Origin of the sequence: Reichenbachiella sp., from assembly GCF_033344935.1 — a bacterium.
In the GTDB taxonomy this organism is placed as follows: domain Bacteria; phylum Bacteroidota; class Bacteroidia; order Cytophagales; family Cyclobacteriaceae; genus Reichenbachiella.
Genome location: NZ_JAWPMM010000001.1, coordinates 2171789 through 2402474, shown reverse-complemented (window position 1 = coordinate 2402474; position 230686 = coordinate 2171789). Strand labels below are relative to the sequence as shown.

Genomic DNA, 230686 nt, shown 5'->3' with positions numbered 1-230686 from the left:
TACTTCCTTTTCTTTTATCATAGACCTCTTTGGTTTCCTCTTTGGGTGTAGCTAGAAATTCAGTGAATTCCTCAATCCAAAAAATGTCTATTTCTCCAAGCGTGGCTTTCGGTCTAAAGCTTTTCAAACGGCTCAGTTCCGAAAAATATCGCTCGATACTTCTCTCTGTCGTTATCTTTTTCGACTTGGCTTTTACTTCATGGAGATACTCACTATACGCATCAACGAGAAGCGTGTTTTTAGTGATTGATAGTTGCTTGAGCCTATCGTTCTTATCTTGCAGATAGGTTTCAACGTAAGTGATCTCGTCAACATTCTTTTCATAGGCTTGCGTGATCAATTTATCAATACGCTGCTTCTTTTTCAGAATAGAAAGATTAGCTTCCTCAAATTGCTCCCTATTCCAAGGTGCTTTTAATCGACCGTTACTGAATTGTTGCGCTATCTGGGTCTTTCTTTCAGAGTGCAATGTGTAGCCGGTCGCCCATCTTTTAGACTTATATCTAATAACAATACGATTGCCTTTAAGCTCGATTTCTGTCTGTTTTTTCGTCCGCTTTCCCATGCCATAAAGATACAAAGTAAAATTATTTTGTCCGAATGATATGTTTGTTATTTTTTGTCCGCGGACAAAATTCGGACAAAAATATGCTGAGAAATTCAATTTTTCGATAGGAAGCGATGGGAATGGATTGGAAACGATAGGAAATAAAAAAGCCCTATTTAAGACAAAATAGGGCTTTTTCCTCATAATTTCAGTATAATTTCCTATCTCAATTCTAAGAGGACTACATTCTCCACATGATGCGTATGCGGAAACATATCTACGGGCTGAATTTTAGTGACTTTATATTGCTCGTCCATCAAGGCAATGTCTCTTGCCTGAGTGGCTGGATTGCAACTCACGTAGACTACTTTCTTGGGAGATAATTTCAAGATCATATTCACTACATTATCGTGCATACCTGCACGGGGCGGATCAGTGATAATCACATCTGGTTGGCCGTGCGTGGCCACGAATTCGTCATTGAGCAAATCTTTCATGTCGCCAGCATAAAAGTCCGTGTTGGTGATACCGTTTACTTCTGCATTAACAAAAGCATCTTGAATAGCCGCTTCCACATATTCTATTCCCACGACCTTCTTAGCTTGTTTCGCACAGTAGTTGGCTATGGTTCCCGTCCCAGTGTAAAGATCGTATACCAGTTCATCTCCTTTCAGGTCTGCAAACTCAAGTGTCTTGTCATAAAGTACTTTGGCTTGAGCAGAATTGGTTTGATAAAATGATTTTGGTCCAATCTTGAATTCGAGATCACCCATTTTCTCTAAGATGTGATCCTTGCCCGCAAAGGTCAGAATCTCCTGATCGTAAATCGTATCGTTCTTCTTCTGATTGATGACATAAAGCAAAGAAGTGATTTCTGGAAAAGTATTCTTGACGTGATTCATCAAGGTATTGATTTTTTCTTCGTCATTTTCAAAGAATTGAATCAACACCATCAACTCCCCTGCATCTGTGTAACGAATCATCAAGATTCGCAGCAATCCTACTTGTTCACGGATGTCAAAGAATGAATAACCATTGGCAATGGCAAAAGAACGAATTTCATTTTTAATAGCATTGGCAGGATCGGCCATCAAATGGCAAGTGTCAATATCCACAATCTTATCAAACAAACGAGGCACATGAAAACCAAGCGCGTTTCTTTCAATCACCTCCTCAGAATCAATTTGCTCTTTGGTTAGCCATTTCTTATTAGAAAAAGTAAACTCTAGCTTATTCCTATATCGATCGGTTTTGGTCGAACCTATGATTGGGGCAGCTTCAGGTAATTCAACTTTACCAATACGTGTGAGGTGATCCATCACCTGTTGCTGTTTAAAGGCCAGCTGAGAATCATAGGCCAGGTTTTGCCATTTGCACCCACCACAAGCACCAAAGTGCTCGCAAATTGGCTCTATTCTAAGGTCTGAATATTGGTGAAATTTCACAGGATACCCTTCTGAGTAGGCTTTCCTTTTTTTGCGAATTTGTACATCTACCACGTCTCCGGGTACCGTACGTTCGATAAAAATCACCTGACCATCCTGACGGGCTAAGCTCTTACCTTCCGCGGCTACTGCTTCTACTGTCAGGTTTTCTATTACTATGTTCTTTTTCTTTCTTGCCATGAGCCGGCAAAATTAGATAATAAGACATTCAAAATTCAAAGTTTCATTGCCAGGGTTCAAGGAATAATTTCAAATTGAACTAATCATCAACTTTAGTACTTATCAAGACAGACCAAGCAATTCTCACCCTATATATTATCTATTTATCGTTCCTGTCATTATCTTGTTCACGCATGAAAAAACTAATACTGGTTTTATTGATCGGCCTTTTGACTCAACTCAAAGCGCTTGCCTTCCATATTGTGGGTGGAGAAATAGAATTGGTGCACATCGATGGCTATCAATATTACCTCAATTTGGTTCAGTATTTCGATAATGCCCAAACGGATAACCCTGGGCCTGACCTTTCTGTACAAGTTTATTTGTTCAGAAACAGTGATCATTCGCTGATCAGAACTGAAATCCTTAACCTAAGCTCAGAACAGGCGGTAAAATATACTAATCCCGAATGTGCCATTGGTTCATTAAAAACCTCTCAGGTTTTTTACACTGCCGAAATCACATTGGAGCCATCCATTTTCAATGAACCTGAAGGCTATTATGCCGTGTGGGAAAGGTGCTGCCGAAATACTTCTATAACGAACATAACCAACCCAGGAGGTCAAGGCATGGCTTATGTTTTAGACTTTCCACCAGTGATTAAAAATGGAGAACAATTCATCAATTCTTCCCCTCAGCTTTTTCCTCCATTAAGTGATTATGCTTGTGTGAATCAAACCTACTATACTGATTTTGCAGGAACCGATGTTGATGGTGATTCAATTGCGTATTCGCTACAACTACCATTCAATAGTAGCTCCCAGGTCGCACTGCCGATTCCTCAACCCAAACCATTTGTAGAATTGATTTATGCCAATGGGTCAAATATTAACAATATCATACCAGGCAACCCTTCACTAGGTATTACTTCAGCGGGTTTTCTTACAGTAAATCCAAGCACAACAGGATTATATGTTTTTTCTGTGCTAGTGGAAGAATACAGAGACCAAGAAAAGATTGGTGAATTGAGACGTGATTTTCAAATGCTGGTAATTGATGGATGCGACCCTCCTACGCCACCGAAAGCAGAAGTACGCCTTCCGGGCGAAACGGAATTTTACAATGAAATTGATATCATTAATTACTCGGCATCGGAGGAAAAATGCTTTGAGTACCTGGTCGTAGATAAAGCTGGCGAAAATGTGACATTAAAAGCGGAAGGCGTAAACTTTGATGCAGATGTATCAGACGTTTTTGAATTCACATCAGGACCAATCAATGATTCAGGAGACACACTCAGAGTAGAAGTTTGTATTTCGGACTGCCCATACATTCAAAACGAGCCTTATATCATTGACCTGATCGCCTCGGACAATGCTTGCCCGCTTCCTCAGCGAGATACAGTCCGAATGACCATCAACGTAGAACCTCCACCTAATACAAAGCCTTATTATTTGAGCCCTGATGCCAATACTATTCAAGTCAGGTCAGAGGCTGAGGGACAAGTAGTTGCGCTAGACGAATTACTAATCGGAATAGATGATGATCCATTCGACTCATTAAGATTCTTCTTTTACGCTGAAGACTACAATCCTACGAATTATGGTATGTCACTAGATACTGTACTTGACACTTATGGTCGAAAAGAGGTTAGATTTAACTGGAATACAGATTGTCAGGCGTTTCCTTTTGGTGGAAAAAACACCTTTGACTTGGGCATTGTGCTCGAAGATTATGACACCTGTGCATTTGACAGTGGAGATACCCTTTTCTACGAGCTAGAGGTAATTCTCCCACCCAATAACGATCCCAAAGTAAGTGGGCCGGCGTCGGATTATTCACGTCAAATCAAAACGAACCTCTTGTTTGATGTTATTGCCTCTGACGAGGACAATGACCCAATCGAAATTACAGGACTTGGCAATCTATTTGATTTCAGTAATGTCGGAATTGATTTTGCAGACGTTCAAGGAAACGGAAATATTGAATCTCCCTTTTCATGGGACCTTTCTTGTGACAATCTTGGGATCAATAAAACCACCAACTACACGCTTTACTTCATTGCCGATGATGATGATTATTGTAACGAAACCAATGCAGATACTCTCGCTGTTCAAGTAGAAGTGGTCGTACCATTGAACACAAAACCCGATTTTCAAATAGAAGAATTCTACTCTTTGAGCGTTAATGAAACGTTTGAACTGGAAGTAGTAGCGACGGATGGAGATAATACAGATCTCCTTACCTTAGATTTACTATCACCTAACGCTGCTCCTGCGTCTCAGGGTTTTTCATTCGAAGGAAATACCGGAGTTGGGGCTGTTTCCTCCATGCTTACCTGGACGCCTGAATGCAGTTTGCTCGGCGAAAATCGAACACCAGAGACGTATCCGATAGATTTTTTAGTCTTCGATGACAATTGCCCCAACACAGAACTAAGGACATTAACCGTGAATTTTCAAATTGAGGAATTAGTGGTCGACTATGATATTTTCACTCCGCCTAATGCATTTTCTCCCAATGGAGACGGTCACAACGACACTTATGCTTTAAGTAATCTGCATGAAGAATTTTACAACCTACCACCGGATAATTGCGATGACCAGTTTCAATCTATTGTTATTTTTGATAGAGCTGGAGGAAAGGTGTTTCAATCGAGTGATAGGGAATTTGTATGGACGGGTGATGGGTTTGATACTGGCACCTATTACTTCCACATAGAATATCTAAATACGGATTACAAAGGAGTCATCACTCTGGTCAGGTAATTAAAACCCCAGTCCCACTCTAAAACCATGTCCATAATTGGTACCGTCTTGTACAGCTCCATAATAATCAAGACGAAGCACTTTGAACAAATGCTCCAATCCCAGACCATATTCTATATAATGACCTGAAGCAGAGGTATGCAAATACTTAGCAGTACCCACTACCTGAGCTTTCGATTTCCGAATAAAAGGCAATTTGTTCAAAATAAAACCATTGAAGTGATGGTCTGCATGAAGGCCAATCCAAGACCCTGAGGTACTGAATTGATAATAATCCAATAGCTGATAATGATCATTGCCAAACTTGGCAAATACAGACTGATTGCCCATATGGTGTTTATAATCAATGAATGTCATCTGGTTGTCATTGAGAAACGTACCGGCCCAGGCCGTGTAATTTCCACTGCCCAACAGCCCATAATTCAACTCTTTAGAGACCCGAATAGCCACCTCGTCAAAATCGACATCCGATCCTAACGCAGCAATACCCTTTCGGTAATACACAAACAAAGTCGGATAAGGACTGTCTAAATTGAATTTTTGATCGGGTCGTGTGATATACTTCTGCCCAAACTTGATATAAAAACTCGTTCCAAAAATGAGTGCGTCTGACGTGCCAAAGGACGTATTTGGTAATTCTGCATTGAGTGGAGCGTTAGGCGCAAAATCTCGATCCTCGTTGTAAAAAAAAGAATAGTCTGCCGAGTTGAATAGTTCGTTTCTTCTCGCATACTCCAGCGTGGCCTTCCATGTAATTCCATTCACAATCTCACTCGAATAGTAAAGTTTTGCAAAAGCTTTTTCATACAGCTTCATATAACTCCTTCTGTTCACCAGCGTCTCGAACGAATTGATCAAGGGTGAAATGGGCTCATCTTCATTGAACTGAGATACAAACTTCCCTCCCTCTAAAAATGCTCTGGTTCTCTTGATTGGATCAAATTGATAAGCAAACTTGCCTTTGTAGTATAACTCCTGGCTGGAAAACCCATACCGTACGGTTGGTGTGATTTGATACTTCCAAATCGCATCTTTTTCTTGGGTATAAATAGTTTTTAAGTTTATGACCGCTCCTTCCACGGTATTGTATTGCAAAAGGTCGTAAATAGGTTGAAACCTATAATACCGCTCCTTAAATGATTGTTGTCTGAAATAGCCACCGATAAATAGATTTTCAATATTGAACTTATTGGCGTATTTATCCACTGAGTCTTTGTAGGGTTTTCTCTGCATCAATACTTGCAAACTGTCTTTCCACAAATAGTCAATTTTCTCAATTTTAGTCAGTGGTATGGGTCTTACTTCTTCCCAGTATTCTTTATCTCTTTTGTTGGCTTCTTTTTCAATTTTTAGCACCTCATTATCAAAATATCCATCTGCAAATAACTTTTGAGCAGTAATTCCTTTTGATTGAGCTAATTTATCGTTGAGTTGAATTTGGTATTCGGAATGTATCCCAACAAAATTTCCATTGCCTCTAAATCCAAGCACGTTGAGATAGTAAGCAAATCGCTGAGATAGCAACATCCAGACACCATCTTGTACAGGCGCATAAACCTGATAAACATTGACTTGATCTATAAACTCAATCTGATGTTCTTTGGTCAACCTCAAATCCACACTATGAATCCTCCACGAGTCTTCCATGATGTAGATAAACCCTTGAAAAGCAGGGTCATTTTTCCTTTTCGGAATGACTTTAATTTTGTTGATCAAATACTCCCCTTCCAAAATCGTTCCTTCCAATTTGTAATCATAGAACATCAAGGCATTATTGGCAATCGGAGAAACAAAACCTCGTTCAGACAATCCAGGAAAATTCAATAAATTATCATAAAATGAAATGAGCATCTGTGATCCTTGATTATAGCTAAAAGCCGAATTGCCCCCACTCATTTTGGAAGAGATCATCACCTCCTTGATTTTGTCTGGTTGAGCTACACTCAACTCAGAAACAGATTCAGACAGATACACAATACCCGTGTCTAGTGGGATATTGACTCCCAGTACTTGATCAGGTTTTTCATCTAAGGTCTGCATGCCTTTGATATATACTTTGCATTTGTAAGCTTGTACTTCTTCCAAATGATATTTTCTTTTGGCAATCGCCTCACGAATAACCTGATAAGCTGGGTCCTCACCTGTTGCGGTCACGACTACTTCCTGAAGCTCTAAAACTTCTGCTTCCAGCACAACATCTAATCGTATGCGTCGATGATCTACCTTCAGCGGAATTTCCTGTTTCTTATAACCTACATATTGATAGGTCAGTACATACTCACCTGGTGCAAGCTCGATACTGTACCTGCCTTCAATGTTAGTTGTAGTTCCTTTTGTAGTGTTTTGAATATATAGGGTGGCATAAGGAAGAGGCTCTCCTTGCTGATCTGTAACCGTACCAAAAAGCTCTGCAGCCATCCCTTGACAGAAGGATCCTATAAATAGTAGACTGACTAGAAATGATTTAATAATTGCGTGCATGAAAAAGCTATCCGATCACGAATTCAAAGCCAAATTAATAAAGAATCCAAAGCTGGAAACTATTTATCTCAAAAACGAGTATTACCTCAAGACTTATTAAATTCGAGCTGAATTAGAATTACCAATGCCCAAAACTCAAACAGTTGTCATTACCGGAGGAACTTCAGGAATAGGCAAAGCCTGTGCAGAACTGTATGCTTCCAAAGGATATAATCTTGTATTAACCGGTCGCAACCAAGAAAAGTTAGACCAAGTCATTGAATCTTTTCAATCTTCAGGTCATCAAGCTTTAGGAATACAGGCTGATGCGGCCAGCGAAGAAGGGGCTAAAGATGTCATAGAGCAAACGATTAAAACCTTTGGCTCATTGGATGTATTGATTTGCAATGCTGGCATCTCTATGAGAGCTATGTTTGAAGACCTGGACCTAAAAGTCTTCCGAGAAGTCATGGATATCAATTTCATGGGAACAGTCAACTACGTGAAGTACGCTTTGCCTCATTTATTGGAATCGAAAGGAACCATTATCGGAATTTCATCTATTAATGGACACCGAGGGACTCCAGCGCGAACAGCCTATTCTTCTTCTAAGTTTGCCATGGAGGGTTTCTTTGAAGCACTAAGAACGGAATTGCTTTATCGCGGTGTTCATGTATTAGTAGCAAGCCCCGGTTATACAGGCACAAATATCCGAAATACTGCCCTTACCGCCGACGGAAAGATACAAGGCGAATCTCCTAAGGATGAAAGTAAAATGATGACTGCAGAAGAAGTAGCCCTGCGTATTTACAAAGGACACCAAAGAAAAACACGCAATTTTATACTTACACCTCTAGGTTGGTGGTTGAATTTTCTCAATCACTTTGTTCCGAGATTGATGGACAAGATTGTATATAATGTGTTGGCCAAAGAACCAGATTCTCCGCTCAAAGATAAGGCTAACTGATACGTTTGATCATCTTTGACCGGATGTAAGCTTCTCTTCCATTCCATTCCACTTTAATCCAAACACCTGCTTCATCCAAAATATTGAGGCGGTGCCCTTTTTTCACCACTTCAATTAGATCGGCTCCCCCAGATGGGCCAGTCATCAGATAGGCATGATCCTCGATGATAATGCCTTTAGGTTCACTCAACTCAAAGTTGGTTAACCAAAAGAAAAGCAAGAGCACCACAACGGCAGAAACAGCGTATGGCGTAGCATTAGAACCTGATTTGAACTTTCTATAAAGGACTATACCTATCAGGAAAAGTGCAACACCAAAGATGAGTAGATTGAATTCTGCATAATATTTATGTACCAACCCCTTGAAAAGCGTGGTATCAGATAAGGCAAAGCCATTAACCTCATGATCAGTGGCTAATTCTTCCATTTTATTCTGTGCCTTCTTATCTGATGTTTGTTGGTAGTATTTATTCAAAAAATACAACGCCTGGTTATAATCTCCCAAACCTTCTTTGATATAAGCCATCTTCATGAGCATCTGTGGTGAAGCCTCGTTACTTCCCTCCAATACCTGCTCATATATTTCGAATGACTCGGTATATTTTTGAAGCTTGAATAGTGAATCAGCTTGGGCTAATAGTCCTTTATCTTCACCTCCAAATGAGGAAAAAGAAGTAGCCATCATACCAATGAAAAGTATTGAAATAAATTTGAAGATATTGTTTTGTTTTTTACTCATCTCGTGCCTACATTTGCAACCGCAAAATAAGGGAAGGCATTAGAAAAATGAAACTTTCCACTGCGAAAAAAGTATGATTCGTTAGCTCAGTTGGTAGAGCAACGCCCTTTTAAGGCGTGGGTCCTGGGTTCGAGCCCCAGACGAATCACTTTCAAATAAAGACCTCGGTAACAGCCGAGTTTTTTATTGCCCATAGTCTAACTCGATTCGTTAGCTCAGCTGGTAGAGCAACGCCCTTTTAAGGCGTGGGTCCTGGGTTCGAGCCCCAGACGAATCACATCAAAGGTCATACGAAAGTATGGCCTTTTTACTTTATAGTCTCTGGGACAGATGCCTGTGTGGAATGAACGATAGCGAGTGACAGATAGCTAAAACGAATCACAATCCCGAAACCCTCCGGATTTTTCATTGCTCGATTCGTTAGTTCAGTTTGTAGATCATACCCTTTTATGTGTAGGTCATGCCGGTTGGCCGATGCCATTCGAGCCCCATGCTCCGCTCGGGACGAATCACATCAAAGGTCATACGAAAGTATGGCCTTTTTACATTATAGAATGGACGAGAAGCCTGTCCCGATCAAGCAACAGCGAGTATCGGGGAGCCCCAGACGAATCACACTAAAACCACGACGAAAGTTGTGGTTTTTTTATGCCTTAAAATCTATTGGTAAGGTTTAGTATTTAAACCTCGGTATACACAGTTCGTCTGGTGTCGAATTGATAGCTCTCCGGATTTCCAAAAAGTAAATTACCGGGTCTCTTGGTATCATCACTAGTAAAAAAGTCAACCAAGGCTGATGAAAGCTCCTCCTTGCTCAATTGCATATCACCATTAATATCCAATTTTTTAAAACAAATATCAATGAACTTGATTTCGACTCGTAACGAAACGAAGAAACACATATACTCTTGCTTAGAAAGAAAGTTATTGTGGTCCTTATCGTAGATGAAAAATATATCTTCTGCCATTTGCTTAGCTACTGCTTCGAATGGCCCATATAATTGATCTACTGCTACCGCTTCGAGATATTTTAGCCAATTGGTCAAGTTGCACCTACTGGGTTCTTGATTAGCTAAAAAATCTGTGAGTTGTTGCCAAAATCCTTGACCTCGTTGTGTTATAAAATCCTCGACTTCCGAAGGAGGCATCAAACACCTGAATATGGCTACATTGTCGCCCAGGTTTTGAAAATCGCTCTGCATAAGCAGTCCATCATGATCAAAATCCAAAATTTTGAAAAGATGAGTAAATTTTTGAGTAAGAGTTGAAGAAAGCATGTAGTAAAGAACGCGAAAAAATGGATCATTTCCTATATCACAATTATTCCCAAGACTCTAATGGATAGACTGATTGATATTGTTTAAATTTCTAAACATCAAATTCACTACAATGAGAAAAATAGCTCTCCTATTTATACTGCCTTTTTTATTGTTTCGCTGTGGCTCTGATGATAACGAAGGCAGTGACACCTTTCCTACCTTTGAAGATGCCATGATTCAAGAAATTTTAGATGCACACAACGAATATCGAAATGATGTGGGAATTGCCAATCTCGTCTGGTCTGAAGAAGTAGCTACTTCCGCTCAAGCTTGGGCAACAGAATTGGCTGCCGATTGCGAATTCAAACATTCTGGCGATGACTTTGGTGAAAATATTTGGGCAGGAACGGAAGGAGCCTTCTCTCCCACAGATGTGGTCACCAGCTGGGGATCAGAAATCGCCGACTACGACTACGAATCCAACACTTGCTCAGCTGACAAAGACTGTGGGCATTATACCCAAATCGTTTGGGAAAACACTACAAAAGTTGGATGTGGAGTGGCCACCTGCGATGGCCGGGATATTTGGGTATGTCAATATGATCCTCCAGGAAATTTTGTTGGCGAGAAACCCTACTAAATCATCCAGAAGGACATGAGGAAAATCAGATTTTCCCAAGACATAGCTCAATATAATAACCGTTTTCGTATGCTAAGTTTGAGTAAATCAAACACTAAGAGCCATGCGTATTTCCAAAATATTAGTTCCCATAGATTTTTCTAGGTGCTCTATCAACGCGCTGAAAATCGCTACTGAAATCGCCACCAAGCAAGGGGCGAAAATTGAGATCGTCAATGCCTTTCATGTACCAGCCTATGCCCCCATGGATGTAATGGCCGTAGATTTGGTCAATCAACCAATGTTCAAGGAAGAAGAACGGAAAGTAAAAGACGAATTCAAATCCTTACCAAGCTTAATCCCACAATTGAAGGACGTAAGTTACTCCACCAAGGTATTTATGGCCCCTGCTGCCGATGCGATCTATCAATGCACCGAACAAGATGATATAGATCTCATTGTGATGGGAACCAAGGGTGAACATGATGTAGTAGAAAACCTATTCGGAAGCATGAGTGCTCAGGTCATCAAATCTGCAGACGTACCAGTATTAGTGGTTCCTGAAAATGTGGAAAGTTTTGACTTGAAACATATCGGCTTTGCCGCGGACCTTCATGAAATTGAAAACATGAATCGCTTGGGCATCTTGTCTCTATTGGCCAAAATGTATGATTCTGAAATCAATATCTTCCACATCTCCGAAGAAAATGATGAAGAATCAATCAGCGAAGCTGCCCGTGAGCGTATGTTTCTAGAAGGTTCCCTTAAGGACATCAAACATACTTTTGCCACTATCTATCATGAAGAACCAATAGAGGGCATCATGGAATTTGCGGAGAGAAAAAAGTTAGACTTGCTCGCTATGTACCCCAGACAACATGGTTTTTGGGATAAATTAGTTCATGGCAGTACCACAAAGAAAGTAGTCATGCAGATCAAAATTCCGCTTTTGACAATTCATGAGTAAAGATTCACCAAACCTATAAGGTTTAATCACTAACCCCATCAGAGTCACCTGAAAGGGACTCTGATGTATATGCACATCCTCAGAGTTCTCTTCGAGTAACTCTGAGGGCTAGAATTGAGATCAGATTGATGCTCTTTTGTACCTTATCGGAACGAAGTCAACAAGAACAGAAAATGTTATTCATCCGCGATTCTGACTCCATATAACAACGACATAATGATCGAGCAGACAATTGCATAAGCCAAAGATCTCTGACTAAAAACCTCATTCAATGTAATTTTATCGCTAAGTAAAAACCCGACAACACCCAATACATAACAAGCAAAAACCCAAATTAAAACGGCTTTAATATATCTTATTATTTCAAATTTCATAGTTCCTACTTACAAATCCAACGCCAACCAATCAAGCGTAGACTGATACATAATATTGTCCTTATCAGATTGAGGTAAATCACTTTCTTCGATAAACCTACCAATCTCTAAATCGCCCAAAGGAAATGGATAATCCGTACCTAAAGTAACTTTCTCAGAGCCAATCATCTCGATGATGTACTTGAGATATGGTAAATCATGAGTGATACAGTCCACCCAGAACTTACCCAAATATTCCCTAGGGTTGATTGGATTGTGGATGGCCACCAAGTCTGGGCGACAATTGAAGCCATGCTCTACCCTACCAATGGTGGCCAGCAAAGACCCACCTGCGTGAGAGAAGTTGAATCTTACTTTTGGATACTTTTCCATTACTCCGCCAAAGATCAGTGAACAAGCTGCTCTAGAAGTCTCTGCCGGCATCCCTACCAGCCAAGGCAGCCAATACTTCGACATATGCTCCCTACCCATCATTTCCCAAGGGTGTATCATCACCGCCAAGTCGAGTTGCTCACAAGCTTCCCAAATGGGATAAAACTCTGGTTCGTTCAAATTCTTATTATTGATATTTGAACCTATCTGTATGCCTGGCATTCCCAGTTCTTTGATTCGATGCAACTCCTTTACCGCATGCGCTGCGGATTGCATGGGCACAGTTCCCAGTCCAATGTAATTCTTAGGATAATCGTTGACCACCTGAGCGATGTGATCATTCAAAAACATCGAAAGCTCCAAACAATCATCTGCCTTCGCCCAGTAGCTAAACATCACTGGTATGGTACAAACTACCTGATAGTTGGTGTTGAATTTTTCGTATTCGTTAATACGCACTTTTGGATCCCAGCAGTTTTCGTTGATTTCGCGAAAGAACTCTCCTCCTTTCATCATATCGGCAAAGTGAGGTCGCTTATGCACCAAATGGATGAAATCTCCATACCCAAACTTCTTTGCAAAGTCGGGTAATTTTTCAGGCAGGATATGCGTGTGCATATCGATTTTAAGGTTCTTGCTCATGGGGTGTTGTTTAATGCTTTTTTGAATCTATCGACTGATTCAATCAATTTCCGAAATTAAGCATTTAGATTTGCCTTTTTGAAATTAGAATAAAAAAATTATGACTGCAGAAATCCACACCTCAAAGGGTGTAATGAAGTTGGAGTTTTTCGAAAATGATGCTCCAAATACAGTGAAGAACTTTACTGACTTAGCTAAAAAAGGTTTTTACGATGGTTTGACTTTCCACAGAGTGATTCCTGACTTTGTGATTCAAGGAGGCTGCCCAGACGGCACAGGCGCTGGTGGCCCAGGGTATCAAATCGACTGTGAATTGGATGGTGACAATCAATTCCACGACCGTGGAGTATTGTCTATGGCTCATGCAGGTAGAAATACCGGCGGATCTCAGTTCTTCATCTGTCACAGCAGAACCAACACTGCACACTTGGACAGAAACCATACTTGCTTTGGCAAAGTGGTAGACGGCTTGGACGTGATCGACGAGATCAATCAAGGAGACAAAATGGAAAAAGTTGTTGTAATCGACTAATCCATTCATCCAACAAGAATTTAAAGCGACTTTAGGGTCGCTTTTTTTATGCCATCATTTTATTAATTTAGAGTAATCATCTAAACTATAAACTATGAGAACCAACATATTATTTGCTGCTATTGTTTTAATGGCTGCTGCCTGTCAACCGACTAAAAAGAAAGAAGAGAGCGTTTCTGTTCCAGAAAAAATCACCGTCCCTACATTAACCAAAGTATGGGAAACAGACAGCACATTACAGACTCCCGAATCCATTATCTATGATGAATCCCGAGGGGTACTTTATGTTTCGAACATCAACGCTGTACCCCCCACCGCAAAAGATAACGATGGATATATCTCAATCATTTCTACAGAGGGCGAGATCATAGAAAGAGAGTGGGTCACAGAAATATCAGCACCTAAAGGCATGGGTATTTTAGACAGCAGTTTGTTCGTGACCAACATTGACGAAATCATAGAGATCGACATTCCAAGCGGTGTCATTATTGCACGATATCCAATCGAAGGTGCTGCTTTTTTGAATGACATCAGTGTTACCAAAGAAGCAGAAATATACATCTCTGACACGGGCACCAATACAATACATGTATTAAATAATGGAGATGTAAGAACATGGCTTAATGATACGACTTTAGTTGGTCCAAATGGCTTACTCCATCAAGGGAGCCACCTCATGGTAGCTTCGTACTTTGGCGATGAATTTTCAAGAATAGACATTAACACTAAAATGACGGAAGTACTCTCTGATTCAATACCGGGCGGCGACGGCATTGTGGCTTTCGGAGAGCATTATTTTGTATCCAACTGGAATGGCGAAGTTCACTTTGTTGATAATTTCGGAAACAGAACTTTGATTCTTGACACAAAAGCAGAAGGTCTAAATGCGGCCGATATCTGCTACTTACCTGAAAAGAATTTGCTACTAGTTCCAACGTTCTTTGGCAATACCGTAGCGGGTTATGAGGTGAAGTAAGTTGGAAGTCCGAAGATGGAAGTCAAAGTCACTTCAGACTTCCATCTTCGGACTTCTATCTTCTTAATAATTCAACTCCCTGCTTTCTACATTTCTGAACATGCCCTCGGTCTTATAGAATTTTCCTCCTTCAACCATTCCCAGGTATTCTGTCTTTTCCTCTCTCCTTTCATAGACATAGTGTGTGCCCAAATAATCCAGAGAATACACATCGAAACCCATAGATATATCCGAATCTCTAACTACTAAGGCATCGAACAGCATACCGGTATGAGTTTCGTAATTGTGATCAAAATAGAAATAAAGTATATGCCCTTTCTCACTTACCGGATCCAAAATATGCTCTGACTCCGTGCCCATCATGGTGTTTCTCATTTTCATCTTTCGCCAGATAAAAAATGGCGAACCCTTGCTGGTAAACAGCTTCCATTTGTACCAATAAGTAATTTCAATATCACCTACTTTAAAAAAAACTTTACGGTAATAGAAGAGATTTAATGAATCTATATAGGCGGCAACTACTCCTAGAAAGAAAAGTACAAAAAATACAATCCCTCCCCACATGAGTCTCTCATCAAGGTCAACCGATTCATAAAGCAGTAGGAATTGTTTCAAAGTGGATCGTTGGTTTTTAATTCCTAACGACCAAATTTTAAAGAAATTGATCGCTAGTTTCAAATATTTAAAATAATAACCAAAAATAGCAAATTTGGCAGGTTCCTCCTTTCAAATCGAGTACCTTCTGGATAATTTTGTACAAGCAAAGAAATTATGGAAGCAGGCGTACACACCACAAAAGAGAAAGCACTCTCTCTAAATCTCAATGAATCCATTTATGGAACATTAGCTGAAATCGGAGCAGGACAAGAAGTAGCTTCTAATTTCTTCAAAGCTGGTGGAGCTTCTGGTACTATTGCAAAGACCATGTCCGCCTACGACATGAAGTTTTCCGATGCTATTTATGGTGCCACTAAGCGCTATGTATGCGAAGAAAAACTCCTGAAAATGCTCGACAAAGAGTATCACTTGCTTTCTAAGCGTTTGAATCATCGAGCTGATGAAACCCGCTTCTTTGCCTTTGCCAATACAGTTGAAACAATCAATTATCAAAAAACCAATCAAGGTCATGGTTGGGTTGGTGTGAGGTTTCAGCTCACTCCTTTTGCTGAACCCAACGACTGTATCATTCATGTGGTATTGAAGGACCCTGACATGCTGTGGCAACAAGAAGTCTTGGGTAAAATTGGTGTCAACCTAATTTATGGTTGCTTCAATCATTTTGCTGACCCTGAAAAGCTAATGACTTCTATCGTTGACAATTTCAGTAAAGACAGGATTGAAATAGATATGTTCAGACTGGAAGGACCAGCCTTTGACGGGATAGACAATCGTTTGATGAGTCTTCAACTCGTTAAGCACAAACTGACCAGAGCAGCCATTTTCAATAGTCATGGAGAAGTAAAACAACCGACTTCCTTCTTGTACAAGAAAAACGTATGTGTGCTGAGAGGAAGGTTTAGACCTGTCACTCATGTGAATGTGGACATGATGCTGGCTGGTGTGCGTCAATTCAAGAAAGAACTGGAAGAAAACAAAGAACAGTTTGATGTCATCGCTGAATTGACATTAAAAGATCTTACACAAGATGGAGAAATTGACGAACAGGACTTCTTGGATCGAGTAGATTTATTGAACTCATTGGGTCAAACCGTTCTTATTTCCAATTATCAGGAACATTATCGTTTGGCAGTCTACCTCAGTAGAATAACTAGAAAAGGCAAGATTGCCTTCATATTAGGCATCAACAATCTGGCTCGACTTTTTGAAGAAGAGTATTACGCAGACTTGCCCGGCGGTATTATGGAAGCATTTGGAAAGTTATTCGCCGCCAATCAGCAGGTATTGGTTTATCCAAGCAAAACGGACCGATCAGATCAATTGCAGACCAGCGATAATTTTCAGCCCTCAGAAAATCTCACTCACCTTTATGAGCACCTAAGAACCAACCATTTCATCCAGGACATTAAGAACGCCAAAGTGGAAAACCTTCACATCATATCGGACAATGTTTTGGAGATGATCAAAAAGGGTACCACTGGATGGGAAGAATATGTTCCTTATAAAGTCGCTCATATGATCAAGGAGAAGAAAATGTTCAAATACTCCGACCAAACTGCCACCGTATAGGTCACCGATCAGCATAATCCGCCTTTGTTAAAAAAAATGTGGGTTATTCCATTTCCTCTTTTATATTCGTGGTTTCATGTAACAGCATAACTATTAGACTGTGGCAATTTTCGCGTATCAACCTGTACGCTGCGACAATCTCACTAAACAACAGAAAATGGCAGGAAGAGGAAATTTTAGCAATCGATTGGGATTCATTTTGGCAGCAGCTGGTTCGGCAGTAGGGCTCGGTAACATCTGGAAATTTCCCTTCGAAGTGGAAGCAGGTGGCGGCGCCGCATTTGTACTCATCTATCTTGTCTTTTGTTTTTTGCTGTGTTTCCCTGTTATGGTTACCGAGATTGCTATTGGTAGAAAAACCAATAAAAATGCTGTAGGAGCATTCAATGCATTAGGGTATAACAAGTGGAACATCATTGGAAAAATGGGTATCCTGGCGGGCATTGTTATTTTGTCTTTCTACAATGTGGTAGCCGGCTGGGCGTTGGGCTATTTCTTTGAAATGGCGCAAGGCAATTTCAATGTTGGGAAAGAATTTGGTTCTTACGTAGCCAATGTGAGTACCACAGGTATTTACGCCGTTATATTCATGGCATTCACTGCTTTTGTAGTATCTAGAGGGGTATCTGCAGGAATCGAAAAAGGAGCCAAAATATTGATGCCTACCTTAATCATTATGATTCTTGGTCTATTGGCTTATTCACTGACACTTCCAAATGCCATGACTGGAGTCAAATATTACTTAGTTCCAGAATTCTCTGAATTGAATCTAAAAACCATTGGTGGGGCTTTGAGACAGTCGTTCTTCTCGCTATCTCTGGGTATGGGTACGATCATTACCTATGGTAGTTATCTATCGAAAAAAGAAAATATTATTAGCTCCACCGTTTCCGTAACTTTCTTTGACGTGGGTATCGCGTTCTTAGCTGGATTGATGTTATTTCCACTAGTGGCTTATAGCACCGGCGGTGATATGTCAAATATTCAAGGGGGCGCAGGATTGATTTTCGCAGCCTTACCTAGCGTCTTTGAATCACTAGGGGCCGGATTAGGTAGTATTCTTGGTGCTTTCTTTTTCTTGCTACTATCATTTGCTGCTTTGACATCAACGGTCTCTCTATTAGAGGTACCGGTCTCTTATGTTGTAGACGAGCATAAAATCAGCAGACCAAAAGCCACCGCTATTATGGCAGCGATTATCTTTATCGCAGGACTGCCTTCTTTAGTAGGTAATGGCTACAGTGAGATGTTCACTTCTTTTGTCACCTATGTAGGTGCGGACGGCCCGGTGGGTTTCATGGACTTTTTAGGTCACCTAGCTGACTGCATGCTATTGTTGGGCGGATTCTTGATTGTGACCTTCGCTGGATATGTGTGGAAGAAAGAAAACCTTAATGAAGAAATAGCCATTGGCTATGAAGGATACGAAAATTCCAGAGTAAAAGTATTTATTGGGTTTGCGGTAAGGTATTTATGTCCAGCACTTCTGGGACTCCTATTCATCATGGTCGTGTTGAGCAATTTCTTTGGAGTAGATATTATCAATTAAGATAATTCATTCACAGCATAAAAAAACTCAAGGCTTACAGAACCTTGAGTTTTTTTATGCCCTTTATTTTCTGTTTCTTATTTCTTAACGAAAGTATCTTCCTCCCCTTCTATAATAATGGAATAATCACCTGGTGCCAAACGTTTCAAGGGTATTTCTTTGGCTTTGCCTTGTAGTATAATATCTCCATCCTTTAGTATTTCATATCTGGCCTCGCGTGAAAAGGTCATTTTATCAATCACCAGCCTTGGAGAGAAAGTAACACCTTCTGGGTAATGATAATGTTCCATTTCTGTGGAATACAAATAACGCCCTTCCGGCAACTCGTATTTTATCCGGTATTTGTTTCCTCCGTCGGTATGTTCGGGAAAGAAAACATATTGAGCACCGGCAAACCTACCTTTGGAACGCATCGTCTTAATTACATCCCAATAGTCCCCTTTTAGTTTTTCAATTTTGTATTTCCCATCTCTTCGATCTCCTTTGGTATACCAATGCATGATCGAGTCATTAAGCACCAGACTATCAAATTTAAAATTACTATGATATAAGATGGCTTCTGGATTCACAATACGGGGCTTGCAGCTATCTCCATGAACCACTTTTACCGAAACAGGTGTATACATATCGACATCTCGAAAAGCCAATCTTACTGCGGTGAGAGATAGGTTAGTTCTTGTCTTTTTTCCATTCACATAAATGGACTGAACACAAAATCGACCTGAATCAGCATTGTATGGGTTTTGAATATACAATCCTTCACCCTTGTAGACGCCTGTCAACAAAAGTTCCTGACCGAAAGAGGTCTGAGCAATTAAGATTATAAGAAAAATTAAATTACGCTTCATTTTTCACTATGGGAATGAGGTAAATTTCGTAATATTTTTACTTCTAACGAAACTCCATCCCAAAATAATACAATTTCTATTCGAAACGTAAAGAAACGATAGGATCTAGTTTAGATGCTTTGTGTGCTGGAAGGTAACCGGATAGTAGACCTACTATCACACCAACTACAAAACCAAAAAGCATCCAGAGCCATGGAACAACAAATGTGTCGGCAAGAAAATGCGAAATAATGTTGCCCACTACAAAACCCATCACAACACCACCAAAGCCTCCAATCTGAGTAATTACAATAGCTTCAATTAAGAACTGCTGGCGGATACGTTTAGGTGTAGCACCCATTGCCTTGCGGACTCCAATCTCTCGAGTCCTTTCTGTAACGGAAACCAGCATGATATTCATTAAGCCAATTGACGCTCCGAGTAAGGTGATAAAACCGATGGTGAATCCTCCAATTTGTAAATAGCCGGTAATTTCCCCTAGCCTTTCTGCTAATGACTTCTTTTCTTGAATGGCAAACGAATCTTCGCTACCGGGTGTATCCCGTCTTATCGCCTTCATGAGGCCTGTAGCCTCTCCCATTAAATGCTCCATTTTTATGGGGTCTTTCACGGACACACCAATACGGTAATTAAGCGTCCTGTTTTTTGCCAATCGTCTAGCAACATTCAAAGGAACAATAACTGCACGATCAGCTCTACCTCCTTCTGAACCTTGCTTCTCTAATACGCCTACTACCTTGAATTTTGCCCCTAAAAAAGATATTGATTTATTAATGGCATTTTCATTTTCTTTAAAAAGGGTAGTCAGTACCTCATGACCTATCAATACCACATTAGAACCGTTCTGATGTTCGAAAGCCGAAATACTTCTTCCTTCGTCCAAATCATAACCTTCCACATATAAGTAGTTAACGTCACCTCCTGTCACAGCAAAATTTGGATTGGTTACTTCAGACCCATACTTGATTTCTGCATTTCTCGTAACTGTAGTATATAAAGCAGTCACCTCTCCTACTTTATAGTTCGACACAAACTGTGAAACTTCATCAAAGGTCAATGCTGGATAGCTTTTTTGAGCTTTGCCAGACTTCTTACCTCTTTCTTCTCTTATGTCCTCAATAACAAATGTATTGGAACCAAGATTGGAGAAACTATCATTGATAGAATTTTGGATACCGTCAATAGCAGTCAGAATTCCGACTAGAGAAGTAATACCAATAGCAATAATGGCTGCAGTAAGAACAGTTCTAAGTTTATTGGCTAAAATAGATTTAACTGCTTCCCGGATGTTTTCGATTAGATTCATAGACAAACGCTTCTGAATTTAGACGTATGTCCAGGCAATTTATTACAACCAGGCAACTATTAATTAAAAGTTCAGTTTAAAAAAACCTAGAGTTTGTAAATTGGCATTCAAATAACATGGATATGCGCAAAGCCTTAGTATTATTCTTTCTGGTTGTTTCATTTGGACTCAAAGGATCACATATCCTCCTTCCTATGGACAATACTCAGGCCAATCACCTAAAAGCTTATGGAATTGCCTACTGGGTACTTCAAAATGAAATTGAAGTAGACTGGTTACTTAATTATAAGGGCGGGGCTTTTATGTTTAAGTATTATCAAAATTTCGAAAACGAGTTGATCATACGAGGTGTGAGCTATTTGGTGATTTCTGATGCACAAGCTAATGGTATTCTGAGTGAGATTGCCAGTCCGTCTTCAAATATGGATGCCATGAAATTAGAGAAGTATCCCAAAATTGCGGTCTACTCCCCAAAAAGTAAACAGCCCTGGGATGATGCAGTAACATTAGTCCTAACCTATGCCGAAATACCATACGATGTAGTTTTTGATGACGAACTCATGTACGACGAACTACCAAAATACGACTGGCTTCATTTGCACCATGAAGACTTCACCGGTCAGTACGGCAGGTTCTACCGTGTTTACCAACACTACCCTTGGTATCAGCAGCAGCAGCGTGAATATGAGGAGTCTGCCAGAAAGCATGGGTTCACCAAAGTGTCTCACTTGAAACTTGGCATCGTGAAGAAAATACAATCCTATGTAGCCAGTGGTGGTTTCCTATTTGCCATGTGCTCTGCTACAGATACTTATGATATCGCCTTATCCGCTGAAGGCGTAGACATTTGTGAGAGTATGTTTGATGGAGACCCGGCAGATCCTCAAGCCCAAAACAAGCTAGACTTTTCTAAAACATTTGCCTTCGAAAATTTCACTCTTGAACGAAACCCATACATATACGAGTTTTCAAATATCGACAACCAGCCTAATCAACGAGGTTTAACCGAGAATAATGATTACTTCTCCCTATTCCAATTTTCGGCCAAGTGGGATCCTATCCCTACTATGCTCACTCAAAATCACGAGCACATCATCAAAGGATTTATGGGGCAGACAACTGCTTTCAAAAAACGACTAGTAAAATCCGATGTGGTTCTACTAGGTGAAACTAAATCTATCGACGAAGCCAAATACATTCATGGAGTCTTCGGCAAAGGCTTTTGGACCTTTTATGGTGGGCATGATCCTGAAGACTATCAGCATCTGGTCAACGAAGAACCAACAGATTTGAATCTTCACCCCAATTCACCAGGTTACAGATTGATACTAAACAACATATTGTTCCCTGCGGCAAAGAAGAAAAAACAAAAGACCTGATCACTGACCTCCGAGCAAATACTTTGTCGTACATTTGAAATTCAAATAACCAAAATCCCCTTAATACCATGGATAATAGAAAATTTTTACCCTTATTAGTTATAGCAGCCTTTGCTCTTTTTATAGTAGTAGGTCTTTCATCTAGTCTTTTTTATAAAATATCACCAGCAGAGCGTGCGGTAGTTTTTTATACGGTAAGCGGAGAATTGGATAAGAACAACGTAATCAGACCCGGATGGCACATGAAAGCACCTTGGAACACCATTTATGTTTATGATGTTTCTGAAAAGAAAGTTGAAGAAAGCATGGATGTGCTTGACAAAAACGGATTATCGATCAGTGTGGATGTGTCGGTGAGATTTACTCCTATGAAGGATAAAATTGGCGAAATCCAAGAGAACTTTAAAAGTGAATACATTAATGTATTAGTGATTCCTGAAGTAAGGTCTTCAGTGAGACAAGTCATGGGTAGATACACAGCAGAAGAAATTTACTCTACTAAAAGATCCGAAGTCGAAGGAGCCATCAAAGACGAAACATCTTCAGTATTGAGTGCTGAAGGAAATAATGTCCTGATGAAAGCGCTATTGATCAGAGCAATCAATCTCCCCGCTCAAATCAAACAGGCCATTGAAAACAAACTGCAGCAGGAGCAAGAAGCTTTAGCCTATCAATTCAGATTGGACAAAGAGAAAAGCGAAGCAGAAAGAAAAAGGATTGCAGCCGAAGGTGAAGCTGTAGCGAACAAAATTATTAACAGTAGTTTAACAAACGAATTACTGAAAATGCGTGGAATTGAGGCTACTATTGAGCTATCAAAGTCGCCAAATTCGAAAGTTGTGGTGATTGGGGGTGGCGACGAAGGCCTTCCTTTGATATTAAACAATAATTAGGCTTTAAAAAAAGCAAGAATTCACTATTTTCGCGTAAAAAAATATTAGTCCTTTCACTTAATTAAAATAAATCAATGGCAGAAGAAACCGCAGAAATAAAAGTAGGAGATAAGAGCATTGAACTTCCATTAATCACGGGCACCGAAAATGAGACCGCCATCAATATTGGCAAACTCAGAGCTGAAAGTGGTTTGATTACCCTTGACCCAGGGTATAAAAACACTGGAGCAACCCAAAGCGCCATAACTTTTTTGGATGGCGAAAAGGGAATTTTGAGGCACCGAGGTTATTCAATAGAAGAGCTTGCAGAAAATTCTACTTTTCTAGAAGTGGCTTATCTATTGATATATGGTGAATTGCCTACTCCAGCTGAATACGAAACATTCACGAAAGATATTACGCATCACACCTTAGTTCATGAGGACTTCAAGAAAATTCTTGACGGTTTCCCTGCAAGTTCCCACCCAATGGGCGTGCTTTCTTCTTTGGTGACTGCTATGACAGCATTCTACCCAGAGAGCTTGGATCCTAACAGATCTAAAGAAGCGGTATACATGAGCATCGTTAGAATTTTGGCTAAGATGCCAACATTCGCCGCTTGGGCTTTCAAAAACCAAATGGGACACCCTGTAGTGTATCCTAAGAACAACTTGGACTACTGCAGCAACTTCCTTCACATGATGTTCAACTTGCCTTCGCAAGACTATGATGTGGATCCAGTGGTATCTGCAGCTCTAAATAAGTTATTGATCCTACATGCAGATCATGAGCAAAACTGCTCTACGTCTACAGTAAGAATCGTAGGGTCTTCTCAGGCTAGTTTGTACGTTTCTTTGTCAGCAGGTATCAACGCACTTTGGGGGCCTTTACATGGTGGAGCTAACCAAGCAGTGATCGAAATGCTAGAAAACATCAAAGCTGACGGTGGAGACACGCAGAAGTGGATGGACAAAGCAAAAGACAAAAACGATCCGTTCAGATTGATGGGCTTTGGACACAGAGTGTACAAAAATTTCGACCCTAGAGCCAAAATCATCAAGAAAGCTGCAGATGATGTATTGGAAAAATTGGGCGTAGTGGATCCTGTGTTGGATATCGCTAAAGGTTTGGAAGAAGTAGCATTGAACGATCCTTACTTCGTAGAAAGAAACCTCTACCCTAACGTAGATTTCTATTCTGGAATTATCTACAGAGCATTAGGAATTCCTACTGAAATGTTTACCGTGATGTTCGCCTTGGGTAGACTACCAGGTTGGATCGCTCAGTGGAAAGAAATGAGAGAAAACAATGAACCGATCGGCAGACCAAGACAAGTATATGTCGGTGAAACTGAAAGGCCATACGTAGATATGAGCAAGAGATAATTAATTTATCTCTTTGTAAAGAAACCCTGTCGAAATCGTTAGGGTTTTTTTTTGTCTGTATTACCTTAGCCACTTCACTAGAAATTCAACACTATGTATAACGTACTTCTTTTTGCACACTCTTGGTTGAGATGGGTAGTTTTAATCCTAGCCTTGATAAACATCTACAAATCCTTTGCAGGCAAGAATGGCAATTTGGTCTATGGCAAATCTGAAAAAGGTCTGGCCGCAGCCTTTGTTGGCACTTTGCACCTGACTTTTGTCTTGGGCTTGATTCTTTATTTTGTTAGCCCATATGCCTATCAGGCATTTGGAGGGTCTGAGTCTGTTATGAAAAATGCGACACTTAGATTTTGGGCTGTAGAACATGCCTTCGTGATGGTGTTGGCTATTGCAGCGGCATCTATTGGGAAAGCCAAAGCTAAAAAAGCAGCCACAGACCCTGAAAAATTCAAAGCACAGTTGATCTTCTTCTCTATCGCATTAGTATTGATGCTCTCAAGGATTCCTTGGGGAGAAGCTGGAAGATTGTTTAGGTTTTAAACACGTCATATCGACGCGCAGCGGAGATATCCCCTTCTATTGGCTGTAAGGCTGGGGACTTCTCCCTTACGGTCGAAGTGACGCCTAATAATAAAATAGCTCAGGGTTTAAACCCTGAGCTATTTTTTTTATAAATCAAACCAAAGGTGAAATCCCAAATTCTGAACACAGGATTTGATACACTTTATTGATCGGCAATCCCATTACATTGTAAAATGAACCTTGGATGGATTGAATCCCTATCATTCCTATCCATTCTTGGATACCATAGCTACCTGCTTTATCAAAAGGCTTATAGTTTTCAATGTAATAGTTTATTTCTTCTGGTGACAACTCCTCAAATTGAACATGAGTCACATCGCTAAAACTCACTTTATGACCCGGACCGGATATACAAACACCCGATATGACTTGATGCGATCCTCCTGACATAGATTCAATCATCTGAAATGCTTCCTGTTCGTCTTTGGGCTTACCCAGAATCTCCCCATTTGAAACCACTACTGTATCAGAAGTAATAATCACTTCATCTTTGAATATGGCACGATAGGCTTTGTTCTTTTTCTCTGCCAAATATTCAGCAGCCGTTTCATTCGAAATGTCGGCTTCTAGCACTTCATCTACATCCAGCACATGAACTTCAAATTTAAATCCGGCATCTTTCATCAATTGCTGACGTCGAGCCGAGTTAGAAGCTACGATCAATTTTTGCATTGTTGTCTTCTGGTTTAATTGATCCAAATAGGTATCCACAAATTACCTTCGGGTAAAAATAAGTTGATTTTTGTGGCAGCGTATAGCCTGAGAAACAGACATCTTTTACTGTCTGCATAGGAATCTCTTGCGTAATAATAGCTGCCTGAACTTTTTCCGAAATCGCTTTTTTGATGCAGGTTGACATGCTGCGCTCAAATCTAATCTTTTTAGAACTTGGCTGCTTTTCCTTTTTGATACCCAAGACTTTCTCCATAATAAAATAATGAAGAATAGTAACATCCAACTGCTTCACCACCTCAGGGATCTCCCACTCTATTTCGTAGTATTTCTCTTGTCGTAAGCGAATTTTATACACCTCTTCACCCATCATCAATCCAAAGGCCCACTTCTTTCCAGAAATCACCTCCGAAACATCTTCCTCATTATCTAAGGATCGAATTAAAAAATACTCAGAGAGTTTTTCCAAAAAACTCTCTGGATCAAATTTTTTAACTTTTCTAATCAATCGATGAGTCGGGAAGATTCGAAGGTCATCTGACTCCATATTAGTCAGATACATGGTATGAAAATTATAGGGCTCATCTCCAGTATGTGACGAGTTATTTTCACGTTGTTCATGCAGGTAAGCCAGCGCCCCTTGGTATCTATGATGCCCATCCGCTAAGACTACTTGCTTGTCTTTCAGCAGTGTAATGATCTCTTGAATGACTTTATAGTCATGTATCACTCCCAATACATCTCTCACACCTTGATAGTCCTCACAATCATACACAGGAGATGAAATCGCATCGTCCATGTATTTTTCAATACTATTGGTGGGATCTGTATATAATCCGTGAGTCGGACTTACATGCAATTGAGTGTGTTCTAGAAGTTTTTTACGATCGTCTACTGAATGAGGCATCGTATCCTCATGTCTCAGTAATACTTTTTCTTCCCAGTCGTACAGCCTGATATTACATATAAACCCCTTACGGCAAAATGATTTATCGTTACCAGGCAATTTAAAGTACTGATAGTATACATATATAGCTGGAGTCTTATCTTGTACGATAACCCCTTTGGATTTCCAGTCTTCAATTCTCCGATCCAACAACTCACCGTCTGGCCCTTCTTGAGGTACAGATATATGAATACTATTGAATTCATTTTGATATAGTTTCTCACGATACTTTTCGGAGACTACATCAAACAAAGGAGAGGTGAGTTCATCAATACGCTCTCCTAATTTTTCATTATAGCGCCAAGCGCGCAATGGTTTTATTTCCGCCATAGAGTTCTATACTATTATTAACGGTAGGTATTTCTAGCCTTCCATTGTTTTGAACTCTTATTGGTACTCTTTACGGTAGGATTTGTTTCAGCCAATGCCATCACTGCCATCACTGCAGCAATTTTCTCTTCTTCTTCATTCTTCCCATCTAAAACGTCGGGTGTAAAATGATTGTCCACAAACTTGGTATCAAAATTACCACTAACGAATGCTTCGTGATTAATGGCATACTTACAAAATGACAAAGTAGTCTCAATTCCATTGATCTGAAATTCATCAATAGCACGAGTCATGCGATCTATGGCTTCCTTCCTGGTGGCTCCTTTTGTAATCAGCTTGCCTATCATTGGGTCATAATGAATAGGAATATCCATCCCTTCTTCATATCCGTCGTCTACACGCACACCAGGTCCTTGCGGTCTTTTGTAGGTAATTAGTTTCCCGATATCTGGAAGAAAGTTGTTCTTAGGATTTTCTGCGTAGACACGAACCTCTAGCGCATGACCATTGATTTTCAGATCATCTTGAGCAAAACTTATCTTCTCGCCTCTAGCTACTTTTATTTGTTCCTTCACCAAATCAATACCAGTAATCTCCTCTGTCACGCAGTGTTCCACTTGCAGCCTGGTATTCATTTCTAGGAAAAAGAAATCATGATTTTCATCCACAATAAACTCCACTGTTCCTGCACCAACATAATTACATGCTCGAGCCACGTTGATAGCAGTTTCTCCTATTGCCTTTCTTTTCTCTTCATTAAAAATAGATGAAGGCGCCTCTTCAATCACTTTTTGATGACGGCGTTGAATACTGCATTCACGTTCAAAAAGGTGAAGAATGTTTCCATGTTCATCTCCTAAAACCTGAACCTCAATATGTCTTGGTGAGCCTATGTATTTCTCGATAAAAACAGACCCATCTCCAAAGGCAGATTTTGCCTCACTTATCGCACGGGTCATCCCCTCTTCCAAACCCTCAGGTTCTTCTACCACTCTCATACCTTTGCCCCCTCCTCCTGCACTGGCTTTGATAAGCACCGGATATCCAATTTCACTGGCCACTTTCTTTGCCAGCTCCAAATCTTCAATAGCCTCATTGATACCAGGAACCATAGGGATATTGTAGGTAGCCACTGCCTGCTTGGCAGCCAACTTATCCCCCATAACCTCCATAGATTCAGCCGAAGGACCTATTAAAATGATGTTGGATTTTTTGAGCTGCCTGGCGAATTCCGCATTCTCAGACAAAAAGCCATAACCTGGATGTACGGCATCTACATTCAAATCTTTACATACTTGAATGATTTTGTCAATTACCAAATAAGACTGTGACGAGGCTGCAGGCCCAATACATACGGCTTCATCAGCAAGTTTTACATGAGGGGCTAATCGGTCAGCTTCGCTAAAAACGGAAACTGTAGCGATACCCATTTCTTTTGCAGAACGAATTACTCTAATGGCAATCTCTCCTCGATTGGCGATTAATATCTTCTTAATATTCTTCATTTGGGGTAAAGTATTGTTCGAATCATCTATCAAATAGCGAATATAGATGAAATATTGGCAAAGAAATTGCTATCGGGAATATCAAATAATATTGCGTAAATGTTAGCAGAAATGTTAACTTTGCACTCGTTTTAAAAACAGCATTGTTGCATTAAATCAAAGCAAATTAATGGATTTATTTGAAAAATTTAATGAGGATAGAGGCCCTCTAGGTCAGCACTCCGACATGGACAACACTAATTTTTATATGTTTCCAAAGTTGGAAGGACCAATCGCTCCTCGTATGCAGTTCAGAGGCAAAGAGGTCTTAACCTGGAGTTTAAACAACTACCTTGGGTTAGGAAATATGCCGGAGGTAAGAGAAGCCGATACTAAAGCCACTGAAGACTGGGGATTAGCTTATCCTATGGGTGCCAGAATGATGACTGGTAATACAAAATATCACGAGCAATTGGAGCAAGAATTAGGTGACTTCGTAATGAAGGAATCTTGCCAGTTGCTTAACTACGGCTACCAAGGTATCATGTCCATCATTGATGCTGTGGTAAACAGAAAAGACGTTGTAGTTTACGATGCTGAGTGTCACGCATCCATCATCGATGGATTGAGACTTCACGTAGGTAAAAGATTTGTATATCTCCATAATGACATGGAGAGCTTAGAAAAGCAACTTGTAAGAGCCGAGAAATTAGCCAAAGAAAACGGCGGCGGTGTATTAGTAATCACCGAAGGTGTTTTTGGTATGTCGGGAAGTATGGGCAACCTGGCTGGTGTAATTGAGCTTAAAAAGAAATTTGAATTCAGACTTCTTGTAGATGACGCACACGGATTTGGTACTATGGGTAAAACTGGTGCCGGAACAGGTGAAGAGCAAGGATGTCAGGATGGAATCGACCTTTACTTCTCTACTTTCGCAAAATCAATGGCCAGTATTGGTGCCTTTGTAGCAGGTGATAAGAATGTAATCGAATTCTTAAAGTATAATGTAAGATCTCAGATTTTCGCAAAGTCTCTTCCAATGCCACTAGTAATCGGTGCATTGAAAAGATTAGAGCTTTTGAAAACGCGTCCTGAGATGAAAGATAAACTTTGGACTATAGTAAATGCCATTCAATCTGGCTTAAGAGAGAAAGGCTTTAACTTAGGCAAAACTCAGTCTCCCGTGACTCCAGTTCTTTTGAATGGTGGATGGAAAGAGGCTGCCAACATGATTACTGATCTTAGAAACAACTATAACATTTTCTGTTCTATGATAGTGTATCCTGTTGTACCTAAGGATGTTATCATGCTCAGAATCATACCAACAGCTGCGCACAGCTTGGACGATGTGAAGGAAACTATTACAGTATTCGAGGCCATCAAAGAAAAGCTAGATGCAGGTGTTTATAGAGATGCAGAAATAACACAATTGGCATAACTTAAAAAATTATTAAAAAACATGGCCTACGCCATTGATTTATGGTTTTTTAGTATAAATTGCCAACTCTTGTTTAATATTCAATAACCTTAAATAGTAAAACAATATGAAAAGATTTAATGAAGTTAGAGACCTTATCGCTTCTTTAGAGGGAGATTTCGAAAAATTCTACGATAAAAAGAATCAAGCTGCTGGTACTAGAGTAAGAAAAGGAATGCAGGAGCTTAAGAATCTTGCTCAAGAAATCAGAATCGAAGTTCAAGACATCAAGAACCAAGGTTAATCCACTGATTAATAAGAAACAAGAAGGGATGATTATATCATCCCTTTTTTTGTGTCCAATATTTTGTACTCTTCGGCAATCTGAGTCCGCAGAGATTCACTTGCCTCAACCAGGGGAAGTCTAAGTTTTCCGTTGCCTATTCCCATTTGTTGCAAAAGTGCTTTTACGCCAGTTGGATTTCCTTCTGAGAATATCAGTCTTAGCATTTCTTCCATATCATTGGCCATTACTTTTGATTTGGAGAAGTCTCCAGCAAGTGCTGCATTGACCAAATCAGAAGTATGTCCTGGCAATGCATTCGCAATTACAGAAATTACTCCTATCCCGCCACATTTAATAAATGGTGTAATGAGATCATCATCACCCGAGGTAAGGATAAAGTCGTCAGGCATTTTACGAGCAATTTCCTCCGCTTGCACAACCGTATCCCCTGACGCTTCTTTGATTCCGATAATATTAGGATGCTGAGATAATGCAATCACGGTTTTAGTCACCATATTAACCGAAGTTCTCTTTGGAACATTATAAAGAATGATTGGTTTTGGTGCTACGTCAGCTATGGCCTCATAGTGCAATTGTAAGCCTCGCTGCGATGGTTTATTATAAAATGGACAGACTACTAAAAAGGCATCCACTTCTATATCAAACTTCTTGAATTTGTCAACCAAAGCCTGCGTATCATTTCCACCCAAACCATATACGATTGGAAGGTTTTTAGTATTTTTTGACTTAACAAACTTCAAAACTTCCAACTTCTCCTTACCAGTCAATGTAGGCGATTCCGCGGTAGTTCCCATGACCACCAGATAGTCAACACCTCCATCGCTTACATGATTAACCAACTTTTCAAGTGCATCATAGTCCACACTCAAATCATCCATAAAAGGCGTCACTAACGCCACTCCTGTCCCTCTAAATTTATCCATTTCTTACATTTGTTAAATAGTGATACACTTGCGTGAGATAAGACGCATATTTATCATCATTGGGGTTAATCATCATTTCAAAATACTGATCCTTGCCTTCTTCATACCTTCCCACCCTACATTTAGCTTTCGAACCAGCCAATATATTTTGTGTGTACTTATTCTGATTCCAATCCAAGCTAACCAAAAAATCAAATGGTTCATTTTTGAATTGGCTTACTGTTTCCTTAGACCAATTACCTTTAGCATTTAAATCCTTCTCATTAAAATAGGCATAACCAGGATCACTCAGTTTGGCTGCTACGGGCACAAATGTCATCGCACTAATTTGTTTTTGATCTGATTCAAATTTCTCAATCAAATCCTTCACTAGTTCTTCTGATCTATTTTCATCCAAACTATACAACAAACCAATCTTTTTAGCTTCCTTATAAGCATCAGACACGCGAATAGCATCATTCTTTTTTAGCGCTAACCCTGTCTTTATCTTTAATAAAATCTTTCTTATCATTTTCTGGATTTCAATTGATCATCTGATCGAAATCAGATTCGGATATGATGTTGATGTTGAGTTTTTCTGCTTTTTCTAGCTTAGCTGGTCCCATTTTATCCCCGGCAACCAAATAATCTAATTTTCCTGAAATCGAGCTCACCACTTTACCCCCATGGTCTTTGATGATGCCTTTGAGCTCATCTCTTCCATATTTTTCAAATACACCTGAAATAACAAATGTCTTTCCGCCAAGCACATCACTACTGGTTTGAAACTGACTTTCGTCAACCTCAAAATTGAGTCCTGCTGCTTTCAATTTTTGAATGAGGGTACGGTTTTCTTCCTTGGCAAAATATTGAATGAGGCTCTCCGCAATACGGTCACCAATTTCGGGTACTGCAATTAGAGATTCAAAATCAGCCGACATCAAAGCATCCATGTTCTTAAAGTGTATGGCTAGCTTCTCAGCCACCGTCTTCCCTACAAAACGAATTCCCATCCCAAACAACACTTGTTCGAATGGTGCTTGTTTGGATGCTTCTATTCCCTTTAAAAGATTTTTCACACTTAAGTCCTGAAATCCTTCAAGATCTATCAAGTCTTCATATTTCAAATCATATAAATCTGAAATATTTTTTAGCAATCCTTTTTCAAACAGCGCTTTAATGGTCTGCTCACCCATAGAATCTATATCCATCGCCTTACGATGAATAAAATGTTCTATTCGTCCTTTAATCTGTGGTGGACATCCTTCTATATTAGGACAATAGTGGTTGGCTTCGCCTTCGTATCTCACTAAAGCTGTATCGCATTCAGGACAATTTTCTATGTACAAAAGCTCCTCAGAGTCACTGGGTCGTTGAGCTAGGTCAACCCCTGTGATTTTCGGAATGATCTCCCCTCCTTTTTCTACGTGCACTTGATCACCAATTCTAACACCCAGTCGCTGGATTTCATTGGCATTGTGTAAGGAAGCTCGTTTAACCGTAGTACCTGCTAAAAGAACAGGCTCTAATTCAGCTACAGGCGTTACTGACCCCGTGCGCCCCACCTGATAAGTCACGCCATTCAATCTTGTAGTAGCGCTTTCCGCTTTGTATTTGTAGGCTATGGCCCATCGAGGATTTTTGGCAGTGAAGCCCAAGTCGTTTTGTTGCTTGAGGCTATTCACTTTAATTACGATGCCATCAGTTTCTACTTGCAACTCATGACGTTTCTCTTCCCAAAGTGCAATATACTCCAACACCTCATCGATGCTCTTACATTTCTTGTAGGTTGGTGATACATTAAATCCCCATTTGGCTAAGGACTCTACCGCGTCAAAATGAGTAGGCACAGCATTTCTATCTGTCATCAGACTATACAGATAACAATCTAATTTCCTGGAAGCAACCACTGAAGAATCCTGCATCTTCAAAGTTCCTGAAGCTGTGTTTCGTGGATTAGCCAAAGGCTCCTCTCCATCAGCTACTTTTTGTTTGTTTAGTTCTTCAAAAACGGAGTTAGGCATGAACACCTCTCCTCTTACCTCAAAGCTTTCTGGTACATCCTGGGCGGCTAAACTCAGCGGAATCGAACGAATGGTTTTGGCATTGGCAGTTACATCATCACCTTTGGTGCCATCTCCCCTAGTTACTGCTCGCGTGAGCTCTCCTTTTTCATAGGTCAGACTCAAAGCCACACCGTCAAATTTCAATTCACAGACATATTCATAGCTTTCACCTTCCAGACCTTTGCTCACCCTTCCGTCAAAATCTTTCAACTCTTCTGGTGAATAGGTGTTGGCCAATGAAAGCATTGGGTATTTGTGTACGACAGTCTCGAAATTTTTGGTAATAGTTCCTCCTACACGCTGAGAAGGAGAATCTGTTTTTTTCAATTCAGGGAAATCTGTCTCTAGCTGAATGAGTCGATTCAATAGCTGATCAAAATCAAAATCAGATATCTCAGAAATACTCTCTTGATAGTATTTCTGATTATGATAATTGATCTGTTCGCTTAAGGATGCTATTTCTTTTTTTGCCTCTTCTGCCGACATGGATTTTCACTATTCTAATACGACAAATCTATAAAGACTTTGGCTTTTCAAATCGTCTTATGTTGAATTATCAACATGGATTTTAAAATATTAACTCAATTGATAATAATTGTTAAACGAGAGATGATTTAGCCTCGATTTTCAAGAAACTGGAGGTAGTCATTTCTAAACTAAAATTCGATCAAGGATCATCCTTTCGAATACCTTATTATGTCTAAATTTGCGACTTCAAAAAAATCAAATCGCTTTGTCGAATATACTAGCAATAACAGGCCGCCCAAACGTAGGAAAATCTACTCTTTTCAACAGACTCGTCGAGAGGAAAAAAGCCATTATGGATAATGAGAGTGGGGTGACACGTGATCGTCATTATGGCTTTGGCCAATGGAATGGCAAGTACTTTACTGTAATTGACACTGGTGGATACGTGACTGGATCGGACGACATATTCGAAGAAGCGATTAGAGATCAGGTAAAACTAGCTTTGGATGAAGCAAGCGTGATCCTATTCATGGTTGATTGCCATGATGGCATGACAGACATGGATAAGGATTTTGCTAACATACTTAGAGAATTAAAAAAGCCTGTTTTCGTGGTGGCTAATAAAGCAGACAATCCAGACTTGACTTTGATGTCCAATGAATTTTATGGACTGGGGTTAGAAAGCGACATTCATGTGATAGCTTCTACTAGTGGCGCAGGTACAGGTGATTTGCTTGACGCTGTAGTTGAACATTTCGAAGATAGTGATATCGAAAACCCTGAAGAAGGTGTGCCAAGAATATCAATACTAGGGAGACCTAATGCTGGAAAATCGTCTTTCCTGAATGCCCTGCTTGGTAAAGACCGGTCTATCGTGACTGACATCGCTGGTACTACCAGAGATGCGATCAATACCAGATATAAGCTTTTTGGCAAAGACTTTATTCTGACCGATACCGCAGGAATCAGAAAGAAAGCCAAGGTCAAAGAGGATATTGAATTTTACTCTGTTTTACGCGCCATTCAGTCCTTACAAGACAGTGATGTTTGTATAGTGATGATAGACGCCGAGCGTGGTTTTGAGGCACAAGACATGAACATCATCACTCTGGCAGACAAGTACAAAAAGGGTATCATGATTATGGTCAATAAGTGGGACCTGATTGAAGATAAAGACAGTAAAACAGCAGATAAATTCAGAAAAGATATTCAAGAGAAGCTGGGCAATCCTCTCTCTTATATTCCGATCATTTTCACTTCTGTCACTGAGAAACAAAGAATCTTCCAAGCCATCGAACTGGCCATCGAAGTAAATACCAATAGAACCAGAAGAATCACCACTTCTGAACTAAACGATGCCATGCTGGCTGAAATCGAGCACTACCCACCGCCAGCGCTCAAAGGCAAGCACATCAAAATCAAATATGTAACGCAATTGCCAACTCGTACGCCTTCGTTTGCATTCTTTTGTAATCTACCACAATACATCAAAGAGCCTTACGAAAGGTTCTTGACGAATAAGTTGCGCTCACATTTTGATTTTAGAGGGGTGCCAATTAAAATCTACTTTAGACAGAAATAAGATTGTCGGAGGCCAAACATCGCAGATTGTTTGAGAACCACCTGCCAGAAAAGGCGGTGGATTATTGTTACTCGCTTTGGAGTGAATTGGGTTTTAATTTCCGAATCACTCGAAAGCGACAATCCAAATACGGCGACTATCGCTACGATCCGGCAACGAGATCACATTCGATTTCTGTCAATCATGACTTGAATCCATATGCATTTTTGGTAACGTACATCCATGAAGTGGCACACCTGTTCACCTTTGAAAAACATCAACGAAGTGTATCACCTCATGGGCAAGAATGGAAATTGCAGTTTAAGAAGCTGATGCTTCCCATGCTGCGGGAAGACATCATCCCCATGGATGTCCTTGGTCCACTCGCCCGACATATGAAAAACCCAAAGGCGACAAGTACTTCTGACAAGGCTTTATTTGTGGCTTTGCGGAATTATGATGAGCATAAATCAGGGCTTTTACTTAAGGAAGTGGAAGCTGGCGCCAAGTTCTTATTCAACAAAAAGGTGTACAGAAAACTAGAAGTCCGTCGCACACGAAGTCTTTGCGAACTCACGAGTAATCAGAAAAAGTATTTGATATCGGAGACGGCACCGGTGCAAGTATTCAAAAACTAATATATCACGCCAAATCGGTGCATCTGAATTATTAAAAATGTAAAATTGATTAGATTAGGTAAATGAAAACTTTTTCTTAGCAATTAATCGATTTAACCTTGGCCAACTCAACAACAAAAAAACATTTCATAGATGGCATCTTGATTGTATTTAGCGTGCTATTTGCTCTCTTTATTAACAAAACTGCCGAAAATTATAAGATCACTCAGGAAAAGGAAATTGCCATTGAAAGCATCCACAAAGAGCTCTATCGGAATTATTGGAATATAAAAAGCTGGAATAAAGATCATCTAGCTGTTATTAATAGACTGGATAGTCTTACTAATGGGTTAAAACCTGAGTTAGAACAAGAGCTAAAACAAGCTGATTTTTTTGATTTAAGCCCTCTATTGGATAAAAGTGGGTTAATCAATTCGATGCTCATCAGTAGTGCATGGGAGACCTCTAAGGAAACAGGTATATTTTCGGAATTTGATTATGAAATCCTTCAATCTATTACAAGAACCTATGATTTTCAGAAAGCACTTACTGATAATACTGTTCCTAAAATAATGGACACTTATTTTAGTAAGGATTCCCACAGAATGGATGAAATTGATTTGACGATAATGGTATTCTATCTACAAATGTCTCAGTTATGTGGCCATGAATTAGTGCTAATTTCTTTATATGAAGAATCAATAAATACGATAAAGGAAAAGACCCACTTAAAGACTAAAGTCTACGTTGATTCTTTGCGACATTATGTAGACAAATAAATCAAGAAGTCCCATTAAGACTACTTTGAAATATTTTATTATCGGAGACGGCGCTGGTTCAGGTTTTTAAGGATAAGGGATAGGTCATTATCTGAAATATGCTTTACCTCTTGGGTGACCAGCAATAGAATCTTTTATTCAAAGTTTTTCTTGCATCATCAATATCAAGTTCTAATTGTGGAACTAGTAAACTAGTAATTAGGATTTCTTCACCACTATTAAATCTGACTATTGAATAATTATATTTATCCCAAGGAAACATCCTAGCCCTTTTTTCGGCAAATGGACCAGATCTAAATTGTGTTAAAGATTCAACTTTATCCAATTCATAAGTAACAACAAGCCCATCTCTTTCGAAAGAAACTTCTCGTTTTAAATCATCATAACCAAAAGAGTCATTTTTATTAGAATAATAATAATTCAAGTGAATGGCAAGATGTGGGATGAAAAACACAAGAAATAAAACTAGGCTTGTATTAAGAAAGAACTCTATATCTGAGTTACCGAATCTATGAACCATGTATGCTAAATAAAGCAAAGACCCCAGTGTATAAATACTCACTGTCCACCCAGCTAAAATTTGATTTCTAGTAGTAATTCCTTTTCTTTTTGACATATAAGAAAAACTAACTACACACCCCACAAAGCGCATACAACACCCTCGCTCCTACGTTCGCATTCCATTCTTTGTCGTCCGTTTGCGGAGCGACTTCATTCAGATCGAAGCCTATGATATCTCTACCCGAAGCTTTCACTTGATGGATCAGATAAACTGCCTCTTCGAAGCTCAAACCTCCCGGAACTGGTGTCCCCGTCCCAGAACATAAAAAAGGCTGTAGCCCGTCGATATCAAAGCTGATATAAACCTTATCAGGTAGCTGCGCTACCATTTCTTTACACAAAGAATGCCAGGTCGTTCCTTCAAACTGCTGCCATTTCAATTCCTGATCAAAATAGACGGCCACTCGCTGATCCGAATTTGCCATTTCCATTTCCTCCTCACAAAAATCACGAATCCCTACCTGCACCAATTTGGAAATATTGGATAACTTCAAAGCATTATACATGATTGACGCATGGGAATGCTCGAATCCCTCATAGGCTTTGCGCAAATCTAGGTGTGCGTCGATCTGTAGAATCCCAAAGTCATCGTACTTATCGTTTAGCGCTTCGAGATAGCCCAAGGGCGTACTATGATCACCTCCCACCAAGCCTACTATTTTACCTTTATTAAGATAGGATAAAGCTTGACTTTTAAGTTTTGTTTTTAATTCACTCGTACCTTGATCTACAGACTCAATGACAGTTGCCATATCCGCATACTCCTCTCCAGCCTCTAAGGCATCAATATATGGTTCTACAAGCGTTCTTAAATTTTGACTCTTGTTTCTTATCGTTTCATCAATTGGCGCCATCCAAATTCCTTGCTTCCATGGCGCTTCCCTTCCTACTACTTCAAGGTCCAATTGGGCAGAAGCATCCAGAATAGCCTGAGGCCCTTCCGCCGTGCCAGCCGAATAAGAAACGGTAGCGTCCCATGGCACAGGCAATAGTATGATTCTTGAATCTTCTTCACCGAAAGGCAATCCAAAGATGGAACCTTTAACACCTACTGCACTGGGATCATAATTAGATAAGCTGGACATAATCAGGTCTGTGCCGGACGAACTGGCTTGTGATATTTCACCAACTCCATATTGTTCTGAGATACCTCAGCCCAAGCACCATCAAACTTCAAATGAACCAATCCTGCCGGAGATACATTACCGATCACAGCTCCACTCACATACTCAGCCAAATAAGTAATGGCAGGATTATGTGCTACGATTACTACTTTATTATTTTTTTCTTCCAGCTCATTAATCACCCGAAGTAAGATGCGTGTAGACGACTCATATAGGTCTTCCAAAAAATCCACATTTACCGGATCATACCCCAGCTGTTCAGCAAGTAGAGCGGTAGTTGTTCGTGTACGAATGGCTGTACTAGATAAGATCAAATCTGGCGTACCCAATAGATCAGCCATGGTTTTGCCCAATTTAGATGCATCTATTTCGCCGTCCGAAGTTAATGGTCTTTCAATATCCTTGATATCGAAATTTGTGGAGTCCGCTTCTGCGTGTCTTACTAGAAAAAGTTCTTTGTTCATGAGATGTAATCCGTATTACAATTGAGCAATTTATTTAGAAATCTAAATTTCGTATTTGCTAAAATCAATTTTTTTTAGTCATCTTTGACGCTTTTAGGAATTAATTTCAAATTCTATGTCGAAGAATCTGGTAATAGTAGAGTCGCCCGCCAAGGCGAAAACGATTGAGGGGTATTTGGGTAAAGACTATAAAGTAGCTTCGAGTTATGGTCATGTCCGGGACCTTCAGAAAGGAAACAATGCTATTGACATAGAAAACGGATTTCAACCTACCTATGAAGTCTCCAAAGACAAAAAGGATGTCATCAGAGACTTAAAAAAATTAGCTAAGGGTGCAGAGACTATCTACCTCGCGAGTGATGATGACCGCGAAGGAGAAGCGATTTCCTGGCACTTACAAGAGGCCTTGAAATTGGATGAATCCAAAACCAAAAGGATTGTATTCCACGAGATCACGAAGAATGCAATCAGCCATGCGATCAACAACCCAAGATCTTTAAATGTAGATTTAGTAAATGCGCAGCAAGCAAGAAGAGTGCTAGACAGATTAGTAGGTTTTGAACTCTCTCCTATTCTTTGGAAAAAAATTAAGACTGGCTTGTCTGCTGGACGTGTGCAATCTGTTGCCGTGCGATTGGTCGTAGATAGAGAAAGAGAAATCTCAGAACACGTACCCGTATCTTCTTTTAAAGTTACCGCTGAGTTTACCCTCGACAAAGGCAAAATATTAAACGCAGAACTTCCTTCAAAATTCAAAACAAAAGAAGAAGCCGAGTCATTTATCAGTGATTGTGTAGGCGCCTCTTACGATATTAAAAACCTGGAGAAAAAGCCTGGAAAAAAATCACCCGCTCCTCCATTTACGACTTCTACCCTGCAACAAGAAGCCAGTAGAAAAATTGGTTTTTCTGTAGCACGTACCATGAGTGTCGCTCAAAAATTGTACGAAGCTGGTAAGATCTCTTATATGAGAACAGATTCATTGAATCTTTCGGACGAAGCGATCAATGGGGCTAAAAATGAAATTGCATCTAGCTATGGTGACAATTTCGTGAAAACAAGAAAATTCAAAACTAAGAATGCTTCTGCTCAAGAAGCTCACGAAGCTATCAGACCTACGAACTTCTCGAACCGATCAGCAGGCAACGACGAAAGCGAGAGAAGACTCTACGATTTGATTTGGAAACGAGCTATTGCTTCTCAAATGGCAGATGCTGAAATAGAGAAAACGGTAGCCACCATTGGTGTTTCGACAAGAGATGAAAATTTAACCGCTTCTGGTGAAGTAGTGAAGTTTGAAGGTTTTCTAAAAGTATATACTGAATCCACAGACGACGAAAACGACGAAGAAGAAAGCAAAGGCATGCTACCTCCATTGGAAATCGGACAGGTACTTGATTTGAGTATAATGAAAGCCCGAGAAGGCTTTACCAGACATGCGGCTAGATATACTGAAGCTAGTTTGGTGAAAAAATTAGAAGAGATGGGCATTGGACGTCCGTCTACTTACGCGCCTACCATCTCTACTATTCAGCGTAGAGAATATGTGGTAAAAGAAGCCAGAGAAGGCCAAGAAAGAAAATATACTGAGATCGTTCTGGAAGATGGCGAAGTAGTCATCAGTGAGAAAACAGAAATCACTGGTGCAGAGAAAAACAAACTCTTCCCTACCAACATTGCAATGATCGTAAATGACTTTCTAGTGGATTACTTCCCCAATGTCATAGACTATTCATTTACGGCCAATGTAGAAAAGGAATTTGATGAAATCGCTCACGGCCAAAAGACCTGGAATGCGATGATCGAATCGTTTTATGATGGATTTCATAAGACGGTTGAAGATACTGAACAGGTGGAACGTTCAGAAATTGGTAAAGTGAGAGAACTTGGTAACGATCCTGAGACTGGAAAACCTATCATCGCCCGAATGGGACGATTCGGCGCTATGGTTCAGATGGGCGAAACCAGTGAAGACGAAGAGGCAGAAAAGCCTAAATACGCAAGTCTTAAGAAAGGCCAGTTTCTGGACAATATCACTTTAGAAGATGCGCTTGAACTTTTCAAATTACCACGAGATGTGGGTGAATTTGAAGGCAAAGTCATAAGCATTGCCATAGGGAGATTTGGACCTTACATCAAGCATGATGATAAATTTGTATCTATTGGAAAGGATGAAGATCCTTTGACTTTAAGTCTGGATCGTGCCATAGAATTGATAAAAGAAAAGCAAAAAGCAGATGCTCCAGTGGCCTTTTACGATGAACTTCCTGTTCAAAAAGGAGTTGGGCGTTTTGGTCCATTTATTAAGTGGAATGGCATGTTCATCAATGTGAACAAGCGATACGATTTTGACAACCTTTCTGAAGCTGATATTGTTGAATTGATAAAGGAAAAAATCCAAAAGGAGATTGACAAAGTCATTCACAACTGGGAGGAAGAAGGCATTGTCGTTGAAAAAGCACGATGGGGACGTTCGGTGATCAAAAAAGGCAGAGTAAAAATAGAACTACCGAAAACAGTAGACGCTGCGGCACTTAGCTTAGATGAAGTGCAAGCGATCATTGAGAAGAATGCTCCTGCTAAAAAGAAAAAAGCACCCGCAAAAAAGAAGACTGCGAAAGCCAAGAAAAAATAGGATTTGCTATACTAGCAAATCCACATCTCTAATTAGTATCCTTCTTCTATCGAAGTTGATTACATTTTTTTCTTTGAGTTGATTCAAAGTGGTGGTTACAGTTTGTCTAGAGGTTCCGGTTAGGTTCGCAATATCTTTATGAGTGAAGTTATTTTGAATCAATGTTTCAAACCCTACTTTCTGACCACTCTCTACAGCCAGCTCTTTCAAAAACTCAACAATTCTGGTTCTTGAATCTTTTGAAGTAATAGATTCAATTCGCTTATCCAGCTTTTCGATCTTTCGTCCCATCAAACTTAGTACTCTCGAAAATAATGACTGATCAGTTTTGGCCGCATCCAACAATTCTCGAACCACTAACACACGAACGGTGGTGTCATTGGACAATACGCGAGCATACTCTTCCCTCTTTTCCTGTTCTACTAGTGCCATTTCACCGAATATGCTTCCTTTACTAAGAATAGATTTCACCACTTCATGACCAGATCCATCTTCCTTTGCCAACTTCACACTTCCCTTTTCAATGAAATATATCAAATCCGAAGGCTCATTGATTTTAAAGATGTAATCATCTTTCTGGTAAATGATTTGGCTTGAGGAAAGTACTTTCTCCCCGTATTCTAGAAGTATGTCTGATCCATTATTCTTCATATCCTTGAGGTGTTATTATTTTGACCAACTAATTACATTAACACCCACCCAAACAATTACCACTACTCCAATACCACTTAGAAATTTCTTTAATTTTCACTTGGCGTTGGGATTATGCACTTCGCATTTATATTTGCCCATATTATTGCGATGACCTATTTATATCTAAAAGCCCTCCACATCATTTTTGTAGTCACCTGGTTTGCCGGGTTGTTCTATATGGTGAGGTTATTTATATACGCTACTGAGGCCTCTCAGAAAGAAGAGCCTGAAAAGTCCATATTACTCAAGCAATTGCTTTTGATGCAAAGCCGGCTTTGGAACATCATAGCCTGGCCATCTGCAATTATTACTTTTGTCGTCGGGACTTGGTTAGCCATAGAAAGTGGGTTTTGGACCATGCCTTGGTTTCATTTAAAAGTCTTATTCGTATTAGGTCTTTTTCTTTACCATTTCATTTGTCAAAAACTATTTAGCCAAATGAAGAGAGGAGTTTACAAATACTCTTCCACTCAACTTCGCATCTGGAATGAGGTGGCCACCTTATTTCTTTTTGCCATAGTATTCATTGTTGTACTCAAAAATACCCTCAGCTGGATTTGGGGGATTATTGGAATTGTCCTTATTGGAATTTTACTGATGCTCGGCATCAAGATTTATAAAAAACTTAGAAATGATTAATAAAATATTACCTGCATCCCTTCTATTTGTAGCAGCCATTCTTACCACCTTCTGTAGTCAACCTTACGGTAAAAACGAATTACCTATCATGGGAAGGAAAAAACTTGTGGAGAAGGAAGTTGACGGAAAGACTGTTATCGACACACTTGATCACATGATTGCAGACTTCGCCTTCTACGATCAGGACAGTACATTAATTACCAATGAAACTTTTAAGAATCAAATTTACGTCTCAGATTTTTTCTTCACCTCGTGCCCTACTATCTGTCCTAAAATGAAAAAGCAGATGTTACGTATCTATGAAAAATTTGAAGAGACTCCTGAAGTTGCCATACTATCTCATACCATAGACCCCACTCACGACAACGTTGCAGTTCTGAATGAGTATGCAGAAGCGCTTGGAGTAAATAGTTCGAAATGGCATTTTGTAACCGGAGATGAAGATACCATCTATCACATCGGAGAAAAGAGCTATATGGTAACTGCCGGTGAAGATGAGCAAGCTCCAGGAGGATACATTCATAGCGGCGCCTTTTTATTGGTGGACGATCAAAGGCGCATCAGAGGTGTCTATGATGGAACCATGGAAGAACAGGTTGATATTCTGCTGTTAGATATGGACCTTCTACTCAATGAGCTAGCCAATAAGAAGAAATGAAATTTGTTGTTTCAGTCTTAGCTCTAATTACATTAATCAACTGCCGACCAGAAGGAAGATATACGGGCAGCGAGGCTATCAAATTTGATCAGTATATGTTTCAAGGAGAACAGTTATACATAGCCCATTGCATCAATTGTCACCAAAAAGATGGCTCTGGGTTAGGTAAACTAATCCCACCGCTTTCCACTGACTTTGTATCCAAACAAAAAGAATTATCCATCTGTGGTATCAAGCATGGTTTGGAGGGTCCAATAACAATCAATGGAATCACTTATCAAGGAGCAATGCCTGGTAATCCAAGATTGACACCTCTTGAAATTGCTGAATTAATGACATATATCAGCAACTCCTGGGGTAATGAATTTGGAATGATAAATACAGGTGAAGTAAGTGAAATACTAAAGAACTGTGCAGATTAACTGTTCTCCAAAAGGTACTTTTCTGCCTCGTCTTTCGAATTAAGCATATCATCTCTCACCTTTTTAATCAGCTTATGTTGCTCGAGTAGGTACTGCATAACTTCTCCATGAGGAGTCCCCTCTTCCACTTGCTCATATTGCCTCATCCATTCCATCATACCTTCATTGGCATCCTTCAGCTTTTTAGATAGGTTTCTCATTTCATTGACCTTAGATGAATAATCAACCAAAGAGTCTAAGGCGAGAGAATCTGCCTTTTGAGAAAGTTCGGCTGACAACGCTCTTAGGTTTCCCATTTTGGGCATTACTTCATCATGCATAAGCATCACTTCTTCAAACAAAGCCTGCTGCTCTTTTTTATCAGTATTGCAGGCAAAGGAAATAGTTGTTATAGTCAGTAGAATCAAAAGGTTTCTTAATTGCAAAATCATGGATGTTCTTAGGTTTTGAAAGCCAATAAAACACAAATGTATCAAATTAGGCTATCATCAAAATGGAAACCTAAAGAAGTATGCAAATTTTGATTCGGTCTAGATAATCGTTAAATTGATTACAAATAAAAATTACTAGCTATGGTTTCTATTCTATTATTTTTCTCAATTGGGATATTGGGTGTTTGTTACTACAGGTACAAAACGATTTTAAAAAAAGAGCATCACAACTAATCAAAGTTCACAAGCTCTTCACCCCCTATTCTCAACCACCTCTATTATTCTGTCAATCTGTTTGATGTGATGATTGTAATGATCTTCTAAAAAAACGATGGTGTGATACAGAGAAAATCGTCCAGCAAATGGATGCCTAAAGATTAATTTCTCTAAGTGCTCTTCCGGAAAGGTTTCAATCAATTCTTTAATAGCCATTCTGTTTTTCGCAAATTGATTCTTCAGCTCATCATAGCCAATTTCTTTAGAAGGTTCTGGAAGTTGTTTCGGCATTCTGAAGCGAATTTGTGAATCAAGCAACAGCTTCAATAACTTTGCCCTCAATTGGGCACCAAACGAAGTTTCTTTCAGCGAGTCTATCCCAAGCATTTTTTTTTGAATGTACCGCAACGTACCAAATTCAGAATTTGACAGGTGTGCCAATACCTGATTGATTGACCACTTGCCATCACCTTGAGGTATGAAAAACAAATGGTCATCCATTTTGTTTAGTCGCACTTCTAATTGCGTTCTTCGAAACTCAAGAGAATCAAAAGCTTCCAATACTTCATTTCTTGCATCCATATTCATTACTTAACTTATACAAAACCAATTGTAACACATGAATATTTAGAATTCACGGAACTGTAATATTTGTATTTTTCAAATACTATGGGCAACTGAGTGCTCCTTATTTCATAAGAAATATTGAATTTTTTATATTTTTTTCATTAATATAGCGGTGAAAATACACTACGATTTGTATTAATATTGTAACGGAAAATTAAAGACCACCACTTTAAATCAGGACATTTTAATACAAGAGCATGCACATTTTAGATATTTTAGCCCTATTCATATGCTTAGCGGGCATCTTTATCTACGTCAATACTTACTATTTGAAACTTCCCTCATCAGTAGGCCTTATGATTTTGGCTTTGGGTCTTTCATTTGCATTATTGATCATCGAGCAGATTATTCCTGAGTTTAAACTAGGAACGGAAAGAATTTTACAAGACTACGACTATCATGAGGTGCTTTATCAGCTTGTGTTGAGCTTTATGCTCTTTGCTGGTGCACTTCAGATCGATTTTAAGAAATTAGCCGAAGAACGTACCCCTGTGCTCATTCTGGCACTTTTAGGAGTTCTTATATCTACATTTATAATAGGAGGCTTTGTTTACTATTTACTGATTTGGATAGGCATACCACTTGACTTCATGTATTGTTTGGTTTTTGGCGCCCTAATATCGCCAACTGATCCAATCGCCGTCACGTCTACCATAAAGAAATATAGCCTATCGAAAAACCTTGAAACCAGAATTGCTGGAGAATCGCTCTTCAATGATGGTATTGCTGTAGTAATTGCCCTTACTCTTTTGGACTTGGCGCACGCAGGTGAAGATCATTTTCTGGGTATTGTAGATATTGTTTGGGTGTTTGGAACAGATATCACTGGAGGAATCGTAATTGGTCTTTTCCTGGGCTATTTAGGCTATCGTCTGCTAAAGTATATCGACAACGACGAGGTGGAAGTTGAAGTTCTTATGACCTTGGCTCTCGTTATGGCTGGAACGCAGCTTGCAGAATTTGCTCATGTATCTGCTAAGCAAGCAGTTGTAGTTATGGGGCTTGTAATTGGCAATGAAGGTAAAAGTGGACATGTAACAAGTGCAGCAGGAGACTATGTCTTTAAATTTTGGCACTTGATTGAAGAAACGCTTAATGCTATGCTATTTGTACTGATAGGACTAGAAATGCTTATTATTCCATGGCGACTCGATTACTTTGCTGCCGGACTATTTGCTTTCAATATTGTACTATTTGCTCGTTACGTAAGTGTGAGCTTGCCAATAGCCGCCATGAGTACCTATCGAAGTTTTGAGAAAAACACGATCCACGTGCTGGCATGGGGTGGATTAAGAGGAGGTATTCCTATTGCTCTTTCCTTATCCCTTCCAGAATTTGAAGGTAAGGAAGTGATTATCACCATGACTTATACTGTAGTAGTCTGCTCTGTACTTTATCAGGGACTAACTATTCCTAAGTTGATGAGAATCACATTCCCAAGAAAATAAAATCATCTAATAGCCATCGTCCAGATCGGGCGATGCGCATGATTCAGTACACTTTTAGAAACATGGCTAGCTAGCAAATGTAATAACCCATGTCTATCATGTGTGCCTATTGCTATCATTCCAGCATCAATTTTCTCTGCATAATCCAAAATTGACTCTGCGAGATCTGATGAATTCATAGCCACGGTTGAACAATTTTTCAAATCATACTCAGAGACAAACATCTTGAGTCTTTTTTGCACCTCTTCTGAGGTAGTCCATTCTGAATTGTACACTTTTAAAATGTGAAGCTTTGCATCATAATACTCTTGTAAATTCTTCAAATGCTTCATGATCTGAGCTTGATCATCCTTTAAATCAGTAGCAAAAACGATATCTTTAACATTCTCAATAGAACATTCATCTTTGATCACTACCACGGGACATGTAGCATATCTCACCGTCTTATCAGCCACAGATCCTACTAAAATCTCTTCTAATCCCGATGCACCATTAGATCCCATGATAATCAAACTAGAATTATGTGACGCAATATTTTGGGCTATCGATGAATAGGGATTTCCAATTTCAATCTTATAACTAATAGTCACGTCACTATTCTTTGGATCATTCACTATTTCCTCTAGTCGTTCTTTTGTCTTGTTGAGCAATAGTTTCACGTACAAGTTATCCATAGGATCATAGTGCGCCTCACCAGATACTTTCATGGTTTCAATATTTGGGTCTTCCACAATATGAAGCAAAAGAATTTCCGAATCAGTATTTAAGGCCACGGAACGTGCTGCGTTATATGCATTCATTGATTCCTTAGAAAAGTCAATTGGAACTAATATTCGTCTCATCTAAATATGTTTTTAAGGTAAAATATTAAAGCTTACAGCTAAATTTAACTAATACGAATCGGAACTTGAATTATTAATCCATAATTCATTTTCGTAAGCAGATCAATCATGATAATATTGCCATGATTAGTTTATAAATAACGATGACTCTATTCAAATCATTAATTTTCTTTGTTGCCCTTCTAACTATAATCTCATGTGATTCATCCACAGAGCAAAAGAAGAAACCTAGCCCAAGAGTAAAAAGCTTGAGTAAAATCACTGAACCCAGAAATGGCATTAGAAAAACCATCGGAGACTCTATCGAATTCAAGATTACTTCTAATAGCAGCAAAATCACGATAGATTCAATACAAATATCAAATAATGGGCAAATTTTGGCTCATGACCAATTGATTTGGAATACAAGTTCAGAGAGCCCAGGCAAAAAAGATTTAACTGTTTCGGTCTTTTTGAACAATGGCACCATTGAAAAGAAAAGACATTCAGTCACACTGCTTTCTGATATCGAACCTACTCGATATACCTACAGAGTAACAAATACTTATCCGCATGATCCTGACGCCTTTACCCAAGGCCTCATCATGAACAATGGCCAACTATTTGAGAGTACAGGAGAAAAGGGGCAATCAACACTACGAAAAGTGGAATTAACATCAGGAAAGGTCCTGCAGTCAGTGGATATAGCCTCACAATACTTTGGTGAAGGAATTGGGCTGGTTGGTGACAAAATCTACATGTTGTCATGGAAAGAACGAACGGGTTTCGTATTTGACAAAAATAGTTTTGAACAGATTAGGCAATTTTCTTACGCTACTGAAGGCTGGGGTATGACAACCAAGGACGACACTCTGATAATGAGTGATGGCACTTACATTATTAGATTTATGGAGCCAGAAACCTTTTCTGAAGTCAAACAGATTAAAGTATATGATCAAAACGGGCCTATTGATTATTTGAATGAATTGGAATATGTGAACGGAGATTTATTTGCCGTGCGATGGCAAACGGAACTTGTATACATTATAGATCCAGATACAGGAAAAGTAAAAGGCATACTCGATCTGGAAGGTATATTTGACTATTCTCTGTATGAAAAAAGAATAGATGTCCTCAACGGAATAGCTTACAATAAAGAAACAGACAAGTATTACATCACAGGTAAGTGGTGGCCTAAATTATTCGAAATTCAGCTCATAGCTGCTAACAATTTATAATATGACTTTAGAAGAAACAACAGCCAAAGTGCAAGACTTGGCTTCAAAAAAAGCAGGAGCTATTGGTTCCAAAATCAAATTTCAATTTGATGAGGGGGTGATTTACTTAGATGATACCGTAGCACCTACCGTAGTCTCAAATGCTGACGATTATGCAGATTGCACAGTCCGTGTGAGCTTGTCCAATTTCAATAAATTGATGTCAGGGGATATGAATGCTATGGGCGCATTTATGATGGGCAAGATCAAAGTTGATGGAGATATGTCCATTGCCATGAAACTGTCCAACTTATTCTAAACCTTGCAATAAACTAATCTAACCTATTAGTTCTTCTCAATAAGGATCATGGCAGCTGTGATCTCTGTGTGTTTACTTTAAATAAAAAAAGCATGAGTATACAAGAACTAGAAGATCTAAAATATCCAATTGGCAAATTTCAATTTCCAGAGTCCTTTTCTCAAACTGAAATTGAGAATGGTATTCACACCATTTGCCACTTTCCGCAAGTACTTCGAGAAACCGTTCAATATCTTAATGACGAACAACTCAACACGCCTTATAGACCAGACGGTTGGACGGTACGTCAGGTGGTTCATCATTTGGCAGATAGTCATATGAATAGCTATATCCGATTCAAATGGACCATCACAGAACAGGAACCGACCATAAAAGCCTATGATGAAAAAGCCTGGGCTGAATTAAGCGACGCTAGATATGATGCCATCGAACCTTCCCTACTTTTATTAACTGCCCTCCATTTAAAATGGACAAACTTACTAAACAATCTATCCAAGGAGGATATGAGTAAAGCTTTCATTCATCCTCAAAATGGCCGTAAGATTCAATTGCATGAAAATATCCTGTTATACGCCTGGCACTGCAATCATCACTTAGCACATATTGCCAATTTATCTGAAAGAATGAATTGGGGTTAAATAGGTACTGTCTGCTATTGTCTTTTTAACTTAATGTTTTCAAATTCTTTTCTTGATTAACTAACATTTGTTAGTTTTGAGAGATGTCTAAAACCAACACAAAAAAGACTAAAAAGCAAATCATCCTGGAAGAATCAGCCACCCTCTTTAGAGAAAAGGGATATTCTGCCACTACGATGCGTGATATTGCTGCCAAAGTAGGTGTAGAAGCTGCCAGTTTGTACAACCACATTAAAGGAAAAGAACAAATCCTTTCAAAAATCTGCTTTTCCTTGGCGGACACCTATACTTCCAAAATGGAAGTCATCTTGAACTCCAAAGATTCTGCCATTGAAAAAATCAAAGAGCTCTTATTGCTTCATGTTGAAATCAATGCCATGAGTTCTCCTCTAGCAAGTGTCATGAATGATGAATGGCGTCATTTGACTGAACCAGAGCGCGGAGAGTTTCTATCTAAAAGGCGAGATTATGAGAATCACTTTCTCGCGATCATTGAAGAAGGCATTTCAGATGGTACGGTAATCGTAAGTGATTCAAAAGTGGCATTATACACCATGTTATCTTCTATTCGTTGGCTCCAGCATTGGTATCACTCTAATAAAGACATGGATGTAGAAGCTGTGAAAGAGACTATCATAGGATTGTTAATGAAAGGAATAGAAAAGAAATGAGCAAGCGAATAACCATAGTAGGCGCAGGATTAGTTGGCTCATTACTAGCCGCACTCTTCGGTAAGCGTGGATACACGGTAGAAGTTTTCGAAAGAAGACCAGACATTCGAAATGCAAACATTTCTGCTGGCAAATCTATTAATATGGCTTGCTCCACACGCGGTTGGAAAGCACTAGATCTCGTCGGTGCTGGCGATAAGGTTCGTGAAGCTGCCATTGCCATGAACGGCCGAATGATGCATGGAATAGATGAATCTCTTACCTTCCAGCCATATGGAAAAGAAGGGGAAGCTATCTATTCTATTTCTAGAGCAGGACTGAATCAAATTCTAATCGATCATGCCGATCAGTATGAAAATGTCAACTTTAACTTCGAGCATAAATGTATTGAAATAGATTTGGATACCCCACTTGCGGCTTTTGAATTGCCGGATGGTAACATTAGCACCAGCGATTCTGACATTATATTTGGAACAGATGGAGCATTTTCTGCAGTACGCTCGGTCATGCAAAAATTGAAACATTTCAATTTTTCTCAAGAGTACATCTCTCATGATTATAAAGAGTTGAGCATCGAGGCAAAAAAAGGCGACTTCCAAATGGACAAACATTCGCTGCACATTTGGCCACGTGGTAGTCACATGCTTATTGCTTTACCTAACCCAGATGGAAGTTTTACCTGTACATTATTTCTACCCTTCGAAGGAGAAAACTCTTTCGAGAAATTAAAAAGTGAAGAAGAAATCAAAGGATTCTTTGAAGACAAGTTTCCCGATGCTTTAAAGCTAATCCCAAATCTCATTGACTTATTTAATGAAAATCCAACTTCACCCTTAGTCATAATCAAATGCTTTCCCTGGACTTACGAGGGTAAAGTAGCGCTCATTGGAGACGCTTCTCATGCCATAGTTCCTTTTTATGGTCAAGGCATGAATGCAGGATTTGAGGATGTATCCATTCTCAATGAAATGATGGATAAGCATGGGGATAATTGGATTGAACTTTTTAAAGAATTTGAGACTTCAAGAAAACCAGACGCAGACGCAATTGCTGATTTAGCGCTTAAGAATTTCATCGAAATGAGAGACTTGGTTGGGCAAGAATGGTTCTTGAAAAGAAAGAAAATAGAAAGAGCGTTGTATGAGGACTTTCCAGAGCAATTTATTCCTCAATATTCCATGGTATCCTTTACCAATACGCCTTACAGCGAAGCTGTGAGGAAAGGAAATCAGCAAGAATTAATTTTAGACGAACTGTCTAATAAAGAAGACATCTTAGAAATCATAGAAAGAGGAGAGTTTAAATCCTTCGTCGAATCAAACAACATCATCCCAAACTAAAATGCACCATTTTTACCCACTTAAAATATCCAAACTCATCAAAGAAACATACGACTGTGTTTCTTTAGAGTTTGAGGTGCCTCCTGCGCACCAGGCCATTTTCAAATACAAGCAAGGCCAACACGTCACACTTAAAAAAATTATTGATGGCGAAGATGTTCGACGCTCCTACTCCATTTGCAGTAGCCCAAAAGAAAATCGCTTGAAAGTGGCCATTAAAAAGGTAGATGGAGGAGCATTTTCTACCTATGCCAACGAAAAGCTACAACCAGGTGAAGAATTAGAAGTCATGCCGCCTTCCGGTAGTTTCAATTCTGAGCTAAACGCCGAACAATCCAAAAACTATGTGGGATTCGCTGGTGGCAGTGGTATTACTCCAATCATTTCCATTCTAAAGTCCGTTATGGACACGGAACCTCATAGTGAGTTCACACTTATCTATGCCAACCGAGGTACAGATACGATTGTGTTTAAAGAGGAAATTGAAGGCTTGAAAAACACTTACATGGAACGATTGAATATCTTCCATGTGTTCAGCGAAGAGCATACCGAATTCCCATTGTTCGAAGGGTTTGTAGACAAAGAAAAAGTAACAGCATTTTCAAAAACCATCATTGATCTAAATTCTACAGATGAGTTTTTCATTTGCGGCCCAGAACCCATGATGTTAGGCATTCAAGAGGCATTATTGGATTTAAATGTCGACAAGTCAAAAGTTCATATCGAACTTTTCACTAGTCCAGTTGGCAAATTAGGAACAGGTACTGGTCAGAAGAAAGAATCATTTGAGAAAGTGAAGTGTAAAATCACCATTCAGATCGATGGTGTAAAAATGGACTTCGATTACAACAGCAACGACTCTATTTTGGACGCTGCCACTAAAAAAGGTGCAGACCTCCCCTATGCTTGCAAAGGTGGTGTCTGCTGTACTTGCAAAGCGAAGTTGATCGAAGGAGAAGTGGATATGGCTGTCAATTACGCCTTGGAGCAAGATGAAATTGACCGAGGGTATGTGCTGAGTTGCCAGGCACACCCAAAAACAGACAAGGTAGTTTTGAGTTTCGACGAAAATTAGACGTTGAATGTCGACTGGATATTGAGTAAATTTATAGAAAGCCCAAAAAGATGAGTACGATAGATTTAGAAAAAGAATTTCAGCGAAAGCTGGACGCAGAAGAGAAAATCGAGCCCAAAGATTGGATGCCCGATGACTATCGCAAAACATTGATCAGACAAATCTCGCAGCACGCCCATTCTGAGATTGTTGGCATGCTACCAGAAGGCAACTGGCTCACGCGTGCCCCTTCTCTTAGAAGAAAAGTAGCTGCCTTGGCGAAAGTTCAAGACGAAGCCGGACATGGATTATACTTATATAGTGCGTGCGAAACGCTCGGTGTAGAAAGAGATGATCTTCTCGATCAATTGCATACTGGCAAGGCCAAGTACTCGTCCATCTTCAACTACCCTACCTTAACTTGGGCGGATATGGGTGCCATAGGTTGGCTCGTGGATGGTGCGGCTATCATGAATCAAGTACCGCTTTGCAGATGTTCCTATGGCCCCTATGCACGTGCGATGGTGAGAGTTTGTAAAGAAGAAAGTTTCCACCAGCGCCAGGGGTATGAAATCATGCTCAGTCTATGCAATGGCACACCCGAACAAAAAGCCATGGCACAGGACGCGCTCAATCGATGGTGGTGGCCGTCAATTATGATGTTTGGGCCCAACGATGCAGACTCACCTCATACGGCGCAGTCCATGAATTGGAAAATCAAGCGTTTTACCAATGACGAGCTAAGACAAAAGTTTATAGACGCCACGGCACCGCAAGCCGATATTTTGGGTATTACCATTCCAGACCCAGATTTGAAATGGAATGAAGCAACAGGCCACTACGACTTTGGACCTATCGACTGGGACGAATTCTGGGCTGTAGTGAAAGGCAACGGCCCTTGTAATAAGGAGCGACTCGCCACCAGAAAGAAGGCCTATGAAGAAGGTGCCTGGGTGAGAGAAGCAGCTTTAGCTTACTCAGAAAAAAGAAAGAAAAAATCAGCAGCATAACCCCAAATTTGATAATCATGAGCAACAAGAATTGGCCCCTTTGGGAAATATTTATAAGAAGTAAATCAGGTATCAACCACAAGCACGTGGGCAGTCTCCATGCTGCTGACGCCGAGATGGCTGTAGAAAATGCCAGAGATGTATACACACGCAGAAGCGAAGGTGTCAGTATTTGGGTCGTTCCTTCTAGTGAGATAACGGCCTCCGATCCAGAAGAAGGTGCGGAATTATTCGAGCCAGCCCAAAGCAAGGTATACCGCCACCCTACTTTCTACAATTTGCCGGAAGAATTGAAAAACATGTAAGCTGATGAAAGATCAAAATACATATGACTACGTTCTCAGGCTTGCAGACAACTGCCTGATTCTGGGACAGCGACTGGCAGAATGGTGTGGACATGGCCCAGTGCTCGAACAAGATATTGCTTTGACTAATATTTCACTCGACTTAATCGGTCAAGCCAGAAACTATTACCAATACGCATCTGAATTGACCGGAGGAGAAAAAAGTGAAGATGACATCGCATTTCTTAGAAATGATAGAGAATATAAAAACCTCCTATTGGTGGAGCAGCCGAATACTGACTTTGCCTATACCATCACTCGACAATACCTATTCGATGTGTTTCATTTCCATTTGTTAAATGAATTGGCTTCCAGCAAAAATGAAAATATTGCGGCCATTGCACAAAAAAGCATCAAGGAGGTCACCTATCACAAAAGATGGAGTGGTCAATGGGTCTTACGATTGGGCGACGGTACGGAAGAAAGTCAAGCGAAAATGCAAACTGCTTTGGATCATTTTTGGTCATATGCCTTCGAAAGCATTACGTCTGATGAATTGGATCAGCAAATTGCAGAATCTGGTATAGGTGCTGATTTAAATAGAATTGCGGATACCGTAAAAAAAGAAATCGAAGCACATTTGCGTGAAGCAACCTTAACTATTCCAGAAAGTTCTTGGAATCAAACCGGAGGAAAAACTGGTATGCACTCAGAGCACTTGGGCTATCTATTAGCAGAAATGCAACACTTACAAAGAGCATACCCTGGCGCTGAATGGTAAATAGCAAAACCATATCACCGGAGCAAGTACTCAACAGTCTTCGCAAAGTCATGGATCCAGAAATCCCTGTGCTCTCTGTGGTAGACATGGGTATCATCAGGCATATTGAAATCGCCGATCACCTAGTGGTCACTATCACTCCTACTTATTCGGGTTGTCCCGCCATGAATACCATTGAATCTGACATTAAAAAATGTCTAATAGACGAAGGGTATGAAAATGTGGAAGTAAAAACCGTACTACAACCCGCTTGGACAACAGACTGGCTAACAGAAAACGGCAGAGCGCAACTCAAAGCTTATGGCATCGCGCCTCCTCAAGGAAGTACTTCCAAAAGGTCATTGTTTCTCGAAGACGAAACCGTGCCTTGTCCACAGTGCGAATCTAAGAACACTGTTTTAGTGAGTGAATTTGGCTCCACGGCCTGCAAGGCTCAATACAAATGCAGGGATTGTCTGGAACCGTTCGATTATTTTAAATGTATTTAAACCCGAAAGCATAAAACAACAATGACCCAAACCTTACAGCACGAAATCCAAGATGGCATTGCCATCATTCGATTCAACAGACCTGATGTATTCAATAGTTTCAATCGTGAAATGGCACTTGGCTTCCAGGAGCTTCTGGATCAGTATGGTCAAAATGATGAGGTAAGAGCTATCTACCTCACAGGCAATGGAAAAGCTTTCTGTGCAGGACAGGATTTGGCTGAGGTGACTGCGTCTGATGCACCTTTTATTGAGAATATTGTTGCCGAGCACTACAATCCCATTGTTCGTCGGATTAGAGAAATTGAAAAGCCTGTGATTTGTGCAGTCAATGGTGTAGCAGCAGGTGCTGGAGCAAATTTGGCTTTGGCATGTGATATTGTAGTGGCAGTTGAAACGGCATCTTTTATCCAAGCCTTTAGTAAAATCGGTTTGATACCTGACAGTGGAGGAACCTTTTTTCTTCCCAAACTGATTGGCTTCCAAAAAGCCAGCGCACTGATGATGATGGGCGATAAAGTCTCAGCTAATGATGCAGAGAAGCTTGGTATGCTTTATAAGGTTTTTAGCGTAGAAACATTCGAGACAGAATCTATGAAGATCGCTCAGACCATAGCCAAAATGCCAACGTTAGGATTGGTTTACACCAAAAAATTACTCAATTCAGGTTTAACCAACAACCTCAATGAGCAATTGGATCAAGAAGAAATTTATCAGTCCAAAGCAGGTAAAACCGAAGATTACAAGGAAGGTGTCCAAGCCTTTTTAGAAAAGCGTAAACCAGAGTTTGTAGGGAAATGAAAGTAATTGGAATTATCGGTGCAGGGTCCATGGGAAGCGGTATAGCGCAAGTAGCAGCTACTGCTGGCCATGAAGTTATTTTGCTGGACAGTAGCAAGCCTATGCTGGACAAGGCCAAGCAAAGCCTCAAAAAAATATTGGATCGACTAGCTGAAAAAGGGAAACTTTCAAAATCTGAGGCCGGAGCCATATTAGATAGGATTCAATTCACAGATCAATTGCAAGAATTCAACTCGTGCGATCTGATCATTGAAGCCATCATTGAAGATTTGAATATTAAAAAGCAAATTTTCAGAGAACTGGAAAGTATTGTTAGCACGAACTGCATCATTGCAACCAATACTTCCTCCCTATCGGTTTCTGCTATTGCTAGCGCCTGCGACATTCCTCAGAGAGTATTGGGAATCCACTTCTTCAATCCGGCACCTTTAATGCCATTAGTAGAGATCATACCTGCTGTTCAAACTGATGACAATGTGCTTAGGGAAGCGAGATCCTCCATTGACAGCTGGGGAAAAATTACAGTCCAAACTAAGGACACACCTGGCTTTATTGTTAATCGAGTAGCTCGTCCATTCTATGGAGAAGCGTTGAGAATACTAGAAGAAGGCATAGCCGATGTGGCAACTATAGACTGGGCCATGACCGAGATCGGTGGGTTTAGAATGGGGCCATTTACCTTAATGGACTTCATAGGCAATGACATCAACTACACCGTTACAGAAACAGTGTTTAAATCCTTCTTTTATGATCCCAGATACAAGCCTGCCTTTACTCAGAAAAGATTAGCGGAAGCTGGTTATCTCGGGCGTAAGTCAGGCAAAGGCTATTACGATTATTCAGAAGGAGCTACGAAACCAGAACCTTACTTTGACAAGACCTTAGGGTTGCAGATTTTCAATAGAATACTAGTAATGCTGATTAATGAAGCCGCCGATGCACTTTTCTGGAACATTGCCAGCAAAGAAGACATCGATTTGGCGATGACCAAAGGGGTGAATTACCCGGCTGGGTTGCTTAGATGGGCAGATGAGTTTGGTATTGACAATTGTGTCAAGCATATGGATCAATTGTATGACGAATATCTTGAAGACAGATATAGATGCAGCCCACTGCTACGTAGAATGGTGAGAGACAAAAAGACTTTTTACTAATGATGACACCCAAAGCCATAGTGGATCAAATGTACGCCCATGACACCTTTAGTCAATGGCTTGGAATTTCTATTGAAAAAATTGAACAAGGATTTGCTCAAATTAGTATGGTGGTCAAAAGTAATATGCTCAATGGATTTGGTATAGCCCATGGTGGCATCACCTATTCCCTAGCGGACAGTGCGTTTGCCTTTGCATCCAACTCACAAGGGCGACATGCGGTATCCATTGAGACTTCGATCTCGCATACCAAGGCAGTAAATGAAGGAGATACTTTGACGGCTGTTGCCAAAGAAGATAATCTGGCGAACCGCTTAGGAAATTATAGCATTACCGTCACCAACCAAGAGAAAGAAGTGGTGGCACTATTTAAAGGAACCGTATTTAGAAAAGACTCGCCATGGAGCGAGAAGTAATATGAAAGAAGCTTATATCATAGATGGAGTAAGAACTCCAATTGGGAAATTTGGCGGGACACTTAGTCCAGTAAGAACAGATGATCTGGCGGCTCATGCCATTCGCGAATTGATGGTCCGAAACTCATCACTAGACCCTGCAGCCATAGACGACTGTATTTTAGGCTGTGCTAACCAGGCAGGTGAAGACAATCGAAATGTAGCCCGCATGGCTGGACTACTAGCAGGTCTTCCCTACTCCGTCCCAGGCGAAACCATCAACAGACTATGTTCGTCCGGGCTATCCTCTATCATTCAAGCTAATCGTGCCATCAAAACTGGAGACGGTGATGTTTTCGTAGCGGGCGGTATAGAGCACATGACTCGCAGTCCATTGGTGATAGCTAAGTCAGCAAAACCTTTTGGTACTGATTCACAAATGTTTGATTCTTCCTTTGGCTGGAGATTTGTCAATCCTAAAATGCATGAGCAATACGGCACGGATGCCATGGGCATGACTGCTGAAAATCTGGTAGACAAGTATGATATCAGCAGAGAAGATCAGGATGCTTTCGCTTTTTGGTCACAGCAGAAAGCAGCAGCAGCTCAAGCCAGCGGAAGGTTGGCTAAGGAAATTGCACCTGTTTCTATTCCTCAAAGAAAGAAAGACCCCATCGTATTTTCAGACGATGAGTTTATTAAAGCAGACACAACGTTAGAAGCTTTGGCAGGATTAAGACCAGCATTCAAAAAGGATGGTTCAGTCACAGCTGGAAACGCTTCAGGGTTGAACGACGGTGCCGCAGCCGTATTGGTGGCTTCAGAAGATGCCATCAAAAACTATAACCTAAAACCAATGGCGAGAATCGTGTCTTCGGCAGTGGTTGGTGTTGAGCCTAGAATAATGGGTATCGGTCCGGTGACTGCTTCATTGAAGGCATTAGAAAAAGCTGGTTTAACCATGGATGACATTGATGTGATCGAATTGAATGAAGCCTTCGCTGCTCAAAGTTTAGCCTGTACCAGAGCCTGGGGACTGGCAGACAACGATCCAAGAGTAAACCCTAATGGTGGTGCCATAGCGATCGGCCATCCACTCGGTATGACCGGCGCTCGAATCGCCTACTCTGCGGCTTTAGAGTTGAATTTGAAAAACAAGAAATACGCGCTCGTAACGATGTGTATTGGTGTAGGACAAGGTTACGCAGCTGTTTTAGAAAGAGTATAAACCATGGCAAAAGCAAACCCAGACGCAACCAAAAACATCAATGCTTACTTAGCTAAAGCGTCAGATGTACAACGACCGATCTTGGAATTGATCAGAAATACGGTCAGTAGTGTAGATGACCGAATTCAAGAAGATTGGAAGTGGAATGCGCCATGTTTTTTCATGAATGGTATGATTTGTTGGTTCGTAGGGTTCAAAAATCACGTGAGTGTGAATTTTCACAAAGGCTCCCTCATGCAAGATACTTTCAAGGCATTTGTAGAAGGAAAAGATGCAGACAAAGGCAACCGCATGATTCATTACAAAACGCTTGATGATGTGAATACAGAAGTGCTTAAAGATTACGTCAAGCAAGCGCTACTCCTCAATGAACAAAACATCAAGGTCGACTATGAAAAAAAGAAAACCTTAGCGACGCCTGACTATTTCTCCGAAGCCCTAGACGAAAACCTAATGGCAAAGGCAGCATTTGAAAACTTTACAGATGCCCAAAGGCGAGATTATATCGAATGGCTAGTTGAGGCGAAACGAGAGGCAACTAGAGACAAAAGAATGGCCCAAGCAATCGAATGGATTGCAGAAGGCAAAGTAAGAAATTGGAAATATATGAATTGTTGAATTAGTCCATAGTCGTTGGTCGATAGTTGACAAACTATCCTGACCAAGGACTATCGACCTTTGACCAGAACGAAGTGATATTTGAATTCAAAGGACTGAAACCCGTGATTGACCCGAGTGCCTATGTGCACCCGCAGGCTACTGTGACTGGTAATGTATTTATCGGCAAGGACGTCTACATAGGTCCATCAGCAGCCATTCGGGGCGACTGGGGGAAGATCGTGATCGAAGATGGTTGTAACGTCCAGGAGAACTGCACCATTCACATGTTTCCAGGTACTACAGTCTATTTGAGAAAAGGAGCGCATATTGGACATGGAGCCATCATACATGGTGCTGAGGTCGGTGAAAATGCTTTGATTGGAATGAATGCCGTATTGATGGACAATGCCGTGATTGGCAAAGAATGCATCATCGGGGCCTTAGCTTTTGTGAAGGGAGAAATGCAGATTCCTGCACGAAGCCTAGTTGCTGGGAATCCTGCCAAAATCATCAAAGAAGTCTCAGATGAGATGATCGCGTGGAAAACAGAAGGCACGAAATTGTATCAAGAGTTGCCAAAAGATTGCAAGGAGGCACTGATTCCATGCGAACCATTGATAGAAGCCGAACCTAATAGACCTGAACAGGTTGTGAATTTTAAAACTTGGAAGAGCACTAAACAAACTTAACCGTCATTGCGAGGCACGAAGCGATCTCATCAATTGAAAAGATTGCTTCACTCCGTTCGCAATGACGTAAATAATAACGAAATGAAAATACCCAAAATACAACATTACACCCAAGGACAATGGATCACCGGAGGCGGCGATGGAGAGGTGCTGCATCATGCCATCACAGGCGAACCGATCTTTACACATTCTGTAGATGGGCTGGATTTTAAAGACATTCTGGAATATGGTCGAAACGTAGGCAACCCTGCTTTACGCAAAATGACCTTTCAGGAAAGAGGATTGATGCTCAAAGCCTTGGCCATGCATCTGCATTCCAAAAAAGAAATGTTTTACGAATTGAGTAAAGCAACAGGTGCGACTCGGGTAGATTCATGGATTGATATCGAGGGAGGCATCGGAAACCTATTCGCTTATGCCAGTTTGAGAAGACAATTCCCCAACGAAGCGCACTACATCGATGGCGATACCGCTCCGCTATCCAAAGGCGGTAGCTTCATCGGCCAGCATATCATGGTACCAAAGGAAGGCGTAGCCGTGCACATCAATGCATTCAATTTTCCAGTTTGGGGAATGTTGGAAAAAGTGGCTGTCAATTGGTTGGCCGGAATGCCTGCGGTAGTCAAACCAGCCCAACAAACGTGCTTTTTAACAGAATTGATGGTCAAAGAAATTATTGATTCTAAGATTCTACCAGATGGTGCCCTTCAATTAATTGCTGGGTCTGGCAAAGGAATTTTAGATCATGTGGGCATGCAGGATGTGGTGACTTTCACGGGATCAGCCAAAACTGGTAGAATGCTCAAACAGCACCCTAACTTAGTGGAACATTCAATTCCTTTCACCATGGAAGCTGATTCGTTGAATTCAAGTGTGTTGGGTGAAGACGCAGTCCCTGGCACAGAAGAGTTTGACTTGTTTATCAAGGAAGTAAGAAAAGAAATCACAGTAAAGTGCGGTCAGAAATGTACGGCGATTAGACGGATCATTGTCCCGGAAAAACTGGTGGAAGACGTACAGATTGCTTTGAGTAAAGCCCTGGCTAAAACGACAATTGGAGATCCCGATGTTGAAGGTGTACGCATGGGAGCCTTAATCAATCAAACACAGGTTGAAATTGTAAAGCAGCAAATCGAACTACTCAAAAAATCTTCTGAAGTCGCTTATAGCAACGACGATTTTGAGGTGCTCGGTGCTGACAAGCAAAAAGGCGCCTTCATCTCTCCTACTTTGTTGATCAACAAAGATCCAATGAATAGTGATGAAGTCCACACAATAGAGGCATTTGGTCCTGTGAGTACGATTCTACCCTACAAAGATTTAGACGAAGCCATCGCCATTTCTAAAAAAGGATTGGGGTCACTTTGCTCTTCTATAGTAACAGCAGATGATAAAATCGCCAAGCAATACGTGCTAGGCGCAGCTTCGCATCACGGTAGAATTCTAGCCTTAAATAAAGATTCAGCTAAGGAAAGTACAGGCCATGGTTCGCCTATGCCCCTGCTAACACACGGCGGTCCCGGACGTGCCGGAGGCGGCGAAGAAATGGGTGGCAAACGAGGTGTCATGCATTATATGCAACGATGCGCCGTACAAGGTCATCCTACAACTGTCACAGAAATCGCGAATGTATATCAATACGGTGGTGCCTACAAAGAAGACGTGGCTCATCCATTCAGCAAGCACTGGGAAGAACTCGAAATCGGCGAAACTTACATCTCAGCAAAAAGAACAGTAACCGAAGGAGACATTGTGAACTTCGCCAATGTGAGCTGGGATCACTTTTATGCACACACCGATGTGACATCGCTGGATGGCACAATTTTCGAACAGCGTGTGGCACATGGCTACTTTATCCTTTCTGCAGCAGCTGGTTTATTTGTTCAAGCCAAGAAGGGTCCTGTATTGTTGAATTATGGATTGGAAGAATGTCGGTTTACCAAACCAGTATATGCAGGTACGACCATTGGTGTTCGTCTAACAGTGAAAGAAAAAATTGACCAAGAAAAGAAAGATGGTATAGCGAAAGGCATTGTAAAGTTTCTGGTGGACGTCTATGACGAAACTGGGGAAACAATTGCTATCGCAACGATTTTAACAATGATTAGAAAATTGGACCAAAAATAAACAACACGTCACTTCGATGCGTCAGCGAGAAGTCCCCTTGGGGCTACATTGCCGACGGGGATATCTCCCGCTGGTCGATATGACGATTAAAGAAACAACATGAACGGAAGCGTAAACATAGAAATCAAAGCAGGTATAGGCACAATCACCTTTTTCCACCCTCAAAGTAACTCCTTACCAGGAGAGATTTTGAATCTTTTAGCTCAAACAATAACTGAAGCCGGGACCAACGAAGCAATCAAAGTCATTGTTCTAAAAAGTGAAGGAGATCGCGCTTTTTGTGCAGGAGCCAGTTTTGATGAACTCATAGCTATCGAAGATTTTGAAACGGGCAAGGAATTCTTTTCTGGCTTTGCCAAAGTGATTAATGCTTCAAGGAAATGTCCTAAACTGATTATCGGTAGAGTTCAGGGTAAAGCAGTCGGTGGCGGTGTAGGATTGGCAAGTGCGGTGGACTACTGCATGGCAACCAAGTTTGCCTCCATCAAACTAAGTGAATTGGCTATAGGAATTGGCCCATTTGTAGTTGGTCCGGCAGTAGAACGCAAGGTCGGAGTTTCTGCTATGTCCCAAATGGCAATCAATGCCACAGAGTGGCAAACCGCAGCATGGGCAAAAGACAAAGGACTCTTCACCGATATTTTTGAAAGTGTGGATGAAATGGATGAAGCTATTCAGGTTTTGGCTGATAAGCTGGCTTCATCAAATCCGGAGGCCATGCTTCTTCTCAAACAAATTTTCTGGGAAGGAACAGAGCATTGGGACGAATTATTGGCTGAGCGAGCTGGGATGAGTGGAAAACTAGTGCTTTCCGATTTTACCCGAAACGCAATTAATAAATTTAAAAACAAGTAATTGAATCATTCCGTCATTCCTGTAAACAACCAGGATTGACGTTCGATATAAATCATTAAATACCCAATAATGGCTACTACGAAAAAAGCGAACAATAAACTAACAAACATTAGTAAGCATAATCTATTGAAAGCGTATAAACTTATGGCTACAGCAAAAACGTTGGCTGATAAGTATGAAGAAACTTTTAAAGTGGTTTCCAAGTATGTGCATGCCACTTCTCGCGGCCATGAAGCCATTCAGATTGCTACTGGGATGCAATTACTTCCGCAAGATTATCTATCAGCCTATTATCGTGATGACGCCACATTGCTTGCTATTGGTTGCACACCATATGATTTAATGCTCCAGTTAATGGCTAAAAAAGATGACCCATTCTCTGCAGGCCGAACTTATTACTCCCACCCAAGTTTGAAAGAAGATGATAAGCCAAAGATTCCACATCAATCATCTGCGACAGGCATGCAAGCCATTCCCACTACTGGCATAGCCATGGGTATTCAATACAAAGAATTGAGGAAAATTGGAGAAAAGCACAAAGAGGCACCGGTTGTAGTTTGTTCGTTAGGTGATGCCTGTATAACGGAGGGTGAAGTAGCCGAAGCCTTTCAAATGGCAGCCTTGAAACAACTACCCATCATTTATCTGGTTCAGGATAATGAGTGGGACATTTCAGCGCATGCCAGTGAAATACGATCAGGAGATGCTTCAGAATACATTAAAGGCTTTCCAGGCATCAAAGCCATGAAGGTAAATGGCACCAACTTCCTAAAGTGCTATGAAACTATGGAAGAAGCCATCAAGTATGTACGCAAAGAAAGAAAACCTGTATTAGTTCACGCAAAAGTGCCCCTTCTTAATCACCACACTTCAGGGGTAAGAAAAGAATGGTATCGTGACGATTTGGACGAGCATATGCAATACGATCCTTATCCTTTCTTTAGAAAGCAGTTAGAAGACATGGGTATCAAAAAATCTGAGCTTGATAATCGTGAAGAAGATGCCAGATTGCTTGTAGATGATCACTACGACAAAGCCTTGAAAGCAGAAGATCCGAGTCCACAAGATCTATTCACTCATGACTATGCTCCTACTCCAATCACGGAAGAAAAGGGAGAAAGAAGTCCAAAAGGAAAAGAAAAAGCGGTGATGGTAGACAGTGCATTATTTGCCGTTCAGGAGTTGATGGAGCAACATGAAGAATGTTTGCTTTATGGTCAGGATGTTGGACATCGCTTGGGAGGTGTATTTAGAGAGGCTGCTACTTTAGCTCAGAAATTCGGAAAAGACAGAGTATTCAATACCCCGATTCAAGAAGCCTTTATTGTAGGAAGCACAGTGGGTATGTCAGCTGTTGGCTTGAAGCCAATTGTAGAAGTACAATTTGCAGATTATATATGGCCGGGATTGAATCAACTTTTCACGGAAGTGAGTAGGTCATGCTATCTCACCAATGGCAAGTATCCTGTCAGTATGATTTTGAGAGTACCTATTGGGGCATACGGTAGCGGTGGACCATACCATTCATCCAGCGTGGAGTCTGTTGTAGCCAACATCAGAGGAATCAAGATTGCCTATCCTAGTACAGGCGCTGATATGAAAGGTCTGATGAAGGCCGCTTATTACGACCCTAACCCAGTAGTCATGTTTGAACACAAGGGACTTTATTGGTCTAAAGTAAAGGGTACAGATGCAGCAAAAACCGTCGAACCCGATGCTGACTATATCATTCCATTTGGTAAAGCCAGAATTGCCTTAGAGACTTCAGCAGAAGCTTTAGAGAATGGGGAAACAATGACCATTATCACCTATGGCATGGGCGTTCATTGGGCGTTAAATGCTGCCAAAAAATTCAAAGGAAAAGTAGAAGTCGTTGATTTACGAACGTTGCATCCACTGGATACAGCTACCATTTATCAGTCAGTACGGACACATGGAAAATGTTTGGTTGTTACGGAAGAACCCGTAAATAATACATTCGCACAAAGTATTGCGGCTCGAATCCAAGAGAATTGTTTCGAATATTTGGATGGGCCAGTTCGCACGATTGGCTCTGAAAACATGCCAGCTATTCCTTTGAATTCAACTTTAGAAGCTGCCATGATTCCATCGGCGGAGAAAGTTGAATCAGTCATTGCTCAAATGCTTGTGGATTAAGGTCAAACATTCAATACCATATTATAGAATGTAAAGAGTAGATTTTTGTAAATTGATCTTAAATAGATCATGATGAAAAAATCTACTCTCTTCATAATAATCATCACTTGTACGCATTTGTTACTGGCTCAAAAGGCTGATTCAGATGAAGTAGACCTTCTGTTAGAAAGACACAACTTTTGGCGTGCTGAAGTCGGAGTAGATGACATCAGCTATTCTAAGGAATTAGCAGAAGTTGCCAACAAATGGGCTATACAACTAAAGAAACAAGGCTGCATCTTCAAGCAAAGTGAAAATGCCTATGGTGAAAACATATTCAAGGGAACGGTGGGTTACGTCACCATTAGCGACGCAGTAGACTCATGGGGCGCAGAAAAAAAGAACTACGACTACAAAAAGAATAAATGTGAATCTGGAAAAATTTGCGGTAACTATACTCAAATAGTTTGGAAAAATTCCACTGAAGTGGGTTGTGCAAGAACGATTTGTGATGGGTCTGTAATTTGGATCTGTAATTATAATCCTCCTGGTAATTTTGTCGGGCAAAAACCTTATTAGGACTGTACCATAGGAAATTCAACGCCGAAAGTTGAACCAACTCCGACTTCTCCTTCATACCAAACACGACCATTTAACAACTCAGCGTAACGCTTGACGAGAGAGAGCCCTAAGCCTGATGAACTTTCTCCATCTGTAGGTCGGGTACTCAATTTGGAGAATTTTTTAAACAATTGCTCTTGCTCCTCTGTATTAATACCGGGTCCTTGATCAGACACTTTCACTTGCACAAGGTCCGCTTGTTTTTCAATGAAAATTTTAACCTGTGTATTGTATTCAGAGAATTTAAGTGCGTTGGAAATGAAATTTTCAAAAATCAACGGCATGTAGGTTCGATCACCTTTTACCTTGGCCGACTCGTAGCTGTTTTCCAGTATCAGTTCAATCTGCTTCTTATGCGCAGACATCTCCATTTGCTCCACCATATCCCTCAACATCTCATTGAGGTCTACCTCTTCCCAATTAATTTTCAGGCTTTGCTGATCGGACAATTCCATCTCTAAAACACTATTAATCAGGTTTTGTGACTTTTGTGCTGACTGACTGATCATCTCTACATACTTGCCCCTGGTATCTCGGTTTTCCTCCACGCTCAACAAATGGACCAAGCTGGTAATATTTGAAAGGGGGTTCTTTAGATCATGGGCTAGAATTCTTATGATATACTCCTTTTCTTCTACGTGTTTTTGAAGGTCTGCCGATTGAATACCAATCGTTTCTTTTTGTTTTTTAAGAATTTCATTTTTTTCTTCTAACTCTGTCAGTGCTTTCCTTTGAATAGATTCGAAAACGTAAGCTATAAACAGCACGATGAGCAACAAACCAGGTAAAACAGAAACGAACCAAGCAGTTTTCATCTCAGGATTATACTCCACAGGTAACTGCTCTCCTTCTAAAGCCAATAGTCCAAACCATTGCATGACTAGATAAGAAATTCCTCCCCAAGCCAGACCAGAAACTCTATTTACTACGAGAATAGCCAACACCGGAATAGAAACTATCCACGGGTAAATCGCAGACCAAATACCACCAGAAAAATAAGTAAGCGTATAGACTGCCAGCGCACCGATCAGTACGTACAGATTGCCTAGAATATTAATTGGCATTTTTGTTTTAGACAAAAAAGGTAGTAGCAAAAAGCCAACTACGTTGAATACCATTAGCTGAACCCCAAGCTGATACTCAAAGTAAACACTCATCCAGATGTAAGCATTGGAAAACAAACTAGTAAGCAAACACGCTCTAACAAATAGACGTGCCCTTCTCAGTTTGTCTGGAACAGAAAAATAGGCAGGGTGGATGAAGTAGTCAATTATTGCAGAGACCTTCATACATAGCTTTTAGTAAAAAAATCAACCTTCTTCACTAATATAATGTGAAATACCATTCTACCCCTCTTCAACACAACAAATTTACACACGAAACAATATTCAACCAGCAATAGAAAAAGCCAAAAATGCGCTTACCAAAATCCATATACCTTCAATTGCCCCAAGAGAAAGCGTCTTTTTCAATGAGTGCTCCTCCGCATTTTGAATCAGAATAGGCAATGACAATGATATTAAAGCCTCACATACAATAACATAGACCGGAGCGTTGAAGACCATAAGCGTATTATTCTTGTACCACCACCAACCTGCGTTGTTAGCAAGATGTTCGTAGAGAGGAATGTACATACCACCAGCCAAGCCAAGCATCAAAGAGGCTTTTAATATACCAAACCTTCGGGTGAGTAGGACGCCAATAAACCCAAGCTGCAAAATCACATTGCTCCAAGCGAATGGCATATAGGCAGGAGAACTCCATATCATCAATTCCTTGCCAGGGTAAACCAGACTGTTAATTGTCTCAACCAAATAGTGATCCGTAGCCAATTCTAAAATTCCCGCCACAGTCCCAAAAATGACTAGGCGAAGGACCAACGGATTTTTGTATCGAATCGCATAGAACCAATAAAACCCATACAAGGAATAAGTAATAATACTGGCTGTAATAGGCCCAAGGGACTTTATTGAGCTAACCAGAGACCATCCAACCAGCACTCCGGATGAGATCAAAATAACTAAGGTAGTTTTCTTATCCAGACCAGCGATTAACTTTTTTTCAGTTTCCATATTAGGTATTAATTATCTGAGACACCCCAGTTTTTCTTTAAGGAAGGAGGAATTAAAAAATGTGTACGCTGACCGCTGTTGTAAAATTTGATAATTCCCTCCAATAACACCTTATTGAAAGGTTTTGATATTTCATTCACAAAATTATCTCGCTCAAAAAAGCTAATAGTTCCAGCTAATAGCTTTGTGAGTTTCAGTACCAAATGGTCTGCGGCACCAACTTCATGATCTACTCCAATACACTTGGCCAAATCGACACCACAGGCATCTGAATACTCTTGTAGAAAAGTGTGCATCAAATACCCCGACAACTCATCAAACGCATCCCCAGGAATCATATCGTTTACGAACTGAATACATGAACTTGTAAGTGCCTTCCCAGCTTCTGAAGGTGCTGCCTGGTGTTTGAGAATTTTTGTTGCTAATTCAAATCCTTCATCAAAAGTATCTGGCAATAATTTTTCATTAATTCCCATGAGATAGCCAACTACCTTCCATGAATGCATATAGGCATGTATTTGTTCAGGAGTTAAATCAACCTTTAGTTGTTTCAGCCCTGAAAGGATTACTGGAGCAAAAGACATTAGCGTTCCGGCCAGATCTTCTTGATTGATGGGTTCTCCAAAAGTCTGAACATTCCAGCTTTTTCCGTCTCGCCTATTTTTTAAATAATACCGAATGGATGCATGAATCAAACGTACCTTTTGAGTAGTTACAATACCTTGTCCTCCTAGAGCCAATCCACCCGGAGACATTACATTCAGCACCATTTGTGCCGTTTCCATCAATCGACGAGCCAACGGGTCTACATCACCCTTATGGGTCAGCAGTCTTCCTGTATCATAAAGTACTTGCGCTCCTTTGGCACAGGTATAGCACAATGGGAGTGAACTCACATTGAGGAGCATAAATACCTCTGGTCCATAAGTAGCGAAGACCCCCTCACCTTTCAAAATCAAATCCGTATCTGCCCACTCAGGCAAATCGCAGGTAGATTCGAAGTATTCAAACAAAATATTGTTCAATTCAGATCCCAACGAAGAAAAGGTCTCTCTATCAAAACTATGGTTTTGAACTATCGACATAAAGATTTCATTGATTTGCTGTTCAAATCCAGAATCAATGACTTTGGCTATCGTATTGTCGGCTATGGAATCCGTCTGCAATCGGCATTGGTTCAAAAATGGACTGGTGATCTTTGAGATATCAAAGGTCTCTTTCATACTTCAGATTGGTTACTTTTTCTCAATTATAAAGTGAATATAACCATTCTCGGGGAAGTCTAAATTATTGCCTAAGAAATAAGAAGTAGTTTAAATTATGCCACAGCTGGTGCATTCAGATAGGAAGCCCACTCTTTTTTCATTGCACCTAAATTATTGCGTAAAAACATAATATATGAAGGCTTAAATGGAGGCCTTTTTAACACCAAACCAGCTTCTTCCAACGTGTAATTTCCTTTTTTTGCATTACAGGCCTTGCAAGCAGTCACCAAATTATTCCAAGTAGATTTACCTCCTTTGGATCTTGGTACCAAATGATCTAAGGTTAGGTCACCGTCTACACCACAGTATTGGCAAAGACCATGATCTCTCTTGAATATATTTTGGCGTGTAAGGACCACTCCTCGGTAGGGTACTTGAATATAATTTTTGATTTTGATGACAGCAGGCATCGGGTAGGTGGTTGAAACCGTATGTAATTCTTCTTTTTGATCCGCCTCCAACAAATCGGCTTTCTCCAAAAATACTAAGAGAAACGCGCGCTGGACTGTACAAACCGTAAGTGGGCTATAATCCTGATTCAATACAAGTACTTTTCCTGACATTGCCTCCGTTTTTGAATTACATAATTGTAATAGGCAATGAAAATAGCCAATTAAATGCTAAAATCGAAACTTAATCGACGGGATAACCGACTAAGCCTGTTCAGGAACCAGTTTCTTCAGTAATATTCGACGTGCTGAAAGTTCTTTTTCTCCTACTTCGGTTGAGCTTATTTTTTTGACTTCTCCACCATAGACACCAGCGTATTCATCACCACCTAAAAATATGTAACCGCTCGCTCCTTTTGTCCCGGAAAAAACCAAATCCCCTGGAACCATTTCATCCAAATTACTAACTTCCTGTCCTGACTTCATCTGTTCTTCAGTAGTTCGTGGCAACTTATATCCACACACTTTGAAAACCTGTTGAATAAATCCTCCTGAATCTACTCCAAACGGAGTTTTTCCTCCAGATAAGAACGGAGCGTTTAAATACTTTTTCATCACCTCTTTAAGAAACTCAAACTCACGTTTTTGGGCGAGGCTCTTAGATTCGCCATTAAAGGCTACTTGCTCCTCGAGTTTGAATAACTCATTGGTAGAAATGGGAAGGACACTTCCGAATAGAATATGAACATGTTTTTTTTGAAAGTAGATTGTACCACTGAGGTCAATACACACTTTATAATCAGAGAGGTTTACCTGATCAAAGTATTCTTCACTAATTGGGGTATGCTGGTTCTTGCTAATCCAGCCTACTGAATTATCGAAGTGAAGTTGAATGTGGACCATATCCTTCTTAACCTCCAACACGGAATAATGCTCACCGAAAAGTAATTCTGATACCAATTCAGAGTCACTTTTGGGATTGGCTCTCATGGCTACTACGCTCAAGCGACAAATACCCTTAGGCATCTCATTCATACTAATATTGATTTCGTTCTAGCTCTCTTTTCACATCTTTCTCTTTGATGCTATCTCTCTTATCATGAATCTTCTTTCCTTTAGCTAGTGCCAATTCCAATTTGGCGTACCCTTTATCATTGACAAAAAGTCTGATAGGAATAATAGTTAGGCCCTTCTCTTGGCTTTTAGAATCTATTTTATCCAGTTCTACTCTGTTCAACAACAGTTTTCTCTCTCTTAATGGTTCATGGTTATTAAATGTACCTTGCTCATATACAGCGATATGCATACCTTTTATAAACATTTCTCCTTTCGAGATATAACAATAAGCTTCCTGCAGACTGGCCTTACCTTCCTTGATCGACTTTATTTCTGTGCCTTTCAGTACTAAACCGGCAACGTACTTGTCGATAAATTCAAACTCGAAGCTCGCCTTTTTATTTCGAATATTTACTTGGTTTGAAAATCTCCCCTTGCTCATCGTTACACAATCAAATTAAAGTTATAATTTTTAATATATCTGATTAAAATCAAAAAATGAATCAGATTAATTAGAATTTCATTCTTGGCATAGGTGATACCGACAACGGAGCAGTATCTCCGGCCAACCATTGATAATGTGCCGTCATTCCAATCATTCCAGCATTGTCTGTACAATATTCAAATCTTGGAATAAAAGTCTCCCACCCTTTTTCAACAGCCATTTCTTCTAATTTACTTCTGAGGCCACTATTGGCAGAAACACCACCAGCAATGGCCACTTGACTGACACCCTCCTGCTTCACTGCCAATTCTACTTTCTCCATCAACATATCGATCAAATGTCTTTGAATACTTGCGCTCAGATCATTCTTATTCTTCTCAACAAAATCAGCATCTTTCATTTTTTCCCTATTTAGGAAATTCATGAAACCTGTTTTAATTCCGCTAAAAGAGTAGTCCAAGCCAGGCATCGATGTTTCATTGAAAGTGAATTTTGTTTTATCACCTTCTTTAGCCAGCTTATCAATCAAAGGGCCACCAGGATACGGCAAACCCATCAGCTTAGCACATTTATCGAATGCTTCACCGACTGCATCATCCGTAGTTTGACCGAGAACAGTCATATCCAAATAATCATCCACTCTCACAATTTGAGTATGTCCCCCGCTAACCGTTAGGCACAAAAAGGGAAATTTTGGTTTTGGTTCTTCTATAAAATGTGCCAATATGTGCGCCTTCATGTGGTGTACACCAATCAACGGGATATCCAGTGCCAGTGCCATTGATTTTGCAAAAGCACCTCCTACCAGCAGGGCTCCGAGCAAACCAGGTCCCTGTGTAAAAGCAATAGCTGACAAATCAGACATTTTCACATTCGCCGTCGTCATAGCTTCTTTCACCACCGGCCCTATAGCCTGCTGATGTGCCCTAGAGGCCAATTCCGGAACCACTCCACCATATTTACTATGAATCTCCTGTGTGGCTATCACATTATTCATCACCTTGCCATCTATGCAGACAGAAGCAGAAGTTTCATCACATGAAGATTCTATAGCCAGAATAACATTTTTCACGTTTAATACTTTGTTTGATTGTAATAGTTGTGGCTTAAAAGTACAAATCTGGGCATATTTTTTGTACCATCAATCAAAGTTCCGTAATTACCGATGATTATTGTTTAAATAATCCAAATTACTTTTGCGGAGCAGTAGTTTCATGAAGGAAAATTCTCAAAAAAATTCAAAATTAAGGCGAAGGCTATCTAGGCTCTTTTTGTGGCTTCCTATCCTATTAGTCGCTCTGGGGATTTTAATATTTTCCGTATTTCAAATTCCAAAAATTCAAACCCGATTTCTGAATAAAGTCTCTTTTCTAATAGCTGAGAATACCGGATTTGATGTGAGTATAGGACATGCCAATCTCACGTGGTTCGATCACATGATACTCCAAAATGTTCGGTTATACGACCATCAAAACGATAGCACACTTATATCTGTAAAGAACATAAAAGTTGATTTCAAACTTTTCGATTTTCTAATCAATAGAAAATTGAATGCAGACAAATTAGAACTTGAACGCCCATACATTCATGTAATCAAAGAAAATGATTCGACTGAAGTCAATATTTCAAGATTTATCACAGACCTAAAAGACATCTTTAAGAAAAACAGAAAAAACAAAGAGAAAAAAACCGCCTTGACTCTAGATGAAATCCTTATCAAAGATGGATTATTTTCATACAATGACTTGAGGTTTGCCCCGACCACAGAAGGTAAAGATTATCGCCATTTTTCTTTTGACTCTATTCAGGCACACGTTTCTTATTTTGGTTTCATCAACGATAGCCTTGGAATGAATATTAATCATCTTAGTTCTATCGATCCAAAAGGTCAACTCAATATCAGGGAATTTGTTAGTGACTTTTCCTTCACAAAAGAGCAAATGACTTTCTCAAAGCTAACCCTAATGACTACTCAAAGTCTAATTAAGGATTCAATCATTTTGAAGTATGACACCCCCTCTCAGTTCAAATATTTCACCGACAGTATTTCATTCTATGCGAACCTAAATAATTCGGTTATTAGCACGAATGAAGTTGCACTTTTCAGCTCGGCTCTTTCTAAAGTGAACCAAGGACTAGAGATGACTGGCCAAGTTTCTGGTTCCATTAACCGCCTCAAAGTGATGAACTTTAATATAAGATCTGAAGGGAACACCTATTTCGGGGGCAACGCCGAGTTTTACGGCCTTCCAAAGATCAAAGAAACCTTCATTAATCTTAAGATTTCGCAATCTGTTGTAGACCCTAAGGATATCACTAATTTCATTTCTCCTGACATTCAACAACAGGCTTTAAACATAGGGCAGGTTGATTTTAAAGGAAGTTTTATGGGATTTCTTACAGATTTCGTAGCTAATGGTCAAGTAACGTCTTCGATTGGTCAAGTAAATACAGATATCAATTTTAAAATTAAAGAAAATAATAAGGCATGGTACACAGGCGCTCTCACACTCAAGCATTTTGACCTTAGAAGTATCCTCCACAACCAAGAAGACCTTAAGCACATCACTCTTGTTGGAAAGATAAATGGCAGTGGCCTCAGAATAGATAATACAAACTTCTTTTTAAACGCTCGGGTGGACTCCTTACGGATAAAGGATTATAACTATAAAAACTTAGCTGCCAACGGCCATTTTAAATTGGGTTTTTTTGATGGTAAACTATCAGCAAAAGATCCAAATCTTAATTTTAACGGAGAGGTCAAAGTAGATCTAAAGGATCAGAGAAATAAGGTCAACATTAAAGCCAAACTCGATACAGTCAACCTCTATGCCCTTGGATTGACGAACCATGCATTCAATCTCTCGTCCTTCGTTGATATTGATATGAAAGGATTGAAAATGGATGATTTGGTTGGCTACATCTCATTATACGACAATCATATTGGATATGATGATAAACTCCTTCATGTAGATTCAGTTAAATTTCTATCCTCCTTAATTGGTCCACAACGAATTATTCATTTTGAAACAGACGGCCTAACCGGTGAAATGAAAGGGGAGTTTAGAAATAGCGTTTTCTTAAGAACCATCAAGGAATTCTATGAAGAGATAAAGCTTAATCTTAAAAACAATGAGGAAGACCTTGATTTATATTATGCAAATAAACTTGACGCCCAGCTTGAAAAGTATGATGTGAAAGTTGATCTAAATTTTTGGGATCTTAATAGATTCGTGAAGCCATTTTACCCAGAATTTGATATATCAAAAGAGGTCAAACTTCGAGGGTCATTTATTCAAGACAGTACATCCAGACTTACATTGTTTGGTTCAATCGATTCATTAACAATCAAAAATGTATCTCTCTCGAAAAATTATGTAGACATCAATATCGCGAAAGATTACTTTGGCAGAAATACGCAAGCCTCAGCTTTTGCATCGTCCAATAATCAAAAATGGTCAGAAAAGTATCATACAGAAAATGCCTTTACCGACATTAATTGGCACAAAGACAGTATGACCATTGCCATGAACATAGAACAACCCGAATTCTCGAATAGCCTTGCAATTGAATCGTCAGTGAAGTTTTTCACCGATTCCACTCAACTTCATTTCCAAAATTCGAACATGGAAATTTTAGGAAAACAATGGATTTGGGACACATCGAATAGAATTACCAATAAAGATGGTGAATGGGTTTTTAACAGCGTCAGAGCTTCCAATGGGCCTGAAAACTTAGAAGTATCAGGCATGTATTCATTGAAGTCTCCTGAGGCACTATTTATAGACTTAAAAGATTTCAATATTCAAAATATTCAGTCCTTAGTGGCTAATAAAGTAGAAGGATCAATCGACGGAAGAATAAAAATAAAGAGACAACCTGAAAACGATTTGATTGAAGGAAATCTTATCGTACGCACCTTGAAAATTGAGGACTTTATGGTGGGTGATCTCTTTGCAATATCAAAATGGGAAAGCGAATCCGAACGCTTGGTTATGAATGTTGACCTTGTTCACAATGGAAAGAAAAAAATTGATATTTCAGGCCATTTCTTCCCTAAAAGAGAAGTCAACCAACTTGATCTCAAAGCAAAATTCGATAGCGCAGATCTGAAAATAGCTGAACCATTTATAAAAAAGAACTTTACCAACATTGGCGGAATGGCTTCTGGGCAATTTAGCATCCTGGGCACACCCACGTACCCTATTCTCAAAGGCACAGGAAAAATAACAAATGGGGATTTATTAGTCAATTACCTTAATACCCGTTACCAGTTCAATGGTAATTTGATTTTCGACGAAAATGAAATAAGTACAAGCAACCTTGTTTTGACTGACAGCGAAAAAAATAATGCCTATCTATCAGGCGGAATTTTTCACGATGGTTTTAAAAATCTGGTACTGGATTTCCAAGGAGTGTTTGAAAACTTTAAGCTACTAAACACTTCTGCGGCAGATAATAATGCCTATTATGGGATAGCCTACGGCACCGGTAATATTAATTTTCTGGGAGCTATAGACAACATTCAAATCACTGCCGAAGCACAAACAACCAAAGGAACCAGGCTCTCTATTCCCCTTGGGGAATCTTCCGATTCTCAAATTGAACAAAAGGAATACATCGAATTCGTCGATTTGAAAGACGCACAAAATGTGCAGAAAGTAATAGAAGAAGTACACACTCAGGAAAAACTTAAAATCAAGGGTATCGAATTAGATTTTGATTTAGAATTTACACCTGATGCTTATGTTGAGTTAATTTTTGATGTGCAAGCAGGTGATATCATCAGGGGGCGTGGTAATGGCAACATTGAACTTCAAATTAACACCGACGGGGATTTCACGATGTTCGGTGACTATACCATTGAAAGTGGAGGATATAATTTCACTCTATATAATATTATAAACAAAGAATTCGACATCAAAAAAGGCAGTACCATTTCATGGTATGGAGATCCTTACAGAGCAATATTAGACATCTCAGCATCCTACAGACAGCTGGCATCCCTTGCTCCCCTCATGGTACGTTTCTTAGACCCAGACGATCTCAACTCACCTGAAACTAGAAAGAAATACCCTTCAATTGTAGATCTAAAATTAAGAGGGAATTTATTGACACCGGAAATTAAATTTGATATTAACATCGAGGACTATCCTCCAAATAATCAATTACCAAATAGCTCTGTTACACTAGATGAGGTTGTTACTGCTTTCAAGGCAAATCTGAAAAACAATGAACAAGAAATGAATCGACAAGTGTTCAGCTTGATTATTCTAAGGAAGTTTTCAACCGAAAACAGCTTTCAAGTCAACAGTCAGACCTTAGGTAACAGTTTGAGTGAATTCGTTTCGAACCAATTGAGCTATTGGGCCACCCAGGTCGATGAAAATTTAGAAGTGGATGTAGATTTGGCAGGTTTATCAGACGATGCCTACAATACATTTCAATTGAGATTATCATACACCTTTCTTGATGGTAGACTCCGTGTCACAAGAGGTGGTAGTTTGCCTAATCAAGAAACTAAAGGGGATGTAAGTACAATTATTGGCGATTGGACCGTGGAATATTTACTAACCGAAGATGGTAGATTCAGAGTGAAAATGTACAGCCGATCAGATTTAGACGATATTAATTCCCAACTCGATGAAAGTAATTTCGAAACTGGTTTTAGCCTTCAATATATCAAAAGCTTTGATCAACTAAACCAAATTCTTTCTGACAACAGAAAAAAGAATATTTCTAAAAGAGAAAGTACTTCCGAAGAAGCGAAAGCATCAAAAGAAATCTAAAATATTCCTAATTTAGACTTCTACTAACCCTTTATTATGATTACTTTTAGATAAGAAAATTAAAACCGCTTATCGATGGAATTGAATAATTTCATGAAGACCTACGCCGAAGAAATCAAAGGCAACTTTTCTGAGTACGATGACCAGAGATCGGTTATCGTTGTGCCTCTTGACATGGATCGTCAGCAAGCTGTAGTGGGTGAAATAGATCTTGAGAATAACCTTATCTCAATATCATCTAAAGTATGTGTGGCCGAGGATAATCTAAGATTTAAAGAATTGCTCGAAGAAAACCACAGATCTACCTATGGCAAGTTTACTATTGTCAATGACTTCCTAAAAGTAGAATCTAGATCACCGGTCGATTCCATTTCTGATGAATATCTCAAGAATGCGATTCAAGAAGTGGCTCACCTGGCAGACAAATGGGAGCTCAGCATTACAGGTCAGGATATATTTTAGTACCTCGAAGCGATAATCTCAACTATAATATTTAGTAGTTTTGTCCAATAGGCCGCCTTATCGTTCCGATAACTATCGGGAAGGAAAGTCCGGGCAACATAGAGCATCGTACTTCTTAACGAGAAGTTTCTGACGCTAGTCGTCAGGAAAGAAAGTGCAACAGAAAACAAACCGCCCTGAACACGTTGAAGGGTAAGGGTGAAATGGTGAGGTAAGAGCTCACCGCTCCGACAGTGATGAAGGAGGCATGGTAAACCTTACGAGTTGAAAGATCAAATAGGTTCTGCAAGGGGTGGCTCGCTCCGATCTGATTTTATCAGAATGTAGAATGGGTAGATTGATAGATTTCAGCAGCAATGCTGAAGCTAGATAAATGATAGGGGCCTGGATTTATCCAGGTACAGAACCCGGCTTATAGGCCTACTTTTTATGATTAACCAATATGACAAAGATTTTAATTATTGACGATGAAAAAAACATTCGTCATACACTTCGTGAAATACTTGAATATGAAAAATATCAAATTGAAGAAGCTGAAAACGGAAAAGCAGGTTTAGACAAACTGAAAGAGGAAGATTTTGACGTCGTGCTATGCGATGTAAAAATGCCTGAAATGGACGGTATTGAAGTATTGGAGCATGCGCGCGCGCTTGACCATATACCCCAGTTCATCATGATCTCCGCTCATGGAAACATTGAAACAGCCGTTGATGCAACCAAAAAAGGAGCCTATGATTTTATTCAAAAACCACCTGACCTAAATAGGCTGCTTCTGACGATAAAGAATGCTCTCGACAAATCCAGTCTCATTCAAGAAACCAAAGTATTAAAAAAGAAAGTAGCTAAATCTCAAGAAATCGTTGGTGAATCTCAGCCAATTCAGGAGGTCAAAGAAACGATAGAAAAAGTCGCTGGAACGGAGGCCAGAGTCCTGATCACTGGAGGAAATGGAACGGGAAAAGAGCTTGTTGCTAATGCTATCCACAAATTGAGTAATAGGAACAAAAAACCATTGGTCGAGGTGAATTGCGCAGCTATTCCATCTGAATTAATAGAAAGTGAACTTTTCGGACACGAAAAGGGCTCCTTTACTTCAGCAGTAAAACAGCGAATTGGAAAATTCGAACAAGCCAATAATGGCACCCTTTTTCTTGACGAAATTGGTGATATGAGCTTATCGGCTCAAGCCAAAGTGCTTCGAGCACTACAAGAAAATAAGATCACTCGCGTTGGAGGAGAGAAAGAAATCAAAGTAAATGTTAGAGTACTTGCCGCAACTAACAAAGATCTCAAAGAAGAAATCAACCAAAAACGGTTCAGAGAAGATCTATACCACCGATTGAGCGTTATTTTAATTAAAGTCCCATCGCTAAAAGAACGCGAGGAGGATATTCCCTTACTAGTGGATAAATTTCTTACTGACATAGCTGCCGAGTATGGAACCAGTAAAAAGGAAATAGAAGAAAATGCGCTGAATCAACTCAAAAAAGGAGCTTGGACCGGGAATATTAGAGAGCTTAGAAATGTGGTAGAAAGGCTCATCATTATGTCAGAAGACAAAATAACAGCTGAAGACGTAAAAAAATATGCGGACACTAACTAGTGATCCGCATAGTAAAATATTTTTAACGTCTATTTTTTATTTAGACAATTCTGTCGAGTTCACATCGCCTTTTGCATAAGTTGGACATGTTCTTTGAGTGCATGCGCTCATTGCAAAAACTACTAGGGCTACTATAAGTATCTTTACTTTCATCTTTTGTTATTATCAATTACCTGCTTCAATATTAGAACATAAATATATAAAAAATATTACACTTTCCGTGAAATATTGATTTTCTCTAAAATAATAGGTCGGTTATTCTTTGAACGGTTAAACAACCATCAAATTGCATCCCCTAATATCTGAATTATCCAATCTTCCTAAAATTTCAAATTCCCCATTTTCCAGCAACCGACCTAAATCTTTGGTCTCAACAAATGCACAAGAATGTACATTGGCAAGGTCAATTACATTTATTCCTCCTGTCTTACCAGACTCCAGATAGAAAAAAGGATCTTCTGGGTCTCGGATTAAAATTTTCATCTGAGCAGGGACTTTATACGTTTTTTCGTTGAAAGAATAAGCCTGTGAAAGCAACTCTGTCATTCCGTACTCCGAATGAACCTGAACCTTTCCTAATCCTTCTTTAAGAATGGCATAAAACTCACTCTTTACCATATCCTTTCGTCTGCCCTTCATGCCTCCTGTTTCTATAATAAACAAACCGTCTAATTTAATTCCGGTTGCCTTAGCTCGATCGACCAAATCCAATAGGGCATAGCCGACACCAAACAAAACAACCGACTTGTCTCTAAAGCTCAAAGCCCTTTGCAGATCATATAAAAGATCATCCAGTCGATTCAAATAAAATCCTCCTTCTCTACCTTTTACACCTTTATTTATAAAATGATCTACCATTTTAACCAAGGATGAATGCCCCTGCTCTTGATAGGACGGCAACAAAGCAAAAAACTGATAAGCTGAAAGTGAACCATAGAGCTGTTCAAAAATCAATTCAGCATTCGACAGATAAAAGGAAGGGTCTTCTATATAATGTTTGCTTCTTTCAGATCCCGTAGTTCCGCTACTCAAATAGACCTCTTGTTCCTCCCAGTTATCCGTTCTTACCTGATGGCTCTTAAAAAAATCAATAGGTAAAAATGGCACTTCATTAAGATCATGTATCAATTTATGATCTATGTTCAAATAATCAAGATATTCCCGATACACCACACACTCCTCTGCCTGGTAATGAAATAGTCCCATTGCCACTTCATCAAAGGATTGAGAGTTAACTTTGCTACTCTTTATTTTGAAACTATTTAAAAGCTTCATAAGTTAGAAATAGTAAGGGATTAGAAGAGATCAATTGTATTAATATCAGTATTTTTAGCAAATGTAATTTTAATTGAATGAAGGGATTGTTAAAATTTTGGAATAAAATTTCGTGGGTACTGTTTCTTGCTATGGGAGTAGCTTTAGCATTACCTTCCTGTCAGGAACCTGACCCATTCCCGACTACACCTCAAATCCAATTCAACAATCTTCAATACATAGAACTGACCGAGAATGGCAATCCTGATTCTTTGATCTTGTACTTTGACTTTCAAGATGGCGATGGAAACTTAGGACTGGAAGGAGATGAAAATTACCCGCCTTACCAAGATTATAACTTTTATTTCGATGCAAACAATCAATTGATCACTTATAATCAAGTAGAAGTAGATCTACCAATGACTGTTTATGACCCGGACCAAGATGCCATTATAGAGATCAATGAAGACATTAGACCATCATATGATTGTATAAACTATGAAATTCTTTATGTCAACTATGAAGACCGAACTTATCTATTACCTGGAATAGACCCTGATGAAATAGACCTAAACCTATATGATCAGGACACAATATTCTTAGAGAAGAACCCTTTTAGAAATAATATCGAAGTTAAATATTATCGAAAAAGAGGTAGCGGCAATTATGATGAAATAGACTGGAGATATCTCACGAGTGAATTTGGTTGTGGTATATCCTTTGACGGACGATTTCCCATTCTAGATTTTGAAAGTGCAGCAGAATCTGCTTCTCTGGAAGGTACAATTAAATATTCTATGGTCTCTACCGGATTCAGAACAGTCCTTAGAAAAGATACTTTCAATATCAGGTTTAGAATAATGGACCGAAGCCGAAATCGGAGTGAATATGCCGAAACCGGTGATGTAACCTTAGATCAATTGATCAGATAGCTTAATAAATATCTGGATAACTGGAAGGATCAACTTCTCCCATCATATCGTACACCTTGTCAAATATAGTCTCTACACTTGGCTTAGAGTAGTAATCACCATCTGATCCATAAGCAGGTCTATGCTCTTTGGCAGAGATAGTTACGGGTTGACTATCTAAGTATCTAAAACATTCTTGCTCTACTACCAATTTATCCAAAATGTAGGCAGAGGCTCCTCCAGGAACATCCTCATCAGCTACCACTAATCGATTAGTCTTTTTAATTGAGGAAATAATGCTTTGATGCCTATCAAAAGGAAGCAGCGTTTGCACATCAATAACCTCCACTTCAATACCATAACTCGCCAATTCCACTGCGGCATCCATTACAATACGACACATCGATCCATAGGTCACTACAGTTACATCTCTACCCTCTCTAATAACTTCAGGAATACCCAATGGCACTTTGAACTCACCCACATTATCAGGCATTCTTTCTTTCAGGCGATATCCATTCAAGCATTCAATAATCAAGGCAGTATCGTCAGACTCCAAAAGGGTATTATACATACCAGCTGCTTGAGTCATGTTCCTTGGCACCAATACATTGATTCCTCTCAAGGCATTAATAATCATCCCCATAGGAGAACCAGAATGCCATACGCCTTCTAATCGATGTCCTCGAGATCGAATAATTAAGGGAGCCTTTTGACCACCTTTCGTTCTATATTGCAAAGTCGCCAAATCATCCGATAAAGTCTGAACTGCGTAAAGGAGATAATCCAAATATTGAATCTCGGCAATTGGGCGTAAGCCTCTCAGTGCCGCACCTATACCCTGACCTATGATGGTAGTCTCTCTAATTCCTGTGTCTGTGACTCTCAATTCACCGTACTTTTCTTGCAAGCCAGCAAAACCTTGATTTACATCGCCAATCTTCCCAACATCTTCTCCCAGAGCAAACACCAAAGGATTTCTATTCAACGCTTCATCAAAACAGGCCTGAAGCACCTCACGGCCATCAACCATCTTAGAATCTTCTGAATATTTAGGAGCTTCTTCACCAATATTTAATGCGGAATACTTAGACTCACTATATAAATGAGAGGAATACTCGTCATACCTTTTTTCATCGTTCTTTTTAAGCCAATGCACAAGCATATCTCTACTTCTTGATGGCTCTTGTCTGGTCAATCTCAACGCTTTCTTTGCTCCTTTAGTCAATTCCAGTTTGTTGATATTCAGACCTTCTTTAAGGTTTTTAGCAATGGAAAGCAACTTGGTCTTTTCGGCGCTTCGCTCCGCTACCGTATCAATCATTCCTACAAGAGAGGCAACATCCGAATCAATAGATGACGTATAAGCTTTCCAAGCCTCCATACGCGCTGTTTTTGCTACTTGCTTGGCTTCCTCTTCAATCGCATCCAATTCCTTTCCTGTGGCTAGTTTTTCTTCAAGAATCCATTCACGCATCTTCTTGAGACAGTCAAACTTAGCTTCCCATTCTAATCTTTCTTTGGACTTATATCTTTCATGAGAACCAGAAGTAGAATGCCCTTGAGGTTGTGTTACTTCTTCTACGTGTACAAGTACTGGCACATGCTCGTTTCTTGCGATCTTTTCTGCTTTCTGAAAGGTTTTGCACAAGTCAATGTAATCCCATCCTTTTGTGGTCAGAATTTCAAAACCCTTTTCTTTAGCCGTTCTTTGCAAACCTGCCAAGGCCTTCGAAATACTTCCTTTCGTTGTATGATACTCTTTGGGAACCGAAATACCGTATTCATCATCCCATACAGCCATTACCATAGGTACCTGAAGGACTCCTGCCGCATTCATGGCTTCATAGAAATGTCCTTCCGAAGTTGAGGCGTTGCCTATTGTTCCAAAAGCAATTTCGTTTCCATTAACTGAAAACTGCTTGTATTTCTTTAGTGCTGGGTTGTTTCTGTAAAGTTTTGATGCATAGGCCAATCCTAGCAAACGTGGCATTTGACCTCCAGTGTTTGAAATATCAGAACTTGAGTTCTTCATTTTCGTCAAGTCCTTCCACTCCCCTTTCTCATCAATCAATCGAGTACCAAAATGACCATTCATCATTCGACCAGCTGATGCGGGCTCATCTTCAACTGAGGTGTGTGCATAAAGTTGAGCAAAGAATTGCTGAGAGGTCAACTCTCCTATCGCCATCATAAAAGTTTGGTCACGATAGTAACCAGAACGAAAGTCTCCATTCTTAAAAACCTTAGCCATAGCAATTTGAGGAAGCTCTTTTCCATCACCAAATATCCCAAATTTGGCCTTTCCCATAAAAACCTCCTTACGGCCGATATAGCTATCTTCCCTACTTTCTACTGCAAGTTTGTAATCATTCAAAATTTCCTTTTTCGAGGACATGATTTCGGTAGTTTTTTCTGAGACTTTCACCATTTGAAGATAAGATTTTTAGGACGATTATAAAAGAACCTAACCCTACAAATTTAATAAACACGCCACATCAATCAAATATTTTTAGGAAGAATACAAAATAATATTATATTTGAGACAAAATAAAAAGACTAAACAGAATTTTATTTGGTTATTGTTATTATTTCAGATATAATCATAAACGATGTTGGTTTTTTGAAATTTAAATTTTCATACCTGATTCAGAACGTCAAATAATCTTCCGAATCTGGATTAGGTTGTGTAAATTATTAGTAACAATTATTGTCGTATATTTTATTGTAGTTAAACAATTTATGCCATGATTATCGGGGTACCCAAAGAAATTAAAAACAACGAAAACCGTGTAGCACTTACACCCTCAGGAGTAAAAGAACTGAAAAGACACGGACACCAAGTATTTGTACAAAAAACGGCCGGAGAAGGCAGTGGATTTTCTGATGAGGAATACACTAGCGTAGGCGCTGAACTTCTTCCTACCATTGAAGATGTTTACGGCAAAGCCGAAATGATCATCAAAGTAAAGGAACCAATTGAGCCTGAATACAAACTGATCAAAGAGGATCAATTGGTATTTACCTACTTTCACTTTGCTTCTCATGAACCTTTAACTAAGGCTATGATTGACAGTAAGTCAGTCTGTCTAGCCTATGAAACTGTAGAGAAAGCGGATAGGTCTTTGCCTCTATTGGTACCTATGTCAGAAGTGGCTGGCAGAATGTCTATCCAACAAGGAGCCAAATATCTGGAGAAACCTTTAAAAGGAAGAGGTATTTTGCTTGGAGGAGTACCAGGTGTACGTCCTGCAAAAGTAATGATATTAGGTGGTGGTATTGTAGGCACAGAGGCTGCTAAAATGGCTGCTGGGATGGGAGCTGATGTAACCATTCTTGATTTGAGTTTGCCAAGGTTGAGATACCTAGATGATGTCATGCCAGCCAATGTAAAAACATTGATGTCTAGCGAATACAACATCAGAGAAATGATCCAAGATCATGACTTAATCATAGGTGCTGTCTTGATCCCAGGAGCCAAAGCTCCTAAATTGATTACTAGGGACATGCTCAAAGACATGAGACCAGGAACTGTATTGGTTGATGTAGCTGTAGATCAAGGTGGATGCTTTGAGACCACTAAGCCTACTACTCATCAGGAGCCTACATACATTATTGACGATGTGGTTCACTACAGTGTAGCCAATATGCCTGGTGCTGTACCTTATACTTCGACTTTGGCTTTAACAAATGCTACTCTTCCTTATGCCATCCAATTGGCAAACAAGGGATGGGAAAAAGCATGTAAAGAGAATAATGAATTAAAGTTAGGCTTGAATGTTATAAAAGGTGATGTAGTATACAAGGGCGTTTCTGACGCGTTTGATCTACCATACACTCCTTTAGACAAATACATCTAAGATTGATAAACCGGGATCTTCTCTACAAAATCGAAGGTTCCGGTTTTTTTATTTTGTTCACAACAGAAGTGATCCATTCCATTAGTAATCACCAAATACTTTGCCTTTAACGTCTGATTATAAATAGCTGCTTGTTGGAAGGTAGCTTCTGAAATTTTCACTTCCGGCGCTTTACATTCAACAACCATTAGCGCACTCCCCGTGTTGTCATAAGCAACAATATCAGGCCTCTTCTTCAACTTGTTGTATTTGATTTCAAACTCAGTCTTGAGAAGGGATTTTGGATACTTCAGGTAATCATTCAGGAATTTCAAAAAATGCTGCCTTACCCACTCTTCTGGGGTTAATACCACATACTTTTTTCTAAATTCATCCCATATTTCTCTCCCTTTTTCGGTTTCCTTCACTTTAAACTGAAACCTGGGAAGATTCAACTCCTCCATGCTATTGATTATTTACTTTCAATATTAGCACAATTCATTTACTTTTAATCTCAATCCGGATGTTACTCATTAACATCTACATAAATTCAAAAAAGAAATCCCCATATGAAAACCAAAAAAGAGATAGTAGACAATTGGCTCCCAAGGTACACAGGTGTAGAATTAGAAGATTTTGCTGAATACATTCTACTCACCAACTTCGCCAACTATGTTGAAATATTTGCGGATAAATTCAACGTAAAAGTAGAAGGCAAAGACAAACCTATGCAATCCGCTACCGCCAATAATATTACCATTATCAATTTTGGAATGGGTAGCGCCATGGCCGCTACAGTCATGGACCTGCTTTCTGCCATCGAACCCAAAGCAGTATTGTTTTTAGGCAAATGCGGCGGATTGAAAAAGAAAACACAATTAGGTGACTTAATCTTACCAATTGCTGCAATTAGAGGTGAAGGTACATCCAATGATTATTTACCGATTGAGATCCCTGCATTACCATCCTTTAGACTTCAAAGGTCTGTTTCGTCGATGATTAAGAAACATGAAATGGATTACTGGACAGGAACTGTCTACACCACCAACCGTCGAGTATGGGAGCACGACCGAAAATTCAAAAAATACCTTCGCAAAATACGAGCCATGGGTATTGACATGGAAACTGCCACTTTATTTACCGTTGGCTTTATCAATGAAATCCCTAGAGGTGCTTTGCTTCTTGTATCTGACAATCCCATGACGCCAGCTGGTGTAAAAACAGATGCTTCAGACAAAAAGGTCACTGGCAATTTTGTTGACAAGCATATTCAAATAGGAATTGACGCATTACTTGAATTATTCAATTCAGGAGATTCAGTCAAGCATATGCGCTTTGATTAGCCTTGTGGATCTTAGAGTATAACAAAAGACCCACTCCCACGACAAAAAACAGCATCAGTGCTATGGTGCCGTTTCTCATTGACCCTGTGAGTTGTTCGATAAAGCCGAATGAGAATGTTCCTACCACAATCGACAACTTTTCTACTACATCATAAAAGCTAAAGTATGACGTGTTGTCGATGGTATTCTCAGGGATCAGCTTCGAAAAAGTTGATCTAGACATCGACTGAATACCTCCCATAACCAAGCCTACCACCACTGCCAAGCCATAAAACTGAAATTCAGTTTGCAATATGTAAGCATAGCCACATACACCTATCCATATGATAAGCATAGCCAATATGGAAATACCATTATTATACTTCTTCGAAATAGCCGCGAACAAATAAGCTCCAGCAATGGCCACTAATTGAATAATCGTAATTGTCACAATGAGTTTAGATGCTTCTAAGCGAAGTTCCTTTTCACCAAAAATCGCAGCGAGGTGCATCACTGTTTGCACGCCGGCACTATAAAAGAAGAAAGCCAATAAATACACTTTCATCATTTTTAGGTCCTTCAAAGAATGAAAAACGATTTTCAATTCTTTGATCCCTTTCAAGAAAAGATTCTCAGATTTTTTAAGCCTATCCGTATTATTGGGCAAGTAATAAAAGCTATACTGCGCAAAACCAAACCACCATAATCCAACCAACAGAAAAGAAAGACGCACCACTTCGGACTCTGCAGAAAAGCCTAAACTCTTATGCATGATAATCATGGCAAAACTGATCAACAGCAACAAGACACTACCTATATATCCGTAAGCATAGCCTTTGGCACTCAGCTGATCATATTCCGACTCAGCAGTAATTTCAGGTAGGTATGAATTATAAAACACTAAACTTCCTGAGTAGCCAATTCCGGCTAATACAGAACATATTATTCCGTACTCCACGTTTTCACCCCTAAACCAGAAAAGCCCTGCAGTAGATACAGCTCCTATGTAAGTAAACAACTTAAGGAAGAATTTCTTTTTACCACCATAATCTGCCATCCCAGATAGCCACGGCGAAATGAATGCTACCACCAGAAACGAAGCAGCAATGGCGTAAGAATAGAGTACTGTATTGGTAATAGCACACCCAAAGAACAATACAGTTTCTGAGTCGAAAGCACTTCTGGTAACCCCATTAAAATAAATAGGAAACAGTGTAGAAGAAATAACCAGTAAATAGGCAGAATTTGCCCAGTCATACATGCACCAGGCTTTTTTAATTTGATTATTGGATGGCATAGTCATAAAAAAAGGCCTCGCAATGCGAGACCTTTTTATATTATTAAAGATTAGTAATTAATCAACTCTTTTAGAAGAACTGTAAAGTACTTTTCTAGCATTCGCTTCTTTAAACTCCTGCTGAACATCAGTTACGATACCCATTTTGGCATCAATGTCAACTTTCATAGACATGGTAATCTGATCTCTTTCTACTTCACTCAATTTATCCTTCTCTTGGTTTACAAACCTAACCACATCCTTCACTTCAATGAACACGTCATTAACTTGAATTTTTGGTTGAACACCATAAACAGCTGTTCTTTTAGGTTTACCAATGTACACATAGCTCACCAACGATTTTCTCTCCAATTTACTCAACTGAGTAGACTTTGGAAGCTTCTGCTCTACCATGATAGTTGTCTCTCTCAATACAGTTGTTACCATAAAGAAGAACAACAACATAAAGATAATATCTGGCAATGCAGCCGTTGGGATTTCCTGAGAGGTTCCTGAACTTTTCTTAAACTTTGCCATATCAACCTCCTATTTTATTTGGTTCAGCAATGGATATCGCTCTTGGAATACCAGCTCTTGCTTTAGTATACATGTCTTTTTGCTCTGGATCTTTCTTATCCAATTGCAAAAACTCTTCAGCAGTGATACCGACACGCTCACCATAAACTTCATTATAAGCGGCATTAACTTCGTCTAGTACCCTTACATAAAGCTCATAGCTCGTTCCTCTATCCGCCTTGAAAGACACAATCGCCTTTCCTGGTTCGTCAGATGAGTCAGCTCTTCTGCCTTTACTATTTACATGCCTTCTCAAAGTAGCAGGCAATTGATTGTACAACAATCTACCATCTGCTGAAGGCTTACCAAAGTTCAAAATAAAATCTTTGATCATTGGTCGCAATTTAGTCACATCTCTCATTGGCTCATCTTCAACCAAAAGCTGGTCATTTGAGTTAGCCAATATTTTAAAGATGTTTCTATCATTTGTTTTCACCTCTGGTGGCGGCTCGTTAGGATCCGGCTTCGGAGGCAAAAGCATCGCGATTCCTTTGTCGTTTGCAATCGTGGTAGTTACCAAGAAGAAAATCAACAAAAGAAAGGCAATATCCGCCATCGAACCCGAGTTTACCTCGGCCGCAGGTCTATTTTTACCTTTCGCCATAATCTTATTTTACTGCTTTTGAAACTTCTGTATAAACAATGCCGCCTAGTGCTCCTATGATCAAAATGTACATCATAGTCAACAATCCACCTACAAACTTAGATAGACCTTCATCAACACCTAGCTCAAGAGCAGAAGCAGTCACTTCAGACCCAGACAAAGCGTAAGAGATAATAAATACTACAACCAAACCAGCTACACCAGCACCTGCTTTAGTCAATGACTTAGGATCACTTACTGAATTTATTATTGGAAAGACAATCGCAGCTAATCCTGCTAGGATCGTCAATGTGTAAGACACATATAATGCTATATCTATAGAATCCATTTCTAATTTCTTTTTAAGTGAAAAATCTTATTTAGCAGAATGCTTAACCAAGATATCTACTAAAGAAATAGAAGCATCCTCCATAGAGTTAACTAGTGAATCAATTTTAGAAACAAGGTAGTTGTAGAACAACTGTAGTATAACCGCAACGATCAAACCACCTACTGTAGTCAAAAGTGCAACTTTAATACCACCAGCAACCAAGGCAGGAGATACATCACCAGCTTCAGCAATCGCATCAAATGCGTCGATCATACCAATTACAGTACCCATGAAACCAAGCATTGGAGCCAAAGAAATGAAAAGTGAAATCCACACCATTCCTTTTTCCAATTTACCCATTTCTACAGAACCGTAAGCGATGATTGATTTTTCAACCATTTCAACACCTTCTGACATTCTCATCAATCCTTGTACGAAGATAGATGCTACAGGTCCTTGTGTATTTCTACAAACATCCTTTGCAGCTTCAACACCACCTGAGTTCAAAGCACCTTCTACTTGCTCCAACAACTTCTTAGTGTTAGTAGTAGCCAAGTTCAAAGTGATAATTCTTTCGATGGCAACAGCCAATCCTAAAATTAGACACAACAAAACGATGCCCATGAACTGCCATCCACCCTGGATGAACTGATCTTTTACGATTTGATGAAAACCAGGCTCTTCAACCGCTACTTCTTCGTAATCTGCTGCAGCAACCTCTTCTTCTACATACTCTTCTTCCGCATACTCCTCTTCAACAGCTGTGCTATCGCCTTCAGCAACCATCTCAGTAGAATCAGATGCCACTTCTTCTGTAGCTACTTCATCCTGCGCCATTGTTTTTAGGGTGCTCATTGTGAACACACCAGTCAACATCAATAAAATTACTAATCTTTTCATAGTCTAATTTTTAGTAAATCTTTAATAAAGGTTTAAAAGTTATTCTTTTTAATACTAATTCAGTGCAGAGAGGAAGGGATTCGAACCCCCGGTGCCCTTGTGGGGCACACTCGCTTTCCAAGCGAGCACCTTAAGCCACTCGGCCACCTCTCTCTAACTTTTTTAGTTTTCTCCAAGCGACAAATAAATTATAAAAATACACTATTTGCAAATAGTTACATATTAATTTGGAGAACACTATTTAAATGGTCATTTCGCCTCTTATTGGAATGCTAAGTTTCTTTTTGACCTGCTCCACAGACTTTTCAGTGCCCAGCAAATGCATCATCTTAGCCACCGCTGCTTCAGTGGTTATGTCAAGCCCACTAATCACTCCAATTTCTGTTAATTTTTTACTTGTCTCATATCTACCTTGAATCACACTACCTCCGATACATTGAGAGACATTGAGAATAACAATACCTCTCTGAATGGCATCTTCTAAAAGACCGTTGAACCAATCATAATTCATGGTATTACCTGAACCGTAAGATTCAAGAATTACACCCTTCAGCCCTTCAATGCTCAAAATACCTTTCACTACTGCCGGCGATATGTTTGGGAATATTTTCAGAATCGCTACATCAGGATCTAGCTCGGGACTATATTTTAATTCTTCTTCCTTGTATTTCTTCAGAAAGGATTCATTGTATACAATCTCTACACCTGACTCTGCCAAGTAGGGATAATTTTCGGATTCAAATGCTGCAAAGTTGCTACTTCTGATCTTTTGTGCTCTATTCCCCTTCAACAAGTAGTAATTGAAATACAAGCAAACTTCCGTAACCATTGCGTGATCTCCATTTCTGGCTGAAGCAATTTCTAAGGCCGTAATCAAATTTTCCCTAGCATCTGATCGAGTGGCTCCAATTGGAATTTGAGCTCCAGTGAATATGATAGGTTTATTCACTCCTTTCAGCATAAAACTGATGGCTGAAGCCGAATAAGCCATAGTATCGGTGCCGTGAAGAATCACAAAACCATCGTATTGATGATAGTTATCCTTCAATATAGAAGCCATATCTTTCCATTGCTCCACATTGATATTGGAAGAATCCACCGGCTCTGGAAATGAAATAACGGTTAGCTTAAGATCTAATTTGTGAAGCTCTGGTATCTTTTCAAGCACCAGACTGAAATTGAAAGGTGCTAAAGAACCTTCCTCGTCGTACACCATACCAAAAGTACCTCCCGTGTAAATGAGGAGAATGGAAGATTTGGGGTCTTCCGAACTGGTCGCAATGTTGACTATTTTAAATTTACTTACTTGGGTCATTCTTGTTGTTTAGTTGAAAATGCTCAACGCATTTTCGGTGGTAGCCTTAGCCACCTCATCTTTGGTAATATTTTTTATAGTAGCGATTTTTTCCGCCACTAAATCAAGATAAGCGGGTTCATTTCGCTTGCCTCTATGTGGGACCGGTGCAAGATACGGACTATCCGTCTCCAATACCAAATGATCTAATGGGATTGACTCAAGTACAGGTTCAAGCCCTCCATTCTTAAATGTGGCTACACCTCCTATTCCCAAAAGGAAACCTAACTCAATAATCTGATTAGCTTGCTCTACAGAGCCTGAAAAACAATGGAATATTCCTCGAAAGTTTTCGGTCTTCAGATCGGTTACAAGCGCTATAGTCTCGTCTATGGATTCTCTGCAGTGAATAACAATTGGCCTATCCTTTTCAATTGCCCATCTAGATTGAATATTAAACGCTTCTTTTTGTTGCTCAAAGTAGGTTTTATCCCAGTACAAATCAGTACCCATCTCCCCTACAGCTACAAAATCTCTTTTATTTAGCCAATCCTCAACAATGTAAAGTTCCTTTTCAAAATTTTTATCTACAGAGCACGGGTGTAGACCCATCATCGGAATACAATATTCCGGATAACGGTATTCCAACTCCAACATCGCGTCTATCGACTCGCTATCGATGTTAGGCATGTATATTTTCTCAATGCCTTGCTCCTTCGATCTTTCGATCATTTGATCTACATCATCCTTAAATTTATCCGAATAAATATGAGCGTGAGTCTCTATTAGCTGCATTCTGTTGTTCAATAAAAAATCCTAATACTTTCTACCTTTCCAATCGATCTTGATAGGCAATAGATAAAATGCAAATGTGAGTAAATAAAAAACGAAATCATAGATTTCAAAGAGCAGAAGGGAGAATGGTAAAATATGAGAATTAGTTACTTTTCCAATTTTAGACATCAAATGAAACTTCAAACCCAAAATTGTAATTCCAGCCATAATCCAAAGAGGATTGCCTAAAGCCAAGAAAATCAGAGCAGGCCAAAATAACCATTTGATTAATCCACCAATGACTGCCAATGGATTCATCCTCAATAATCCTGTCATCCACCGTTTTCGTTGATTTAAGTAACCGTAAAAAGAAACTGGTTTTGTAGTTGCAACAGCAAATGGGTCGCAATTCGCTGTGAGTTTTCCTCCATTTCCCTTTAGTGCTCTCAATAAAGTCACATCTTCTATGATCGTTTGCTTCAGCGATTCATAACCACCAACTTCATGATAAGCTGATTTTGAAATCAAAAGATTATTACCCCAAGCCGTAAGTCCAATACCCTTTCCGGCAAACCAACCAATAATCCATTCATTGAAAAGCCAATCCATGTTTTGCATTTTCGACCACCAATCATTACCCGAAACTTTGGTTAGGCCTACTACTATCTGTTGTCCTTCAGAAACCTGACTCAACATACCTTGAATCCAATCAGGATGGAATTGCATATCTGCATCCGTGAATAACAGAAAATCTCCTTTTGATTTTTTTGCTAAATGTGCAAGTACTTTTTGCTTACCGAATGAATCATCTTCATTTTTATAAGAGAACAACTGAGCATTTTTTGGTTTGCACTTTTCTAACCACTTTAAAGTAGAATCATCAGAGTCGTCATCCCCTAGAAGGATTTCAAAATTCGGATATGTCAACTGCCCCAGACTGTCGCAAAGTGTCTGGACATTATCTTCTTCATTTCTTAGCGAAATCAATATGGATACAAAAGGCTGTTTTGAGTCGTTTGCATTACGCCCTATTTCCCGATTTGATAGAAGCACGATCGACAAAAACAAAATCCATATCAAAACCAATCCAATTGCTACAAACATCATAGCTCTTCTTCAATTAGACCAAACCGAAACCCATTATCCACGCAAAACTTCAAGTATCTTGGCAATACCCATTTCAGCTTTGCAAATGATTTTTGATTGTCATGAAATACAATAATATCCCCTGATTGTGTCTTCGTTTGCAAAACCTTCAAACACTTTTCCTTACTCAGGTTCTTATCAAAGTCTCCTGCCATTAAAGACCAAAGTATAATACATTGATCACCTTTCTTGAAGCGGCCGTAGGGAGGTCTAAAAAGTGTGCTTCCTCCAAGACCCTCAATCAGTGCTTGTCCACTTTGCTTATTTGTGCAATATTCTTCTAGTGAAAGGTTCCTAGCATCGAGGTGACTATACCCATGGTTTGCCACTTGATGTTCTGATACTAAAACCCGGCTAGACAGATCACGATTCTTTTCTACCTGTTCTCCCAAAAAAAAGAAGGTGGCAGGGATCGAATATTTTTCTAAAGAATCCAACACAAAATCTGTCACTTCTGGAGTTGGGCCATCATCGAAAGTCAGGAAAATCTTGTTTTCGTTATTTGGCAATCTCCAAATATGTTTTTTATAAAGAAATTGAATTAGTCGCGGTATTCTATGTAAATAGAAGCCCAAAGAATTATGATTTGAATTTGGCAGACAATATGGTCACATCATCTCTATAGTCCTGTCCTTGACGGAAATCATTAACAAACTTCATGATCGCATCATTGAGTTCATGTGGTTTAGAATTCTCCACACTTTTTATTGCCTTCATGATACGGTCTTCACCAAACTCCTCTTCCTCAGGATTAATGGCTTCATTCAATCCATCAGTATAACAAAACAAATAGAATTGATCCAAGTTATCTACAGTTCCCATTTCTATAAATGGCAATGGAGAGAACATACCTAATACCGTGGTGCCTTTAGTCAACTCAACATCCTCTTTCAGATTCACCTGTAGCAGTGGTGGGTTATGACCGCAATTCAAATAACGCAGTTGTTTTTTTGATTTGCTATAGATCGAAATAAAGAATGTAATGAATATCTCACCATTCCCGCTGAATTTAATCTGATGATTCAATTCAGATACGATGGTTTTTAAATCGTTCGTCTGTCTAACTAATGTATGCAGTGAAGCTTGAAAGTTTGACATCATCAAAGCTGCCGGCACCCCCTTACCTGACACATCTGCAATACACAACAGAAACTGGTCGTCATCGATTGAGATGTAATCATAATAATCCCCACCTACGTTGTGATGGGGCTGATAGAAGGCTGCTACTTCAAACTGATCTGTAGCAGGTAGATTTTTTGGAAACAGATAATTTTGCACCTGTTTGGCAATCTCCAATTCTTTTTTGAAAGCTTCCTGAGCTAATTGCTGCCGAGCAAGTTTCTTATTTTCTATCGCAACAAGGATGATATTGGTCAGTGCTTCCAGAAACGTAGTCGCGGAGTTACTTGTAAAACCAGCCGCCGTTTCTGCGATATCCCCTACAAACACCAAAGCCAGCAATTGATTTTTATGCATCACGGGGATCACGTGATCAAACTCCTGGCATTCCGTATGCCCCAAAGCTTTTACTTTTTCTTCACCCTCAAATTGGTCAACAGGAATATCATCTACTACTTCGCTCTTCACACCAAAGAACACCTTACAATTCCATTGCCCCTCAGACTCAACAAAAAGGGCCAACTTCTTCACCTTTAGGTTGGCCAATAGTGTGAAATGGTAAATCTTATACAAGGACTCTTCAGACAGGTTATTGTTAATTGCTTCCGTTACTTCTAGCAACGCATTCAACTCCAATTCTTTGAGATCTGATTCTATGGTTTTGGTTTGTCCCATTTAGCTCGTGTGCGCCTTAAGTCCTTCTTTAGAGGCCAGGTAATAGTAATTTCTGAAATTAATTTCTATATCAATGTTGGATGCGTCCAACTCGACGTCTGGTTCATCATAACAACGCAACCAATTTTTCCTAACCATTTTCGCAAGAATAGGCTTCAAATCTTCATCCGACAATCCCAAAGTTTCCTTCAAGTCATTGTAATGAATTAAGAAATATAATTCGTCCAAAATGTCAAATTCGAGATCGCTCATGCTCGACTGGGTTTAGGATTAGATTCTGTGGATTCGGTCTCTCCAACTGTATGTTCCAAAATTAGAGGCTACCCCAAAGAATACCACATAAAACGGGTAAATTATTTGTAGTAAAACAAAACTGGTGATTGAGACTCTTCTGTCCTGTACTTTACTGACAACAGAAACAAAGAGATAGTCTACTATAAATTTAGCACCCAAAATATATAATCCTAAAGTGTTCAGTGTCAAGCAAGCATCTACCAACAACCAACTCCAAACCCCATAAACACAAAATATAAACACCGGCATAATCATGGAAAATACATCTCTGTGCAGTTTCCACTTAGATGCCCATCTTCTGCGCTGATGGTAAAAGTCTTCCCAATTTTGAGGAGGTTCACTAGTTACCAAAGCTTGGCTAGACTTAAGAAATTTGATTTTATATGGATAGGCTTGATACACTTTTCTTAATAAAAACTCATCATCACCAGAAGCAATGTGATCATTTCCTTCGAACCCTCCGACTTCTTCAAATACTTTCTTGGAAAAGGAATAGTTACAGCCATTGATCATGGTAGGTCTGCCCATTTTCAGTGTAGCAGCTCCCACCCCTACCAAAGCCGCCAGTTCTAGATTGAGTAGATCAATCCATCTGGAATTATTTGAGTTGAACAGTTTCACGGGACCAAAAGCAAGTTTCACACCACTGCTGAAAGCTCGCCTGTGTTCGTCCAACCAGCCCTCCGCTACCTCACTATCTCCGTCTGTACAAATCATCAAATCACCTTTTGCTAATTCAACCCCGAGCGTAATGGCCGCTTTTTTTCCACTTTGACCTTCGGAAAGCATAGCAAGGTTCAAGCCTTCAAATTCCTCTTGTAGATGCTTTACGATAGATTTAGTCTCATCCTCTGAATGATCATCCACGACAATTATTTCAAAGTCACCAGTTGCGCCTTTGTAAATAGATCTAATAAGCCTTTCGATGTTCCTGCCTTCATTTCTGACTGGAATAATAACTGTAGCAAAAACATCAGTATGGCCTTCAGGAAAGGCTACTGGAAATTTCCGCAGATGCCACATCATAAGCAAAAGCAGTAACACACTCCCATAGAAAAGGGTCGCCACACTTGCAATCCAATAAATCAAAACGATTTCTTTAGGTCTGACACAAATAAAACTCCAACCAAGGCAGGTAACACGATATTAATCGTCCAAACTAAAAAGCTAGCCATAATCACCACACTCAGATCGGAGATAAAAAAACTGAAAAATAGCGTAGCAGAAATTTCACGTTTCATCAAATCACCCAACACAGACATGTTCGGGATCAATGTCTTGAATAGGAATATCCAAGCCACTCCAAGCAGCGTAATGGATAAGGAAAGCTGGCTTCCAAGTGCCCAGAAGATTAAATAAAACTGAATAGTGAAAACGCTATATCTAACGAATGATAAGCTGCCAATCCTGAATATGGATTTATTATCGAGTAAACTGAAAAGTGCTAAATACTTTTGGATATGATTGCGAAAGAAGTAAAACCCAAGTACCACAAAAACCGCTATCGAAAACATAATAGTAAAAACCAATAACAGCTCATTCATGGGGATATTCAGTCCATGCTCCAGCAAGAAAAAAACAGATAGCATGCCAAAACCAACCGTAGGCAGCAGTTGAGAAAATCGATCTATAGCCAATCCCGCAATTATTTGATTTTTGTTTGCTTGACTTAATCCCATGTAGCGAGATAAACCATCTCCTAGTCCAAAAGGGCTGACTACATTTAACCCTTTACCCGCTAATATGATTTTCAAACAGTTCCAGATGGACTGCTGCTCCATGGGTTTTAGAATACATTGCCATTTCCAAGCTTCTAATCCTACATTTAGTGGCAGTAACAAGAGGCAGAAAATCACCCCAACGATATTCACCAATTCGACAGCCTTTAGCATCGATAGGTTTTCGCCATGGCTAGTAAATTTCAACCCAATCACCAAAAAAATAGCCACAGGCAAGACCCAAGACCACAGAAACCCAATCAGTTTTCTCCAACCACTATTTCTTTGTTTCGCTAATGCTCTTATCATTTCTCAATATAACACTCCTTGGCACTTTTCATAAAAGGTAATCTTTCTATCTTGCAATGCTATCCAACTCCATGAATAAAACTAAGGAAAAAATCATTTTAGGTCTAGACCCCGGCACCACGGTGATGGGTTATGGAGTTATCCTCATTCAAGGAAGCAAATTAACCACGCTACAGCTTGGTGTCATTCACCTAAGCAAATACAAATCACACGAACTCAAGCTCAAGAAAATATTTGAAAGAGTCACTCATGTGATAGATGAATTTGGACCGGATGAAGTGGCGTTGGAAGCGCCGTTCTTTGGGAAAAATGTGCAGTCCATGCTCAAACTTGGAAGAGCGCAGGGGGTGGCTATGGCCGCCGCACTGATGAGAGATATTCCCATTACCGAATACGCGCCTAAAAAGGTCAAACAATCCGTCACAGGCAATGGAAACGCTTCCAAAGAGCAAGTAGCTGCTATGCTCCAATCGATATTGAAACTCAAAGAAGTACCGAAGTTGTTGGATTCAACGGATGCCTTGGCCGTGGCTCTTTGTCACCATTATCAAGGCGGCAAGCCACAGGCTTCAGCCAAAAGCTGGAAGGCATTTTTGTCTGATAATCCGGATCGATTGAAGTAGGGAGAATACTGCACCTCAATCTCCCCAACCCTCTACTCCAATGCTATTAAGTTAGGCGTCATGCTCCGGTTTATCCGGGGCATCTGTTGTTGTTTGCAGACAGATTCCCTTGACAAGCAAAGGGAATGACGGATGTTTTTGACTCCTTAACTTAATTACATTGCCCTCTTCTCTAAGAGGGAGCTAAATTCCCCCTTAGAAAAAAGGGGGGTTAGGGGGATTTCTACCAAGTCGTAGACTTAATCTTCTGCGCAGCGCGCATGATATCCCTTCTGCTGATCTGCCCTTTTAGGATACCATTCTCTGTGACTGGAAATCTTCTGAAGTAGGTATTTAAAAACTCGTTGGCGCAAGCCACTACATCCATATCCATTTCAAGCGTTTTGACATTGCTCGACATGAAATCGGATACTTTGCCTTTTCCGCTGGGGATGTTGTGATAAGACGACTGCACAAGTACTTTCAAACAGTCCTTTTCGGAAAGCATACCGACTAATTCGCGCTTTTCATTGAGCACTGGTCCGCCAGAAATTCTTTTCTTGAGCATAATGTCTATCGCTTCTGCGATCTCCTGATCAGGACTGAAAGTGATTAGGTCTTTGGCCATGTAGTCAGCAATAGTCTCATATTTGATCCCTTTCTCCTGCTCTACACGAGCGCCTTTAAAGTTCATTACCATGGTTGATTTAGTTAGAAGTTGAAATTAGACGAACTCTTATATTACCATATTTTCAACCAAATCACAAGCAAAATCCTTATAAAATACAATTTCAGTAGGATATTTGCGATATGTTTATTAGTTTGATACCAAGCCTAGGAATTTTGACCACCCATTGATGTTTGAACTTTATTTATAAAAGAGTGTTAATTATGTCAGAATAGTTAATCTCTTATTAGAAATAAACCGTATAAAATATTAAATTTGCGGGCTCGTTTATACTAGTACTAGGCAAAGAGCCCTAAAAAAAGGAAAACAATATCATATGAGACAACTGAAGATCACACAATCGATTACTAACAGACGTGAAAGTCATACCTTAGAAAAGTATTTTACTGAAGTTAGTAGTGTGCCGATGATTACTCCTGATGAGGAGGTTGAATTAGCACAAAGAATCAAACAAGGAGATGATCTTGCTCTTGAAAAATTAGTTAAAGCGAACTTGAGGTTCGTGGTATCTGTTGCCAAGCAGTACCAAAACAGAAGTTTACCTTTGAATGACTTGATCAACGAAGGAAACCTAGGTCTGATTAAGGCCGCAAAGAAATTTGACGAAACCAAAGGATTTAAGTTTATCTCTTACGCCGTATGGTGGATTCGTCAGTCGATCATGCAAGCACTAGCTGAGCAGTCGAGAATTGTAAGATTGCCGATGAACAAATCTGGTGCGATCAACCAAATCAGAAGAGCTTATGCAGAACTAGAGCAAAAGTACGAGAGAGAGCCTACCGAAGAGGAATTGGCTGATATCCTGGACATGAAGCCTAGCGAAGTGAGAAACACACTAGGTGCTGAAGTGAAGCAAATGTCTATGGACGCTCCTTTCGGAGAAGACGAGTCTGGTTCGCTTTTGGACGTACTAGAAAATAAAACTACCGTTCCTACTGATGGACAGATGGTATTCAACGATTCGTTGAAAGTAGAAACCATCAGAGCTTTGTCTACGCTTACGGCTAGAGAAAGAGAAGTAGTAAGAATGAGCTTCGGTATCGGATCTGACAACCCATTCACCCTAGAGGAGATTGGCGACATCATGGGCTTAACTCGTGAGCGTGTAAGACAGATCAGAGAGAAGGCCCTACAGAAATTGAGAGAGCCATCGAAGAATCAGAGATTGAAAGAATTCTGTGCTAGCTAAGTAGCGGCTTCAGAAATAGGATATTGAAAGCCTCAGCGAAAGTTGAGGTTTTTTTGTGTCAAAAACCTCCGTCATTACCCGATTTAGTCGGGTAATCCCTCGCGGTTGGCAGACTGCACCCATAACCTCAGCACTCACCCCAACAGATCGCCTTGACACGCAAAGGCGATGACGATGTTTCTCCAGGCTTCAGAGAAGCTTAAAAGGATGACGCAATAAATGCGGCAAGGTGGCATAACACAAGCGCAAACCACCTCATAGCGAGAAGCATTGACAATTTCACAAACTTTAGGCAAAGAGAGCATGCGACGTGGCTATCCCTTTCGGTAACATGCAAAGTTCCTTGCAATCCTCCTCCTATTCTCTTATTCTTGTCATCCGGTCTTGTCAGCAGCCAGACCTAACCACAGCACTTCTGAGAGAAATTTGTGTATAATTATATGTATTATAATGGAATGTCATACAATGTGATATCACTAGGTTATGTGGAATAATCCATAATGAAAGAACAATACGAATATATTGAAAAGCAGTTTAGAGATGAACTTAATCGCGAGGAAGGACTGCATAAAAAAGCACAAATCTACTTTTCAATAGCTTCTTTAGTATTGACAGCTCTTCTTTTTAAGCTAAAGGACATAGAAAGTATTTTATCAGATTTACCTAATTCATGTATGCCCAAAGTTTTTTTAATAATTTCAATTGTCTTCATATTTAGTTCTTTATTCTTTATCGGATGGTCAATCAAAATTCATAATTATAAACGACCATCGAATTTAAAAACCTTGCGTTCAGAAGCTCGAGAGAGAATTTCGACTGAAAAATTCTATTCTCATCGCATAATCGATTTCAAAAAGGCAATGGAAAAGAATATTCCTGTTAATGACAGCAGGGCTCTAAAATTAAAAATTTCGTTAATTTTATTACTAACGGGATACTTATCAAGTTTAATTTTCATTATAACCATAATATTATGACTGAAGACAAAGAAGAACAAGCGAACAAGGAAGAACAAAGTAGTCAGAGCGAACATGAACAAGACTTTGACGATTATGAAAACAACCCTGATAACGACGGTGGAACAATTAGTAGAATGGAAATAACAACCGATAATATTGAAGAGCGCAAGCAACAGTCAAGTAGTTCGGGCAGTTAATCCACATAACAAATACTATCATTCCATAAGCTCGCTGAGCTGTTTGCAAAGGCTAGTACAATCCGGTATTTTATAGAAAAAACGTCAGATTTCGGATGATAGTTGGCCGTCCTCACTCACCCATTATAATCCTTCTGCAATCCATTCACAATATTCCATTGGGCGAGAATGTAGGTGCCCATAATCCAAATGGAAGCATTTTCCATCGGTGCGTAGAATTTATTGATGGCGATGAGGGAATCGGAAAGGATGAAAAGAATCGCTCCGAGGACTACTTGATTGAAGCTTTCGGTATTGGTCCGTCCATTTCTATAGACAGCGCCTAGTGCCATCGTACAGATCAAAGTAGCATAGATTGTTACTGGAAGTTTCAGCCCATCTAAAAAGGGCCAAAGGGTATAAAGCAATCCAATCGCAAATACAGCAAATGGAAAAATATTGAAAATGTGCTGTAGCAAAGGCGTTTGTTTTTCTTCCGATGATCTCGCGTGCTTAAAGGAAAAGAAGTAAAAAGATTGTGCCACAGCGAAAGCTCCTAACCCAAGCAAAAAGAACCAATCCGCCTGATGTACATACATCAGTGCTACATCCCCAAACCAAGAGAAAAGCAAGGCAAATACCCCCAGTATAAAAGACAGGTTCACCGGCCCTTTCATTCCCTTACGGAAATAAACCAACAACACAGGCATCAGCAACGGCTTAGTGAATTGATTGAGCCAATTCCACTCCATCGCATGACTGAGTAACTCAGTGACCGCAATGACTATAAACACATACTTGAGAATCTGGGCTGTTTTTTCGTCTTTCATGCTAGGATACTTTGCTGGCCATCGCCAATTTCTTAACCGGATTCGAATATAAATAGATGAGTCCAATTAAAACTGTAGCCGAAGCAATATAAAAGACCAAAGATATATTAGCGAGTTCGTTGTTATAAATCAAGCCAGACAAGAAAGCACCCATGCCAATACCAATTTCTAGTGCGATGTACATGGTCGCAATGCCACGTCCACGATGCGCTTCGTTGCTCAAATCGATCGTCCAAGCAAAGATGGTAGGTGAACAAATGCCTACACCCAAACCAAAGGCCACTCCACTGATTACAAACATAGTTTGATTATCAGTATTGGCCAGCAATAACATAGCCACCAACAAGATCATACTCCCCACACGTAAGACAGGAATACGACCGTACTTATCTGACGCTTTGCCTGCAACGATTCTTACTAATAAAGAAGCAATAGTGAAGAAGGTAAAAAATAGCCCTCTATTGGGGAATCCTAGTTGATCACTCAAATCTGGAATCACAGTTAATATGGCTCCAAAAGAAAACACAGAAAGCATCATCATCAAGGAAGGCGAGATCACATTTGGTTCGAAGACTTCGTTAGGTTTTACATAAAAATGACTGACAGTTAGCTTTTCTCTATGCTTCAATGACTCCTTCATTCCTATTAAAATCAAAACCGAAAGAACCGCAAAAGCGGACGAGCTATAAAACATAGCATTCAGCCCTGCGCTAGACGCAATAAAAGACCCGATGGCCGGTCCTGCCGCCATGCCCAAACTACTAAAGAAACCTACAATTCCCATGGCCTCTCCCCTTTTGTTAGCTGGTACTATATCCGCCACATAAGCAGACGTGCCAGTGGGTTTGAAGCCGGTAGAAAATCCATGAAAGAACCTCAAAGCAAAGAATCCTATGATTCCGGTTACAAAAGGGTAAATCAAAGCGGCTATACCACTCACCAAAGCCCCAACCACCATCACAGGAATTCGTCCAACTTTATCCGCCAACTTCCCACTGAATGGCCTGGATAACCCCGCTGTGACCGTAAAAAGAGCGATAATGAGGCCTTTATATTCTCCTCCTCCCAAGCTATCCAGATAAGAAGGCAATTCAGGAATGATCATGTTGAAACTTCCGAAAAACAGGAATCCACTTAAACAAAGTAGACCAAATTGGAGCGTAAAAATTGAATTGTTGTTGTTCATAGTAGGCACGCAAAGCTAATAGGAATACAATCAAAAAAATGTGTCATTTCGAACGGAGTGAGAAATCTTATTACAATCATCTGATTAAATCATAATAGGATTTCTCCCTTGAGGTCGAAATGACAAAAAAAGAGGAAATAAAAGTAATGAAATCGAAACGACCTTAGAAACTGGTGTACGTAGAGCGGCTCTTTTTATCCAGTTTCAAATCTTTGAGCAACTGAGAGTTTACACGTATTTCCACAAAATAAGATTGGCGTGGGCCAAATGGCACCCAGTTGAAATTGAGGGTCCAGCAATGGAGGTCTCTGCCAATATTCAGTCTTGTCACTGTGAATTTTTTATTCTTGATATCATAACCGGAGTTAAACCCAATACGGGTTTTATCTGTGATACTCAGGTTTCCGTTAAAGTTCAACGTTTGAGTGATAACGGGGTCATTAAATCCATTTTTGGTGTAGTTGAAGGCATAGTTCACATTCAGTGCCCAGGGAACATCGAAAGGTACATACTGATTGGGGTCCCTAGAAATAAATTGGTTTACATTCCCCGCGATTTGATTTTCCTCCATGCCTGGCAAAAATGGATTATCCGGGTCAGAATTGTTGATATGATCTGGATTCATCCCGGAGCCTTGCCCTTGCTGGTTATTTTTCGAGCTACTGCCTTTCGGTTTTAAATTAAGGCCAATGGCTACATTCCCCCTGGTTAACCTTCCCAGTCCGTCTCCGTTATCCCAGGCCAGTCGATTGATTCTTCGTTGATAAACCTGGCCATTAGAGCCAATACTATCCAATACATACACGTAGGGATCTATCGTTCCACTCATATTGAGGCTGACCACATTATTAAATAAACTGGTTCGAGCATTCCAGTTGATGTTACTTAGGTTGAAGGAATCGGCGAGAAAATTATAGCCAGATGACATAGATAGGTTATCAAATATCTTCACTTTTTTATATTCATCGATGGAGTCATTTTTGGTCTTCACCTTCATCTCAATGTTGTGATTCATAGAGAAGGATAAACTGGCATTTTCTCCTTGGGAAGGTCCGCCGTAGGCAAAGCCCTGATATTTAGAAAGGGTACGGGTATTGCCATCTTCATCAATTTGGACCTCACTATAATGTCCTTTCGAAGGATCTCCAAAATCTGGACTATAGCTAAAGCCAACACTAGGTGTAATAACATGTCGGATAGCTTTCACCTTGCCTCCGACGAAATTATACATCCCATAAAAACGTGTGGACACTGATGCCCCAGAACTATACCAGCCCGCTCTTGAAAACTGCCTCAAAGTATCAACTCTCACCCCCTCCTCTACAGGATCGTAAGTGTATTGCAGCTCTTTAGGATACCAAACTTCGGTGTAGTTAAAACTCGGACTGACGGTCAGATATTTCATCACATTAAATGAGGTAGCAATGGGAATGGTGTGTCTTGCGCCCAGTTTAGCTCTATCAAATAAAGTGGCCAGGTTATCAGAACTAAAGCCAATCACACTATCATCCAATGGGTTTCTGTTGATTACATCAAAGCTAGGATTAGCTACCGCCGCATTGGTCAATTCGCTTTTCGCGACCAGGTTATAGGAGAAGCCTAGCTTACTCAAAATACCATTCTTCGAACTAACCACATTTTTAAGTGGGTAAATTCTATTCATGTTAAAACTCAATTCCGGCAGCGTTACATTCACGATTTCAGTGCTAATATTCTGGCTGTGTCTTGCATTCACACTTAAGTTGAATGGAGTGCCCTGAAAGGTCTTTGAATAAGAAATGTTCGAGTTGAACTGTGCATTCACACTTTGCTGATAATCATAACCCACATTGTTTGCATTGGCCGAATAGGTAGATGTACCCGCTGATACTGACGCCGAAAACCTTGAAGTTCCCACAGACTGCGGGCTATGCGACCAGTTTAACCAAAAATCCTTTGAAAACGATTCATCTTCAAACTGGGTACTATTCGTCTTGTTGTATCGTAGATTGAAGTTACCTGAGAAAGCATATCTTTTTCTATAGGTCGAAACACTTTGCAAACCATAACTTCCATTGGTAAAGATGTCTCCGGTCAATTTCAAGTCCATGTAATCATTGATATCGAAATAGTATCCACCATTTCTCAAAAAGAATCCTCGATTTTGGTCTTCTCCATAAGAGGGAAAAATAATACCAGAAGCCTTTTCTTTAGGTTGTGGAAACATGCCAAATGGAAACCCAATAGGTGTGGCTATTTCTCCAAAATACAAATTGAATGGTCCTGACACTACCTTGTTGTTTGGAATTACCTTCAGCTTGGATGATTTTATGTAATAGTGTGGGTAAGCATGATCGCAGGTCGTATATTTCGCCCCACGGATAAACATCTCGTCTTTCTCATTTTTCTTCACTCTCTCTCCATGCATAAAAGCACCATCCTGCTCTGTAATCACACCATTAATTAGTGCACGCTTCGATTTAAAATTATACTTGATGTCGTCGGTTTCATACACATCCTGCTTCTCTTTAAATATTGGTTTACCCACCTTTTTTCCAGCTGTATCTAGAATATAGTTGGCCTGAATAGAGTTAGTTACCCAATCCAGTGAAATGCGCTCCGCTGAGAGTGAAATATCGCCATAGTCAATTTCGGACTCTCCATACAGGTACATCATTTGATTTTGTAAATCAAAGAATATAGAATCTCTCGCTTTGTAATCAATTGTGGTTTCAATATCACCCTTCGGCTTTGGTGCTACGGCTTCAGGCACGGTTTCTGTTAAACTGTCCAATAGTGCTGGGTCTACCCCAAGACTTTCGGCCAAACTATCTATAACTGAAGCATCAGCTCCTAATATAAACTGAGCAGAATCAGCAATAAGTTGCAGGTATTCCGGATGGTTGGCCAAAGAGTCTCTTAAACCTAAAGAATCGCCTATTTGAGGTAATTGCTGAAGGATTTGAGCCGTATCGAGAGCGGGAACCTGACCAAAAGCTGAAAACCTAAAGGAAATGAGAAAAAGAAATGGGACTACGTACTTGATAATGCGCACCAGGGGTTTTCAGTTACGAGTAAAAATTTACATTTTTGTACAAAAATATTGCCATTATAATTTAAACTAGCGTATCTGGATGAAAAATATTTTTGCAATATCATTTTTTTCGATTTTGTTCATTTTGAGCTCCTTCAACTACACTGGAGTAAAGGATGTAACCATTAGGAAAATTGTGATTGATGCTGGCCACGGTGGTAAAGACCCTGGTACTTTTGGTTCTTATTCAAAAGAGAAAGACATTGCATTGAGCATAGCCCTCGAGACGGGTAAAATCATAAACAAATACATGCCTGACGTCGAGGTGATCTATACTCGCCAAGACGACAGCTTCCCTACTTTATTCGAGCGTTCCGATTTGGCAAATAAAAACGATGCAGACCTCTTTATTTCCATCCATTGTAACAATGCCCCTTGGAGCAACGAAGTTCATGGTACTGAAACCTACGTCATGGGACTCAAGAATTTCGATCGAAATTTTGAAGTAGCCAAGAGAGAAAATTCTGTTATCCTCTTGGAGGAAAATTATGAAGAAACTTATCAAGGGTTTGATCCTAACTCGCCAGAATCCTACATTTTGTTTTCATTGACACAATCTGTTTATCAAGAGCAGAGTATACTTCTTGCAACCAATGTGGAAGACCAGTTCAAAAACAGAGTAGGAAGAAAAAGCCGAGGTGTAAAACAGTCGAGCCTTTACTTATTATGGAGTTCGGCCATGCCAAGCATATTGGTGGAAACTGGATTTTTGAGTAATCCCAAGGAGGAGAAGGAATTAAATGATAAATTGCAACAAACCTATATCGCATCTGGTATTTACCGTGCGTTTCGTGATTACAAAACCGAAATAGAATCTAAAAATTAAACCTAAACGTGAGCAAAGAAGTAAAAGTAGGCTTGTTCGCCATCATCTCAAGTGCCATCCTCTATCTCGGCTTCAATTACCTTAAAGGAAAAGATTTTTTCTCTCCTACTAACAAGTACTATGTCCTTTATAAGAACATTGATGGATTGAACGTTTCGAATCCTGTGATTGTAAATGGCTATGCTGTGGGGCGTGTGAGCTCGATTGGCATATTACAAGAGCGAGACAACAAGATCATTGTCGAATTAGACGTAGATGAAAATGTAATACTTGGAGACTCCACTGTCGCTCAATTGACGAATAGTGACTTCCTGGGCAGTAAAGCTATTTTGCTACAAATCGGGGATCTTTCCAAACCATTGAAAAGTGGTGATACGCTAAAGTCTGACATCGATAAAGGACTAGCCGCCTTATTCGAAAGTGCAGAACCTATTACTTCTAACTTGACGGTAACCATCAGAAGAATCAATGAGATTTTGCTAGGAATGGAAGGAGCCGGCGAAGATATCAAAGCTGTTTTACAATCATTGAATACTACATTGAAAGGGGTGAATCTATTTGTGCGACAAAACAACCAAAACCTGAAGCAGACACTCACTGGAGTAAATACTTTGCTAGCCAATGTGAATACCAAAGTGGATATGTTAGAACCCATTCTGCTCAATGCCGATTCAACTATTAGTATGGTGAAAGACTTACCTCTCGATAGTACACTCAATTCATTGAATGGCACTTTGGAAGAATTGACTTTATTATTAGACGACATCAACGCTGGTAAGGGTACGGTAGGAAAAATCTTAAAAGAGGACAGTCTATACAATAGCCTAAACAAAACCATTCAGGATCTGGACCAATTGCTTATTCACTTCGATGAAAATCCTAAGCATTTCTTGGGGCCTCTCGGGAAGTCCAAAAAGAAAATTGAAAAAGACAGAGCCAAGGCCGCTGCCGCAGAAGAATAACACTGATATTAGCGATAAGAAATGAAAAAGAGTCCTGTCATTACTGACAGGACTCTTTTTGCATATCAATTCCGTATTCTATTACAATATAAATCCGAAGCTGATCGCTTGTAGTTCAGGGCCTCTGCCAGTAGCAAACACATCATTCAAATCATAGTTAAAGAATAGATCCATGCCTCTGAAACCTACTTGCGCTTTTACGCCATAACGAAAATTGTTGAGATAGTAATTACCCTTGTCTTTATCCTTTTTATTATCACCATTGTCAGAATACTTGATTTTCGTCCAGCTGTCTATGCGATAACCTGCATACATCCCAGCACCAATGCGAAAACCTCGATTTCGGTATTTACTCCAATTCCACCCACGGTTTCTACTTCTGGAATTGAATTCCAACATAGGCATTAGACTCGCATTAACATACGTTGCAGCCAACTTGCTTTTTTTGCCATTGATATTTGGGTCTTCCACAAACGTGGTCTCAGCATCCGTTTTGGTGATTCTAACTGAAGTATTCTCCATTTTCCAGTTGTACCAAGTCATATTTCCACCCCATTTCAATTTGAGTGGACCAGCTATTCTCGTGTGATACGCCCCCCCGATACCTACATACCAAGAACCCCAGGGCTTGACCGCGTAAGCAGCATTGTTATTATCGGGAAACGAGCCATTTTCTAACCAGTTGTTCATACCCAATTCCATTTCAAAAGTGCCATAAGTACCTCTACCACGACTTGACCTCCTTCTATCTACTCTTACATAGTCGCTGTCGTCATAGTCATCGAACCGGCTCCCATAGTCATCCCTATTGTATCTCCGTTCATACCTATCATAGTCATCATAGCTATCATCACCATAGTAGCTCAATGGTTTTGTTGATATATCTTCGTCCACTTCGGTATTTGTATCCTTTCGATATTTGTCAGATTCATTGATTATACTTATCTCTTCAGTATCCGAAGAAGTCGAATCAATACTCTGATTCAGTTCACCGATCATGGCATTGATATCATAATCTTCCAAGTCTTTCAGATCTTCTTGGGTCTCCGCATAGATCACCATTTTACTGCGTTCTCCAAATTCTATCACCACCGTATCCTCTTTTACCGGATCGCTTGCCGTAGCCGCTAATGTATAGGCGCATATGAGTATGATTAGTCCTATTCTTTTCATTGTATTATTTATTTAAGTTTTTGACGTTATTCTTTTTTGAGTTTCTTTGAAAGAGATTGTCTTTGGCTTCTCTAATATCTGCCCACAAATCCCCTGGTTTTATTTCACGTGTTTGATTCCATAGTTCTTTTATTTTATTGCCGCCGGTAGTATCAGTCTCTTGCTTCGCCAGCAACTCTTCCTCCTTTGGTTCCGGAACTTTCCCTCGTTTATAAGTGATCTTGATAGATTTAATTTTCTTCTTCGGTTGCTCTTCTATCTCAGGAGAAATGGATTCGGCTTCCGCCAATTGAGTTTCGTTAACTATTGGTGTTTCATTTACTTCTTCAGGCAAAGTCTGCTCAATTTCTACTTGTACAGGAGTTTTTATCTGCTCAATCGTTTTAGCCTTGGCTTCAGTTTTTAGCTCTTTCTCCTCAGGTAAGGGCTCCAATTCTACCTCTTGCTTCTCTTCAACCTCCTCTACTATTTTAGGAACTATCTCATTATTGTCCTGCATCGATTCAGAAGGCGCCTCAATCACAGCCAACTGATCATCTACTGAGTTATCCTTGTTTGAAAAGAACAGTACCATACCAGATACAAGTAAGATCAATACAGCAGCAGCCACACGCCATAGCGTAAAGAATGGGGGCTTTTCTCGATTATCCAGCATGGCATCAAGCTTCTCCCAGCTATCTGCTTTGGGCTGAGATGGAGCACCTTTCAGTTTGTCCCGAAATAGTTTATCTGTCTCTTTAGCTTCCATTGTCTCTCCTTTTAAGTTCCCTTTCGTTCTCTACAAGTTTTTTCTGCAGTAAACTTCTTGCTCTGCTCAATTGCGATTTCGAAGTATTAACCGAAATCTCTAATTGTTCAGCAATCTCTTTGTGGTTATATCCTTCAATTGCATATAGGTTAAAAATGGTTCTATAGCCCTGTGGCAATTCCTGAATCATTTGCATCAAATCTTCTGCTTCTAAGCTTTGATCTGCTGTTTCAAAATCCACTGCCGGGTTGATTTCGTCCAAATCCACTTCCTTGTACAGTTGCCTGTTGTTTCTGATCCATTCCAGGCAAGTGGTAACCATAATTCTCCTGATCCACCCTTGAAAACTGCCTTCTCCTTTAAACTGATCAATCTTCCCAAATACTTTCACAAAACCACTAAGCATCATTTCTTCGGCCATATCCACATCACTAATGTACCGTCTGCACACCGTGAGCATCACCGGTGCCTGCTGCTCATATAGCAGCTTTTGAGCGCGCCTGTCTTGGCGCTTGCACTGACGGATCAGCTCAGATTCGGAGTTTATTTGACCTATTTTGAAACCCATTGGTTATGAATTCATGGACTAGATGCAGATTGGTTGCTTGGGGTTGCATCGGTAGGTAAATTTATTGAAATAATAAAAGAAGGGTGGTCATGTGGACTTCAACACCAATTGATAAGGCTCACAACCATTTTATTACAAAGATTAGCTTCTAGAGAATCCATAGAACGGACGTCCTATCCTCCTGATTCGGAAACTATTTCATTCTCAAAAAGGCTCGTAAGGAGTCTTTAAAAAATCACATGAAAATTATTAAATCTGATTGAGGGATGATTGTCGGTTGACAAACATAAAATTGTTACCTCTTAATCATCTTAAATTCTGACACCTTACCCTTCATTGTAAGTTCAATTAAGTAGACACCAGGCTCTCCTTTCAATTCAAACTGATAGAAAGAGGTATTCATGTGTTCATTGGCATGAACCAGTTTACCTAAAATGGTGAACACTTTTATGGATACTTCACTCGCTGTACCCAAGTCTATATTTACTATACCATTTGTTGGGTTAGGATTAATATTTATAACCTTTTCAACCGAAGAACCTAATACGGTCTCACAGTCCAACGTTCCATCTCCATCGGAATCAGTATCTGCTACACCACATCCACATACTCCAGGTGCAGCTTTGTTGGGATCATCCACACAATCATCCACACAATCCGCTGTACCATCTTGATCTGAATCCGTATCTGGGACTCCACATCCGCAAATTCCTGGGGAAGTTTTGTTAGCATCATCAACGCAACTGTCATCACAGGACGCCGACCCTTCACCAATAGTTGTGGTTCCTTCAGTACAACCTTTACAAGATGTTTGGCCTTCTTCATCCTGATATTTTCCCGCTTCACATAAAACACAAGAAATTTGTCCTTCTTGATCTTGATATTTTCCTGCAGCACATGAAATACAGGAAGTTTTTCCTTCTTGATCCTGATATTTTCCTGCACTACAAGAGAGGCAAAAAGACTGCCCCTCCTGATCTTGATAGGTTCCCGGGTCACAAGAATTACAAAAAAATTGACCTTCTTGATCCTGGTATTTTCCGGCAGCACAAAGAAGACAGGAAGTTTGGCCTTCTTGGTCTTGATATTTTCCCGCTGGGCAATTTATTGCGGCAGTAATATTCCCACCTGGGCTGTAGGTACCAATAGGTGCTAATTCATATTCACAAGTTGAAGTATTTATAAATTGCCCTGGAGGTGCATTATCTTTATCGCATGAGATACAAGCTGCATGATATCCAATAGACAAGAGAGTTAAAACCAGTGTTCCTTTCATGAAAATATACATTTTTTCAATATAGACATATTCCCATATAATAAATCAAATGCAGAATATTTATACCTAATGAAATTCTTGTGAGTTCTTTGACATCCTATATTGAGAAATGAAAAATTGTAAATATCTTAACCTCTACAAAATCATTCAATTATGAGAATTACTGCATTTTTATTAAGCATGTTTTGCACGCTTACTAGTTTCGGACAGGAGTCAGATGCCATAGGATCGACCTTCCCTGAAATGGTCACTGAAGATTTGTTCGACAATACCATCACCCTCCCTGAAGATATAAAAGGAAAATATTCCATCATAGGGCTTGCCTACAATAAGAAGTCTGCAGACAAAATGCCGAATTGGGTGGTTCCTATTTATCAGAAGTTTATAGCCGAGCCTCCTGGCTTGCAAATCGGATATGATGTCAACACCTACTTTGTTTACATGTTTAGTGGCATGACTGTCGCTCTGAAAGATGTAGTCAAAAGCAAAATGAATAATGAAATGGATGAGGTTTTAAAACCACACACGCTTTTTGAGACCGGTGAATTAAAAAGTTATCAGAAGGTTCTCGACATGCTCGAAAAAAAAGACACACCCTACTTTTTTATACTAGATCCTGATGGCAAAATCCTATGGGCCACCAGAGGCACACCGCGTGAATCCAAAATCAACAAATTGGCCTCTTATATCGACGAAGGAAAGTAAATCATTTGCGGGTTTCGACCAAATGATACAAATACCAGACGAATACTGAGTATTACTCTTTAAATCACTGGAGGGTTAATTCCGTCTATCGCGTTTTATATAAAACAAATAAACACGTGATATGAAGAGTTCATTTTTTCAATTGTCCCTCCTTGCATTTACTACCCTATTCATTTCTTGTGACTCTACGGAGCCTGATGAAATAGAAGTGTCCCCCGACCTGTCATTCGATATGGTGATGGCTACCTTCGGAGACAATCTTGACCCTACCAACCTTCCCAACTATGCCAATCAAAAAATTCCCAATTATATCAATGAAGACAACACAGGTGACAATCAAATAACCGACGGTGGTGCATTATTGGGACGTGTTTTATTCTATGATAAAAAACTCTCGTCGAATAACACGATCGCTTGCGCCAGTTGCCACCAACAAGCCTTCGCCTTTGGTGATCAAGCAGTAGCATCTACAGGTGTAAGCGGCTTCACCGGGCGGCACAGTATGCGTTTGATCAATGCCCGATTTGCTGAAGAAGAGAGTTTCTTCTGGGACGAAAGAGCGAATAGCTTGGAAGAACAAACCACCATGCCCATTCAAGATCACATTGAAATGGGATTTAGCGGACAAAATGGCGATCCGGATATGGATAGCCTTATCAATAAGTTGAGTGAAGAAGGACACTACGCAGAGCTTTTCACTTTGGCTTTTGGTGATGGTGAAATCACAGAGTCCCGAATGCAAAACGCAATGGCTCAGTTCATCAGAAGCATTGTTTCTTTCGATTCAAAATATGATATAGGTAGAGCTTCCGCAAACAACAACAATGACAGTTTTTCCAATTTCACAGATTTGGAAAACGAAGGCAAAAGGCTTTTTATGCAAAGAGCTGAATTGAATAATCAAGGCGTAAGAATAGGTGGCGGACTGGATTGCAATACCTGTCATAGCGCACCTGAATTCGACATCGATCCGGATTCGAGAAATAATGGGATCATTACCGCATTGGATGGCAGTCTGGATACAGAGGTAACCAAATCCCCATCTTTGAGAGACCTATTTGGTACGGATGGATCGGCCAATGGCCCCTTTATGCACAATGGATTCTCTACTGATTTCAATGAGGTGCTAGACCATTATGAAAGCGTACCTATGGGCAACAATACAGATAGACGACTCTCTGGCGATGGTGGCAGACGAGGCGGTGGAGATGATATGGTTCGAAATTTAGCCATTACTGACCAGGAGAAAGAAGCCGTATTGGCTTTTATGAAAACACTTACTGGAAGCAATGTATACACCGATGAGAAATGGTCTGATCCTTTTGAATGATTTGATATATTTGAAACATGGAATACAACAAGGACCAACAAGAAAGAATCCAAACTTTAATATCTACTTTGAACAAAAAATACAATAAGATTGAAATAGATAAAAATACTCTTGCGGAGAAAGGAAAAAATTTAAAAAATGAACTGAATTCTCATTCAAAAAAATTAGGCTGGAAAGAGAAATTGTTTGGTGGTAGCCTTGGTGGAAATAAAGAATTGGCTGAACTGGTAAAGCATACTGAAAATGAAATGCAAAAGGTTGAGTCCAGCTTGAAAAAACTCAGCAAAGAGCTTAAAGAAAAGCCAGATATAATTAAAAAGGAATTCACAAATGCCCTAAAGGAAATAGACTCTGATTTCAAAAAGTTAACAGATGATAGAACTTTGCATTATGACTTATACAAGGCAAGCAAAAAATATGAGGATCTTTTGAAAAAAGCGCATCAGGGCGTAATTGATGCATTATTATTTCTAAGTTGGGAAAAGTTAATTAATCACCCTGAAGCTAGCGAAAAGCTAAATGGATTTAAGAGTGAAACTTTACGCTATCAGAAGGTTGTGGATAAATTGAGAAATAATTCTTCAACTCAACCTAAACCTGCAGTTACCTTGGTTGATCTAATAAAATTTGATTCGCAAGAAATTGCAATGTCGAGCTTTAAAAAATTACTAAGTCAAACCTCAAAATATAAAAAATACACTGACAGCTTTCTATCTCAGTCAAAAAAAGACATTCAAGAGTACAGAAAAAAGGCATATGAAGAGATCATTGGTCAGAGTTTGGATTGAGATTTAATTCAAACAACCTTGTTAAAAAAACAACCCTGACGCAGTAGAACTGGTCAGGGTTAGACTATAAACTTGAAATGTAATTTTCTATTATCGACCAGATCTTTTCACGGTACTCAATTCATCTTCGTTGATCACATTCACATCAGCGTCACCTTTATACCTCACCGTGCTTAGTCCGTTGGCATCTACAGACAATCTTCGATTGGCATTCACTCTGACATTTGAAGCTCCTGAGGCAGAAACTTCGACAGTTTCAGATTCATGATCGAAGGCCTTAAGCGTAGAGGCTCCAGACACATCCACTTCCAGATATTGAGATTCCCCTTCTAAATCCAAGGAACTGGCACCATTGAGATAAACTTTCAGCTCTCTAGCCTCCAAATTCATTTCGCCTGAAGAAGCTCCACCAAGATCAATTTCCAAATCATCTACTTCAAAGTCTTTGAGTTCGAAATAGGATAACCCTTTACTGTTGATTTTTTCTAATCCAGGCATGGTAATGAAGACATCCAGTCGAAATTCATCGTCTAGATCTTTCAAGATGTCCCATTTTCTACCTGCCATATCTATTTCCAAAATGTTGCCATATTTCTTGATCAATACATCCTGCTTGTAACGTTCTTTGCCTTTTACTTCGATGGCGTAATCATCACCTTGCGTAATATATACGTTGTAAATACCTCCTACTTCCAATTCATCAAAATCTCTAATATCAAAGCTCATAGGTTCGCCATCGTATGACTTCACCTTATACTTTTCCTTTCTTTTCGATTTTGATTTCGATCTTGCATCCTCCCGGTCGCCTCGATCAAGTAGACCTCGGGAATTATATCGCTCGCTACAAGTCAGACAATCCAATCCCTCTTCAGTGAAAATCCATTCATTGTTAGTTGTAATTTGCCAATTTCTATAGCCGTTTCTATTGAAGGTATTCTCGATAATATCAACCATATCATCGTCCATGATAAATTTTTGGTTGTAAGGAATGTATAAGGTCATATCCAATTCCTGTGCTCGAAATTTCGATCTACTCTTGAACGTATAATCTGAATCAAAAATCAGTTCATTGGCTTTCTGACGCACCTCATAGGTTATCATTTGCGCATTCTTTTCTGCTTCCTGACGAGATCGACCATGTGCTTCATATCTCATATCCAATCTGACCACAGAGTCTTCATGACCACGCAACTTCAAACTGGTTGCATCAATTCCACTAAAGTCTACATAGTCCAAAGTCAAAAGAATCGGTTCAGATCTATCCAAATCAAAAGTTCTGGATTCTCGAAATGAACCTTCATTTCTGAATTCACCAACCACACTAGGTACAGCGATAGACAAGCTGATCAGGCAGATGACCCATACACCAAAAATTGACCAGCCTAGTGGTGCACGAAGAACCATGCTTTTGGTAACAATTGAAATACCCAATAAACACAACACCAAAAAAGGAATGAAGGCAGTCAAGAATACGGCTAGAAAAGTAAAACCAGAAACACTTTCAGCTAATATTCCTGCAGGTAAAAAAGTAGCGCTAATCCAGTCTCCAAAACCTGTGAATAAACCAAGTAAAATACCAGCAGCTACAAACAAACTGATCATACCAGATACTCCAATCATAGTGACTACAAGACCGGCTAATACTCTAACGACATCCATCAATACTCTGGAGAAAGGCCCCAGCAATCCTCCCAAGGCAGTAAACAATGCTGCGATCAACCGGAATGGAAAAAGTAAAACTTTAGCTATCGCACTTTCTTCGCCTTCTTCCTGTTTTAAACTCTTCTTGACATTGTGCTCGATATTAGACAAGGTGACTGGCTCACCTTGCATCTGCATTTTGTCTGTGAGAGACTTGGCGACTGGTGTAATCATCCACAAGATGATGTAAATAATCAGCCCAGTTCCACCGAGGAAAATGGATAGCACGAAAATCAATCGAATCAAAGTGACATCAGCTCCGAAATAAGCCGCTATACCACTAGATACACCACCCAACACCTGATTGTCAGGGTCACGAAACATCTTTTTGACCTCCTCATCATCTCCCAGCGTGGTTGACCCTGGAATAACGATCCAGAGAATGATGTAAGTGATTAACACAGCTCCACTCATAAAGCTTAAGAATATATTGAGCAAAAGCAAAACGGCTATCAAACGAATCCAGAGTGGATCAATACTGAAATAGTAAGCTATACCAGCAGCTACACCTCCGATGACTTTTCTCTTTTCATCGCGATGAAGTTTTTGCTTTCCAGGATCCTCGGCATCATGAGCACGTTGTTCCTCTTTCTGCTTTTCTTTCTTCTCTTGCTTTTCTTCGGCTGTGGGTTCTTCTTTTACTGCAGCAGGTTCATCATCTTCCAGTGCCTCAAAGTCGGCTACGGTTCCCATGGTATCAATCAATGATTGAACATCGTCATGATTGATGATTTGCTTGCCGTCATCCAGCTTCGACAAGAATATCTCTGCCACCCTACTTTCAATATCTGCAATGATCTCAGCGCTATCTTCATAATTAGAAAAATAGTTATTGATGGTTTCTAAATACTCTTTCAATTGAGCATATCCATCTTCTTCTATATGAAAAATAATACCGCTTATATTGATACTAATATTTTTCTTCATTGTCTTTTAATTTATACTTGATCCAATAGAATGGCATCCCATTGGGGAATTTCGGTTTATAGTTTTGTTGATGGTTTTCATGATTTGGTTGCTTTGGTTTTTGATACCTTTTTAGCACTGATCTTTTTAGTAGACGTTACCAATTCTTTCCAGGTATCATCTAATTTACCTAAAAACTCGGTTCCTTCATCAGTGATTGTATAATACTTCCTAGGCGGACCTGACTTGGATTCCACCCATTTGTAATCTACCAAACCAGCCTTTCTCAGGCGAGTAAGTAGCGGATACAACGTACCTTCTACTACCATGATTTTTGCTGAGGTGAGTTCTTCGAGCATGTCGGAAGCATATACCTCCCCTCTTGATATAATTTGCAAAATGCAAAACTCAAGAATGCCCTTTCTCATCTGTACTTGTGTGTTTTCTATCTTCATATCCAATTGTCTTGGGCTTTGCTCAACTCAACAAGCTCCCAACCAATTGGAAGACAAGTGCGAACAAGAGAAAAATTAAAATAATCATAGTCTTGAATTTTTGTGAGTTTAGAAAGAGTCGGACTTGAGTAATATCCGACTCCAATTTTGAAATTCTTTTTGACCTTGATAACTCTATACGGAATAGTACCTTGCAAGGCCAAGTACTGGGTGAAAAAAATTACAATTCGTTAATTTTCTTTACTGAGTTCAATGAATTATTTGAATAATTATAAATATTTCTATTGAATTGAATGTTATACCATCAAACCAGCTCATAAGCAATTACAATTTTGAACCGGATTCATCTGGTATCAAACGAGAAATTCAACAGACTCATAGAATATTATTGAATAGCAAAGTGAGAGTATTTAGATTTGTTCAGATAGTTCAATTGATGCACGTGAGAATAGTCATTGCCGCCATCTTGGGATGGCTATGTATTTCCAACTCCTTTGCTCAGTCCAACACCCCAAAATACAGCAATGAATTTTTGGCGATTGGAGTGAATGCACGTGCATTGGGCATGGCCAGTGCCTTTACCTCCGTGGCTAACGATGTAAGTGCTGGTTATTGGAACCCTTCAGGGCTAACACAGCTGGAATATAAATACGATGTTTCCTTAATGCATGCCCAGTATTTTGCAGGGATTGCCAACTACGACTATCTTGGCTTTGCCACCCAAATTGACTCTGTAAGTGCCTTAGCCTTTACTGTTATTCGATTCGGAATAGATGACATCCCTGATACCAGATTTTTATATGATGCGAACGGCGCACTCAATTATGACAACATCCAGTTTTTTTCAGCTTCAGATTATGCGTTCCTCTTTTCTTATGCTAGAAAAGTCGACTTGTTGGGTGGAATAGATATAGGAGGTAATGCGAAAATTATCTACCGTCATGCTGGCAATTTCGCCTCCGCCTGGGGGTATGGACTGGATCTCAGCGCCTCCAAGTCAATCAAACAGTTGAACCTCGCCTTAATGCTAAAAGACATCACTGGAACCTACAATTCCTGGTCGCACAATACAGAATTGGTCGCAGACATTTATACACAGACGGGCAATGTGATACCAGAAAACTCAATCGAAATCACTTTGCCTAGAGCCATCCTTGGCGCTAGCTACCAATTTACGATCAAACAGAAATTCGGTCTACTCGTATCCATGGATTTAGAAACTACTTTCGATGGGAAAAGAAACACGGTAATCAAATCAAATACTATTTCGATTGACCCAAAAATGGGTATAGAAGCTAGCTATATTTCAAAATTTTTCATTCGGTTCGGAGCAGGTCAATTTCAAGAGATCCAAAATTTTGATCGTACCACATCCACAGTATATCAACCTAACTTTGGTATAGGAGTCAAACTTCAAAATTTTAATATTGATTACGCATTAACCGATATTGGTGATCAGGCGGAGACACCTTACTCACATGTTATTTCACTTAAACTTGGATTTGATGATAAGAAATAGGTGTTATATCACTTTAGTGTTTCTGTGTCTGCTTTCTACAGCAATGGCACAACCTTATGGAAACGAGTGGCTAAATGCCAATCAGAGGTATTTCAAAATCAAAATAGGTGAAGATGGAATTTACCGAATGACCCAGCCAGAATTAGCGGCATCAGGTTTTCCAGTGACTATAGTCGATCCGAGAAGAATTCAGTTGTATCACCAGGGGCAAGAAATCGCCATACACGTCGAAGGGCAAATCGACGGAAGCTTTGATTCGTCTGATTATTTGGAGTTTTATGCAGAAAAAAACGACGGAACTACTGACACTAAACTTTACAATAGTCCGACCAATCAACCACACACCTACTACAATATTTTCTCAGATACAGCTACCTATTTTCTCACGTACAAGGTCAATCTTGTAACTGGTCTTAGAATGAGTGAGTTTTCGGAAAACAACACAGGTGGTCTACCTGCAGAAAACTATCATATCAATGAAACTTTACTACTTAAAACAGACACCTACTATGAAGGACAAAGCTACGGCTCTGATAATAAAATAGTGCTCCCTACCTATGACAGAGGAGAAGGCTGGACCGGAAGCTTTGCTAGCTTAGGTCAGAACCTGGATAATACCATCACTGGATTATCCGACCAAGTGCAAGATGATATTAACCCTTCCATAGAAGTCATGTTAGTTGGCGGCAACAACAACAGTCACAATGTGACCATTTTAGTTGGCCAAAACTCTGGATCACTCAGAGAAATATCCACTGCTACTTTCGATGCGGATGAAAACTATCTTGTTTCAGAAGAGATCAACTGGACTGATATGGCGGGTGGCAGTATGCTTGTAAGAGCTACGGTAAATGGAGTTGGTGGTGCAGCAGATCGCGTTTCTGTTTCGTATATCAAAGTGGATTACAGTAAAGGGTATGACATGAGCTCTGCTAGTAGTAGTCAGTTTGTGATGAAAACGAATGGAGGAAATAAGTCATACATTGATGTAGCTAATGCGCCTTCGAACATTGTCCTTTATGATATTACCTCAAAATCAAACCCAATATCAATAGGTACAAACGAAGGGGCAGGAACCTTCAATGCGATTATTGACAACACGGGCATTCAAAGAACTTTGTTTGCTCAATCTGATTTAAAGGCAGTTACCTCTTTTGAGGAAGTGTCATTCAATTTCTTTAACCCTGCGAATTACAACTATCTTATGATCAGTCACTCTGATTTGAGAGGTAACACAACCAGTGGTCAGGGAGATCAAGTGACAGCTTATAAGAACTACCGAGAATCAGTCTCTGGAGGCGGTCATACGGTTCTGGATATTGACATCGAAACCATCTTCAATCAATTTAACTACGGCAACCCCTCTCCCATTGCCATTAAAAACTTCTGCGAGTATGTTTATGACAATGGAACACCTGAATTCCTTTTCTTAATTGGTAAAGCCTCCAATGTTCAAGCCAATTACTACCGACAGGATCCAGATCTAACCACTACCAGACATTTCATTCCTACGTATGGTTATCCGGGAGCCGATGTTCCTTTTTCTACTGGATTTGATGGTGGCAGTGGATATGGCGTATTGGCCACCGGCAGAATCAATGCTACCAAGCCGGATCACATTGAAGCTTACTTAAATAAAGTCATAGAAGAAGAAGCCTTGCCCTTTAATACATTAAGGCAAAAAAATTTAGTTCACCTGAGTGGTGGCAACACCGAATCTGAACTTAATATTTTCCGATCCTATATTGATGGTTTTGCAAATATTGCAGACGGCGAACTATTGGGAGGAGAATCTGTGCAGCTATCCAAAAACAACAATAGCGCAGTAGAGTTTATTAATATTTCAGACGAGATCAATGATGGCGTCATGATGGTTACTTTCTTTGGTCACTCGAGCGGCAGCATTACTGACATTGAAATTGGGGAGGTTTCAGACCCTGCCTTCGGATATTCTAACAAAGGAAAATACCCTGTCTTTATGGTCAATGGCTGTCTGGCAGGTGACTTCTTTAGTGAAAATGAATCATTTGGTGTTGATTGGATTCTCACCCCTAACCTCGGTGCATTAAGTTTCATGGCACACAGCCATGTGGCATTTTCCAATAACTTAAGGAGATATACCAATCTATTTTATTCCGTTGCTTTTACAGACGATTTCTTTATTAGCCAATCAGTAGGAGAAATTAAGAAGGAGACCGCGACGAGATACATCAACACCTATGGAGCTTCAGAATCTTCGGTATCTCAGGTTCAACTAGTGAACTTGCAAGGTGACCCAGCGGTTAAGATATTCGGACCGGACAAACCTGATTACGACATCAATGAGGCTTACATCAAGGCAGAAACATTTGATAATTCACAGCTACTGGCAACTGTAGATTCATTTTATCTCGAAATGAATATTCGAAACTTTGGAATCTATGCGGAAGATACTTTTGATATTTCAGTAATCCGGACTTTCGCAGATGGGAGCACTAAAATTTATGGACCTGTATTATATGACCAAGTACTGCGAGAGGACACCATTCAATTCACCATTAACAACGAAGTGAGCAATGCCTCTGGATTAAACTCTTTTACTATCAACCTGGACCCATTCAATAGAATAGATGAAATGGACAAGACCAATAATACAGCATCGATAGATGTGTTTTTATCATCCGGAAGTACTTTCAATCTTTTCCCAAGTAACTTATCTGTACAAATAGATCCTAACCAAGCGTTTTATTTTCAATCCTCCAACTTACTTGCTGGCACCCGTTCCTTTGATATAGAAATAGATACAACAGCTACATTCGATAGTCAATATTTAATCAGTCAAACGCTAACCACGAAGGTAATTGGTAAGCTTAGTGTGAACCTTGAGGAAAAAGGAAACATACCGAATGGCAAAGTATTTTACTGGCGCACTCGTTTTACAGATCCACTACCCACTGAAGGAGACGAATGGACAACTAGCTCATTTACTCTAGATAGAACTCTCGGCGAAGGATGGGCGCAGACCAATCCTGTCCAATTCACTGAGGCAATATCAGAAGGACTTGAATTGGATCCGAATACTGGACTATGGAGTTTTCAGTCACCTACACTACAACTTGAAGTACAAAATTACGGATCCGATCACCCTAGCTTCGATTATCAAGACACCGAAGTTTTGCTCAATGATAGAAACTACTTCATTACCAACTCCCATGCAGATCCCGGGTGTAGAAACAACTCCATTAATTTCCTTGCCTTTAAAAGACAATCTACTGTACCCTTTAAGCCTGTGTCGCCACCAGGATTTGATGAACTGCAACCGTTGATTTGTGGTGTATTACCACAAGTAATTTTCAACTATACTTCGGGGGATATGAGTAACGCTTCTTACGGCCCGGAGGCATTTATTGATAATCTCGAAAATGATGACAAAGTGCTGATTTTTTCACTTGGTACGGTTGACTATTCAACTTGGACAGGGGCATTTAAAGATGCATTGGAAACCTTAGGTTTTGATAGGACGAATCTCGATGCACTTCAAGACGACGAACCGGTCATTATGTATGGGGCAAAAAACTTAGCGGCAGGTACTGCAAGAATTGACACCTCTGGCGTCATGCCTAAAAATGCGCAACAGATCTTTTTGAAAGAAACTATTAATGGTAGTTATGACACAGGAGAAATTTCCTCAGGACTAATTGGGCCAGCTTTGTCCTGGTCTCAGTTGACTGCAGACATTCAGGATTCTGGCAATCCCGGCGATGATACCAAAGTACTCTCTGTTTATGGGGTAAGGCAGGATCGCACCGAACAGCTACTCGTTGAAAGCCCAACTGTCAACGACATTGATATGAGCACAATTGATGCTACCGTCTATCCATTTGCACGAGTGCAATTGGAGATTAGTGATCCTGTACTCCAAACTCCTCAACAATTGAGATCATGGCGGGTGGATTACGAAACTGCACCTGAAGGATTATTGCTTCTAAACAGTCAAGAAGGAACTACAAGTCCCGTAGAACTTCAAGAGGGACAACCTTACAACGGTTCTTATACCTTCTGGAATTTCTCTACAAAAGATTTTTCTGACTCTATAAAAGTGAACTATGAACTTATCAATGTTAGCACCAGTATTTCCCATGCTGACTCAATGAATCTTGCTCCTTTAAGCAGCGGAGATTCGACTCAATTTGATTTTGATTTTGTAACCATGGGCAACTTGGGGCTGAATGACATGATTCTGAATACCAACAAGAATTATCCAAATGAGGTCTATACTTTCAACAATTCGGCACGCTTTTCTAATTATTTAATGATTGAACCTGATGAGACGAATCCCTTAGTTGACGTATCATTTGATGGTGTACAAATCATGGATGGTGATATAGTATCCCCAACCCCATCTATAGAAATAATCCTCAATGACGAAAATTCCTATCTACTAAAAGAGGATACAACAGGTATAAATATCTATCTAAAACACCCCTGTGAAACTTGTGATTTTGAGCGTATCGCCTTTAGTAGCACAACTATGGACTGGTCGCCTGCTACCGCTGATGAAGACTTTAAAAGTACCTTCACCCCAGAACGGTTGGAAGATGGTATCTATAGTCTAAGAGTATTGGCGAATGATGCTTCTGGCAATCCTTCCGGATTGAAACCTTATGAAATAAATTTTGAAGTCATTAATGCTTCTACCATCACAAATTTCTACCCCTACCCTAATCCATTCTCGTCGAGTACACGGTTTGTATTCACCCTCACAGGCTCCGAGTTTCCCGAGGACATTAAAATTCAAATCCTTACCGTATCTGGGAGAGTCGTTAAAGAAATCTTCATGGATGAGCTAGGGCCTATCAACATTGGGAATAACAAAACTGAATACGCCTGGGATGGTCATGATAACTACGGCGATCAGCTGGCCAATGGCGTTTACCTGTATAGGGTATTGATCAAAAATCCGGGAGAAAATTTCAAACATCGGGAGACCTCTGCGGATCGAGGGTTTAAGAATGGATTTGGCAAAATGTACCTGCTGCGCTAACTAGTGTAAGATCATATTGATCTTCTTTACTACCTCATCCAAATTACTGGCTTTAGTTCTAATCTCCTTTAACTGATCTTTGCTCACGCCATCATTGTCTTCTTGATTTAAAATATCCAATAGGCTCAATATATTCGATAAGGGTCTTCTGACTACATGAGCATTATCATAAGCATAGGCCTCTAGTTCCTTGTTTCTGTTTTCTAATTCAAGCGTGCGCTCATGGACCAACTCTTCCAAATTATTCTGGATATGTCTAATCTGCTCTTGTTGATTGCTTAACAACTGATTTTTGATTTGCAACTCGGTATTTATCTTATCGAGGTTTTGATTTTGTGCTTCTATATCTTCCCGTTCTTGATCGAATCTCACTTTGATAAAAACTACAATTGCCGCTACAATCGCAGAGTTGAAAAGATAGTTGAAGGAAAGCGGGTTGATCAAATTTTCCGTTGAGCTTATTTTCAGAAGCACTTCAGGATCTGCATCCAATGTCAGAATAATATTTACTAAGCAAAGGGAAACAATCATAAACAATCGAGCTTTCCCATTCAATACACCTAGAAAAATAACACAGATCGAAAAATAGATATAAGTAGCAGAGCCTTCTACTCCTCCCAAAAATTTCCAATACAAAACGAACATAGGTAACCAGGTCAAACAGTAACAGTTAGCCGTCAGATTTGGGTTAGCACCCTTTGATAATGCCAACAAAGTAACGAGTGAGATCAAAAATGAAATAATATCCAGCACAATTATCGCTTGATCCGCATCAAACCATAGGTCTTTGACCACACCTAAAGACCAGAACGCCACAGATGCAACTAACACTAGTCTAAATAACTTGAGTTCGTTTTGTTCAATATTTGAATTTACAGGTATCAAATGCTACTTCTAATTTTCTGGATTATAGTAATTACCATTCTTCAGTTTGCTGGTCACAGCACGTATGGCAGATTGAAGATGGTCGGCCGATTCCATGAGCAGGGTCCCCATCGGCGTTTGCTTTGTTCCTTTATCCAATTGATCAATTGAATTAACCGTGGATTCCAGGTAAGGTCCTATTTCAAAGAGAGTAACCGAAAGATACTTTTCAATAGATGCTCTCTGCCCTATTAGTTTTTCACTCCGTTGTTTGATATTCTCCTCTAGCCAATCGTTCGACTTCTGTAGTAAGGCTTTTTGCTGCTCTAATTGAACATTTTGAGATTCAAGTGTTTCAATCTTTGACTCTAAACTCTTTTGATTACTCTTTAAATCTTGTCGCTTGCTATCAAATTGAGACTTATGATATAACAGCGCCACCGTCACCACTACAGTAATCCAGAGGTAATGATAAATGTTCTTATCATCTTCATTGATTTGCGGCATCAAATCCGTACGGAAAATGGCTACATACAGTAAACCAACCTCAAGCAAGACACAGCTTACCACAAAAAAGACTAACCATTTCCCATTATTGATCAAGGCGATCAAGATCATTCCTCCAATGAAGTAATATTCTCCCATGCCTCGGATCCCATTAAGTACAATCCAGTTGGCACATAAGAAACCAACCATCAAGAAAGAAAAGGGCACAGCAATGTATTCAAAGCGGATACGAAATCGGAGGAGAATAAGCGGGAGCAGGAAGATCACACAAAGCGAGCAATCAACTACAAAATCCATATCAATAACTTCCAATGGAAGATCGCGGTAGATGGCCACCGCCATTCTCATCATTCCCGCAATACAGCCCACCGTCAATATATCGGATTCGAACTGTCGATTTTGATGTTTATAGAAATGCATTTGTCAGGGTCAGATACTCTAAAATAACTGTTTTGCCAGACGTTTGAGACAATAATGAATAGATTTCGATGAATGCATTAAGGCTTTTCATCCAAATTAGCTCCTGCACTTTTAGGTAAGCACTAATTTTCTCTTCTAAATCAATAAATCCTATCTTAGGTTTATTCGTTCAATTAGAAATTAATTAACATCAATATGTCCAAACTCATTACGTCTATCGACGAAAAAACTAGAAAATTCATTGAAGCACAGCAGATGTTTTTTGTGGCCACAGCTGCTGCCGATGGCAAAATCAATCTCTCTCCTAAAGGAACGGATTCATTCAGAATAATCAGTCCTACACAAGTAGCGTGGCTCAATCTGACTGGTAGCGGAAACGAAACAGCAGCTCACATTTTGGCCAACAACCGAATGACTATTATGATGTGTGCTTTTGAAGGAAAGCCAAACATTATGAGAATTTACGGATCTGCAAAAGCCATCTATGAGCAGGATGAAGAATGGGCAACTTATGGCCCACTTTTCAAAGCAAACACAGGCTCAAGACAAATCTTTTTGGTAGATGTAGAGCACATCCAGCACTCTTGCGGCATGGCCGTACCACTATACGACTTTGTAGAACACAGAGATTTGTTGGATATTTATCATGATAAAAAAGGACGGCAAAAAGTGAAAGCATACTGGGAAGAGAAAAATATGACTTCTCTAGACGGCCTTCCTACTGGACAAAAAATATAAATGCCTCACCATCACCACGGACATGATCACAACCATCACGATGTAAGTAACATCAAGACAGCCTTTTTTCTCAACTTGGGTTTTACCATTGTTGAGTTTATTGGTGGGTTTTATGTCAATAGTGTGGCCATCATTTCTGATGCCATTCATGATCTGGGTGATTGTCTGAGTTTAGGCATCTCATGGTATTTTCAAAAAATCTCGCACAAAGGCCGTACGCCTACCTTTTCCTATGGATACAAGCGCTTTTCTGTATTGAGCGCCATTCTCAACTCGGTGGTTCTATTGATCGGATCAGTTTTCATATTGATGGAAACCATCCCGCGATTACTAGCTCCAGAGCAGCCAGAAACTACCGGCATGATGATACTGGCAGTGCTGGGGGTAATCGTAAATGGTGCTGCGGTTCTTAAAACCAGGAAAGGAAAAACCGCTAATGAAAAAGTGGTTTCACTTCACTTACTGGAAGATGTCTTAGGCTGGGTCGCTGTACTGATTGGCAGTATCGTCATGAACTTTTTTGACGTTCCAATTTTAGACCCTCTACTATCTTTACTTATTGCTGGATATATTCTAGTCAATGTTTTTAGGAACTTAAAAAACAGTACCAAGATCATCTTGCAAAGCATTCCACCAGATGTCAATACATCTGCGTTGGAAGAAGAGCTAAAACAAATCCATCACGTAGCCAAAGTCCATGACATGCACACTTGGACCATGGATGGCGACTATCATGTCATGACTGTTCATCTGGTGTTAGATCAAGATGTGGATTTAGACACTGGGGCAATTATAAAATCAAAGGCCCGAGACATTCTTAAAGCTGGAGAAATAGATCATGTCACTATCGAGTTGGAATCTCCAGAAGAGCATTGCGATCTGGAAGAGTGCTAATATTTGATTAAATTCAAAACTCGATGGATTTTCAATTGACAACAGAAATATGGCAACGAATAGTAGTAATAGATTTTCTTCGCTACTTCATTTTCGCCTCCGGTAGTTATCTACTGATATGGGTGATTCTAAAGAAACCATTAGAACATCTCATTATACAAAAAAAACTACCAAGCCTAAAAAGGAAACTTTCTGAGTTCGCCTATTCCATGTCCACTGTGCTTGTTTTCTCCATCTTTGGTACGTTCATACATTATTCAAAGAGGAACGGTGGCACACAGATTTATCAAGACGTGGCACAACATGGTTGGCTATGGGTTATTATTAGCATTGCCATCATGATACTATTTCACGATTTTTACTTCTATTGGACACACAAATGGATGCATCATAAAAGTATATTCAAATATGTTCACAAGGTTCATCATCAATCCACCAATCCATCCCCTTGGGCAGCTTACGCTTTTCACCCGCTGGAAGCGGTAGTTCAGGCTAGTGTGTTCCCAATTTTGATATTTTCACTTCCTCTTCACTCCATCGCTATATTCTCATTTCTCATATATATGATTACCAGAAACGTGATGGGACATTTGGGATTCGAGCTATTCCCTAAAAAGTTTGTGGATAGTAAATGGCTCAACTGGCACACGACCACTACGCACCACGATATGCATCACAAGCATTTCAATGCTAATTATGGACTATACTTTAGCTGGTGGGATCGCTGGATGGGCACAGAACACGAAGCCTATCAAAAAACCTACAATGAAGTGAAATCAAGAAAGACTCAAGATAAACCAGTCAAAAAGGCCATCGTATCTACCCCATCGGCATAGTCTGCGACTCCAGGCTTTTGTGCTTGACCAAATGGAATATGATTGCCGCCCACCACACATTGAATCTTCTCTGCATTTTCTTTTAAGATTTGATTCAATTCCTTTTCATCATTATACTGTTGATAATAAAGCACTGAAATTGGAGATACCAATTCTTCACTTTCTCTGATGAGTAAATATTCCGTATCAAGAAACGGCTCTCTATTCACCAAATAGATAGACTTGTTGTAATCGTAGTTGTTTCGGTATTTATGATGATGGATAACAGGTTCAAAGGGTTTAAGTGCATCCAGAAAGGGACTGAAATTATAACCTTTTGGTACAAATAGTTTCGAAACATTGCGACACCCTAATCCATAATACTGGAAAATATCGTGTCCGAGATTTTCGTAATCTTGTTCTGATTCATTTCCAGTAAATACAGCCACCGAAGTACGGTTTTTACGGATCACATTTGGTTTGTTTTTGAAATAATATTCAAAATATCTCGCTGAATTGTCGCTACCGGTAGCAATAAATGCATCTGCATCATTCAAACGCTCAACGAAAGTCACTTGTGATTTGAACTCGGGTTCAATTCTAAAAAGTTCTTCCAATACAAATCGCATTAAAATTCCATCCTTAGAACTCATCTTGATCATCAGGTGATGACCGGAAAGCAATACGCACATGACATCATGAAATCCCACCAAAGGAATATTTCCAGCAGCTATTATCCCGATTTTCTTAGGCTCAATTTGATCTAGTGGATAATTCTTCAGCCAGGAATCAAGTGTATCATGATCCAAAAACATCCCAATCCCCTCAATTGCCATCTTTACATTGTCTTCGACAAACCAGGCATTTTCGTTTCGTGCACCCAAGCACAGCTCTTCCATCTCTTCTGAAGAAAGATTTTTCAAACGGTTTCCCAGCGTTTCAAAGGATTTTATTCTGTCAATCAACAACATAAATCAAATAAATCAGTATAGATAAACTAACATGCCAAACATTTTGGCGGGTAAAATTAATCAGTATTTTTGCACACTTATTTTAAGTATCAATAAATAAACGGAAATGGCAATAATTATTACCGACGAATGCATCAATTGCGGAGCTTGTGAGCCAGAATGCCCAAATACTGCGATCTACGAAGGTGGAATCGAGTGGGATTGGGCTGGTGGAACTAGCTTGACCGAAGTTGAACTGGAAGACGGTACTCAAGTGGATGCCAATGCGCCACAAGAGCCCGTTGATGAGGATTTGTATTACATCGTTCCTGGAAAATGTACCGAGTGTAACGGCTTCCATGAAGAACCACAGTGTGCAGCTGTTTGTCCGGTGGATTGTTGTGTGGATGATCCAGATTACGTAGAAACAGAAGAAGAGCTTTTGGCTAAAAAAGCTTGGTTGCACAACGAGTAAAAAAGACAAGACACCCAAAGCCAAGTCTTTGGCTCCAATGATATATACCACGTTCGAAAGGACGTGGTTTTTTTGTGTCCTTTTTTTTTAGATTAGTGAAATGGAAGAACCCTTAGATCAAATTAAAACATACGTCAACCAACTATCCTTAATTTCAGATGATAGTTGGCATGAGATAAAAAAAATATTTCAAGTAGCTGAATTTAAAAAAGGAGCATATTTTGCTAAAGCAGGGCGAATTGAAAATCAATTCGGTATTTTGCTTGACGGTGTACTAAGAGCATATATCACCAATGGAGATGGCTCAGAGCACACTAAAACAATATTTACTCCCATTTATTTTAAAACTGCCATTTCTTATGTGGGAGCCCTAACTTCTTTAGTTACGGCGACCCCAAATCGAGTAAACATTCAAACCCTCACTCCTGCCAAAGTGTTCGTAGGCAATTACAATGATTGGAAAAACCTTATCGATCATAATCAAGAAGTGGCGGCATGGAGTAGAAAAATGACCGAACTGTTTTTCATAGGCAAAGAGCAAAAAGAGTTTGAATATTTCACCCTTCAGGCAGACGAACGATACAAATTGTTTAGAGAAAGATATCCAGAGCTTGAAAATATGATACCACAATATCAAATTGCAAGATTTATTGGAATTACACCTACTCAGCTAAGCAGAATTAGGAAAAGAATTTTCAGAGAGGAGTAATCCCTTTACATATGTAAATGGAATCTTCTTATTTAAGGTTCATATTTGAAAAATCAATAAAAATCAAACATGAAGCTAAAACTAATATTCCTATCTCTTCTTTTTTATGGACTCATGAGTTGTGAAGAAGATGCTGAACCTGAAACCAACTGCTACATTTGCACACGACTCATCCAAACTTTGGATAAAGATGGTATTCTTATTTTAACTCAAGAAGACCAATCCCTCCAATGTGAAAAGACAAAAGAAGAAATCACGGATTTCGAGTTGGACAATCGCAAAGACTTAGCAACAAGCAGTGGTGGAAAACAAGAGTTTTTTATGACTTGCAAACTTAAGGAATGAATTTCAAAGCCATTTTCTTTCAGGATATTGGCTAAGTATTGATTAATTCCTGATTCTAAACGACCTTACTTCTATGAAGAAGCGATACAAGGTCATCATAGCATTATTATTATTGATATTTCTAGCCTACTGGCAAGGTCCACAACCAGTCTTTGAAAAAGTGTCGAGCAACATCGAAACACTAGAAATTTCAATCGATAAAATAGACAGTACCATTGCTGCATTTGAAAGTCAATTTCCAAATATCAAACCTGAAAATGAATCACGTATCATTTGGGCTGACTCAGTGCGAAAAACACCCTACTCCATGGTCTACCTCCATGGGTTTTCTGCTGGTGTGATGGAGTCCGCCCCAGTACATCAAACATTGGCAAAGAAATATGGGTGCAACTTGTACCTAGCACGACTATCCCATCATGGGTTAAGTGGTGATGATGCCTTTGAAGGTTTGACCCCTGCGGCCTTAATGAATTCGGCAGCAGAAGCCATTACGATCGGCCGAATCATAGGCGAACAGGTCATTCTCGTATCTTGTTCTACCGGAGGCACTTTATCTATCTACTTAACTGCACACAACCCAGAAGCCGTCGCGGCCCAAATAATGTATTCACCAAATACTGCCATCGACGATCCTACAGCGATTCTCTTAAACAAGCCATGGGGCAAAGAATTAACCCGAGCTGTTATTGGAGATTATCGGGTGGGTGATTCCACGAAAGTAGGTACTCCTATCGAGCGCTACTGGACCTTGACCTATCGATCCGAAGCACTTATTGCGCTCCAGGAATTGCTCGATCAGACCATGACGGATGAGGTGTTTGAAAAGATTAACACCCCCTACTTCATTGGCTATTATTATAAAAACGATGAAGAATCCGATCATGTCATTTCTGTACCCGGCATTTTAGATTTTGATAAAAAAACAAACACTCAAGGAAATCTAAAAAGAGTCATTGCCTTCCCTAATGTCGGCAATCATGTCATGGCCTCTGACTTGCAATCAAAGGATATAAATAGTGTCATCGAGGAAACAAGCCTTTTTGTAGAAGAAGTATTGAATATCAAACCAATTCAATATGATACTCTCAATTTGACCAATACTAATTTGTAAATCCTCTAATTCTAAGATACCAAATCGGAAAACAGCCCGATTATATCTAATTTGGCATTTTCTAATCCAATACCATACGTATGCATAGAGCTAAAGCAAAGTCCGTAAGCTATTCTAAAACCACCATTACCGAATTAATGATCCCTTCCTATGCCAATTTTGGAGGTAAGATTCATGGTGGTATACTATTGTCTTTGATTGACAAGGTAGCCTATGCCTGCGCGAGTAAACATGCCGCCAATTACTGTGTGACAGTATCTGTAGACAATGTAGATTTCTTAGAGCCCGTCGAAGTGGGTGATTTGGTTCATCTGAAAGCGTCGGTGGTCTACGTGGGAAATTCCTCTCTTGTAGTCGGTATCAATGTGATTGCTGAAAACGTAAAGGAAGGTACGCTGAAAAAAACCAACAACTCGTACGTGACCATGGTCGCCAAAGGGGAAGATGACAAACCAACGAAAGTACCAGAATTGATTTTGGAATCTCAAGAGGAAGTACGTCTATTCTTAGAAGCAGTGAAGCGAAAAGAATTGAAAAAGGACTATCGCCAGAAAGTTAAAGAAGTAACCAATATGCTGGCCGAAAATACACCTAAAGACTTATTAGAAGGAGAAAGATGTGTCTTGGATTTGAAGAAGTTTAGTCTTTAAATCTCGTAACCTCGTCATCGCCTGATGCCAAAAAGGCATTCAGGTGATCTGCTTCATAAAAGCAGCCTGCTATAGACCAACAGATTACCCAGACTATCGCTGGGCAATGACGTGGCGGAATCCATGCTCTGCCCCCCCTTGTTGGTGTTGTCTACCAACAAGCCTCCAGTTTTGTTTCTTACACGAATTACTCAGAGTTCTCTGAGGAGTAACTCTGAGGGGAGCAAAAGGAGAAAGATGTGTATTGAATTTGAAGAAATTCAGTTCGTAGCTTAAGCCAGTGCTTTCAGCTCTTCCATAGACCTGAGCATTCTTGATTTCACACCAAATACTTCCATCATTACTCTTGCAGCTCCGCGAATCAGGATACTCGGCGAAATGATGGTCACGTGATTAATCCTACTTTTATGCTTTTTCATAGCACCATACCAAATCGACCTAGCCGAAGGTTCGAATCCTGACATTTGGGTACAATCCCATATGAACTGGTAAGAAATGTCTTGATTAGAATCAAATAAACCAGACCAATATTTAGTAGCCTCCTCTGAGGCATCCTTTGTAAATTTCCCTTTAAAGGAAAAATAGATGCAATTCAGTCCAAATTCCGGCTCTAATCTAATATCAATTGCTGGATGAGTAAAAGTCATGTTAGGCAGTTAGGTTCAGTTAATCAAAAACAAGTCAGTTACAAATTAATGAAAATTATAACTTTTGTCAATTAGTCTTGAGTTACCGCCCGCCCTTGTTGTTGTTGTTGTTGTTGTTGTCCACCAACAAGCCTCCAGCGTTTGTTTCTTGCACGAATTACTCTGAGTTCTCTATCGAGTAACTCTGAGGGGAGTAAATAAATTTAGTTTATAATCTTAATAGGTCAGGGTTTAAACCCTGGCCTATTAAGATTATATTTTCAATCCTCTGTTTCTGGAAATACAATCGTTCGATTACCTGTAACAATTATTCGATGATCTAGGTGGTACTTCACTGCCTTACTCAATACCTTTCGTTCTATGTCTGAGCCTATTTGCGCCAAGCTAGCCGGTGTACTGGCATGCGATACTCGCTCCACATCTTGTTCTATGATTGGTCCTTCGTCCAAATCATCTGTAGCATAGTGGGCTGTAGCACCTATCATTTTCACCCCTCTTCCGTACGCTCTTCGGTATGGATTAGCTCCTTGAAAGGCCGGTAAAAAGGCATGATGGATGTTGATTATTTTTTCTTGATAGTGGTTGATAAACTCAGAAGATAGAATACGCATGAATCGAGCCATGACGATCAAGTCTACATCATGCTTGGCCAACAATTCCAAAATAACATTCTGCTGCTCCTGCCAGTTTTCGCCATTGATGGGTAAATAGTGAAAAGGGATACCAAACTGATCTGCTACATATTTGATCGACTCGTGGTTGGCGATGATCAAAGGAATGTGGCAATGCAACTTACCTTCCCCATGTTTTTCTAATATATCGAAAAGACAATGCGTTGTTTTGGATGCTAGAATGGCGACATTTTCCTTGTCTTCCGTGAAATGCACCCTCCACTTCAGATCCAGTGAATCTCCAATTTTGGCAAAGCGGCTTTTGAGCTCTTCACGACTATAAGTCAGGTCTTTGGCATCCAAACTCACCCGCATGAAATAGGCTTCCTGGATATTGTCAGTAAACTGCTGACAACTCAGAATATTAAAACCTTCTTCGTAAAAAAATGTAGTGACTTTCGAAATGATCCCTTTGCTGTCTTGGCATTGGATCAGAAAGGTGATTTTGTGATCTGACATAGTTTTCCCTTAATTTCTAATTGGGAATGTTGTCTTGTCAAAGATAGGGAGAATTTAAGGTTCAATATTCATTGTTCAAGATTATTCAAAAAGGGTTTTTAAATCTTGAACCTTTCTACTCCGCCACCTCTGCCCTTTGCGGTCTCAAAGCGTCACGTACCGTGATCATATCCTTCTCCTCTACAACCATAAAAGCAATGGAGTGCATCTCTGAAAAATCCTCGGTACCGACATCGCGAGTTTGTATATTTTCCCTTTCTGCAAACTCCTTCAAATGAATGGCATGATGTTCGGCTGTGCCTTTGGCATGCTGCCCATGCATATCCCAAATAAGCTTGATTTGTCTTTCCATAGACTGCAAAGATTGGCAAAAAAACGGTGTGTCAGATATTAAAAGTAAAAGAGTTATACGCAAGCGTATAACTCTTTAGTCCTTACTATTATATTTAATTGTTCTGAATTACAATCTATTGGAGTATGACCTTTTTTACTATGTTGTTGTGTTCAGTTTTTAAGTTTATAAAATAAATGCTTGGATTCAATTCTTCTAAATCAATCGCTAGATGGAAGATTCTATTGTTTTTAAAGACCTCCTCATACTTCATTAATCTACCAGAAATATTGAGCACCTGCACCTCTAGAGCCCCTCTGTACTCATTTTCTATCTCGATATTAATCACGCCTGTTGCTGGATTAGGGTAGATTACTGTTGCCAGATCCAGATCTTCGATATTTAAGATCGTTTCGTCATCCTCTTCATTTTCATCATCCCCTTCTTCCTCTTCACTTGAATCGGTGGTCTTATTCACTGTGACAGCTATTATTTCACTGTCCTCCAGCAGCCCATCACTTACACTAATAGTCACCTCATGTTGACCAACCTGAAGCGCTGTAGGTGTCCAATCAAAAGTACCAGAAGAAGGATCAACACTCATACCACTGGCTATTGAAGTGTCATCCAACGTAAATGTTAATGTTTGATTGGTATTGTCCGGATCACTGGCTTCAACAGCAAAAGTGAGTTGACTTTGCTCATCTATTACTTGATCTCCAACTTCATTTAATATTGGAGCCTCATTTACTTCCTTCACCGTAATATTGATTTTCTCCTGATCATTTCGTCCTTCTTGATCTGCTACCGATATTGTCACCTGATGGATACCATCATGGCTTTCAGCAGGTGTCCAACTAAATTCTCCAGTGGAACCGTCGATGGTCATACCTTTGTCTATAGAAGTTTGATCTAATGAAAAAACAGGAATTTGACTCTCATCCAACTCATTGTCATTTCTAACATCTGTCGTAAAATTTAATGGACTCAACTCATCGATTGACCGATCTCCAATAAAGCCCAGCTTAGGCATTACATTTAAATCTGGTTCAACTCCACTCAAAGCTGTACAATAATCTAACATGACTGTTTTGAAGTCTGTTTGTAAATTTGAGATCGAATAGTTTTGTCCGAAACTATCATGATCTCCAAAATCATAGGCATCAAAGGCTGCCGTCGCGTTCGCGAATTCCCTGCTTTCCGCAGTCAAAGCAAAATCGGTATAATTACCTTCTAATTCTTGATACGCAAACACTGTACTTCCGTCAAAATATTGACTCGAACTAGCTATTACTCTTTGCTGATTTCTACTTTTCAATGTAGTAAAAGTCATCGACCACACTTCGTATGAAACGTTGACCCAATTAGATAGTTCTTGAGCGAAATCAGCATTCTCAGCAACGGCATCAAAGTTTGTTTTCAACATACTTTGATCCAATAGATTCGTAATGTCAATCCCTCCTGGAAGCGCCCCTTGGTCAGCATCAAACTGTATCGTGTATCCCGAAGAGACTGCATTTCTGGCTGGGGAAATACCATCGGCTGTCTCTACATTGATAGAGATTTTAATCGCATCCGTGATTTTGCCTCCTATTCTATCGTTGAATGCAAAGTAGGGTTTCTCCTTGATTTTAAGATAGGCATAATATTTATCGCCATTTCGAGTCACAGCTACGGCAAATTGCGGTTGGTTGAGCATCGTAAATTTCCCAAGTGGGCTATTGTAAAGTGGTGCTGCACCTCTATTGTTCAAATACCACTCCGAGGCCTGATCCGCGTTGAGTCCTCCTGGTGTAGCCAGATATTCAGTCGCCATATTAACCCGAGTAGTCATCTCGCCAGTCAAAGCCAGATCTCCAAATACAACACTGGGCCGTGGTTCAGGCGCCGAAATAGAGAGTGCCTGGTCATCTTCCTTGACCTTGTCTTTGATGCTGTTGTAATAGATCTTTTTTGCTTGGGCCATTTTACGAGAAGGCAATATATCATCATTGCCTAGTGCGTCTATGCCCTCTACTAAATCATAGATGCCATTTCCTATTGTATTAACCGTCCGTGCAACTGCCATTCCTCCTTGTGGGCCTAAAAATACGCTGGCAATTCCTCCGGCGATCCCAGCTCCTATAGCTGTAGATCCTTTTGCTATAGTTTTCTTAGCAGCGGCTTCTTTTTCAGCATCATCCATATCTGCTTGTAAGGCGTACGACTCCGCTTCCAATTTGGCTTGTTGTTTTTCTGCTTCTGTAATATCTCGACCTACGACATGACCATCAAGTGTTGTTGAGAAATCCATCAGGTTAAATTGGTTTAATCGATTCATGGTAATATCACCTAAGGAATTGCTAGCCTCATCGTATGAAGTACCCATGACACCCAATAGGAAATTTTCATCTTGATCGACCCAATCATTGTACTCTGGTGTCCCTGCAGGAATTTCTCCTCCTTGTAAACGTCCAACTAAAGACAGCTCTCCTTTACTGATTCTATTGATGTTGATGATAATGCTAGATTCAAAGAAGCTGGTGCAAGGGTCATACTCCATGATAAAATCATAGAAGTACCACCTTCTTTCATCTGTACCGTAGAGTTTGGTCGTTTTGGTATAGGCTCCATACTGGATTTCATCGAAAGATTTGAATTGCTGCAAACTACCCCAAAGCAGTGGGTGATAGTCGTCTGGTTGTGGGTTATTGGGATACTTACCAGCTACTCCTAATTCTACTTGCAGCTGATTTGACTCACCCTCATTTTTTGCAAAAACAAAAACTCTCATCACCGCACTGACTCTGTCATACATGATCACATAGGGGTGATCTGGTGTGATATTTCTTGGTGTGCCGTCTGCATTGTATCCCAAATTAGCTTTCAATAATTCCCATCCATCGAGCGAAGAGTAGTCTTCACCTCCTTGATATTCGTTGTTATCACCAAATTTGGCGTTGATACTTGACATGTCCGACCTATAGGTGTAATAAGGGCTAAATACCTCTTCACCTTCTTGATTTCCTGCATGTCTGACCTTCCATCTGGATTCTTGCCAGTCAAAACTGTTGACCAACTGTTCTCCACTGTTGTAAGGCAAATAAGGATTGGTGGAAGAAAAATACTTCCCATTGATGCTACCATGATCGTTACTCGAATTAATCAGGCCATTGTCTAATGTGTACGCCATGTCTATACTCCCTTGGCTCAAACTGACCAAAACACGTGCACGTTGAGTGATCGATTGGTTCAAATATTGTTCAGCAGGTACTGCTGTGGTTAAAGAAGATATCCTATCGCCTTGTCTTGCAAAAAATGTATTTTGATCTCTAAACCCAAACTGAATCGGAATGTTTGCTTCGAAATCCGTATCCACTTCTTGGTCTATAGGGGCAGAATCTGGCAACTCTTGATCGCCTGAAAATACGAATAACACGATCTTTCCATCTTCAAACCGTATACCTACCTCTGGTCTGGCATATTCGTAGACTTCCGGTGTGAAAACTTGGTTCATATAGTTGACAAACCCAACAGTACCCGAACTACCGGGTGCTACAGTCAGTTGGAAATCATTTTCGCCAAAACCTCCTACATAAAATTGTGATGAGATGAAGTTGAGTTGCTCTCCTTCGCCACTCACTGCAATATTGGTTGACTCAGTACCTGGAGTAATTATACCATCACTTGATTTTTCATAAGACTTTTCAAATGGAAATCCTACATAAGTACCATTGGCAAAAGTAGCCTCATGAAAGTTGATCCTATGCGAACCTGCAAAAGACAATCCATAACATTCGCAATCTGCAACTCCTGCATAGCTGCTGATAGCACCTGTAATTATAGATCCTATGGCTTCAGGCGATGAGTCATCTAGCGGCAAAGTGCGCAATGGTCCAGCAGGGTCCATTCTGAGCATGAGCTGTGCAGATTCCAATCCAAAGTCTGTAGTTAATGACGCAGTACCATCCGACGTTAGGCTAAAAACAGAACTAGCTGTGGCTGCACTATGCAATTGAAAGGTTCTGGTCGTTATATTTTCAATGATCCAAAAATAGAAATGCTCATCAGCTTCATCGAATGCTTCAGTAGATAGTGTACCATCCGGCATTTCTTTTAGATAATCACCAGATGCTAATTCCAATGAGAAGATACCTTTGATCTGCTGGTCCATCGTCAAATCCCTAAACAGAACTGTCGAAATGTCTTGTGCATCTGCTCTATTGGGTAGTATCAAAGAAAAGACCCAAATCAAGAGCACACCTGTGCTATAAATAATTTTCATGGTAGTAAGGTTTATAGGACTACTAATTATTTATTCAACTGTGCCTTGAGTGCAGCATTTTCCTGCTGAAGCTGATCTAGTTTCTGATTCATTTCGATCAGGTGCAGGTAGATGGTTTCGATATTTTCTACTGATTTGATGACCACATCAGCCACGTCCAATCCATTGGCTACTACTTCAGCCTCTGCCGGCATATTGGGCAGATGCTTGTTGACTTGAATGTATTGATCGAGATTGTTGAGAGATAATTTCTTATAGCTACTGCTAAACACATAATCAGGAAAACTGGCTGTGGAGGTTACAAAAGAGGTGGCTTTAATTGTCCCATCTACTTCTAACTTTTGGGTAGGAGCTGCTACACCAATGCCCACATTGCCATCCGTGTGGATGCGCATGGTTTCTTCTTCAATGTTGTTGTAAAACACTATTTCGTCATCGTCAGATGCATCTACATCAGGTTTAAATTCAAGTGGTCCATGAGACATAATAGCCCCGTCATCTATTCTAAGGTTCCCGTAAAGATGTAGTCTTTCTTGCGGAGCGGTGATATTGAGACCTAAATTTCCACCTTGATTAAGTGCTTCAATGTTATGCGCTGAATTGTTTTGTAAAAAAAGAGTGCCTGCTGTTGCATCTATTTCGTTCCCATCGAGCAGCATACTATGCCCATCATTGCGGAGATTTAGTATAGCTTCAGTCCCATTATTATCCGGGCCAACCACTACCAACTTGCTCGGGTAATCATTGCTGGCCCCCATGACAATTGAACCAGATTCAGTTATTATCATATCACTTCCATCACCAGGCGCACCTTTAAAATTTAAGTCATTGGTACCTTGCAGAGTATTCAGATTAGTGATTTCTCCGTTTGAAACCATCGAAAAATTATTGATATATCCATTGACTGTTAAATTAGACTCAACTGTCATATCAAAAAGAACTTTAAAATCATTGTCTTGAAGAACAAGACCTTGCTTATCGTTGACATAAAAACCAATACCATTAGGTTGAGGAACCCCTAGCAGGCTTCCGGTATTAAGCATATACTCGCCTTCGGTTCCATTTATTTGTTTAAATATTTTGACCTTCTGGGCTCCTACTTCCAGAAAATCGTGATATTCAGGATCAACTTCAGATCCAAACTGGCTGAAAGCTGTTTGAAATGAAAGAAGTAGAATAAGAGTAGTAAGTCCCAGAGATTTATTAGAATTCGTTTTCATGATTGTACAGATTGATTAGTTTTTGATAGATGAACAAAACTACCTGGTACCTCGACTTCTCGATACTCGAAAAAGGTCAGATGATACGGTAGAAAGTTCAAAGTGATAATTGCAATTCTCTATTCAGAGAGTCATTAAAAATTATAAATGTGAAGAAGGCAACTGGCCGAATCGTTCATGATAAAGCTTAGAAAAATGAGAAGCATTATCAAAACCCACAGCATAGACTACTTCTTTAATAGTTGTGTATTGCTTAGTTAGCAAAAGCGTTCTTGCAGTTTGAAGCCTTATTTCTCGGATGAATTTGCCCGGACTCATTCCCATGATTTTTTTAAATGTTCGCTTCAGTGAACTGACACTCATGTTTTGAGAACAGGCGAGATCATCGATCGTGAATGAATTGTCATCCAAATGATCGAGTACTACTTTCTTCATCCTGTGGATTAGTCTGGCGTGATAACTAGCTTCAAGGGTTTTTATCGGATTTTCTTTACCCCGCAACTTATTCAAATGATTGTTATCTGAAGTGCTACAATTGTGAACAAAAAAAGAAGGCACAGTTATATTTAAGCTGTGAGATAAAGTGCTGTTGGTTTTATTTTCAACGACAGCTATCCGTGGTTTCGCTCTCCTTTGATTAGTGTATTCATAAGAGTAACATTCAGCGTTTCTAGATTCTTCCATTGGTATTTAGATTTTATTGGTCATGATTTGGTTCTCTTTTCCTACCGGACTAGAAATCATGAATTCAATTTATCTTCAGGAGGAAGAAATAGCGAGAATAGAGACAGGACAAAAAACCAGACAAAGGGATAAATACTGCCTTCTGAAGTAGCTGAGGCAATTTTTACAATTCTACAGTATTGGTAAATGCAATTTTTTTGTGTCAGATACCTCCATTCTAAAAAATTGTACTTAAGTCATATTATTTAGAAACTTAGAAGTATTTTAGCGCTTGTCACTCACAACTATGAATTCATTTTTGACCAGACAATCCATCCTCATTTTATCATTTCTATTTCTTTCGTCATTTGGTTTTTCTAATGCCACGAGTTATGAAATTGATAGTTTAAAAGAGCTGGTATATACTGAACAAGGCGGCCCTGCTACCCTCCTGAACTTATCTCAAGCCTACAGCACAACGGACCTGGATTCAGCCTTTCATTTTGCGGATCAATTAGAATCATGGTCAAATGAAAAAGAGGACAACTTTTGGTTGGCAAAAGCCAAGGCACAAAAGGCATCACTATACAGCCAGAAAAATATTTACGATTCGGCAGTGCTTTATGCAGAAGTAGCCCTCTCACTCTTTGATGAAACAGGAAATAAAGAAGCTTCTCTGTGGCCTTTGAAAATATTAGGGTCGGCATATCTCGACCTTGGGCAGCAAGAGAAAGCATTGGCAGAGCATTTAAAAGGATTGAAGATTGCAGAAGACACCAGCAATAAAATCGAGGCAGCCTCCTTTTTGAACGCCATTGGAAATTCCTACAGAAAGTATAAAGATAGTAAGTCAGCCATTGCCTACTTAGAAAGGGCCCTCGAACTAAGCAAAAGTATCGACTATGAAAATTCATTACCAAAACAAATATTTTCCAATCTGGCATTGGCCTATGACATGGCTGAGCAAAAGGAAAAATCGATTGATTTACTCAAAAGTGTTTTGAGTGATTTTGAATTAACTACTTATGATTCTTCTAAAATCTATACCAATATCGCCAGGTCCTACATCCGCATGCATCTTTATGATTCGGCCCTGAAATTTCTCGACTTAGGCATACCCCTGCGCGAAAGAATCGGTAGCCCCAACCACAATGCCTATGCCTATAAAGAATATGCCACACTTTATGCTGAAACCAATCAATTCGACAAATCAATAACGTATGGTGAGCAAGTGCGAGAAATCGGAGAAGAGCTAGAAAATTCGGGACACTTAGAAGATGCTTATCGCAATTTGAGAGAAGCCTATTATGGTGCAGGAGACTATAAGAAAAGCACGGAGTATGGAAAGAAGTACATCAAAGTGTTTTGGAAAAGATACAACAGTGAAAAGCGAAGAATTATCACGGAAATGGATACTAAATACCAGACCGTTCAGAAAGAAAATGAAATTGTGAAGTTGGAAGCTCAAAAAGCGATAGATGAAAAAACGAAGACTCAATTGGCAGGTATTATTGTTTTGATCGTGGTGATCGCCATATTCTTTTCATTACAATTCAAAAACTCCATAGAAAAGCAAAAGTCCGCTAAAAAGATGGCTGAGACACAGCTATCCTTGAATAAGAAAGAGCTTCAGGTTAAGGAGCAACAATTGTCGCATTTTGTTCAGGTCATTCAGGAAAAAAACCATATCGTCGAGCAACTGGAAAATCAAATTACGTTAAGTGCTGCATGTGAGAATGAAAAGTTGGCTACCATCGACAAACTCACCAAAACCATCATTTTGACTGAGGACGATTGGTTGGAATTCAAGGCCATTTTCGAAAATGTATATGATAACTTTTTCACTAAGGTCAAAAGTCTTCAACCAAGTATAACCAGTAGTGAAATGCGATTAACTGCGTTGATGAAGCTTAATTTGTCCACTAAAGAAATTTCTAATCTACTCGGCATATCTCCAGACAGCGTCACTAAGACGAAGTATAGAGTCAAGAAAAAGCTAGCACTCGAAGACACCAGAGAGCTTGAAGAGTTTGTCAGTACGATTTAGTGTAAAGGCTCTGTACTAAGCTCAAATTAATTGGTCAAAAAGGTCATTATCAATTCATTGGAATCCTAAGATAATGACCCTTTGTAGAACAGGTAGGAAACTAATTCATATCAAAATAGCTTGAACGTAATTGGGAGCACCATTCTCACGCTTACAGGTTTGCCCCGTTGCTTGCCCGGATTCCAATCTGGAGCCGCACTTACTATTCTTACTGCTTCTTCATCGCATCCACCTCCAATTCCTTTAACTGTTACAACATCACTAATTTGCCCCTTGCTATTCACTACAAATTGAACAAATACTCGCCCTTGAATTTTATCTTCTCTGGCTTTATTAGGATATCTAACATTTTCAGCCACATATTGATAGAAGGCCTTTACCCCACCTTTAGGTTCAGGTTTGTCCTCTACGATCATGAAAATTTCTTCCGCCTTTTCTTCCTCAATCACCATCTCAAATTCCACTTCCTCTACCGCCATGTCCTCAGTAATCTCAACATCCATATCCACTTCAATCTCTTCAAGAATCTCCTCATCAGGTACTTCCACAATTACGGGTTGCTGAATAACCTGCTGTGGCGGAGGTGGTGGTGGCTGAGTAGTCTGAGGAATGTCTTGAATTTCTTCCCAATCTGCATTATCCATGGTTAATTCTGTTATCACTGCATCGTCTACAAACTTCCATTCGAATGCTACGATGACCATAGTAAGTGCAAGTGCCAGCCCAATAAAAAAGAACATGGTACTCCGGTTATCCTGAGTTTCTCTTCTTTGTCTCTTCCAGGCCATGAGCTCATCATAATCTTGTTCTTTCAGAACAATGGTTTCATAAACTGGAGCTTCAGGTTCTATATCATAATGAACTTCCTTTTTCTCGCTTACAGGTCCCCTTTCTTTTCTATTTTTCCGGAGGCCATTTTTTCGGTTTTTTTCAAGTGTTGCTTCCATGACTATTTGCTCTAAAGGTTTTACTCTATCAAGTAAGTCATTAGTACGTGCAATTGAAATGACGGACACCCCATGTATGAGATGATATAAATCAGTGTTTAAAGCAATCTAAGAGCTTTAGAGCTTAAACTGATATTGGATAACATACATATTCTTTCTCTCAGAAACCGCATTCCCTTCACCCAATGAATATATTGGTCTATTCTGATAGCCAAAAGTAAGTTTAGACCGGTGGCCATTAAAAAGTAAATTGACCCCTGATTCAAATAGCCGCATAGGGTCTGTCAATGCATCGTAATTGGCATGCTGCATATTAAAATAAGGCTGTATGGCTCCCAATTTTTCTAACCTTCCAGAAAATGCTACACGGTATCCCAACTGTAGATAATATACTTGGCCCGTTCCTATGGCGGGGTATTTATTCCCTGCCCCATTGATGGTCGTGTTGTTGGTTTGAATCCCTGAATTATTTGTTCCTATCATTCGAATATATTCAGGACCAAAATCTGTATTGAAATATGCTGCATAAAGTGTGACTGATTGTGAATTCCGAGTATTCAGCGGTAAATCTGCAAACACGTCTATGGCCCACTGATTCATACGGTAATAGGTTGTGTCATTATTTATCATATTCCAGGTGGCCTTGTCCTGTACAAGAAATCCAAACCCAACATTCAGCACTTTTTTGGTACCATGATATGTACCTGGCATATAGGCACTAGTCATACCCTCTTTTTCCAGAAACTGATATTTGAAATATCCTGAATACTGCAGTTTAGGATCACCATTAGCGAATTTTGGGGTTGAGTCCAAAGGCAATGGCAAATGTGGTCGATCGGGTTTGGCTAAAACCAGTCGATAACCTAACTGACCAATGTCACCCTTGGCAAATACACTCAACTTTCGCAACAAATCATCTGTGATATTGATGGTGCTCAAGGCAAAAATGGGAATATCAACACCGAGCATAGCACTAGATGCTACACTAGCATATCTTGATGGGCCGGTATAGCCATTTTTGCCTCCTCCGATATAAAATCTATCTGATAGCCGGTAAACAGCCAACAGATCAAGCAACTTTAGCTGTGCATTGCTAGTGACATAGTTCATATTATTGAGGCCAATTTGTGTTTTCACATACAAGCGGTCTGTCAGATTTCCATGAAGCGCCATTCTAAATCTTCGGATGGATAAATCGGTAATACTACTCTCCGTGAGACCATCTATTTGAGATCCTGGATTGAGTTCGGTATGTCTAAGCCAAAGCTGAGCGGACATTGAAAGCTTAAGATTCCCAATAATCACTTTTTCATTTTTAGTCAGATTATTGACGGTATCCTTGGGGCTAGCTACAACGCCCTGATGACCAAAGTAAGAAATCAAAAAGCACCCTATGATTGCGTATAATTTCATCGTCCTTTCAATAGATCAAAAAGTGTCTGTTTGTGTAGAACGGGTGCAAATGGCTCATATGCCAAACCAGTTTCAACAATATATCTGGTAAGGAGAATACTTACCTTCTCCAGAAGCGTATCAGATTGCCATGGCTTTTCAATATAAAAGTCTATCTGAGCTTTATTAATGGCGTCAATCGTATCCGCATGAGTAGCTTGCCCGGTGAGCAACACTTTTTTAATACCTTCAAACCTACTGTCTGATTTCAGTTTTATAAAAAGCTCCACGCCAGTCATACCTGGCATCACATGATCTGAAACTACAACAGCTGTTTGTCCACCCTTGCGTTCTATTTCAGTAAGTAAGTCGTATGCCTCATTAGCCGTCTCGCATTCTTCTAAGGTCACATATTCTTCGAAATGTGATAACTGTTCGGAAATCGTGTTTAATACTTCTTTTTGATCTTCAACACAGATGATATAAAGCCTTTCCATCATTCTATTGTTTAGGTAATTGAATACTAAAAATGGTCCATTCATCTTGGCAAGTCAGTTGTATTTGACCTTCATAACTCGACAAGATCTTTTGTACAATGGACAAGCCTAAGCCAAGCCCAAAGGATAGACCACTAACTTTGGTGGTATAGCTCGGTTGGAAGATTTTACTCTGCTCAGACTCTTCTATCCCTCCTCCATTATCCTTAATGGACACATGAAGTAAACTTCCCTTTTTACTAGCCTCTATTATGATTTGTGGGCTTTGTGGTTGTTTTGTATTTAATACCTCTGCTGCATTCTTGATAAGGTTGACCCATACCTGAATAAAGTCTCCTTCTTTTCCATTAATCTTAATGTCTTCATGCACTTCAATGCTTGTTTCAATATGCTTCAGCTGATTGGTTAGAAGTGAATGCGCTTTTTCAATAGAAGAAAGCAAACTAAAATTCTGATGTTCCCTTCTGTTGGCAGCTCCCAATTCTTTGATAGACTGAACCACATGAGTAGTATGTGAAGCAGCAATATTGATGTCGTGCAAGGCCAAGCCAGCCTCCCAATAATTCCCTAATCTATCAATGATACCTGAATCAGCCTTCTGGTTAATCATCATTAATTCTTCATCGGTAAGGTTCATTTTTGCCAATTTCTTAGCTGCATTTTCCTGTACTCCGATCAGCTCTTTTATCTTTTCTTTTCTGGTACGAACCTCGACACTCGACTTTGTTTGTCCTTTTTCAAGAGATCTCAAAAAATAAGGATATAGTCCTTTGGAGTCTTTTTGCTCCATATAATCTTTCATGTGTTCGGTAATCCATTCTGCTTTGCTCTGAATGACACTGGCCGCATTATTCAACTCATGGGCAAGCCCGGCAGCCAATTGTCCCAGGGTAGCCATTTTCTCACTCTCCATTAGCTTCTTCAAAACGGATTCCTTCTCAGATACACTATTGATCATAAGCATCTGACGTAGATAAATCTCATTAACAATTACAGGGAGAATGTGTTCTAAAAACAGCCCATATTCCGGACTATTTTTTTCTGGTAGCTGATCCCGGCTTACATAAAGGACGACCGTATCTTCATCCGCTTTAACCGTGGTATAACTGCGATGATCATGGGAGAAAAAACTATACAACCCTACCATCATATTGGTGCCAGTAGAAAAAACTTTAAACTCCTCTCCTTCTTCAGGTTTGAAATACCCGGACGTACTTCCACTCTCCATGAAATACATCTTTTCATTTACTTCTTCTTGTCTAATGATTACCTCGCCCGTTTTCACTTTTATTCGTTGGTCCGGATAAACAAAGAATCGCTGTTTCAACCAATTCAAATCAGTCAGATCAGCCAGTGCTAATTTTTGTTTATGAAAGTCTATCATCACAAGAAGTTTACTGTTTTAAGAATGTATAGCAGCGCAAAAACCAACACTAAACCAACTCCCCCAACCAGTACTCCCACTCTTAGCATGTCTTTCGTTTCTATTATGCCCGTAGCATGTGCTAATGCATTGGGAGGTGTACTAATAGGTAATGCCATGCCCAGGGAAGCTGCTAGTGTGGTTCCCAGAATCAACATTTTAGACCCTCCTAAAGGCTCGAGGCTTAGTACTGTAGTCCCAATGGTCGCAATGATTGGAAGCAACAAATTGGCGGTAGCTGTGTTGGACATGAAATTAGCCATGAGCGCCGCCAAAAAAGCTGTCAGACCGATAATAACTAATGGAGAAAATACATCAAATGGTATGCTGGCCACTACATGTTCGGCCAGACCACTTTCGCCAAGCGCTAGCCCTAATGCTATACCACCTGAAACAAGCCATAAAACATCCCAATTGATTTTCTTAAGGTCTTCTTTCGTAATAATATTAAAAGACAGAAATACACCCACAGGAATCAGTGCCACCGTATATGAGTTCATTCCATGTACAAAATCAAATAGCCATAGTAGGATAGTCAGGCAAAAAGTAGCATAAACTACTAAAGCCTTTGGAGTCTTTGAAAATTCTCCCTGAATATCGAGCTTGATTTCCTTTGTACTAGAAGGGAATATTTTTAATAATAGTACCCAAGATATGGAGAGAAGGACGATCACAAAAGGCACGCCAAAGCTCATCCATTGTCCAAATCCGATATAATCCACTCCAGTTAGATATTTAAGAGCCAGAGCATTTGGTGGTGTGCCAATTGGCGTTCCTAGCCCGCCGATATTGGCAGCCAAAGGAATACACAATGCCAATGCAATTTTTCCTCGATCATTTTGATCAAAGCAAAAAAGCACTGGAGCGATGATGGAGAGCATCATAGCCGTGGTTGCCGTATTACTCATAAACATAGAAAAAAGGGCCGTGATGATCATCAAACCCATTATAATATAGGCCGGACGATTCCCGAATGGCTTCAGTAGCACCCTTGCCAAGTTTTGATCCAGGCGATATTTAGTCGAAGCCATGGCCAAAAAGAAACCTCCTAAAAACAATAGGATGATGGGTGAAGAAAAGGTACTCATGATTGCTTTGTAAGGAATAACTTCTCCAAACTCAGCCGTTCCTGATTGGACAATTAAAACATTAATACCAGAGCTAGAAATGGTAATCAACTCCAAAACAATTATTAGAATCGAAGTAGCATAAATAGGTATCGCTTCAGTAATCCAAAGCATAGCCGCTAAAAAAAATAAGGCAATCACCCTATGCTCAATTACAGTAAGATGATCAATTTGAAACCATTCTCGGGGTGTTGCAATTATCACAGCTGGCACTACCAGACTCGTGATAATTTTTAATCTGTTGTTAATCACTGTATTGGTGTTTGAGATTGAATTTCAAGGGTAAAACTAAATCTCATACCAGGTCAACAGAGTGACTAAAAGCACTATAAATACTGATTCTCGTCAGTTGTAATCAAATAAAAATACACTCCCTTTAATACAGCAAAACAACGCCCAAGACTGAGAAGACATCAATTGTAAGGATTGAAAATAATCTATTCAGTTACATTTCAAATTTCAATAAAATGAAAACAACCAATTTAAAATCCCTGATGGAAGACATGGTAGGTCTTGGACTTACTAATGTGAAAGGTGTGCTCTGGAATCTCGCTCCAGCCGAATTAATCACAGAAGCTCTAAAAAATGGTGAAGGTGTATTGTCTGATACTGGAGCCTTGATGGTAAATACAGGAAAGTTTACCGGTCGTTCTCCAAAAGATCGATATATCGTAAAAGACAGAATCACTGAAAATACAGTATGGTGGGGAGACATCAATATCTCATTTGACGAGGACAAATTTGATGCTCTATACAATAAAATGATCAAATCTCTGGGCGACAAAATTCTCTATGTAAGAGATGCATTTGCAGGAGCGGATGAGAAGTATAGGATGAAATTAAGAGTGATAGACACTCAGGCTTCTCATAATTTGTTTTGTTACAATATGTTTATCCAACCTCAAAATGAAGACTTATCAGACTTCCACCCTGAATTTACTGTGCTTGCGGTTCCAGAATTTTATGCGGATCCTGAAGTGGATGGTACACGTCAAAAAAACTTCGCCATCGTAAATTTCACTAAAAAAATCATTATTGTAGGTGGAACCGCTTATACAGGAGAAACTAAAAAAGGAATCTTCTCAGTTTTGAATTTTCTTCTACCAGAAAAAGAGCATGTGCTTTCTATGCACTGCAGCGCAAACATTGGAAAAGAGGAAAACGATAGTGCCGTATTTTTCGGCTTATCTGGCACAGGCAAAACCACTTTATCTGCTGATCCCAACAGGCTATTGATTGGCGATGACGAACACGGTTGGACAGATGATGGCATATTCAACTTCGAAGGAGGATGTTATGCGAAAACCATTGATTTAACACAGGAAAAAGAACCTGAAATCTGGGATGCTATTAAGTTTGGAGCTATTCTGGAAAACACTAAATTTTTCCCAGGGACTAATACGGTGAATTATGAAGACAGTAGCATCACGGAAAACACTCGCGTATCTTATCCATTGAAAAATGTGAAAAATGCCGTAACACCTTCTGTGGGAGGCATTCCAAAAAACATTTTCTTCTTGACTTGCGACGCCAACGGTGTACTGCCTCCTATATCTAAATTAACTGTCGGTCAGGCCATGTATCATTTCATCTCTGGCTATACAGCCAAAGTAGCTGGAACGGAAGCTGGAATAACCGAACCAGTCAGTGTATTCTCTGCTTGTTTTGGCGCACCGTTTATGCCACTTCATCCAACAAAATATGCTGAATTGCTTGGAGAGAAAATGGTGAAGCATGGTGTCAATATTTGGTTGATCAATACCGGCTGGTCTGGTGGCGCATATGGTACTGGCAACAGAATTAAATTGAAATATACCAGAGCTATGATTACGGCTGCATTGACTGGTGCGCTTGATGATGTTGAGTTCTTCAAACAACCTGTATTTGGATTACAGATACCTCTTCAAGTGCCGAACGTTCCAGATGAAATACTAGACCCTAGAATCACATGGAAAGATAAAAATGCATTTGATATTCAGACTGAAAAACTGGCCACTCAATTCAATGAAAACTTCGAAAAATTTGAAGAGTATGCCAATGAGGAAATCCTAGAAGGAGCACCAAAAGTGCAAGAGCTAGTATAGATATTCGGTAACCTGTTTTTTACAAAGGAAGCTTCCAAGTTGGAGGCTTCCTTTTTTGTGATTTTTTATCAATGTCCACATCAAGAGCATAAAAAAACCACTTTAGTTAAGTGGTTTTTTTATGCTCTTTTTTGATTTTAATCAATCCAATATGAGTAAAGGGATTTCGATTTGTTTTGCCAATGCTTTTGTCAATCGACCTTCTGAAGGAATAGATTTTTGTGCATGTGTTCTAGGCATAATGGCTAGCGCATCAATATTTTTTTCAGCCACATATTCCAATATTCCTTTTTCTATATCCTCATTCTTCGGAAAAGAATAATGATACTCCAAACTCTCTAAATAGTAGTCTAGTGTATCCTCCGTCTTCAAAGCATGAGCTCCTCCTTTTCCTTCTTTATCCACTTTAATCAAATGAACCTTAGCATTGAACCATTTGGCTATATCATGAAAGACTCGTAAATCTTTAGAACTATCAAACTCTTCCTCATCTAAAGTCAAGGCAATATTCTTCAATTTGAATCCTTCCACTTTTGCTGGAATAATTAGCAATGGACAATCTGCGCCTTGCAATAAGTCCACGGTAAAAGACTGATTTCCATTTTTGTTTTCGGCCATACCCATGATAACCAAGTCTATTTTCAACCTAGCCTGATCTTCAATCAATTGCTCAACAAAATTCCCTTTTTCCAGCACGATTTCGCAATCAATTTTATCTGGATCAAACATTCTTGTTTTTATGTCGAGCAATTTTTGCTCTTCTTGATCAGAGATTTGACTAGCCACATGATACAGGAAAAACTTAATTTTCTTATCTGTTTCCGCCATTCCTAAAACATACTTGACTGCATTCATTGCATTGTCAGAGAAGTCAATAGGAATAAGTACTCTATTTATGATATTCATAATATGATAAATTTAGATACAAGGGTTGTTGTTTCACCTGTAATATCTTCATTCCAATATTTGAATAATATGACGTACATCATACTTTGAGCTGATTAAAGGAGGAATTGCTACGAGATGTCAGTTGCAGCTATTTCAATCTCCTCCAAATCAATCATAGCGTTAATCATAGATATCTTTTCGTATTTATTGATATCTGATGTACGAATCTTCGTCGTTTGAATAAGTCTTTGATCTAATAAATATTGTCGTTGCACGCCGGCCAGTAGTGGCTCCTCAGGCGTCCACCACTCTTCCCCATCAAAAAAAGCCACATTGGCAAAGTAGCTATCGGAGATCAATCCGTCCTTTACAATTAGGACATCATCCTTTCCATTTCGTTGAGCATACAAATGATCTAAGGCCTTTCGGTCAGCATATTTAAATCGATAGTCCACGTCCCCTCCTTCCACTATTGCTAGTGAACTTATTTTGGGGGTTTGATAAGGTGTGAAATTGACTTCTACCTTTTCATTATCGTATTCCACTCTGCATTTAAACTTCCCTTTAGAGGGAATTTGCTTTATGACTCTATTGAGTCTGATTGGCTTGGCTAGCAGCCCATAATTGGTGAAGAAAGTTCGATTCACTCTGGCCTGATGCAATTCAAGCAACTGCAATTCACCATCTATACAACAAATGCTTTCAATGAACTGGGACATAAACTTTATCTATCATTTCTTGGTACTCGGCTTGGGCATCACTCAGAAAATGAATGCCTCCGCCACTTTTATAAATCAATTGCTCTCCTTGTTTTTCAATAAAACGAATCATCACGCCACTATCAAACTGTTTGCCATCAAAATACCCCACGATACCTGTGTAATAACCCCTATCGTATTTTTCTACCTTCTCTATAATATCCAGAGTTCGCTTCTTGGGCGCTCCACAAATCGAACCTGCAGGCAACAATGAATAGATAATGTCTCCTAATTCACTTTGATAGCCATCATCCAAATGGCCAGTGATTTTAGAACTCACTTGCAACAAATGTTTAGCACTGGTCCTGATTTCATCAATATATCTAAACTCCTCCACTACCACTTCTTTGGCAAATTTGCTCATATCGTTGCGGATGAGGTCGACGATAGTGGCATGCTCAGCCATCTCCTTTTCGCTAGATAAAATGATTTCTTCAGCATCAGGCAGGTCCGCATCTATGGTTCCTTTCATCGGAAAGGATGATATTTTACCCTCTTGTATTTTCACAAATATTTCAGGCGAAAAAACCACAAATTGATCTTTGAACCATAGTTTGTATTTGGCTTTGCTGGCATGAAATATCTCTTTTAAACTCGCCGAAGTTGAAATGGGTGTTGGCTGTGTCAGGTTGAGCAGATAGGTATTCCCTTTGGCTATTTCTGTATGTACCTTTTGATATTTCTCGCCAAATGCTTCGAATGAAAGCGGCGATCGTTCCAATGACACATCACTTTTCAGCTGAAAGGCTTCGTCAAAGTTCCTAATACCATTAATATCAAATAGTACATCTTCAGCCTTTATCTGATCTACAGAAATGACATGATTATTTTCACACTTGAAATCAGCAATCATTAAAAATGGCGTGCCAGCTGAGGCTAATGAATTGATTTGCTGAATGGCTGCTGATTTATTCACGCTCGATCTTGTGCTTTTGACGGGTCATCCGATACCACATCCTTTTTTCAAAGTCCCAAAAGAAGGCAAATTGTCCGAAAACAAAACCATAGATCAGAAGGATTATATTGTAGATAGGCAAGATGAAAATGTAATACAAAACCGTGAGCAAGGTTTGATTGTCCTGCGCCCCACCGATCCAGGCAACCACAGGACCTTTCAGAAACATCACCGTAAAACCCGTACAGGCAAAAGTGATCAAAACCAAGACGACTTGCCCCAGGGTATCTAATTTCCACTTGTTCTTTAGTCGGTGCAAAAAACTCATTCTAGTAGAGTTTATCTTTGTATTTGTCTTTCTTGGCGAGCTCCTTGGCTGATTTATCCAATACTAAAAACTGTTCCCAGAAGTCATTGACAGGAACGCCCGCCAGTACTTTTACAGGTTCTTTTTTGACTGGATGAATAAAGTCTAAAGCTCTTGCATGAAGGTTGATACTGGCATCGGGGTTGGCTTTTGGAAATCCATACTTCAAGTCGCCACGAATCGGACAGCCCATAGAGGCTAGCTGCACTCTGATCTGATGCGGACGACCTGTAAGCGGTCGGACTTCTAATAAGAAGTGATCATTCAACTTGCCAAGTACTTTGTAATTTAATTCTGCCCGTTGTGCTCCTTCGGTTGGTTTGTCGTAGGCAGTGGTCTTATTAATCTTTTCATCCTTCTTGAGGTAATGAACCAATTTATCCTCTTTTTTTGGTGGTCTACTTTTCACCACCGCCCAATAAGTCTTATTGATTTTCCGATCCTTGAAGAGCTTGTTCATTCGCTCTAAGGCTTTGGAGGTACGAGCAAAAACTACTGCCCCACTCACCGGACGATCAAGTCTGTGTACCGTGCCAAGGAACACATCTCCCGGCTTATCATACTTGCTCTTGATGTAGTCCTTACAATAATCCAGCAGCGGCTTGTCTTTGGTCTTATCGCCTTGTACGAGGATCCCCGAAGCTTTGTCTACGATTAGCAAATGATTGTCTTCATAGATCACTATAAATGGTTTCCCCATTACAAATTGATTTTCATATTTAACTTAAAAAATAGATTATCCCTTGTGGATTCATAGGCATAAGCACCATGTCTATAAACTGCATCAAATCCCCAACCCATATATCCTACATCGACAAAGTTAATCCTAATCAGTTTTTTGATGCCAATTCCTGATTCAAAGTAACCATCCTCCATGGTTTTAAAATTCAAATCATCTCCCTGATGTCGTTCTGGGTGAGACAACTGGCCATATCCAGCATTATGGTAAATAATAAACTCTGGTTTCATTATTCTATTGGCAATCAAGAAATTGCCAAAATTATGATTAAAAAATACCGCCACCTGCTTATCTGAAAGGAATTCGTAAATATCCATCGTTTGAAAGTACTCTGGCACACTCAATTTGGACGTAGCGTTTCCTAGTCCCGTAATCATATGACCATAAGGTACATCTCCATACACATAAGCCGCCCGGACAAGCACATTCGATTTTCCTAAAAAGTATTTCTTTCTATATTCCAAACTGGCATCAAAACGATCGTAATCAAAATCACCTCCCAACCATCCTGAGTTGGCGTGGCTGTACTTGAAATTGAGCACTGGAAAGTCATAATCGAATAGTACCTTCTTTCCATACAAGTCCAAATACTGTTCGTTTCTCACATATCGAAAGGCCAAAGACAGTTGGTTGATATCAAAGAAGTTAGAAGAATAATCAGTATTGTCATACATATAGTCGTAAGTAGACTGCTGCATCGACTTGGACAGTGTAGTCTGCGCGTACAGAAAAGGTGCTATCCTCCTATTCAAACTCACCTTGTAAGTTTCTTGTCTATCGAATAAGTTCCCTTGAAACGATCGAATCAGGTCGTCAATACTCGAGATCTTACCTTCGAAGAATCGCTGCGTACCGACTTCTCTCAAATCCTTCTGATAGGTGAAAAGCACGTAGGTATCCGTTCTTCGGTCAAAAATGTATTTCAGGTTGGTGCCATACTTCCATTCTTCATCTGCAAAACCATAGCCTCCATAACCTCCTAACACTAGTTTTTCAGAAAAGTTATTGTTGGTTTCCAGTCCCATACCCAGTCGGAATTTTTCATAAGTATTGATTCCGAAAAAATCGTCGACTCGAACATCCACTTTGCCCAAGTTCAACCGCAACGTCAATAGAGACTCAGCCACACCTTCTACCACACGTAAATTTTTATACAGGGAGTCTGCTGCGATATAGGTGTTTAGTTCCATCGAATCAAGGGGTACCGCTCGGTGTGCATCCAGAATTTCCTTTTGTTCTTTTGGGTTCACTCTATTAAGGGTGATACCAATATCGCTAAAGTCTTTTTGTGTGAAGTTGGTACTTAGATTGACATCAGAGAGATACCGTCTGTTTTCTAATATTAGATTTCTACCATAGAATTTAAGCTCTTTGAAAATGATATCCGTATTCAACTGAACAGGGAACCAATTCCCTGAAATTCTATCATAGCGCTGCTGAATACTGACATCAATTTTGGAGTTAGCCACATGCGATTTGGCAGTCACATTAGTCAGGGCGTAATCGTTGGCATGCACCCACAACAGTCCTTCGAGGCCATCAAATTTCTTTCCTTTTTTGGGCGTATAGCTGACGACGAATACGGTATCTGTTTGATAGAAAGTCGTATCCTCTATATAAAATTCATATTGAGACAATCCAGAAGGATTGATCGGGTTGATATAGTCTTTATCAAAAATATCCAGGATGTCTGCGTAAAAGCCGAAAGGCTGATATAGACCACTGAAAGCAGCAAAAAGTCCGCCTCTCAACCCAGATATCTGAGTAGCTAGAATCGTTTCGTTTTTAAGACCTGGTTCGATAAATTTAGTTTCGGAATAAGATTCCGCTACATACAAATGCCTGGTATTAAACGAACTATCAACTTTGAAGAATTTGGTATTGGTTTGATTGGCGCTGCTGTCAGTAGACCCAGCTAATGTTTCCGCCTTATAGCGCTTTACCAATGAATCCGCAGTGGCGGCATCAGCATCCAAATGATAAACATCCTTGGTGTAAGACCTATAGCTATACTGATCGAATCTGGCAGGGTCATGCTTTTTACGATTATCAATCACCTTTTTCATCAAAATATTGGCAGGATTCTCTCCAGCTTCAAAAACCAATTCCTCCAATTCGGTCACTTCCTTATCCATATATATGGTCGGAGAATTTTTTATTTGTTCAACAGTTAGCTCCTTTCGGATAAAGCCCACATGTTGAAAGGTAATATTCCCTTGGTATCCCGCCGGTATGTTCAAAGTAAATCTTCCGTCTATATCAGATATGGTACCTGTACTGGTTCCACTGATGGCTACCGTCACAAATGTCAAGGCCTCTTCATCTTCCGACGAGAAGATACGACCAGTTAAACTTTGTGCAATAGCCCCATGGCTCACTGAAAGCAACAGCAATAAGGTAAGGGGTAATAAGAATAGGTTTTTGGTAAAATTGGTATTCATGAAAAGTTGCAAAGATTGACAGATCTTGATTGAAATTAAACATCATGACAGAGACTATATTGCTTCTCTAATCACGTACATCAAAGACAATCAAATCTCCAAAACGTAACTATTATAAAATCTTATAACCTTAACTCTGCTGCTAAATAAAAGATACACATTTATCGATAAATGTGTATTTAAATCTCCGTGGTGTGAAATTACCTAAAACTCACTAGTAAAATGGAATTCTATTTCTGGAAAATTATCCTGAACCATTTGCAACCAAGCCTTGGATTCCGCCATAAACACTAATTTTCCGTCTTTGTCTTTAGCGATATGACGGTACTTTGAATCTACAAACTCATCTAATTTTTTCTTGTCTTCACTACTAAACCAGCAGGCCTTGAATAGATTCATGGGCATAAACTTACAAGTAGCGCCATACTCGTGCAAAAGTCTATGCTGAATTACTTCAAACTGTAGTGCTCCGACAGTACCGACTACTTTTCTGGCGCCCATTTCGTAGGTAAATAGCTGAGCCACACCTTCATCCATCAACTGAGTCAAGCCTTTTTCAAGCTGCTTGGTCTTCATGGCGTCCATATTTACTACCTCTCGGAATATCTCCGGAGAGAAACTAGGAATGCCTTTGTACATGCCCTTTTCGCCTTCGCTCAAAGTATCTCCAATCTTTAGGTTACCAGTATCATAAAGACCTACGATATCACCAGGATAAGCTTCATCGATGACTTCTTTGCTCTGTGCCATAAAGGCTGTAGCATTCGAATATCTGAATTTCTTATCGAGTCGGGTATGGAAATAGTTGCTACCTCTTTTGAATTCGCCGGCACATACTCGGACAAAGGCAATTCTGTTTCTATGCTTTGGATCCATGTTGGCATGAATCTTAAATACGAAGCCGGAGAACTTAGACTCCTCTGGCATAATCTGTCTTTCTTCCGTATATCTAGGGGCAGGACCAGGCGCAATGTCGATAAAACAGTCTAGCAACTCCTGCACGCCAAAATTATTCACCGCACTACCAAAAAACACTGGTGCTACTTCCCCACTCCTATAGGTTTCAATATCGAATTCTGGATAGCCACCATCTACCAACTCTACATCCTCACGAAGTGTTTCAGCGTATCGCTCCCCTATCAACTCATCCAATACCGGATCATTGATATCCTCAATGCTAATGTCATTTTCTTTGTCAAGCTTTTGTTTACTTGCCGTGAAAAGCTTGAGTTTTTTCTCATACAAACTATAGACCCCTTTGAACGTCTTACCCATGCTAATAGGCCAGCTTAGCGGTCTAACTTTGATATTCAGTTTGGCTTCTATTTCATCGAGTAAGTCGTATGGATCCTGCCCTTCTCTATCCAGCTTATTGATGAATACCATTACAGGTGTATTCCTCATTCGACAAACTTCCATCAGCTTCTCTGTCTGAATCTCCACGCCCTTCACGCAGTCTACCACCAAAACTACACTATCCACAGCCGTCAACGTACGATAAGTATCTTCAGCAAAATCCTGGTGACCCGGTGTATCCAGCAGATTGATTCGTCTATTTTTGTAATCAAATCCCATCACAGAAGTGGCCACAGAAATTCCCCTCTGCTTTTCAATCTCCATGAAATCAGAAGTAGCATGACGGTCGATTTTATTCGACTTTACCGCACCGGCAGTTTTGATAGCACCTCCAAAAAGCAAAAGCTTTTCCGTTAAAGTGGTCTTACCCGCATCTGGGTGACTGATGATGCCAAAGGTTTTACGTTTTTCTATTTCTGCTGTTAGACTCATATTTTTTTGTCATTTCGAATGCAACTTAGTGGAATGAGAAATCTTATCGAACTATAATGAGATTTCTCCTATCGTCGAAATGACAATAGAAGGGTTACATTTCGGGGCGCAAAGATAGTAGAGTTCTTAATTTTCTCTGGTACAGACTTAGACTTTGATATTATTTAATTTCACGTTGATTAAAGATTTTTTACATCTGTAAAACATTTGCTAAATTCAGGATTCACTAAAAAATAATATATGAACATATTAATTAGACTCATACTATCCGCTATAGCCGTACTCATTTGCTCCTATGTTCTACCCGGCGCGCATGTCAGTGGTTTCATGACGGCCATCGTAGTGGCAGGCGTATTGGCTATCGTCAATATTTTGGTCAAGCCAATATTTGTTTTGCTGACGATTCCAGTTACCGTACTCACATTCGGACTGTTTCTATTATTCATTAATACATTTATGATTCTCTTAGTGAGTTCACTTGTTCCTGGGTTCGATATCGATGGCTTTTGGTGGGCATTTTTATTTAGTGTAGCACTATCAATCGTCAACTCAGTTTTTGAAAGCATGCAAGACAACAAATCCAACAATTAAATCATATACCCATGAGCAAGCACATTAAATCAGGCATTATATACCTCTTATTAGGCGGTTTTTTTATTTATTGGGCAGAGACCCATTCTCCAAAAAAAATTGGCCAGGCCATTGGCAATGCCTTCAGCGGTTCTTACACCATGGATGAAACGTCTTATTATATCTGTTTGGCTATAGGGGTGGTTATCGCACTATTGGGTGTTAAGAAAATGATTGGTAAATAAATTTCTGAAAGTCATCTCGCAGCTACGCGGAGAGATCCCCCATAGTCAAGCAGGCTGCCAGCAGCTAAGAAGATGTCTCCTTTGCACTACGACATGACCATAATTCTAATTCTGTCAGTCTCGATAAGAATAATCCTCCCAATTCGTCAGTCGTAATTCTTAAATCCAAACTCATTTCTGCCAATCTGTCACCACGTCAGTCCTATATCCGCTTTGGCATAGGTGTTGATAATAGGCATGTCAGATTAGTAAAAGATTTTTAAGAAGATATAATTAACAAATAGATCATGGGAAAAATAATCGGAATCGATTTAGGTACTACCAACTCTTGTGTGGCTGTGATGGAGGGCAACGAGCCTGTCGTTATCCCAAATAGCGAAGGACATAGAACTACTCCTTCTATCGTAGCATTCTTGGACGGTGGTAAAGGAGAAAGAAAAGTTGGTGATCCTGCCAAGAGACAGGCGATTACCAACCCACAAAATACAATTAGCTCTGTGAAGCGTTTCATGGGTAAGAAATTTGCAGAAGTTTCTGACGAAATGAAGAATGTTTCTTATGCTGTAGAAAGCGGAAACAACGACGTGGTAAGAGTGAAAATCGGTGACAGAAATTACACACCGCAGGAATTGTCAGCAGTGATCCTTCAAAAAATGAAGTCTACTGCCGAAGATTACTTGGGCACTGAAGTGAAAGAAGCAGTAATTACTGTTCCGGCATACTTCAACGATGCGGAGAGACAAGCTACTAAAGAAGCTGGTGCAATCGCTGGATTGGAAGTAAAAAGAATCATCAACGAGCCTACTGCTGCGGCATTGGCTTATGGATTGGATAAGAAAAACGCGGACATGAAAATCGCTGTGTATGACCTTGGTGGTGGTACATTCGATATTTCTATCCTTGAGTTAGGTGACGGTGTATTTGAAGTAAAATCTACTAACGGTGACGTACACCTGGGTGGAGACGACTTTGATGCAGTAATCATCAACTGGTTGGCTGAGGAGTTTAAAAGCGACGAAGGCATCGACCTAAGAAAAGACCCAATGGCACTTCAGAGATTGAAGGAAGCGGCTGAAAAAGCTAAGATTGAATTGTCTAGTTCTACTAGCACTGAGATCAACTTGCCATACATCATGCCGGTAGACGGTGTGCCAAAGCACTTGGTAAGAAGCTTGTCTAGATCGAAGTTTGAACAATTGGCTGATGCTTTGGTAAAAAGATCAATGAAGCCTGTAGAGCAAGCATTGAAAGATTCAGGTCTTTCTAAGTCTGACATCGACGAAGTAATCTTGGTTGGTGGATCTACACGTATTCCGATCATTCAGGAAGAAGTGGAAAAGTTCTTCGGCAAGAAGCCTTCTAAAGGTGTAAACCCTGACGAAGTAGTAGCTGTAGGTGCTGCGATCCAAGGCGGTGTATTGACTGGTGAAGTGAAAGACGTATTGCTTCTTGATGTTACTCCTCTATCTCTCGGTATCGAGACCATGGGTGGTGTAATGACTAAGTTGATCGAAGCGAACACGACCATCCCTACGAAGAAGTCTGAGACTTTCTCTACTGCCGCTGACAACCAGCCATCTGTGGAAATCCACGTGGTACAAGGTGAGCGACCAATGGCGAAGGACAACAGAAGCTTGGGTAGATTCCACTTGGATGGTATTCCACCAGCACCAAGAGGTATTCCTCAGATCGAAGTGACTTTCGACATCGATGCCAACGGTATCATGCACGTAACGTCTAAAGACAAAGGCACTAACAAAGAACAAAGTATCAGAATCGAAGCTTCATCTGGATTGTCAGAAGAAGAAATCGAGAAAATGAGACAAGAAGCTGAAGCAAATGCTGAGTCTGACAAAGCAGAAAAGGAGAAAATCGAAAAGCTCAACGGAGCGGATTCAATGATCTTCCAAACTGAGAAGCAGTTGAACGAATTTGGCGATAAATTGTCCGACGACAACAAAGGCAAAATCAACGCTGCACTTGAGAAGTTGAAAGAAGCACACAAGTCTGCTGACTTGGCCGCTATCGACGCTGCGATGGAAGAAATGAACGCTGCATGGCAAGGTGCTTCTCAAGAGATGTACGCTGCGACTCAAGGCGCGGAAGGTGGAGCTCCTGGAGCTGACGCCGGACAAGCCGGACCAGAAGCAGGCGCTGCTGACTCAGACGTGTCTGATGTAGAGTTCGAAGAAGTAGATGAAAAGAAGTAAGTTTTGACTTCCAGTGAAAGTCAAAATTATTGATGTGGAATACTCCACGCTAGCAGACTGCTAGTTTTTAAATAGATATATGAAGCCTTCTTGTTCCGATCACTATCGGAGCAGGGAGGCTTTTTTGTTGAAATCATCTAATTGTTTACATTTAATTAGATTGAGTCACAAGTATGTACAACCCATATAATAAATATTTAGATCATCTCTATGAAGTTGTTCTCGATTACAGACATACCACAAGCCTCATCTGTAGAATTTTAGTAAAAGATGTCGAGAGAATCTCACGTGGCAATACAATCTCAGAGAATCATTCTGCCTTGATACTTAGTGATTGGACAGGTCCAACTGAAAAAGGTAGGGAAATAAATCAGCATTCAAACAAATACAGATATACAGGAAGGGAAAATTACGCAACTGATATAGAATATTTAATTTTTAGAGAATGTGGGTTGATTTATGCTCAAGTATTTGAACTTTTAGAAAAGTTCATACAAGACTGCTTATATGAGAAAGCTTTAAAAAATTATGACCTTAGAGCACAAATTCTAAATCACTTCAAACCTAATCAACCTATTTCCAGGGCAAAAATGCCGGGAGGTGAAAACCTTTTCAAGCTATTAAAAAAAGCTGCTCCCAGGTACTATAAAAATCACTCAACATCTAACAATTTAAATATTGATTTTAAGAATTTCTGGTGTGTTATTTCAGAATCTCGACATGCATTAACACACAACCGTGGATATTTACAAGCCACAAAACTTAAAGGTCATGAACAAGAAAAGATCTTCCACCAGTATTTTAACAATATTCAATTCCAATCAGATTTTTTCATTATTCAACTGGATACCGAAAATTTGACTTATTTAACAAAGCGAATCAGTGAATTTGCATTCCAGATATATAAGATAATAAGCTTAGAAGACGGATTTGATTGGAAATATTTAAAAGATTAATATAACAACCCTTTCTGGGAAACCGGAAAGGCTTTTTTGTATTAATTTTTACTCTGAAAGAATTTTTACATTTTTCTGTTTAAATAAATTACATTTATAGTTTAACTATTTGTTTACTATCCAAATGACAATTTTAGAATTCAATCAAATACTAAATCAGTTTATTCCAATTGTGAGTATAGATGATGTTGAAAACATAAAGCATTTAGTTATTAGGTTTATTAATTCTTCAAATCTGACTATTGATCTTAAAAAATTGCAAAATGCTCTTTTAAACAATAGTAAAAGACCCCAATATGATACAGAACTTCTGCTTTTTTTTGAGAAACTACAAAATGGAGAAAATTTTGAAGGCCTAAATCCAAAGACTTTAAAAGAGCTATCGGAAATCAAAAAGAGAGTTATTTTAAAAAATAAAAAACCGAGGTTATCAAAATTACTTAGATCAGCATTAAAAACTGTTGCTAAGAAAAAGAGTAAAAAATCAAAGAATATCAACTATGATTCATTCAAAAGGCTTGGTAAAATAAATAATATAAAAGCTGATACTACTCATCTAAAATTAAAACCTGAAATGTATATTTCCACTTGGGGGGAAGACCCGTATACTCCACCTCCAACAGAAGAATAGTATCCTAAACACTCCTTCATTACTCGACATCTGCAAGGTACGAGATTGCATCCACACAACCCACTTGGCGCAAGTTTGCAACTTGTGCCCCCACTTCCTCAAAATATCACCGTCATTACCAGATGACTTTGAGGCACGAAAAGGCATCGGGTAATCTCCCACGTCCGGCAGGAAGCAAGGAAACCTAACTCATTTGCTCTTACCGACCTCGATCACCTAGATAAAACCGGGTGATGACGTGCAAAAAACGAATATAATGGAAAGCACTCATAATAATGCACCTATTTCAACCACTCAGAGTCACCTGAAAGGGACTCTGAGTCTAACTGCACACATCAGAGTTCTTCAGCCCGATTACCTTTCTAAAATTCATTTCTATCATGAAGTAACTCTGATGGAATTTTAACGAGGAGATTTTACCACTCTCCCCGCCTCAACATCGCGCTGAAACTCCCTAGATAAAACCCCACCAAGACCACAATTGCTATTCCACCAAAAAACAAGCAATTTTACTACATAGCAAGCCGTTATCTTAAGCATGAAAGCATTCCTACCTACGCTTCTTCTTCTCTCTCATTTAGCCTCGTCACAGATTCCAAACCTAACAGGACTATGGAGTGGCACATCCAGCACGGCGCTAGGCACCTATCAGGTCTTTGATCAGATAGAGCAACAAGGCCTCACGCTTTCAGGCAAAGGAAAAATCATCAACCTGCAACAAACCGACTCTAGTGCTTATGAATTTGAAGGATATATCAAGGGCGATCAGATCGTCGTCACACATACCCAATTCATTTACAAGACTCCGTTGGCCTGTTTGTCCAAAATCAAATTAGCGTATAATCAATCCTCAGGAGTTGAACAACTCACAGGTCGCTGGGGCGGTCAATTGGTCAAAAACGGATGTTTACCTGGAATTGGCGGTAAGGTCGAATTGCAAAAAGTAAAGTCTACACCAACGCATGCTTTAAGCAATACGGAGATTTCCAAAGTGATCGACCAAAATGATATCATCGGACAATCACTTACAGCGAGACTACAATCCAATAAGTTTTATGCGCTACTTATCGGCATAGAAGATTACAAAGCCGATGGAATAGATCCGCTCAACAAACCCATTGATGATACAGAATCACTGTACGAGGTCTTGTCTAAGAATTATGGATTCAACAGTCAAAATACCATATCACTAAAAAACCCAACAAGGTCAGAAATCATACAAAGCTTTGAATCACTAGCAGAGACAGTGACCAACGATGACCAACTGCTAATCTTCTATGCTGGTCATGGCGTGTGGGACGAACAACTCACCCAAGGGTATTGGCTTCCCGTTGACGCCAGTATGAACAGCAAATCTCAATGGCTATCGAATAGTACCATCAGAGACTATGTGAGAGCGATTGACAGTAAACACACCTTGCTCATCACAGATGCCTGCTTCAGTGGTGGACTGCTAAAAGAACGTGCCGTCTACAACAACAGCAAAGCCATGCTCGAGCTTTATAAATTACCAAGTAGAAAGGCCATAACTAGTGGCACGCTAACCACCGTACCTGACAATAGTGTGTTTATGAAATATTTGATTAAAAATCTGGAAAACAATCAGGCTCCACTCCTGTCGGTAAGTGAACTTTTCGCTTCATTCAAAATAGCTGTTATCAACAATAGTCCGAATGGACAAGTCCCTCAGCTAGGTGCCATCAGTCAATCTGGTGACGAGGGGGGTGAGTTTATTTTTTACAAGAGATAAATTTTGTAAGTCGATCACGACAACATTCGCGATTTTCTAAGTCAGCCGCTTCCTTTTCATTACTCCCTATTAATGAGTAAATTCAAGAAACTTCTATCCCATTCTTATGAACCGTTTTCTAAAAGTACTCAGCCTGGCCATATTAACTACTGCCTGCAATACCAATAATAAGACCAACACTGATAAGAATACCCTTGGCGAACTCCAACATGGTTTTCCTGTTTCTGTCGAAGCACAAGCTGATTTTGAAGAAGGCTTACTCCTACTTCACAGTTTCGAATATGACGATGCACGAAAAGCATTTTCAATAGCAGCTGAAGCAGACCCCAATGAAATGATGGCCTATTGGGGCATGGCCATGTCGCATTACAAAGCCCTCTGGGGACTACAAAATGTAGATGAAGGAAGAAATATCCTTGAGATGACCGGAGCAACTAAAGAGGAGAGAATTGCCAAAACAGAAGAAGGCATCGAAAGAGATTTTTGGATTGGACTTGAGTTGTTGTTTGGTGATGGGGAACTGAAAGAACGGAATCAAGCTTTTGCCGATCATCTATCTCAGCTTCATAAGGCCAATCCTGAGCAGCAGGAAATAGCAGCATTCTATGCGCTATCCTTGCTATGGTCTGCACCACGTGATGGGTCTCAGGAACAAAACATCAATGCAGCTGAAATTGCTCAGGGTATTTTGGCTGAAAACCCCAATCACCCTGGCGCTTTGCACTATACCATTCACGCTTATGACAGTCCAAATTTGGCTATCAAAGGAATCGAAGCTGCCAACAAATATGCGAGCACAGCACCTGATGCTGTACATGCGCTACATATGCCATCTCATATTTATTTAAATCGAGGCATGTGGAATGAAGTAGCCTCTTCCAATGAAAACTCCTACGGGGCCAGCGTACGAAAAATGGAAAGACTCGGTTTGGGTGATGAAGCCAGAGGGTTTCACAGTTACCAATGGCTGCACTATGCCTACCTGCAGCAAGGACGGTTTGACAAAGCGACAAAACTCATGAAAGACATGTTGACCTACACCGTGAATGCCCAAACGCCCTCCGCTCGTAGCTATTTAGTCAGCATGCAAAACTTTCAGGTTTTAGAATCTGGTTTATGGAATTTGAATGAAGCGCCATTAGTAGTTGAAATAGAAGATTTGAGTATTGAGAACATTGCGCAGCATCATTTTTTCGTCAGTCTTATGGCTTCAAAGGATAGTGACCTTGATACAATACAGGAACAAATCGAAATTTTAGAAGGAAAAATAGCAGCCGCAGAAATATTGGTTACAACAGACGGCATCGCCATGTGCAGCGCGGGTTACACACGATATGCTCCCAACAAACAGACGATCATGGGTGCAGAAATCATGTTGAATCAAATAAAGGCTTTGTTACAAATCTCAAAAGGTCAACACCAGAATGCCGAAATACATCTCAAACAAGCGGTGTCTATCGAAAGTGAACTTCCACTACCCCAAGGGCCACCAGATATTCCATGGCCTTCGTTTGAGCAATATGCTTATTGGCTCATGACGCAAGACAGGTATGAAGAAGCCATTGCTGTATTTGATCAGGGATTAGCCCGTACACCACTGAGAGCCAAAGCCTTGCAAGGCAAAAAAGCAGCCCTTGAAGCCTTAGGCGATAGGGAACAAGCACAAGAAATTCAGTCTTTACTAGATGTGTTTTGGCAGCAGGAATTGATTGCTAGTAAATAACTCAATTGAGATTTAGCTACTTTAAAAATATATTTCTTTAAAGCATCAACTATTTATTTTCTTCTTCGTTCTAATCGCAATTTTGTAAAAAACATAAAAAATGATTGTTAGAATATACCTGACCTTATGCCTTTGCCTCACCTCTATTTTCGCATGGAGTACAGTGAGTGAAACTAATGAACACCTACGAAAAGTGGTAGAATATATCCGATTAGGCCATGAGGCTACCATCGAAAGTGAAACTATTTATTGTAGAATATTACTTCCTGAATTCTACCTGCGCAACTCATTCAGTTTGGCCTGGGATGCTCAAGACAAAAAACAACTATTGAAAGTATTAGAAAATGCACCTAATGATGGTCTATTCTCAAAGGACTATCACTATGATGCACTAATAAAACTAAATACTTCAGCTAAAACCTTAGAACAAAAGGCTGAATTAGACCTATTGTTCACGGACGCTTTTTTACTTTATGCCAGTCATTTCCTAAACGGAAAGGTAAACCCCGAAACTGTAGATGGTGAATGGAAAGCTGTTCGCCGCGAAGGCAATGCAAGGGAATTTTTAGAGCAGGCACTAGCATCTGGAAACATTGAATCATCTCTAAGGAGCTTAAAACCAATTCATTCAGGGTATGATGTATTGAAAAAACAACTGGCTGTATATAAAAACCTGGCTGCCTCAGGTGGATGGGAAACTATTCCTGAAGGCCCGACCTTGAAACTTGGAATGACTGATAGTATTCGAATACCTAAACTCATAGATAGATTGGTGATTTCCGGCGATTTGGTGCTCATGAAAAACAACAATTATGAGCTCAATACCATGATTGAAGGTGCACTAAAAAAATACCAAACCAGAAATGGATTGGAAGTAGACGGTGCACTTGGCAAGCAAACGACAGAGTCATTAAACATCCCCATTGAAGAACGAATCAATCAAATCCTGATTAATCTTGAGCGCTACCGTTGGATCGCGCAAGATTTGGGTGAGCATTATGTCATTGTCAATATTGCCGATTTCCAAATGCAGGTATTTCGTCAGGGAAATTTGACATTCGAGGAAAATGTGATTGTAGGAAAAACCTTCAGAAAAACACCTGTCTTTAGTAGTAAAATGACTTACATGGTACTGAACCCTTATTGGGTGGTACCACCTACCATTCTATTTCAGGACTTCTTGCCAGAAATCCAGAAGAACCCTGCTTTTCTGACGGCGAAGAATATTAAAGTTCTAAAAGGATTTGGCTCTGGCGCAAACATCGTCGATCCTACGACTGTTGACTGGAAGCAATATTCTAAAAACAATTTCCCATTTACCTTGAGACAGGACCCTGGCCCAACAAATGCTTTAGGCCAAGTGAAGTTTATTTTTCCAAATAATTACAACGTCTACATCCATGATACGCCTAGCAAGGAAATGTTTCAGCGAGCCGATCGTGCTTTTAGCTCAGGATGTATTCGACTCAAAAACCCCATGAACTTCACGCATTATCTAATAAAAGATAATCCCAAATGGAACAAAGAAGCCATTGACAAGATCATGCGTGAGGGTAAGGAATATACCATTTTTCTGGACAAACCAGTCAATGTCCATATTTTATATCTTACCTCCTGGGTAGAAAAAGGAGAATTACAGTTTAGAAAAGATATCTATAACCGTGACCAACCTTTATTAAATGCTTTACTCCAAGATTCATCAAAACTATAATGTATACATTCAAATCATTTATTGCAGCAAGTCTCCTTCTCATGGCCTCTTCGGTATGGGGTTATCAAAACGAAAGAGCAAATTTCACCATTGAAGTAAACGGTGAGATCAATCCATACAACGTCTTTTCAGTATTCGTCATGCCAGAAAAGGAATTCAAAGTTTCCAGCGTTCAAAATATCACTATGAAAAGCCAGCATCTAACTATTAATGGGCTTTCAATAAAGAGCCCAAGTAATCCTGGTATTTATCCAGTTCAAGTCATTCATGAAGGTGGCGAAGAAATGCTTTTGAATGTGATGGTTCTTACTCCAATTACTGAGAAAAAAGGAGAATATCTAAGTGGTTACCGAATTGGTAATTACCCAACGAAACCATTGCGAGACAACCCTATTTATAACAGACCCACTGGACTGTTTGAAGTGACGAAGGAAAATGAGAACACCAAACTGACTCCTCACTTTACCTTGAAACAATTCTTGTGTAAGCAAGCTGGAGATTATCCCAAGTATGTCATTATTAGGGAGCGATTACTGTTGAAATTGGAGTACCTACTAGAAAAAACTAATCGCTCTGGTTATGCGATTGAAACGTTTGGATTCATAAGCGGGTACCGAACTCCCTTCTACAACAAATCCATTAAAAACGTACAATACAGCAGACACGTATACGGAGGTGCAGCAGATATATTTATCGATCAAGATAAAAATGGTGCCATGGACGACCTTAACAAGGACGGAGTGATAGATGAAAAAGACGTTAGAATTTTCTATCAAATCGTAGACAACGAGTATGATAAAAAAGACTACCACAAGTTCAGAGGTGGGCTTGGCTTCTACAAACGCAACAAAGTGCATCACGGGTTTATCCATGTAGATGTTCGTGGCACTAAAGCCAGATGGTAACAAAAAAGTGCTGTCCCAAAAGTCTAAAATCTCTAAGAATTGTCACATTGAGGCTCTCGAAATGTCTGCCCGCATCTAGCAACAAGGCTTCGAGTACCTCAGCCTGACAGTTTACAGGGCTTTTGAGGCAGCACTTTTTTTCATTTTTTCAATTAATATTAATACCCTCCGTATACATAACTCGCCTGAAGTCCCAAAGGAATACCCAGCACCCAGAACGTAACCAAGAAGATTGTCCAAAGAATTAATAGCGCGATAGAATAAGGTATCATCACAGAAACCAAAGTACCAATCCCAGTTCCTTTCACATACTTCTGACAGAACACTACAACCAGTGGAAAGTAAGGCATCAATGGCGTGATGATGTTAGTGGACGAATCCCCTACTCTGTAGGCCGCTTGTGTCAGATCTGGCGAATAGCCCAATTGCATCAGCATTGGCACAAAAATAGGTGCCAACATCGCCCATTTGGCTGAAGCCGAACCAACGAATAAGTTGACAAAAGCTGCTAAAAATATAATTCCTGCAATGGTCACTGGTCCAGAAAGGTCAAGCGCTTTTAAGAAATTTGCGCCTTTAATGGCCAACAAAGCACCCAAGTTGGATGTGCCAAAAGCATAAATGAATAATGAACAGAAAAACGCCATTACTACATAGTAAGCCATGCCCCTCATCGATTCAGACATGACGTCGATAATATCCTTGCTGGATTTAAACTTACCGGCAACCACGCCATGAATGACTCCAGGCAAAAGGAAAAACAAAAAGATCAAAGGTACAATCGACTGCATGACAGGGGCCGAAAATGAAGTCAAAGATCCCGAAGCATCTCTAAAAGGTGAACTTTCAGGAAGCAAAGACAATACGAAAAGGATAAACACAACAAACGTCACAATAGTCGCCGTCCAAAAACCTTTTTTCTCCTGTGCGGTAAACCCACCCATATCCGGAGCCTTTTCAGCATCTTCATCTACTGGATTGTTTTTATTTAGTCGAGGCTCGATGATCTTATCCGTAATGTACCAACCGATTAAGGTCACCAAAATGCTGGATGCGGCAGTGAAATAGTAATTATTCAATGGATTAACCTGCATCGTTTCATTGATGATCTGTGCTGCTGGTTGTGTAAAACCTTGCAACAAAGGATCAATGGCTGATGGCATAGGGTTGGCACTAAAGCCTCCAGATACGCCAGCAAAAGCAGCAGCTATACCTGCCAGCGGATGTCGGCCAGCAGCATAGAAAATAATCCCTCCCAAAGGAATGACTAGCACATAGCCTGCATCAATAGCGGAGTGAGAAACAATTCCAACGAAAATAACCATTGGTGTCAAAAGAAAACCCGGGGTCTTCTTTAGCATCATTTTGATGGCTGTGTGGATGTAGCCAGAACCATCGGCTACTCCAACGCCTAACATGGCAACCAGCACGACTCCTAATGGTGCGAAGCTGGTAAAAATGGTTACCATCTTTGACAAGAAGGTAGTCAATGCCGTTCCGGTCAACAGGTTCTGAACTCTGATAGGAAGCCCGTCCCTTGGGTTGATTTCTGTAAATTCTATAGAAGCCATCAGTGCAGAAAGCACCCATACGATGAAAATGGAAATGAGAAATAGTATAGCAGGATCTGGCAGTTTATTACCAATGCGTTCTACATGGCCTAGCAACCTATTTACTAGGCTATTGTCATTTGAGGATTCAGATGTCATTTTATTATTTGGTTATGTTTAATAGTTCTGGTTGGGTTCAAATAATCTTTTCAAACCAACTTACCTAATGGTAAATCATCCCAAATTAATTCAATTCTATCAATTTCACATAGATCGAATCAAAAAGCCATTGAATTGGTGGATTGTAGCACAAAAAAAGGTCTTACTTCGAAAAGCAAGACCCTTTTTTATCACAAGAAAACGAATTTATCCTTGTACTTCAAGCAATTCAATATCAAAAATCAATGCTGCAAATGGAGGAATATCAGCGCCTGCGCCTCTATCACCATACGCCAAATTGAATGGAATGTAAAGCTTCCACTTATCACCTGGCACCATCAATTGCAAGGCTTCAGTCCAGCCAGCAATTACTCCGTTCACTGGAAAAGTAGCTGGTTGACCTCTTTGCACAGAACTATCAAACACTTTACCGTCAATCAAGGTACCCGTATAATGTGTAGTTACCTGGCTAGCAGCAGTTGGTTTAGTGCCAGAAGCATCACCTGATTCGATCACTTCATATTGCAAACCACTTGGCAAAACAGTAACTCCGTCTTTTGTAGCATTTTCTTTCAAGAAAGCTTCACCTTTTTCTTTGGCATCGCCGTGAGCGGCTGCTTTCAACTCACCTATTTTCTTTTGGATCACCGCGTTGATTTCTTCGACGGTCAATTCGCTGTGACCAGCAAATGAATCACCCAATCCGCTCATAAAAGCATCGATTTCAAAAATCTCATTGAATCCTTCGTTGGTGAAGTTTGTTCCTACACTTTGTCCTAGTCCGTAACTGAATTTTTGTTCTTCAGTGTTTAATTCTGTCATTGTAATGTCTTTTATTAAGGGCGCAAAGGTAGGGCTTTCATACAGGTCTCCAAACTAAGGACACAAATGATCCTAAGTTTCCACTTTTCACTTTAAAGACTTTCAACTCTTACCTACCAATCAATAGGAAAATAGTCCTTCAAGAACTTACCACACCAATGCTCCCCTCGGTTGATCCCATCAAATACAGGATCCATCACACGAGCGGCTCCATCAACAATATCTAGCGGTGGCTGAAAGTCATGGACTTCTTCTTTGAATTTGGCTATCTGCGCAGGGTCTTCATCCGTCACCCATCCGGTGTCTACAGCATTCATATAGATGCCATGTTTGGCTAATTCACCAGCGGAAGTATGTGTCAGCATATTGAGTGCTGCTTTGGCCATATTCGTATGTGGATGGCGTGGTTCCTTTTTGAATCGGTAAAACTTACCTTCCATAGCCGTTACGTTCACGATGTGCTTGACCCCTGTGTTCTCGCGTTTCATCATGGTCGACAAACGGTTACAAAGCACAAATGGAGCAATTGAATTCACCAACTGCACTTCTAGCAATTCTGGTGTAGGTACCTCCCCTAATTTGAGTCGCCAGGAATTGGTTGTTCGAAGATCTACTTGTTGCAAATCCACATCTAGTTTCCCTTCCGGAAATACTTCCTCATTCTGCAAGGCCCCATCATAACTATAAGGTATTTGCGACAATTGCGCAGAAGCGCGAAGTCCGAGCCCTGGTGCTTTTTCATTCCAGGAAACAGCCAAAGTAGAGGTATCCTTGCCTGATGGACTTACTGCCCCAATCCTATTCAAACAATTGTGGTGGCTGGTCAATAAAGTTTGAACATCTGGAGAATGGTCTTCGAATGGCAACTGCTCCTTGTCCATCATGTGAGTGTAGAATCCTGGAGGGCGGCGAACCGTCTGCGCCGCATTGTTGATCAGGATATCCAAGCGATCATAAGTCTGCTCGATATAGGTGCAAAACAGCTCCACACTCGGTGTATGTCTCAAATCCAATCCATGAATATGCAGGCGATCGCTCCATTTGTAAAAGTCCTTTTCTTTGGCGAAACGAATAGCAGAGTCCGCAGGAAAACGAGTGGTGGCAATCACTGTTGCTCCAGCTCTAAGCATCATTAGTGTCACGTGATAACCGATCTTCAACCTTGATCCGGTCATCAAAGCTACTTGACCTGTTAAGTCAGCCGTTTGGAATCTTTTGGCATAGTTCAGATCACCGCAAGTCTCACACATGGTATCGTAGAATGGGTGGAGCTTGGTGTATTCGGCTTTGCACACATAGCAGTTTCGAGGTGAGTTTAGCTCCTTGCCTTCCATATCCAGTTTAGCGGCTGGAAGCAATATTTGATCAGGCGCTTCGAAGACTTTGGCCGTTCGAGCCGAGCGGATACCAGTCGCTTCTCTTGCCGCACGGTCTTGTTTTCGGATGGCCGTCTTTTCCTTAATCTTCAAGTCCTTTCTACGCTTGCGTAATTCGGTACGATCAGGACGGGACACCTCGCCTGCTGCTTTCATCAAAGCCACTCGTTGCTCTTCAGTCAATTCAACCAACGGCTGACTATCCTGCACCAAACCCTGCAAAGTAGCCAAGCATGCTTCCAGGTCTTCCTTGCTGATATTTTTCTTCTCCGTTTCCATTTCGAGGCGCAAAGTTATGGAAAGACTTTATTAAAGAGGTTACTTGGAGTAACCTCTTTAATAACCTCCGACCCTAGCGTCTCGTTAAGAAGTTTCCTCCAATCGTACTTCCTTACGGAATGACTTTCATTGGTTATATGTCTTATCGAAGCAAGGATATTGAGAGTATAACCTCCAAATAAATAAGTATAATATTCAAATGACTTAAGGGTTAGCATCAGTTTCTGAGACATTGATATACAACTCCTAAACTATTGAAATGAAAATTTTTCTAAAAATTTCCGTCGCTCTTATAGTAACCTTACTTGTTCTCATTTGTATTCGCTTCGGTTATTCAGACCTAGATCTTGACTATTTAAAAACCAAATACGCACAACCGCCTTCTACTTTTGTATCCGTTATGCATATGGACGTACATTTCCGTGATGAAGGAAATCCAAATGATTCACTCCCTATTGTGCTCATTCATGGTACCGGATCCAGTCTCCATACATTTGATGCTTGGGTTGAGGATTTGAAAAGTGACCGCAGAGTCATTCGTATGGATTTACCTGGTTTTGGACTCACAGGGCCTTTCCCAGATCGAGACTACACAATGACCCACTATGTCGATTTTATTAATCAGTTCCTAATTCAACTTAATATTGAAAAATGTATTCTCGGTGGTAATTCATTGGGTGGACAAATCGCATGGAATTACACAGTCGAATATCCTGAAATTGTGAGTAAGTTTATACTTATTGATGCTGCAGGCTATCCATTGGAGTCTGAAAAAGTACCCATTGCATTTAGAATTGCCAGAATGCCAGTCTTGAATAAAATCTTAACTTTTATCACTCCAAAATCCATGGCACGTTCGAGTGTGGAGAGTGTTTATGCAGACAAATCTAAAGTAACGGATGATTTGGTAGACAGATACTTTGAATTGACCCTTCGAGCCGGCAACAGACAAGGCTTGGTTGATCGCATGACTACCGATATGAAAGGAAACAAAGTTGAATTGATCAAAACCATCCAATCGCCTACTTTGATCCTATGGGGAGCGGATGATCTTTTAGCTACAACTAAAAGTGCTTATAAATTTCAGGCTGACTTACCCAATGATACGCTAGTGATTATGCCCAATGTGGGACATGTACCGATGGAAGAAAGTCCAAACGAGAGCTTGGCTATTGTAAAGGTATTTTTGAAATAATCTGACAGACAATTAAAGAGGTTACTTAAAGTAACCTCTTTAATAGCATACCTTTGCCGCATGTCAAAAAACATCAAAGACCAACAAGCCATTCTTCAAAAACTGGGCATCTCCGAACTCAACCCCATGCAGCTGGCTGCCAAGCAAGCGATTTCTGAAAACGATGAAGTGGTGCTGCTCTCTCCTACGGGTACCGGTAAAACGCTGGCTTTCTTATTACCCATCATCGCCAACTTAGATCCAGATCTTAATGAGGCGCAAGTTCTTATACTAGTTCCCTCTCGCGAACTAGCCATTCAGATCGAACAAGTGGTTCGAGAAATGGGAAGTGGCTTTAAAGCCAATGCCGTATATGGCGGTAGAGCAGGGTCCAAAGACAAAATAGAATTGAAACATGCCCCTGCCATCCTCATTGGCACACCGGGAAGAATAGCAGATCATTTTCGAAGGGAAACGATTTCAACGGATCATATCGATACGATCGTGCTGGACGAATTTGACAAATCATTGGAGGTGGGTTTTGAAACGGAGATGATTGAGATCATTGATGAACTAAGAACGGCCAAGCAGAAGATACTAACCTCCGCCACTCAAAAAGTGGAGATTCCAGCTTTTGTTGGTTTGAAAAACCCAACACAACTCGACTTTCTAGATCAGGCATCAAACAATTTGACTTTGAAAATGGTGACCGCCGAAACAAAAGACAAGTCGGCCGCACTGGTCCAACTCCTTGGTCATATCCAAGTAGGCAATGGCATCATCTTCTGCAATTTCAAGGACACCATCCAAGAAGTGAGCGACTATCTCGCGGATCACCACATTAGTCATAGTTGCTTTTATGGAGGACTAGAACAGCAGGATCGCGAAAGAGCCTTGATCAAATTTAGGAATGGAACGAGTCGATTGTTGCTCGCCACGGACCTGGCAGCGCGCGGTATTGACGTACCTGCCTTGGACTTTATTGTTCATTTCCAGTTACCACCTAAAGAAGAGGAGTTTACACACCGAAATGGGCGAACCGCGAGAATGAATCAAAACGGTATCGCTTATTTGCTGAAAGGCAAAAACGAACGAGTACCTGACTTTGCTGTCAACATAGAAGAGGAACATATTTCCAATACAAAACCCTTTCAAGGCAGTCAACTGTGTACACTTTTTATCTCTGGCGGTCGAAAAGACAAAATCTCTAAAGGTGACATCGCAGGCTTGTTTATGAAGCAAGGTGGATTGAACAAAGATGAGCTGGGTATGATCGAATTGAAGCAAGACTGTGCCTTTGTAGCAGTACCTACTTCCAAATCGAATCAATTGATCAAGCAATTAAACAATAGCCGCCTGAAAAAGAAGAAGGTCAGAATCAGTCAATTGAACTGACCTTATATTCTATATTTGCTCAATACAAAATCTGAACTCATGAAACCATTTATAGCAATTGCTTTTTGTTTGATTTCTATCCTCTCACATGCTCAAACACAACCGAGTAAGTCTGAGGAAGCTGCTGTACAACAATTAGTTATAGATACTTTTCAAAGCTTGCTTTCTGACTATGATTCGACCAAAATGGACACCTATGTGACTCCTGATTTTATTTTGCTAGAGCATGGCGAAGTGTGGAACAATGACACCATTCGTTTCTACATCACTAAGGCCTTGCAAAATGAAAATAGAGCCACACGTACTAATCGATTCGAGTTCATCAAGATGGAAAAATCCGGTGATATGATTTGGGCGGCTTATAAAAACTGGGCAGTCTGGACAAAAAATGATTCAATTGTACACAAGATGCATTGGCTCGAAAGTGTAGTAGCCGTAAAAGAAAAAAAGACATGGAAACTCAAAATGATGCACTCAACTCGAATAGCTGATGAGTGATCACGATCAAAAAAACAACCCGCTACACGGCGTAAAGCTTGTAGACATGCTCGAAATGCTGGTGGACAAGTGCGGCTGGGATAACCTGGGAGAAGAAGTCAATATCAATTGCTTTACCCACGACCCTTCTATCAAATCCAGTTTGAAGTTTTTGCGTAAAACGCCCTGGGCACGAGAGAAGGTCGAGCGTTTTTATCTCCATGTGCTGAAGCGAGGCTATAGCCGTAGAGTGAAACCCAAACGCGAGCCTGGAAAACCGAGATATTACAAGAAGAAATCAGAATGATGCCAATTCAAAAGCTCATCGATCATCTCAATACTTACCTACCGCTGGATGCAGCTGAAATAGAAGCACTCCATCAGAAAACGACCATCCGAAAAGTAAAAAGACGTCAGTTTTTGCTATCAGCGGGTGAAGTATGTAAGTCCTACTTTTTCGTTGCCGAGGGTTGTTTCAAAATGTACAAGATGGACGAAGCAGCCAAAGAGCACAACCTACTTTTTGCCACAGAAAACGAATGGATTACTGATATTGGCAGTTTGCATAGCGATCGGCCAAGCGAATTGTATATTGAAGCGATAGAGCCATCCACAGTCGTTCAACTCAATAAATCAGATCTCATCTATTTCTATGAAAATCATTTGAAGTTCAATCGAACATTCAGAGTCATTTTAGAAAATCAATATGTAGAACTTCAACAGCGCTTGTTACAAACGATCAGCACTACGGCTGAAGAACGCTATCTCAAATTCATGTCGGATCACCCACATCTGATAAATCGTCTACCCAGTGCCCAAATCGCCTCCTACCTAGGCATTACTCCAGAGTTTCTGAGTCGAATACGAAGTAATAGAAAGGATTTTTAATTGCAACCCTGACACCATTGCTTGTTAATTAAAGTATTTGAAACAAAGGAATCATTAAACTTTTTGTCATTTCGACCAACAGGGAGAAATCTCATTAATAATTATTAGAAATATTAAGATTTCTCCTACCGTCGAAATGACAGAACAGGTCTATTTCACCTACTCTTAAACTACATCAAGCCTATTTCTTAAAATAGATCAAGGGTCAATTCCATGATCCCAGCCCACCTTTGCTTCATTCTAAAACACAATTAAAATGAAACATATCATCATTTTGGCACTAGCCATTTTACCATTCACCTCTATGAGTCAATCAAAAAAAGAAACCATGAAAGAAGCAATCAAAAAAACACTATTCAACTATCGGGATGCACTCAATGAGTCCAGCACCAGCAAAGCTTTAGCATTATATACCGAAAATGGCGTATTTATGCCTTCCGGCGCTCCCACTGCCATTGGCCAAGAACAGGTGAAAGGCGCCTATGTTTTTGTCTTTAGTCAAATTCAATTGAACATCGAATTTTTCATCGACGAAATCGAAGTTATAGACAAATATGCCTTTGCCCGAACTACCTCTAAAGGCTCTACCCTGATTCATGCCACCGGTGAAACTGTGCCCGAAGAAAACCGAGAGCTGTTCGTTTTGAAAAAAGAGAATGGAAATTGGAAAATTGATCGCTATATTTTCAATAAAATGAAATAAATGAGAGCTGCAGTTACTACACAGGCGGGCGAACCGTCGGTCATAAAAACTCAAGAAGTACCCCAACCTGAAGTCAAGTCAGGTTGGGTACTCCTACAAGTCAAGGCCTTTGGGCTGAACCGATCGGAGATGTTCACTCGTCAGGGAGAGTCTCCAGGCGTGAAGTTTCCAAGGATTCAAGGGATCGAATGCGTAGGCGTCGTAGAAAATGATCCTTCTGGTACCTATGCTACCGGCCAGCAAGTGGCAGCCATCATGGGTGGAATGGGTAGATTTTTTGATGGTGGCTATGCGGAATATGCGCTGGTACCTTTGGCAATTATCTTTCCATTCAAAAGCCAATTGCCCTGGAGCACCTTAGGTGCAATTCCTGAAATGTTTCAGACCGTATCCGGCTCCTTGCATCAGGCACTCGAATTGCAAAAAGGAGAAACTTTACTCATTCGTGGTGGTACCTCCTCTATTGGGATGCTGGCTTGCCAATTGGCCAAAAGCCTGGGAGCTACCGTGATCTCCACCACTCGAAACCCAGACAAGACACAAGCCTTGCTAGACAATGGTGCGGATCATGTTCTGATCGATAGTGGCGAAGTGAAAGACGATTTGCACCAACTGTATCCAGACGGAGTCCACAAGGTATTGGAACTAATCGGTATCAAAACGCTGAAGGACTCACTTGGATGTATTGGATATAAAGGCATGGTATGTATGACAGGCATTCTAGGTGGAGCCTGGACCATGGACAGTTTCACGCCTATGGGTGATATTCCTTCTTTGGGCCGATTGACCGTCTATATGGGTGAATCCAAAAATTTATCCAAGGAGCTGCTTCAGGAATTTATCAACGAAGTAGAGAAAGGGAATATCCATCTCAATATCGATACAGTTTTCAGCTTGGATCAAGTGGCTGAAGCTCATCAATATATGGAAGATAATAAGGCTAAAGGTAAATTGGTAGTTGAGATATAAACCTAATTTTGAGCATCGCGTAAACCCTGTCTTTGAAAACAGTCTAAATTGACCATGAAAATTGCTTTAATTACTGACCTGCATGCCGAAGAAGACTGGGTCTCTGAACAGGATGTCTCTTCATGGGATAACTGGAAAATCATCTTGGACGATATAGAATCCAAAGGTATCCAAGAAGTCATCTATCTGGGAGACATTGGTGCGCCTGCGGCACATCAAAAATTCTTCGATTCGCTGGAAGAGCGCCCATTCGAGTACAAAGTGATTCTGGGCAATCATGAGGATTTTGACAAAGTCGTGCAAACCAAAAGGCCAGCCGCCATACAGGACAGAAAGGCCTGGTACTGGAGTGAAGAAGGAGAAGCATACAAATCCATTTTCTTAGATACGTCTCCGGATGCCATCAGTGCCTTGCAACTCGACTGGCTCGAAGCTGAATTACAAACAGATAAAAGCATTCTACTTTTCGTGCACCACCCGATATTACCCACTCACACCACTCCTCATTTGGAATTTCCGCTAGAGGGAGACCAAGCGATTCATGAGCTATTAAAGAAGCACCCCAAGCCCGTTCATATCTTCTGTGGACATTTGCATTTGGATGATGAGTGTGTAGATGGGCATATTAAACAAACGGTCACACCATCGGCTAGTATTCAAATCAAACGACACTCCAAGAAGGCCGAAGTAGAAAACATTGGGTTTGCTTATCGCCTATTGGACATCCAGCCAGATCAAATAGATTCTGAGGTGATTTGGTTTGATAAAAGTGAGTAACACCGAGTTGTAATCATCCGCTGATTTTCCTATTTTACATTCCATCTGGTCAGCAGCCAGGCCGCAGCCCTTCTGAGAGAAATTATATTTTAATTAAATCAACAGTATTGATGCAGTGCGTATATAGTGCATAGTGCACTTTATATAAATATTGTAGGTAATTGACTAAAATCTGAAAAGAATAAATTATGAACACTCACGCTGACAAAACTCAAGAGAATAAAAGCCAATCGGTTGCGAATCAAGTTGTTCAAAAGCGGAATAGTAATAAGCCTACTTTTCAGTTTATAGATAATCGACCTGAGGCTATTGCTCAAAGAAAAATGAAAGAAATTATTGATAATAAAAGTAATAATCTGGTACAGAGGATGAGAAGTACTCTCGGGCAAGTGCCAGTAGGTCCAGCTACAGAGGTGTTTGGATTTCTTGGAGACACTCCCGAAAGGAATGCTTTGCAACAAGAGACTCCTGCTATGAATTTTGCTGGTGTAATAGAGGAGACTATGAGATATAGAAAAAACCTTACCGATATTAAAAATCAGGCTGCTAGCACAATTAAACTGCCTGCCTTCCAAGCAATCGTAGGCAATTTCTTTAATGATGCGTGCAACCTGTCGCAAATGCCTTGTATTAACCAGACAACAGCGCAAACTGCTTATGAGGAAGGCCAAGGGCGAGGAACTGGCCCTGCAATAAGAAAATATGGTAGATCAGTTTCAAATCAGCTATACAACCATGCAGTGACAACACCAGCTGATCGCATAGAAAGGGATTCGATAGCCCAACTAATATCACAAGCACAAGTGATTCTGGGTAAATTGATGAGCCTATACGATAAGCTAAGAAAGTAAACAAGCCTATAACAAAATCTAAACTGCATTAAAACGCAGTTTAGCTAGGTTAGCCTCAATAATCTAATCCATGTATAAATATTCTCCTTTCTCCGCCAACCTCTTAAAAACACTCATTAAAGGAGAACTTTGGTTTGGGAAAATAGAAGACCTTAACGACCCATATGAAGGTGAATTTCAAATTAGAGACACATCAAAAATGCCTTCAAACGAAAGTATTGATGAATTCTACAAAAATCAGAGCTCATTTATAATTCCAAGGCCCAAGGGACAAAATCATAGCCCACACATTTTTCATAAAACATTTAGCGACTTTGTTAAAAATACACTGAGGTCTCAGTTTGGGTTGACGTGTTTTTCAAAGAAAAACAACGATGTTTTGATGTGGTCTCATTATGCCGATTCACATAAAGGCGTTTGTTTAATATTTGATCAACACAAACTATTAAAAAGCCTAAATAGTATTTATCCAGATATAAAACTCGGAGAAGTCGAATATAACGAAGAACTACCTTATGTAGATTTAATAACGTCTGGAGACAATAGTTCATTTCGGTATAGTGATAGAGAAAAAAATGTGTTACTTAATAAAAACATAAAATGGGATTACGAAGAAGAATATAGGTTATACAGAAGGTTCGAAAATGATCAGAGGAGATCAGTCCCTTTTGACCTTAAGAGCTTAACAGGAATTATAATTGGTCAGAGAATGGATTCAGAAGATTTTAATACTCTGGTGCATCTCATAAGAAATAGTACAAATTTAGAACATTTAAATCTCTATAAAATGACGTTCAAATCTGGTGTATTGGAAGTTGGTAAAAATCCTATACATCTTGGAATAATTAAAGATTTAGACATAAACATATCTACACAGTCAAAATAAATGCTGGTAACAATCGATATGTCTGCAGGGCGGTTCAGAGGTGAAAGAAGCCGCATAGCTTTTGGAAACCCCAATCGCGCGCGTTTAGCGACAGCGTAACGCGTGCGCCACTTGCTGGCTCCATGAAAAATACTTAAAATTACACTAACCTATCAACCCTCCTCCTCATGTCTGAAATGTACAAATTCCTAGATCCAGAAGGTTTATATTTCACCACTTCTACCGTCGTTCATTGGATTGATCTATTTACAAGAGCAGAGTTTAAGCATGTCATTGTAGCGTCTCTAAAATTTTGTCAAGAAAAGAAAGGATTGAAGGTGCATGCCTGGGTACTGATGCCCAGCCATTTGCACATGATTGTCAGTGCTGAAAATGCAAATTTGAGTGAAATATTTCGGGATTTTAAGAAGCACACCGCCGCAGCTCTAATCAAAGAGATTAAAAGGATAAATGAAAGTCGTAAAGAATGGCTACTTCGAGCGTTCAAAAAGTCCGGCAAACCATTGAATAGAATATCCGAATATAAAGTTTGGCAAGATGGAAATCATCCCATTTTGCTAGATAGTGCCAAATGGGTTCAAGAAAAGTTGGATTATATTCATCACAATCCTGTGCAATCAGAAATTGTGGACGAGCCAGAATATTACTGGTACAGTTCGGCTAGAAACTATGCCGGGCATGTGGGGATGCTGAAGATTGAAATGCTTTCGTAGCACAGGCACGCGTTACGCTTCGCTAAACGCGCGCCATAACATTCATGCACTTCCCCCAATCGCGCGTTTAGCGACAGCGTAACGCGTGAGCCACTTGCAATCACCACAAAACAAAACAAGTTGACCTTTCGGCCAACTTGCAAAACTTCTCTTAAACTTAATTTCAATTAATACTCATCAAACTGAGCACTCGACATATGGGTTCTCGACATGGTGGCACGAGCCACTCGACCAATGCCTAGTACAAAGGCTGCGGTGCGCATATCCACATTTTTTGATTTGGCGATATCGGCTACATCATTATATGCTTTAGTCATGGTTTGGTACAGTTCATTTTTGATCCGTTCCAATTCCCATTTAAACTGCTGAATATTTTGAGCCCATTCGAAGTAACTCACCGTTACCCCGCCGGCATTAGCCAAAATATCAGGAATCACTAAAATGTCCTTTTTAAAGAATATTTCGTCTGCTTCTGGCGTGGTAGGGCCATTGGCTGCTTCCACAACAATTTTAGCACGAACATCTTTGGCATTTTCCTTGGTCAATACGCCACCCAGTGCGGCAGGAATCAGCACATCACAATCCCAGGTCAGAACTTCTGTACTTTCAAATGCATCACCACCATCAAATCCGGCTACTGTTCGGTTTTTCTTCACCCACTCGCCTAACTTTTCAACATCGAGACCTTCAGGATTCTGAACACCTCCCTTATGGTCACCCACAGCCACTATTTTAGCGCCTTTCTCGGCTATCAATCTTGAAGCATGGCTTCCCACATTGCCAAATCCCTGAACAGCCACTCGCAGCCCTTCAAATGACATCTTCTTATCTTTCAAAGCATGCTCAAGCGCTATCATCACCCCACGACCAGTCGCTTCTTCTCTTCCTTCACTTCCAAACAAATGCAAAGGCTTGCCTGTGACTACTCCTGGAGAAAACCCATAGTGCTGTGAATATTCGTCCATGATCCACCCCATGATCTTCGCATTGGTATTGACATCAGGTGCAGGGATATCCAGTTTAGGACCGATCACTTCTTTGATATGACCTACGAAGGTCCGTGTGATGTCGTGCAATTCCTTTTCTGACAATTTTTCCGGATCGCAATTCACGCCACCTTTGGCACCGCCATAAGGAATATTTACCACTGCTGTTTTCCATGTCATTAGTGAAGCGAGAGCTTCAGCTTCATATTCGTCCACACTGGGGTGATACCTCAGTCCGCCTTTCATAGGCCCACGAGAATTGTCATGCTGTACACGAAAGCCGATGTGGTGATTGAAAGTACCATCGTCGGCATCCGTCACTATTTCCACTTTCACCACTCGAAAAGGAGTCTCGAGTATTTTGCGCCCCAAGGTTTGTAATTCTAAAACTTTAGCGGCTTTATTGAAATAATATTTACTCTCTTCTAACATAAGCTTAAGGGGTTCAGTTACTTTAGTATTAGTAATTTGTGAATTTCCGAGAACAATTACAAGTAATAATTTACCAGCAATAAAGTGCCCTATAAGCTATAAAATAGCATTAAAACACTTAGTTGATCAACAGAGTTCACATCAAAAATGCATGATGGCATCCAGTACTTTGGCAAGAAAAAATCTATTTTTCATATCCTAACCGATTAGTCTTACTAATGTCTACCTTTGCGCCACAGAGAAATGCCAAAAGTGCATTTCAGCACTTTATTGCATTTTATGACATTCGAAGAATTGCCCCTCATAGCGCCTATACTTAAGGCGTTGAAAGATAAAAACTACACCGAACCTACTGCCATTCAAGCCAAAGCCATACCCTTGGTGTTGGATCAAAACGACGTATTAGGCTCCGCACAGACCGGTACAGGTAAAACAGCGGCCTTTGCCATCCCGATCATTCAGCGTATTCATGAGATGGAAGGCGGACAAGGCGGCAAACCACAATTGCTTTCTTTGATCGTGACGCCTACTCGTGAGTTGGCCATTCAGATCGAAGACAATATCCGTCTCTACAGCAAATACACCAACTTGAAACATGCCGTGATTTTTGGTGGGGTGAAGCAAGGCAGTCAGGTAGACAAACTCAAAAGAGGTGTTCACCTTTTGGTAGCTACACCTGGTAGATTATTGGACTTGATTAGTCAGGGATACATCTCTTTGGATCAGGTGAAAATCTTCGTTTTGGACGAAGCGGATCGCATGCTCGATATGGGATTTGTAAATGATGTAAAGAAGCTCCTCACCTACTTACCTAAGAAAAGACAATCCTTGTTCTTCTCAGCGACCATGCCCAATAGTATCCTGAAATTGGCCAATGAGATCCTGACTAACCCTAAGAAGATCGAAGTAAACCCGGTATCCTCGACAGCAGAAACCATACAGCAATTCTTGTTTTATACCAATCGTGCGGATAAAAAGAAGTTGTTGCTGCACATTCTTACTGACCAAAAAATCGATCAGGTGTTGGTTTTTAGCCGGACTAAACATGGGGCAGACCGTATTGCTCGAGAATTGCACAAAAAGAAAATAAAGTCAGCAGCCATTCATGGCGACAAGGCGCAGAATCAAAGACAGAAAGCACTGAAAGACTTCAAATCAGGCCACATCAGAGTGTTGGTAGCTACGGATATCGCCGCTCGTGGAATTGACATCGATAAGCTGAAGTATGTGATCAACTACGATGTGCCAGAAGAAGCAGAAACTTACGTACATAGAATCGGAAGATCAGGTCGAGCAGGTGAAGCAGGCAATGCCATATCCCTCTGCGAACCAGAAGAAAACAGTCGCATCAAAGCGATTGAGAAACTGACTAAGACCACGCTCCAGGTCATTAAAAGTAACCCATTCCCTCAAACCGAAAAGCCCATGACTGAGGCCGAGAAAAAAGAATGGAACAAAGAAAAGCAACGCCGTAAGCAAGAGTTTTTTGCCAATCGCAAGAAGAATGGCGGCGGAGGCGGAAGAAGGAGATAAAGCCTATTTCACATCGATTGGAATACAGATTACAATCGCTATTCTGAACTATTGAGTCAATAATTTATTAAGTCCTTGATTTCAATTCTCAATAATGTTTTGAGCACATGGATATTCATCGTAATATTGCAATATAATATTCGCGATTTCAATTCAAATCATAAATAATGGCAGCAAAAAAATTAAGCTTTCTAGACAAAAACCTAACCCTCTGGATATTTGTAGCAATGGCAATAGGAGTTGGAATCGGCTACTTCATTCCTACATTTCCCAACATCATTAATTCGTTCAATAGCGGAACGACCAACATTCCAATTGCTATTGGGTTGATCCTCATGATGTATCCACCTTTGGCCAAAGTCAATTATGCCCTGTTGCCCAAAGTATTTAGAAACACCAAAATTCTTTCCATTTCACTCATTCTCAATTGGATCATCGGCCCAGTACTCATGTTCGTATTGGCCATTACCTTTTTAAGAGACTATCCCGAATACATGGTCGGTCTCATTCTGATTGGATTGGCTCGATGTATTGCCATGGTTTTGGTATGGAACGATCTGGCTGAAGGAAGCAGCGAATATGGCGCTGGCCTGGTCGCTTTAAACAGTATTTTTCAAGTATTTGCCTATAGTTTTTATGCCTGGATTTTCATTACGGTTCTTCCTCCCTATTTCGGTTTTGAAGGCGCGATTGTAGATATTTCTATTGCCACCATAGCCGAAAGTGTTGCTATTTATTTAGGTATTCCATTTGTATTGGGAATGTTTAGCCGGTTGTTTTTAGTCAAACTGAAAGGCGAAGATTGGTACACCCAAAAATTTATTCCTACTATCTCACCCATGACTTTGATTGCTCTACTATTTACGATTGTCGTCATGTTTTCCTTAAAGGGTGAGTTGATTGTTCAAATTCCAATGGACGTATTAATTATTGCCATTCCACTACTGGTCTATTTTACATTGATGTTTATCATTGGTTTTTTCTTCACCAAAGCCATGGGCGCAACATATGACAAAACAGCTTCGGTAGCCTTTACAGCTGCAGGCAACAATTTTGAATTGGCGATTGCTGTGGCGATCGCGGTTTTCGGCTTGAATTCTGGACAAGCTTTTGCCGGCGTAATTGGTCCGTTGGTAGAAGTTCCTGCGCTGATATTGCTAGTAAGAGTTTCATTTTGGTTGAAAAAGAAATACTACGATACGCAAAAAGCCTAAAAGAATGAAAATAGCTTTCTTTTCAGACATTCACGCCAATTTTCCTGCCCTCGAGTCCTTTTTCGACGATTTGGATTCGCAACAGGTGGATGCTGTTTATTGTTTAGGCGATTTGGTAGGTTACAATGTATGGCCAAATAAAGTGATCCATGCCATACGAAAAAGAAGCATTCCTACCCTCATGGGAAATCATGACGAGGCCTTATTGGAACCTATTTCCAAGGAAGCTCCGCAGTCCAATAGAACACTGACTCGATCTTTGGTGAGTGATGAAAACAGAGCATATCTCATCAACCTTCCCAGACATATATCCTTGTCGTTTGTTACCAACGACAAGCCATTCAATCTGTTGATGGTTCATGGTAGTGTGAAAGCAATCAACGACTATATGGTTGAGGATTATCCTGAAGCCGAAGTTTTAGAGATGATGAAATCCCAGCAGGAAGATGTACTGTTATGTGGTCACACGCACAAACCTTTTCACCGTGTGATAAAAGACGAGAGTACTTTCAAACACGTAATAAATATTGGTTCTGTTGGCAAGCCAAAAGATGGCGATCCGCGCATTTGTTATGCCATAGTCGAACTCGGTCAATCTACCTCATCCTTCAACCCGGACACGCTTTCAGTCACTTTCAAAAGAGTAGCGTACGATGTAGAAAAAGCCGCACAAGCCGTTGAGAATAGTGATTTTGACAATTCTTTTGCTGAAGGGCTTCGTCTGGCTAAGTAAAATCTGATTTAAAAACTGACCAAAACAACTCCGAAAGCAAGAGTTCTTTGCGAATCGCAATAAGAATAAAGTTGGTTGCGGAAGAAGGAGATCATCCGCTACTTCTTACCAAACGCTTCTCAGAAAATCTAAGAAGTTCTTACTCATGATATTTTCGATATCCGAAATGTTATACCCTTTGGCTTGCAACATGGCTGGCACTTTTTGTAAGTCAGCGATCGTATCCAGGTCACTTGGGCACTGCTCCGTACCGAATGCACCGTCCAGATCAGTACCAATACCTACGTGAAATGAATTGCCGGCCATTTGACAGATATGATCGATGTTGTCGATCATCTGTGTCAATGTTACACCCATACTTTGCGGAGTGGATGCTCCCCTCACCCAGTTGGGCACCATCATCCAGGCATCTAGAGCAATCCCAATTACAGCCTTTCGTTCGATCAGTTCCAAGATTTGTTCATCTGCATATTGGCGATTGTGATTCACGAATTTTCGGCAGTTGTTGTGGCTGGCCCAGACCGGGCCATCGTAGACCTTCATGGTTTCCCAAAAGCTCTGATCACACAGATGTGTCGCATCCAGAATCAAGTTCAATTCTTCAATCTTCTTGAGCAAAGCCTTTCCTTTCTGACCAATCCCACCAACAGAATCCGTCCCGTGAGCATAAGTTCCCGGTCCGTAATGTGCTGGCCCAATCGCTCTTAAGCCCTGTTTGAACGATCGTTCCAAGTGATCGATGGTTACAATGGAATCAGCGCCTTCCAGACTGAGTATATAGCCAATTGGTGACTGAGTCGCTGGGTCGTTCCAGTCTTTCAGATGACTCTCCAACTGCTGCTTGTTGGTAATTTGAACCATTTCGCCCGCTTCTTCCATGGCCTTGTACCAGGCCAACTGCCCCTGGGTTTGCGACCAGGCTTGCTCAGGTGAGTGCCAACCGGGAAGCGAGCTAGATTTTTTTACATAGCGTGCAATTTGTGTAGCTACGCATAGACCTACGTTTCCTTTTCTTAACGCATCAAATGAAACTGTACCTCTTCCCCTATCCGGCTTGTCAGTCATACCAGCTTCGCTTGCTCGAATTTCTTCTACAGTCCATCGCAAATCGCGGTTCCACTCCAGAGCATTCATCGAAAGATCTAAGTGTGCATCAAATATGAACATGTCTATGTTTTTAGTTAGTAATTAATATTAGTGAGATCGAGTTCCAACTGGCCAAGTGGCGGTGAGTTCATTTTTTTCTATAACGAGCATTTCATCATACTTCACTACTGTAGGACAAATATGAATAGGCACAGCATATAGAAGTTGACCTATTTCATAGGCATGTGCTTCGTGCGTACGAACCACCATATGTTCTTCATTGTGTCCGACTATTTCAAAATCATGACCGCCAAGAAACTTTACCCTTGGCAGCTCCATCTCACTGGCTACAGACTTGTAACCCAGATCCAAGCAAAGCAAATCTGAAGATGGTTGGCTCACAATCCGTGTAGCGACTACAGCCGCCAGCTCGAAAGACAGGTCTGGAAACGCCTGAGCATAGCCAGCATCCCAAAGTAGCGGAGTGCCAGGACTTAGTTGAACATCTTTCCGATCTTTGTGAATAGTAAAAGTAGGCGTACCTCCGGCTACCACTGTAGGAAAAGGTAACTGCTTTTTTTCTATTGCACTTCTCAGACTTTCCACTGAATTAAAATCGTCGTTACAAGCGTTTTTTCTCAATTCTAAATCCTTGTGATGAATATGACCATCATAAACATGAAGGCCTTTGACATTCAAAAAAGGATCGTTGGCCATGAATTCATATATGCATATAGTTTCCGGGCCTGGCGATATTCCCGTTCGATCCATGCCATTATTTATATCTAGCCAAAGAGAGGCTGTCAGCCCCTTTTGTTGTGCTAATCTTGAAATCTCAACGGCTGTTTTTTCATTATCCACTAGCGTGGAAAAATTACATACTGGAAATTTGGCAATCAACTCAAATAACCTCGGAACATTTGGTCCAACAGGCTGCATGGCCAGGAGCACATCTTCGGCACCTGAAGTCGCTAGCAGTTCAGCCTCTGACAGCGTGGCACATTTGAACTTGGTGATGCCATGCGCCAATTGAAGTTTGATGATATCAACTGATTTATGAGTCTTAACATGCGGCCGTAACTTGTCGACATCCCCAGATAGCTCGATCATTTTTCCAATGTTCTGTTTGATCCGATCGGGATATACGAGCAAGGCGGGTGTCACCACCCCATCCTCTTGTTTTACCTTATACCATTCAATTTCAGACATCATTTAGTGCAATTCAAACACTGCTTCTATTTCCACCGGAATGCCGTCGGGCAACATCATACCTACCGCGCTTCGAACGCCTATGCCATATTCGCGCCCCCATAGTTCGGCCAGCAATTCACTAAACCCATTGATCACATAAGGCTGTCTAATGAAATCAGGCGTACAATTGACCATGCCCAATACTTTTACCACGCGTTTGATTTTATCCAAAGAGCCAAAATGTGTCTGAATGGTTGAAAGCATGGTCAAAGCAGTTTGACGAGCCGCCAGTTTTCCAAATTCCATATCCACATGGTCACCCACACGGCCCTGCATAAGGGTCCCATCCATTTGCATCGGGGCTTGACCTGATACATAGAGAAACTTATCTACCACCAATACGGGACGATATACACCCGCTGGCTGGGGTGCCGGAGGAAACTCTAATCCTAATTCTTTTGCTTTTTCTGAAGGTGAAATATCCATTGTATTCTTTTTATATAATTGAGTCTAAAATTAATACGCCCACAAGGCCAATGACGCCAACACTGGTTTCCATAATCGTCCAGGTAGACAAGGTTTCTTTTACCGAAAGGTTGAAATACTCCTTGAACATCCAAAAGCCGCCATCATTGACATGCGAGAGCATCAAACTCCCTGAGCCTACAGCTATCACCATGAGTTCGGGACTTACACCTGATCCGGCAATTAAGGGCAATACGATACCTGCAGCGGTCAGCCCTGCAACCGTAGCAGATCCCACGCAAACGCGAATCACTGTCGCTATCAACCAAGCCAACAATAAAGGTGAAATTGATGAGCCTCTAAGTAGTTCTCCGATATACTCGCTGACGCCACTATCTGTCAGAATCTGCTTGAGTGCTCCAGCACCAGCAATAATGAGCAAAACCATCGTAATACCGGAGATGGCGCTGGCCAGCGAATCCATAATGGTTTTCATCTGCTTCCCTCTGGAGAGTCCTAATGTGTAAATGCCTACCAATACAGAAATCAACATCGCAATCATGGGGTTCCCAATAAATTCAACGATGGTTTTGGTTTTCCCCGCATTTAAAAACTGGCCGATACCTGTAGATAGCCCAATTAAGATGACAGGAAGTAAGGCAGTACAAACACTAACTGCCATCCCAGGCATTTCATTATCCTTTAAAATTACCGGATTGTAAAATTCCTTCATGGGTGAGCCTTTAATCTTTTTGATTGATCGGGCAAACAAAGGTCCGGCTACCACTATGGCAGGTATGGCGATGATAATCCCGTACAAGAGCGTTTTTCCAATATCCGCATCGAACATAATGGCGATAGCAGTAGGCGCAGGATGCGGTGGCAAAAAACCATGCGTTACTGACAGGGAAGTGAGCATCGGCAATCCTACATATATCAAAGGCAGTCCCGTGGACGCTGCCACTGTAAAAACGAGTGGAATAAGAATCACAAACCCTACTGAATAGAACATTGGGATGCCCACAATAAATCCGGCCAAAACAACGGCCCATTGGATGTACTTCTCACCAAATTTGGCCACCAAGGCCGAAGTGATTCTTTGTGCGGCACCGCTATCAGCTACCAGTTTACCCAACATGGCACCTAACCCCAGAATGACCACTAGGAAACCTAAGGTATTTCCTATACCAGTCTGTATGGACTGTGCCACCGCAGACAATTCCATCCCTTGGCTGATACCAACAAACAGGCAAGTGATAATGAAAGAAAGAAAAGCATTGAGTTTGAAGACTGCAATGAGAACAAAGAGGATCGCGATTCCAACAACGACAATCAATAATGGCATAGTAAGGTTTTAGATTCCAGAAGAAAGTAAAATCAATAAAAGCCTACTGAGAAAAAAAATATACGGATGGTGGTGTTTTGATGCTCAATGGTGTTCTAAGACCTTCTGAAATTGTAGTATTTTCTTTCCGTGTTCGATAACGAATTACATACAATCAATTATCATTGCATGAAATATTAAAATAAATAGCTCATGACCATCATAGGAATAGGAAAAAACTACGTCAACACACCAGAAGAAATGCCATCGCCAAAATGGGCACCCATTATCTTCACCAAACCAGAAACTACCCTACTTACAAACAATGCGCCTTTCGAAATACCTGCTGTTTCTAACGAATTAGCCTATGAAGTAGAGTTGGCTTTCAAGATTTCAAAAGCTGGAAAAAACATCAGTGAAGCAGATGCCTTGAATCATGTGGATGCAGTAGCTGTGTGCATCGACTTTACCGCCAAAGATGTGTTGGCCAAAAGCAGAGAGAACAAAGGCCCATGGGCTTTGGCCAAAGGCTTTGACGGCGCTACGCCTATCTCTGATTTTGTTTCTTTGGATCAATTCAAGGGAGATATCAATTTCGCCTTGGATCTAAATGGAGAGCGCGTGCAGACCGGCAATTCTTCTTTGATGGTATATACGCTACCACAGATCATTGCGCATATATCGCAGTTTATGACTTTGAACCCCGGAGATATCATTTTGAGTGGTACGCCAGCTCACGGCGTAGGTTTGGTAAAAGCAGGCGACAAGCTTTTGGCTACGCTAGAGGGTGAGAATAAGTTGGAGTTTGAAGTAAAATAAAAAGAGTAGATGCTAAGACTTCAAAAAAGGTCTTGGCATCTGCTAATTTGATACAAAAGATTACTGCGCATTTTTCCTTTCACTTGTACTTCTCGAAGACGAAGAATCAATTACTTTTGAAATGATGCAGTGCGGATAAAGTGCACTGGTCACTTTACACGAATGTTAGCGATTATTCCCGGAACGTAGAACTCATGAACACCAACAAAATATTTTCGAACTGGTTTTACATTTTCCTTTTCTTCTGGACACTACTGGCAACACTTTGCTTGTTAACAATCGGTATTACATATGCATTCTTTGATGAGCCCATAACTCAGCGAACATTTCTATTTACTGGCTTCTGGTTAACTTTTTTTAGTTTATTGACAGCAACAATTTTGTATTCTATCCGAAGATATTCTATTCGGTATGCGAACAAGAACGATGGTAAATCACCACTGCCAATTAACAAGAAGAACTGGCCAATTCAGGGACTCAAGATTGGAATTCCAGGCTTCATCCTTATTCTCATTTTTCATTGGATTATGGGGCAGGACATAACAATGAACTCTTTGCTTTTTGCCTCTTTTTTCATTTTGGTTGGAATGTGGAGTGCATACAATGTAAGAAACCGAAGCAACAACGATAACGCAGAATAACAAATCGCTAACATGGCGTCATAGTGCATGTGCGAATTGAGCATTTAGCCAGCTTCGGCGGAACGAACCCGTGCATCTACCGAGGAAAATTACTTCTCTGCTTATTGTGAGGCCAGTTCGCCGCATCGGAAGATTGGCGGAACGCAGCTCTCACCGAAACGTTGGTAGATTCGGCAGATTTTCACTACTTTGGCTGCATTATCAAACGACACGCACACGCACCATACACAGACGTCAAATTCACCATCCCCTTCATTTTCTCCTCACCTATCTCCCATTTGTCCCATCCCCTATTATCTTTGCGGCCGGAGAAAATAGAACCCTATGATTTTACAAAACGATCTAATATTGCGAGCAGCCAGAGGAGAAGAAACAGAAAGAGTGCCGGTGTGGCTGATGCGTCAGGCTGGAAGAATTCTGCCCGAATATCGTAAAGTTCGTGAAAGCGTAAGCGGTTTTATTGAACTGGCTACCACTCCGGAGTTAGCGGCTGAAGTAACCATCCAACCGGTAGATCTATTAGGCGTTGATGCGGCCATCATTTTCTCCGACATTTTGGTGATTCCTGAAGCCATGGGATTGCCTTATCAGATGATCGAGAAAAAGGGACCATGGTTTGAAAACACGATACAGTCTGCAGCTGACCTAAAGAAAATCAGAATTGCTGAACCAGAGACTGACTTGGACTATGTGGCCGAAGCCATCAAAATCACCAAAAAGGAATTGAATGGTCGTGTACCTTTGATCGGGTTCGCCGGAGCACCATGGACGATTTTCTCCTACATGGTAGAAGGCGCTGGTAGCAAGACTTTTTCTAAGGCCAAAAAGATGCTTTACACTGAGCCAGAGCTTTCTCACAAACTGCTGGACATGATCACAGAAAGCACGATCAAATACTTGCAAATGCAGATCAAATGCGGCGCCGACTTAGTACAGATTTTCGACTCTTGGGCGGGCATCTTGTCTCCGGCACAGTATGAAGAATTTGGATTGAAATACATTTCCAAAATCTGTGATACCATAGACATCGTACCTGTGACTGTATTTGCCAAGGGCGCTTATTTTGCTAGAAAGCAAATGGGACAACTCAACTGCGAGACCATTGGATTGGACTGGAACATGGCGGTAGCACCTACCAGAAGATTGATAGGTCCAGACAAAACACTTCAGGGAAATTTAGACCCTTGTGTGCTTTACAGTACGGATAAAGAAATTGAATTGCAAACCATTGAGATGCTTGAATCCTTTGGCGGTCATAGACACATCGCCAATTTAGGCCATGGCGTTTACCCAGACATTAATCCTGAGAAAGTAAAGGTGTTTATTGAAACGGTAAAGAATTGGAAGGCTAATTAATTCACCCCTTTCTCTTCAGATTCTTTCCGCTCGATATGCAATTTGATCTTATTAAATAGATCGTCTGGATCGAATGGTTTGGTAATGAAATCATTCATTCCGGACTTGAATACACGATCGCCTACGTCCAACATCACAGAGGCGGTTAAGGCAAGGATTGGCACCGTATAGCCACGTTTTCTCAATTCTTCGGATGCCGTATAGCCATCCATTTCTGGCATTTGCAAATCCATCAGCACCAAATCATAAGATTCGATGGCTGTCTTTTCTAATGCCTCTCGGCCATTCTCAGCCACGTCCACTTTGATATCCCATCGCGACAGAAACTTCTTAGCTACCATCACATTTACTGGATTATCCTCTACCAGTAGTATGCTTTTTCCTTCCAACTGATTATGTACTTCTGAAATCTTCTCGGTCACTTTTTCCTGATTCTCGCTGATTGCAAATGTTTGAGTAAAATAGAATCTTGAGCCCTGCCCTTCAACACTAAACACATTGATTTTTGTGTTTTGCATATCCAGTATTCGTTTGGTAATGGACAAGCCCAAACCAGTTCCTCCATATTCACGGGTTGTGGATGTAGAGGCCTGAGAGAAACTATCAAATATGGTTTTGATTTTGTCTTTGGGTATTCCAATACCCGAATCTTCTACGGAAAACTTGATAGACACTCTATCTTTGGTTAACATGATAATGGTCATACTGAGCGTCACACCACCTTCATCTGTAAACTTGATCGCATTACTAATCAGGTTGGTTAGAATCTGACTCAAGCGTAATCCATCACAAACGATAAAATTTGGAATCTCTTCATCATGAAGAAAGTTCAAATAAATGTCCTTTTCCTTGGCTCTATTATCAAACCCTTTGGTAATGTTTCTGGCCATTTCAACCACATTGACATCCACTTCTTCAAACTCAATCTTTCCTGCATCGAGTTTACTGTAATCCAGCACATCATTAATCAGTACATGTAAATGCTCCGCTGAGAACTTCAATGTTTTTAGATCATCCGTATGCTGTTTTTTGGGTTTATCCCCAATTAGATAATTGGTCAAGCCTATCACCGCATTCAAAGGTGTTCGGATCTCATGAGAAATCATGGATAGGAAATCAGACTGAGATCGAGCAGCGGATTCTGCCTTCTCTTTGGCCATCTCAATTTTCCGGTTGTATCGATAAAAAAGAATGATCGATTGGAAAAAGAAAAACTGCTGATACCCCACAAAATAGAAGAGCATAGAATTTTTCATAAACCCAAAGTGCTCCAGGATAACAGCTCCCATGACCAGAAAGAGTAAAAAAGAACTTATCAATGACATTAATGATCCTTCCCTCTTGTTGACTACAGCAAGCACATAGGTATACATCATATAGACGAACCCAATCAAGATCATAACAGAATAAGGTCCCACTAATTTGGTAAAAAACTTAACCGGTGCGAAGAGTGTAATTAATACGAATGTGCCACTTATGATTGTCACAAAAAGTAAAAACAGTCTGGACGTCTCTCGCTTATATAGATAATAAGAATAGAAGGAGAAGAAAAGCCCAGCCATAAACATGGTGATGTACTCGGCCTTGAGCGTCAGCAGCCAAGGCAACTCCGGATATAATGAATGAAGGGTATAGCTCCCCGAGCCTATCGATCGATAACTATAGAACAAACAAAAAAGTGAAAAGTATAAAATCTGCTTTTCATGTCTACCAAACCAGAACAAGACCATAAAAAAGAGGCCTATGAAAAACAAACTAGACGACATAATCAGATCGAAAGCCTTCTGACGACCCTCTACCGTTTGCATTTTCACTTTCTCTCCTAGCTTAATATCATAGAAACTACCTCCACGTGAATGTTTGTAGTTAGATATCTGCAATACAATTTCCAGTGTATCAGATTTAACCTTGAACTCCCTGGTCATATACTGCCAATGAGGCTTGGAAGTCACCTCATGCATGCCTACCTGACCATTGGAACCCAAGTATTCACCATTCAAAAAGAGTAAATAAGAAGAATAAAAATGTGGAATGGTTATCGCCAGCTCTGGCGTCACCGAATTGACTATGACCTGCAAGCGTTGTGTAGCGAACCCTACTGGTGTAATGGTATCCTCATCGATAATATCTCCTTCCCAAAGCATGGGAAATTTCCGGTAAGTTTCAGGAAGGTCGAGATATTCGAAATCAGCTGGATATAGGATTCTCTCCCAATAAAACTCCCACTCTCCTGCCAAAGAAATAGGCTCATTTTTTTGAAATTCCCATTCTCTAAGGTCAAGAATTCCTTGTTTTGCTGTGGGCAAATCTTGAGCGTTCGAGCTCAAAAAACTGAGCATCAACAGACCAAGTATTAGATAATTGAGGTGGCTTGGCGTACTTAATTGAGAGGTATAATTCCCGACTGAATTCATCAAGGGATAAAGCTAAGTAAATCAGTGGAAATATGAGAAAGAAAAAAAGGATTGCTCTGATGAACAATCCTTTCTGTATTGATTCTTAGCTCAATTTGGCTAATGTTTCTTTGACTCTTTTCAGCGCTTCCTTAAGGTTCTCTTCAGATGCCGCGTACGACAGTCTGATACAATCAGGATCCCCGAAAGCCGCACCAGTCACCAAAGACACATGTGCGTTTTCCAGCAAATACAAACAAAGGTCGCTGGCATCGTTAATCGTAGTAGACCCATCAGACTTACCAAAGTAGCTGCTTACATCTGGGAAGAAATAAAAGGCTCCTTGTGGCATGTTCGTCTTCACACCAGGGATGTCATTAAGCAATCCAAACACCAATTCTCTTCTTTTTCCATATTGCTCTGTCATGGCCTTGGTTGGGCCTAGGTCAGAAGTCAATGCCGTAACTGTAGCTCGCTGTGCAATGCTACAATTCGCCGATGTTACTTGTCCTTGTATTTTAGAACAAGCTTTAGCAATCCAAGTTGGCGCACCGATATATCCTACTCTCCATCCAGTCATAGCAAATCCTTTAGCCATACCGTTGATAGTCACGGTCTTGTCTAGCATACCTGGCAAAGCACCAATACTAGCATGAGCTCCAGAGAAGTTAATATGCTCATAAATCTCATCTGAGATCACGATTACATCTGTATCTCTCAACACGTCTGCAATCGCAGACAATTCTTCTTTAGTGAATACTGAACCAGTCGGGTTACACGGAGAGGAGAAAATGATCGCTTTGGTCTTATCCGTCAAAGCCGCCTTAACTTGTTCTGCCGTAGCTTTGAAATCATTTTCAATACCGCCCTTTACTAATACAGGAGTACCTTCTGCCAACTCAATAGCTGCCGTATAACTCACCCAGTATGGTGATAATACGATCACCTCATCTCCTGGATTTACCAGAGCCATCATAACATTGACGATCGACTGCTTCGCGCCATTAGAAACTACGATCTGGTCTGCCGTATACTCCAGTCCATTTTCGTTTTTAAACTTGTCAGCTATGGCTTTTCTCAAATCCGCATAGCCATTTACTGGTGGGTAGGCAAAATATTTTTCAGAATCAATGGCTTCTTTGGCGCCTTCTTGAATGTGTTTAGGCGTTTTAAAATCTGGTTCTCCCAGACTCAAACTAATCACGTCTATACCATTTTCTTTGAATTCTCTAGCTTTGGCAGCCATCGCCAGCGTGGCAGACTCTGCCATGTTTTTGATTCTATCCGATAAGTGTTCCATTGATTGATTTTCTTGAAATTATATGCGCAAAAGTAGATAAGCTCTTCACCAATCGCATAGCATTCATCTTAAAAATTTTAACAGCTACGTTAAAATATGTTCAAAAATCTACTGTTTTACTGAACTCAAATACAAAGATCAGCCAATTATCCTATGATATTCGAAATGTGGTGTTCCTGAAAATTAAATTAAGCATCGCCTGAAGAGTAACTGGTTCGGGTCACAATGCTTCTGCCCAAAGTCACTTCGTCTGCATATTCCAACTCACCGCCTATTGGTATCCCTCGGGCGATGGTTGTAATCTTCACACCGGTTTCTTCCAATTTTCTAGACAAATAAAAACAGGTAGTATCGCCTTCCATGGTGGCACTAAGTGCCAAAATCACCTCTTTTACTTCACCTTCAGACGATTTAATCCGATCCACCAAAGTATCAATATGTAGGTCTTCCGGTCCAATTCCCTCAATCGGCGAAATCACTCCGCCTAGCACATGAAACATGCCTTGATACTGGCCAGTACTTCGAATAGCTAACAAATCCGGTGTATCCACCACAACGCAAATAACCGACAAGTCACGGCTAATAGTCCTGCAGGTACAATCTGTGGTATGAGAAATCACATGACAGGTACCACAGTATTTGGTCTCTTTTCTCAATCTGACCAGGGAGGCGGCCAGTCCCTCGGTGGTCGCCTCGTTTTCTTTGAGCAGATGTAAGGCTAACCTTAGTGCTGTTTTTTTTCCGATACCCGGTAGTTTGGAGATTTCCTTTACCGCCTCCTCTATCAATTCGCTTGGAAATTCCATTCTATAGTTTAATTAATCACAGCGCTGATGCCGGCGTCCAGAATACCTTCTTTCATAGGTTTTAAAACTTCATAGGTGCCTTTTTTCACCTGACATTTGCCATTGAAATGAATGATATAGGTACATTGCTCTGCCTGTACCCTTTCGTGCTTGCAAACCTTAATCAAGGTATTGATCACATGATCGAAGGAGTTTACCTCATCATTGAAAACTACGAGCGTACGCCCTTCATCTTCTTGCTCTTCTTCTAATACATCTACTAGCTCTTCTTCTTCAAATTGCCAAGACATCATTTTTCTCATTTTGCGATTTGCAATAATAACTTTGATCAAAATTTCAACAAAGATAATTATTGTAAAATTCCCCAACAGAAATAGTCGTTAAAAACACTACTTGGTAAATTTGGCACCATTACTGTTTATCAGTTCAAAATTTTCAATATGCCTAGAATAGGATTTTTATTTCTTACTTTCACAATTCTTATCACTGCCCCTACATTAGCTCAAAAAAAGAAAAGACAACGGGCACAATCCATACAAAATGTCGTAGATGCTGCCTATACCTATACCGGCACTCCTTATAAATATGGAGGAACCAGCAAGAGTGGTATTGATTGCTCCGCGCTTATGCAAAATTCCTATGCACAAGCGGGATACAGCATTCCAAGAACCGCAAAAGCCCAATCTAAGTTTGGGAAAAAAGTGGGCTGGAATAGTATCCGACAAGGGGATATCGTCTTTTTCAAATTCAAAGGAAAAAGAGAAAAATGGTATCACAGTGGAATGATCACCTCCGTGACTCCCGATGGGACCTACTTTATTCATGCCTCTTCTTCTCGCGGGGTGGTAATTTCTGATCTGAATGCTGATTACTACAAAAGCAATATAAAAACCATTCGAAGAGTGATAAAATAAGTCTGGGGGTTATGGTCAACGGTTATTATCTTGTTATTCTTAAAATTCTGTTGATATGCATAAAAAAATCACCCTCCTTATTCTTGCCATTGTCTCAATCTCCTCGGCTCACGGCCAACTCGCCTTTCGACACCATTACTATCAATCTGAGGTGTCTCAATACAAAACTTATCGGTTGGCAGCCTTCACCATCAACAAAAAGGAAGCGGATCCTAGCGTAAGCACTGAAGTATCCTCCGTACAATCAAAACTGCACGAGGCCTTGTCTAAAAATGGTTTTGAACAAGCTGAGTCTCCTGATTTGCTAATATTCTTAAAGCTGAAAGTGGACACGCTTGGTGCTCAGCTTCCTCAGCAAGAGAGAAAAGAACTAATCACCAATTTCACTATTGATATTCGACAAAATCCGAAATATGAGAAGGTATTCATGGGGACTGTCAATGGCCTGATTGTAACCAATGAAAGAAGTGAAGGCCGGCTTAAAAAAATCTATAAGAAGTTCTTCAAAGACTTCAAATAAAGATATATAAGCCTAACCTAATCTTGATTGAATTATTTTGATCATTTCGTCGAGCTGATTAGGTTCGAACCAATTCACTTCTTCATCTTTTCTAAACCAAGTCAATTGTCTTTTGGCATATCGTCTGGAATTTCTTTTGAGTAATCTGATAGCCTCTTCTCTATTATATTTTCCATCTATGAAGTCGAAAATCTCTTTATAGCCCACTGTTTGCAGCGCATTATTTTTTCGGTAAGGGTACAAACCCTTTGCCTCATCAAACAACCCTTGTTCAATCATTAAATCCATTCTTTGATCAATACGGTCATAAAGCGTAGCGCGATCCATTTCTAATCCAATCTTTAAAATGTTGAATGAGTGCGCTTTCGTTTTGGCTCCTTGCCGAAAGTGAGAATATGGCAAGCCGGTCGTACGATATACTTCCAACCCCCGCACTACTCTTTGCGGATTTTTCTGATCTACCTGCTCAAAATACACCGGATCTGCTTCTCGAAGCTCCTCCAACAGCTTATCCAGTCCTTTATCATTTAGTTCATGATTGAGTTTTTCTCTAAGTGCAGGATCCGTTTCCGGCATTTCGTCCAGCCCATCACAAAAGGCCTTTACATACAACCCAGAACCACCTACCATAAACTGCACTTTATTTTTTTCAAAAAGAAGTGGGAGCAAATCATCTACGTCAGACGCAAATGCACCCGCATCATAATCTTCTGAAATGGAGTGCGTATCTACCATATGATGTGCAACCAACGACCTTTCTGTGGCATCAGGTTTTGCAGTACCAATTTCCATCTCTCTATAAAATTGTCTGGAATCTGAAGATATAATTTCTCCCCCAAAATGCTGTGCCAGAGCAATCGTTACAGCAGTTTTTCCCACTGCTGTTGGACCAACCACGACCACCAAAAGCTTATCGTCACCCATGCTTCAAAGATAAGTGAAGCTGTAAATGGAAAAATGAAAAGTACATTTATTATCTCAAGTATGAAATTACGAAGATAGCCCAGAAACATTTTCGCATTTGTATTCATATTCTAAGTCTAAAAGGATATATTAGCCGGAAGGTAAAGGGTATGCCTTGTACAAAAAAGTTAAAAACTGTTCAGCAGACAGAGAAAAATTTGTACTATGCGAAAAGGTTGAATTACTGATAGTATTGTCAGTCCTCTTTTCTATACCTGAACCTCAAATGATAATAAGCAACTTAATCGAAACTCTACGGCATTAACCAGCTAAGCCGATTATGAGAAAAGAAGATGGAGGATTTATGGAAAAATTGATTGTTAGGCCTACAAGAATAACCCCCCTAATATATTTCGACCCTAATCGAGGGCTACTTGAATTGAGAGGAAAATCTAGTCCTGAAAATTCAATTCAGTTTTACAGCAATTTGATCAGAGATCTGGAAGAATTCGGACGAAACGGCAAACAAAACCTTATTGCCAATTTCAAATTCGAATATTTCAATACCAGTTCTTCTAAATGCTTGTTCGACATATTTAGGAAATTAAATATTGTAAAAGAAAATGGTTTTGATTTGTCTATCAACTGGTATTACGAAGAAGATGATGAGGATATGCTAGAAGCAGGCGAAGATTATGCAGACCTACTAGGCATCGAATTCAACTATGTAGAAACTCAGTTTGACTGATTAAAATCAAAACGAAGAAATAAAAAAGGCAATCAATTGATTGCCTTTTTTATTGATGTTCAAATATTATTTATATCGTTCTTTCAGGATCGAATTTTTCTAAATAGTCAGCCACCCGTCGAACAAACATTCCTCCCAAAGCTCCATCAACTACTCTGTGGTCATAAGAGTGAGACAAGAACATTTTGTGTCTGATACCAATCAAATCCCCTTGAGGAGTTTCAATTACGCTTGGCTTTTTCACAATTGCACCCAAGGCCAGAATACCCACTTGCGGCTGCATGATAATCGGTGTTCCCATTACATTACCGAAGGATCCTACGTTCGAAACCGTATAAGTACCGCCACTTAGATCGTCTGGCGTCAGCTTATTATCTCTCCCTCTTCTCGCCAGGTCATTCACTTTTAATGCGATACCTTTCAAACTTAGTTGATCAGCATTCTTAATGACTGGCACAATCAAATTACCTGAGGGTAACGCTACTGCCATTCCAACATTGATCGATCCTTTTTTAATAATCTTATTACCATCCACTTGAACATTGATCATTGGATAGTCCTTAATAGCGTTTACTACTGCTTCAATGAATATTGGAGTAAAAGTGAGTGCTTGCCCCTCTCGTTCCATGAAAGCTTTCTTATGCTTTCCTCTCCACTTTACTACGTCGGTCACATCAGCTTCCACAAATGAGGTAACGTGAGGTGAAGTCTGCTTAGAAGCCACCATGCGTTCTGCAATCATCTTGCGCATGCGATCCATTTCGATAATTTCGTCTTCACCAGAAAATGAAACTGCTACTGGTTGAGCGGCAGACTTAGTAGGGACAGCGCCATTTGAAGCAGCTGGAGCTGCCACTGGAGCAGGCGCTCCATTAGATTTTCTTGTTTTGACAAAAGCTAGAATATCCTTCTTGGTTACTCTTCCTTCCTTACCCGTACCAGGCAAAGATTCCAATTCGGACATCGGGACACCTTCTTCTCTGGCTATATTCAAAACCAAAGGAGAATAGAATCTTCCTGAAGTTGGTTTTTCTAAAACTGGAGCAGGTGCACTCGCAGAATGAGCCTCTACCGCTTCGGCAACCAAGGCCTCTGCTTTTTCCACTACTTCTGCTTCTGGTTTGGCGGGAGCAGGAGCATCAGCACCATCGGTAGCAATTACTGCTATCGGCTTGCCTACTTCTACAACATCTCCTTCGTTCGCTAATATTTCTTTCAATACACCAGCATGAGTAGAAGGCACTTCTGTATCCACTTTATCAGTAGCTACTTCCAAAACAGACTCATCTTGCTCGATCGTATCTCCTACTTTTTTAAGCCATGAAAGGATGGTTCCTTCCATGATACTTTCGCCCATCTTGGGCATTACCATTTCTACTAAGGCCATAATGTTTTATTACAGTTTTCGGGTCTAATCAGCTGCTAAGTTACTTGATTTAACGCTAAAAATCACTGTTTATCAAGGGTTTGACGCAGGAAATTGAGGGCATGAATCGCCGTATATTCTATATTGAGAATCCGTGTTCCGGGTAACTGAATTTTTCGCGTTACCACATTTTTTCCAAAGGATATTGCCATCCAAACGGTACCTACAGGTTTTTCTTCTGTACCTCCATCTGGCCCGGCGATGCCTGTGGTTGAAATACCTATATCTGTTTTGAACTTTTTTCGCACCCCAACTGCCATTTCAGTAGCTGTTTCTTCGCTTACCGCTCCATAGGTATCAAGGGTCTTATCACTCACTTCCAAGGCTCCTTTTTTTATGTCATTATGATACGAAACCACAGACCCCCAGTAATATTCTGAACTTCCTGGGACGGATGTCAAACGATGAGCAAGAAATCCGCCTGTACAACTTTCTGCTGTCGCAATTTTAAGCGCTCGAGTTTTGAGCATTTCTCCTACAGCATCTTCTATCTGAATATCACCAAACCCATACACGTATGATTTAATAGTCGGCAAGACTGCTTCAATCTGCTGATCCATTTCAGCCTCCAGGATATCACGATCTTCCCCTACTCCAGTCAATCTTAAACGTACCTGACTCTTACCAGGCAAGTAGGCCAATGCCAGATGCTCCGGAAGATTGTCCTCCCAATCACTTATTTCCTCAGCCAACCAAGATTCTCCTATTCCAATGGTCTTAATGACTTTGTGTACAATTACTGGTAACGTGAAATGTTTTTTAAGTTTAGGTAAAATGGTTTTAGCCATCATAGCCTCCATTTCAAATGGTACACCGGGCATCGACACTACTACCTTTTTACCTTTTTCAAACCACATACCCGGAGCAGTACCCCTTTCATTTTTTACTTTTTTACAACCTTCAGGCAAGAAGGCCTGCTGCCTATTGATTTCCGTGACTTCTTTCCCAAATCGACTGAAAATATCTTCTACATCTTCCAAAGCACTTGGGTCAAGCTCAAGCTCCATATCAAAGTATTCAGCCAAAGTTTTTTTAGTAATATCGTCCTTCGTTGGTCCCAAACCGCCAGTAATCAAAACAATATCAGACCTCTTCAATGACTCATCTAAGGCATCCAGTATTTCTTGTTTTTTATCTCCTATAGCAATTTTTCGCCTTACCTTAATTCCAATATCATCTAATTCACGGCTAATCCATTTGGTATTAGTGTCCAATATTTGACCATACAATATTTCATCTCCTATGGTAAGAACTTCAGCGAAAATCTCTCTCATATGACTATGTCTCTTTAGTTGCCCGAAGTTATACGTATTCACGCTAAAAGGTTCAAAATTTTCGAAGCAAAACACTTTCTTGACCCTATATCAAATACAATACATTGACATTTTCATTAATTAAATTAACTCGAATGGAAGCCTTTGACTAATATTGTGACTTATTTGAAAAACAATGATGATTTCTACAAAACATATCCTAATCTGCCTTTTGGCCCTAACACTCACATTCAATTCAAGTTGGGCAATCAGTCCATCGTTTGAAGTGGTTAAAAAAGATCCGCAAACTGAAGTCAAAATCAATAAGCTCTTAGTAATCGTATTACTGAGAACTAAAGAAAACCGAGTAACGCTAGAAGATGAATTAGGATATGATCTAGGTGACCATGGAATTTCAACGGTGAGTAGTCACAAAACCAGATTGATTGGTTCTGAACGACTTACAAAAAAAGAAGTTAGAGCAGTTTGCGACAAACATAGCGCCGATGGTGTACTTGTAGTGCGATTGGTTGATATCGAAGAAGAAAACGGTTACTCTTATAATCAGCGTTCGCAGTATACTGGTGCAGGCTTTACTTCAGCCAATAGTAGCGGCGTCGTGATTGCCGGAGGCCAGAGTTACTCATGGGGCGATTATGCTTATGGAAATTATTTCGATGCCGTTTCTTCAGACAGAATAGAAATTCAATCAGATATTTATCATATCAGTAGCGATAAACAGTTAATGACAGATGACATCGTCATGAGAATTGACCCACGAGAAGTTGAGAAATCCATTGGAAAATTTGCCAAAAAACTAAGTAAGAAAGTTTCTAAGCAGAAGTATATCGTTAAAGAAAAGTAAAAGCTACAAGGCAGCTGCAAGACGGCTGGCCTGATCGATAGCTCGCTTGGCATCTAGCTCTGCAGCTACATCAGCGCCACCAATTTTAGCAACATTTACCCCCTCTTGTTCTAGTGTGGTCACCAGAGAGTTTTCTGGCAATTGACCAGCGCAAAGAATGATGTGATCTACTGGTAATATCTGCTGTTCTCCTTTGATTGTGATATGTAATCCTTCATCGTCAATTTTATCATAGGTCACATGGGTAATCATTTTCACCCGCTTGTGCTTGAGCGTAGTTCTATGAATCCACCCGGTGGTCTTACCTAGCTTTGCTCCCATTTTACTCTCAGATCGTTGGAGCATCACTATTTCTCTTTTGGATTTTGGCATTTCGGGTTTTACCAAACCTCCTCGGTGCTGATTCTTGATGTCTACTCCCCATTCATGCATAAAGTCCTCAATATTCAAACTAGGACTTTCACCTTCCTGACTCAGGTATTCAGCCACATCAAAACCAATTCCACCAGCTCCGATAATCGCTACTTTGTCACCCACAGGCTTATTATGTCTTAGCACATCAATATAGGAGAGCACTTTTGGGTGATCTTGCCCTTCAATACCTGGATCTCTAGGATTTACACCTGTGGCGACAATCACCTGATCATATCCTTCGGATGCTAATTGCTTGGCATCGACTTTTGTATTTAGTTGCAGATTCACTCCAGTCAACTCAATGCGCTTATTGAAGTATCTGAGTGTCTCATAAAACTCCTCTTTTCCAGGGATTTTTTTCGCCATATTAAACTGACCACCAATCTCACCTGCTGCTTCAAAAAGTGTAACCTCATGACCACGTTCTGCCGCAATCGTGGAATAAGCAAGGCCGGCAGGGCCAGCTCCAACAACAGCCACTTTCTTTTTAGAAAAGGCTGGCAGATAATTCAATTCCGTTTCTTTACAGGCACGAGGATTAACCAGACAGGTGGAAAGCTTATTTTTAAATACATGATCCAAACAGGCCTGATTACACCCAATACATGTATTGATTTCATCTTCTCTTCCCTGCTCTGATTTTATCATTAAATCAGCATCCGCTAAAAATGGACGAGCCATAGATACCATGTCAGCATCACCATTGGCCAGAATTTTTTCAGCCACATCAGGTTTATTGATTCTGTTTGTGGTGATCAAAGGAATACTGACTTCTCCTTTCATTTTCTTAGTGACCCAAGTGAATGCTCCTCTGGGCACCATGGTAGCAATCGTTGGGATTCTTGCCTCATGCCAGCCAATTCCGGTATTGATAATGGTCGCGCCTGCCTTTTCAATTTCCTTTGCCAACTGAACCACCTCTGACCATTCGCTACCCTGCGGAATCAAATCCAGCATAGACAAGCGATAGATGATGATAAAGTCTTCACCAACGGCTCGACGAACTGCCTTTACCACTTCTACTGGAAAGCGCATTCGGTTTTCATAGCTTCCTCCCCATTGATCCGTACGCTTATTGGTATGCTGAGCGATGAATTGATTAATCAAATACCCCTCAGAACCCATCACTTCGACTCCATCATAGCCAGCCTCCTTGGCTAGCGCGGCACATCGTGCAAAATCACTAATCGTATTTCGAATCCCTCTTTCAGAAAGTGCAAAAGGTTTGAAAGGGGTAATTGGTGATTTAATAGCCGATGGCCCGACATTCAATGGGTGGTAACCATACCTACCAGCATGAAGGATTTGCATGCAAATCTTTCCGTCATGCTCATGCACCCGCTCCGTTACTATCCGGTGCTTCTTGGCATGTATCGTTTTTGTCATTCTAGCAGAAAATGGAGCAACCCATCCTTGTCTATTAGGAGACACTCCTCCTGTTACGATAAGCCCTACTCCTCCTTTGGCTCTTTCCCCGAAATAGGTCGCCATTCGTTCAAAGCCATTTTTAGTCTCCTCGAGTCCCGTATGCATGGATCCCATAAGAGATCTGTTTTTCAATGTGGTAAATCCTAAATCAAGAGGTGCAAAGAGATGTGGATACTTGTCGTGAGCCATGATCTTTCTATTGGGTTAAATGCCTAACCTTAATTTTAATGGATATTATCGACTTGAGGAAAAGATTGCAACTATTTATTATGCATGCATAATAAATTCAACCATTAGGACTCTATATAGGATTTGAACGAATTTAATAAGTCAGGCCATGCCTGTTTCACCGCTTCATAATACCAATCCCAATCAGCCCCCGACTGATAACCATCCTGACAGAGATAGAATTCACTTCCACTGTCCTTTGACCTTACACGAACCGTCAAACTCATGGGACCAAGTAGATCTTTGGTTGGATTCAAATACACAAAATTGTCAATGATCAACTCGCTCATTGGATCATAGGATACAATCTGACCAGAGGAAACATATCCAAAACCCTGATCGGAAATTTGCCAGACCAAGGTGTATAGTCCGCCAGGCTTAGGCACTATCAAAGCTTGTTCTACCTGCCACCATTCTTTGAGTCTTTCAGTGTTGACAAAAGCATCAATGATTTTCTCTGGTGTGGCGTTAATAAATAAACTGACTTCTACCTTTCTCATAACGATGAAGATTGATTAGAATAAACTTAATACTTATTCTGTTTGCGTGCCTTTTTGACTTGCTTCATCATCTTGCCAAATCCTTTGTCTTTGCGCTTCTTATCTTCAGCACTAGTTTCAAAATGCATTTTTTCTTTATACATCTTCTGGTAGTTGTTGTAGGATTCTTGATCCAACTCGCCATTCTCTAATGCTTCAAGTATGGCACACCCTTCTTCATGCAAATGAGTACAGTCTTTGTATTTACAATCCTCGGATAATTCGAGAACTTCATCAAATGTCATTTCTAATCCTCCTGTACTATCAGCTATGCCAACTTCACGCATTCCAGGATTATCAATCAATATCCCTCCACTCTCTAATACAACAAGCTCTCGATGCGTCGTTACATGTTTACCACGATCTATGCTCTCACTAACCTCCCCTGTATCCATTTGTTCTTGACCGTACAAATGATTTAAAAGCGTAGACTTACCTACGCCGGAAGAACCTAATAGACAATAAGTCTTTCCTCTCTCAATTAAATCAGACACTTGCTTATAGCCGCCTTCGATTTGATTACTGACTGGTACAACTAAAACGTCTTTAATTCTGCTACCAATTTCAGACAGCACTGATTTCAATTCAACAGCTTCCAGCAAGTCTATTTTACTAAGAATAATCACCGGCTGGATATCAGCTGAATAGCAAATGGTAAGATACCGCTCTAATCTATTGATGTTGAAATCTCGATTAACCGACTGTACAATTAGGCCGACATCAATATTCGAAGCAATGACCTGCTTCTCCCCCTTCTTGCCTACTGCCTGTCTGACGAGCATGGAATATCTGGGGTATATGCCATGGATTATGGCTTTGTCCTCATCATAAGGAGAAAGTGCCACCCAATCCCCAACAGAAGGAAAGTCTTCTCTGCTCTCAGCAGTAAATCTCAAATTACCCAACAGTTCGGCATCAAAATGTCCATTGCTTGTTATTACATCATAGCGCTCTCGATGCTCCGAAGTCACACGCCCTATCTCAAAGGATTCCAATCCTTGTTCTAATCCAAAGGTCCTCATCTCGTCTGTAAAACCTAAATCCTTAATATCCATTCCTATAAATATTTTGCCACCCTAATAATTAAGAAGAACATGACGAAAAATTAAATTAAATTCCATGATCTAAACTCAAAAAATGAACATGCTACAAAGAACAACCGCATTCGCTCTATTCCTATCCTTGATTTCGTGCCAAGAAGAAGCGAAAGACACTAATCCACCTCTGGATGTAAATTATGAAAAAATTGTGCTAGATAATGGGCTAAACGTCATATTTCATATAGATAAATCTGATCCTGTTGTAGCTGTATCCCTAACTGCCCATGTAGGATCGGCAAGAGAAAAAACAGGCAGAACAGGATTTGCCCACTTATTTGAGCATTTGCTATTTCTGGAATCGGAAAATCTTGGCAAGGGAGGGTTAGACCAAATGAGTGCCAGAATAGGTGGCTCTGGAGCCAATGGCAGTACCAACCGAGACCGCACCAACTATTATCAAACGGTTCCAAAAAATGCACTAGAAAAAATGATCTGGGCAGAAGCCGACAAGCTCGGCTGGTTTATCAACACGGTCACTGAACCCGTGTTAGCCAAAGAAAAACAAGTAGTAAAGAATGAAAAACGCCAACGCGTGGACAACCAACCTTATGGTCATACTTATTATGTAGCTAATAAAAATCTATATCCGTCGGGTCATCCCTATAATTGGCAAGTAATCGGCTCATTGGAAGATCTTCAAAATGCCACATTAGACGATGTCAAGGAGTTCTATGCAAAATGGTACACCCCTAATAATGTAACCTTAGTCATTGCTGGCGACTTCGATTTGGCTCAGACTAAAACCTGGGTGAAAAAATACTTTAACGAAATCCCATCTGGCGACCCAATTTCACCTATCAACCCACAACCTGCCACGCTGGACAGTACGATCAAAGTTTACCACGAGGACAATTTCGCAAACCTCCCTGAACTCACATTAATTTGGCCAACGGTAGAAATATACCACCCTGATAGTTACGCATTAGAGGTATTGAGCAATTACCTATCTCAGGGGAAAAGTGCCCCATTGTATCAAGTCTTAGTGGAGGATAAAAAGCTCACCTCCAATACAAAGATGTATAATTACAACGCAGAGCTGGCGGGAGAACTTTACCTAAATGTCACTGGTTTTGATCAGATAGATTTGGATGATGTGCTTCTTGCGATAAACGAAGGTTTTGAAAAATTCGGAAAAGAGGGAATTTCAGATCAAGACTTAATAAGAATAAAGGCACAACAAGAAGCAGATTTTTATGGTAGTATCTCAAGTGTAGTTGCTAAGAGTTTTTATCTGGCTCAGTATAACATTTTCGCCGATGACCCAGGGTTTATTTCCAGAGATCTGCAACAAACCCTGCAAGTGACAAAATCCGATGTCCAAAGAGTGTATGAAAAATACATCAAGGGCAAACCTTTTGTTGCGACAAGTTTCGTTCCCAAAGGTCAATTGGATCTGGCTTTGAAAAACTCCAAAAAAGCTGAGGTGGTGGAGGAAACCATCTCCCAGGGTGCCGAAGAAACTTTTGATTCTTCTATTGAGGCGACCTATGAAAAGACACCATCTACATTTGATAGAAGTATAGAACCACCTTATGGTGAAACTCCTAAGATCACACCTCCAACCGTTTGGAATACAGTGCTTACCAACGGGCTACAAGTGTACGGCATTAAAAACAATGAGGTACCCGTGGTTGATTTTAACCTCATCATCAAAGGTGGACAGTCTCTTGAAACTTCTGACAACCTGGGTGTAGCTAATTTGGTCGCTGGGCTGCTTACTAAAGGTACTGCAAACAAAACTCCTCAGGAGCTAGAAGAAGAAATTGAATTGTTAGGTGCTACGTTGGATATCTCTGCGCAAAAAGAAAGCATCCGTATCTCAGGTTCAACACTTGCCAAAAATTTCGAACAAACCATTGCACTTGTCGAGGAGGTGATCGTATCACCCAGGTGGGATGAAAAAGAATTGGCCTTATATAAACAAGAAGTAATCAGTTGGATTCAACAAGATGCAGCTTCACCAGGCAAAATAGCTGACAACCAATTTGACTCTTTATTTTATGGAGAAGGGCACATTCTGTCCAACAACTTATTCGGGACAGCCGCATCCATTGAGAGCCTAAACATGGATGATCTCAAGGCCTATTATCAACTCTTATCATCTGCAAACACCACCATGCACGTAGTAGGCGACATCAGTCAATCTTCAGTTCAAACAGCCTTACAGCCAATGGTCGTAAGCTGGCCGACCAAAGCAGTGAATATTCCTGATTTGCCTACTCTTGATACCCCGAAAAAGAGCACAGTATTCTTTTATGACGTTCCTGGTGCCAAACAATCGCATTTAAGACTTGGCTACCCTTCTCTTTCATCTTTAGATAAAGACTACTTCCCAGCGAAAGTGATGAACTATCTTTTGGGTGCCTCGGGGTTTGCATCGAGATTGACGCAACAGTTGAGAGAAACCAAAGGTTATACCTATCATGCAGATTCGGAATTCCAGGGTGGACTTAACAAGGGACCATTTCTAGTCTACTGCAGTGTACGTAGCAACGTCACCCTTGAGTCTTTAGAAGTGATCAAACAAATTCTAGAAAATTACGGAGAATCATTTTCAAATGAAGATCTGTTAACGACGAAAAGTTCGATGGTGAAGGGTAACGCCAGAGCCTTTGAAACCGCCAGCGCCAAACTCCGCATGCTCGAAAACATCAGCACCTATGGCTGGTCGACTGATTACGTACTTCAACAAGGTCAAATAGTAGAAAACATGACTCTCGATGAAATCAAATCTTTAGCTGACAATTATCTTAAGTCAGACCAAATGATTTGGTTGGTAGTGGGCGATGCTAAAACTCAAATGGATAGGCTCAGTGAATTAGGATTTGGAACACCTATTTTATTAAATGAGAAAAGTGAAGTAATGATGTCTAGCAAATAGCTTAATCAGTACCAGTAAAACGGGCATTGTGCAAAACCTGTGTATATCAAGTGGGAAAGTTGAGGATAAGAGATAGGCCAATTTATTGTACAAAGATGTTTTAGTTTCTACCTTAGAATTACCAAATAAGGGAAAAAAGTCAGTCGAATGACAATCTCAAAGAAGGGAAGGTTTTAGGAGATACGTCGAATAAGATCGAATTTCGGAGAGGTATTAAGCGGACAGGTTAGCGCAAGTTGATCTGCAACATTAAAGGGCTTTGGACAGTAGTTTGGCAATGTAGTTGAGCTTAGGTTCAGTTACATTGAAGAGGGTGCGGAAGTCTACGTGATTTCAGCACCCTTTTTGGTTTTATTGATTTCATTTCAACCTACTGAGTCTTTTTCCACTCTTTCAAAAAATCCCTCGTTGAATTAGATAATGTCGTTTTTCTATTGATATATGGAGCCAAATATTTTTCGAGCAATGGGAAATACTCCTCATACACTCCTCTTTCCATGTATGTTTGAGTGTAGTCAATACCTTGTTTTTCAAGCAAGCCTTTTGTGATCTGACCAGTAAAGTAAAACAAGTATACATGTTCGAGGCTTCTTGGGCCTTTCAAATTTTCCGCTTCCATTAGGTCTTTTATTGTTCCAGCAACAAAGTATGAGTTACCCAGGATTAGGCCATGGGCAGACTCATGATAGAGTAATTCAAGCCAATTGCCTTTTATGTCATTCTCACCCACTACATTCATCACTACGTGGGTTGGAAATATGGTAGTGTATGGACGAGTATCAAACCTTCTAGTTGTAGTCTTACCAAAATAGCTGAGATCTACTCTCACCTGAGGAGGGTCAAACTGCCAAAAGTGTCTTGTCAGCTTCGTAATCCGATCTACAAATTCATTTTCTGTTTTTCGAATCAAATCAATATTCTCTGAAAATGTTTTTAATACTTCTTTGCGCTGATTGGGCCAAAAGTACCTCTGATAGTATGAATCAAATCCTATTAACACATCCATGTGTGACGCAAACTGCTTAGGAATATTATCCAGACTTGTATTGGGGTTAGTAATCCATCGTTTGAAATCAGACATATACTCATTATACCTCAGATCTTTTCCCACTAGTTCCTTCCTATAATAATCTAAAGCTCCGTCAACTTTAGTCTGGTCAGATAATGGAAATTCAAAATTTATGATGGAGCTGTCAGCTTTGACATTCAAAAAGGCTTCTGTCCATAGAAAATGGTGCATATTAAGCCAATAGTTAATATGAAAACTATAATAATTAGTGGTGTCAATTCGGTCAGACTTAGACTGACCACAAATTTTTGTAGAAATAACAATTAGACCTATACAAATCAATAATAGCTTCTTCATAGTCAAAGGGACTTGGCTCAGCTATGTAGATTAGCCTGTAGAATCAACCATAGCTAGTTGTAGTAATCTAGCAAAATATGATGATACCCACAATGGTATTCTATGAATGAGTCTATAGTAGTGACCAATTTTACAAATTTGCAGATGAATGTAAGCTTATTACAAACATGACGTTTTACAAAAAATTAAAAGTAATCTAGTACTTTAGCAGGCAAGCCAAATGCTGAACTACTATGACATCTAAGCGAACCAAACTACGTGCATATTTCGTGAAATTTCTGGGCTTTTCAACGCTCCTTTCCGTCCTACTCGGATTCGTTGTTGCCTACGTGGTGTTTGTAAAACTCAATGTGCTCAGCAGCGATATGCTATCAGATTTGGAATCACTAAGCAAGATGGGAGAATTCTTCGGCGGTATCGTTGGGCCGATCTGGGCATTGGCTGGTGTGATACTTTTCTATCTGGCATTGATCTACCAACGTAAGGAACTAGAGCTACAGCGGGAGGAGCTTTTTGAGACTCGAAAGATTATGGATAGTCAATCCCAAACCATAGAGATACAGCAATTCGAAAACACCTATTTCAAGCTTCTTGAATTTCACCTTGCTGCGTCCTCTCGTATAGAGTCGCAAGAGGCAGGCAACGGTTTTGAGGTTATGTATAAAGCATTTACTAAGGCCGTGAATGACACGAAGAAGAGGAGAAAAAAGGATGGTAGCTCTGAAATTCTAGATGAAGAAGCCTTTGAAACTTGCTTTAGGCAGGTATATGACAGCTATCGAAACACCATCTCTCACTACATGGAAAGCTACAAATCGCTGATTTATTTGGTAGCTGAGAAAAGTAAGGACCCAAATTTCTACATCAATATCATCAAACCACACCTCACCGAACAAGAAGTGCTGTTGCAGTTTTATTACTTGATTACTTACAACAAAGACGAAAAGTTTAAGGAGATTGTAGAGAACTACGGCCTATTCGAGCGACTCAACTTCCGATCTGTGCAGGCCATTGACCGGCTACACTTAGACGAACTGAAGAAGACGGCCTATCAACCTACTAAATTGCCTACAGCTAAGAAAGAGGAGAAGACTGAGGACTAAAAATCATGTATTAATGATTTCCCTTTGTTGGAATTGTCTCCAACAAACATAGCATATCAGCTGATGATAGAGGCTTGTTGGTCACAAGATCAACAAGGGCGAAAGGTATGCCAATTTAACAGTAGATGTTTGTTGGTTCCGCCAAAGGCATCCCTTCGGGAAAAGAACAATAAGAGCCAAAATCGTGAGGTATTCAGTGGTCTGACGAATATTTATCATCCAAACCTTTTAGGTTTAAAAAAGCATTCTTAAACAATTGGATATATCAGGGAGCAGCGATTCGTCTGACCACTATCTATCAACGGTCGTAACGAACGGGTCCCAGACCCGCCCAAGAATGAGTGATGATAAGGTTTTCTAAAATCTATTTTAGTAAATTGAATCATGGCAAATCAATCGGAATCTTTTAATTACCAACAAGAACTGGACAAGCTCCATATTGAATTGGTGCACCTTCAAACCTGGATTAAAAAACAGGCATTGAAAGTAGTCGTGGTTTTCGAGGGTCGTGATGCCTCAGGCAAAGGTGGTGTCATCAAAAGAATCACTGAGCCTCTCAATCCACGGATCTGTAAAGTCGTAGCTCTGGGTGTACCCACTGAACGCGAGAAGTCGCAATGGTATTTTCAGCGTTATGCTGCACACTTACCAGCGGCCGGAGAAATGGTACTTTTTGACCGCAGTTGGTACAATCGAGCCGGAGTAGAAAAAGTAATGAGATTTTGTTCGCAAGAGGAATACAATGAGTTTCTAAGAGCTTGCCCGGAGTTTGAACGCATGCTGGTACGTTCGGGGATCATTCTACTCAAATACTGGTTTTCGGTTAGTGACCAAGAACAAGAAAAGCGATTCAAACGAAGAATAGAAAACCCACTCAAACGATGGAAGTTTAGCCCAATGGATTTGGAGTCGAGAGCCAAATGGCTGGAATACTCTAGGGCTAAAGACGAGATGTTTGCTCATACCGACACCAAGCAAGTGCCTTGGTATGTAGTAGATGCTGACAATAAGAAAAAGGCCAGACTCAACTGCATTAGCCACATCTTGAGTCAAATTCCTTACGAGCCCATGCACATCGACCCAATTGAATTGCCTCCATTACCTCAGGATAAAAAATATGTGAGACCACCTAAAGACTATCAGATGTTCGTACCAAAGAAGTATTGAATATAGTTTATTAATCTTCGAAGTCGTATTATGCCGTTGAGTCTAATCTATAAGTTTGGCTCCGTGAACTATTCTAACAACCACGATCAACTCTTCATCATAGATTCTGTACACAATTCTGTATTTGCCTAATATCAATTCGCGAAGCTGTTCACTGTTGAACTCAGGTACTTTTCTGCCTAATTGAGGGAAGTCAACTAACCGTTCTATTACGATCAATTACACGATTTGAAAATTCCTGGGCATATCTGGGAGAGTCAATAGAGATATAATCAGTGATTGAATTAAGATCTTCCCAAGCTAAATCAGAAAACCTTATTTCGACCATTTAGACTTCATTCGGTCTTTAACCTCGCTAAGGGGGATGGATTTCCCATTATTCACATCCTCCAAACCCTTTTCTATTTTGTCTATAAACAAAAGCCGATCCATTAGCTCTTCCGTAGAAAACTCATTAGGTAGTGATTCCAAAGTCTCAATTACTTGCGTCTTGTTCATATGATAAAGATATTGAATTTTAGATTCGCATTACAAATGCTAAACAAGATAAGATCGCAATGCAATTGCGACCAAGCGAAAGCCTATTTATTTTCAGTGATAATGCTATCTAAATATAACAATTCTCCATCAGCACTGAGTGCATAAACAAATGACCCATACGCAATTTCGCCTCCTGTATGAACTTTAGCCCATCTTGTATAACTATCTTTTCTAATCCATATAGGGTATGAATACTTTCGCTGAACTCCAAACCTTGAATCTAGTTTTGGATTATTGTCCAACTGAGTTTTGGTAACATCCCATTCTATATGCTCTTTGATTTTTTGATATGTATGTATGTTAGAAATTGGCATATATATCAAAATTGAAAGGAAAGCCAATCCGAAAATCACTAAAATGTCTAACCTTGATCCGGCAAAGGGAAATATTTCAATAGTATCAAACCAACTTGAATCCGTATCAATACCACGTTTGTCAGAATTTATTTCAGGTGTCTTAATGAGAAAATACCTTACAAAAAGAGCTACATAAAATAGAACTGTTCCAACCGGAATAAAAACTGCAAATATCATGGAGCCTCCATTTAAAAGGTATATCAATCCAATACCCCAAACAATTATAGAAATAGAGATTATTAATCCATGATAGTCCTTGATTATCCTCATATCAAAATATTGAGCTCAATTCTGATTTTTTAAAAGACTACCCCTTCTGATACCTCCTCTTCGCAAAATAAGCCCAAGCACAAATCCCCAAAATGATTGCTACAGTATAGTACACAAAAGTAGGAATCGGAAGCGGATCACCTTTGGCGTAAGAGTGCAATCCCGACAAGTAATAGTTTACCCCAAACGAGGTCATGATGATCGAGAAAAATGCGATCACACTAGCGGTATTGAACACGTAGGTGTCGTTCAATTTTGGAATCAAACGCAGGTGAAGCACGGTGGCATAGACAATCACAGAGATCAGTGCCCAGGTCTCTTTCGGGTCCCAACCCCAGTAGCGTCCCCAGGATTCATTGGCCCACACGCCACCCAAAAAGGTGCCTATCGCCAATAAGAACAAACCAATGGTCATAGACATCTCGTTGATGTAAGTCATCTCCTTGATGCTGATGTCGATTTTTACATTTTTCTTTTTATCCACGATCATAAAGATCAAAGTCATTAGACCCAATAGTGCAGATAAGCCCAGCGGCGCATAGCTACTCACGATAATCGCTACATGAATTTTGAGCCAGTAGGATTTTAGTACAGGCACTAAATTTGTGATCTCAGGGTTCAACCAATCCAGGAAGGCCACAAATAGCAGCGTTCCCGAAAACAGTGCACCTAAAGGCACTACAAAATTAGATTTCTTGTAAAAGACAAAAGCAAAGAAAAGCAAGCCCCATCCTACCAGGATGATCATCTCGTAGCCATTACTCCATGGCGCATGACCCGAAGCATACCATCTCAAGCCCAAGTTGAAGGTAAGCGCGAGAAACTGTACGAAAACTAATCCGGTGAGTATTTTACTGGTGAGGTTGATACCTTTGGATTCGCCTTTGAATATTTTCAATATGGCCACTACGAGTAGCGCTATACCGGACAACCACAAATAACCGAACAATCGGTTGAACAATTTGAGTTTGTTGTACAGCAGTTCTGCTTTGATGATACCTTCCTCTGGCATCACATCTGCGCCTTTAATGTCCTGGTATTTTTTGATGTAACCCAATACCTCATCGGCCTTCGACCAGTCCTTCTCTCGAACAGACTCCATGATACTCTGGTAGTACATCGGCATGATACGACGCACGAAAGTAGAATCTTCACCAGAGAAGGTCTGTCCTTCGAAGTTGCCAGTGTACCAAGTGTTGGCTGGGTCGCCTTCTTTAGGGAACAGCTTCAGGTAGTTGCCCGTCAGGCCTTGGAAGTAGACATTGAATCTTTCGTCTACTTTGATCAATTCTTTGTCGAAAGCATTCTGAACGGCTGGTTTCTTACGGCTCGCCACATCCACCATATCGGTCAGTAGATAATTTCCTTCTTTGTCCAGAAAGTCGATGAAAGAATAATATTCACTTTCTCTTTTTCCAATCACCTCTACAATTTCTTTTCCGCCGTCGTTATCTACTTTGATGATTGGCACTTGCTGCCAAACCAATGGATTGACATGCATCATCAAGAACACCTGATCGCTATTGAGTTTAGAAGTATAGTCTCCATCGCTCACCGTGAAAGTAGATCTACCATGCACTTTCCTCAAAAATTCCGACCCTAAGGTATTGATCGGTTTGATCCGGCCATCCATGTCCTGTACCATCAATTCGCCATAAAGAGAAGCATGATCAATGTTCACTTCATTCGTCAGCAGTGATTGCTGATAGTTGAATTTGCTATGACCTTCTTCCTGCGCAACAGCGGTTCCTAGTCCTAAGCTGGCCAACAATACTGTAGCTACTGCTTTTTTTGCTTTCAATGCATTCAATTGTTTGTTGATAATTTGAAAACGTGAATGCTTGCCAAACAAAGTCAATAGCATGCCTAATGTCATTAAAGTGTATCCTAGATAGGTAATGTTAGTTCCCCAAAAATCTTGGTTTACTGAAAGCACTGTTCCTAAAGCATCCGTATCATAAGAGGCTTGGAAGAATCTGTATCCTTTATGATCGAGCACATTGTTCATGTAAATACGATATGGGAAAGACGAGTCTTCATCTATCACCGTGACCTCACTGGCAAAAGAGGAAGGACTGGTAGAACCCGGATATCTATCCAATTGAAAATCTCTCAACTCGATTGAAAAAGGGATTTCAATAGGCTTTGGCCCATAGCTAATATCTAAGTGGTATTCGCCAATTTCCAAATGCTGCTCTTCGCTGAAGTTGCCATCGAACGAACTCAACAAGATTTCCTGTGATCGGTCATCAGATTTGATTTTCACAAAAAGCAAATCATCGAGCATTTTGCCTTTTTCCTGATCTTTAGCAGGCAAATACACAATCGAGCTTTTCTCATATACCTCTGGTATTACAAACTGTGTATTTTCTCCACGGTACAAAGCTCGCGTCTGCAATGGCATCAAGGAGTCTGCGGGTAACGTACCTGCATTTTGCGTAGCCATCACCATAAATGTCATTTCGAATGGCGATTGAATAAATAGCTCCTCCCCTTTACTAAAGATATTGATTGCGCCATCTACCGGACGGTCGAACGTTACGGGATAGTTATTTATCAATAAAGCACCTCCTGAAGCCAGGAATAGATTCTCACGACCTTCGCCTGAAGTGGTCACTAGTTTCAAAACCGTGGAGCCATTTTCAGATTCGATCACTTGCTGTTCTGCCTGAGGTACGAAGGCTTTAGGTTCGATCTCGATTTCGTCGTTAGCACCCATATTCACAACCAAATCCGGTTGTTTGAAAACAGATAAGTTGAGCTTCTGCTCAAATTTCTCTACTTCATCCCCTTTTTTGGCTTCAATCATCAGGTATCGATCTTGCGAAACGATTTTGTTTGTAGAATCTCCTTCGCGGATATGCATCAATCCCTCGAAACTGGCATAACGTGTCACAAAAGCGCCAATCAGAATAACTATGAATGCAACATGAAAAGTGAAAATCGCCAACTTCTCTTTGCGGTAAAGTTTATACCTCCAGATATTACCCAAGAAGTTAACCGCTAGTAAAATCATGATGGCCTCAAACCACCAGGCTTTGTAGATGATAGATAGCACCGCTTGCGTGCCGAAGTCATTTTCTAAGAAAGTGGCGTATGCCATTGTAAAAGCATAAGCAACAAGTAGCACTGTTGTCAGTTTGTTTGAAAACAGCGGCTTTAAAAATTTCAATACCATTATATCAGATTCCTCTCCTCAACTCAATCGTTTAATGAAACTGTTTTGACTCCCATTTTGTCTTCTCGCTGCTTGGCTTCTTCTAGCCACTGAGGAATGATGGTCTCTTTGAAATTTTCTTTCTCTTTTTCCAATGCTTCCATGTCTAGTCCTATATAGTCCTGAGCTTTCGCTTTAGTAGAAATGTCAGGCATCTCCACTATTTCGTTGTAGCCCATAGAGGACAGCAGTCGAGCCAACTTTAACCGCCCATTTTGGGCAATATGAATGGCGGAAGCTACGATGCGGCTCACTTCTACGGGAGCATGAAATGACCCACCGTGAGAAGCAACTGCATAATCCCAGCGCCACTGTGCATGTCGAATATCCATGAGAATATCCTCCATATCTTCTTGCGTAGCACCAAGCTCCCAAGCCTTGCCAGCTTCTACGTGCAAAAGTACTAACTGTTGCTCTAGCACGTCCACATTGGATTTTATTTTTTTCTGCCTTTCGTACACATCGCCTACTAGATCAGACTTCTCTTGTCGGTGACAGACCTGACAGGAATTGGTCACGTTGTCCAATGGAGAGCGAATATGATGATCGGTAAATTTCTGTCCACCCTCGGTTTTATATGGCATGTGACAATCGGCACAAGAAACTCCACGCTTAGCATGCACCCCTGTTTTATAGAGTTCATAGCCCGGATGCTGTGCTTTGAGCATGGGTGCCTTACTGATGGCATGTGTCCAATCAGCAAAGTCCATGTCGTCGTAGTACTGCTCGGCTGCTTCTACGGTCATCCCATTTTTCCATGGAAAGACCAAGTAAGGAATTCCTTCTTTGCCAGGAATTTTCTTATTGAAATAGTACTCGACGTGGCATTGTGCACAAACCAAAGAACGCATCTCTTGGTAGGAAGCCTTATTAATGTCTTTGCCTTGTGCCTCGAAAGCTTCTATCAAAGCCGGACGAGTAATTCTTAGACTCATAGTCTTAGGATTATGACAATCCGCACAACCAATGGCGTTATTTACTTCTGCCCCTTTGTCATACCATTTCCCCTTGTAGAATTCATCGATCCCCATTTCGTTCATCAGTCTTGGAATGTCAGGACTCTTACATGTCCAGCACGTAGCTGGCATGGGACCGGTACCTGGTTCTGTAGGCCCACCAGTCCTTAATGTATTTTGAATATCCTCAACCGCATAGTAGTGCCCTCGAGGTGCATTATAGTCTTTAGAAAAACCATAACCCGCCCAAAGCACAACCAGATTTGGGTCTTTATCCAGCATATCAGTCATCCTGCTGCCGTTTTGATAGCTGGCAAATGAAGTGTCTGCAGTTTGTAAAAAGGACTGGTACTGGCGAGGAAAGTTTTCTCCCCATACTCTATTGCGAGGTTCATTTTCACCGATGACCACTTGAGGGGCATAAGCAAATTTAGACTCAGCTTTTCGGTTCATGATACTGTTGGCCAGCATACTTAATAAGAAAGCAACTACAGCTGTAGCTGCAAACAATAACCAGAGACGTATTTTTGGTTTAGACATAGTCGATTACTTTTTCAGTTGATCTTTGATCCAAGATGGAATAAATTCTTTTTGCTGCTGCTTGATAGAGAGTGGTTCCACATTGAGCTCCACAGAGGACAGGCTTTTTACTCTTCCATGCGGGGTATCACGGTGGCATTCCCAGCACCTTCTACCAAAACGGCTTTCTTCATGACTCGCTACCCAGTCCGTCATTTTAGCATCTGTCACTTGACCAGCGTGACATCTAATACAGTTATTTTGAACTACATGCTCACTAGGCTTTCTCATGGTGATGGCCTGAGGTTCGGCCCGAAGTGTATATACTGAAGCATGATACAAGCCATCCTTTGCTTTGAAATAATATTTATTAAAAACATTATCATGAGGCACATGACAGTCATTGCAGGTAGCTACATTGCGGTGGGCACTATGATTCCAGGTGACGTATTCGGTAGTCATCACATGACAGTTGATGCAGGTAGCTGGATCGTCCGATAGATATGAAACTGCCTTTGAAAGGTGAAGGACATAAAATCCCAGACCAACAATCAAACCAACTAAAACCGTTACTGGTAATAGCCATTCATCAGGAGGCAATAATTTTCGAAGCATTTAGGCTTTTTGGTAATTATTAATACCTAAATATACACCCAATTGAGAAAAATTATCAAACTGAATTAATGACAAATATCAGTTTTTAGATGTCAATCTTTTTTCGTAACAAAGAATACTCCGACTAACACCAATATCGTCCCAAACCATTGTGCCCAATGCATGGTCTCACCCAAGAAATAACTCGCCAATAAAATCGTAGAAATAGGGCCAAAACTTGCCACTATAGCAAAGCTTGGTGCTCCAATCATCTTGATCGAGTAGGACACCAGATACGAAGGAATAACCGTCGACAAAACCGCCATGGCAAAACCTAATCCATATACCTCCATTGGATAATTCATCAAATCAAAATTCCCAACCCAACTATAATGAACTAAGACGCATAGGCAGGAAACAATCATGGCATACGAAGTAAAAACCGTTGCACCTATTTTGGGAATCAACCATCCACTACCAGCGATATAAGAAGCATAAGTTATTGCGCTTAAGAAGATCAATCCGCCTCCTATGAACAGACCTTTTCCTTCCAAAGAGAATTCGAGTGAGAAGGCAAGCACCACACCAAGGTAGGTCAGCCCGATCGCCAGCATCTGACGTTTGGTAATTAGCTTCTTGAAAAATATTCTGGATATAAGAAGAACAATTGTGGGATAAACAAATAAGATGATTCGCTCCAAGCTTGCTTTAATAAACTGCAATCCGATAAAATCAAAGAGGCTTGCTAAGTAGTACCCTACTACTCCAAGCCCTATAATCCATAAATAGATCTTAGGCTTCATGACCTTCGGGTCTTTCGGGCGTTTGACAAAAGCGATCACTAGGTATAATGGTAGCGCAAATAACATGCGCAAAAGCAGCAGCGATACCGCATCAACATCATACTGGTAAGCCAGCTTTACCATTACTGCCTTAGCAGAAAATAGCACCACGCCAAGCAAGGCAAGCACAACTCCAAGTACTCTTGATTTGTTCATTTTGATTGGGTTAGAATTAGGTCTGCGAATCTATCATTTTTACCCCTTTTTGAAAGGTTTAAAGGGATGAAAAAATAAAATAGTTTTTTACCACTGATAATCAGCCAGTTACGATAAAAATATTCAAGCTTAGTTTAAAGTTTTTTTTGAATTCTTGGCTGGGATTTTCTTTTGCTATAGATTAGGCTTGAGAAAGAAAGGTTAGATTAAATAAATGCGAAATGTACATCCACCTGTACCAGTTTCGCAGAGTAGCATTTATGGAGATACAGAGTACTGTGAGTGCTCTGCTCGGTATGTTAATACTAGGGAGCGGAGTATACTCAATTTATCAAGGCGCGTGGAGCCGACGATTCAAGCAGCGCATACCACCTAACAAAAAATTACTTCAGGAAAACAAAAACCTGAAGTTCATGCTTAGGCAAGCACAGCAGGAAGTTAAAATCGGCAGTTGGGAATGGAATACCCGAACCAATGAAGTTTATTGGTCGGATGAGATGTATACTATTTTTGACATCCCCAAAGATCAGGGACCTAACATTGATCATCTTCGAAAGCAAATATTCGAAGAGGACAGACCGATGTTTGACCAGTCTATGAGAGATCATTTGAATGGTCGAGTTTCAAGAAGAATGGAATACCGCATTCGAACGCAGTCTGGTGACATCAAGTATATTGCCGCTACAGGAAGAGCCATCTTTGATAAAGACAAAAAACCAAATAGTCTTTTCGGAACTGCACAAGACATTACTACTCAAAAAGAAATTTCAAAATCACTTTTTCAAGAGAAGAAAAAGTATCATTTGCTGGCAGACAGTTTACCGGTAGCTATTTTCAGATCTAATGTCAAAGGTGAGCTACTGTTTGTCAATCAGGCCATGGTAGATATGTTTGGTTTTGAATCCGAAGAAGAACTTCTTAGGCAGAATTGTTTTGCGCTGTACGCCAACCCCGTAGATAGAGAAGAACTTTTGGACGAGCTAAATGAGAGTGGTAAGCTTACAGATTATCAGATGACTTTCCAGCGTAATGACGGTACAACATTTATAGGAGAGCAAAACTCTTTAATTGAAGGAAACGAGCTACACGGGATTGTACAGGATATTACTGAACGCGTCGAAAGCGAAAAAGAAAAATCTAACCTTATTGAAACATTGAAAGGTCAGAATAAAGATTTGGAAGAATTTGCTTTCATTATTTCTCATAATCTCAGAAGCCCACTCTCGAATATGATGGGGCTTACAAAGATTTTTGACAAGTCTTCAGTCACCTCTGACAATCTCGAAATTCTAAACTTAATCGAGCAAAGCACCGTTAATCTCGACCAGATAATAAAAGACCTGAATCAAACATTAACCGTACGAGAAGGACAGAAAAAACTTCGTGAAGTCATCGACCTCTACCCTATGGTTCATGATATTTTAGTGACATTCAAGAATGTAATTGAAGACAACAACATTCAGATAGAATTTGATATCATGCCAGATGCCCAGTTGAAATCTGTCCATGACTTCATTAAAAACATACTCTCCTATCTCGTTGATAATGCTATCAAATTCAGACGGTCGGATGTACAGCCAAAGGTGAAAATTAGTTTTGAGGAGACTAGTGACAAATACGTACTTTCGATTTGTGACAATGGTATCGGGATAGACCTAGAAGCGGATGAAAATAGACTCTTCCTCATTTATGAAAAACTAGATGGCAAGATGGATGGCAGAGGCTTAGGTCTGTACTTGGTTAAAAATCATGTCAATGCCTTAAATGGCAAAATCAAAGTAGAAAGTCAACTGCACCAAGGATCTAAATTTATTATTGAGCTACCTAAAGAATAGTTAACTTGGTATAAACAAACCACATTACCCATGTCAAAAAAACTCAAAAAACTCCACTCATTTTATATAGCCGCCCTGCTACTTGTTTCTGCCGCTTGCCAGCCTACTGACAAAATTGATTACGTACTTCTTTCTGGTGTCATCACAAATACTGATGGCTCCTATGTTACCGTTAAAGGCAATGATTATTCGTATGATATTGATCTGAATGAAGAAGGTACTTTTTCAGACACCTTGAGACTTAAAAGAGGATTTTATCTCTTTTATTCTGGTAGAGAAAGAACCAATATCTTCTTGGATAACGGGTTTGATGTAAAGCTCTCCTTAGATCAACCTATGTTCGATGAAACACTAGTTTTCAATGGAGAAGGGAAAGGCTCCAACATCAATAACTACCTGGCCAACAAAGCGCGCTTGGACGAAGAGCTGACTGTTGATTTTCAGACCTTGTTCTCAAAAGAAGAATCAGATTTTATCTCTACTTTGCAAAACTGGGATTCAAAAATGAAGGAACTTCTCTCCACTTCACAAATCAAGGATAAGGATTTCGTTGAATTGGAGAATAGAAATCTAGGGTATGAATATCAAACGCAATTCATCAATTACGAATACTATCACCAATACGCAACGAAAGACTTCGAATTTAAAGCATCTGCGGACTTCAACCAGAATATAACTACAGTAGATGTAAACAATGAAAGTGATTTCAATAGCCTAAGAAATTACAAAAGTTTGCTACAAAGTCATTTTGGTTATATGATTCAGCATGGTCAAATAGACGAGGCCTTTGCAGCTATAAGAAACATCAGTTCCTCTACAATCCAGCAAGGACTACTACCAAGCTTCGTCTACGATGTAGAAGCAGGCAACGAAGATGCTGAAGCCATTTACAACGGTATTGTTTCTATTAGTACAGATAGCGCTATTGTTGCTAAGCTTAGCGACAAAATAGAAAAAATCAGAAAACTGCAGGTGGGCATGCCCTCACCTTCTTTTGCGTACCAAAGCATTAATGGAGAAACAGTTGGTTTACAAGATCTAAATGGGAAATACCTATATGTTGATGTTTGGGCTACCTGGTGCGGGCCTTGTTTGAGAGAAATTCCTGCATTAAAGCAATTGGAAAGCGACTACCACAATGCTCCAATCGAGTTTGTTAGTATTTCAATTGATACGGAGAAAGATTTTGAAAAATGGCAAAATATGGTCGCGGACAAGGATCTTAAAGGCGTACAGTTATTCGCTGATAGTGATTGGCAGTCTGACTTTGTAAAAGCTTATGCTATTGATGGCATTCCAAGGTTTATAATCATTGATCCAGAAGGCAACATTGTAGACCCAAATGCTCCTCGCCCATCGGATCCTCAGACAAGAAGTCTATTTGATAGGTTTGCTGTAAAATCCTAGTTTTTATATAATTCCATGAAATTATGGAATTATTACAATACTCTATAAGTGCAATTTCGACGAATGGCAGCTTTAGATGTGACCAATAAATACTAGAAATAGTATAATATTGACTAAATTAGCTACTCCATTCACCAGCTATCGGATTGGTATTATTCTAATAATCAGCTACGAAAGATTTTAAATTATTAGATATTAAGATACTACTAACATGAAGCGATTGGTTCTATTATCCGTATTGCTACTGATAGCGATCGGATCACAAGCCAACCTTCCTAACCTAGATGAAGGGACTTCTTTAAAAGTTTCCGGCAAAGTCATTGATCAGTCGACTAACCAGCCGCTGGCTTTTGCAAACATCATATATAATCATACAGGCACAACGACAAATCTTCAGGGGGAGTTTGTATTTCAGATCAATTATCATCGAGCTGAAAATATGCTCTTTATCAAATTTATAGGCTATGAAACCGCTGCCATTCCATTAGATACTGACAACACTAACCTGTCCATAGTGCTTAAACCTAAGGCAGAAATGCTTGAAGAAGTGGTGGTAGTAACTGCAGATCAGGTACTGGAAGATGTAAACAACCATCATCAGATCAACTATGAATATTCTGACCAATTGCTCTCCTCCTACTACAAAGAAACGCTCAGTACAGATAAGGATTGTATCTATTTGGCTGAAGGCATTTTTGATATTTATTACCCCACGATATACAGTAAAGAAAAGCCAACAATCCATGCGCGCAAAACACGAAAGAAAACATTTGCCTTGCTTGACACCTTAGAGATGCCTTTGATTAATGGGCACGCTACTGATATGATTGATGGTATCACAAGAAGAACGGACAGCTTCATTAAAAAGGAAAAATTAGATCATTACACTTTTACTAAAGAGGGTCTGACGTGGTATGATGGAAAAGAAGTTTTTCAAATCAACTTTGAACCAAAAACTAAAAAAGCAGATTGCAGAGGAATCATTTACATTGATGCTGAATCTAAAGCAGTCATTCGAACCGAATATGAACCGCTGCTGGAAGGTCAAACTTTCTGGAAGAAAGTAAAATGGACAGAGGAATATAAGGAAGTAAACAATAGCTGGTATATCCATCGCGTTTCCTACTTAGGTGAGTGGGATCAGCATGGAGAAGCGGTCACATTTGAAGCATTGTTGGTTGTAACTGACTTTGAAACTATCACCGACAAACCTCAACTTTCGGAAGCACTTTCAAAAAGTGACATCTTCTTCCACCAGGCCTCTACGTTTTCTGAGAATTTCTGGGAAGACTTCAACTACATCAAGCTGAACGAAAAAGAGAAATTGGCATTGGGCAATTAACTTGCCTTATTTTCGGAGTATAAAAAAAGTCCCGATTTTCATCAGGACTTTTTTTTATTTCTTGTAAATGATGCTCTCGTTAGGCCGAGTAGTTGCTCAACATCACTGGCATTACGAGCATCAACAAATCTTCGTTATCATCTTTGTCAACTGGGAAGATCAATCCGGCCTTATTTGGTTCTGAAAACTTCATAGAAACCTGAGTTGAATCTATGTTAGCTAACATCTCAATCAAGAATTTACCATTGAACCCTATTTCAATGTCAGCTCCATTGTGATCGCATGATAACCTTTCGTTAGCCTCATTTGAGAAATCTAAATCCTCAGATGAAATCACTAATTCGCTACCTGTGATCTTCAACCTTACCTGATGCGTAGTTTTGTTGGCATAAATCGCAATACGCTTCAACGATCCCAACAACTCTGTTCTGTCAATGATCATTTCATTGTCGTTGTTGGCAGGAATTACGTTTTCGTAATCAGGGAAACGTTCATCGATCAATCGACAAACCATGTGAATACCGTCGAACTTAAAAAAAGCATTCGCTACGTTGTACTGCACATTCACGTTGGTATTGCTACTTGGTAAAGTAGACTTTAGCAAGGTCAATGCTTTTCTAGGAATGATCATGCTTGCTCCATTGTCCGAAGCAATATCTACTCTTCTGTATCTAATCAAACGATGTCCATCCGTAGCTACGAAAGTGGTATTCGTTTCTGACAAGTTCAAATAGACTCCTGTCATGGCAGGTCTAAGTTCATCACTACTGGTTGCCAGAATAGTATTGTTAATAGCATTGCCCAAAACGTCAGAAGAGATGTTCACATCATTTCCATCAGACACGTTTGGCACCTTAGGGAAATCAGTAGCATTCTCTCCGGCCAATTTATATCGACCGTTATCAGAATTGATTTCGATGCTATAAGTTTCTTCGTCAATACTAAAAGTAACTGGCTGCTCTGGAAGATTTCTCAGCGTCTCTAATAATATTTTTGATGGTACGGCTATACTACCATTTTCCTTAGCTTCTACTTCCAGCTCAGTGATCATAGAAGTTTGCAAGTCAGAGGCAGTTATGGTCAGTTTACCATCATTGATTTCAAACAGGAAGTTTTCCAAAATTGGAACTACAGGATTGGTAGTGATTACGCCATTGATGGCGGATAACTGTTTGAGTAGGTAAGAGGAAGAAACTATAAATTTCATTCGCTAGTCTATATTTAAGTTTGTAGATTCAGAAATTGCATGGAGCAAAGCCACCCCAAAATTCAGCCAAAGTTAATGATAAAATGCTAATAAAAAACTACTGACTTTTCTTAGCTATTTCAATACCTGAAAATTGATTTCAGCTGATTTTCAAAGTCCTCAAACGAAGTGCGTTTGTTATGACAGAAACTGAACTAAAACTCATGGCTACGGCTGCTATCATCGGTGATAAAAGTATACCAAAAAACGGATACAAAGCTCCTGCCGCTAGCGGCACACCAAGTCCATTATAGGCTAGCGCGAAAAACAGATTTTGTTTGATGTTGCTCATGACCGATTCGCTCAATGCCTTGGCTTTTACAATTCCATGTAAATCACCTTTGACCAAAGTAATCGCTGCACTTTCGATAGCTACATCTGTACCGGTCCCCATCGCAATTCCCACATCAGCCAGAGCCAATGCCGGGGCATCATTGATCCCATCACCCGCCATGGCCACTACTCTACCAGCTTCTTTGAGTTTTGCTACACGGTTCATTTTATCCTCTGGCAAGCACTCTGCGACTACTTCATCTAATTCCAGGTCATCTGCGACCGCCTGAGCCGTCAGTGCATTATCACCTGTCATCATGATAATCTTTATTCCCTTTTCTTTTAATTCCTGAATCGCTTGTCGTGAAGTGTTCTTTATTTGATCGCTGAGTATGATTAAACCCACCAGTTTAGAATTAAATACCAGATAAGAAACTGTTTTTCCCAATTCTTGTTGTTTCATAGCTAGTTCATTTATCTCGTTGGTGAAATTCACTCCCTGATTCTCAAACAGCCTTTTATTTCCTATCAAAACCTCTGCCCCTTCTACGTTGGCCTTCACGCCTTGACCAGTAATAGATTCGAAATTGTCGATTCTGATTAATTCTATTTCTTTTTCATTCGCATATCTGACCGTGGCCTCCGCCAATGGGTGCTCGCTTTGTTGATTGACTGAGGCCATCAGGCTAATCAATTTTTCTTGGTCAAAATCAAAAGCGATTACCTGCTCCACCGAAGGTTTTCCCTCAGTTACCGTCCCAGTTTTGTCTATAATCAAGGTATTCACTTGATTCATTTTTTCTAATGAAGCCGCTTCTTTGATCAAAACGCCTAATTCTGCTCCTTTACCTACGCCTACCATCACAGACATCGGTGTCGCCAAACCCAAAGCACATGGACAGGCTATAATTAACACCGCAATGGCATTCACCAAAGCATAAACCATAGATGGCTCTGGGCCAAAAACTAACCAAACCAAAAAAGTAATGATAGATACTGCCACCACTGCAGGTACAAAATAGCTTGATATCTTATCCGCTAGTTTCTGAATAGGCGCTCGACTTCTGCTCGCCTGCTTCACCATCCCAATGATTTGAGCTAACAAAGTATCCGCTCCCACCTTATTTGCTTTCATTAGAAAGGACTGTTTGCCATTGACTGTTCCGGCGCTTACATGATCTTTCATTGTTTTATGAACAGGAACCGACTCGCCTGTAATCATAGACTCGTCGATGATACTTTCTCCTTCAATAATTTCACCGTCGACTGGAATTTTATCGCCTGGCTTTACACGCAGGATATCTCCGACTCGAATTTGGTCAATGGAAATCTCCAATTCCTTGCCTTGCTCTACTTTAATGGCTTTATTGGGGGCTAGCTGAAGCAGTTGCTTCACTGCGCTATTCGTTTTTCTATGTGCTCGTACCTCCAACAATTGCCCTAGTAGCACTAAAGTTAAAATAACAGCTGCGGACTCAAAGTACATATGAATACTACCTGATGCTGTTCTAAAATGATCAGGAAACACTTGTGGAAATAGCAATCCGAACAAGCTAAATAACCAGGCCACTCCTGCTCCTATTCCGATTAAGGTAAACATATTATACATCCCAGATCTAATGGAGGCATATGCTCTTTGAAAAAACATCCAGGTCGCATAAAATACCACAGGAATAGAGAGTATCAATTGCACCCAATTCCAATACATCACTGGCATCCATTCAAACAATGGATTGCCAGGTATCATTTCAGACATGGCTATGATAAAAATAGGAATAGTAAAAGCCGTAGCTACTCTAAATTTCCTTAACAAATCCTGATATGATTTGTCCTCCTCTGATTCGTTAGCATTTTCCGAAGAGACTTCAGGCACCAGATCCATCCCGCAAACTGGACAATGACCGGGCTTTGCATAAGTCTTGTCGCCTTCACAATGCATCGGACAGTAATACACACCGCCTGCACCTATAGATGGTAACGGCGCCAGTTTCTTTTCTTCTACTTTGTGATCTTCTGGATAAATGTCGTACTGAGAATCGGCTAAGACATTTTGAAAAGAAGAAAGCGGTATATGCTCAGACATTTCGATTTCTACTTTGCCTTCTTTGAGACTCACTTCCACATCATCTACATGAGGAATCTTAGACAACGATTCTTCTACGTGCGATTTGCATCCATTGCACGATAAGCCAGTAACTTGATAAGTGTGTTTCATTGTAGTTAACCTAAATATAAGAATTACAAAGTTCTACACTTACCGCATGAAGCGTATTATATAATGTTTGGCAATGCTTATATAATTATGAGATGCTATCTATAGATTGTCTGCCATTCGAATGGTGCGACTGCTTAAAAAGAGAGGGTGCCATTCCGGTCACTTTTTTGAATTGAGCGGAAAGATGTGCTACGCTACTATAGCCTAATCTAAAGGCAAT

Annotated in this window: 210 protein-coding genes, 3 tRNA genes and 1 other RNA gene (2 of these 214 cut by a window edge); 108 read left to right on the top strand and 106 right to left on the bottom strand. The window is 40.2% G+C overall.

Going from position 1 to position 230686, the window contains the following annotated elements:
• Positions 1–565, bottom strand: the 5' end (the start) of a protein-coding gene (locus tag R8N23_RS10430; protein ID WP_318171536.1) for a tyrosine-type recombinase/integrase. 746 nt of this gene lie to the left of the window's left edge; the window shows 565 of its 1311 coding nt (coding positions 1–565); its start codon is at positions 563–565; the stop codon falls past the left edge of the window.
• Between the two features lie 203 nt (positions 566–768).
• Positions 769–2172 (bottom strand): 23S rRNA (uracil(1939)-C(5))-methyltransferase RlmD, encoded by a 1404-nt coding sequence (gene rlmD, locus R8N23_RS10425; RefSeq protein ID WP_318171535.1) that lies wholly within the window; start codon positions 2170–2172, stop codon positions 769–771.
• Between the two features lie 173 nt (positions 2173–2345).
• Here rlmD and R8N23_RS10420 point away from each other — a divergent pair, with 173 nt between their 5' ends.
• Positions 2346–4919 carry a gliding motility-associated C-terminal domain-containing protein gene (locus R8N23_RS10420; RefSeq protein WP_318171534.1) on the top strand — a complete coding sequence of 858 codons (2574 nt, stop codon included), beginning with the start codon at positions 2346–2348 and terminating at the stop codon, positions 4917–4919.
• Here the strand turns inward: R8N23_RS10420 and R8N23_RS10415 are convergent, their stop codons facing one another.
• Positions 4920–7400 (bottom strand): DUF5686 and carboxypeptidase regulatory-like domain-containing protein, encoded by a 2481-nt coding sequence (locus R8N23_RS10415; RefSeq protein ID WP_318171533.1) that lies wholly within the window; start codon positions 7398–7400, stop codon positions 4920–4922.
• A gap of 124 nt (positions 7401–7524) precedes the next feature.
• On the opposite strand from R8N23_RS10415, the gene R8N23_RS10410 reads away from it, so the two are divergent.
• Complete coding sequence (locus tag R8N23_RS10410) at positions 7525–8346, top strand: SDR family oxidoreductase (protein WP_318171532.1); 822 nt, start codon at positions 7525–7527, stop codon at positions 8344–8346.
• Here the strand turns inward: R8N23_RS10410 and R8N23_RS10405 are convergent.
• Complete coding sequence (locus R8N23_RS10405; protein WP_318171531.1) at positions 8339–9085, bottom strand: SH3 domain-containing protein; 747 nt, start codon at positions 9083–9085, stop codon at positions 8339–8341. The two genes, R8N23_RS10410 and R8N23_RS10405, sit on opposite strands and share 8 nt — an antisense overlap.
• A 75-nt stretch (positions 9086–9160) precedes the next feature.
• Here R8N23_RS10405 and R8N23_RS10400 point away from each other — a divergent pair.
• Positions 9161–9233, top strand: a tRNA-Lys gene (locus R8N23_RS10400).
• A gap of 56 nt (positions 9234–9289) precedes the next feature.
• Positions 9290–9362: transfer RNA gene (locus R8N23_RS10395), tRNA-Lys, on the top strand.
• A 403-nt stretch (positions 9363–9765) separates the two neighbouring features.
• On the opposite strand, the gene R8N23_RS10390 is transcribed toward R8N23_RS10395, so the two are convergent.
• Positions 9766–10314 carry an EF-hand domain-containing protein gene (locus tag R8N23_RS10390; RefSeq protein ID WP_318171530.1) on the bottom strand — a complete coding sequence of 183 codons (549 nt, stop codon included), beginning with the start codon at positions 10312–10314 and terminating at the stop codon, positions 9766–9768.
• A 160-nt stretch (positions 10315–10474) separates the two neighbouring features.
• Here R8N23_RS10390 and R8N23_RS10385 point away from each other — a divergent pair, with 160 nt between their 5' ends.
• Together R8N23_RS10385 and R8N23_RS10380 are read left to right on the top strand one after the other, a co-directional pair.
• Positions 10475–10984 (top strand): pathogenesis-related family 1 protein, encoded by a 510-nt coding sequence (locus R8N23_RS10385; protein ID WP_318171529.1) that lies wholly within the window; start codon positions 10475–10477, stop codon positions 10982–10984.
• A 103-nt stretch (positions 10985–11087) separates the two neighbouring features.
• Positions 11088–11930, top strand: coding sequence for a universal stress protein (locus tag R8N23_RS10380; RefSeq protein WP_318171528.1), 843 nt, complete (start codon positions 11088–11090; stop codon positions 11928–11930).
• Positions 11931–12313: 383 nt separating this feature from the next.
• On the opposite strand, the gene R8N23_RS10375 is transcribed toward R8N23_RS10380, so the two are convergent.
• The gene (locus R8N23_RS10375; RefSeq protein WP_318171527.1) at positions 12314–13318 is read right to left on the bottom strand and encodes an amidohydrolase family protein; all 1005 of its coding nucleotides are present in this window, start codon (positions 13316–13318) and stop codon (positions 12314–12316) included.
• A 97-nt stretch (positions 13319–13415) separates the two neighbouring features.
• Between R8N23_RS10375 and R8N23_RS10370 the strand changes: the two genes are divergently transcribed.
• Positions 13416–13850, top strand: coding sequence for a peptidylprolyl isomerase (locus tag R8N23_RS10370; protein ID WP_318173571.1), 435 nt, complete (start codon positions 13416–13418; stop codon positions 13848–13850).
• A 94-nt stretch (positions 13851–13944) separates the two neighbouring features.
• Complete coding sequence (locus R8N23_RS10365) at positions 13945–14826, top strand: hypothetical protein (RefSeq protein WP_318171526.1); 882 nt, start codon at positions 13945–13947, stop codon at positions 14824–14826.
• A gap of 63 nt (positions 14827–14889) precedes the next feature.
• On the opposite strand, the gene R8N23_RS10360 is transcribed toward R8N23_RS10365, so the two are convergent.
• Positions 14890–15441 carry a hypothetical protein gene (locus R8N23_RS10360; protein ID WP_318171525.1) on the bottom strand — a complete coding sequence of 184 codons (552 nt, stop codon included), beginning with the start codon at positions 15439–15441 and terminating at the stop codon, positions 14890–14892.
• A gap of 156 nt (positions 15442–15597) precedes the next feature.
• Between R8N23_RS10360 and R8N23_RS10355 the strand changes: the two genes are divergently transcribed.
• Positions 15598–17013, top strand: coding sequence for a TonB-dependent receptor (locus R8N23_RS10355; protein WP_318171524.1), 1416 nt, complete (start codon positions 15598–15600; stop codon positions 17011–17013).
• Positions 17014–17170: 157 nt separating this feature from the next.
• Positions 17171–18562: a sodium-dependent transporter gene (locus tag R8N23_RS10350; protein WP_318171523.1), complete on the top strand. Its 1392-nt coding sequence runs from the start codon at positions 17171–17173 to the stop codon at positions 18560–18562.
• Positions 18563–18639: 77 nt separating this feature from the next.
• Here the strand turns inward: R8N23_RS10350 and R8N23_RS10345 are convergent, their stop codons facing one another.
• Positions 18640–19410 carry a hypothetical protein gene (locus R8N23_RS10345; RefSeq protein WP_318171522.1) on the bottom strand — a complete coding sequence of 257 codons (771 nt, stop codon included), beginning with the start codon at positions 19408–19410 and terminating at the stop codon, positions 18640–18642.
• 76 nt (positions 19411–19486) lie between these two features.
• Positions 19487–20716, bottom strand: a complete 1230-nt coding sequence (locus R8N23_RS10340; RefSeq protein ID WP_318171521.1) for an ABC transporter permease — start codon at positions 20714–20716, stop codon at positions 19487–19489.
• A 122-nt stretch (positions 20717–20838) separates the two neighbouring features.
• Here R8N23_RS10340 and R8N23_RS10335 point away from each other — a divergent pair, with 122 nt between their 5' ends.
• The 4 genes from R8N23_RS10335 to R8N23_RS10320 all read left to right on the top strand — a co-directional run bounded on the left by R8N23_RS10335 (position 20839) and on the right by R8N23_RS10320 (position 24895).
• The gene (locus R8N23_RS10335) at positions 20839–22095 is read left to right on the top strand and encodes an asparagine synthetase B (protein ID WP_318171520.1); all 1257 of its coding nucleotides are present in this window, start codon (positions 20839–20841) and stop codon (positions 22093–22095) included.
• Between the two features lie 68 nt (positions 22096–22163).
• A complete protein-coding gene (locus R8N23_RS10330) occupies positions 22164–22988 on the top strand; it encodes a prohibitin family protein (protein ID WP_318171519.1) in 825 nt (274 codons plus the stop codon).
• 74 nt (positions 22989–23062) lie between these two features.
• Positions 23063–24352, top strand: a complete 1290-nt coding sequence (locus R8N23_RS10325; protein WP_318171518.1) for a citrate synthase — start codon at positions 23063–23065, stop codon at positions 24350–24352.
• Positions 24353–24445: 93 nt separating this feature from the next.
• The gene (locus R8N23_RS10320) at positions 24446–24895 is read left to right on the top strand and encodes a hypothetical protein (RefSeq protein ID WP_318171517.1); all 450 of its coding nucleotides are present in this window, start codon (positions 24446–24448) and stop codon (positions 24893–24895) included.
• A 135-nt stretch (positions 24896–25030) separates the two neighbouring features.
• On the opposite strand, the gene R8N23_RS10315 is transcribed toward R8N23_RS10320, so the two are convergent.
• Genes R8N23_RS10315 through accC form a run of 3 tightly spaced genes read right to left on the bottom strand, consistent with a single transcriptional unit; the run spans position 25031 to position 28390 of the window.
• Positions 25031–25609: a Maf family nucleotide pyrophosphatase gene (locus R8N23_RS10315; RefSeq protein WP_318171516.1), complete on the bottom strand. Its 579-nt coding sequence runs from the start codon at positions 25607–25609 to the stop codon at positions 25031–25033.
• Positions 25584–26885: a DUF1015 domain-containing protein gene (locus R8N23_RS10310; protein ID WP_318171515.1), complete on the bottom strand. Its 1302-nt coding sequence runs from the start codon at positions 26883–26885 to the stop codon at positions 25584–25586. Before R8N23_RS10310 ends, R8N23_RS10315 begins: the two co-directional genes overlap by 26 nt.
• Before the next feature lie 17 nt (positions 26886–26902).
• Positions 26903–28390 (bottom strand): acetyl-CoA carboxylase biotin carboxylase subunit, encoded by a 1488-nt coding sequence (accC, locus tag R8N23_RS10305; protein WP_318171514.1) that lies wholly within the window; start codon positions 28388–28390, stop codon positions 26903–26905.
• 169 nt (positions 28391–28559) lie between these two features.
• Here accC and R8N23_RS10300 point away from each other — a divergent pair, with 169 nt between their 5' ends.
• Positions 28560–29807, top strand: a complete 1248-nt coding sequence (locus R8N23_RS10300) for a pyridoxal phosphate-dependent aminotransferase family protein (RefSeq protein ID WP_318171513.1) — start codon at positions 28560–28562, stop codon at positions 29805–29807.
• Positions 29808–29913: 106 nt separating this feature from the next.
• A complete protein-coding gene (locus R8N23_RS10295) occupies positions 29914–30090 on the top strand; it encodes a histone H1 (RefSeq protein ID WP_318171512.1) in 177 nt (58 codons plus the stop codon).
• 32 nt (positions 30091–30122) lie between these two features.
• Here R8N23_RS10295 and dapA read toward each other — a convergent pair whose 3' ends face one another.
• The 3 genes from dapA to ligA are packed head-to-tail and all read right to left on the bottom strand — an operon-like array spanning position 30123 to position 33547.
• On the bottom strand, positions 30123–31016 hold the full coding sequence (dapA, locus tag R8N23_RS10290) for a 4-hydroxy-tetrahydrodipicolinate synthase (RefSeq protein WP_318171511.1): 894 nt from the start codon (positions 31014–31016) through the stop codon (positions 30123–30125).
• Positions 31009–31527, bottom strand: coding sequence for a DUF6913 domain-containing protein (locus R8N23_RS10285; protein ID WP_318171510.1), 519 nt, complete (start codon positions 31525–31527; stop codon positions 31009–31011). Before R8N23_RS10285 ends, dapA begins: the two co-directional genes overlap by 8 nt.
• Before the next feature lie 10 nt (positions 31528–31537).
• The gene (ligA, locus tag R8N23_RS10280) at positions 31538–33547 is read right to left on the bottom strand and encodes an NAD-dependent DNA ligase LigA (RefSeq protein WP_318171509.1); all 2010 of its coding nucleotides are present in this window, start codon (positions 33545–33547) and stop codon (positions 31538–31540) included.
• 247 nt (positions 33548–33794) lie between these two features.
• Here ligA and der point away from each other — a divergent pair, with 247 nt between their 5' ends.
• The 3 genes from der (at position 33795) to R8N23_RS10265 (ending at position 36486) form a co-directional block, all read left to right on the top strand.
• Positions 33795–35111 carry a ribosome biogenesis GTPase Der gene (der, locus tag R8N23_RS10275; protein WP_318171508.1) on the top strand — a complete coding sequence of 439 codons (1317 nt, stop codon included), beginning with the start codon at positions 33795–33797 and terminating at the stop codon, positions 35109–35111.
• Positions 35112–35137: 26 nt separating this feature from the next.
• Complete coding sequence (locus R8N23_RS10270; RefSeq protein ID WP_318171507.1) at positions 35138–35728, top strand: SprT-like domain-containing protein; 591 nt, start codon at positions 35138–35140, stop codon at positions 35726–35728.
• 98 nt (positions 35729–35826) lie between these two features.
• Positions 35827–36486, top strand: a complete 660-nt coding sequence (locus R8N23_RS10265; RefSeq protein WP_318171506.1) for a hypothetical protein — start codon at positions 35827–35829, stop codon at positions 36484–36486.
• A gap of 103 nt (positions 36487–36589) precedes the next feature.
• Here the strand turns inward: R8N23_RS10265 and R8N23_RS10260 are convergent, their stop codons facing one another.
• From R8N23_RS10260 to R8N23_RS10250, 3 genes are read right to left on the bottom strand one after another with little or no spacing between them, the layout of a single operon-like run.
• The gene (locus R8N23_RS10260) at positions 36590–37102 is read right to left on the bottom strand and encodes a hypothetical protein (RefSeq protein ID WP_318171505.1); all 513 of its coding nucleotides are present in this window, start codon (positions 37100–37102) and stop codon (positions 36590–36592) included.
• Positions 37103–37112: 10 nt separating this feature from the next.
• On the bottom strand, positions 37113–38132 hold the full coding sequence (locus tag R8N23_RS10255; protein ID WP_318171504.1) for an agmatinase family protein: 1020 nt from the start codon (positions 38130–38132) through the stop codon (positions 37113–37115).
• 2 nt (positions 38133–38134) lie between these two features.
• Positions 38135–38635: a SixA phosphatase family protein gene (locus R8N23_RS10250; RefSeq protein ID WP_318171503.1), complete on the bottom strand. Its 501-nt coding sequence runs from the start codon at positions 38633–38635 to the stop codon at positions 38135–38137.
• 115 nt (positions 38636–38750) lie between these two features.
• On the opposite strand from R8N23_RS10250, the gene topA reads away from it, so the two are divergent.
• On the top strand, positions 38751–41270 hold the full coding sequence (gene topA, locus R8N23_RS10245) for a type I DNA topoisomerase (protein WP_318171502.1): 2520 nt from the start codon (positions 38751–38753) through the stop codon (positions 41268–41270).
• A gap of 6 nt (positions 41271–41276) precedes the next feature.
• Here topA and R8N23_RS10240 read toward each other — a convergent pair whose 3' ends face one another.
• The gene (locus tag R8N23_RS10240) at positions 41277–41921 is read right to left on the bottom strand and encodes a Crp/Fnr family transcriptional regulator (RefSeq protein ID WP_318171501.1); all 645 of its coding nucleotides are present in this window, start codon (positions 41919–41921) and stop codon (positions 41277–41279) included.
• 150 nt (positions 41922–42071) lie between these two features.
• On the opposite strand from R8N23_RS10240, the gene R8N23_RS10235 reads away from it, so the two are divergent.
• The 3 genes from R8N23_RS10235 to R8N23_RS10225 are packed head-to-tail and all read left to right on the top strand — an operon-like array spanning position 42072 to position 43682.
• Positions 42072–42602, top strand: coding sequence for a CopD family protein (locus R8N23_RS10235; protein WP_318171500.1), 531 nt, complete (start codon positions 42072–42074; stop codon positions 42600–42602).
• Entirely contained in the window at positions 42595–43260 is a 666-nt protein-coding gene (locus R8N23_RS10230) for an SCO family protein (RefSeq protein WP_318171499.1), read from the top strand. The genes R8N23_RS10235 and R8N23_RS10230 overlap by 8 nt, the downstream gene beginning before the upstream one ends.
• Entirely contained in the window at positions 43257–43682 is a 426-nt protein-coding gene (locus R8N23_RS10225; RefSeq protein ID WP_318171498.1) for a cytochrome c, read from the top strand. Before R8N23_RS10230 ends, R8N23_RS10225 begins: the two co-directional genes overlap by 4 nt.
• Here the strand turns inward: R8N23_RS10225 and R8N23_RS10220 are convergent.
• Complete coding sequence (locus R8N23_RS10220; RefSeq protein WP_318171497.1) at positions 43679–44113, bottom strand: hypothetical protein; 435 nt, start codon at positions 44111–44113, stop codon at positions 43679–43681. The two genes, R8N23_RS10225 and R8N23_RS10220, sit on opposite strands and share 4 nt — an antisense overlap.
• Positions 44114–44365: 252 nt before the next feature.
• Positions 44366–44911, bottom strand: coding sequence for a DinB family protein (locus tag R8N23_RS10215; protein WP_318171496.1), 546 nt, complete (start codon positions 44909–44911; stop codon positions 44366–44368).
• Positions 44912–45153: 242 nt separating this feature from the next.
• On the opposite strand from R8N23_RS10215, the gene R8N23_RS10210 reads away from it, so the two are divergent.
• On the top strand, positions 45154–46404 hold the full coding sequence (locus tag R8N23_RS10210; protein ID WP_318171495.1) for a sodium:proton antiporter: 1251 nt from the start codon (positions 45154–45156) through the stop codon (positions 46402–46404).
• 2 nt (positions 46405–46406) lie between these two features.
• On the opposite strand, the gene R8N23_RS10205 is transcribed toward R8N23_RS10210, so the two are convergent.
• On the bottom strand, positions 46407–47246 hold the full coding sequence (locus R8N23_RS10205) for a universal stress protein (protein ID WP_318171494.1): 840 nt from the start codon (positions 47244–47246) through the stop codon (positions 46407–46409).
• A gap of 248 nt (positions 47247–47494) precedes the next feature.
• Between R8N23_RS10205 and R8N23_RS10200 the strand changes: the two genes are divergently transcribed.
• The 20 genes from R8N23_RS10200 (at position 47495) to R8N23_RS10105 (ending at position 65591) form a co-directional block, all read left to right on the top strand.
• Complete coding sequence (locus R8N23_RS10200; protein ID WP_318171493.1) at positions 47495–48463, top strand: glutaminyl-peptide cyclotransferase; 969 nt, start codon at positions 47495–47497, stop codon at positions 48461–48463.
• A 1-nt stretch (position 48464) separates the two neighbouring features.
• Positions 48465–48761 carry an SCP2 sterol-binding domain-containing protein gene (locus tag R8N23_RS10195; protein WP_318171492.1) on the top strand — a complete coding sequence of 99 codons (297 nt, stop codon included), beginning with the start codon at positions 48465–48467 and terminating at the stop codon, positions 48759–48761.
• A 92-nt stretch (positions 48762–48853) separates the two neighbouring features.
• Positions 48854–49399 (top strand): YfiT family bacillithiol transferase, encoded by a 546-nt coding sequence (locus R8N23_RS10190; protein WP_318171491.1) that lies wholly within the window; start codon positions 48854–48856, stop codon positions 49397–49399.
• 83 nt (positions 49400–49482) lie between these two features.
• Positions 49483–50070: a TetR/AcrR family transcriptional regulator gene (locus tag R8N23_RS10185; RefSeq protein ID WP_318171490.1), complete on the top strand. Its 588-nt coding sequence runs from the start codon at positions 49483–49485 to the stop codon at positions 50068–50070.
• A complete protein-coding gene (locus R8N23_RS10180; protein WP_318171489.1) occupies positions 50067–51410 on the top strand; it encodes an NAD(P)/FAD-dependent oxidoreductase in 1344 nt (447 codons plus the stop codon). The genes R8N23_RS10185 and R8N23_RS10180 overlap by 4 nt, the downstream gene beginning before the upstream one ends.
• A gap of 1 nt (position 51411) precedes the next feature.
• Positions 51412–52485, top strand: coding sequence for a 1,2-phenylacetyl-CoA epoxidase subunit PaaE (gene paaE / locus R8N23_RS10175; RefSeq protein WP_318171488.1), 1074 nt, complete (start codon positions 51412–51414; stop codon positions 52483–52485).
• 50 nt (positions 52486–52535) lie between these two features.
• Positions 52536–53474, top strand: coding sequence for a 1,2-phenylacetyl-CoA epoxidase subunit PaaA (paaA, locus tag R8N23_RS10170; RefSeq protein WP_318171487.1), 939 nt, complete (start codon positions 52536–52538; stop codon positions 53472–53474).
• A gap of 14 nt (positions 53475–53488) precedes the next feature.
• Positions 53489–53779, top strand: coding sequence for a 1,2-phenylacetyl-CoA epoxidase subunit PaaB (paaB, locus tag R8N23_RS10165; protein WP_412071665.1), 291 nt, complete (start codon positions 53489–53491; stop codon positions 53777–53779).
• 4 nt (positions 53780–53783) lie between these two features.
• Positions 53784–54539 carry a 1,2-phenylacetyl-CoA epoxidase subunit PaaC gene (gene paaC / locus R8N23_RS10160; protein WP_318171485.1) on the top strand — a complete coding sequence of 252 codons (756 nt, stop codon included), beginning with the start codon at positions 53784–53786 and terminating at the stop codon, positions 54537–54539.
• A complete protein-coding gene (paaD, locus tag R8N23_RS10155; protein WP_318171484.1) occupies positions 54533–55027 on the top strand; it encodes a 1,2-phenylacetyl-CoA epoxidase subunit PaaD in 495 nt (164 codons plus the stop codon). Before paaC ends, paaD begins: the two co-directional genes overlap by 7 nt.
• A gap of 21 nt (positions 55028–55048) precedes the next feature.
• Complete coding sequence (locus R8N23_RS10150) at positions 55049–55828, top strand: enoyl-CoA hydratase-related protein (RefSeq protein ID WP_318171483.1); 780 nt, start codon at positions 55049–55051, stop codon at positions 55826–55828.
• Positions 55825–56982, top strand: a complete 1158-nt coding sequence (locus R8N23_RS10145; protein ID WP_318171482.1) for a 3-hydroxyacyl-CoA dehydrogenase NAD-binding domain-containing protein — start codon at positions 55825–55827, stop codon at positions 56980–56982. The genes R8N23_RS10150 and R8N23_RS10145 overlap by 4 nt, the downstream gene beginning before the upstream one ends.
• Entirely contained in the window at positions 56982–57398 is a 417-nt protein-coding gene (gene paaI, locus R8N23_RS10140; RefSeq protein WP_318171481.1) for a hydroxyphenylacetyl-CoA thioesterase PaaI, read from the top strand. The genes R8N23_RS10145 and paaI overlap by 1 nt, the downstream gene beginning before the upstream one ends.
• Before the next feature lies 1 nt (position 57399).
• On the top strand, positions 57400–58605 hold the full coding sequence (pcaF, locus tag R8N23_RS10135; RefSeq protein WP_318171480.1) for a 3-oxoadipyl-CoA thiolase: 1206 nt from the start codon (positions 57400–57402) through the stop codon (positions 58603–58605).
• 3 nt (positions 58606–58608) lie between these two features.
• Entirely contained in the window at positions 58609–59223 is a 615-nt protein-coding gene (locus R8N23_RS10130) for a YdeI/OmpD-associated family protein (protein WP_318171479.1), read from the top strand.
• A gap of 26 nt (positions 59224–59249) precedes the next feature.
• Positions 59250–59894, top strand: a complete 645-nt coding sequence (locus R8N23_RS10125) for a transferase hexapeptide repeat family protein (RefSeq protein ID WP_318171478.1) — start codon at positions 59250–59252, stop codon at positions 59892–59894.
• A gap of 81 nt (positions 59895–59975) precedes the next feature.
• A complete protein-coding gene (paaZ, locus tag R8N23_RS10120; RefSeq protein ID WP_318171477.1) occupies positions 59976–62021 on the top strand; it encodes a phenylacetic acid degradation bifunctional protein PaaZ in 2046 nt (681 codons plus the stop codon).
• A gap of 99 nt (positions 62022–62120) precedes the next feature.
• Entirely contained in the window at positions 62121–62876 is a 756-nt protein-coding gene (locus R8N23_RS10115; RefSeq protein WP_318171476.1) for an enoyl-CoA hydratase/isomerase family protein, read from the top strand.
• A gap of 69 nt (positions 62877–62945) precedes the next feature.
• On the top strand, positions 62946–65033 hold the full coding sequence (locus R8N23_RS10110; RefSeq protein WP_318171475.1) for a thiamine pyrophosphate-dependent enzyme: 2088 nt from the start codon (positions 62946–62948) through the stop codon (positions 65031–65033).
• Between the two features lie 72 nt (positions 65034–65105).
• The gene (locus R8N23_RS10105; RefSeq protein ID WP_318171474.1) at positions 65106–65591 is read left to right on the top strand and encodes a CAP domain-containing protein; all 486 of its coding nucleotides are present in this window, start codon (positions 65106–65108) and stop codon (positions 65589–65591) included.
• Here R8N23_RS10105 and R8N23_RS10100 read toward each other — a convergent pair.
• The 7 genes from R8N23_RS10100 to tsaD form a co-directional block, all read right to left on the bottom strand.
• Positions 65588–66922 (bottom strand): ATP-binding protein, encoded by a 1335-nt coding sequence (locus tag R8N23_RS10100; protein WP_318171473.1) that lies wholly within the window; start codon positions 66920–66922, stop codon positions 65588–65590. The two genes, R8N23_RS10105 and R8N23_RS10100, sit on opposite strands and share 4 nt — an antisense overlap.
• A gap of 99 nt (positions 66923–67021) precedes the next feature.
• A complete protein-coding gene (locus R8N23_RS10095) occupies positions 67022–67705 on the bottom strand; it encodes a DUF6989 domain-containing protein (protein WP_318171472.1) in 684 nt (227 codons plus the stop codon).
• A gap of 8 nt (positions 67706–67713) precedes the next feature.
• Complete coding sequence (locus R8N23_RS10090) at positions 67714–68928, bottom strand: oxygenase MpaB family protein (protein WP_318171471.1); 1215 nt, start codon at positions 68926–68928, stop codon at positions 67714–67716.
• Between the two features lie 95 nt (positions 68929–69023).
• On the bottom strand, positions 69024–69533 hold the full coding sequence (locus R8N23_RS10085) for an HNH endonuclease (RefSeq protein ID WP_318171470.1): 510 nt from the start codon (positions 69531–69533) through the stop codon (positions 69024–69026).
• Positions 69534–69623: 90 nt separating this feature from the next.
• Positions 69624–70385: an NlpC/P60 family protein gene (locus R8N23_RS10080; protein WP_318171469.1), complete on the bottom strand. Its 762-nt coding sequence runs from the start codon at positions 70383–70385 to the stop codon at positions 69624–69626.
• A 10-nt stretch (positions 70386–70395) separates the two neighbouring features.
• On the bottom strand, positions 70396–70857 hold the full coding sequence (smpB, locus tag R8N23_RS10075) for an SsrA-binding protein SmpB (protein ID WP_318171468.1): 462 nt from the start codon (positions 70855–70857) through the stop codon (positions 70396–70398).
• A 70-nt stretch (positions 70858–70927) separates the two neighbouring features.
• The gene (gene tsaD, locus R8N23_RS10070; RefSeq protein WP_318171467.1) at positions 70928–71932 is read right to left on the bottom strand and encodes a tRNA (adenosine(37)-N6)-threonylcarbamoyltransferase complex transferase subunit TsaD; all 1005 of its coding nucleotides are present in this window, start codon (positions 71930–71932) and stop codon (positions 70928–70930) included.
• A 325-nt stretch (positions 71933–72257) separates the two neighbouring features.
• Here tsaD and R8N23_RS10065 point away from each other — a divergent pair, with 325 nt between their 5' ends.
• From R8N23_RS10065 to R8N23_RS10050, 4 genes are all read left to right on the top strand, one after another.
• Complete coding sequence (locus tag R8N23_RS10065) at positions 72258–76649, top strand: translocation/assembly module TamB domain-containing protein (protein WP_318171466.1); 4392 nt, start codon at positions 72258–72260, stop codon at positions 76647–76649.
• A gap of 75 nt (positions 76650–76724) precedes the next feature.
• Positions 76725–77111, top strand: a complete 387-nt coding sequence (locus tag R8N23_RS10060) for a hypothetical protein (RefSeq protein ID WP_318171465.1) — start codon at positions 76725–76727, stop codon at positions 77109–77111.
• 44 nt (positions 77112–77155) lie between these two features.
• An RNA gene (gene rnpB / locus R8N23_RS10055) (RNase P RNA component class A) lies at positions 77156–77542 on the top strand.
• A gap of 11 nt (positions 77543–77553) precedes the next feature.
• On the top strand, positions 77554–78714 hold the full coding sequence (locus R8N23_RS10050; RefSeq protein WP_318171464.1) for a sigma-54 dependent transcriptional regulator: 1161 nt from the start codon (positions 77554–77556) through the stop codon (positions 78712–78714).
• A gap of 270 nt (positions 78715–78984) precedes the next feature.
• On the opposite strand, the gene R8N23_RS10045 is transcribed toward R8N23_RS10050, so the two are convergent.
• On the bottom strand, positions 78985–79989 hold the full coding sequence (locus tag R8N23_RS10045; protein WP_318171463.1) for an acyl transferase: 1005 nt from the start codon (positions 79987–79989) through the stop codon (positions 78985–78987).
• Between the two features lie 77 nt (positions 79990–80066).
• On the opposite strand from R8N23_RS10045, the gene R8N23_RS10040 reads away from it, so the two are divergent.
• Positions 80067–80900, top strand: coding sequence for a hypothetical protein (locus tag R8N23_RS10040; RefSeq protein ID WP_318171462.1), 834 nt, complete (start codon positions 80067–80069; stop codon positions 80898–80900).
• A gap of 1 nt (position 80901) precedes the next feature.
• Here the strand turns inward: R8N23_RS10040 and R8N23_RS10035 are convergent, their stop codons facing one another.
• Positions 80902–83277, bottom strand: a complete 2376-nt coding sequence (locus tag R8N23_RS10035) for a thiamine pyrophosphate-dependent enzyme (protein WP_318171461.1) — start codon at positions 83275–83277, stop codon at positions 80902–80904.
• Between the two features lie 349 nt (positions 83278–83626).
• Here R8N23_RS10035 and ald point away from each other — a divergent pair, with 349 nt between their 5' ends.
• The gene (gene ald, locus R8N23_RS10030; RefSeq protein WP_318171460.1) at positions 83627–84739 is read left to right on the top strand and encodes an alanine dehydrogenase; all 1113 of its coding nucleotides are present in this window, start codon (positions 83627–83629) and stop codon (positions 84737–84739) included.
• Here ald and R8N23_RS10025 read toward each other — a convergent pair.
• On the bottom strand, positions 84736–85182 hold the full coding sequence (locus R8N23_RS10025) for a type I restriction enzyme HsdR N-terminal domain-containing protein (protein WP_318171459.1): 447 nt from the start codon (positions 85180–85182) through the stop codon (positions 84736–84738). The two genes, ald and R8N23_RS10025, sit on opposite strands and share 4 nt — an antisense overlap.
• A 105-nt stretch (positions 85183–85287) precedes the next feature.
• On the opposite strand from R8N23_RS10025, the gene R8N23_RS10020 reads away from it, so the two are divergent.
• Complete coding sequence (locus tag R8N23_RS10020) at positions 85288–86061, top strand: AMP nucleosidase (RefSeq protein ID WP_318171458.1); 774 nt, start codon at positions 85288–85290, stop codon at positions 86059–86061.
• Here R8N23_RS10020 and R8N23_RS10015 read toward each other — a convergent pair.
• The 14 genes from R8N23_RS10015 to R8N23_RS09950 form a co-directional block, all read right to left on the bottom strand.
• The gene (locus tag R8N23_RS10015) at positions 86039–87301 is read right to left on the bottom strand and encodes an MFS transporter (protein WP_318171457.1); all 1263 of its coding nucleotides are present in this window, start codon (positions 87299–87301) and stop codon (positions 86039–86041) included. The two genes, R8N23_RS10020 and R8N23_RS10015, sit on opposite strands and share 23 nt — an antisense overlap.
• A gap of 93 nt (positions 87302–87394) precedes the next feature.
• Positions 87395–87853 (bottom strand): biopolymer transporter ExbD, encoded by a 459-nt coding sequence (locus R8N23_RS10010; RefSeq protein WP_318171456.1) that lies wholly within the window; start codon positions 87851–87853, stop codon positions 87395–87397.
• 1 nt (position 87854) lies between these two features.
• Entirely contained in the window at positions 87855–88496 is a 642-nt protein-coding gene (locus tag R8N23_RS10005; RefSeq protein ID WP_318171455.1) for a biopolymer transporter ExbD, read from the bottom strand.
• Positions 88497–88500: 4 nt separating this feature from the next.
• On the bottom strand, positions 88501–88824 hold the full coding sequence (locus R8N23_RS10000) for a hypothetical protein (protein ID WP_318171454.1): 324 nt from the start codon (positions 88822–88824) through the stop codon (positions 88501–88503).
• A gap of 27 nt (positions 88825–88851) precedes the next feature.
• A complete protein-coding gene (locus R8N23_RS09995; RefSeq protein ID WP_318171453.1) occupies positions 88852–89706 on the bottom strand; it encodes a MotA/TolQ/ExbB proton channel family protein in 855 nt (284 codons plus the stop codon).
• Between the two features lie 65 nt (positions 89707–89771).
• Positions 89772–89859, bottom strand: a tRNA-Ser gene (locus R8N23_RS09990).
• Positions 89860–89947: 88 nt separating this feature from the next.
• On the bottom strand, positions 89948–91021 hold the full coding sequence (locus R8N23_RS09985; RefSeq protein WP_318171452.1) for an asparaginase: 1074 nt from the start codon (positions 91019–91021) through the stop codon (positions 89948–89950).
• 9 nt (positions 91022–91030) lie between these two features.
• The gene (locus R8N23_RS09980) at positions 91031–91795 is read right to left on the bottom strand and encodes a TatD family hydrolase (RefSeq protein WP_318171451.1); all 765 of its coding nucleotides are present in this window, start codon (positions 91793–91795) and stop codon (positions 91031–91033) included.
• A 21-nt stretch (positions 91796–91816) separates the two neighbouring features.
• On the bottom strand, positions 91817–92881 hold the full coding sequence (locus tag R8N23_RS09975) for a glycosyltransferase (protein WP_318171450.1): 1065 nt from the start codon (positions 92879–92881) through the stop codon (positions 91817–91819).
• Positions 92878–93429, bottom strand: a complete 552-nt coding sequence (locus R8N23_RS09970) for a polysaccharide deacetylase family protein (protein ID WP_318171449.1) — start codon at positions 93427–93429, stop codon at positions 92878–92880. Before R8N23_RS09970 ends, R8N23_RS09975 begins: the two co-directional genes overlap by 4 nt.
• 70 nt (positions 93430–93499) lie before the next feature.
• The gene (locus tag R8N23_RS09965) at positions 93500–94714 is read right to left on the bottom strand and encodes a PP2C family protein-serine/threonine phosphatase (RefSeq protein ID WP_318171448.1); all 1215 of its coding nucleotides are present in this window, start codon (positions 94712–94714) and stop codon (positions 93500–93502) included.
• A complete protein-coding gene (locus tag R8N23_RS09960; RefSeq protein ID WP_318171447.1) occupies positions 94715–94966 on the bottom strand; it encodes a hypothetical protein in 252 nt (83 codons plus the stop codon).
• Positions 94967–94984: 18 nt separating this feature from the next.
• Positions 94985–96034, bottom strand: coding sequence for a glycosyltransferase (locus R8N23_RS09955; protein ID WP_318171446.1), 1050 nt, complete (start codon positions 96032–96034; stop codon positions 94985–94987).
• Positions 96035–96093: 59 nt separating this feature from the next.
• Complete coding sequence (locus tag R8N23_RS09950) at positions 96094–97035, bottom strand: lysylphosphatidylglycerol synthase domain-containing protein (protein WP_318171445.1); 942 nt, start codon at positions 97033–97035, stop codon at positions 96094–96096.
• Between the two features lie 71 nt (positions 97036–97106).
• Between R8N23_RS09950 and ruvC the strand changes: the two genes are divergently transcribed.
• A complete protein-coding gene (gene ruvC, locus R8N23_RS09945) occupies positions 97107–97658 on the top strand; it encodes a crossover junction endodeoxyribonuclease RuvC (protein ID WP_318171444.1) in 552 nt (183 codons plus the stop codon).
• Positions 97659–97881: 223 nt separating this feature from the next.
• Here the strand turns inward: ruvC and R8N23_RS09940 are convergent, their stop codons facing one another.
• On the bottom strand, positions 97882–98337 hold the full coding sequence (locus R8N23_RS09940; protein ID WP_318171443.1) for a CBS domain-containing protein: 456 nt from the start codon (positions 98335–98337) through the stop codon (positions 97882–97884).
• A 304-nt stretch (positions 98338–98641) separates the two neighbouring features.
• On the opposite strand from R8N23_RS09940, the gene R8N23_RS09935 reads away from it, so the two are divergent.
• The 3 genes from R8N23_RS09935 (at position 98642) to R8N23_RS09925 (ending at position 100670) form a co-directional block, all read left to right on the top strand.
• Complete coding sequence (locus R8N23_RS09935) at positions 98642–99514, top strand: RNA polymerase sigma factor RpoD/SigA (RefSeq protein ID WP_084370845.1); 873 nt, start codon at positions 98642–98644, stop codon at positions 99512–99514.
• 500 nt (positions 99515–100014) lie between these two features.
• Entirely contained in the window at positions 100015–100491 is a 477-nt protein-coding gene (locus tag R8N23_RS09930; RefSeq protein WP_318171442.1) for a hypothetical protein, read from the top strand.
• Positions 100488–100670 carry a hypothetical protein gene (locus tag R8N23_RS09925; protein ID WP_318171441.1) on the top strand — a complete coding sequence of 61 codons (183 nt, stop codon included), beginning with the start codon at positions 100488–100490 and terminating at the stop codon, positions 100668–100670. The genes R8N23_RS09930 and R8N23_RS09925 overlap by 4 nt, the downstream gene beginning before the upstream one ends.
• Positions 100671–100786: 116 nt before the next feature.
• Here the strand turns inward: R8N23_RS09925 and R8N23_RS09920 are convergent, their stop codons facing one another.
• From R8N23_RS09920 to R8N23_RS09910, 3 genes are all read right to left on the bottom strand, one after another.
• The gene (locus tag R8N23_RS09920) at positions 100787–101479 is read right to left on the bottom strand and encodes a lysoplasmalogenase (protein ID WP_318171440.1); all 693 of its coding nucleotides are present in this window, start codon (positions 101477–101479) and stop codon (positions 100787–100789) included.
• A 1-nt stretch (position 101480) separates the two neighbouring features.
• On the bottom strand, positions 101481–102665 hold the full coding sequence (locus R8N23_RS09915) for an MFS transporter (protein ID WP_318171439.1): 1185 nt from the start codon (positions 102663–102665) through the stop codon (positions 101481–101483).
• A gap of 163 nt (positions 102666–102828) precedes the next feature.
• Positions 102829–105699, bottom strand: coding sequence for a putative LPS assembly protein LptD (locus R8N23_RS09910; protein ID WP_318171438.1), 2871 nt, complete (start codon positions 105697–105699; stop codon positions 102829–102831).
• 79 nt (positions 105700–105778) lie between these two features.
• Here R8N23_RS09910 and R8N23_RS09905 point away from each other — a divergent pair, with 79 nt between their 5' ends.
• The gene (locus tag R8N23_RS09905; RefSeq protein WP_318171437.1) at positions 105779–106564 is read left to right on the top strand and encodes an N-acetylmuramoyl-L-alanine amidase; all 786 of its coding nucleotides are present in this window, start codon (positions 105779–105781) and stop codon (positions 106562–106564) included.
• A gap of 8 nt (positions 106565–106572) precedes the next feature.
• The gene (locus tag R8N23_RS09900; protein WP_318171436.1) at positions 106573–107526 is read left to right on the top strand and encodes an MlaD family protein; all 954 of its coding nucleotides are present in this window, start codon (positions 106573–106575) and stop codon (positions 107524–107526) included.
• A gap of 81 nt (positions 107527–107607) precedes the next feature.
• Here R8N23_RS09900 and R8N23_RS09895 read toward each other — a convergent pair whose 3' ends face one another.
• From R8N23_RS09895 to R8N23_RS09880, 4 genes are all read right to left on the bottom strand, one after another.
• Positions 107608–108699: a hypothetical protein gene (locus R8N23_RS09895; protein ID WP_318171435.1), complete on the bottom strand. Its 1092-nt coding sequence runs from the start codon at positions 108697–108699 to the stop codon at positions 107608–107610.
• A 4-nt stretch (positions 108700–108703) separates the two neighbouring features.
• Positions 108704–109447 carry a hypothetical protein gene (locus R8N23_RS09890; protein ID WP_318171434.1) on the bottom strand — a complete coding sequence of 248 codons (744 nt, stop codon included), beginning with the start codon at positions 109445–109447 and terminating at the stop codon, positions 108704–108706.
• On the bottom strand, positions 109437–110015 hold the full coding sequence (locus R8N23_RS09885) for an RNA polymerase sigma factor (protein WP_318171433.1): 579 nt from the start codon (positions 110013–110015) through the stop codon (positions 109437–109439). The genes R8N23_RS09890 and R8N23_RS09885 overlap by 11 nt, the downstream gene beginning before the upstream one ends.
• A gap of 295 nt (positions 110016–110310) precedes the next feature.
• Entirely contained in the window at positions 110311–111291 is a 981-nt protein-coding gene (locus R8N23_RS09880; protein WP_318171432.1) for a T9SS type A sorting domain-containing protein, read from the bottom strand.
• Between the two features lie 153 nt (positions 111292–111444).
• Between R8N23_RS09880 and R8N23_RS09875 the strand changes: the two genes are divergently transcribed.
• From R8N23_RS09875 to R8N23_RS09865, 3 genes are all read left to right on the top strand, one after another.
• Positions 111445–111996, top strand: coding sequence for a hypothetical protein (locus tag R8N23_RS09875; protein WP_318171431.1), 552 nt, complete (start codon positions 111445–111447; stop codon positions 111994–111996).
• Positions 111997–112117: 121 nt separating this feature from the next.
• Complete coding sequence (locus R8N23_RS09870; RefSeq protein WP_318171430.1) at positions 112118–113326, top strand: cytochrome-c peroxidase; 1209 nt, start codon at positions 112118–112120, stop codon at positions 113324–113326.
• A gap of 17 nt (positions 113327–113343) precedes the next feature.
• Positions 113344–114114 (top strand): hypothetical protein, encoded by a 771-nt coding sequence (locus R8N23_RS09865; RefSeq protein WP_318171429.1) that lies wholly within the window; start codon positions 113344–113346, stop codon positions 114112–114114.
• 90 nt (positions 114115–114204) lie between these two features.
• Here the strand turns inward: R8N23_RS09865 and R8N23_RS09860 are convergent, their stop codons facing one another.
• Both R8N23_RS09860 and R8N23_RS09855 read right to left on the bottom strand, forming a co-directional pair.
• Complete coding sequence (locus tag R8N23_RS09860) at positions 114205–116742, bottom strand: PspC domain-containing protein (RefSeq protein WP_318171428.1); 2538 nt, start codon at positions 116740–116742, stop codon at positions 114205–114207.
• Positions 116743–116819: 77 nt separating this feature from the next.
• The gene (locus R8N23_RS09855; RefSeq protein ID WP_318171427.1) at positions 116820–117176 is read right to left on the bottom strand and encodes a PadR family transcriptional regulator; all 357 of its coding nucleotides are present in this window, start codon (positions 117174–117176) and stop codon (positions 116820–116822) included.
• A gap of 436 nt (positions 117177–117612) precedes the next feature.
• Between R8N23_RS09855 and R8N23_RS09850 the strand changes: the two genes are divergently transcribed.
• On the top strand, positions 117613–118695 hold the full coding sequence (locus R8N23_RS09850; RefSeq protein WP_318171426.1) for a hypothetical protein: 1083 nt from the start codon (positions 117613–117615) through the stop codon (positions 118693–118695).
• The gene (locus R8N23_RS09845) at positions 118682–123718 is read left to right on the top strand and encodes a C25 family cysteine peptidase (RefSeq protein ID WP_318171425.1); all 5037 of its coding nucleotides are present in this window, start codon (positions 118682–118684) and stop codon (positions 123716–123718) included. The genes R8N23_RS09850 and R8N23_RS09845 overlap by 14 nt, the downstream gene beginning before the upstream one ends.
• Here R8N23_RS09845 and R8N23_RS09840 read toward each other — a convergent pair whose 3' ends face one another.
• Positions 123719–124603 carry a hypothetical protein gene (locus R8N23_RS09840; protein ID WP_318171424.1) on the bottom strand — a complete coding sequence of 295 codons (885 nt, stop codon included), beginning with the start codon at positions 124601–124603 and terminating at the stop codon, positions 123719–123721.
• A gap of 9 nt (positions 124604–124612) precedes the next feature.
• Positions 124613–125509, bottom strand: coding sequence for a hypothetical protein (locus tag R8N23_RS09835; RefSeq protein ID WP_318171423.1), 897 nt, complete (start codon positions 125507–125509; stop codon positions 124613–124615).
• 195 nt (positions 125510–125704) lie between these two features.
• Here R8N23_RS09835 and R8N23_RS09830 point away from each other — a divergent pair, with 195 nt between their 5' ends.
• From R8N23_RS09830 to R8N23_RS09820, 3 genes are read left to right on the top strand one after another with little or no spacing between them, the layout of a single operon-like run.
• Entirely contained in the window at positions 125705–126247 is a 543-nt protein-coding gene (locus R8N23_RS09830) for a pyridoxamine 5'-phosphate oxidase family protein (protein WP_318171422.1), read from the top strand.
• On the top strand, positions 126248–127141 hold the full coding sequence (locus R8N23_RS09825) for a cation diffusion facilitator family transporter (protein WP_318171421.1): 894 nt from the start codon (positions 126248–126250) through the stop codon (positions 127139–127141).
• Between the two features lie 23 nt (positions 127142–127164).
• The gene (locus R8N23_RS09820) at positions 127165–127977 is read left to right on the top strand and encodes a sterol desaturase family protein (RefSeq protein ID WP_318171420.1); all 813 of its coding nucleotides are present in this window, start codon (positions 127165–127167) and stop codon (positions 127975–127977) included.
• Here R8N23_RS09820 and R8N23_RS09815 read toward each other — a convergent pair.
• Positions 127929–128927 carry an acyl-CoA reductase gene (locus tag R8N23_RS09815; RefSeq protein WP_318171419.1) on the bottom strand — a complete coding sequence of 333 codons (999 nt, stop codon included), beginning with the start codon at positions 128925–128927 and terminating at the stop codon, positions 127929–127931. The two genes, R8N23_RS09820 and R8N23_RS09815, sit on opposite strands and share 49 nt — an antisense overlap.
• 106 nt (positions 128928–129033) lie before the next feature.
• On the opposite strand from R8N23_RS09815, the gene R8N23_RS09810 reads away from it, so the two are divergent.
• From R8N23_RS09810 to R8N23_RS09790, 5 genes are all read left to right on the top strand, one after another.
• Positions 129034–129381, top strand: a complete 348-nt coding sequence (locus R8N23_RS09810; RefSeq protein WP_318171418.1) for a 4Fe-4S dicluster domain-containing protein — start codon at positions 129034–129036, stop codon at positions 129379–129381.
• 100 nt (positions 129382–129481) lie between these two features.
• Positions 129482–130090 (top strand): Crp/Fnr family transcriptional regulator, encoded by a 609-nt coding sequence (locus tag R8N23_RS09805; RefSeq protein WP_318171417.1) that lies wholly within the window; start codon positions 129482–129484, stop codon positions 130088–130090.
• 69 nt (positions 130091–130159) lie between these two features.
• Positions 130160–130435 (top strand): hypothetical protein, encoded by a 276-nt coding sequence (locus tag R8N23_RS09800; protein ID WP_318171416.1) that lies wholly within the window; start codon positions 130160–130162, stop codon positions 130433–130435.
• 73 nt (positions 130436–130508) lie between these two features.
• Positions 130509–131546, top strand: a complete 1038-nt coding sequence (locus R8N23_RS09795) for an alpha/beta hydrolase (RefSeq protein ID WP_318171415.1) — start codon at positions 130509–130511, stop codon at positions 131544–131546.
• 80 nt (positions 131547–131626) lie between these two features.
• Positions 131627–132196 carry an acyl-CoA thioesterase gene (locus tag R8N23_RS09790; RefSeq protein WP_318171414.1) on the top strand — a complete coding sequence of 190 codons (570 nt, stop codon included), beginning with the start codon at positions 131627–131629 and terminating at the stop codon, positions 132194–132196.
• 272 nt (positions 132197–132468) lie between these two features.
• Here the strand turns inward: R8N23_RS09790 and R8N23_RS09785 are convergent, their stop codons facing one another.
• From R8N23_RS09785 to R8N23_RS09760, 6 genes are all read right to left on the bottom strand, one after another.
• A complete protein-coding gene (locus tag R8N23_RS09785; protein WP_318171413.1) occupies positions 132469–132843 on the bottom strand; it encodes a hypothetical protein in 375 nt (124 codons plus the stop codon).
• A 260-nt stretch (positions 132844–133103) separates the two neighbouring features.
• Positions 133104–133973, bottom strand: a complete 870-nt coding sequence (purU, locus tag R8N23_RS09780; protein WP_318171412.1) for a formyltetrahydrofolate deformylase — start codon at positions 133971–133973, stop codon at positions 133104–133106.
• A 115-nt stretch (positions 133974–134088) separates the two neighbouring features.
• Positions 134089–134388, bottom strand: coding sequence for a hypothetical protein (locus tag R8N23_RS09775; RefSeq protein WP_318171411.1), 300 nt, complete (start codon positions 134386–134388; stop codon positions 134089–134091).
• A gap of 52 nt (positions 134389–134440) precedes the next feature.
• Entirely contained in the window at positions 134441–138568 is a 4128-nt protein-coding gene (locus R8N23_RS09770) for a putative Ig domain-containing protein (protein ID WP_318171410.1), read from the bottom strand.
• A gap of 26 nt (positions 138569–138594) precedes the next feature.
• Positions 138595–139788, bottom strand: coding sequence for a hypothetical protein (locus R8N23_RS09765; RefSeq protein ID WP_318171409.1), 1194 nt, complete (start codon positions 139786–139788; stop codon positions 138595–138597).
• Between the two features lie 141 nt (positions 139789–139929).
• Positions 139930–140472, bottom strand: coding sequence for a helix-turn-helix domain-containing protein (locus R8N23_RS09760; RefSeq protein WP_318171408.1), 543 nt, complete (start codon positions 140470–140472; stop codon positions 139930–139932).
• 286 nt (positions 140473–140758) lie between these two features.
• Between R8N23_RS09760 and R8N23_RS09755 the strand changes: the two genes are divergently transcribed.
• Complete coding sequence (locus R8N23_RS09755) at positions 140759–142498, top strand: tetratricopeptide repeat protein (protein ID WP_318171407.1); 1740 nt, start codon at positions 140759–140761, stop codon at positions 142496–142498.
• Between the two features lie 110 nt (positions 142499–142608).
• On the opposite strand, the gene R8N23_RS09750 is transcribed toward R8N23_RS09755, so the two are convergent.
• The 5 genes from R8N23_RS09750 to R8N23_RS09730 form a co-directional block, all read right to left on the bottom strand.
• A complete protein-coding gene (locus R8N23_RS09750) occupies positions 142609–143445 on the bottom strand; it encodes an energy transducer TonB (RefSeq protein WP_318171406.1) in 837 nt (278 codons plus the stop codon).
• Positions 143446–143562: 117 nt separating this feature from the next.
• Positions 143563–144858, bottom strand: a complete 1296-nt coding sequence (locus R8N23_RS09745; RefSeq protein WP_318171405.1) for a hypothetical protein — start codon at positions 144856–144858, stop codon at positions 143563–143565.
• A complete protein-coding gene (locus R8N23_RS09740) occupies positions 144855–145334 on the bottom strand; it encodes a response regulator (RefSeq protein ID WP_318171404.1) in 480 nt (159 codons plus the stop codon). The genes R8N23_RS09745 and R8N23_RS09740 overlap by 4 nt, the downstream gene beginning before the upstream one ends.
• Before the next feature lie 4 nt (positions 145335–145338).
• Positions 145339–146718 carry an ATP-binding protein gene (locus R8N23_RS09735; RefSeq protein ID WP_318171403.1) on the bottom strand — a complete coding sequence of 460 codons (1380 nt, stop codon included), beginning with the start codon at positions 146716–146718 and terminating at the stop codon, positions 145339–145341.
• Positions 146718–148136, bottom strand: a complete 1419-nt coding sequence (locus tag R8N23_RS09730; RefSeq protein ID WP_318171402.1) for an SLC13 family permease — start codon at positions 148134–148136, stop codon at positions 146718–146720. The genes R8N23_RS09735 and R8N23_RS09730 overlap by 1 nt, the downstream gene beginning before the upstream one ends.
• Before the next feature lie 215 nt (positions 148137–148351).
• Here R8N23_RS09730 and pckA point away from each other — a divergent pair, with 215 nt between their 5' ends.
• Positions 148352–149968: a phosphoenolpyruvate carboxykinase (ATP) gene (gene pckA, locus R8N23_RS09725; protein ID WP_318171401.1), complete on the top strand. Its 1617-nt coding sequence runs from the start codon at positions 148352–148354 to the stop codon at positions 149966–149968.
• Positions 149969–150109: 141 nt separating this feature from the next.
• On the opposite strand, the gene R8N23_RS09720 is transcribed toward pckA, so the two are convergent.
• From R8N23_RS09720 to R8N23_RS09690, 7 genes are all read right to left on the bottom strand, one after another.
• The gene (locus R8N23_RS09720) at positions 150110–150874 is read right to left on the bottom strand and encodes a universal stress protein (protein WP_318171400.1); all 765 of its coding nucleotides are present in this window, start codon (positions 150872–150874) and stop codon (positions 150110–150112) included.
• A gap of 110 nt (positions 150875–150984) precedes the next feature.
• Positions 150985–151575 (bottom strand): aminotransferase class IV, encoded by a 591-nt coding sequence (locus R8N23_RS09715; protein WP_318171399.1) that lies wholly within the window; start codon positions 151573–151575, stop codon positions 150985–150987.
• On the bottom strand, positions 151559–152530 hold the full coding sequence (locus R8N23_RS09710) for an aminodeoxychorismate synthase component I (protein WP_318171398.1): 972 nt from the start codon (positions 152528–152530) through the stop codon (positions 151559–151561). Before R8N23_RS09710 ends, R8N23_RS09715 begins: the two co-directional genes overlap by 17 nt.
• Positions 152523–152837 (bottom strand): DUF6787 family protein, encoded by a 315-nt coding sequence (locus R8N23_RS09705; protein WP_318171397.1) that lies wholly within the window; start codon positions 152835–152837, stop codon positions 152523–152525. The genes R8N23_RS09710 and R8N23_RS09705 overlap by 8 nt, the downstream gene beginning before the upstream one ends.
• Position 152838: 1 nt before the next feature.
• Positions 152839–153576 carry an RNA pseudouridine synthase gene (locus R8N23_RS09700; RefSeq protein WP_318171396.1) on the bottom strand — a complete coding sequence of 246 codons (738 nt, stop codon included), beginning with the start codon at positions 153574–153576 and terminating at the stop codon, positions 152839–152841.
• Positions 153576–156056 (bottom strand): DUF5686 family protein, encoded by a 2481-nt coding sequence (locus tag R8N23_RS09695; RefSeq protein WP_318171395.1) that lies wholly within the window; start codon positions 156054–156056, stop codon positions 153576–153578. Before R8N23_RS09695 ends, R8N23_RS09700 begins: the two co-directional genes overlap by 1 nt.
• 204 nt (positions 156057–156260) lie before the next feature.
• Entirely contained in the window at positions 156261–157844 is a 1584-nt protein-coding gene (locus R8N23_RS09690; protein ID WP_318171394.1) for a peptide chain release factor 3, read from the bottom strand.
• A gap of 240 nt (positions 157845–158084) precedes the next feature.
• Between R8N23_RS09690 and R8N23_RS09685 the strand changes: the two genes are divergently transcribed.
• The 9 genes from R8N23_RS09685 to R8N23_RS09645 all read left to right on the top strand — a co-directional run bounded on the left by R8N23_RS09685 (position 158085) and on the right by R8N23_RS09645 (position 168545).
• Complete coding sequence (locus tag R8N23_RS09685; RefSeq protein WP_318171393.1) at positions 158085–158435, top strand: phage holin family protein; 351 nt, start codon at positions 158085–158087, stop codon at positions 158433–158435.
• 11 nt (positions 158436–158446) lie between these two features.
• A complete protein-coding gene (locus tag R8N23_RS09680) occupies positions 158447–158659 on the top strand; it encodes a hypothetical protein (RefSeq protein WP_318171392.1) in 213 nt (70 codons plus the stop codon).
• 287 nt (positions 158660–158946) lie between these two features.
• Positions 158947–160869: a molecular chaperone DnaK gene (dnaK, locus tag R8N23_RS09675; protein ID WP_318171391.1), complete on the top strand. Its 1923-nt coding sequence runs from the start codon at positions 158947–158949 to the stop codon at positions 160867–160869.
• 173 nt (positions 160870–161042) lie between these two features.
• Entirely contained in the window at positions 161043–161825 is a 783-nt protein-coding gene (locus R8N23_RS09670) for a hypothetical protein (RefSeq protein ID WP_318171390.1), read from the top strand.
• Between the two features lie 124 nt (positions 161826–161949).
• Complete coding sequence (locus R8N23_RS09665; RefSeq protein WP_318171389.1) at positions 161950–162456, top strand: hypothetical protein; 507 nt, start codon at positions 161950–161952, stop codon at positions 162454–162456.
• 538 nt (positions 162457–162994) lie between these two features.
• Positions 162995–164206, top strand: a complete 1212-nt coding sequence (locus R8N23_RS09660) for a caspase family protein (RefSeq protein ID WP_318171388.1) — start codon at positions 162995–162997, stop codon at positions 164204–164206.
• Positions 164207–164312: 106 nt separating this feature from the next.
• The gene (locus R8N23_RS09655) at positions 164313–165929 is read left to right on the top strand and encodes a hypothetical protein (RefSeq protein ID WP_318171387.1); all 1617 of its coding nucleotides are present in this window, start codon (positions 164313–164315) and stop codon (positions 165927–165929) included.
• Positions 165930–166029: 100 nt separating this feature from the next.
• Positions 166030–167640 (top strand): L,D-transpeptidase family protein, encoded by a 1611-nt coding sequence (locus tag R8N23_RS09650; RefSeq protein WP_318171386.1) that lies wholly within the window; start codon positions 166030–166032, stop codon positions 167638–167640.
• Complete coding sequence (locus R8N23_RS09645; protein ID WP_318171385.1) at positions 167640–168545, top strand: D-Ala-D-Ala carboxypeptidase family metallohydrolase; 906 nt, start codon at positions 167640–167642, stop codon at positions 168543–168545. Before R8N23_RS09650 ends, R8N23_RS09645 begins: the two co-directional genes overlap by 1 nt.
• 158 nt (positions 168546–168703) lie before the next feature.
• On the opposite strand, the gene R8N23_RS09640 is transcribed toward R8N23_RS09645, so the two are convergent.
• The 3 genes from R8N23_RS09640 to R8N23_RS09630 all read right to left on the bottom strand — a co-directional run bounded on the left by R8N23_RS09640 (position 168704) and on the right by R8N23_RS09630 (position 172731).
• Positions 168704–170254: an AbgT family transporter gene (locus R8N23_RS09640; protein WP_318171384.1), complete on the bottom strand. Its 1551-nt coding sequence runs from the start codon at positions 170252–170254 to the stop codon at positions 168704–168706.
• A 207-nt stretch (positions 170255–170461) separates the two neighbouring features.
• Positions 170462–171076, bottom strand: coding sequence for an FKBP-type peptidyl-prolyl cis-trans isomerase (locus R8N23_RS09635; protein WP_318171383.1), 615 nt, complete (start codon positions 171074–171076; stop codon positions 170462–170464).
• A 113-nt stretch (positions 171077–171189) separates the two neighbouring features.
• Positions 171190–172731, bottom strand: coding sequence for an SDR family oxidoreductase (locus R8N23_RS09630; protein WP_318171382.1), 1542 nt, complete (start codon positions 172729–172731; stop codon positions 171190–171192).
• Between the two features lie 259 nt (positions 172732–172990).
• Between R8N23_RS09630 and R8N23_RS09625 the strand changes: the two genes are divergently transcribed.
• From R8N23_RS09625 to R8N23_RS09575, 11 genes are all read left to right on the top strand, one after another.
• Complete coding sequence (locus R8N23_RS09625) at positions 172991–173926, top strand: alpha/beta hydrolase (RefSeq protein ID WP_318171381.1); 936 nt, start codon at positions 172991–172993, stop codon at positions 173924–173926.
• A gap of 60 nt (positions 173927–173986) precedes the next feature.
• Entirely contained in the window at positions 173987–175300 is a 1314-nt protein-coding gene (locus R8N23_RS09620; protein ID WP_318171380.1) for a DEAD/DEAH box helicase, read from the top strand.
• Positions 175301–175339: 39 nt separating this feature from the next.
• Positions 175340–175798 (top strand): nuclear transport factor 2 family protein, encoded by a 459-nt coding sequence (locus R8N23_RS09615; RefSeq protein WP_318171379.1) that lies wholly within the window; start codon positions 175340–175342, stop codon positions 175796–175798.
• Positions 175791–176084 carry a VF530 family protein gene (locus tag R8N23_RS09610; RefSeq protein WP_318171378.1) on the top strand — a complete coding sequence of 98 codons (294 nt, stop codon included), beginning with the start codon at positions 175791–175793 and terminating at the stop codon, positions 176082–176084. Before R8N23_RS09615 ends, R8N23_RS09610 begins: the two co-directional genes overlap by 8 nt.
• A complete protein-coding gene (locus tag R8N23_RS09605; protein ID WP_318171377.1) occupies positions 176081–176665 on the top strand; it encodes a Crp/Fnr family transcriptional regulator in 585 nt (194 codons plus the stop codon). The genes R8N23_RS09610 and R8N23_RS09605 overlap by 4 nt, the downstream gene beginning before the upstream one ends.
• A gap of 256 nt (positions 176666–176921) precedes the next feature.
• Complete coding sequence (locus R8N23_RS09600; protein ID WP_318171376.1) at positions 176922–177368, top strand: nuclear transport factor 2 family protein; 447 nt, start codon at positions 176922–176924, stop codon at positions 177366–177368.
• Positions 177369–178337: a zinc-binding alcohol dehydrogenase family protein gene (locus R8N23_RS09595; RefSeq protein ID WP_318171375.1), complete on the top strand. Its 969-nt coding sequence runs from the start codon at positions 177369–177371 to the stop codon at positions 178335–178337. It abuts the gene before it with no gap.
• A gap of 54 nt (positions 178338–178391) precedes the next feature.
• The gene (locus tag R8N23_RS09590) at positions 178392–179114 is read left to right on the top strand and encodes a metallophosphoesterase family protein (RefSeq protein WP_318171374.1); all 723 of its coding nucleotides are present in this window, start codon (positions 178392–178394) and stop codon (positions 179112–179114) included.
• A 188-nt stretch (positions 179115–179302) separates the two neighbouring features.
• Positions 179303–179965 (top strand): hypothetical protein, encoded by a 663-nt coding sequence (locus R8N23_RS09585; protein ID WP_318171373.1) that lies wholly within the window; start codon positions 179303–179305, stop codon positions 179963–179965.
• Positions 179966–180035: 70 nt separating this feature from the next.
• Positions 180036–180851, top strand: a complete 816-nt coding sequence (locus tag R8N23_RS09580) for a DUF2971 domain-containing protein (RefSeq protein ID WP_318171372.1) — start codon at positions 180036–180038, stop codon at positions 180849–180851.
• A 167-nt stretch (positions 180852–181018) separates the two neighbouring features.
• Positions 181019–181564 (top strand): REP-associated tyrosine transposase, encoded by a 546-nt coding sequence (locus R8N23_RS09575; protein WP_318171371.1) that lies wholly within the window; start codon positions 181019–181021, stop codon positions 181562–181564.
• A 167-nt stretch (positions 181565–181731) separates the two neighbouring features.
• On the opposite strand, the gene R8N23_RS09570 is transcribed toward R8N23_RS09575, so the two are convergent.
• On the bottom strand, positions 181732–182982 hold the full coding sequence (locus R8N23_RS09570; protein WP_318171370.1) for a Glu/Leu/Phe/Val family dehydrogenase: 1251 nt from the start codon (positions 182980–182982) through the stop codon (positions 181732–181734).
• A 279-nt stretch (positions 182983–183261) separates the two neighbouring features.
• Here R8N23_RS09570 and R8N23_RS09565 point away from each other — a divergent pair, with 279 nt between their 5' ends.
• The 3 genes from R8N23_RS09565 to R8N23_RS09555 all read left to right on the top strand — a co-directional run bounded on the left by R8N23_RS09565 (position 183262) and on the right by R8N23_RS09555 (position 186462).
• The gene (locus R8N23_RS09565; protein WP_318171369.1) at positions 183262–184515 is read left to right on the top strand and encodes a DEAD/DEAH box helicase; all 1254 of its coding nucleotides are present in this window, start codon (positions 183262–183264) and stop codon (positions 184513–184515) included.
• Positions 184516–184682: 167 nt separating this feature from the next.
• Positions 184683–185729, top strand: a complete 1047-nt coding sequence (arsB, locus tag R8N23_RS09560) for an ACR3 family arsenite efflux transporter (RefSeq protein WP_318171368.1) — start codon at positions 184683–184685, stop codon at positions 185727–185729.
• A 4-nt stretch (positions 185730–185733) separates the two neighbouring features.
• Positions 185734–186462: a metallophosphoesterase family protein gene (locus R8N23_RS09555; RefSeq protein WP_318171367.1), complete on the top strand. Its 729-nt coding sequence runs from the start codon at positions 185734–185736 to the stop codon at positions 186460–186462.
• Positions 186463–186567: 105 nt separating this feature from the next.
• Here the strand turns inward: R8N23_RS09555 and R8N23_RS09550 are convergent, their stop codons facing one another.
• Genes R8N23_RS09550 through R8N23_RS09535 form a run of 4 tightly spaced genes read right to left on the bottom strand, consistent with a single transcriptional unit; the run spans position 186568 to position 190549 of the window.
• Positions 186568–187629: a dipeptidase gene (locus tag R8N23_RS09550; protein ID WP_318171366.1), complete on the bottom strand. Its 1062-nt coding sequence runs from the start codon at positions 187627–187629 to the stop codon at positions 186568–186570.
• Between the two features lie 27 nt (positions 187630–187656).
• Positions 187657–188760: a D-TA family PLP-dependent enzyme gene (locus R8N23_RS09545; RefSeq protein WP_318171365.1), complete on the bottom strand. Its 1104-nt coding sequence runs from the start codon at positions 188758–188760 to the stop codon at positions 187657–187659.
• Positions 188761–189225 carry a RidA family protein gene (locus R8N23_RS09540; RefSeq protein ID WP_318171364.1) on the bottom strand — a complete coding sequence of 155 codons (465 nt, stop codon included), beginning with the start codon at positions 189223–189225 and terminating at the stop codon, positions 188761–188763.
• Between the two features lie 10 nt (positions 189226–189235).
• Entirely contained in the window at positions 189236–190549 is a 1314-nt protein-coding gene (locus tag R8N23_RS09535; RefSeq protein WP_318171363.1) for a gluconate:H+ symporter, read from the bottom strand.
• Between the two features lie 192 nt (positions 190550–190741).
• Between R8N23_RS09535 and R8N23_RS09530 the strand changes: the two genes are divergently transcribed.
• The 3 genes from R8N23_RS09530 to hemE all read left to right on the top strand — a co-directional run bounded on the left by R8N23_RS09530 (position 190742) and on the right by hemE (position 193344).
• On the top strand, positions 190742–191347 hold the full coding sequence (locus R8N23_RS09530; RefSeq protein ID WP_318171362.1) for a fumarylacetoacetate hydrolase family protein: 606 nt from the start codon (positions 190742–190744) through the stop codon (positions 191345–191347).
• 194 nt (positions 191348–191541) lie between these two features.
• On the top strand, positions 191542–191988 hold the full coding sequence (locus R8N23_RS09525) for a hypothetical protein (RefSeq protein WP_318171361.1): 447 nt from the start codon (positions 191542–191544) through the stop codon (positions 191986–191988).
• 324 nt (positions 191989–192312) lie between these two features.
• Positions 192313–193344, top strand: a complete 1032-nt coding sequence (gene hemE, locus R8N23_RS09520; protein ID WP_318171360.1) for a uroporphyrinogen decarboxylase — start codon at positions 192313–192315, stop codon at positions 193342–193344.
• Here hemE and R8N23_RS09515 read toward each other — a convergent pair.
• The 4 genes from R8N23_RS09515 to R8N23_RS09500 all read right to left on the bottom strand — a co-directional run bounded on the left by R8N23_RS09515 (position 193341) and on the right by R8N23_RS09500 (position 198133).
• Positions 193341–195650, bottom strand: coding sequence for a response regulator (locus R8N23_RS09515; protein ID WP_318171359.1), 2310 nt, complete (start codon positions 195648–195650; stop codon positions 193341–193343). The two genes, hemE and R8N23_RS09515, sit on opposite strands and share 4 nt — an antisense overlap.
• A gap of 193 nt (positions 195651–195843) precedes the next feature.
• Positions 195844–197037: a pyridoxal phosphate-dependent aminotransferase gene (locus R8N23_RS09510; protein WP_318171358.1), complete on the bottom strand. Its 1194-nt coding sequence runs from the start codon at positions 197035–197037 to the stop codon at positions 195844–195846.
• A gap of 188 nt (positions 197038–197225) precedes the next feature.
• Positions 197226–197843, bottom strand: coding sequence for a recombination mediator RecR (gene recR / locus R8N23_RS09505; protein ID WP_318171357.1), 618 nt, complete (start codon positions 197841–197843; stop codon positions 197226–197228).
• Positions 197844–197851: 8 nt separating this feature from the next.
• Positions 197852–198133 carry an ATP-dependent Clp protease adaptor ClpS gene (locus tag R8N23_RS09500; RefSeq protein ID WP_318171356.1) on the bottom strand — a complete coding sequence of 94 codons (282 nt, stop codon included), beginning with the start codon at positions 198131–198133 and terminating at the stop codon, positions 197852–197854.
• Between the two features lie 150 nt (positions 198134–198283).
• On the opposite strand from R8N23_RS09500, the gene R8N23_RS09495 reads away from it, so the two are divergent.
• Together R8N23_RS09495 and R8N23_RS09490 are read left to right on the top strand one after the other, a co-directional pair.
• Complete coding sequence (locus tag R8N23_RS09495; RefSeq protein ID WP_318171355.1) at positions 198284–198757, top strand: C40 family peptidase; 474 nt, start codon at positions 198284–198286, stop codon at positions 198755–198757.
• A 55-nt stretch (positions 198758–198812) separates the two neighbouring features.
• Positions 198813–199277 (top strand): DUF4136 domain-containing protein, encoded by a 465-nt coding sequence (locus R8N23_RS09490; protein WP_318171354.1) that lies wholly within the window; start codon positions 198813–198815, stop codon positions 199275–199277.
• Between the two features lie 12 nt (positions 199278–199289).
• Here R8N23_RS09490 and miaA read toward each other — a convergent pair whose 3' ends face one another.
• Positions 199290–200201, bottom strand: coding sequence for a tRNA (adenosine(37)-N6)-dimethylallyltransferase MiaA (miaA, locus tag R8N23_RS09485; RefSeq protein ID WP_318171353.1), 912 nt, complete (start codon positions 200199–200201; stop codon positions 199290–199292).
• Between the two features lie 319 nt (positions 200202–200520).
• On the opposite strand from miaA, the gene R8N23_RS09480 reads away from it, so the two are divergent.
• Positions 200521–200928 carry a DUF1987 domain-containing protein gene (locus R8N23_RS09480; RefSeq protein WP_318171352.1) on the top strand — a complete coding sequence of 136 codons (408 nt, stop codon included), beginning with the start codon at positions 200521–200523 and terminating at the stop codon, positions 200926–200928.
• 70 nt (positions 200929–200998) lie between these two features.
• On the opposite strand, the gene R8N23_RS09475 is transcribed toward R8N23_RS09480, so the two are convergent.
• A complete protein-coding gene (locus R8N23_RS09475; RefSeq protein ID WP_318171351.1) occupies positions 200999–202315 on the bottom strand; it encodes a dihydrolipoamide acetyltransferase family protein in 1317 nt (438 codons plus the stop codon).
• A gap of 62 nt (positions 202316–202377) precedes the next feature.
• A complete protein-coding gene (locus R8N23_RS09470; protein WP_318171350.1) occupies positions 202378–203628 on the bottom strand; it encodes a competence/damage-inducible protein A in 1251 nt (416 codons plus the stop codon).
• 175 nt (positions 203629–203803) lie between these two features.
• Between R8N23_RS09470 and R8N23_RS09465 the strand changes: the two genes are divergently transcribed.
• Positions 203804–204472 carry a hypothetical protein gene (locus R8N23_RS09465; protein WP_318171349.1) on the top strand — a complete coding sequence of 223 codons (669 nt, stop codon included), beginning with the start codon at positions 203804–203806 and terminating at the stop codon, positions 204470–204472.
• 3 nt (positions 204473–204475) lie between these two features.
• Here the strand turns inward: R8N23_RS09465 and R8N23_RS09460 are convergent, their stop codons facing one another.
• The 3 genes from R8N23_RS09460 to rsgA form a co-directional block, all read right to left on the bottom strand.
• Complete coding sequence (locus R8N23_RS09460) at positions 204476–206503, bottom strand: NADPH-dependent 2,4-dienoyl-CoA reductase (protein WP_318171348.1); 2028 nt, start codon at positions 206501–206503, stop codon at positions 204476–204478.
• 104 nt (positions 206504–206607) lie between these two features.
• Positions 206608–207042, bottom strand: coding sequence for an SRPBCC domain-containing protein (locus R8N23_RS09455; RefSeq protein ID WP_318171347.1), 435 nt, complete (start codon positions 207040–207042; stop codon positions 206608–206610).
• 26 nt (positions 207043–207068) lie between these two features.
• Positions 207069–208136, bottom strand: coding sequence for a ribosome small subunit-dependent GTPase A (rsgA, locus tag R8N23_RS09450; RefSeq protein ID WP_318171346.1), 1068 nt, complete (start codon positions 208134–208136; stop codon positions 207069–207071).
• Positions 208137–208224: 88 nt separating this feature from the next.
• Here rsgA and R8N23_RS09445 point away from each other — a divergent pair, with 88 nt between their 5' ends.
• Positions 208225–211062 carry a pitrilysin family protein gene (locus tag R8N23_RS09445; protein ID WP_318171345.1) on the top strand — a complete coding sequence of 946 codons (2838 nt, stop codon included), beginning with the start codon at positions 208225–208227 and terminating at the stop codon, positions 211060–211062.
• 370 nt (positions 211063–211432) lie between these two features.
• On the opposite strand, the gene R8N23_RS09440 is transcribed toward R8N23_RS09445, so the two are convergent.
• On the bottom strand, positions 211433–212428 hold the full coding sequence (locus R8N23_RS09440) for a hypothetical protein (protein ID WP_318171344.1): 996 nt from the start codon (positions 212426–212428) through the stop codon (positions 211433–211435).
• Positions 212429–212661: 233 nt separating this feature from the next.
• On the opposite strand from R8N23_RS09440, the gene R8N23_RS09435 reads away from it, so the two are divergent.
• Positions 212662–213531: a putative phage abortive infection protein gene (locus R8N23_RS09435; RefSeq protein WP_318171343.1), complete on the top strand. Its 870-nt coding sequence runs from the start codon at positions 212662–212664 to the stop codon at positions 213529–213531.
• Positions 213532–213915: 384 nt separating this feature from the next.
• Complete coding sequence (gene ppk2, locus R8N23_RS09430) at positions 213916–214698, top strand: polyphosphate kinase 2 (RefSeq protein ID WP_318171342.1); 783 nt, start codon at positions 213916–213918, stop codon at positions 214696–214698.
• A gap of 42 nt (positions 214699–214740) precedes the next feature.
• On the opposite strand, the gene R8N23_RS09425 is transcribed toward ppk2, so the two are convergent.
• From R8N23_RS09425 to R8N23_RS09395, 7 genes are all read right to left on the bottom strand, one after another.
• Entirely contained in the window at positions 214741–214917 is a 177-nt protein-coding gene (locus R8N23_RS09425; RefSeq protein ID WP_318171341.1) for a type II toxin-antitoxin system RelE/ParE family toxin, read from the bottom strand.
• Between the two features lie 96 nt (positions 214918–215013).
• On the bottom strand, positions 215014–215196 hold the full coding sequence (locus R8N23_RS09420) for a hypothetical protein (protein WP_318171340.1): 183 nt from the start codon (positions 215194–215196) through the stop codon (positions 215014–215016).
• Between the two features lie 83 nt (positions 215197–215279).
• Positions 215280–215864 (bottom strand): hypothetical protein, encoded by a 585-nt coding sequence (locus R8N23_RS09415; RefSeq protein WP_318171339.1) that lies wholly within the window; start codon positions 215862–215864, stop codon positions 215280–215282.
• Between the two features lie 37 nt (positions 215865–215901).
• Entirely contained in the window at positions 215902–219036 is a 3135-nt protein-coding gene (gene ccsA / locus R8N23_RS09410; RefSeq protein ID WP_318171338.1) for a cytochrome c biogenesis protein, read from the bottom strand.
• A gap of 29 nt (positions 219037–219065) precedes the next feature.
• The gene (gene nrfA, locus R8N23_RS09405; protein ID WP_318171337.1) at positions 219066–220577 is read right to left on the bottom strand and encodes an ammonia-forming cytochrome c nitrite reductase; all 1512 of its coding nucleotides are present in this window, start codon (positions 220575–220577) and stop codon (positions 219066–219068) included.
• A gap of 6 nt (positions 220578–220583) precedes the next feature.
• Complete coding sequence (gene nrfH, locus R8N23_RS09400) at positions 220584–221171, bottom strand: cytochrome c nitrite reductase small subunit (RefSeq protein ID WP_318171336.1); 588 nt, start codon at positions 221169–221171, stop codon at positions 220584–220586.
• A 92-nt stretch (positions 221172–221263) separates the two neighbouring features.
• On the bottom strand, positions 221264–222148 hold the full coding sequence (locus tag R8N23_RS09395) for a DMT family transporter (protein WP_318171335.1): 885 nt from the start codon (positions 222146–222148) through the stop codon (positions 221264–221266).
• Between the two features lie 221 nt (positions 222149–222369).
• On the opposite strand from R8N23_RS09395, the gene R8N23_RS09390 reads away from it, so the two are divergent.
• The 3 genes from R8N23_RS09390 to R8N23_RS09380 all read left to right on the top strand — a co-directional run bounded on the left by R8N23_RS09390 (position 222370) and on the right by R8N23_RS09380 (position 226732).
• Positions 222370–223983 (top strand): PAS domain S-box protein, encoded by a 1614-nt coding sequence (locus R8N23_RS09390; RefSeq protein ID WP_318171334.1) that lies wholly within the window; start codon positions 222370–222372, stop codon positions 223981–223983.
• A gap of 30 nt (positions 223984–224013) precedes the next feature.
• Positions 224014–225390: a TlpA disulfide reductase family protein gene (locus tag R8N23_RS09385; protein ID WP_318171333.1), complete on the top strand. Its 1377-nt coding sequence runs from the start codon at positions 224014–224016 to the stop codon at positions 225388–225390.
• Between the two features lie 211 nt (positions 225391–225601).
• Positions 225602–226732 carry a carboxypeptidase-like regulatory domain-containing protein gene (locus R8N23_RS09380; RefSeq protein ID WP_318171332.1) on the top strand — a complete coding sequence of 377 codons (1131 nt, stop codon included), beginning with the start codon at positions 225602–225604 and terminating at the stop codon, positions 226730–226732.
• A gap of 79 nt (positions 226733–226811) precedes the next feature.
• Here R8N23_RS09380 and dnaN read toward each other — a convergent pair whose 3' ends face one another.
• From dnaN to R8N23_RS09365, 3 genes are all read right to left on the bottom strand, one after another.
• Positions 226812–227939 (bottom strand): DNA polymerase III subunit beta, encoded by a 1128-nt coding sequence (dnaN, locus tag R8N23_RS09375; RefSeq protein ID WP_318171331.1) that lies wholly within the window; start codon positions 227937–227939, stop codon positions 226812–226814.
• A gap of 139 nt (positions 227940–228078) precedes the next feature.
• Positions 228079–230466, bottom strand: a complete 2388-nt coding sequence (locus tag R8N23_RS09370; RefSeq protein ID WP_318171330.1) for a heavy metal translocating P-type ATPase — start codon at positions 230464–230466, stop codon at positions 228079–228081.
• 85 nt (positions 230467–230551) lie between these two features.
• Positions 230552–230686 carry the end of an AraC family transcriptional regulator gene (locus R8N23_RS09365; protein ID WP_318171329.1) on the bottom strand. The gene runs 441 nt beyond the window's last position, so only the last 135 of its 576 coding nucleotides appear in the window; the start codon falls outside the window, past its right edge; the stop codon is at positions 230552–230554.

Coding starts and splice junctions, on each gene's coding strand:
- R8N23_RS10220 (WP_318171497.1), bottom strand. CDS start 44,113: ATGATTTTGCAATTAAGAAACCTTTTGATTCTACTGACTATAACAACT.
- R8N23_RS09760 (WP_318171408.1), bottom strand. CDS start 140,472: ATGGAAGAATCTAGAAACGCTGAATGTTACTCTTATGAATACACTAAT.
- R8N23_RS09385 (WP_318171333.1), top strand. CDS start 224,014: ATGTCAAAAAAACTCAAAAAACTCCACTCATTTTATATAGCCGCCCTG.
- R8N23_RS10240 (WP_318171501.1), bottom strand. CDS start 41,921: ATGAAGAATAATGGATCAGACATACTTCTAGAATACGGGGAGAAAGTA.
- R8N23_RS10095 (WP_318171472.1), bottom strand. CDS start 67,705: ATGGAAACTGAAAAAAAGTTAATCGCTGGTCTGGATAAGAAAACTACC.
- rsgA (WP_318171346.1), bottom strand. CDS start 208,136: ATGGATATTAAGGATTTAGGTTTTACAGACGAGATGAGGACCTTTGGA.
- R8N23_RS10405 (WP_318171531.1), bottom strand. CDS start 9,085: ATGAGTAAAAAACAAAACAATATCTTCAAATTTATTTCAATACTTTTC.
- R8N23_RS10345 (WP_318171522.1), bottom strand. CDS start 19,410: ATGAAGCGTAATTTAATTTTTCTTATAATCTTAATTGCTCAGACCTCT.
- R8N23_RS09955 (WP_318171446.1), bottom strand. CDS start 96,034: ATGATGTGGCATCTGCGGAAATTTCCAGTAGCCTTTCCTGAAGGCCAT.
- accC (WP_318171514.1), bottom strand. CDS start 28,390: ATGAAGAATATTAAGAAGATATTAATCGCCAATCGAGGAGAGATTGCC.
- R8N23_RS09865 (WP_318171429.1), top strand. CDS start 113,344: ATGGAATACAACAAGGACCAACAAGAAAGAATCCAAACTTTAATATCT.
- R8N23_RS10310 (WP_318171515.1), bottom strand. CDS start 26,885: ATGGCGGAAATAAAACCATTGCGCGCTTGGCGCTATAATGAAAAATTA.
- hemE (WP_318171360.1), top strand. CDS start 192,313: ATGATTTTACAAAACGATCTAATATTGCGAGCAGCCAGAGGAGAAGAA.
- R8N23_RS10230 (WP_318171499.1), top strand. CDS start 42,595: ATGATTAATAAAATATTACCTGCATCCCTTCTATTTGTAGCAGCCATT.
- R8N23_RS09585 (WP_318171373.1), top strand. CDS start 179,303: ATGAACACTCACGCTGACAAAACTCAAGAGAATAAAAGCCAATCGGTT.
- R8N23_RS09875 (WP_318171431.1), top strand. CDS start 111,445: ATGAGAATTACTGCATTTTTATTAAGCATGTTTTGCACGCTTACTAGT.
- smpB (WP_318171468.1), bottom strand. CDS start 70,857: ATGAGCAAGGGGAGATTTTCAAACCAAGTAAATATTCGAAATAAAAAG.
- R8N23_RS09825 (WP_318171421.1), top strand. CDS start 126,248: ATGCCTCACCATCACCACGGACATGATCACAACCATCACGATGTAAGT.
- R8N23_RS10325 (WP_318171518.1), top strand. CDS start 23,063: ATGGCAGAAGAAACCGCAGAAATAAAAGTAGGAGATAAGAGCATTGAA.
- R8N23_RS10335 (WP_318171520.1), top strand. CDS start 20,839: ATGCGCAAAGCCTTAGTATTATTCTTTCTGGTTGTTTCATTTGGACTC.
- R8N23_RS09980 (WP_318171451.1), bottom strand. CDS start 91,795: ATGCAGCTAATAGAGACTCACGCTCATATTTATTCGGATAAATTTAAG.
- R8N23_RS09845 (WP_318171425.1), top strand. CDS start 118,682: ATGATAAGAAATAGGTGTTATATCACTTTAGTGTTTCTGTGTCTGCTT.
- R8N23_RS10035 (WP_318171461.1), bottom strand. CDS start 83,277: ATGTCCTCGAAAAAGGAAATTTTGAATGATTACAAACTTGCAGTAGAA.
- pckA (WP_318171401.1), top strand. CDS start 148,352: ATGAAAACAACCAATTTAAAATCCCTGATGGAAGACATGGTAGGTCTT.
- R8N23_RS09660 (WP_318171388.1), top strand. CDS start 162,995: ATGAAAGCATTCCTACCTACGCTTCTTCTTCTCTCTCATTTAGCCTCG.
- R8N23_RS09415 (WP_318171339.1), bottom strand. CDS start 215,864: ATGAGGATAATCAAGGACTATCATGGATTAATAATCTCTATTTCTATA.
- R8N23_RS09960 (WP_318171447.1), bottom strand. CDS start 94,966: ATGAGCGATCTCGAATTTGACATTTTGGACGAATTATATTTCTTAATT.
- R8N23_RS09670 (WP_318171390.1), top strand. CDS start 161,043: ATGTACAACCCATATAATAAATATTTAGATCATCTCTATGAAGTTGTT.
- R8N23_RS09465 (WP_318171349.1), top strand. CDS start 203,804: ATGATGATTTCTACAAAACATATCCTAATCTGCCTTTTGGCCCTAACA.
- R8N23_RS09920 (WP_318171440.1), bottom strand. CDS start 101,479: ATGAAAGACGAAAAAACAGCCCAGATTCTCAAGTATGTGTTTATAGTC.
- R8N23_RS10090 (WP_318171471.1), bottom strand. CDS start 68,928: ATGAAAGAGACCTTTGATATCTCAAAGATCACCAGTCCATTTTTGAAC.
- R8N23_RS10340 (WP_318171521.1), bottom strand. CDS start 20,716: ATGAATCTAATCGAAAACATCCGGGAAGCAGTTAAATCTATTTTAGCC.
- R8N23_RS10080 (WP_318171469.1), bottom strand. CDS start 70,385: ATGCCTAAGGGTATTTGTCGCTTGAGCGTAGTAGCCATGAGAGCCAAT.
- R8N23_RS10015 (WP_318171457.1), bottom strand. CDS start 87,301: ATGTATGACTGGGCAAATTCTGCCTATTTACTGGTTATTTCTTCTACA.
- R8N23_RS10260 (WP_318171505.1), bottom strand. CDS start 37,102: ATGTCAAAAAGAAAAGGAATTACTACTAGAAATCAAATTTTAGCTGGG.
- R8N23_RS09940 (WP_318171443.1), bottom strand. CDS start 98,337: ATGGTAATGAACTTTAAAGGCGCTCGTGTAGAGCAGGAGAAAGGGATC.
- R8N23_RS10045 (WP_318171463.1), bottom strand. CDS start 79,989: ATGAAGCTTTTAAATAGTTTCAAAATAAAGAGTAGCAAAGTTAACTCT.
- R8N23_RS10005 (WP_318171455.1), bottom strand. CDS start 88,496: ATGGCGAAAGGTAAAAATAGACCTGCGGCCGAGGTAAACTCGGGTTCG.
- nrfA (WP_318171337.1), bottom strand. CDS start 220,577: ATGTCTAAACCAAAAATACGTCTCTGGTTATTGTTTGCAGCTACAGCT.
- arsB (WP_318171368.1), top strand. CDS start 184,683: ATGGCAGCAAAAAAATTAAGCTTTCTAGACAAAAACCTAACCCTCTGG.
- R8N23_RS09635 (WP_318171383.1), bottom strand. CDS start 171,076: ATGACAGAATTAAACACTGAAGAACAAAAATTCAGTTACGGACTAGGA.
- R8N23_RS09820 (WP_318171420.1), top strand. CDS start 127,165: ATGGATTTTCAATTGACAACAGAAATATGGCAACGAATAGTAGTAATA.
- dnaK (WP_318171391.1), top strand. CDS start 158,947: ATGGGAAAAATAATCGGAATCGATTTAGGTACTACCAACTCTTGTGTG.
- R8N23_RS10420 (WP_318171534.1), top strand. CDS start 2,346: ATGAAAAAACTAATACTGGTTTTATTGATCGGCCTTTTGACTCAACTC.
- R8N23_RS09500 (WP_318171356.1), bottom strand. CDS start 198,133: ATGTCTTGGCAATTTGAAGAAGAAGAGCTAGTAGATGTATTAGAAGAA.
- R8N23_RS09975 (WP_318171450.1), bottom strand. CDS start 92,881: ATGATGTTTGTAGCAATTGGATTGGTTTTGATATGGATTTTGTTTTTG.
- R8N23_RS09850 (WP_318171426.1), top strand. CDS start 117,613: ATGCACGTGAGAATAGTCATTGCCGCCATCTTGGGATGGCTATGTATT.
- R8N23_RS09770 (WP_318171410.1), bottom strand. CDS start 138,568: ATGAAAATTATTTATAGCACAGGTGTGCTCTTGATTTGGGTCTTTTCT.
- R8N23_RS09565 (WP_318171369.1), top strand. CDS start 183,262: ATGACATTCGAAGAATTGCCCCTCATAGCGCCTATACTTAAGGCGTTG.
- miaA (WP_318171353.1), bottom strand. CDS start 200,201: ATGGGTGACGATAAGCTTTTGGTGGTCGTGGTTGGTCCAACAGCAGTG.
- R8N23_RS09915 (WP_318171439.1), bottom strand. CDS start 102,665: ATGAACAACAACAATTCAATTTTTACGCTCCAATTTGGTCTACTTTGT.
- R8N23_RS10300 (WP_318171513.1), top strand. CDS start 28,560: ATGGATTTATTTGAAAAATTTAATGAGGATAGAGGCCCTCTAGGTCAG.
- R8N23_RS10110 (WP_318171475.1), top strand. CDS start 62,946: ATGGCTACTACGAAAAAAGCGAACAATAAACTAACAAACATTAGTAAG.
- R8N23_RS09460 (WP_318171348.1), bottom strand. CDS start 206,503: ATGGCTCACGACAAGTATCCACATCTCTTTGCACCTCTTGATTTAGGA.
- R8N23_RS10215 (WP_318171496.1), bottom strand. CDS start 44,911: ATGGATGCAAGAAATGAAGTATTGGAAGCTTTTGATTCTCTTGAGTTT.
- R8N23_RS10225 (WP_318171498.1), top strand. CDS start 43,257: ATGAAATTTGTTGTTTCAGTCTTAGCTCTAATTACATTAATCAACTGC.
- R8N23_RS09470 (WP_318171350.1), bottom strand. CDS start 203,628: ATGAGAGAGATTTTCGCTGAAGTTCTTACCATAGGAGATGAAATATTG.
- paaD (WP_318171484.1), top strand. CDS start 54,533: ATGGTAAATAGCAAAACCATATCACCGGAGCAAGTACTCAACAGTCTT.
- recR (WP_318171357.1), bottom strand. CDS start 197,843: ATGGAATTTCCAAGCGAATTGATAGAGGAGGCGGTAAAGGAAATCTCC.
- R8N23_RS09590 (WP_318171374.1), top strand. CDS start 178,392: ATGAAAATTGCTTTAATTACTGACCTGCATGCCGAAGAAGACTGGGTC.
- R8N23_RS10205 (WP_318171494.1), bottom strand. CDS start 47,246: ATGAGACGAATATTAGTTCCAATTGACTTTTCTAAGGAATCAATGAAT.
- R8N23_RS09925 (WP_318171441.1), top strand. CDS start 100,488: ATGACTGAAGACAAAGAAGAACAAGCGAACAAGGAAGAACAAAGTAGT.
- R8N23_RS09555 (WP_318171367.1), top strand. CDS start 185,734: ATGAAAATAGCTTTCTTTTCAGACATTCACGCCAATTTTCCTGCCCTC.
- R8N23_RS09630 (WP_318171382.1), bottom strand. CDS start 172,731: ATGGAAACGGAGAAGAAAAATATCAGCAAGGAAGACCTGGAAGCATGC.
- paaA (WP_318171487.1), top strand. CDS start 52,536: ATGAGTACGATAGATTTAGAAAAAGAATTTCAGCGAAAGCTGGACGCA.
- R8N23_RS09790 (WP_318171414.1), top strand. CDS start 131,627: ATGCATAGAGCTAAAGCAAAGTCCGTAAGCTATTCTAAAACCACCATT.
- R8N23_RS09815 (WP_318171419.1), bottom strand. CDS start 128,927: ATGTTGTTGATTGACAGAATAAAATCCTTTGAAACGCTGGGAAACCGT.
- R8N23_RS09715 (WP_318171399.1), bottom strand. CDS start 151,575: ATGTCCCAGTTCATTGAAAGCATTTGTTGTATAGATGGTGAATTGCAG.
- R8N23_RS10105 (WP_318171474.1), top strand. CDS start 65,106: ATGAAAAAATCTACTCTCTTCATAATAATCATCACTTGTACGCATTTG.
- R8N23_RS09795 (WP_318171415.1), top strand. CDS start 130,509: ATGAAGAAGCGATACAAGGTCATCATAGCATTATTATTATTGATATTT.
- R8N23_RS09855 (WP_318171427.1), bottom strand. CDS start 117,176: ATGAAGATAGAAAACACACAAGTACAGATGAGAAAGGGCATTCTTGAG.
- R8N23_RS10415 (WP_318171533.1), bottom strand. CDS start 7,400: ATGCACGCAATTATTAAATCATTTCTAGTCAGTCTACTATTTATAGGA.
- R8N23_RS09835 (WP_318171423.1), bottom strand. CDS start 125,509: ATGCATTTCTATAAACATCAAAATCGACAGTTCGAATCCGATATATTG.
- R8N23_RS09870 (WP_318171430.1), top strand. CDS start 112,118: ATGAAGAGTTCATTTTTTCAATTGTCCCTCCTTGCATTTACTACCCTA.
- R8N23_RS09510 (WP_318171358.1), bottom strand. CDS start 197,037: ATGGAACACTTATCGGATAGAATCAAAAACATGGCAGAGTCTGCCACG.
- R8N23_RS09580 (WP_318171372.1), top strand. CDS start 180,036: ATGTATAAATATTCTCCTTTCTCCGCCAACCTCTTAAAAACACTCATT.
- R8N23_RS09370 (WP_318171330.1), bottom strand. CDS start 230,466: ATGAAACACACTTATCAAGTTACTGGCTTATCGTGCAATGGATGCAAA.
- R8N23_RS10235 (WP_318171500.1), top strand. CDS start 42,072: ATGACCTATTTATATCTAAAAGCCCTCCACATCATTTTTGTAGTCACC.
- R8N23_RS10355 (WP_318171524.1), top strand. CDS start 15,598: ATGGAAGCAGGCGTACACACCACAAAAGAGAAAGCACTCTCTCTAAAT.
- R8N23_RS10315 (WP_318171516.1), bottom strand. CDS start 25,609: ATGCAAAAATTGATCGTAGCTTCTAACTCGGCTCGACGTCAGCAATTG.
- R8N23_RS10210 (WP_318171495.1), top strand. CDS start 45,154: ATGCACATTTTAGATATTTTAGCCCTATTCATATGCTTAGCGGGCATC.
- R8N23_RS09610 (WP_318171378.1), top strand. CDS start 175,791: ATGAGTGATCACGATCAAAAAAACAACCCGCTACACGGCGTAAAGCTT.
- R8N23_RS10145 (WP_318171482.1), top strand. CDS start 55,825: ATGAAAGTAATTGGAATTATCGGTGCAGGGTCCATGGGAAGCGGTATA.
- R8N23_RS09645 (WP_318171385.1), top strand. CDS start 167,640: ATGTATACATTCAAATCATTTATTGCAGCAAGTCTCCTTCTCATGGCC.
- R8N23_RS09615 (WP_318171379.1), top strand. CDS start 175,340: ATGAAACCATTTATAGCAATTGCTTTTTGTTTGATTTCTATCCTCTCA.
- R8N23_RS10020 (WP_318171458.1), top strand. CDS start 85,288: ATGAAAACCAAAAAAGAGATAGTAGACAATTGGCTCCCAAGGTACACA.
- paaI (WP_318171481.1), top strand. CDS start 56,982: ATGATGACACCCAAAGCCATAGTGGATCAAATGTACGCCCATGACACC.
- R8N23_RS09740 (WP_318171404.1), bottom strand. CDS start 145,334: ATGGAAAGGCTTTATATCATCTGTGTTGAAGATCAAAAAGAAGTATTA.
- R8N23_RS09495 (WP_318171355.1), top strand. CDS start 198,284: ATGCCTAGAATAGGATTTTTATTTCTTACTTTCACAATTCTTATCACT.
- R8N23_RS09530 (WP_318171362.1), top strand. CDS start 190,742: ATGACCATCATAGGAATAGGAAAAAACTACGTCAACACACCAGAAGAA.
- R8N23_RS10100 (WP_318171473.1), bottom strand. CDS start 66,922: ATGAAGGTCTCTGCAATAATTGACTACTTCATCCACCCTGCCTATTTT.
- R8N23_RS09700 (WP_318171396.1), bottom strand. CDS start 153,576: ATGGGGAAACCATTTATAGTGATCTATGAAGACAATCATTTGCTAATC.
- R8N23_RS09985 (WP_318171452.1), bottom strand. CDS start 91,021: ATGACCCAAGTAAGTAAATTTAAAATAGTCAACATTGCGACCAGTTCG.
- R8N23_RS10085 (WP_318171470.1), bottom strand. CDS start 69,533: ATGTCAGGAAAAGTACTTGTATTGAATCAGGATTATAGCCCACTTACG.
- R8N23_RS09860 (WP_318171428.1), bottom strand. CDS start 116,742: ATGAAGAAAAATATTAGTATCAATATAAGCGGTATTATTTTTCATATA.
- R8N23_RS09755 (WP_318171407.1), top strand. CDS start 140,759: ATGAATTCATTTTTGACCAGACAATCCATCCTCATTTTATCATTTCTA.
- nrfH (WP_318171336.1), bottom strand. CDS start 221,171: ATGCTTCGAAAATTATTGCCTCCTGATGAATGGCTATTACCAGTAACG.
- R8N23_RS09745 (WP_318171405.1), bottom strand. CDS start 144,858: ATGAAATTATACGCAATCATAGGGTGCTTTTTGATTTCTTACTTTGGT.
- R8N23_RS09800 (WP_318171416.1), top strand. CDS start 130,160: ATGAAGCTAAAACTAATATTCCTATCTCTTCTTTTTTATGGACTCATG.
- R8N23_RS10040 (WP_318171462.1), top strand. CDS start 80,067: ATGAAGGGATTGTTAAAATTTTGGAATAAAATTTCGTGGGTACTGTTT.
- R8N23_RS09885 (WP_318171433.1), bottom strand. CDS start 110,015: ATGGGTTTCAAAATAGGTCAAATAAACTCCGAATCTGAGCTGATCCGT.
- R8N23_RS10130 (WP_318171479.1), top strand. CDS start 58,609: ATGGCAAAAGCAAACCCAGACGCAACCAAAAACATCAATGCTTACTTA.
- R8N23_RS09600 (WP_318171376.1), top strand. CDS start 176,922: ATGAAACATATCATCATTTTGGCACTAGCCATTTTACCATTCACCTCT.
- R8N23_RS09950 (WP_318171445.1), bottom strand. CDS start 97,035: ATGATAAGAGCATTAGCGAAACAAAGAAATAGTGGTTGGAGAAAACTG.
- R8N23_RS10115 (WP_318171476.1), top strand. CDS start 62,121: ATGAACGGAAGCGTAAACATAGAAATCAAAGCAGGTATAGGCACAATC.
- R8N23_RS09890 (WP_318171434.1), bottom strand. CDS start 109,447: ATGGAAGCTAAAGAGACAGATAAACTATTTCGGGACAAACTGAAAGGT.
- R8N23_RS10195 (WP_318171492.1), top strand. CDS start 48,465: ATGACTTTAGAAGAAACAACAGCCAAAGTGCAAGACTTGGCTTCAAAA.
- R8N23_RS09680 (WP_318171392.1), top strand. CDS start 158,447: ATGAGCAAGCACATTAAATCAGGCATTATATACCTCTTATTAGGCGGT.
- purU (WP_318171412.1), bottom strand. CDS start 133,973: ATGTCAGATCACAAAATCACCTTTCTGATCCAATGCCAAGACAGCAAA.
- R8N23_RS10385 (WP_318171529.1), top strand. CDS start 10,475: ATGAGAAAAATAGCTCTCCTATTTATACTGCCTTTTTTATTGTTTCGC.
- rlmD (WP_318171535.1), bottom strand. CDS start 2,172: ATGGCAAGAAAGAAAAAGAACATAGTAATAGAAAACCTGACAGTAGAA.
- R8N23_RS09655 (WP_318171387.1), top strand. CDS start 164,313: ATGAACCGTTTTCTAAAAGTACTCAGCCTGGCCATATTAACTACTGCC.
- R8N23_RS09475 (WP_318171351.1), bottom strand. CDS start 202,315: ATGGCCTTAGTAGAAATGGTAATGCCCAAGATGGGCGAAAGTATCATG.
- R8N23_RS09805 (WP_318171417.1), top strand. CDS start 129,482: ATGGAAGAACCCTTAGATCAAATTAAAACATACGTCAACCAACTATCC.
- R8N23_RS10375 (WP_318171527.1), bottom strand. CDS start 13,318: ATGAGCAAGAACCTTAAAATCGATATGCACACGCATATCCTGCCTGAA.
- R8N23_RS10025 (WP_318171459.1), bottom strand. CDS start 85,182: ATGGAGGAGTTGAATCTTCCCAGGTTTCAGTTTAAAGTGAAGGAAACC.
- R8N23_RS09480 (WP_318171352.1), top strand. CDS start 200,521: ATGAGAAAAGAAGATGGAGGATTTATGGAAAAATTGATTGTTAGGCCT.
- R8N23_RS09435 (WP_318171343.1), top strand. CDS start 212,662: ATGACATCTAAGCGAACCAAACTACGTGCATATTTCGTGAAATTTCTG.
- ligA (WP_318171509.1), bottom strand. CDS start 33,547: ATGTCGGCAGAAGAGGCAAAAAAAGAAATAGCATCCTTAAGCGAACAG.
- R8N23_RS10320 (WP_318171517.1), top strand. CDS start 24,446: ATGTATAACGTACTTCTTTTTGCACACTCTTGGTTGAGATGGGTAGTT.
- R8N23_RS10380 (WP_318171528.1), top strand. CDS start 11,088: ATGCGTATTTCCAAAATATTAGTTCCCATAGATTTTTCTAGGTGCTCT.
- R8N23_RS09830 (WP_318171422.1), top strand. CDS start 125,705: ATGTCCAAACTCATTACGTCTATCGACGAAAAAACTAGAAAATTCATT.
- R8N23_RS09445 (WP_318171345.1), top strand. CDS start 208,225: ATGCTACAAAGAACAACCGCATTCGCTCTATTCCTATCCTTGATTTCG.
- R8N23_RS10050 (WP_318171464.1), top strand. CDS start 77,554: ATGACAAAGATTTTAATTATTGACGATGAAAAAAACATTCGTCATACA.
- R8N23_RS10000 (WP_318171454.1), bottom strand. CDS start 88,824: ATGGATTCTATAGATATAGCATTATATGTGTCTTACACATTGACGATC.
- R8N23_RS10185 (WP_318171490.1), top strand. CDS start 49,483: ATGTCTAAAACCAACACAAAAAAGACTAAAAAGCAAATCATCCTGGAA.
- R8N23_RS09595 (WP_318171375.1), top strand. CDS start 177,369: ATGAGAGCTGCAGTTACTACACAGGCGGGCGAACCGTCGGTCATAAAA.
- R8N23_RS09935 (WP_084370845.1), top strand. CDS start 98,642: ATGAGACAACTGAAGATCACACAATCGATTACTAACAGACGTGAAAGT.
- R8N23_RS09570 (WP_318171370.1), bottom strand. CDS start 182,982: ATGTTAGAAGAGAGTAAATATTATTTCAATAAAGCCGCTAAAGTTTTA.
- R8N23_RS09380 (WP_318171332.1), top strand. CDS start 225,602: ATGAAGCGATTGGTTCTATTATCCGTATTGCTACTGATAGCGATCGGA.
- R8N23_RS09550 (WP_318171366.1), bottom strand. CDS start 187,629: ATGTTCATATTTGATGCACACTTAGATCTTTCGATGAATGCTCTGGAG.
- paaE (WP_318171488.1), top strand. CDS start 51,412: ATGCACCATTTTTACCCACTTAAAATATCCAAACTCATCAAAGAAACA.
- R8N23_RS09625 (WP_318171381.1), top strand. CDS start 172,991: ATGAAAATTTTTCTAAAAATTTCCGTCGCTCTTATAGTAACCTTACTT.
- paaZ (WP_318171477.1), top strand. CDS start 59,976: ATGAAAATACCCAAAATACAACATTACACCCAAGGACAATGGATCACC.
- R8N23_RS09930 (WP_318171442.1), top strand. CDS start 100,015: ATGAAAGAACAATACGAATATATTGAAAAGCAGTTTAGAGATGAACTT.
- R8N23_RS09395 (WP_318171335.1), bottom strand. CDS start 222,148: ATGAACAAATCAAGAGTACTTGGAGTTGTGCTTGCCTTGCTTGGCGTG.
- R8N23_RS09695 (WP_318171395.1), bottom strand. CDS start 156,056: ATGAATACCAATTTTACCAAAAACCTATTCTTATTACCCCTTACCTTA.
- R8N23_RS09620 (WP_318171380.1), top strand. CDS start 173,987: ATGTCAAAAAACATCAAAGACCAACAAGCCATTCTTCAAAAACTGGGC.
- R8N23_RS09490 (WP_318171354.1), top strand. CDS start 198,813: ATGCATAAAAAAATCACCCTCCTTATTCTTGCCATTGTCTCAATCTCC.
- R8N23_RS10330 (WP_318171519.1), top strand. CDS start 22,164: ATGGATAATAGAAAATTTTTACCCTTATTAGTTATAGCAGCCTTTGCT.
- R8N23_RS10410 (WP_318171532.1), top strand. CDS start 7,525: ATGCCCAAAACTCAAACAGTTGTCATTACCGGAGGAACTTCAGGAATA.
- R8N23_RS09605 (WP_318171377.1), top strand. CDS start 176,081: ATGATGCCAATTCAAAAGCTCATCGATCATCTCAATACTTACCTACCG.
- R8N23_RS09735 (WP_318171403.1), bottom strand. CDS start 146,718: ATGATAGACTTTCATAAACAAAAATTAGCACTGGCTGATCTGACTGAT.
- R8N23_RS10190 (WP_318171491.1), top strand. CDS start 48,854: ATGAGTATACAAGAACTAGAAGATCTAAAATATCCAATTGGCAAATTT.
- R8N23_RS09665 (WP_318171389.1), top strand. CDS start 161,950: ATGACAATTTTAGAATTCAATCAAATACTAAATCAGTTTATTCCAATT.
- R8N23_RS09880 (WP_318171432.1), bottom strand. CDS start 111,291: ATGAAAGGAACACTGGTTTTAACTCTCTTGTCTATTGGATATCATGCA.
- R8N23_RS09525 (WP_318171361.1), top strand. CDS start 191,542: ATGAACACCAACAAAATATTTTCGAACTGGTTTTACATTTTCCTTTTC.
- ald (WP_318171460.1), top strand. CDS start 83,627: ATGATTATCGGGGTACCCAAAGAAATTAAAAACAACGAAAACCGTGTA.
- R8N23_RS09640 (WP_318171384.1), bottom strand. CDS start 170,254: ATGACATCTGAATCCTCAAATGACAATAGCCTAGTAAATAGGTTGCTA.
- R8N23_RS09690 (WP_318171394.1), bottom strand. CDS start 157,844: ATGAGTCTAACAGCAGAAATAGAAAAACGTAAAACCTTTGGCATCATC.
- R8N23_RS10255 (WP_318171504.1), bottom strand. CDS start 38,132: ATGTCCAGCTTATCTAATTATGATCCCAGTGCAGTAGGTGTTAAAGGT.
- dapA (WP_318171511.1), bottom strand. CDS start 31,016: ATGGATAAATTTAGAGGGACAGGAGTGGCGTTAGTGACGCCTTTTATG.
- R8N23_RS09810 (WP_318171418.1), top strand. CDS start 129,034: ATGGCAATAATTATTACCGACGAATGCATCAATTGCGGAGCTTGTGAG.
- ppk2 (WP_318171342.1), top strand. CDS start 213,916: ATGGCAAATCAATCGGAATCTTTTAATTACCAACAAGAACTGGACAAG.
- ruvC (WP_318171444.1), top strand. CDS start 97,107: ATGAATAAAACTAAGGAAAAAATCATTTTAGGTCTAGACCCCGGCACC.
- R8N23_RS09390 (WP_318171334.1), top strand. CDS start 222,370: ATGTACATCCACCTGTACCAGTTTCGCAGAGTAGCATTTATGGAGATA.
- R8N23_RS09765 (WP_318171409.1), bottom strand. CDS start 139,788: ATGAAAACGAATTCTAATAAATCTCTGGGACTTACTACTCTTATTCTA.
- topA (WP_318171502.1), top strand. CDS start 38,751: ATGTCGAAGAATCTGGTAATAGTAGAGTCGCCCGCCAAGGCGAAAACG.
- R8N23_RS09545 (WP_318171365.1), bottom strand. CDS start 188,760: ATGATGTCTGAAATTGAATGGTATAAGGTAAAACAAGAGGATGGGGTG.
- paaC (WP_318171485.1), top strand. CDS start 53,784: ATGAAAGATCAAAATACATATGACTACGTTCTCAGGCTTGCAGACAAC.
- R8N23_RS10060 (WP_318171465.1), top strand. CDS start 76,725: ATGGAATTGAATAATTTCATGAAGACCTACGCCGAAGAAATCAAAGGC.
- R8N23_RS09995 (WP_318171453.1), bottom strand. CDS start 89,706: ATGAAAAGATTAGTAATTTTATTGATGTTGACTGGTGTGTTCACAATG.
- R8N23_RS10350 (WP_318171523.1), top strand. CDS start 17,171: ATGGCAGGAAGAGGAAATTTTAGCAATCGATTGGGATTCATTTTGGCA.
- R8N23_RS09750 (WP_318171406.1), bottom strand. CDS start 143,445: ATGGAAGCAACACTTGAAAAAAACCGAAAAAATGGCCTCCGGAAAAAT.
- R8N23_RS09905 (WP_318171437.1), top strand. CDS start 105,779: ATGAAAAATATTTTTGCAATATCATTTTTTTCGATTTTGTTCATTTTG.
- R8N23_RS09540 (WP_318171364.1), bottom strand. CDS start 189,225: ATGGATATTTCACCTTCAGAAAAAGCAAAAGAATTAGGATTAGAGTTT.
- R8N23_RS09685 (WP_318171393.1), top strand. CDS start 158,085: ATGAACATATTAATTAGACTCATACTATCCGCTATAGCCGTACTCATT.
- R8N23_RS09535 (WP_318171363.1), bottom strand. CDS start 190,549: ATGCCATTATTGATTGTCGTTGTTGGAATCGCGATCCTCTTTGTTCTC.
- dnaN (WP_318171331.1), bottom strand. CDS start 227,939: ATGAAATTTATAGTTTCTTCCTCTTACCTACTCAAACAGTTATCCGCC.
- R8N23_RS09965 (WP_318171448.1), bottom strand. CDS start 94,714: ATGGGACAAACCAAAACCATAGAATCAGATCTCAAAGAATTGGAGTTG.
- R8N23_RS10365 (WP_318171526.1), top strand. CDS start 13,945: ATGAGAACCAACATATTATTTGCTGCTATTGTTTTAATGGCTGCTGCC.
- R8N23_RS09440 (WP_318171344.1), bottom strand. CDS start 212,428: ATGAAGAAGCTATTATTGATTTGTATAGGTCTAATTGTTATTTCTACA.
- R8N23_RS09785 (WP_318171413.1), bottom strand. CDS start 132,843: ATGACTTTTACTCATCCAGCAATTGATATTAGATTAGAGCCGGAATTT.
- R8N23_RS09895 (WP_318171435.1), bottom strand. CDS start 108,699: ATGAAAAGAATAGGACTAATCATACTCATATGCGCCTATACATTAGCG.
- R8N23_RS10150 (WP_318171483.1), top strand. CDS start 55,049: ATGACCCAAACCTTACAGCACGAAATCCAAGATGGCATTGCCATCATT.
- R8N23_RS09705 (WP_318171397.1), bottom strand. CDS start 152,837: ATGAGTTTTTTGCACCGACTAAAGAACAAGTGGAAATTAGATACCCTG.
- pcaF (WP_318171480.1), top strand. CDS start 57,400: ATGAAAGAAGCTTATATCATAGATGGAGTAAGAACTCCAATTGGGAAA.
- R8N23_RS09650 (WP_318171386.1), top strand. CDS start 166,030: ATGATTGTTAGAATATACCTGACCTTATGCCTTTGCCTCACCTCTATT.
- R8N23_RS09720 (WP_318171400.1), bottom strand. CDS start 150,874: ATGAATATCATAAATAGAGTACTTATTCCTATTGACTTCTCTGACAAT.
- R8N23_RS10180 (WP_318171489.1), top strand. CDS start 50,067: ATGAGCAAGCGAATAACCATAGTAGGCGCAGGATTAGTTGGCTCATTA.
- R8N23_RS10295 (WP_318171512.1), top strand. CDS start 29,914: ATGAAAAGATTTAATGAAGTTAGAGACCTTATCGCTTCTTTAGAGGGA.
- R8N23_RS09575 (WP_318171371.1), top strand. CDS start 181,019: ATGTCTGAAATGTACAAATTCCTAGATCCAGAAGGTTTATATTTCACC.
- R8N23_RS09420 (WP_318171340.1), bottom strand. CDS start 215,196: ATGAACAAGACGCAAGTAATTGAGACTTTGGAATCACTACCTAATGAG.
- R8N23_RS10250 (WP_318171503.1), bottom strand. CDS start 38,635: ATGAACAAAGAACTTTTTCTAGTAAGACACGCAGAAGCGGACTCCACA.
- R8N23_RS09455 (WP_318171347.1), bottom strand. CDS start 207,042: ATGAGAAAGGTAGAAGTCAGTTTATTTATTAACGCCACACCAGAGAAA.
- R8N23_RS10285 (WP_318171510.1), bottom strand. CDS start 31,527: ATGATAAGAAAGATTTTATTAAAGATAAAGACAGGGTTAGCGCTAAAA.
- R8N23_RS10010 (WP_318171456.1), bottom strand. CDS start 87,853: ATGGCAAAGTTTAAGAAAAGTTCAGGAACCTCTCAGGAAATCCCAACG.